216 protein-coding genes, 1 tRNA gene and 2 riboswitches (2 of these 219 only partly in view) are annotated in these 223,503 nt (G+C 60.4%); of the genes, 106 read left to right on the top strand and 111 right to left on the bottom strand.

The window, feature by feature from the left end:
• Positions 1-918, top strand: partial view of a hybrid sensor histidine kinase/response regulator gene (locus tag ANTHELSMS3_RS04585; RefSeq protein WP_094033848.1) — the 3' portion only. The gene continues 1,302 nt to the left of window position 1, outside the view; the window shows 918 of its 2,220 coding nt (coding positions 1,303-2,220); the start codon falls outside the window, past its left edge; its stop codon occupies positions 916-918.
• A 47-nt stretch (positions 919-965) separates the two neighbouring features.
• Here the strand turns inward: ANTHELSMS3_RS04585 and ANTHELSMS3_RS04590 are convergent, their stop codons facing one another.
• From ANTHELSMS3_RS04590 to dctP, 5 genes are all read right to left on the bottom strand, one after another.
• Positions 966-2,168 (bottom strand): efflux RND transporter periplasmic adaptor subunit, encoded by a 1,203-nt coding sequence (locus ANTHELSMS3_RS04590; RefSeq protein ID WP_094033849.1) that lies wholly within the window; start codon positions 2,166-2,168, stop codon positions 966-968.
• A gap of 138 nt (positions 2,169-2,306) precedes the next feature.
• Positions 2,307-3,797, bottom strand: a complete 1,491-nt coding sequence (locus ANTHELSMS3_RS04595) for a citrate lyase subunit alpha (protein ID WP_094033850.1) — start codon at positions 3,795-3,797, stop codon at positions 2,307-2,309.
• Positions 3,798-4,052: 255 nt separating this feature from the next.
• Positions 4,053-5,408, bottom strand: coding sequence for a TRAP transporter large permease (locus tag ANTHELSMS3_RS04600; RefSeq protein WP_094033851.1), 1,356 nt, complete (start codon positions 5,406-5,408; stop codon positions 4,053-4,055).
• A 3-nt stretch (positions 5,409-5,411) separates the two neighbouring features.
• Positions 5,412-6,725 carry a TRAP transporter small permease subunit gene (locus tag ANTHELSMS3_RS04605; protein WP_094033852.1) on the bottom strand — a complete coding sequence of 438 codons (1,314 nt, stop codon included), beginning with the start codon at positions 6,723-6,725 and terminating at the stop codon, positions 5,412-5,414.
• An 82-nt stretch (positions 6,726-6,807) separates the two neighbouring features.
• Positions 6,808-7,908 carry a TRAP transporter substrate-binding protein DctP gene (dctP, locus tag ANTHELSMS3_RS04610; protein WP_094033853.1) on the bottom strand — a complete coding sequence of 367 codons (1,101 nt, stop codon included), beginning with the start codon at positions 7,906-7,908 and terminating at the stop codon, positions 6,808-6,810.
• Positions 7,909-8,397: 489 nt separating this feature from the next.
• Between dctP and ANTHELSMS3_RS04615 the strand changes: the two genes are divergently transcribed.
• The 7 genes from ANTHELSMS3_RS04615 to ANTHELSMS3_RS04645 all read left to right on the top strand — a co-directional run bounded on the left by ANTHELSMS3_RS04615 (position 8,398) and on the right by ANTHELSMS3_RS04645 (position 16,831).
• Positions 8,398-8,473: transfer RNA gene (locus tag ANTHELSMS3_RS04615), tRNA-Thr, on the top strand.
• Positions 8,474-8,731: 258 nt separating this feature from the next.
• Positions 8,732-9,619, top strand: coding sequence for an NAD(P)-dependent oxidoreductase (locus ANTHELSMS3_RS04620; protein WP_094033854.1), 888 nt, complete (start codon positions 8,732-8,734; stop codon positions 9,617-9,619).
• Positions 9,620-9,869: 250 nt separating this feature from the next.
• Positions 9,870-10,952 (top strand): tricarboxylate transporter, encoded by a 1,083-nt coding sequence (locus tag ANTHELSMS3_RS04625; protein WP_094033855.1) that lies wholly within the window; start codon positions 9,870-9,872, stop codon positions 10,950-10,952.
• Positions 10,953-11,032: 80 nt separating this feature from the next.
• Positions 11,033-13,045, top strand: coding sequence for a tripartite tricarboxylate transporter permease (locus ANTHELSMS3_RS04630; protein ID WP_094033856.1), 2,013 nt, complete (start codon positions 11,033-11,035; stop codon positions 13,043-13,045).
• Positions 13,046-13,055: 10 nt separating this feature from the next.
• The gene (locus ANTHELSMS3_RS04635) at positions 13,056-14,150 is read left to right on the top strand and encodes a 4-oxalomesaconate tautomerase (protein WP_094033857.1); all 1,095 of its coding nucleotides are present in this window, start codon (positions 13,056-13,058) and stop codon (positions 14,148-14,150) included.
• A 12-nt stretch (positions 14,151-14,162) separates the two neighbouring features.
• Entirely contained in the window at positions 14,163-15,845 is a 1,683-nt protein-coding gene (locus tag ANTHELSMS3_RS04640) for a thiamine pyrophosphate-binding protein (protein ID WP_094033858.1), read from the top strand.
• Positions 15,842-16,831 (top strand): NAD(P)-dependent oxidoreductase, encoded by a 990-nt coding sequence (locus tag ANTHELSMS3_RS04645; RefSeq protein WP_094033859.1) that lies wholly within the window; start codon positions 15,842-15,844, stop codon positions 16,829-16,831. The genes ANTHELSMS3_RS04640 and ANTHELSMS3_RS04645 overlap by 4 nt, the downstream gene beginning before the upstream one ends.
• On the opposite strand, the gene ANTHELSMS3_RS04650 is transcribed toward ANTHELSMS3_RS04645, so the two are convergent.
• Entirely contained in the window at positions 16,797-17,738 is a 942-nt protein-coding gene (locus ANTHELSMS3_RS04650) for a LysR family transcriptional regulator (RefSeq protein ID WP_198319879.1), read from the bottom strand. The genes ANTHELSMS3_RS04645 and ANTHELSMS3_RS04650 overlap by 35 nt on opposite strands.
• A 62-nt stretch (positions 17,739-17,800) precedes the next feature.
• Here ANTHELSMS3_RS04650 and ANTHELSMS3_RS04655 point away from each other — a divergent pair, with 62 nt between their 5' ends.
• On the top strand, positions 17,801-18,556 hold the full coding sequence (locus ANTHELSMS3_RS04655; protein WP_094033861.1) for a sulfite exporter TauE/SafE family protein: 756 nt from the start codon (positions 17,801-17,803) through the stop codon (positions 18,554-18,556).
• Here the strand turns inward: ANTHELSMS3_RS04655 and ANTHELSMS3_RS04660 are convergent.
• From ANTHELSMS3_RS04660 to tcuA, 3 genes are read right to left on the bottom strand one after another with little or no spacing between them, the layout of a single operon-like run.
• Positions 18,553-19,620 (bottom strand): isocitrate/isopropylmalate dehydrogenase family protein, encoded by a 1,068-nt coding sequence (locus ANTHELSMS3_RS04660; RefSeq protein ID WP_094033862.1) that lies wholly within the window; start codon positions 19,618-19,620, stop codon positions 18,553-18,555. The genes ANTHELSMS3_RS04655 and ANTHELSMS3_RS04660 overlap by 4 nt on opposite strands.
• A complete protein-coding gene (gene tcuB, locus ANTHELSMS3_RS04665) occupies positions 19,617-20,714 on the bottom strand; it encodes a tricarballylate utilization 4Fe-4S protein TcuB (protein WP_094033863.1) in 1,098 nt (365 codons plus the stop codon). Before tcuB ends, ANTHELSMS3_RS04660 begins: the two co-directional genes overlap by 4 nt.
• Positions 20,704-22,107 (bottom strand): FAD-dependent tricarballylate dehydrogenase TcuA, encoded by a 1,404-nt coding sequence (gene tcuA, locus ANTHELSMS3_RS04670; RefSeq protein WP_302630582.1) that lies wholly within the window; start codon positions 22,105-22,107, stop codon positions 20,704-20,706. Before tcuA ends, tcuB begins: the two co-directional genes overlap by 11 nt.
• Before the next feature lie 489 nt (positions 22,108-22,596).
• Between tcuA and ANTHELSMS3_RS04675 the strand changes: the two genes are divergently transcribed.
• The 5 genes from ANTHELSMS3_RS04675 (at position 22,597) to ANTHELSMS3_RS04695 (ending at position 27,615) form a co-directional block, all read left to right on the top strand.
• Entirely contained in the window at positions 22,597-23,271 is a 675-nt protein-coding gene (locus ANTHELSMS3_RS04675; RefSeq protein WP_157733397.1) for a transporter substrate-binding domain-containing protein, read from the top strand.
• Between the two features lie 125 nt (positions 23,272-23,396).
• Positions 23,397-24,323: a TAXI family TRAP transporter solute-binding subunit gene (locus ANTHELSMS3_RS04680; RefSeq protein ID WP_094033865.1), complete on the top strand. Its 927-nt coding sequence runs from the start codon at positions 23,397-23,399 to the stop codon at positions 24,321-24,323.
• Between the two features lie 62 nt (positions 24,324-24,385).
• Positions 24,386-26,266: a TRAP transporter permease gene (locus tag ANTHELSMS3_RS04685; RefSeq protein WP_094033866.1), complete on the top strand. Its 1,881-nt coding sequence runs from the start codon at positions 24,386-24,388 to the stop codon at positions 26,264-26,266.
• A 16-nt stretch (positions 26,267-26,282) separates the two neighbouring features.
• A complete protein-coding gene (locus tag ANTHELSMS3_RS04690; protein ID WP_254694846.1) occupies positions 26,283-26,870 on the top strand; it encodes a cupin domain-containing protein in 588 nt (195 codons plus the stop codon).
• A gap of 49 nt (positions 26,871-26,919) precedes the next feature.
• On the top strand, positions 26,920-27,615 hold the full coding sequence (locus tag ANTHELSMS3_RS04695; protein WP_094033867.1) for a GntR family transcriptional regulator: 696 nt from the start codon (positions 26,920-26,922) through the stop codon (positions 27,613-27,615).
• Positions 27,616-27,620: 5 nt separating this feature from the next.
• On the opposite strand, the gene ANTHELSMS3_RS04700 is transcribed toward ANTHELSMS3_RS04695, so the two are convergent.
• Positions 27,621-28,643, bottom strand: coding sequence for a YHYH protein (locus ANTHELSMS3_RS04700; protein ID WP_094033868.1), 1,023 nt, complete (start codon positions 28,641-28,643; stop codon positions 27,621-27,623).
• A gap of 60 nt (positions 28,644-28,703) precedes the next feature.
• On the opposite strand from ANTHELSMS3_RS04700, the gene ANTHELSMS3_RS04705 reads away from it, so the two are divergent.
• Complete coding sequence (locus ANTHELSMS3_RS04705; RefSeq protein ID WP_094033869.1) at positions 28,704-29,141, top strand: MarR family winged helix-turn-helix transcriptional regulator; 438 nt, start codon at positions 28,704-28,706, stop codon at positions 29,139-29,141.
• A 3-nt stretch (positions 29,142-29,144) separates the two neighbouring features.
• Here the strand turns inward: ANTHELSMS3_RS04705 and ANTHELSMS3_RS04710 are convergent, their stop codons facing one another.
• From ANTHELSMS3_RS04710 to ANTHELSMS3_RS04740, 7 genes are all read right to left on the bottom strand, one after another.
• Complete coding sequence (locus tag ANTHELSMS3_RS04710; RefSeq protein ID WP_094033870.1) at positions 29,145-29,663, bottom strand: redoxin domain-containing protein; 519 nt, start codon at positions 29,661-29,663, stop codon at positions 29,145-29,147.
• Positions 29,664-29,753: 90 nt separating this feature from the next.
• Positions 29,754-30,620, bottom strand: a complete 867-nt coding sequence (locus tag ANTHELSMS3_RS04715; protein ID WP_094033871.1) for a dioxygenase family protein — start codon at positions 30,618-30,620, stop codon at positions 29,754-29,756.
• Positions 30,621-30,629: 9 nt separating this feature from the next.
• Positions 30,630-31,934 (bottom strand): TRAP transporter large permease, encoded by a 1,305-nt coding sequence (locus ANTHELSMS3_RS04720; RefSeq protein WP_094033872.1) that lies wholly within the window; start codon positions 31,932-31,934, stop codon positions 30,630-30,632.
• Positions 31,931-32,491, bottom strand: a complete 561-nt coding sequence (locus ANTHELSMS3_RS04725; RefSeq protein ID WP_217621225.1) for a TRAP transporter small permease subunit — start codon at positions 32,489-32,491, stop codon at positions 31,931-31,933. The genes ANTHELSMS3_RS04720 and ANTHELSMS3_RS04725 overlap by 4 nt, the downstream gene beginning before the upstream one ends.
• The gene (locus tag ANTHELSMS3_RS04730) at positions 32,488-33,564 is read right to left on the bottom strand and encodes a C4-dicarboxylate TRAP transporter substrate-binding protein (RefSeq protein WP_094033873.1); all 1,077 of its coding nucleotides are present in this window, start codon (positions 33,562-33,564) and stop codon (positions 32,488-32,490) included. Before ANTHELSMS3_RS04730 ends, ANTHELSMS3_RS04725 begins: the two co-directional genes overlap by 4 nt.
• 106 nt (positions 33,565-33,670) lie before the next feature.
• Positions 33,671-34,321 (bottom strand): malonic semialdehyde reductase, encoded by a 651-nt coding sequence (locus tag ANTHELSMS3_RS04735; protein WP_094033874.1) that lies wholly within the window; start codon positions 34,319-34,321, stop codon positions 33,671-33,673.
• Positions 34,318-35,190, bottom strand: a complete 873-nt coding sequence (locus ANTHELSMS3_RS04740) for a fumarylacetoacetate hydrolase family protein (RefSeq protein ID WP_094033875.1) — start codon at positions 35,188-35,190, stop codon at positions 34,318-34,320. The genes ANTHELSMS3_RS04735 and ANTHELSMS3_RS04740 overlap by 4 nt, the downstream gene beginning before the upstream one ends.
• An 83-nt stretch (positions 35,191-35,273) precedes the next feature.
• On the opposite strand from ANTHELSMS3_RS04740, the gene ANTHELSMS3_RS04745 reads away from it, so the two are divergent.
• From ANTHELSMS3_RS04745 to ANTHELSMS3_RS04755, 3 genes are read left to right on the top strand one after another with little or no spacing between them, the layout of a single operon-like run.
• Positions 35,274-35,660, top strand: coding sequence for a YciI family protein (locus ANTHELSMS3_RS04745; protein WP_094036931.1), 387 nt, complete (start codon positions 35,274-35,276; stop codon positions 35,658-35,660).
• A 54-nt stretch (positions 35,661-35,714) separates the two neighbouring features.
• On the top strand, positions 35,715-37,016 hold the full coding sequence (locus tag ANTHELSMS3_RS04750; protein WP_094033876.1) for a malonyl-CoA decarboxylase: 1,302 nt from the start codon (positions 35,715-35,717) through the stop codon (positions 37,014-37,016).
• 9 nt (positions 37,017-37,025) lie between these two features.
• Complete coding sequence (locus ANTHELSMS3_RS04755) at positions 37,026-38,534, top strand: malonate--CoA ligase (RefSeq protein WP_094033877.1); 1,509 nt, start codon at positions 37,026-37,028, stop codon at positions 38,532-38,534.
• 93 nt (positions 38,535-38,627) lie between these two features.
• Here ANTHELSMS3_RS04755 and ANTHELSMS3_RS04760 read toward each other — a convergent pair whose 3' ends face one another.
• The 3 genes from ANTHELSMS3_RS04760 to ANTHELSMS3_RS04770 are packed head-to-tail and all read right to left on the bottom strand — an operon-like array spanning position 38,628 to position 42,408.
• Positions 38,628-40,169, bottom strand: a complete 1,542-nt coding sequence (locus ANTHELSMS3_RS04760) for a heme biosynthesis protein HemY (protein ID WP_094033878.1) — start codon at positions 40,167-40,169, stop codon at positions 38,628-38,630.
• Positions 40,170-40,180: 11 nt separating this feature from the next.
• Positions 40,181-41,629, bottom strand: coding sequence for a COG4223 family protein (locus ANTHELSMS3_RS04765; protein ID WP_094033879.1), 1,449 nt, complete (start codon positions 41,627-41,629; stop codon positions 40,181-40,183).
• A gap of 47 nt (positions 41,630-41,676) precedes the next feature.
• Complete coding sequence (locus ANTHELSMS3_RS04770) at positions 41,677-42,408, bottom strand: uroporphyrinogen-III synthase (protein WP_094033880.1); 732 nt, start codon at positions 42,406-42,408, stop codon at positions 41,677-41,679.
• 73 nt (positions 42,409-42,481) lie between these two features.
• Between ANTHELSMS3_RS04770 and tsaD the strand changes: the two genes are divergently transcribed.
• The 5 genes from tsaD (at position 42,482) to ANTHELSMS3_RS04795 (ending at position 45,760) form a co-directional block, all read left to right on the top strand.
• The gene (gene tsaD, locus ANTHELSMS3_RS04775; protein ID WP_094036932.1) at positions 42,482-43,561 is read left to right on the top strand and encodes a tRNA (adenosine(37)-N6)-threonylcarbamoyltransferase complex transferase subunit TsaD; all 1,080 of its coding nucleotides are present in this window, start codon (positions 42,482-42,484) and stop codon (positions 43,559-43,561) included.
• A complete protein-coding gene (locus tag ANTHELSMS3_RS04780; protein ID WP_094033881.1) occupies positions 43,558-44,508 on the top strand; it encodes an NAD(P)H-dependent glycerol-3-phosphate dehydrogenase in 951 nt (316 codons plus the stop codon). Before tsaD ends, ANTHELSMS3_RS04780 begins: the two co-directional genes overlap by 4 nt.
• A gap of 1 nt (position 44,509) precedes the next feature.
• Positions 44,510-44,776, top strand: coding sequence for a YciI family protein (locus ANTHELSMS3_RS04785; RefSeq protein WP_094036933.1), 267 nt, complete (start codon positions 44,510-44,512; stop codon positions 44,774-44,776).
• Entirely contained in the window at positions 44,776-45,195 is a 420-nt protein-coding gene (locus ANTHELSMS3_RS04790; RefSeq protein WP_094033882.1) for an EVE domain-containing protein, read from the top strand. The genes ANTHELSMS3_RS04785 and ANTHELSMS3_RS04790 overlap by 1 nt, the downstream gene beginning before the upstream one ends.
• 169 nt (positions 45,196-45,364) lie before the next feature.
• Entirely contained in the window at positions 45,365-45,760 is a 396-nt protein-coding gene (locus ANTHELSMS3_RS04795) for a DUF1761 domain-containing protein (RefSeq protein ID WP_094036934.1), read from the top strand.
• 271 nt (positions 45,761-46,031) lie between these two features.
• Here the strand turns inward: ANTHELSMS3_RS04795 and ANTHELSMS3_RS04800 are convergent, their stop codons facing one another.
• Positions 46,032-46,373, bottom strand: a complete 342-nt coding sequence (locus tag ANTHELSMS3_RS04800) for a DUF2853 family protein (RefSeq protein WP_094033883.1) — start codon at positions 46,371-46,373, stop codon at positions 46,032-46,034.
• Positions 46,374-46,744: 371 nt separating this feature from the next.
• On the opposite strand from ANTHELSMS3_RS04800, the gene ANTHELSMS3_RS04805 reads away from it, so the two are divergent.
• Together ANTHELSMS3_RS04805 and ANTHELSMS3_RS04810 are read left to right on the top strand one after the other, a co-directional pair.
• Positions 46,745-47,317, top strand: coding sequence for an HD domain-containing protein (locus ANTHELSMS3_RS04805; RefSeq protein ID WP_094036935.1), 573 nt, complete (start codon positions 46,745-46,747; stop codon positions 47,315-47,317).
• 133 nt (positions 47,318-47,450) lie between these two features.
• Entirely contained in the window at positions 47,451-47,708 is a 258-nt protein-coding gene (locus ANTHELSMS3_RS04810; protein ID WP_157733398.1) for a hypothetical protein, read from the top strand.
• Between the two features lie 11 nt (positions 47,709-47,719).
• On the opposite strand, the gene ANTHELSMS3_RS04815 is transcribed toward ANTHELSMS3_RS04810, so the two are convergent.
• Positions 47,720-48,367, bottom strand: a complete 648-nt coding sequence (locus tag ANTHELSMS3_RS04815) for a L,D-transpeptidase (protein WP_094033885.1) — start codon at positions 48,365-48,367, stop codon at positions 47,720-47,722.
• A gap of 217 nt (positions 48,368-48,584) precedes the next feature.
• On the bottom strand, positions 48,585-49,973 hold the full coding sequence (gene ahcY, locus ANTHELSMS3_RS04820; RefSeq protein WP_094033886.1) for an adenosylhomocysteinase: 1,389 nt from the start codon (positions 49,971-49,973) through the stop codon (positions 48,585-48,587).
• Positions 49,974-50,091: 118 nt separating this feature from the next.
• On the opposite strand from ahcY, the gene ANTHELSMS3_RS04825 reads away from it, so the two are divergent.
• The 4 genes from ANTHELSMS3_RS04825 to ANTHELSMS3_RS04840 all read left to right on the top strand — a co-directional run bounded on the left by ANTHELSMS3_RS04825 (position 50,092) and on the right by ANTHELSMS3_RS04840 (position 53,105).
• Entirely contained in the window at positions 50,092-50,790 is a 699-nt protein-coding gene (locus tag ANTHELSMS3_RS04825) for an FkbM family methyltransferase (RefSeq protein WP_094033887.1), read from the top strand.
• A gap of 8 nt (positions 50,791-50,798) precedes the next feature.
• The gene (locus ANTHELSMS3_RS04830; RefSeq protein ID WP_094033888.1) at positions 50,799-51,395 is read left to right on the top strand and encodes an HD family hydrolase; all 597 of its coding nucleotides are present in this window, start codon (positions 50,799-50,801) and stop codon (positions 51,393-51,395) included.
• Complete coding sequence (locus ANTHELSMS3_RS04835) at positions 51,395-51,883, top strand: GNAT family N-acetyltransferase (protein WP_094033889.1); 489 nt, start codon at positions 51,395-51,397, stop codon at positions 51,881-51,883. Before ANTHELSMS3_RS04830 ends, ANTHELSMS3_RS04835 begins: the two co-directional genes overlap by 1 nt.
• Positions 51,884-52,226: 343 nt before the next feature.
• Positions 52,227-53,105: a LysR family transcriptional regulator gene (locus tag ANTHELSMS3_RS04840; protein ID WP_198319880.1), complete on the top strand. Its 879-nt coding sequence runs from the start codon at positions 52,227-52,229 to the stop codon at positions 53,103-53,105.
• On the opposite strand, the gene ANTHELSMS3_RS04845 is transcribed toward ANTHELSMS3_RS04840, so the two are convergent.
• Together ANTHELSMS3_RS04845 and ANTHELSMS3_RS04850 are read right to left on the bottom strand one after the other, a co-directional pair.
• Complete coding sequence (locus ANTHELSMS3_RS04845) at positions 53,102-53,656, bottom strand: ActR/PrrA/RegA family redox response regulator transcription factor (protein ID WP_089276400.1); 555 nt, start codon at positions 53,654-53,656, stop codon at positions 53,102-53,104. The genes ANTHELSMS3_RS04840 and ANTHELSMS3_RS04845 overlap by 4 nt on opposite strands.
• A gap of 79 nt (positions 53,657-53,735) precedes the next feature.
• Positions 53,736-54,359, bottom strand: coding sequence for an SCO family protein (locus ANTHELSMS3_RS04850; RefSeq protein ID WP_094033891.1), 624 nt, complete (start codon positions 54,357-54,359; stop codon positions 53,736-53,738).
• A 76-nt stretch (positions 54,360-54,435) separates the two neighbouring features.
• Between ANTHELSMS3_RS04850 and regB the strand changes: the two genes are divergently transcribed.
• The 12 genes from regB to ANTHELSMS3_RS04910 all read left to right on the top strand — a co-directional run bounded on the left by regB (position 54,436) and on the right by ANTHELSMS3_RS04910 (position 70,323).
• Positions 54,436-55,833: a sensor histidine kinase RegB gene (gene regB, locus ANTHELSMS3_RS04855; RefSeq protein ID WP_094033892.1), complete on the top strand. Its 1,398-nt coding sequence runs from the start codon at positions 54,436-54,438 to the stop codon at positions 55,831-55,833.
• Positions 55,834-55,939: 106 nt separating this feature from the next.
• A complete protein-coding gene (locus tag ANTHELSMS3_RS04860) occupies positions 55,940-57,454 on the top strand; it encodes a PAS-domain containing protein (RefSeq protein WP_094033893.1) in 1,515 nt (504 codons plus the stop codon).
• 46 nt (positions 57,455-57,500) lie between these two features.
• Complete coding sequence (gene tsaE / locus ANTHELSMS3_RS04865) at positions 57,501-57,974, top strand: tRNA (adenosine(37)-N6)-threonylcarbamoyltransferase complex ATPase subunit type 1 TsaE (protein WP_094033894.1); 474 nt, start codon at positions 57,501-57,503, stop codon at positions 57,972-57,974.
• Positions 57,971-58,933, top strand: coding sequence for an aminoglycoside phosphotransferase family protein (locus ANTHELSMS3_RS04870; protein WP_094033895.1), 963 nt, complete (start codon positions 57,971-57,973; stop codon positions 58,931-58,933). The genes tsaE and ANTHELSMS3_RS04870 overlap by 4 nt, the downstream gene beginning before the upstream one ends.
• Entirely contained in the window at positions 58,918-59,586 is a 669-nt protein-coding gene (locus ANTHELSMS3_RS04875) for a nucleotidyltransferase family protein (RefSeq protein WP_198319881.1), read from the top strand. Before ANTHELSMS3_RS04870 ends, ANTHELSMS3_RS04875 begins: the two co-directional genes overlap by 16 nt.
• On the top strand, positions 59,579-62,509 hold the full coding sequence (gene addB, locus ANTHELSMS3_RS04880; protein WP_094033896.1) for a double-strand break repair protein AddB: 2,931 nt from the start codon (positions 59,579-59,581) through the stop codon (positions 62,507-62,509). Before ANTHELSMS3_RS04875 ends, addB begins: the two co-directional genes overlap by 8 nt.
• Positions 62,506-65,889 carry a double-strand break repair helicase AddA gene (gene addA, locus ANTHELSMS3_RS04885; RefSeq protein WP_094033897.1) on the top strand — a complete coding sequence of 1,128 codons (3,384 nt, stop codon included), beginning with the start codon at positions 62,506-62,508 and terminating at the stop codon, positions 65,887-65,889. The genes addB and addA overlap by 4 nt, the downstream gene beginning before the upstream one ends.
• A gap of 66 nt (positions 65,890-65,955) precedes the next feature.
• The gene (gene trxA / locus ANTHELSMS3_RS04890; protein WP_094033898.1) at positions 65,956-66,276 is read left to right on the top strand and encodes a thioredoxin; all 321 of its coding nucleotides are present in this window, start codon (positions 65,956-65,958) and stop codon (positions 66,274-66,276) included.
• Between the two features lie 97 nt (positions 66,277-66,373).
• Positions 66,374-66,928 carry an ATP-dependent protease subunit HslV gene (hslV, locus tag ANTHELSMS3_RS04895; protein WP_094033899.1) on the top strand — a complete coding sequence of 185 codons (555 nt, stop codon included), beginning with the start codon at positions 66,374-66,376 and terminating at the stop codon, positions 66,926-66,928.
• Between the two features lie 47 nt (positions 66,929-66,975).
• Positions 66,976-68,283 carry an ATP-dependent protease ATPase subunit HslU gene (gene hslU, locus ANTHELSMS3_RS04900; protein ID WP_094033900.1) on the top strand — a complete coding sequence of 436 codons (1,308 nt, stop codon included), beginning with the start codon at positions 66,976-66,978 and terminating at the stop codon, positions 68,281-68,283.
• Between the two features lie 185 nt (positions 68,284-68,468).
• Entirely contained in the window at positions 68,469-69,695 is a 1,227-nt protein-coding gene (locus ANTHELSMS3_RS04905; RefSeq protein ID WP_094033901.1) for a glutathionylspermidine synthase family protein, read from the top strand.
• A gap of 46 nt (positions 69,696-69,741) precedes the next feature.
• On the top strand, positions 69,742-70,323 hold the full coding sequence (locus ANTHELSMS3_RS04910; RefSeq protein ID WP_094033902.1) for a DUF1190 domain-containing protein: 582 nt from the start codon (positions 69,742-69,744) through the stop codon (positions 70,321-70,323).
• Between the two features lie 102 nt (positions 70,324-70,425).
• On the opposite strand, the gene ANTHELSMS3_RS04915 is transcribed toward ANTHELSMS3_RS04910, so the two are convergent.
• The 5 genes from ANTHELSMS3_RS04915 to pip all read right to left on the bottom strand — a co-directional run bounded on the left by ANTHELSMS3_RS04915 (position 70,426) and on the right by pip (position 76,954).
• Complete coding sequence (locus ANTHELSMS3_RS04915; RefSeq protein ID WP_094033903.1) at positions 70,426-71,979, bottom strand: ABC transporter substrate-binding protein; 1,554 nt, start codon at positions 71,977-71,979, stop codon at positions 70,426-70,428.
• Between the two features lie 69 nt (positions 71,980-72,048).
• Positions 72,049-73,698 carry an ABC transporter ATP-binding protein gene (locus tag ANTHELSMS3_RS04920; protein WP_094033904.1) on the bottom strand — a complete coding sequence of 550 codons (1,650 nt, stop codon included), beginning with the start codon at positions 73,696-73,698 and terminating at the stop codon, positions 72,049-72,051.
• 3 nt (positions 73,699-73,701) lie between these two features.
• Positions 73,702-74,904, bottom strand: a complete 1,203-nt coding sequence (locus tag ANTHELSMS3_RS04925) for an ABC transporter permease (RefSeq protein WP_094033905.1) — start codon at positions 74,902-74,904, stop codon at positions 73,702-73,704.
• Positions 74,901-75,896, bottom strand: a complete 996-nt coding sequence (locus tag ANTHELSMS3_RS04930; RefSeq protein WP_094033906.1) for an ABC transporter permease — start codon at positions 75,894-75,896, stop codon at positions 74,901-74,903. Before ANTHELSMS3_RS04930 ends, ANTHELSMS3_RS04925 begins: the two co-directional genes overlap by 4 nt.
• A gap of 80 nt (positions 75,897-75,976) precedes the next feature.
• Positions 75,977-76,954, bottom strand: coding sequence for a prolyl aminopeptidase (pip, locus tag ANTHELSMS3_RS04935; RefSeq protein ID WP_094033907.1), 978 nt, complete (start codon positions 76,952-76,954; stop codon positions 75,977-75,979).
• Positions 76,955-77,001: 47 nt separating this feature from the next.
• Here pip and ubiG point away from each other — a divergent pair, with 47 nt between their 5' ends.
• Entirely contained in the window at positions 77,002-77,739 is a 738-nt protein-coding gene (ubiG, locus tag ANTHELSMS3_RS04940; protein ID WP_094036937.1) for a bifunctional 2-polyprenyl-6-hydroxyphenol methylase/3-demethylubiquinol 3-O-methyltransferase UbiG, read from the top strand.
• Between the two features lie 176 nt (positions 77,740-77,915).
• Here the strand turns inward: ubiG and ANTHELSMS3_RS04945 are convergent, their stop codons facing one another.
• The 4 genes from ANTHELSMS3_RS04945 to ANTHELSMS3_RS04960 are packed head-to-tail and all read right to left on the bottom strand — an operon-like array spanning position 77,916 to position 80,217.
• Complete coding sequence (locus ANTHELSMS3_RS04945) at positions 77,916-78,347, bottom strand: MarR family winged helix-turn-helix transcriptional regulator (RefSeq protein WP_094033908.1); 432 nt, start codon at positions 78,345-78,347, stop codon at positions 77,916-77,918.
• Complete coding sequence (locus tag ANTHELSMS3_RS04950; RefSeq protein ID WP_094033909.1) at positions 78,344-79,180, bottom strand: carbon-nitrogen hydrolase family protein; 837 nt, start codon at positions 79,178-79,180, stop codon at positions 78,344-78,346. Before ANTHELSMS3_RS04950 ends, ANTHELSMS3_RS04945 begins: the two co-directional genes overlap by 4 nt.
• Entirely contained in the window at positions 79,181-79,438 is a 258-nt protein-coding gene (gene grxC / locus ANTHELSMS3_RS04955) for a glutaredoxin 3 (RefSeq protein WP_094033910.1), read from the bottom strand.
• 38 nt (positions 79,439-79,476) lie between these two features.
• On the bottom strand, positions 79,477-80,217 hold the full coding sequence (locus tag ANTHELSMS3_RS04960) for a ComF family protein (RefSeq protein ID WP_254694847.1): 741 nt from the start codon (positions 80,215-80,217) through the stop codon (positions 79,477-79,479).
• A gap of 3 nt (positions 80,218-80,220) precedes the next feature.
• Here ANTHELSMS3_RS04960 and ANTHELSMS3_RS04965 point away from each other — a divergent pair, with 3 nt between their 5' ends.
• Positions 80,221-81,039, top strand: coding sequence for a class I SAM-dependent methyltransferase (locus ANTHELSMS3_RS04965; RefSeq protein WP_094033912.1), 819 nt, complete (start codon positions 80,221-80,223; stop codon positions 81,037-81,039).
• A gap of 55 nt (positions 81,040-81,094) precedes the next feature.
• Entirely contained in the window at positions 81,095-82,147 is a 1,053-nt protein-coding gene (hemH, locus tag ANTHELSMS3_RS04970) for a ferrochelatase (protein WP_094036938.1), read from the top strand.
• A gap of 114 nt (positions 82,148-82,261) precedes the next feature.
• Here the strand turns inward: hemH and ANTHELSMS3_RS04975 are convergent, their stop codons facing one another.
• Together ANTHELSMS3_RS04975 and ANTHELSMS3_RS04980 are read right to left on the bottom strand one after the other, a co-directional pair.
• Entirely contained in the window at positions 82,262-82,453 is a 192-nt protein-coding gene (locus ANTHELSMS3_RS04975; protein WP_089276425.1) for a ferrochelatase, read from the bottom strand.
• Positions 82,454-82,601: 148 nt separating this feature from the next.
• Entirely contained in the window at positions 82,602-83,189 is a 588-nt protein-coding gene (locus tag ANTHELSMS3_RS04980; protein WP_094036939.1) for a L,D-transpeptidase, read from the bottom strand.
• Between the two features lie 166 nt (positions 83,190-83,355).
• Here ANTHELSMS3_RS04980 and ANTHELSMS3_RS04985 point away from each other — a divergent pair, with 166 nt between their 5' ends.
• Entirely contained in the window at positions 83,356-83,919 is a 564-nt protein-coding gene (locus ANTHELSMS3_RS04985; RefSeq protein WP_094033913.1) for a CAP domain-containing protein, read from the top strand.
• 52 nt (positions 83,920-83,971) lie between these two features.
• Here ANTHELSMS3_RS04985 and ANTHELSMS3_RS04990 read toward each other — a convergent pair whose 3' ends face one another.
• The 9 genes from ANTHELSMS3_RS04990 to ANTHELSMS3_RS05030 all read right to left on the bottom strand — a co-directional run bounded on the left by ANTHELSMS3_RS04990 (position 83,972) and on the right by ANTHELSMS3_RS05030 (position 95,058).
• Positions 83,972-84,463: a L,D-transpeptidase family protein gene (locus ANTHELSMS3_RS04990; RefSeq protein ID WP_094033914.1), complete on the bottom strand. Its 492-nt coding sequence runs from the start codon at positions 84,461-84,463 to the stop codon at positions 83,972-83,974.
• A gap of 33 nt (positions 84,464-84,496) precedes the next feature.
• Positions 84,497-85,309, bottom strand: coding sequence for an ion transporter (locus ANTHELSMS3_RS04995; RefSeq protein ID WP_094033915.1), 813 nt, complete (start codon positions 85,307-85,309; stop codon positions 84,497-84,499).
• Between the two features lie 4 nt (positions 85,310-85,313).
• Complete coding sequence (locus ANTHELSMS3_RS05000; RefSeq protein ID WP_094033916.1) at positions 85,314-86,543, bottom strand: class I SAM-dependent RNA methyltransferase; 1,230 nt, start codon at positions 86,541-86,543, stop codon at positions 85,314-85,316.
• Between the two features lie 75 nt (positions 86,544-86,618).
• Entirely contained in the window at positions 86,619-88,451 is a 1,833-nt protein-coding gene (locus ANTHELSMS3_RS05005) for an ABC transporter ATP-binding protein (protein WP_094033917.1), read from the bottom strand.
• The gene (locus ANTHELSMS3_RS05010; RefSeq protein ID WP_439098667.1) at positions 88,448-90,313 is read right to left on the bottom strand and encodes an ABC transporter ATP-binding protein; all 1,866 of its coding nucleotides are present in this window, start codon (positions 90,311-90,313) and stop codon (positions 88,448-88,450) included. The genes ANTHELSMS3_RS05005 and ANTHELSMS3_RS05010 overlap by 4 nt, the downstream gene beginning before the upstream one ends.
• The gene (locus tag ANTHELSMS3_RS05015) at positions 90,310-92,154 is read right to left on the bottom strand and encodes an ABC transporter ATP-binding protein (RefSeq protein ID WP_094033918.1); all 1,845 of its coding nucleotides are present in this window, start codon (positions 92,152-92,154) and stop codon (positions 90,310-90,312) included. The genes ANTHELSMS3_RS05010 and ANTHELSMS3_RS05015 overlap by 4 nt, the downstream gene beginning before the upstream one ends.
• 171 nt (positions 92,155-92,325) lie before the next feature.
• The gene (locus ANTHELSMS3_RS05020; protein ID WP_094033919.1) at positions 92,326-93,489 is read right to left on the bottom strand and encodes a CCA tRNA nucleotidyltransferase; all 1,164 of its coding nucleotides are present in this window, start codon (positions 93,487-93,489) and stop codon (positions 92,326-92,328) included.
• Entirely contained in the window at positions 93,486-94,088 is a 603-nt protein-coding gene (locus ANTHELSMS3_RS05025; RefSeq protein WP_094033920.1) for a CoA pyrophosphatase, read from the bottom strand. Before ANTHELSMS3_RS05025 ends, ANTHELSMS3_RS05020 begins: the two co-directional genes overlap by 4 nt.
• Positions 94,075-95,058 (bottom strand): Hsp33 family molecular chaperone HslO, encoded by a 984-nt coding sequence (locus tag ANTHELSMS3_RS05030; protein ID WP_094033921.1) that lies wholly within the window; start codon positions 95,056-95,058, stop codon positions 94,075-94,077. The genes ANTHELSMS3_RS05025 and ANTHELSMS3_RS05030 overlap by 14 nt, the downstream gene beginning before the upstream one ends.
• A 78-nt stretch (positions 95,059-95,136) precedes the next feature.
• Between ANTHELSMS3_RS05030 and ANTHELSMS3_RS05035 the strand changes: the two genes are divergently transcribed.
• Positions 95,137-95,580, top strand: a complete 444-nt coding sequence (locus ANTHELSMS3_RS05035) for an NUDIX domain-containing protein (protein WP_094033922.1) — start codon at positions 95,137-95,139, stop codon at positions 95,578-95,580.
• A gap of 15 nt (positions 95,581-95,595) precedes the next feature.
• Here ANTHELSMS3_RS05035 and ANTHELSMS3_RS05040 read toward each other — a convergent pair whose 3' ends face one another.
• Positions 95,596-96,792 (bottom strand): PP2C family protein-serine/threonine phosphatase, encoded by a 1,197-nt coding sequence (locus ANTHELSMS3_RS05040; RefSeq protein ID WP_254694911.1) that lies wholly within the window; start codon positions 96,790-96,792, stop codon positions 95,596-95,598.
• Between the two features lie 314 nt (positions 96,793-97,106).
• Between ANTHELSMS3_RS05040 and ANTHELSMS3_RS05045 the strand changes: the two genes are divergently transcribed.
• Positions 97,107-97,442, top strand: a complete 336-nt coding sequence (locus ANTHELSMS3_RS05045) for a histidine kinase (RefSeq protein ID WP_094033924.1) — start codon at positions 97,107-97,109, stop codon at positions 97,440-97,442.
• Between the two features lie 12 nt (positions 97,443-97,454).
• On the opposite strand, the gene ANTHELSMS3_RS05050 is transcribed toward ANTHELSMS3_RS05045, so the two are convergent.
• The 3 genes from ANTHELSMS3_RS05050 to ANTHELSMS3_RS05060 are packed head-to-tail and all read right to left on the bottom strand — an operon-like array spanning position 97,455 to position 100,273.
• Positions 97,455-98,270, bottom strand: coding sequence for an SDR family NAD(P)-dependent oxidoreductase (locus tag ANTHELSMS3_RS05050; protein WP_198319882.1), 816 nt, complete (start codon positions 98,268-98,270; stop codon positions 97,455-97,457).
• Positions 98,270-99,496 carry a threonine ammonia-lyase IlvA gene (gene ilvA, locus ANTHELSMS3_RS05055; RefSeq protein WP_094033926.1) on the bottom strand — a complete coding sequence of 409 codons (1,227 nt, stop codon included), beginning with the start codon at positions 99,494-99,496 and terminating at the stop codon, positions 98,270-98,272. Before ilvA ends, ANTHELSMS3_RS05050 begins: the two co-directional genes overlap by 1 nt.
• 36 nt (positions 99,497-99,532) lie before the next feature.
• The gene (locus ANTHELSMS3_RS05060; protein WP_094033927.1) at positions 99,533-100,273 is read right to left on the bottom strand and encodes a hypothetical protein; all 741 of its coding nucleotides are present in this window, start codon (positions 100,271-100,273) and stop codon (positions 99,533-99,535) included.
• Positions 100,274-100,402: 129 nt separating this feature from the next.
• On the opposite strand from ANTHELSMS3_RS05060, the gene ANTHELSMS3_RS05065 reads away from it, so the two are divergent.
• Positions 100,403-101,626, top strand: coding sequence for an argininosuccinate synthase (locus ANTHELSMS3_RS05065; RefSeq protein ID WP_094033928.1), 1,224 nt, complete (start codon positions 100,403-100,405; stop codon positions 101,624-101,626).
• A gap of 90 nt (positions 101,627-101,716) precedes the next feature.
• The gene (locus ANTHELSMS3_RS05070; protein ID WP_094036941.1) at positions 101,717-101,998 is read left to right on the top strand and encodes an SCP2 sterol-binding domain-containing protein; all 282 of its coding nucleotides are present in this window, start codon (positions 101,717-101,719) and stop codon (positions 101,996-101,998) included.
• 180 nt (positions 101,999-102,178) lie between these two features.
• Here the strand turns inward: ANTHELSMS3_RS05070 and ANTHELSMS3_RS05075 are convergent, their stop codons facing one another.
• The gene (locus ANTHELSMS3_RS05075; protein WP_094033929.1) at positions 102,179-102,592 is read right to left on the bottom strand and encodes a DUF7282 domain-containing protein; all 414 of its coding nucleotides are present in this window, start codon (positions 102,590-102,592) and stop codon (positions 102,179-102,181) included.
• Positions 102,593-102,798: 206 nt separating this feature from the next.
• On the opposite strand from ANTHELSMS3_RS05075, the gene msrA reads away from it, so the two are divergent.
• A complete protein-coding gene (msrA, locus tag ANTHELSMS3_RS05080) occupies positions 102,799-103,449 on the top strand; it encodes a peptide-methionine (S)-S-oxide reductase MsrA (RefSeq protein WP_094036942.1) in 651 nt (216 codons plus the stop codon).
• 6 nt (positions 103,450-103,455) lie between these two features.
• Here the strand turns inward: msrA and ANTHELSMS3_RS05085 are convergent, their stop codons facing one another.
• Both ANTHELSMS3_RS05085 and ANTHELSMS3_RS05090 read right to left on the bottom strand, forming a co-directional pair.
• On the bottom strand, positions 103,456-104,328 hold the full coding sequence (locus ANTHELSMS3_RS05085; RefSeq protein WP_094033930.1) for a ribokinase: 873 nt from the start codon (positions 104,326-104,328) through the stop codon (positions 103,456-103,458).
• 56 nt (positions 104,329-104,384) lie between these two features.
• Positions 104,385-106,640, bottom strand: coding sequence for an NADP-dependent malic enzyme (locus ANTHELSMS3_RS05090; protein WP_094033931.1), 2,256 nt, complete (start codon positions 106,638-106,640; stop codon positions 104,385-104,387).
• A gap of 137 nt (positions 106,641-106,777) precedes the next feature.
• Here ANTHELSMS3_RS05090 and mutS point away from each other — a divergent pair, with 137 nt between their 5' ends.
• Positions 106,778-109,387 carry a DNA mismatch repair protein MutS gene (mutS, locus tag ANTHELSMS3_RS05095; protein ID WP_094033932.1) on the top strand — a complete coding sequence of 870 codons (2,610 nt, stop codon included), beginning with the start codon at positions 106,778-106,780 and terminating at the stop codon, positions 109,385-109,387.
• Between the two features lie 70 nt (positions 109,388-109,457).
• Here mutS and ANTHELSMS3_RS05100 read toward each other — a convergent pair whose 3' ends face one another.
• Together ANTHELSMS3_RS05100 and hrcA are read right to left on the bottom strand one after the other, a co-directional pair.
• Positions 109,458-110,021, bottom strand: a complete 564-nt coding sequence (locus tag ANTHELSMS3_RS05100; protein ID WP_094033933.1) for a nucleotide exchange factor GrpE — start codon at positions 110,019-110,021, stop codon at positions 109,458-109,460.
• An 11-nt stretch (positions 110,022-110,032) separates the two neighbouring features.
• Positions 110,033-111,097 (bottom strand): heat-inducible transcriptional repressor HrcA, encoded by a 1,065-nt coding sequence (gene hrcA / locus ANTHELSMS3_RS05105; protein ID WP_094033934.1) that lies wholly within the window; start codon positions 111,095-111,097, stop codon positions 110,033-110,035.
• 112 nt (positions 111,098-111,209) lie between these two features.
• On the opposite strand from hrcA, the gene rph reads away from it, so the two are divergent.
• Genes rph through hemW form a run of 3 tightly spaced genes read left to right on the top strand, consistent with a single transcriptional unit; the run spans position 111,210 to position 113,690 of the window.
• On the top strand, positions 111,210-111,923 hold the full coding sequence (gene rph / locus ANTHELSMS3_RS05110; RefSeq protein ID WP_094033935.1) for a ribonuclease PH: 714 nt from the start codon (positions 111,210-111,212) through the stop codon (positions 111,921-111,923).
• Positions 111,923-112,537 carry an RdgB/HAM1 family non-canonical purine NTP pyrophosphatase gene (gene rdgB, locus ANTHELSMS3_RS05115; RefSeq protein ID WP_094033936.1) on the top strand — a complete coding sequence of 205 codons (615 nt, stop codon included), beginning with the start codon at positions 111,923-111,925 and terminating at the stop codon, positions 112,535-112,537. Before rph ends, rdgB begins: the two co-directional genes overlap by 1 nt.
• Entirely contained in the window at positions 112,524-113,690 is a 1,167-nt protein-coding gene (gene hemW / locus ANTHELSMS3_RS05120; RefSeq protein ID WP_254694848.1) for a radical SAM family heme chaperone HemW, read from the top strand. The genes rdgB and hemW overlap by 14 nt, the downstream gene beginning before the upstream one ends.
• 5 nt (positions 113,691-113,695) lie before the next feature.
• Here hemW and ANTHELSMS3_RS05125 read toward each other — a convergent pair whose 3' ends face one another.
• From ANTHELSMS3_RS05125 to rho, 6 genes are read right to left on the bottom strand one after another with little or no spacing between them, the layout of a single operon-like run.
• Positions 113,696-114,613: a ParB/RepB/Spo0J family partition protein gene (locus ANTHELSMS3_RS05125; protein WP_094033937.1), complete on the bottom strand. Its 918-nt coding sequence runs from the start codon at positions 114,611-114,613 to the stop codon at positions 113,696-113,698.
• Positions 114,614-114,644: 31 nt separating this feature from the next.
• Positions 114,645-115,454, bottom strand: a complete 810-nt coding sequence (locus ANTHELSMS3_RS05130) for a ParA family protein (RefSeq protein ID WP_094033938.1) — start codon at positions 115,452-115,454, stop codon at positions 114,645-114,647.
• Positions 115,447-116,064 (bottom strand): 16S rRNA (guanine(527)-N(7))-methyltransferase RsmG, encoded by a 618-nt coding sequence (gene rsmG, locus ANTHELSMS3_RS05135; protein ID WP_094033939.1) that lies wholly within the window; start codon positions 116,062-116,064, stop codon positions 115,447-115,449. Before rsmG ends, ANTHELSMS3_RS05130 begins: the two co-directional genes overlap by 8 nt.
• Positions 116,061-117,929, bottom strand: coding sequence for a tRNA uridine-5-carboxymethylaminomethyl(34) synthesis enzyme MnmG (gene mnmG / locus ANTHELSMS3_RS05140; protein ID WP_094036944.1), 1,869 nt, complete (start codon positions 117,927-117,929; stop codon positions 116,061-116,063). The genes rsmG and mnmG overlap by 4 nt, the downstream gene beginning before the upstream one ends.
• Positions 117,930-117,941: 12 nt before the next feature.
• A complete protein-coding gene (gene mnmE, locus ANTHELSMS3_RS05145) occupies positions 117,942-119,219 on the bottom strand; it encodes a tRNA uridine-5-carboxymethylaminomethyl(34) synthesis GTPase MnmE (RefSeq protein ID WP_094033940.1) in 1,278 nt (425 codons plus the stop codon).
• Between the two features lie 7 nt (positions 119,220-119,226).
• Positions 119,227-120,498: a transcription termination factor Rho gene (rho, locus tag ANTHELSMS3_RS05150; protein WP_094033941.1), complete on the bottom strand. Its 1,272-nt coding sequence runs from the start codon at positions 120,496-120,498 to the stop codon at positions 119,227-119,229.
• A gap of 535 nt (positions 120,499-121,033) precedes the next feature.
• On the opposite strand from rho, the gene ANTHELSMS3_RS05155 reads away from it, so the two are divergent.
• From ANTHELSMS3_RS05155 to dnaQ, 4 genes are read left to right on the top strand one after another with little or no spacing between them, the layout of a single operon-like run.
• The gene (locus tag ANTHELSMS3_RS05155) at positions 121,034-121,633 is read left to right on the top strand and encodes a Maf family protein (protein ID WP_094033942.1); all 600 of its coding nucleotides are present in this window, start codon (positions 121,034-121,036) and stop codon (positions 121,631-121,633) included.
• On the top strand, positions 121,630-122,463 hold the full coding sequence (locus ANTHELSMS3_RS05160; RefSeq protein WP_094033943.1) for a shikimate dehydrogenase: 834 nt from the start codon (positions 121,630-121,632) through the stop codon (positions 122,461-122,463). The genes ANTHELSMS3_RS05155 and ANTHELSMS3_RS05160 overlap by 4 nt, the downstream gene beginning before the upstream one ends.
• Entirely contained in the window at positions 122,460-123,053 is a 594-nt protein-coding gene (coaE, locus tag ANTHELSMS3_RS05165) for a dephospho-CoA kinase (protein ID WP_094033944.1), read from the top strand. The genes ANTHELSMS3_RS05160 and coaE overlap by 4 nt, the downstream gene beginning before the upstream one ends.
• Positions 123,046-123,774, top strand: coding sequence for a DNA polymerase III subunit epsilon (gene dnaQ, locus ANTHELSMS3_RS05170; protein ID WP_094033945.1), 729 nt, complete (start codon positions 123,046-123,048; stop codon positions 123,772-123,774). The genes coaE and dnaQ overlap by 8 nt, the downstream gene beginning before the upstream one ends.
• Positions 123,775-123,793: 19 nt before the next feature.
• Here the strand turns inward: dnaQ and secB are convergent, their stop codons facing one another.
• Positions 123,794-124,279, bottom strand: coding sequence for a protein-export chaperone SecB (secB, locus tag ANTHELSMS3_RS05175; protein WP_094033946.1), 486 nt, complete (start codon positions 124,277-124,279; stop codon positions 123,794-123,796).
• Positions 124,280-124,335: 56 nt separating this feature from the next.
• Positions 124,336-124,836: an FxsA family protein gene (locus ANTHELSMS3_RS05180; RefSeq protein WP_094036945.1), complete on the bottom strand. Its 501-nt coding sequence runs from the start codon at positions 124,834-124,836 to the stop codon at positions 124,336-124,338.
• 103 nt (positions 124,837-124,939) lie between these two features.
• On the opposite strand from ANTHELSMS3_RS05180, the gene ANTHELSMS3_RS05185 reads away from it, so the two are divergent.
• Genes ANTHELSMS3_RS05185 through ANTHELSMS3_RS05195 form a run of 3 tightly spaced genes read left to right on the top strand, consistent with a single transcriptional unit; the run spans position 124,940 to position 127,235 of the window.
• Positions 124,940-125,602, top strand: a complete 663-nt coding sequence (locus tag ANTHELSMS3_RS05185) for a Tim44/TimA family putative adaptor protein (protein ID WP_094033947.1) — start codon at positions 124,940-124,942, stop codon at positions 125,600-125,602.
• Positions 125,599-126,639 (top strand): murein transglycosylase A, encoded by a 1,041-nt coding sequence (gene mltA / locus ANTHELSMS3_RS05190; RefSeq protein WP_094033948.1) that lies wholly within the window; start codon positions 125,599-125,601, stop codon positions 126,637-126,639. The genes ANTHELSMS3_RS05185 and mltA overlap by 4 nt, the downstream gene beginning before the upstream one ends.
• The gene (locus ANTHELSMS3_RS05195; RefSeq protein WP_094033949.1) at positions 126,636-127,235 is read left to right on the top strand and encodes a Smr/MutS family protein; all 600 of its coding nucleotides are present in this window, start codon (positions 126,636-126,638) and stop codon (positions 127,233-127,235) included. The genes mltA and ANTHELSMS3_RS05195 overlap by 4 nt, the downstream gene beginning before the upstream one ends.
• 5 nt (positions 127,236-127,240) lie before the next feature.
• Here the strand turns inward: ANTHELSMS3_RS05195 and ANTHELSMS3_RS05200 are convergent, their stop codons facing one another.
• Together ANTHELSMS3_RS05200 and ANTHELSMS3_RS05205 are read right to left on the bottom strand one after the other, a co-directional pair.
• Positions 127,241-128,452: an MFS transporter gene (locus ANTHELSMS3_RS05200; RefSeq protein WP_094033950.1), complete on the bottom strand. Its 1,212-nt coding sequence runs from the start codon at positions 128,450-128,452 to the stop codon at positions 127,241-127,243.
• A 59-nt stretch (positions 128,453-128,511) separates the two neighbouring features.
• The gene (locus ANTHELSMS3_RS05205) at positions 128,512-129,618 is read right to left on the bottom strand and encodes a polysaccharide biosynthesis/export family protein (RefSeq protein WP_254694849.1); all 1,107 of its coding nucleotides are present in this window, start codon (positions 129,616-129,618) and stop codon (positions 128,512-128,514) included.
• A gap of 169 nt (positions 129,619-129,787) precedes the next feature.
• Here ANTHELSMS3_RS05205 and ANTHELSMS3_RS05210 point away from each other — a divergent pair, with 169 nt between their 5' ends.
• Complete coding sequence (locus ANTHELSMS3_RS05210; protein ID WP_094033952.1) at positions 129,788-130,570, top strand: NAD-dependent epimerase/dehydratase family protein; 783 nt, start codon at positions 129,788-129,790, stop codon at positions 130,568-130,570.
• Positions 130,567-131,199, top strand: a complete 633-nt coding sequence (locus ANTHELSMS3_RS05215; RefSeq protein ID WP_094033953.1) for a sugar transferase — start codon at positions 130,567-130,569, stop codon at positions 131,197-131,199. Before ANTHELSMS3_RS05210 ends, ANTHELSMS3_RS05215 begins: the two co-directional genes overlap by 4 nt.
• Positions 131,200-131,202: 3 nt before the next feature.
• On the opposite strand, the gene ANTHELSMS3_RS05220 is transcribed toward ANTHELSMS3_RS05215, so the two are convergent.
• Together ANTHELSMS3_RS05220 and ANTHELSMS3_RS05225 are read right to left on the bottom strand one after the other, a co-directional pair.
• The gene (locus ANTHELSMS3_RS05220; RefSeq protein WP_094033954.1) at positions 131,203-131,883 is read right to left on the bottom strand and encodes a YjbF family lipoprotein; all 681 of its coding nucleotides are present in this window, start codon (positions 131,881-131,883) and stop codon (positions 131,203-131,205) included.
• A complete protein-coding gene (locus ANTHELSMS3_RS05225; RefSeq protein WP_094033955.1) occupies positions 131,880-134,030 on the bottom strand; it encodes a YjbH domain-containing protein in 2,151 nt (716 codons plus the stop codon). The genes ANTHELSMS3_RS05220 and ANTHELSMS3_RS05225 overlap by 4 nt, the downstream gene beginning before the upstream one ends.
• A gap of 232 nt (positions 134,031-134,262) precedes the next feature.
• Here ANTHELSMS3_RS05225 and ANTHELSMS3_RS05230 point away from each other — a divergent pair, with 232 nt between their 5' ends.
• The 11 genes from ANTHELSMS3_RS05230 to ANTHELSMS3_RS05280 all read left to right on the top strand — a co-directional run bounded on the left by ANTHELSMS3_RS05230 (position 134,263) and on the right by ANTHELSMS3_RS05280 (position 148,089).
• Positions 134,263-135,099, top strand: coding sequence for a flagellar motor protein MotB (locus tag ANTHELSMS3_RS05230; protein ID WP_094033956.1), 837 nt, complete (start codon positions 134,263-134,265; stop codon positions 135,097-135,099).
• A 97-nt stretch (positions 135,100-135,196) separates the two neighbouring features.
• Positions 135,197-136,501: a flagellar hook protein FlgE gene (locus ANTHELSMS3_RS05235; protein WP_094033957.1), complete on the top strand. Its 1,305-nt coding sequence runs from the start codon at positions 135,197-135,199 to the stop codon at positions 136,499-136,501.
• Between the two features lie 35 nt (positions 136,502-136,536).
• Positions 136,537-137,985 (top strand): flagellar hook-associated protein FlgK, encoded by a 1,449-nt coding sequence (gene flgK, locus ANTHELSMS3_RS05240; RefSeq protein ID WP_094033958.1) that lies wholly within the window; start codon positions 136,537-136,539, stop codon positions 137,983-137,985.
• Positions 137,986-137,997: 12 nt separating this feature from the next.
• A complete protein-coding gene (locus tag ANTHELSMS3_RS05245) occupies positions 137,998-138,996 on the top strand; it encodes a flagellin (RefSeq protein WP_094033959.1) in 999 nt (332 codons plus the stop codon).
• The gene (locus ANTHELSMS3_RS05250; RefSeq protein ID WP_094033960.1) at positions 138,996-140,102 is read left to right on the top strand and encodes a flagellar basal body P-ring protein FlgI; all 1,107 of its coding nucleotides are present in this window, start codon (positions 138,996-138,998) and stop codon (positions 140,100-140,102) included. The genes ANTHELSMS3_RS05245 and ANTHELSMS3_RS05250 overlap by 1 nt, the downstream gene beginning before the upstream one ends.
• 69 nt (positions 140,103-140,171) lie before the next feature.
• Complete coding sequence (gene motA, locus ANTHELSMS3_RS05255) at positions 140,172-141,041, top strand: flagellar motor stator protein MotA (RefSeq protein ID WP_094033961.1); 870 nt, start codon at positions 140,172-140,174, stop codon at positions 141,039-141,041.
• Positions 141,038-143,311: a hypothetical protein gene (locus ANTHELSMS3_RS05260; RefSeq protein ID WP_157733399.1), complete on the top strand. Its 2,274-nt coding sequence runs from the start codon at positions 141,038-141,040 to the stop codon at positions 143,309-143,311. The genes motA and ANTHELSMS3_RS05260 overlap by 4 nt, the downstream gene beginning before the upstream one ends.
• Before the next feature lie 415 nt (positions 143,312-143,726).
• Entirely contained in the window at positions 143,727-145,802 is a 2,076-nt protein-coding gene (gene flhA / locus ANTHELSMS3_RS05265; RefSeq protein WP_094033963.1) for a flagellar biosynthesis protein FlhA, read from the top strand.
• 17 nt (positions 145,803-145,819) lie between these two features.
• Positions 145,820-146,566 carry a flagellar biosynthetic protein FliR gene (locus ANTHELSMS3_RS05270; protein ID WP_094033964.1) on the top strand — a complete coding sequence of 249 codons (747 nt, stop codon included), beginning with the start codon at positions 145,820-145,822 and terminating at the stop codon, positions 146,564-146,566.
• Between the two features lie 6 nt (positions 146,567-146,572).
• The gene (locus ANTHELSMS3_RS05275) at positions 146,573-147,661 is read left to right on the top strand and encodes an EscU/YscU/HrcU family type III secretion system export apparatus switch protein (RefSeq protein WP_094033965.1); all 1,089 of its coding nucleotides are present in this window, start codon (positions 146,573-146,575) and stop codon (positions 147,659-147,661) included.
• Complete coding sequence (locus ANTHELSMS3_RS05280; protein ID WP_254694850.1) at positions 147,658-148,089, top strand: hypothetical protein; 432 nt, start codon at positions 147,658-147,660, stop codon at positions 148,087-148,089. Before ANTHELSMS3_RS05275 ends, ANTHELSMS3_RS05280 begins: the two co-directional genes overlap by 4 nt.
• A 62-nt stretch (positions 148,090-148,151) precedes the next feature.
• Here ANTHELSMS3_RS05280 and ANTHELSMS3_RS05285 read toward each other — a convergent pair whose 3' ends face one another.
• The 9 genes from ANTHELSMS3_RS05285 to ANTHELSMS3_RS05325 are packed head-to-tail and all read right to left on the bottom strand — an operon-like array spanning position 148,152 to position 152,708.
• A complete protein-coding gene (locus ANTHELSMS3_RS05285; protein WP_094033967.1) occupies positions 148,152-148,658 on the bottom strand; it encodes a flagellar basal body-associated FliL family protein in 507 nt (168 codons plus the stop codon).
• A gap of 9 nt (positions 148,659-148,667) precedes the next feature.
• Positions 148,668-149,396 carry a flagellar basal body L-ring protein FlgH gene (flgH, locus tag ANTHELSMS3_RS05290; RefSeq protein WP_094033968.1) on the bottom strand — a complete coding sequence of 243 codons (729 nt, stop codon included), beginning with the start codon at positions 149,394-149,396 and terminating at the stop codon, positions 148,668-148,670.
• 8 nt (positions 149,397-149,404) lie between these two features.
• On the bottom strand, positions 149,405-149,818 hold the full coding sequence (flgA, locus tag ANTHELSMS3_RS05295) for a flagellar basal body P-ring formation chaperone FlgA (protein WP_094033969.1): 414 nt from the start codon (positions 149,816-149,818) through the stop codon (positions 149,405-149,407).
• Positions 149,818-150,603, bottom strand: coding sequence for a flagellar basal-body rod protein FlgG (gene flgG, locus ANTHELSMS3_RS05300; protein ID WP_094033970.1), 786 nt, complete (start codon positions 150,601-150,603; stop codon positions 149,818-149,820). The genes flgA and flgG overlap by 1 nt, the downstream gene beginning before the upstream one ends.
• A gap of 10 nt (positions 150,604-150,613) precedes the next feature.
• Complete coding sequence (locus tag ANTHELSMS3_RS05305) at positions 150,614-151,327, bottom strand: flagellar hook-basal body complex protein (RefSeq protein ID WP_094033971.1); 714 nt, start codon at positions 151,325-151,327, stop codon at positions 150,614-150,616.
• Between the two features lies 1 nt (position 151,328).
• Positions 151,329-151,598 carry a flagellar biosynthetic protein FliQ gene (locus tag ANTHELSMS3_RS05310; protein WP_089276488.1) on the bottom strand — a complete coding sequence of 90 codons (270 nt, stop codon included), beginning with the start codon at positions 151,596-151,598 and terminating at the stop codon, positions 151,329-151,331.
• A gap of 4 nt (positions 151,599-151,602) precedes the next feature.
• Positions 151,603-151,896, bottom strand: coding sequence for a flagellar hook-basal body complex protein FliE (gene fliE / locus ANTHELSMS3_RS05315; RefSeq protein ID WP_089276489.1), 294 nt, complete (start codon positions 151,894-151,896; stop codon positions 151,603-151,605).
• Between the two features lie 32 nt (positions 151,897-151,928).
• Positions 151,929-152,318, bottom strand: a complete 390-nt coding sequence (flgC, locus tag ANTHELSMS3_RS05320; protein WP_094033972.1) for a flagellar basal body rod protein FlgC — start codon at positions 152,316-152,318, stop codon at positions 151,929-151,931.
• 15 nt (positions 152,319-152,333) lie between these two features.
• Positions 152,334-152,708 carry a FlgB family protein gene (locus ANTHELSMS3_RS05325; RefSeq protein WP_094033973.1) on the bottom strand — a complete coding sequence of 125 codons (375 nt, stop codon included), beginning with the start codon at positions 152,706-152,708 and terminating at the stop codon, positions 152,334-152,336.
• An 84-nt stretch (positions 152,709-152,792) separates the two neighbouring features.
• Here ANTHELSMS3_RS05325 and ANTHELSMS3_RS05330 point away from each other — a divergent pair, with 84 nt between their 5' ends.
• The gene (locus ANTHELSMS3_RS05330) at positions 152,793-154,160 is read left to right on the top strand and encodes a FliI/YscN family ATPase (RefSeq protein ID WP_094033974.1); all 1,368 of its coding nucleotides are present in this window, start codon (positions 152,793-152,795) and stop codon (positions 154,158-154,160) included.
• 18 nt (positions 154,161-154,178) lie between these two features.
• Here the strand turns inward: ANTHELSMS3_RS05330 and ANTHELSMS3_RS05335 are convergent, their stop codons facing one another.
• The 6 genes from ANTHELSMS3_RS05335 to ANTHELSMS3_RS05360 form a co-directional block, all read right to left on the bottom strand.
• Positions 154,179-155,387 carry a DUF1217 domain-containing protein gene (locus ANTHELSMS3_RS05335; protein ID WP_254694851.1) on the bottom strand — a complete coding sequence of 403 codons (1,209 nt, stop codon included), beginning with the start codon at positions 155,385-155,387 and terminating at the stop codon, positions 154,179-154,181.
• Positions 155,388-155,399: 12 nt separating this feature from the next.
• Positions 155,400-155,810 (bottom strand): flagellar biosynthesis repressor FlbT, encoded by a 411-nt coding sequence (gene flbT / locus ANTHELSMS3_RS05340; protein WP_094033975.1) that lies wholly within the window; start codon positions 155,808-155,810, stop codon positions 155,400-155,402.
• Positions 155,807-156,184 (bottom strand): flagellar biosynthesis regulator FlaF, encoded by a 378-nt coding sequence (gene flaF / locus ANTHELSMS3_RS05345; protein WP_094033976.1) that lies wholly within the window; start codon positions 156,182-156,184, stop codon positions 155,807-155,809. Before flaF ends, flbT begins: the two co-directional genes overlap by 4 nt.
• Positions 156,185-156,258: 74 nt before the next feature.
• Positions 156,259-157,587 (bottom strand): flagellin, encoded by a 1,329-nt coding sequence (locus ANTHELSMS3_RS05350; RefSeq protein ID WP_094033977.1) that lies wholly within the window; start codon positions 157,585-157,587, stop codon positions 156,259-156,261.
• 200 nt (positions 157,588-157,787) lie between these two features.
• A complete protein-coding gene (locus ANTHELSMS3_RS05355) occupies positions 157,788-158,135 on the bottom strand; it encodes a hypothetical protein (protein WP_094033978.1) in 348 nt (115 codons plus the stop codon).
• The gene (locus ANTHELSMS3_RS05360) at positions 158,128-158,397 is read right to left on the bottom strand and encodes a rod-binding protein (protein ID WP_094033979.1); all 270 of its coding nucleotides are present in this window, start codon (positions 158,395-158,397) and stop codon (positions 158,128-158,130) included. The genes ANTHELSMS3_RS05355 and ANTHELSMS3_RS05360 overlap by 8 nt, the downstream gene beginning before the upstream one ends.
• Before the next feature lie 111 nt (positions 158,398-158,508).
• Between ANTHELSMS3_RS05360 and fliK the strand changes: the two genes are divergently transcribed.
• From fliK to ANTHELSMS3_RS05375, 3 genes are all read left to right on the top strand, one after another.
• Positions 158,509-160,680: a flagellar hook-length control protein FliK gene (fliK, locus tag ANTHELSMS3_RS05365; protein WP_094033980.1), complete on the top strand. Its 2,172-nt coding sequence runs from the start codon at positions 158,509-158,511 to the stop codon at positions 160,678-160,680.
• A gap of 8 nt (positions 160,681-160,688) precedes the next feature.
• Complete coding sequence (locus ANTHELSMS3_RS05370; RefSeq protein WP_094033981.1) at positions 160,689-161,375, top strand: flagellar hook capping FlgD N-terminal domain-containing protein; 687 nt, start codon at positions 160,689-160,691, stop codon at positions 161,373-161,375.
• 418 nt (positions 161,376-161,793) lie between these two features.
• Positions 161,794-161,979 carry a hypothetical protein gene (locus tag ANTHELSMS3_RS05375; RefSeq protein ID WP_094033982.1) on the top strand — a complete coding sequence of 62 codons (186 nt, stop codon included), beginning with the start codon at positions 161,794-161,796 and terminating at the stop codon, positions 161,977-161,979.
• A gap of 90 nt (positions 161,980-162,069) precedes the next feature.
• Here ANTHELSMS3_RS05375 and ubiB read toward each other — a convergent pair whose 3' ends face one another.
• Both ubiB and ubiE read right to left on the bottom strand, forming a co-directional pair.
• Positions 162,070-163,602, bottom strand: coding sequence for a 2-polyprenylphenol 6-hydroxylase (gene ubiB, locus ANTHELSMS3_RS05380; RefSeq protein WP_157733400.1), 1,533 nt, complete (start codon positions 163,600-163,602; stop codon positions 162,070-162,072).
• A gap of 1 nt (position 163,603) precedes the next feature.
• A complete protein-coding gene (ubiE, locus tag ANTHELSMS3_RS05385; RefSeq protein WP_094033983.1) occupies positions 163,604-164,356 on the bottom strand; it encodes a bifunctional demethylmenaquinone methyltransferase/2-methoxy-6-polyprenyl-1,4-benzoquinol methylase UbiE in 753 nt (250 codons plus the stop codon).
• A 76-nt stretch (positions 164,357-164,432) separates the two neighbouring features.
• On the opposite strand from ubiE, the gene mutM reads away from it, so the two are divergent.
• From mutM to gyrB, 8 genes are all read left to right on the top strand, one after another.
• A complete protein-coding gene (gene mutM / locus ANTHELSMS3_RS05390; protein WP_094033984.1) occupies positions 164,433-165,284 on the top strand; it encodes a bifunctional DNA-formamidopyrimidine glycosylase/DNA-(apurinic or apyrimidinic site) lyase in 852 nt (283 codons plus the stop codon).
• A gap of 64 nt (positions 165,285-165,348) precedes the next feature.
• Entirely contained in the window at positions 165,349-166,125 is a 777-nt protein-coding gene (locus ANTHELSMS3_RS05395) for an enoyl-CoA hydratase (RefSeq protein ID WP_094033985.1), read from the top strand.
• Between the two features lie 254 nt (positions 166,126-166,379).
• Positions 166,380-166,643: a 30S ribosomal protein S20 gene (gene rpsT, locus ANTHELSMS3_RS05400; RefSeq protein ID WP_094033986.1), complete on the top strand. Its 264-nt coding sequence runs from the start codon at positions 166,380-166,382 to the stop codon at positions 166,641-166,643.
• 485 nt (positions 166,644-167,128) lie between these two features.
• Entirely contained in the window at positions 167,129-168,487 is a 1,359-nt protein-coding gene (dnaA, locus tag ANTHELSMS3_RS05405; RefSeq protein WP_094033987.1) for a chromosomal replication initiator protein DnaA, read from the top strand.
• 155 nt (positions 168,488-168,642) lie between these two features.
• On the top strand, positions 168,643-169,761 hold the full coding sequence (dnaN, locus tag ANTHELSMS3_RS05410; RefSeq protein WP_094033988.1) for a DNA polymerase III subunit beta: 1,119 nt from the start codon (positions 168,643-168,645) through the stop codon (positions 169,759-169,761).
• Positions 169,762-169,798: 37 nt separating this feature from the next.
• The gene (gene recF, locus ANTHELSMS3_RS05415) at positions 169,799-170,902 is read left to right on the top strand and encodes a DNA replication/repair protein RecF (protein WP_094033989.1); all 1,104 of its coding nucleotides are present in this window, start codon (positions 169,799-169,801) and stop codon (positions 170,900-170,902) included.
• Complete coding sequence (locus ANTHELSMS3_RS05420; protein WP_157733401.1) at positions 170,895-171,416, top strand: GNAT family N-acetyltransferase; 522 nt, start codon at positions 170,895-170,897, stop codon at positions 171,414-171,416. The genes recF and ANTHELSMS3_RS05420 overlap by 8 nt, the downstream gene beginning before the upstream one ends.
• A 112-nt stretch (positions 171,417-171,528) precedes the next feature.
• Positions 171,529-173,946, top strand: a complete 2,418-nt coding sequence (gene gyrB / locus ANTHELSMS3_RS05425) for a DNA topoisomerase (ATP-hydrolyzing) subunit B (protein WP_094033991.1) — start codon at positions 171,529-171,531, stop codon at positions 173,944-173,946.
• Positions 173,947-174,288: 342 nt separating this feature from the next.
• Here gyrB and ANTHELSMS3_RS05430 read toward each other — a convergent pair whose 3' ends face one another.
• Positions 174,289-175,236 carry an SDR family oxidoreductase gene (locus ANTHELSMS3_RS05430; protein ID WP_094033992.1) on the bottom strand — a complete coding sequence of 316 codons (948 nt, stop codon included), beginning with the start codon at positions 175,234-175,236 and terminating at the stop codon, positions 174,289-174,291.
• 170 nt (positions 175,237-175,406) lie between these two features.
• Between ANTHELSMS3_RS05430 and ANTHELSMS3_RS05435 the strand changes: the two genes are divergently transcribed.
• Positions 175,407-176,300, top strand: a complete 894-nt coding sequence (locus ANTHELSMS3_RS05435) for an AraC family transcriptional regulator (protein WP_094033993.1) — start codon at positions 175,407-175,409, stop codon at positions 176,298-176,300.
• 152 nt (positions 176,301-176,452) lie between these two features.
• Positions 176,453-178,654: an NADP-dependent isocitrate dehydrogenase gene (locus ANTHELSMS3_RS05440; RefSeq protein WP_094033994.1), complete on the top strand. Its 2,202-nt coding sequence runs from the start codon at positions 176,453-176,455 to the stop codon at positions 178,652-178,654.
• Between the two features lie 75 nt (positions 178,655-178,729).
• Here the strand turns inward: ANTHELSMS3_RS05440 and ANTHELSMS3_RS05445 are convergent, their stop codons facing one another.
• The 7 genes from ANTHELSMS3_RS05445 to ANTHELSMS3_RS05475 all read right to left on the bottom strand — a co-directional run bounded on the left by ANTHELSMS3_RS05445 (position 178,730) and on the right by ANTHELSMS3_RS05475 (position 186,135).
• Complete coding sequence (locus ANTHELSMS3_RS05445; RefSeq protein ID WP_094033995.1) at positions 178,730-179,134, bottom strand: Na+/H+ antiporter subunit G; 405 nt, start codon at positions 179,132-179,134, stop codon at positions 178,730-178,732.
• Positions 179,131-179,400, bottom strand: coding sequence for a K+/H+ antiporter subunit F (locus ANTHELSMS3_RS05450; RefSeq protein WP_094033996.1), 270 nt, complete (start codon positions 179,398-179,400; stop codon positions 179,131-179,133). The genes ANTHELSMS3_RS05445 and ANTHELSMS3_RS05450 overlap by 4 nt, the downstream gene beginning before the upstream one ends.
• Entirely contained in the window at positions 179,397-179,888 is a 492-nt protein-coding gene (locus ANTHELSMS3_RS05455; RefSeq protein WP_094033997.1) for a Na+/H+ antiporter subunit E, read from the bottom strand. Before ANTHELSMS3_RS05455 ends, ANTHELSMS3_RS05450 begins: the two co-directional genes overlap by 4 nt.
• 3 nt (positions 179,889-179,891) lie before the next feature.
• The gene (locus tag ANTHELSMS3_RS05460) at positions 179,892-181,487 is read right to left on the bottom strand and encodes a monovalent cation/H+ antiporter subunit D (RefSeq protein WP_094033998.1); all 1,596 of its coding nucleotides are present in this window, start codon (positions 181,485-181,487) and stop codon (positions 179,892-179,894) included.
• Entirely contained in the window at positions 181,484-181,834 is a 351-nt protein-coding gene (locus ANTHELSMS3_RS05465; RefSeq protein ID WP_094033999.1) for a Na+/H+ antiporter subunit C, read from the bottom strand. Before ANTHELSMS3_RS05465 ends, ANTHELSMS3_RS05460 begins: the two co-directional genes overlap by 4 nt.
• 1 nt (position 181,835) lies before the next feature.
• Positions 181,836-184,700 carry a monovalent cation/H+ antiporter subunit A gene (locus tag ANTHELSMS3_RS05470; RefSeq protein WP_094034000.1) on the bottom strand — a complete coding sequence of 955 codons (2,865 nt, stop codon included), beginning with the start codon at positions 184,698-184,700 and terminating at the stop codon, positions 181,836-181,838.
• A 400-nt stretch (positions 184,701-185,100) separates the two neighbouring features.
• Positions 185,101-186,135, bottom strand: coding sequence for an NAD-dependent epimerase/dehydratase family protein (locus ANTHELSMS3_RS05475; protein ID WP_094034001.1), 1,035 nt, complete (start codon positions 186,133-186,135; stop codon positions 185,101-185,103).
• A 94-nt stretch (positions 186,136-186,229) separates the two neighbouring features.
• Here ANTHELSMS3_RS05475 and ANTHELSMS3_RS05480 point away from each other — a divergent pair, with 94 nt between their 5' ends.
• From ANTHELSMS3_RS05480 to ANTHELSMS3_RS05505, 6 genes are all read left to right on the top strand, one after another.
• On the top strand, positions 186,230-186,976 hold the full coding sequence (locus ANTHELSMS3_RS05480) for an HpcH/HpaI aldolase family protein (RefSeq protein ID WP_094034002.1): 747 nt from the start codon (positions 186,230-186,232) through the stop codon (positions 186,974-186,976).
• A 196-nt stretch (positions 186,977-187,172) separates the two neighbouring features.
• Positions 187,173-187,859, top strand: a complete 687-nt coding sequence (modA, locus tag ANTHELSMS3_RS05485; protein WP_368074429.1) for a molybdate ABC transporter substrate-binding protein — start codon at positions 187,173-187,175, stop codon at positions 187,857-187,859.
• 3 nt (positions 187,860-187,862) lie between these two features.
• The gene (gene modB / locus ANTHELSMS3_RS05490) at positions 187,863-188,555 is read left to right on the top strand and encodes a molybdate ABC transporter permease subunit (RefSeq protein WP_094034004.1); all 693 of its coding nucleotides are present in this window, start codon (positions 187,863-187,865) and stop codon (positions 188,553-188,555) included.
• Positions 188,555-189,628 carry a molybdenum ABC transporter ATP-binding protein gene (gene modC, locus ANTHELSMS3_RS05495; protein WP_094036947.1) on the top strand — a complete coding sequence of 358 codons (1,074 nt, stop codon included), beginning with the start codon at positions 188,555-188,557 and terminating at the stop codon, positions 189,626-189,628. The genes modB and modC overlap by 1 nt, the downstream gene beginning before the upstream one ends.
• A 31-nt stretch (positions 189,629-189,659) precedes the next feature.
• The gene (locus ANTHELSMS3_RS05500) at positions 189,660-190,325 is read left to right on the top strand and encodes an SDR family NAD(P)-dependent oxidoreductase (RefSeq protein ID WP_094036948.1); all 666 of its coding nucleotides are present in this window, start codon (positions 189,660-189,662) and stop codon (positions 190,323-190,325) included.
• Positions 190,322-191,845 carry a cryptochrome/photolyase family protein gene (locus tag ANTHELSMS3_RS05505; protein ID WP_198319884.1) on the top strand — a complete coding sequence of 508 codons (1,524 nt, stop codon included), beginning with the start codon at positions 190,322-190,324 and terminating at the stop codon, positions 191,843-191,845. The genes ANTHELSMS3_RS05500 and ANTHELSMS3_RS05505 overlap by 4 nt, the downstream gene beginning before the upstream one ends.
• A gap of 66 nt (positions 191,846-191,911) precedes the next feature.
• On the opposite strand, the gene ANTHELSMS3_RS05510 is transcribed toward ANTHELSMS3_RS05505, so the two are convergent.
• From ANTHELSMS3_RS05510 to ANTHELSMS3_RS05525, 4 genes are all read right to left on the bottom strand, one after another.
• Positions 191,912-192,370, bottom strand: coding sequence for a DsrE family protein (locus tag ANTHELSMS3_RS05510; protein WP_094034006.1), 459 nt, complete (start codon positions 192,368-192,370; stop codon positions 191,912-191,914).
• Positions 192,371-192,498: 128 nt separating this feature from the next.
• Positions 192,499-193,809: a PhnD/SsuA/transferrin family substrate-binding protein gene (locus tag ANTHELSMS3_RS05515; RefSeq protein WP_094034007.1), complete on the bottom strand. Its 1,311-nt coding sequence runs from the start codon at positions 193,807-193,809 to the stop codon at positions 192,499-192,501.
• Entirely contained in the window at positions 193,806-195,263 is a 1,458-nt protein-coding gene (locus tag ANTHELSMS3_RS05520) for an MORN repeat-containing protein (protein WP_094034008.1), read from the bottom strand. The genes ANTHELSMS3_RS05515 and ANTHELSMS3_RS05520 overlap by 4 nt, the downstream gene beginning before the upstream one ends.
• Before the next feature lie 136 nt (positions 195,264-195,399).
• Positions 195,400-195,894 carry an MORN repeat-containing protein gene (locus ANTHELSMS3_RS05525; protein WP_094034009.1) on the bottom strand — a complete coding sequence of 165 codons (495 nt, stop codon included), beginning with the start codon at positions 195,892-195,894 and terminating at the stop codon, positions 195,400-195,402.
• A gap of 149 nt (positions 195,895-196,043) precedes the next feature.
• Between ANTHELSMS3_RS05525 and ANTHELSMS3_RS05530 the strand changes: the two genes are divergently transcribed.
• Positions 196,044-197,702 (top strand): NAD+ synthase, encoded by a 1,659-nt coding sequence (locus ANTHELSMS3_RS05530; protein WP_094034010.1) that lies wholly within the window; start codon positions 196,044-196,046, stop codon positions 197,700-197,702.
• Between the two features lie 18 nt (positions 197,703-197,720).
• Here ANTHELSMS3_RS05530 and ANTHELSMS3_RS05535 read toward each other — a convergent pair whose 3' ends face one another.
• The 4 genes from ANTHELSMS3_RS05535 to ANTHELSMS3_RS05550 are packed head-to-tail and all read right to left on the bottom strand — an operon-like array spanning position 197,721 to position 200,252.
• Positions 197,721-198,371 carry an SGNH/GDSL hydrolase family protein gene (locus ANTHELSMS3_RS05535; protein ID WP_157733402.1) on the bottom strand — a complete coding sequence of 217 codons (651 nt, stop codon included), beginning with the start codon at positions 198,369-198,371 and terminating at the stop codon, positions 197,721-197,723.
• A 26-nt stretch (positions 198,372-198,397) separates the two neighbouring features.
• A complete protein-coding gene (locus ANTHELSMS3_RS05540; protein WP_094034012.1) occupies positions 198,398-198,781 on the bottom strand; it encodes a metallopeptidase family protein in 384 nt (127 codons plus the stop codon).
• Entirely contained in the window at positions 198,778-199,311 is a 534-nt protein-coding gene (thpR, locus tag ANTHELSMS3_RS05545) for an RNA 2',3'-cyclic phosphodiesterase (protein ID WP_094034013.1), read from the bottom strand. The genes ANTHELSMS3_RS05540 and thpR overlap by 4 nt, the downstream gene beginning before the upstream one ends.
• Entirely contained in the window at positions 199,311-200,252 is a 942-nt protein-coding gene (locus ANTHELSMS3_RS05550) for a 1-phosphofructokinase family hexose kinase (RefSeq protein ID WP_094036949.1), read from the bottom strand. The genes thpR and ANTHELSMS3_RS05550 overlap by 1 nt, the downstream gene beginning before the upstream one ends.
• Before the next feature lie 143 nt (positions 200,253-200,395).
• Between ANTHELSMS3_RS05550 and gltX the strand changes: the two genes are divergently transcribed.
• Positions 200,396-201,724 (top strand): glutamate--tRNA ligase, encoded by a 1,329-nt coding sequence (gltX, locus tag ANTHELSMS3_RS05555; protein ID WP_094034014.1) that lies wholly within the window; start codon positions 200,396-200,398, stop codon positions 201,722-201,724.
• 48 nt (positions 201,725-201,772) lie between these two features.
• Here gltX and ANTHELSMS3_RS05560 read toward each other — a convergent pair whose 3' ends face one another.
• Positions 201,773-202,342: a gamma-glutamylcyclotransferase gene (locus ANTHELSMS3_RS05560; RefSeq protein WP_094034015.1), complete on the bottom strand. Its 570-nt coding sequence runs from the start codon at positions 202,340-202,342 to the stop codon at positions 201,773-201,775.
• 92 nt (positions 202,343-202,434) lie between these two features.
• Here ANTHELSMS3_RS05560 and ANTHELSMS3_RS05565 point away from each other — a divergent pair, with 92 nt between their 5' ends.
• The 5 genes from ANTHELSMS3_RS05565 to ANTHELSMS3_RS05585 all read left to right on the top strand — a co-directional run bounded on the left by ANTHELSMS3_RS05565 (position 202,435) and on the right by ANTHELSMS3_RS05585 (position 208,341).
• Positions 202,435-202,923, top strand: a complete 489-nt coding sequence (locus ANTHELSMS3_RS05565; RefSeq protein WP_094036950.1) for an RrF2 family transcriptional regulator — start codon at positions 202,435-202,437, stop codon at positions 202,921-202,923.
• A 6-nt stretch (positions 202,924-202,929) separates the two neighbouring features.
• A riboswitch (glycine riboswitch) is annotated at positions 202,930-203,029 on the top strand.
• 1 nt (position 203,030) lies between these two features.
• A riboswitch (glycine riboswitch) is annotated at positions 203,031-203,099 on the top strand.
• An 83-nt stretch (positions 203,100-203,182) separates the two neighbouring features.
• Positions 203,183-204,301, top strand: a complete 1,119-nt coding sequence (gene gcvT / locus ANTHELSMS3_RS05570; RefSeq protein ID WP_094036951.1) for a glycine cleavage system aminomethyltransferase GcvT — start codon at positions 203,183-203,185, stop codon at positions 204,299-204,301.
• A 16-nt stretch (positions 204,302-204,317) separates the two neighbouring features.
• Entirely contained in the window at positions 204,318-204,677 is a 360-nt protein-coding gene (gene gcvH / locus ANTHELSMS3_RS05575; protein WP_094034016.1) for a glycine cleavage system protein GcvH, read from the top strand.
• A 145-nt stretch (positions 204,678-204,822) separates the two neighbouring features.
• A complete protein-coding gene (gcvP, locus tag ANTHELSMS3_RS05580) occupies positions 204,823-207,669 on the top strand; it encodes an aminomethyl-transferring glycine dehydrogenase (RefSeq protein WP_094034017.1) in 2,847 nt (948 codons plus the stop codon).
• A 267-nt stretch (positions 207,670-207,936) separates the two neighbouring features.
• On the top strand, positions 207,937-208,341 hold the full coding sequence (locus tag ANTHELSMS3_RS05585) for a response regulator (RefSeq protein WP_094034018.1): 405 nt from the start codon (positions 207,937-207,939) through the stop codon (positions 208,339-208,341).
• A 19-nt stretch (positions 208,342-208,360) separates the two neighbouring features.
• Here ANTHELSMS3_RS05585 and ANTHELSMS3_RS05590 read toward each other — a convergent pair whose 3' ends face one another.
• The 4 genes from ANTHELSMS3_RS05590 to ANTHELSMS3_RS05605 all read right to left on the bottom strand — a co-directional run bounded on the left by ANTHELSMS3_RS05590 (position 208,361) and on the right by ANTHELSMS3_RS05605 (position 215,335).
• Positions 208,361-210,889 (bottom strand): ATP-binding protein, encoded by a 2,529-nt coding sequence (locus tag ANTHELSMS3_RS05590; protein WP_198319885.1) that lies wholly within the window; start codon positions 210,887-210,889, stop codon positions 208,361-208,363.
• 238 nt (positions 210,890-211,127) lie between these two features.
• Positions 211,128-212,042, bottom strand: a complete 915-nt coding sequence (locus ANTHELSMS3_RS05595) for an inositol monophosphatase family protein (RefSeq protein WP_094034020.1) — start codon at positions 212,040-212,042, stop codon at positions 211,128-211,130.
• A gap of 87 nt (positions 212,043-212,129) precedes the next feature.
• On the bottom strand, positions 212,130-214,646 hold the full coding sequence (locus tag ANTHELSMS3_RS05600) for an ABC transporter permease (RefSeq protein WP_094034021.1): 2,517 nt from the start codon (positions 214,644-214,646) through the stop codon (positions 212,130-212,132).
• On the bottom strand, positions 214,643-215,335 hold the full coding sequence (locus ANTHELSMS3_RS05605) for an ABC transporter ATP-binding protein (protein WP_094034022.1): 693 nt from the start codon (positions 215,333-215,335) through the stop codon (positions 214,643-214,645). Before ANTHELSMS3_RS05605 ends, ANTHELSMS3_RS05600 begins: the two co-directional genes overlap by 4 nt.
• A gap of 15 nt (positions 215,336-215,350) precedes the next feature.
• On the opposite strand from ANTHELSMS3_RS05605, the gene ANTHELSMS3_RS05610 reads away from it, so the two are divergent.
• Positions 215,351-216,022: an arylesterase gene (locus tag ANTHELSMS3_RS05610; protein WP_094034023.1), complete on the top strand. Its 672-nt coding sequence runs from the start codon at positions 215,351-215,353 to the stop codon at positions 216,020-216,022.
• 14 nt (positions 216,023-216,036) lie between these two features.
• Here the strand turns inward: ANTHELSMS3_RS05610 and ANTHELSMS3_RS05615 are convergent, their stop codons facing one another.
• From ANTHELSMS3_RS05615 to ANTHELSMS3_RS05640, 6 genes are all read right to left on the bottom strand, one after another.
• On the bottom strand, positions 216,037-216,228 hold the full coding sequence (locus ANTHELSMS3_RS05615; protein WP_157733403.1) for a hypothetical protein: 192 nt from the start codon (positions 216,226-216,228) through the stop codon (positions 216,037-216,039).
• A gap of 92 nt (positions 216,229-216,320) precedes the next feature.
• Positions 216,321-217,490, bottom strand: coding sequence for a geranylgeranyl reductase family protein (locus ANTHELSMS3_RS05620; protein WP_254694852.1), 1,170 nt, complete (start codon positions 217,488-217,490; stop codon positions 216,321-216,323).
• Positions 217,487-218,041 carry a L,D-transpeptidase gene (locus ANTHELSMS3_RS05625; RefSeq protein ID WP_094034025.1) on the bottom strand — a complete coding sequence of 185 codons (555 nt, stop codon included), beginning with the start codon at positions 218,039-218,041 and terminating at the stop codon, positions 217,487-217,489. The genes ANTHELSMS3_RS05620 and ANTHELSMS3_RS05625 overlap by 4 nt, the downstream gene beginning before the upstream one ends.
• Positions 218,042-218,179: 138 nt before the next feature.
• The gene (locus ANTHELSMS3_RS05630; RefSeq protein WP_094034026.1) at positions 218,180-218,827 is read right to left on the bottom strand and encodes a MotE family protein; all 648 of its coding nucleotides are present in this window, start codon (positions 218,825-218,827) and stop codon (positions 218,180-218,182) included.
• Between the two features lie 39 nt (positions 218,828-218,866).
• Complete coding sequence (locus ANTHELSMS3_RS05635) at positions 218,867-219,214, bottom strand: hypothetical protein (RefSeq protein ID WP_094034027.1); 348 nt, start codon at positions 219,212-219,214, stop codon at positions 218,867-218,869.
• 11 nt (positions 219,215-219,225) lie between these two features.
• Entirely contained in the window at positions 219,226-219,738 is a 513-nt protein-coding gene (locus ANTHELSMS3_RS05640) for a flagellar basal body-associated FliL family protein (RefSeq protein WP_094034028.1), read from the bottom strand.
• 164 nt (positions 219,739-219,902) lie between these two features.
• Between ANTHELSMS3_RS05640 and fliF the strand changes: the two genes are divergently transcribed.
• Genes fliF through fliP form a run of 4 tightly spaced genes read left to right on the top strand, consistent with a single transcriptional unit; the run spans position 219,903 to position 223,111 of the window.
• A complete protein-coding gene (gene fliF / locus ANTHELSMS3_RS05645) occupies positions 219,903-221,483 on the top strand; it encodes a flagellar basal-body MS-ring/collar protein FliF (protein ID WP_254694912.1) in 1,581 nt (526 codons plus the stop codon).
• Positions 221,480-222,100, top strand: coding sequence for an ABC transporter ATP-binding protein (locus ANTHELSMS3_RS05650; protein WP_094034030.1), 621 nt, complete (start codon positions 221,480-221,482; stop codon positions 222,098-222,100). Before fliF ends, ANTHELSMS3_RS05650 begins: the two co-directional genes overlap by 4 nt.
• Complete coding sequence (locus ANTHELSMS3_RS05655) at positions 222,093-222,380, top strand: FliM/FliN family flagellar motor switch protein (protein ID WP_094034031.1); 288 nt, start codon at positions 222,093-222,095, stop codon at positions 222,378-222,380. The genes ANTHELSMS3_RS05650 and ANTHELSMS3_RS05655 overlap by 8 nt, the downstream gene beginning before the upstream one ends.
• Before the next feature lie 5 nt (positions 222,381-222,385).
• Positions 222,386-223,111 carry a flagellar type III secretion system pore protein FliP gene (gene fliP / locus ANTHELSMS3_RS05660; protein ID WP_094034032.1) on the top strand — a complete coding sequence of 242 codons (726 nt, stop codon included), beginning with the start codon at positions 222,386-222,388 and terminating at the stop codon, positions 223,109-223,111.
• 95 nt (positions 223,112-223,206) lie between these two features.
• On the opposite strand, the gene ANTHELSMS3_RS05665 is transcribed toward fliP, so the two are convergent.
• Positions 223,207-223,503 carry the 3' end of an aldose epimerase family protein gene (locus tag ANTHELSMS3_RS05665; protein WP_157733404.1) on the bottom strand. It continues 657 nt past the right edge of the window, so 297 of the gene's 954 nt are visible here — the last part of the coding sequence; its start codon lies beyond the right edge, outside the window; the stop codon is at positions 223,207-223,209.

Consider the following 223,503-nt stretch of genomic DNA (forward strand, 5'->3'; position numbering starts at 1 on the left):
CTGGATTCAGGCGCGGCAAGCCTGGACATCACGGCGGTATCCGTGCGGCAATTGCTGACCGCCCTGCGCGATGAATTTGCACCGATGGCCGCGCTCAAGGGGTTGGATCTGCGGGTTGTTCCGACCACCGGCAGCGTGGCCAGCGACCCCGGTTTCCTGCGTCGCATCCTGCAAAACCTGATCGCCAACGCCATCCGGTACACCACGACGGGCCGCGTTCTGGTGGGCACACGGCGACAGGGCAGCTCTTTGCGGTTTGAGGTCTGGGACACCGGGCCCGGCATTGCTGAGGCCGATCAGGAACGGATCTTTCGCGAGTTTGAGCGGCTGGATCGCAACAGCAGTGTGAACGAGGGGCTGGGGTTGGGCCTTGCCATCGTGGAACGCGCCTGTGACCAGTTGCGGCACCCCTTGGGGGTGCAGTCTACTGTCGGGCAGGGCACCCGGTTCTTTTTCAGCGCACAGCGGGTGAACGGCCCTGAAGAGGTGCCCATCCTCAAGAGAAGCCCCGCCGCCCGCCAGCGGCTGCGCGACAGCGGATTGATAGTCCTGCTGGTCGAAAACGACAATGAATTGCGCCGCGCGCTGAGCCTGTTGATCGAACGCTGGGGCGGCAGCGTTCTGGACGCCTCTAACGCCGAAGAGGCGGATGCGTTGCTGAACGATCTTGGCATCCTGCCCGACGCGCTGCTGGTCGATTATAATCTTGGCGACGGCAAACAGGACGGACTGTCGTTGGTGCGCCAGTTGCGCGCGCGCGATGCCCGTCTTCCGGCGCGACTCATGTCGGCGAACCGGTCAAACGAACTGCACCTGTTGTGTGATGCGGCTCAGGTTGGCCTGATGACCAAACCGATCAACACAGAGGATCTGGAGTCCTTTCTGTTCGCCGCCACACGCGGCGTTGACCTGACCTGACAGGTTTGGCGCGGGCGGCGTGATCGATTGACCGCCCGCGCGCAAGATTACTCCAGCGAAACGGTCTGGCCCGGCGCCAGCCCGGTCCGGGCATCGCTGACCAACAGCCGCCCGGAGGCCGCGGGAATGCGCGCGATGGTCTGGCTCAGTCCGGGTTGCAGGATCTCGGCGGCCACCTCTTCCAGCACCAGACCGTCCTCATTCACCAGATAGACAGTGTCGCCGCCGGTCAGAGCAGAGGTGGGAATCTCAAAGGTGTCTTCGCCCGCACCGATCATCGCCTCCACCTCAACCGCCTCGTTCAGGAACAGGCCTGGCGCGCAGGTTTCGTCGACCTCAATCGTTGCCTTGACGAACTGGTTTTCCAGATCGGCCTCAGTGTCGAAACGGGTGATCGTGCCGCCGCAGGTCTGGTCGTTGACGCGGGTGATGCGCACTTCGGACCCTTCGGCGATGCCGTTCGGACCGCTGGCGGACAGGCGGCGGATCAGGATGAAGACATCGACCGATTTCTGGCTGGGCGCATAGATCTGGGCGGCGCGCTCTCCCTCTTGCACACAATCGCCGACATTGGTCTCAAACCCCACCAGAACACCGTCGATCGGCGCGGTCAGCACCAACATGTCATGGCTCAACTGCGCAGTTTGCAGCTCCAGTTCGCCAATTTCCAGCGCGATCTGGGCGCGGCGCTTGGCGGCCCGGGCGGTGGCGATGGCCTCTTGCGCGCGGTCGGCGGCAAAACGCGCCTCCATGAAGCGGCGCTCGACGCCTTCCATTGTGGTCTCATTGATCAGACCGCGCCCCAGCATGGTGCTGTTGCGTTCGTATTCGGCGGTGGTCAGGTCCAGTTCCTGCTGCCGGCGCTTGTCGTCGGCAGCGGCAGAGACGATGTCCAGTTCGCGCTCTTCGATCTGGGCCCCCAACTCTGCCAATCGCGATTCGGCGGTGCGCAGCGCCAGCAGGGACCGCTTGCCATCCAGCCGCACCAACACCTGTCCGGCTGTGGCGACGCGGTCACGCTTGGCCTGTTCGGACACTTCGACAACACAGCCGCGCGCCTCGTAGGACAGGCCGACCATGGCGGTCGCCTGAACTGTGCCAAAGAAGGTATCGGTGGTCACCATCCTTTGCGCCTGCAATCGCATCGTGTCGACCGCTAGAGGAGTCTCCTGCGCCATGCCTGTCATCGGCACCATCAGTGACAAGGCCATAAAACCACCCAGCCAGCCGCGTTGGATGTAATTGGTCATCCTGAATCCTTTTTCCCTGTTGCACGCCGCGCCTTGGCCCGGTCCAAGTCCGGCCTGTGCGGGGGTCTGTAATTGATCCGTCCCAATTGATTGTCGCGAATTTAACGCCGAGTTCCAGTGCCGAGTGACCCGCAGCGGTCACGTTTCAGAGGGGGCGACGCGGACAACGTCGGTCACGTTGCCATCCCGGTATTCGCAAACGGCCACGATGCGCCCCAGTGCGCGCGGCGGCGTGGGGCGGGTCCCGGCAAGGGCCGCCTCAGCCACAAGATCCGCCATGTCCCGAACGCGCAGACCCGCGCTGATCAGGCGCTCGGCCAGATCCGGGCGCGCCGGGTTCACGGCCAGCCCGGCCTCTGTCACCACCACGTCGATGGTCGCGCCCGGCGTGGTCAGTGTGCCGACCTGCGGCACCAACTTGGCAAACCCGGCGGCGGTCAGGCGGGTGGTGACAACGGCCAGTCTGGACCCGGCGGCGGTATCCGCATGGCCGCCCGACCCGCCGATGATGATGCCCCCCGCCCGCGTGGTCACGTTGACGTTGAAATTCAGGTCCACCTCAGCCGCGCCCAGCACCACAGCATCCACGCGGTCCACCACCGCGCCCCCCACATGTGGACCGGCATAGGTAGCGGCGGACATGCTCTGATGCCGGGGGTCGTCCCGGTAGGATCGCACTGCCTCCAGATCGAAGCACTGCACATCTAGTAGCCCACGAAACAGCCCGTCGTTCAGCATCTGGACGTGAAAGCCGGTGATGCCGCCGGAACAGAAACTGCCCGTCACTCCGCGCGCCGCCATTTCCCGGCCCACCGCCGCCGCCGTGGCCAAAGACGCCCCACCGGCCCCGGTCTGAAAGGAAATCCCCTCTTGCAGCAGCCCGCTGGCGGCGATGACTTGCGCGGCGGTGTCGGCGATGGACAGGCTAAGCGGATCGTTGGCGGGCCGGGTGGTACCAGAGGCGATCCCGGCAGCGTCACCGATATGCGCCACCTGCACAACATGGGTCACGCAGGTCTGCGGGATGTCGATGGCGGGCACCGGGTAGGGCATCAGGGTATCTGTCACGGCAACGGTGTGACGCGCGACACCGACATCGACCATTGGATAGCCCAGAGTTCCGCAGGCTGTTGGCCCAGTGCTGCCGGACAGATTGCCCATGTCATCCGCCGCCGGGGCCGCGACAAATGCCACGTCGACGGGCAGTTCGCGCAGGTCCAACGCCCGCGCCCGGCCTCCGTGCGTCTGCAGAGTGACCGGCGTGGGTAAAACCCCGCGTGAGATCGCCTCCCCCACCGGGCCGGACATGAAAGCAGTGGAAATTCGGCTGACGGTGCCATTGCGGATGTGGTCGATCAGCGGCGCATGGACGGGAAAGATTGAACTGGCCGCAATGTGCAGATCGCGCAGGCCGCGCCGCGCCAAGGCCTCCATCACCATGTTCAGCACGCCGTCGCCGTTGCGCAGGTGATGGTGAAAGGAAACGGTTGCGCCGTCGCGCAAGTCACAGGCTGCGATTGCCGCGTCAAAATCGGGCAACAGCTTGGACCGACGTGCGCCGCCTTTGCGGGTGGCTCGATGCGGAAGCAGAGGGCCATAACCCGGGATGTCTGTTGGCAGTTCGGGCATCGGGGTCTTTCGTCGCCGCAGTGCCATGCGGGGCGCGGCTGATGGGTGGGTGGTCGAACGGTCTGGTCAGGGGCGGGGCATTTGTGATCGCGCCCTGCCGCAGGGATAAGGCACATGGAACGGCTGGAAAAGCGCCCGTTTCAGTTGGACCTCGTCAACGCATTGCCTTTGCGCCTTGTCCGCCATTTTCAATAGGCCAGCACAGCCGGAAAATCGGAAAGGGCCCCGCATTGTCGGGACCCTTTCTGTTGCACGTCAGCCATAAACCAGATTCGGCAACCATGTGATGATCTCAGGAAAGACCATACACAGAACCAACCCCACTATCTGCAACGCCAGAAACGGCAGCGCCGATTTGAAGATATCGGTCATCGGGATGTGATCCGGCGCGACACCCCGCAGATAGAACAGAGCATAACCAAAGGGCGGCGACAGGAACGACATCTGCATGTTCACAAGGTAGAGAACACCAAACCACAGCACCAGATCCTCGGGGTTGTTCAGTCCAAAGGCCGCCGCGCCCAACGCCTTGATGATCGGGACAAAGATCGGCACGCAGAGCAGCAGGATGCCGACCCAGTCCAGGAACATTCCCAAGACCACCAGCAGGATCTGCATCAGGATCAGGACACCCCATGGACCCAGCCCCGTGGCCGCCAGCGCGTCCTGAACAAACTGCTGACCACCCTCCAGCACATAAAGCCCGACAAAGATCGTGGCGCCGAACATGATCCAGATGACCATTGCGCTGGCCTTTAGCGTGGTGGTGCAGGCCTCACGCACCGTGGGCCAGTCCAGCTTGCGGTGGATGGCGGCAACGATGAAGGCACCAAAGGTGCCGATGCCCGCTGCCTCTACCGGGGTGGCGACGCCGGAAAAGATGATACCCAACACGACGACAACCAGCGTGATCGGCGCGGCCATCTTGCCGACAAGTTTCAGCTTTTCGGGGTTTGAGATACGCTCTTCAACCGGGATGGCAGGGCCAAGGCTGGGATTGATGTAGCAACGCAACGTGACATAGGCGATGTACATGCCCGACAGCATCAGGCCGGGGATCACAGCACCGATGAACAGCTCGCCCACCGATTGTTCGGCCACAACGGCGTAGATGATCGCCAAGATCGACGGCGGGATCAGGATACCCAAAGTGCCGCCCGCCATGATCGACCCCATCGCAATTTTAGGATCGTAGTGGCGTTTCAGCATGGCCGGCAGGGCGATGATGCCCATGGTCACAACCGCAGCACCGATTACGCCCACCATGGCCGCAAGGATCGTCGAGGCGATGATCGTGGCCGAGGCCAGACCACCCTTCACCCCGCCAAGCACCTTGTAGATCACATCGAACATGTCGTTGATGATCCCCGCCCTTTCGAGCATCGCCGCCATAAAGATGAACAGCGGGATCGCCGAAAGCTGATAGTTTGTCATCAGCGGGAAGATGCGGCTGGGCACGATATTCAGCGCCCGCGCATCGCCCAGCACAAACAGGAACACACAGGCCAGACCCCCGGTGACAAAGGCCAGTGGCAGACCCGCCATGAGCAGCGCCAAAAGGCTGCCGAACATGATGAGCGTCAGCCACTCAATTCCGATTTCAATACCCATGCCTCAGTTCCCCCGCGCGATTTCACGGATGTCTTTTGAGACCTTCGAGACGCCTTGCAGCACCAGCAAAAGCCCACCAATCACCATGACCCATTTCATCGGCCATAGCGGCACCTCCCATTCGTTAAAGCTTATCTCGCCCCAGCGAATATTCGGGTCGGTCCACTGGCTGGTGCCGAAACCTGCAAACATCTCACCCAGACTGATTTCCCCGCGCGCCCAGTCGGACACGATGGAATTGCCTGACGGCACAGCAACGGCGTCCATGGCAAAGATCCATGAGGTGACCAGCAGCGTACCGGCAAAGATGAAGAAAAAGACCGAGGTCAACAGATCGACCCATGCCTTTTTCGGCCTGCTCAGCGGGGCATAAAAGATGTCGACGCGCACATGGCTTTCGGTCAGCATCGCGTAGGCCCCGGCGATCAGGTATTGCATACCGAACATCAGGTACATCGCCTCATGCGCCCAGTTGGTCGGCGAGCCGAAGACGTATCGCGCGATAACCTCATAGTAGTAGACAAAGACCGCGATCACCGCCCAGTAGGCGACGAATTCACCGCAGAACAGCGACAGCCGGTCGATCCAGTTTTCCGCATAGTCGCGGTCATGTTTTGGCCCCTCTTCGGCCTCGGCGGCGCGCAGGGCCTTTTCGGCCTCTGTCAGTTCCTCATGCGCGGGCAGGTTGTCATTCGCCCGGCGCACCATGCCGGGCAGCAGGACAAAATCGATCAACAAGAGCGCGATGATGGCATACAGGGCATAGCCCGCCGCGTTGTCCCAATTGGCACGGGTGGCGGCGGCCTGATCACGCAGCGGCTGCGCCTCTATCAAGGTGGCGCGCGCCTCTGTCAGGCGCACCTCGCCCTTGGAAACGGTGTCCTGCGCGCGTTGCAGCCGTTTTTCTGCGCTGCGTCTGGCGAAACTGCCCTCTTCGGCGGCGTCGATGGCGGCCTGCATGTCGGCCAATCCGGCGCGGGCGTCTGTGACTCGGCCCTCTTCACGGTCGATTACCCGCTGCGCCACGCGCAACTGGTTTTCATGGTTCGACAGAATGGTGCGCGCGTCCTGTGTCTGTCCGTTGGCGTACAGGATGAACAGAAAGATCGGGATATAGACCAGCCCCAGCATGTTCTTGAGGTATAAGCGGTGTAGCCCGATGATGCCGCCGGTGACGGCGATCATATAGGCCAGCGGCAGCGTGTAACGTTTTTCGGCCCTCTGGGGTCGGCGCGACAGGATCATCGCGACGATAGGAAAGACGATCAGTCCCACCCAGTAGAGCCAATGCGGCAGCGTGAAGCTGAGGCTAGGCATTTGCGGTCCTTGCAGTTTGAAGGCGAGTGAAAGCGCCCGGTGCCAGTGGCACCGGGCGGTCAATCCGGTTCTGAGCGACCGCTTAGAGTTTAAGTTCCAGACCCTGAGTCAGAGCAGGATCAACATAGCCCAAAGAGCCGGACATCATGTAATCCAGCTGGATCTTGAACACGCGCGCGGCCTGCGGGTCGCGGTTGGCGTAGTCGTACCAGATTGGCACCGCGACCTCAGTCATCAGTTCCACGTCGTCCTGTGTCAGGCGCGTGACCTCGGTGCCGTCGGCCTCGAACTTGCCCCAAGCCTCTTGGTCGGCCTTCTGGATCGCGGCGTGGTGCATGTCGGAATAGACGTGGGTTTCCATCTCGACGAACTGCTGCATCTGCGGTGACAGCGCGTCCCACGCGGCCTTGCCCACGGTGATGTCCATGATGTCGACGGGCTGGTACAGCGACATGAAACCCGGAGGGCCCATGACGATGTAGTCGGTGACCTGGCTAAAGCCGAGCGCGTAGTTCACCGCCGGACCGACATAGTCGGCCACGTCGATGGTGCCTTTTTCCAGCGCCGGGAAAATCTCGGATCCCGGCAAAACGGTGGTTTCCGCACCGATCTGGGTAAAGATCTCTGCAACCATGCCACCGGGCAGGCGCATCTTGCGGCCCGCGAAGTCGTCGATCGACCGGATCGGAACCTTGGAGTGGATGATGTTCGGGCCGTGGTGAACTGGACCGACGAAATGCATGCCTTGGGCTGCGTACAGTTCGCGCGCGATGTCGATACCGCCGAGGCCATAGTAAAAGACGTCGAACTCATGCGGGTTCCGCAGACCCAGCGGGATCGAAGTCAGGAATGTGGCCGCAGGAATGATGCCCTGCGCATAAATGGTAAACGGGTTCACAGCGTCCAGAACGCCGTTCTTGACCGCGTCGAACAACTGAAAGTCACCTACAACGTCATTGGCGCCAAAGGGTTGAAACGCCAGTTCTCCGCCAGTCTTTTCCTCGATCGATCCGCACCAGTCCTTGAAAATCTGCAAACCGGCGCCGCCGGGCCAGCTTGTCTGGATCTTCCAGGTCTTGGTGTGGCTGGCTGCGCCCGCGATATGCGGAGCGGCCAGTGTGGCCGCACCAGCACCCGCCAGAGTGCGCAGCGCCGCGCGGCGCGTCGTGATCTTGTTGGTCATGTCAGTCCTCCCGTGACTTCACGGACTCCCGAGGTTCGTGCCTCGGGTAGTCCTGCGTCTAGTTTAGGGGCTGCGCTCAAAATTGGTAATATTTTCTTTCCGTTATCGCTAACGTCCTGTGTGCTTGAGGCCGACACCGCGCAGAGGGCTTTCCGAAAGTTCTGATGAGCCGGGTGAATTTGGCTGCAAAAAAGAGGCTGTTAGCCCTTGGAACAAGCCGTTTTCTTCGCAGCTCAAGCGATATCACCCATGCTCCCCACACAGAAGTTGAGGCATCCGCACCTTCGCGCAAGCCCCTTGATTTGGTTTGGAAATTGACCCGCCGCCGGTTGGCGTGACGATTTCGAGTCGCGTTTGCGGACGTTTGCATCCGATCCGGGGTCCAAACCCAACGCCCTCCCGCTTTCCAACGACGGATGCGGCTGACGGCATACTGCTCTGATTCCATCTTGATCAGGGCGAGGGTTGAGTCTAAACGACCCGCGCATTGCCTCAATAGCTCAGCTGGTAGAGCAGGTCCTTCGTAAGGACAAGGTCGGGGGTTCGAGTCCCTCTTGAGGCACCATTCCTTCAAGCACCTCTTGAATCGGTACACTGCTGCCCCGCTCACGTCTCGCTTCTGACGCCAAACCGGGCGGACCGGCAACCATCCATGCAGCCAGCCAGTTCGCGCGAACACATAATAGCAGCGCCGATCCGGTCCGAAGTATCAAACCCCTTAAAGTCGCAGCACCCCTTGCGGGCGTCACCCCCGCAAAAACCATGTCCACTCTTGTGATGCCGGGAGATATGACAGTGTGAGATAATTCTCAGGGAGGACACAATGACATCGCCAACCAATCGCCCGGACCGGGTCGCCTTTGTCGGCTTTGGCGAGGCGGGAACAGCCTTCGCGTCGGGCTGGGACACAGACAGACCCGCCGATCTGCGCGCCTATGACATCAAGACCGATTCTCCCGAAACGCGGGCCACATTGGTTGATCGCTACGCCGCCGAAGGCGTCGATGGGCGCGACACGCTTACCGCGACCCTTGAAGGTGTCGAGGCGGTGTTTTGCGTCGTGACCGCCGATCAGGCCCATGCCGCAACCAAAGCCGCTGCGCCGCATCTGGCGGCCGGTACACTCTGGTTCGATTGCAACTCTTGCTCACCCGGCACCAAACGCCGGTCGGCAGAAGTGATTGAGGCAGCAGGCGGGCGCTATGTGGATGTCGCCGTCATGGCGCCGGTTTATCCCAAACGCCACCAAGTGCCTCTCTTGATTTCCGGTCCCCACAGCGACGTAGCCGAAGCCGTTCTGAAGGCGTTCGACATGCGTCCACGCCAGATGGGCGCGGACGTGGGCCGCGCCTCGACGATCAAAATGCTGCGGTCGGTCATGATCAAGGGAATGGAGGCGCTGACAGCCGAGTGTTTCCTGTCCGCACGCCGCGCAGGGGTCGAAGAGGAAGTGATCGGCTCACTCGAGGCGTCGGACCCCGATATCAACTGGCGTGAGCGCGGGGCCTATAATCTTGAAAGGATGATGGTGCACGGCGCGCGGCGGTCTGCCGAAATGGTCGAGGTGGCTGTCACGGTAGATGAACTGGGGCTGGGTGGCGGCATGGCCTCTGCGGCCGCAGAATGGCAGGGGCGTATAGCGGCGCTGGGCGAAGAACCGGGTGCGGACGATCTGTATGGCCGCGCGGACACGATCCTCAAACGCCTCTAGGCGCAGAACGGCACAGGACGTCTCAGGACTCCCTCTAGGTGCCGCCGGAACCCAGGTCTCGGCGACACTTTCCGAAGGCTTGTCGTCCACCGCCAAGCAACTCCAACCATTAGTTTTCTGCATCCAAGCTTTCCTAATATAGAATTGCTTTATGATGGGGCCGCTGGCATCGTTATCAGGCCGGCCAAACACTGCGCTGGCCAAAATTCCGCGCTCATAAACGCGCAGAGATACCATTCGGGAGGATTACATGAAACGAACATCGTTCGGCGCAACCGTCGCCGCGGCCATTGTGGCCATTGCCGCTCAGGGTGCCTTGGCCGCTGACTTTTCTGGCAAGACCATTGAATACACGATCCCTTTTTCTGAGTCTGGCGGGTCGGCGAAATGGGCCAACTTCTTTGCCCCGCTGCTCTCAGATGCTCTGCCCGGCAATCCGACCGTGGTGGTCCGCTACCGCCCCGGCGCCGGGTCCACCGAAGGCGCGAACTGGTTTCAGGGCCAGCAGGACGAAGGCGATGGCCTGACCATCTTCGGTGATTCCGGATCGACCAAATTCCCGTATCTGCTGGGCGATCCCCGCGTGCGCTATGAATATCAGGACTGGCAGCCCGTCCTTGCCTCCGCGACCGGCGGTGTGGTTTATCTGCCGCCCGATCTCGCCGAAAAATTCGACGGCGACATGGATGACCTGGGCGACGAAGTGTATCTTTACGGCAGCCAGGGTGCCACTACGCTTGATCTTGTTCCGCTGCTCGCGTTCCGGATGCTGGGCCTTGATGTCGATCCTGTCTTTGGCGTCGAAGGCCGCGGTGACGGTCGCCTGATGTTCGAACGTGGCGAAGCCAATATCGACTATCAAACCTCGTCTGCCTATCTCGCCAATGTACAGCCCTTGGTGGACGACGGCCTCGCTGTGCCGATCTTCAGCTGGGGTGCGCTAGACGATGCCGGCAATATCGTGCGCGACCCGACCTTCCCCGACATGCCGTCGTTCAAGGAAGTCTGCGAGGCAACCGCAGCATGTGAAACCGAGGGCGTCGCATGGGACGCGATCAAAGCATTCATCATTGCCGGTTTCGCCAACCAAAAGACCATCTTCCTGCCGTCGTCGGCGTCGCAGGATGTCGTCGACACCTATACAGAGGCGCTGCGTTCGATCGTGACCGCAGAGGGGTTCATGGACACCGCAGCCGAGGTGTTGGGCGTCTACCCGCAGCTTGTGGCGGGCGGCGCCATCGAGGCCACCAATCAGGCCACGGCGATTTCGCCTGAGGCCAAGAAATATGTCCTCGACTGGCTCATGGAAGATTACGGCATCTCCATGAACTGATCCGTCCTGACGTGATCTGACCACCCGTCCGGGGACATCCTCGGGCGGGACCTTGTTCATTAAAGCCAGCGGAGCCCGCCGTGGAAATATTCCTGGAAGCGCTGCCATACATGGGTCAGGCATTTGCGCTGATCTTCCAACCTGAACAGCTGTTCTATCTTATGTGCGGCGTGTTGCTGGGCCTGTCTGTCGGTGTGCTGCCCGGTCTGGGCGGGATCGCGGGCCTCGCGCTGTTGTTGCCGTTCATGTACGGAATGGAGCCGGTTGCAGGCCTTGCGCTTATGATCGGTTTGATTGCCGTGATCCCGACCTCGGACACGTTTTCTTCTGTGTTGTTGGGCATTCCCGGATCATCCGCCAGTCAGGCCACGGTGCTTGATGGCTTTCCCTTGGCCAAAAAGGGCCACGCCGCGCGTGCGCTGTCGGCGGCCTTTACCTCGTCACTGTTCGGCGGTTTGTTCGGCGCGCTCATCTTGTCGTTCTTCATTCTCATAGCTCGCCCGCTGATCTTGGCCTTTGGCCTGCCCGAAATGCTGATGATCACGATCCTTGGCCTGTCAATGGTAGCGATTCTGGCTGGGCGTGTGCCTCTCAAAGGGGTCGTCGCGGCCGGCGCGGGTATCTTGTTCGGGACCATCGGCGCGGCCCCGGCCGGCGGCAGCCTGCGCCTGTCCACCTACGATCTGCCCTATCTCGTCGATGGTTTCCAGTTGGTGATTGTCGGCCTCGGTATCTACGCCGTGCCCGAAATCGTCTCGCTCCTTCGGCAAGACAAAGCCATCGCCGAGGGCGGTAAGCTGGGTGACGGCTGGGGTCAGGGCGTGCGCGACTGGTGGCAGAACAAGTGGCTGTCACTGCGTTGCGCGGTAATCGGGGTGCTGGTCGGCGTCATTCCGGGCCTTGGCGGATCGGTGGTCGATTGGTTGGCCTACGGCTCTGCCGTGCAGACGGCCAAGGACCGCAGTCAGTTCGGACAAGGCGACATCCGCGGCGTCATCGCTCCGGAAAGCTCAAACAACGCCAAGGAGGGCGGCGGCCTTGTTCCCACCCTGATCTTTGGCATTCCCGGATCTGGCTCGATGGCCATTTTCCTCGGGGGTCTGGCGCTGCTGAACATGACGCCGGGGCCGCAAATGGTGCGCAACAACCTCGACATCACCTATACGATCGTCTGGTCCTTGGCGCTTGCCAATGTGTTCGGCGCGGGTCTGTGCATCCTGCTGTCAAAATACATCGCCAAGATGACGACGATCCGGTTTACCGTCATCGCACCTTACCTGTTCATGATTATCGCCTTTGCCGCGTTCCAGTCTCGCCAATCGGCACTGGACCTTGCCGCGCTGGTGTTTATCGGAATCATCGGCATCATGCTGCGCCGGTTCGATTTTTCGCGGCCTGCATTCCTGATCGGTTTCGTGCTGTCAAACCAGACAGAGATCTTCGTCAACCAAGCCTATCAGATCGCCGCCGCGCGATTCCGCCGGTCGGCTGAATCGGGCTGGGATTACATCCTGTCGCCGATCACCATTGGGCTGTTGTTGTTGACCGTTGTGTCCGTCATCGTCGGGATCCGCGCATCCAAGAACATCCGCGAGAATATTGATGCGCCCACCGGAACCAAAGCCGCGCCTGCCATCTTCCTTGGACTGCTTGTGGCCTTTGCCGCGATTTCATCCCTTGATGCTTGGGGTGTCTCGCGGTTTCAGGACAAGATCTTTCCGCTGACCATCGGCATCGTGACGCTGATCGGCGGGGCGTTCCTGTTGCTGCGCATGTCCCGCGCCCCGGCCAGCGACGATGTCTTCATCGATCTTGAGCAAGGTGCCGAGGGCGAGGCCCCGCATGGCCTTTGGTCTACGCTTGCTTGGTTCATCGCGCTTGTGGTGATGACCTTTGCGGTGGGGCTGATCATCGCGCTCACGGTTTTCCTGATCGCGTTTTTCCGTGTCAGGGGCAGGTTTACCTGGCCCCGCACGCTGTTCGCGTCGGCGCTGGGTCTGGCCTTTATCTGCGGGCTGGCCTGGGCGCTTGGACGTGATCTGCCGCCGGGCTACCTGCAAACGCTTGCCGATCTCCCTTGGCCCCTGACGTAAGGCGCTGATCATGACGCAAACTGCGATACCCTACCATTTCCTGCGCGGCGGCACGTCGCGCGGGCCCTATTTCCGACGCGCCGACCTGCCCCGCGATGAGGCCACCCTGTCACAGGTTCTCATGGCGGTGTGTGGTGCGGGGCATCCGCTCAACATCGACGGGATCGGCGGCGGCAACGCAGTCACTACCAAGGTGGCCATGTTGTCGCCCTCTGCGCGGGATGATTGCGACATCGACTATTTCTTTGCGCAGGTCGCGGTGGAAAAACGCGAAGTTGATTACCGCCCGACGTGTGGCAACATCCTTGTCGGGGTCGGTCCCGCCGCTATCGAGATGGGACTGGTGCCCGCAAAGGATGGCGAAACAATCGTCAAGATCCACGCTGTCAACACCGGTGCCGTGGTCGAGGCGGTGATCCAGACTCCGGGCGGCAAGGTCACCTATGCGGGAGACTGTGAAATTGCGGGCGTATCGGGCACCGCTGCCCCGATCCGCCTTGGATTCATGGAAACTGTCGGGTCGATCACGGGCGCTTTATTGCCCACGGGAAACCTGCGCGACACAATCGATGGGATCGAAGTGACCTGCATGGACGTGGCCGTGCCAGTGATGCTTGCACGTGCGGAGGACTTTGGCCTGACGGGGTACGAAACCCAGACGGAACTCGATGAGAACCGCGCTTTTTTCGAGCGAATCGAAGCGATACGGTTAGAGGCGGGCAAGAGGATGGGGCTTGGCGATGTGTCAAAGTCCGTCACACCCAAAATCGCCCTACTGGCCAAACCGCGCTTTGGCGGGACAGTGACGGCACGCTATTTCATGCCTTGGACAGCGCATCCGTCGATGGCTGTCACCGGCGCGCAATGTATCGCCACTTGCGCAATCCTTCCGGGCACCGTCGCCGATGGCCTTGCTGAGGGGCTTGGCACGCTGCCATCGCCGGTCAACGTCGGGATCGAACATCCATCCGGCACATTCGAGGTAGTCGTGGACCACGAACCCGACGGCACTGGCATTGCGATCCGGTCGGCGGGTGTTGTGCGCACCGCACGACTACTGGCGCGGGGCGAGGTGCTTGTACCCGCCAGCGTCTGGACCCCCTGAACAGGACCACCCATGCCTAAACACGTCTTTGAAACGCTCGCCGATACCTTTGCAGCCGAAGGTGTCGATACCTGCTTTGCCCTGTTGGGCGATGCCAACATGCATTTCGCCACCGCATTGTCCGAACGTGGCACGCGGATGATCTATGTGCGCCACGAACACTGCGCTGTGGCGGCGGCAACGGCCTATGCGCGCAAATCCGCAACGGTGGGCGTGGCGACCGTGACCTGCGGGCCGGGACTGACGCAGGTTCTGACCGCCCTGCCCGCCGCCGTACGCGCAGGCCTGCCACTGGTGGTTTTTGCGGGCGAAGCGCCGCTTGGCGCGTCTTGGTACAACCAGCAGATTGATCAGGCCCCGTTCGTCACCGCCTGTGGCGCACGCTATCACCGCCTGCACCATGTCCCGCACATGGCCGAGGCGATCCGCAATGCCTTTGCCGAATCCAAACAGGATCGCGTCCCTGTAGTACTTGGCGTCCCCTTCGACCTTCAGGCCAAGATCGAGGCCGATGTGGCTGCGTTGCCCCCACCGTCGGCTGAGATCATACCGGCGTTGGCCCCGGCACCGCCCCATCCCGACGCCATTGCGGCGCTGTCCACCCGCGTGAACGCGGCCAGACGTGTTGTTGTGATGGCCGGACTGGGGGCTGTGGCCTCGGGCGCGGCAACGGCCTGTAGCGCATTGGCCGAGAAAACCGGCGCACTGCTGGCGACGACACTGCCTGCACGCGGGCTGTTCCATGGCGACCCGTTCCATGTTGGCATTGCGGGCGGGTTTTCGTCGACTCTGGGCCGCGCACTGTTCGCCGAGGCCGATCTGGTGATCGCCGTCGGGTGCCGCCTGACCCAGCACAATCTGGACAAGGGAAAGCTTTTTGCCGGAGCTGAGATCGTTCAGATCGACACCAATCCCCAGGCCCTGAGCCAAGGCAGGATCGCCGCCACGCACCACCTGCGCGGCGATGCACGCCTGAGTGTCGAGGCGCTGACAGCCGCGATTGAGCCTAAGCCGGGCTGGCGCAATGACCGTCTGGCCCGCGCCATCGCCGAGGCCCCATCGGACACCGCCACTTTTCCACCCGAACCGGACGTTTTTGACCCCCGCGATGTGGTGCGTGCGCTTGACCGCGCCTTGCCGCAGGACTGGCAGATGGTCAATTCATCTGGGCACTGTTCGTTCTTCTTTGCCCATATGGACCGCCCGTTCGAAACCTTCCTGACAATTCGAGAGTTCGGGGCCATTGGCAACGGCATCTCATATGCCATGGGCGTGGCCGCCGCGCGCCCCGGCGACACGGTGGTCATGTTTGACGGCGACGGCTCTTTGCTGATGCACATCCAGGAGCTTGAAACCATCCGCCGCCACGGGTTGAACATCGCGATTTGCGTGCTCAACGATGGCGCGTACGGGTCGGAAATCCACAAACTGCGCGACGATGGCCTGTCAGACGCGGGTGCAGTGTTCGGACGCACCCACCTTGCCGCCATTGCGCAGGGGTTCGGTATTGCTGGCAAGCGCGTCACGGATCTTGCCACTCTGCCCATGCTGGTTTCAGAGTTCGCCGAAACCGGGGGTGCGGTCGTGTGGGATTTCCATGTCTCTGATCGTGTCGCCTCACCCGTCATACGCCGCGCTCATCCTGGTGGCCATTGTGGCACTGATCACCCTGTTACTCTTGGGGACTTGTTATGAAAGTTCATATTCTCGACGACTGGTATGACAGCCTGCGCGCTCTGCCCTCGTTTCAGGCTCTCGACGGCCATGACGTCACCGTCTGGACAGACCGCGCGCCCGACAGCGCCACACTTGCCGCACGGTTCAAGGATGCCGAGGCGGTCGTGTTGTTTCGTGACCGCAGCGCCATCACACCCGACCTAGCCGCCGCTTTGAACGGTGTAAAACTGATCGCCATGCGCGGCCAGCATGCCCATGTCGATGTCCAGGCCCTGACCCGCGAGGGCATCCTGTTTTGTTCCAAGATGACCAAGGACGGACCATCGACCCCAACCGCCGAGCTGACCTTTGGTTTGATCATTGCCGCGCTGCGCTACCTGCCCGATCAGATCGCGTCGGCACGGGCAGGCGCGTGGCAAGGCGACGCGCCACTCGGGCGCAATGTGGCGGGCAAGACCCTTGGGCTTTATGGTTACGGCGGGATCGCACGGGTAGTGGCCGGGTTTGCACGCGCCTTTGGCATGCGGGTACAGCTCTGGGCCTCTGACGACAGCCGCGCCCGCGCCGCTGCGGACGGCGAAACCGTCCCGCCCAGCCGCGCCGAGTTTTTCGCCACCTCTGATGTCGTGTCTGTTCACAAGCGGCTGACATCCGACACCCGCAATGAGATCACCCGCGCCGACCTGATGACAATGATGCCGGGGTCAATCCTTGTGAACACATCGCGGGCCGGGCTGATCGAAGAGGGGGCCATTCTGGATGCGCTCAATTCCGGGCGGATTGGGCGGGCGGCACTGGACGTTTTCGCAGGTGAACCCATAAGCGATCCGGCGGACCCGCTGCTATCCCATCCGGGGGTCATCCCGACCCCGCATGTCGGATTCATCACGGAAGAGGAACTCGACAAGCAATTTGGTGACATCTACGCGCTGGTCAACGCCTTTGGCTCCGCAAACCCGGTGGACATGATCAATCCCGAGGTCTGGACGACCGGTCGGAACTAGCCGCGATATGGGTGCGAAACTTGTTCAGCATTTCGCGCTCGATCATTTCGAGAAGCGTGCTTGCGTTGTTGGACAGTGGAACGCTGCGCCGCGATACAATGCCCAGTGTCCGCTGCAACCGCACGCCCTGAAACGGGATCGCGACCAGCGTCATGGGCGCCATCGCAATGGCGCTTTCCGGCAGGATCGTCAGCGCCACGCCCGCGCGCACCAACCGCATCGCCAAGGTGGCATTTTGAACCTCGAACCGCCACTGGATGCGGTCGCGCATGTCACCAAACGCGGCATCAAGCAACTGACGGTTCTTGGACTGCGACCGGATGCGCGCCAGACTTACCCCTACAATATCCTCAAGCGTGACATGGTCCCGACCTGCCAGAACGTGCCCCTGCGGCACGAAGAGGTGGTAATCCTCTTCGACCAGTGGTCGCAAACGCAGGTCGGACAGTTCCGCCGACACGATGGTGACACCGAATTCCGCGGCTCCGCTGCGCACCGCGCCCGAAATGCGGTCCACCGGAATATCGAGCACTTCATAGGCGATGTCGGGTCGCTCGGCGCTCGCCCCGCCCAAAACCGACGGCAAAACAGCGTTTGCAATCGATGGCAGACACGCAAAGGCAAGCCTGCGTGCCTGCCGCTGGGCGCCTGCACGCACCGACTCGTAGGTGTCGTGCAACGCCTTCAGCAATGCGCGCGCCTCTGGCAACAATCCCTGCCCGGTATCGGTCAACGAAACCTCACGGCTCGATCGGATCAACAACGCAGAGCCGAGATCCTCTTCGATCTTGCGCAGCCGGTGCGACAGGGCCGCCTGGCTCAGGTTCAGCGCCTCGGCCGCCCGCTGGAAAGAACCATAGTCGGCAATCGCCACAAACGCCTCAAGCCCAAGATAGTCAACGCGCATGCGCATCCCTCCAACGCGGTTGCGCCAAGGCTACAGCCCACCCCGACAGGAGCAAGCCCCGGATGATCCCCCCTGTATTGCTGCCCGACGGAATGACCGAGATTGTCTTTGCCGTTCTCGTTGTCACCAGTTTTGCGGCCTCTTTCATCACCGCTGCCTTTAGCATCGGCGGTGGCAGCATACTGCTGGCTGTCATGGCCTCACTTGTGCCACCCGCCGCCCTGATCCCGACCCATGGCGTGATCCAGATCGGGTCGAATTTTGGACGGGCGTTGCTGTCATTTCCGCATATCTTCTGGCCTGCCCTGCCGGCCTTTGCTTTTGGCTCTGTCATCGGTGTCGCGGTGGGCGGCACCATCGTGGTCAGCCTGCCGCCTGCATGGGTCCAAATCGGTGTCGGCGGTTTTGTAATCTGGAGCGTTTTTGCAAAGCCCCCCAAAGGACTGCGCGACTGGCCGCTACTGGTGGGTGTACTGTCAAGTTTTCTCACTATGTTTTTTGGCGCGACCGGCTTGTTCGTTGCCACTTTTACCAAGTCGCACAAACTGCCGCGCCATTCCCACGTCGCCACCCACGCCGCGCTGATGACTGTTCAGCACGGTGTCAAAACCATCGCCTTTGGCCTTTTGGGGTTTGTCTTTGCGCAATGGTGGGCTTTTATCGTCGCTATGATCTGCGCCGGCTTTGGCGGCACGCTTGCGGGCAAACTGATGCTCAACCGGATCGATGATCGCTGGTTTCGGCAAGCCTTGGACGTCTTTCTGATCCTGTTGTCGCTGCGGCTGATCTACGGCGGCTTGCGCGACATTTTGGGTTAATCCGACCCAAGCGCCTGTATCACCCTATCGGTCATGGCACGCGTCGTGCCCGTCCCCCCAATGTCGGGCGTGCGCGCCGCGGGATCGGCCAGCGCCACGGCTAGCGCCGCATCGGTCGCCGCGCCTGCGCGGGCAAAGCTGTCTGCACCACCGCGCCCTGCCAGCCAGTGCAACAACATCGCGACCGATGCGATGAGAGAGCCGGGATTGGCAGCGCCAGTTCCGGCAATATCGGGTGCTGACCCATGTTGCGCCTGCGCCATGGCGCGCGTCTCACCCGCATTTAGTGACCCGCCCAGCCCAAGGCTGCCCGCCAGTTCCGATGCAAGATCGGACAGGATGTCGCCAAACATGTTGGTTGTCACGATCACATCGAACCGCTCTGGCGCACGCACCAGATGCGCCGCCGCCGCATCGACCAGCATTTCGTCCACCGTGATCTCTGGATGGTCGGCTGCAACCTTGCGCACCTCGTCCAGAAACAACCCGTCCGACAGACGAAGCACATTGGCCTTGTGCACCACCGTCACCCGACGCGCAGGCCGCGTTTCGGCAAGGGCAAAGGCGCTTTGTGCGATCCGCCTGCTGGCTTTTGCGGTGATCTTGCGAATGGCCAACGCCATGCCCGGTTCTGGCAGAAACTCGCCCGACCCTTCGGCCATGTTCCGGTCGGCGTAGAACCCTTCGGTGTTCTCACGCACGACAACCAGATCAACAGGTGCCCGTCCACCAAGACCCTCAGGTGTGCGCGCAGGCCGGATGTTGGCATACAGATCCAGCCGCTTGCGCAAGACACCCGACGGGTTCAACCCACCTTCGGACACTGGCGGATAAGCGTTGTGTGACACCGGTCCAAGGATCACACCATCCGCCTCCAGCGCCCGGGCGATCACCGCATCGGGAATGGTGGTGCCATGTGCGGCAAGCGCTGGAAATCCTATCTCTGCGCGCTCGACGATCAATCCCAGATTGAACCGCGCATCCAGCACCGCAAGCACATCACAGGTTGCGGCGACGATCTCAGGCCCGATGCCGTCACCCTCCAAGACAAGAAGCCGGGTCATCTGGCGCGTTCCTGCGCATCCGCCACCAGCGCAGCCATCCGGTAGAAACCGTGGGCCATCTTGGAATAGGGGGTGAGCAGGAAAAATGTGAGCACAGACCCTAGGTGCAGCGCCAAAAGGCCGCCCACCAACGCCGTTCCCGTCGCGGCATACAGCGCAAGACCGCTCAGCCCAACAAAGGACAGCAGCAGGACAAAGGCCATTTCGCCCCCCCAATAATCCTTGGCCCCCAGGTCCGGATCAGCCTTGAGTTTCAGCATGGCCAACCCGACGCCACCCAGAACCAAAAGGATGCCCCCCGGAACGCCCAACAGTTTGGGCAGCGAAATCAGCCCGTAGGGGGCCTGAATATCAAAGATATAGTGAAGGATCGTGCCCACGGAGGTAGAGGCGAAACACAGGACAAATCCCCATAGCACCGCCTGATGCGCATGGCGGCGTGCCTGCGAATAGCGGTCATCCTTTTCAAAGTTACATCCAGCACCGCCGCCCGCCAGATTGCGCATCTTTGCCGCCCCGGCAAAAGCATCAACCAAATGCGCCCAGCGGACCGGCCCCGCCCCGACCTCACGCCAATAGCGGCGTAGCGACACGGCAATGGCCCCAAGCGGCAACACAAACGCAGGCAGGAAAATCGCCACCATAGCTGTATGGCCGAGATAGGCATAAAACCCCTCGCCGCCGCCGGGCAGCGCCGCAACCAACCAAAAGAAAAACGCGAACCCCACGACCAGAGCCGCCACTAGCGCCATGCCCGACCGTTGGAACACCCGCGCAAGGCCACCCGGCCACGCCATGCGATCCCAGCTGTCGACCCGTGCCACCGCCAGCGCCTTGGGCAGGTTCAGCGCGAATTCATGCGGCTCGGTATATTGGCAAGCGTAATAGCAACCCCGGCAGTTGTGGCACAGGTTTGCAAGCTGGGTAATGTCACCGCTTGCGAACACCTTTTGTCGGGTGATCGCCGGAAACACCTGACAATAGCCCTCGCAATAGCGGCAGGCATTGCAGATCTCGATCTGGCGGCGCGCTTCTTCGGTCGGGTCATCGCTCAACGCGCCCGGATCGGTTTGTAGCGAAACATCAAGCGACATGGTTTGCGGCTCCCTTGCCTGCGATACGGCCGAACACCGTGCCAATGGTCATCCCGAAGCCGGCCAGATAGCCCTGCCCCAGAATGGACCCGGCCATCATTTCGCCCGCACTCCAGATATTGTCATATAGCCCGTCCGGGCCTGTCACCCGCGCCTGATCGTCCACCTTCAATCCCAGATAGGTGAAGGTCACGCCGGGGCGCAGCGAATAGCCATAAAACGGCGGCTCGACGATGGGTCGTGCCCAGTTTGTCTTGGCGGGTGTGATGCCCTGTGTCGCCAACCCGTCCAGTTCCTGCGGCTTGAACGGGCCGTCGGTGCAGGCGGCATTGAACGCCTCGACCGTGTCGCGCACTGCAGCCGCAGGCAGACCCAGCTTTTCTGCCAGTTCTTCAAGAGTATTGCCGCTCAGCGGCGGGTAGACAGATGGCATGAACAGGTTGATCGCCCGCGCATCAATGATGGAATAGGCAACCTGTTCTGGCTGCGCGGCCACCAGACGCCCCCAGATTGCGTAACGTTTGGGCCAGACATCCTCACCCTCGTCATAGAACCGGGCACCGTCCTTGTTCACCACAACCGAAAACGGCACACAGTCCAACCGGGTCACGATCCCGCCATCGAACTTGGGCGCCCGCCCGTCGATTGCAACCGCATGGCACTGAGTTGGATCGCCCACCGTCTGCGCGCCCTGATCCAGCATATCCTTTAGCACAACGCCACGATTGTAAGGGGTTCCGCGAATAAGGAAGTTGCGCGCGGCTTCGCCCCATGCGCGTGCCAACCAGTCGATATCTGACTGGAAACCGCCCGAGGCAAGCACCACTGCTTTGCCCGAGATATCGGCCTGAACGCCGCCCTGTTCGACCGCGACATGGGTAAACGCCGCGCCTTCGACGCCGACATGAGTCACTTGCGCGTCGTAAAGAACGGTGATGCCCAGATCCTCGGCCGTGTTGTAGTAGGCGTTCACCAGCGCCTTGCCACCGCCAAGAAAGAACGCGTTTGTCCGGTCCAGCGACAGCGTGCCGGACAAGGATTTCTGGAACTGCACCCCGTGCGCCTGCATCCACGGCAGACAGGCCTCTGACGTGCGGATCGCAAGTCGCGCCAGATGCTCGTCTGTCTGGCCCTTGGTGACACGCAAAAGGTCGTCAAAAAATTCGTCTTCGTCGTAGGTTTCAACCAACGGGCCTAGTGGTCCGTGATGCATACAGCGAAAGTTGCGGGTGTGGCGTGAGTTGCCGCCGCGATACGCTTTGGGCGCCCCCTCCAGCACGATCACCCGTGCGCCAGTTTCTGCCGCCGTGATTGCGGCGCACAGTCCGGCATTGCCGCCACCCACCACGACGATGTCCCATTTGGTCTGTGCTGCGGCGTCCAGATTGGTCAAGACGCATCCTCCCTTTCGTATTCACCCGGCTTGCCCCGGCGGGTCAGCAAACGTTGCCGCGCACAACGCGCCGATGGCGCAATGCCACGCACCACACCGGCCCCGCAGCCGAATGCATGCCGATGCCTTTGTCGCAAAGCCATTTGATCGGCGGGCTCAGCTTCAGTCATCCGGACGCCCCACACCAAATCGCCTGATCGGGTGTCAGCGGACAGGTTCATACAGGCCCCCGTGCCCGGTCGGGCGACCGACCTTCCGGTGAATCCACCAGTTGATTTTGCGGCTGCTATCATCATGCATGCAGAAGTATACAACAGGATGCAGGTGGTCAATCACCCGATTTTGCAAACCTCGCGCACTGCCTCGGGTCGCCATCAGCGGACAGTATACAGGCCCCGCTTTGTGGCACCGACGGCTTGCCCCGCTCCGTCTTCGGTGTTGAGAGTGGCAAGACAGCGCCGACCAATCGCAAGCCAGACGAGGATTCTCATGCGCAAGCAACTGCAGGCCATTGCACCCGGACCATCGCTTCGGGCAGCTATCAATCTTGGCAACCGGGCGCTGGCGCGGAACGACAACGGCGAGCTTCGGGGAATAACGCCTGCGCTTTCCAGACGACTGGCAAAGGAGATCGGCAAGCCGGTTGAGTTTGTCCTATACGATGGGGCGGGAAAGACGTTCAACGATGCGGGCAAGGGCCTTTGGGATGTCGGCTTTCTGGCGATCGATCCCGCGCGGGCCAAGGCAGTTTCATTCACCCGCGCCTACACCGAGATCATCGCGACCTACGCAGTGCGCGACAACAGTCCCGTCACCTCTGTAGATCAGGCAGACAGGCCCGGCACCAAAATCGTTGTCGGGAACGGGTCCGCCTATGACCTCTTCCTGACGGAGGCCCTGCACCACGCTGAATTGGTGCGCGCATCGGACCCCGGCGCGTCGTTTGACCTATTTAGAGGCGGCGTTGGGGACGTTGTTGCTGGCGTGTTGCAAAGCCTGCAACGCAATTTCCCCCAAGGGTCCGGCGTGCGTATTCTTCCCGGCAAGATCACTTCGGTGCGGCAGGCGATGGTTTTGCCGTACCACGATGCGGACCGGACTGCGGCGCTTGATGCCTTCGTTGAGCGGGCCATTGCAAGTGGATTTGTTGAAGCGAACATCTGATCCGGACTTTGGTCCCGGAGCGGCGCTTTCAGGATCGGGCAAACCATACGGCCACATTAAAATCGATATTTTTTATTGAGTGAAGCAAAATATCGCTGTTATTGTCATGATAGGGAGGAACTATCATGCGACATTTTATCAAGACGCTTACGGCCGGGGCTGCGTTTGCGGCCATGTCCCTTGCGGCTTCCGCAGAGGAATACCGGATCGGCACGGCCAGCGTCGGCGGCGCCTTCTTTCCGGTCGGGCAGAGCATCTCGAACCTAGTGAACAAATATGCCGGGGGCGGCATGACCATGGTTCCCATCGTTACGCAGGGGTCCGTTCAAAACCCGCGTCTTGTGGCCATGGGAGAGGTCGAACTGGGTATCACCAATGCCAACCTTGCCGCTGATGCGGTGGCCGGGCGTGGTGCCTATGACGGCAACGCGCTGGACATCAAAGCACTTGGCCCGCTGCACCCCAGCGTGCTGCACATGGTCGTGGCCGATAGTTCCGATATCCAGAGCTTTGCCGACCTCAAGGGCAAGCGTATTGCCGTTGGCCCTGCGGGCGGCGGCACCATGGGTTTTCTCAATAATATGCTGCCGGTCTATGGCCTGACGCTGGATGATATCACGCCCAGCTTTCTCAGCTATGGCGACGGATTCAGCCAGTTGTCGGATGGAAATGTTGATGCCGCGCTGGCGCTGTCAGGGTATCCTGCCGCCGCCGTCATGCAGGCCGCCGCCTCTGGCAAGCTGCGCATGATCACCATGGACCCCGACAAGCTGGCGCAGATCCTTGAGGAAAACCCGGCCTACAGCACCTATGACATCGCGCCTGATGTCTACGGCATGGAGACCACCGCCACCGTGCTGGGTGTGACCAACATGCTGATCGTGCCCGCTAGCATGGATGTGGACGTCGCATCGGCCATCGTGGCCGCGATCTACGACCACCTTGATGAGTTCGCTGCCGAAAACGCCAACGCACGTCAGATCGACAAGGCACGCGCGGCAAGTCTGTCTATTGAACTGCATGAGGGCGCCGCCGCCTATTTTGCGCAGTAACGCGTCGCGCGGGGCTATCGTGGCCCCGCCCCCATTCAGACAATCAGTAAAAGGAGCGCGCCATGTTCGGCCTGCGCGAGACCCTCACGCCTGCAAAACTGCTGGCCGTCGTGGCCTTTGTCTTTGGCGCATATCACCTGCTGATCGTTTCCGGCGTGATCGCCATGTCGACGATGGAGATGCGGCTGACACACCTGATGTTGGCGCTGACCCTGCTTTTCGCCCGCAAACCCGCGGCACCGGGGCTGGAACACAACCGGATTGCGCGGGCACTGGATATGGCTCTCATCGCTGCCGCACTCATTGCCAGCGGCTGGCTGTTGTCACGGTGGAAGCCGATCGCCTTCAGCGGCGGCATGACCATCGAACAGGATTATTGGGCGGGCATCGTCATCGTCGCACTGGTGTTCGAGGCCGCGCGGCGGGGCATCGGTCTGATCCTTGCGCTGATCACCTTGGTGTTTTTCCTCTACCCATTTGTCAGCCCATGGCTGCCCGGAATCCTGAACGGGCGCGGATATGGATTGGAACGGGTTGTGACCTTTCTGACCACCGACACCCAAGGCATTTATGGTATCCCTATCGGTGTTGCGGCGACCTATATCATCACCTTCACCATCTTCGGCTCTTTGCTGTCGCGCCTCGGCGCAGGGGACTTCTTTTTTGAGATTTCGTTCCGCCTGACACGCGGCATGCGCGCGGCATCGGCCAAATCGGCGGTGCTGTTTTCCTCGCTGATCGGCATGGTGTCAGGGTCTGCGGCAGGCAATGTCGCCGTGACCGGAACCCTGACCATTCCGCTGATGAAACGTGAGGGATACGCCCCACATCAGGCCGCAGCGGTTGAGGCTGTCGCCTCGACCGGCGGGCAGATCATGCCCCCTGTCATGGGGGCCGCCGCCTTTATCATGGCCGAGGTGGTGGGCGTCTCTTACACCGAAATCATGGCCACCGGCCTGCTGCCGGCGCTGCTGTTTTTTGGCACCGCCTTTGTCGTGGTCCACTTGCGCGCCGTGCGCAGCGGGATCGAGCCTGTGACCACCCCATCCAAAGACCCCCGCACCACGGCCCGCGTCCTTTGGGACGGCATGCCATTCATCGCCGCCTTTGCGTTGCTCTTGGGTCTGATGTTGTTGGGATATTCACCATTCAAGGCGTCCCTTTGGGCGATGGGGGCAATGATCGTCGCCACTGTTATCTGGAACCGCCGCATTGACCGTGACCTGCTGACCCGCATCGCCGGTGCTGTGACAGAGGGCGCGTCGAACGTCGTCACCATCTCTGCTGCCTGTGCGGCGGCGGGGATCATTGCAGGCATTCTTGGCCTGACCGGGTTGGGGTCCAAGATCGCGGTGCTGATCGACCTCGGGTCCGGCGGCAGCCTGCTGATCGCGCTAGTGCTGACGATGATCGTATCGATCATCCTTGGCATGGGTCTGCCCACCACCGCCGCCTATCTGATCCTTGCCACCGTGGTGGCGCCCGCTCTGGTCAAGATGGGGGTGCCGGTGCTGACCGCGCATTTCTTTGTCTTCTACTTCGGCTGTATCTCAACCATCACGCCCCCCGTGGCGCTTGCCGCCTATGTGGCTGGGGGGATCGCGGGGGCGGATATCAACAAATCCGGCTGGACCGCCGCCGCCTATGCCGCGCCCAGCTTTCTGCTGCCCTTTGCCTTTTGCTTTGGCCCCGGCCTGCTGTTGCAGGGCACACTGGGTCAGAACCTGACCGCCGTTGTCACCGGCGCGTTGGGGGTGACGGCGCTGGCCATCGCCGTGATCGGCGTGTTCCACCGGCCGCTCTCTCTTTTGGGCCGGGTCGTCGCCGCGCTGGCGGGGGTTCTCCTCCTGTTTCAGGACCTCACCAGCGCGGCGATTGGCATTGCCCTGATGGCCGCCCTCTGGGCCCTGACCGAATTCCGCGCGCGCAAGCACGCCACCTGACCTGAAAGGATACCCCATGAAAGAGTTCCGCCGCGTCGTCACCGGACACGATTCCACTGGTCGCGCAATCATCGAAAGCGACCAGACCGCCGCGCAGTTCCTTGAACGGCCAAACCGCCCAGGTGTGCGCCTGACCAACTTCTGGATCTCGGACGGCACGCCCGCCGAATACGACGGCGCGACCGAAACCTGCACTGGCGATTTCACCCTGCACCCGCCCGCCAATGGAAGCGTGTTCCGCTGTGTCGAGTTTCAGCCCGAAGACCCCGAGGTCATGGCCAAATTGGACGGCGCAACCGCCTTTGCCGAAATGGGTGCGGCGGCCAACATCGTCGAAGGCGCGCGCCACCCGTTCATGCATCGCACCGACAGCGTCGACTACGCGCTGGTCCTCACCGGTGAAATCTGGATGCTGATGGACGACCCCGAAGACGATGTCCTGCTAAAGGCGGGCGATGTCTGCATCCAGCGCGGCACCAATCATGCGTGGTCCAACAAGGGAACCGAAACCTGCATCATCATGTTTGTCCTGAATGATGGCGTCACCACCCGCGACGCGAGAGGTGACGCGCGACGTGGCATCCCTAACCGTCAGCAGACATGACGCGCGCAAGGCGCTTTGCCTTTTCACAGTCCGGGGCTAAGACAAGCGCATGAATGCCAACAGCCCCGCCCCTGCGTCATCGCCCGTGACCCCGCCTGTCGTGTCCGCCACGCAAAGCACCTATCAGGCAATCCGGCAGATGATCATCACCGGTGACCTCGCCCCCGGCGAAAAGCTGAAGATCGAGCATCTCAAGGACCGACTACAAACCGGCGCCTCGCCGATCCGCGAGGCGCTGACGCTGCTGGTCTCCGACCAGTTGGTTGAACGGCTGGACCAGCGCGGCTTTCGCGCCGCGCCGGTCAGTCAGGATAACTTTGCCGAAATCCTCAAGCTGCGCTGCGCGCTAGAAGACATGGCCCTGCGCGATTCACTTGCCGCCGCTGACGACACATGGGAAGAGGCACTGGTGCTGGCCCATCACCGCATGGCGCGGGTTGATACGGGCGACATCGCCACCTTTGAAGAACGGCACAAGACGTTTCACGTTGCTCTGCTGGCGAATTGCGGCTCACCTATTTTGTTGCGCTATTGCAGTCAGTTGTACGATCTGAACGTGCGTTATCGCTATCTGGCCGGACGGTCGCAGAACTATGGCACACGCGACGTTCCGCGCGAACATCGCGAAATCCTTGAGGCGGCAGTGGCGCGGGATGTCGATCTGGCCTCACAACGGCTGCTCAGCCACTACCAGCAAACCGGCACCTTCCTGCGCGAACGGCCGGAGGTGCCAGTAGAGGGCTGATCGCCTTAGTCTGCCGGCGGTGGTGGCGCGCCTGCGCCTGCCGGTGGCGGTCCTCGGCGCGCCATAGCGGACGCGTCACAGACGCCGGTTCCGTTTTCCAGCGTGCAGCCGACTTCGGCCACATGGCAGCCAAGAATGGCGTTGCTGCCCGGCGCGCCCGCGAAATAGCGATAGCCTGCGCCCTCGACCATCAGGCCGTTGCAGGCATCCAACTGGTCAACAAGGTCGTCACGGTGCGCCATGATCGGAAAGCCGTCCATCGCGATGCCGATCTGTTTGTCCGTCTCCGCAACCTCTGTCGTGGTGGCGGGCGCGTTTTGCAGACAATCCGTCACGGCGTGGTAGTGATATCCGACATGGGTGTTCACATGGCCGCCGCAATCGTCGAAGGGCGCGATGGTATAGGCACCCAGGATCGCATCCACCGGCGCAGGGCCGTCCAGACGTACCCCGTTATAGGCAAGGCCTGATCCCGCCCGGTTGGTGGGGGAAGGTGCATCCGTCATCTGCGGGTGCAGCGGGATGACATAGGTCAGTGATGCCTCTTCCGGCACATATTCCGGCAGACACTGGACACAGTAGTTCTGATAGGCGGGGTCCACATCCGGGCGGGCGGCAGCCTCGCAAGCCTCCAGCGTGCCAGTATAGCGGACCGCGCCGGTGTCTGGATCGAACAACTGCCAATTGGTGTCTCCGTAGATCTCAGACAGACGGGTGATGAATGCCCCGTCGACGTCTTCGATCTCGCCATCCAGGAACCAGATGCCGCCGCTCTCTGCGGTATCGGTGATAGAGGTTGGGCACCATGGACCGGGTGTATAGGCTTTGGGGTCCGGTTTAACCGTGATCGAGAAACAGGTGGTTTCTGTTCCCCCGGACAGGGTGCAATCCACAATTGACGGTCCTGAGACAATGTTTGCATCGGCAAAGAAAGCTTCGATGTGGTGAAGTTCGCCGTCATGTGCCAACGCAGGCAGCGTCACCAAGGCAATGGACATCGTTCCGGCAAAGCGGTGAAATCGGTACATTCGTACAAAGCTCCTTCGATTCTGTTGTCAGAATTAACTTAGCATACTAATTATATCCTCATGACCGAACGTCGACCTCTTTTTCATCTTTTGCTGCATTCCGCCGACCTGCTGGAAGCAGAACTGACCCGCAGGCTGAAACCGCTTGGCCTTGGTCCCCGACAGGCGCGACTGATCGACGGTCTGGCCCACATGGGAGAGGTGTCTCAGGCGCACTTGGCGCGGGCCTTCAAGGTGACGCAGGCCAGCATGAGCACCATGACAAGCCGGTTGATCGCGGGCGGCTATATCGCGCGGCGGCCCGATCCCCAGGACACACGCGGCAATCTGTTGTCCCTGACAGACAAGGGACGCGGGCTATTGGCAGAGATCGACGCGGTCTGGACCTCGATGGACGCCTATGGCGCCAAGGCGCTGGGCGTCAACCGGTTCAAGGCACTGGCACAAGAGGCCGGGGCGCTGCGCGATGCGCTTGGCGGCACGCGCCCCGGCGAATAGTATTCAGGCCGTTCCGCGCACCGGGCGATCCTTGTCGATATTAAAAATCATGCCGTCCAGCAGTTCCTCCAGATCCGGCCGCGCGGCGGGACCGTTGGAAATATCAACCAGCATCAGCGTCCCGTCGGGCCGCAGGGCAAAGGCACCCGGTTCGGCAAAGATCGCGTCGGTCTCTGCCTCGGACAGCGGTTCCGAGACGTAGAGGCCAAGCGCGCGCATCTGCGGCTCTGTCAGGCCATAGCACAGGTCAAAATTCCAACCGAACTCTGCCTTGTCCGCCAGCGCCTTGTCCTCGGGGTCGGCGGAAACAACGACCACGTCCATCTTGGCCGTCCAGTTCGACAGGGTGGTGTTCAGCTTGGACAGGAACCGTTTGCAGCGCGGGCAGTGCTTTCCGCGATAGACAAACAGCATGGTCCAGCGGTCCTTGGGCGCACCGACGGCAATGGCGCGATCCTCACCCGCCACGGCAAGCTGCATTTCGTCGACTTTTTGGCCGACGCGGGGTTTAGGCGATGTCATGGCATGTCCTTTTGATGTGGTCGCGCGCACATGAACAGAGCACCGCCCCCTTGCCAAGACCGGGGCAAGGCTAGGGCGGTCACGAAATGCTCAGCGGCGGAGCAGTTTGAAATCGAAATTCACCTTGGACCACGCGCCGTCCACCTTGCCGGACAGATCAAACCCCTCAGGGAAGGTGCCCGCAGGTTGTGGCTCATAGGACATCACCAGATCGCGGCGCACGCCGAACACGGTGTCCTGATCCAGATAGGGATCATCCTCGGGGAAGACCTCTGTCACCAGTTCGCGGCAGCCATCCGCGGTGATGATGAAATGCAAGTGTGAGGGTCGCCACGGGTGCCGCCCGGCGGCGTTCAGGATCTGCCCCACAGGTCCATCCGTCGGCACGGTATACTCCACCGGGCGCACAGTGGTGAAGGCATAGCGCCCCTCTTCGTCCGCCGTCATCAGCCCGTGAAAGGACATGATGTCCTGATCCGGATCTTGGCTGGAATACAGCCCGTTAGGCGCGGTCTGCCAGATGTCCAGCTTTGCGCCGGGGATCGGGTTGCCGTCCAGATCGCGCACCTGGCCCTGAACCAGCAGCACCTCGCCCTCGAAGTCGCCCTTCAGGTCAGCGCCCATGGCAATCGGCGGCGCGTCAGAGACATGGAACGGCCCCAGCACGCTGGAACTGGTGGCGCCGGGGTGCGAATTGACCATGTCCACCAGCGAAGACAGGCCCAGCACGTCCGACATCAGCACAAACTCATTGCGCTCAGGCGTTGTGATCTCTGCCGCCCATTCCATCGCCTTCAGCCCAGCGCGCCATTCATCATGGGTCAGGCCAACCTCTTTGGTGAAAGCATGCAGGTGACGCGCCAGCGCGCCCATCACCTCTTTGAACCGCGGATCTGTGTCGGGGCCGAAATAGCCGGTGAAAACCTCGGTGATATTGTCGGGCGTCACGTCACGCATGGCAGCCTCCTACAGCAAAGCAAGGGAAAGTGAGGGGAAGGCGATCAGAACCACAAGGACCACCAGCATCACCGCTGCAAAGGGCAGCGCCCCAAGGAACACGTCCTTCAGCGTGATGCGCGGGTCATTCAGCGTCGCCTTGATGACGAAACAGGATATCCCCAAGGGCGGTGTCAGCAGGCCGATTTCGGCCCCGATCACGGTGATGATGCCGAACCAGACAAGGCTGAGACCCATCGGCTCGATCAACGGCAAAAACAGCGGCACAACGATCAGGATGATCGACGCGGTGTCCAGAATGGTCCCAAGGAAAAGCATCAGGATGACATAGAAGATCATGATGACGACAAAGCTGAACTCATTGCTGGCAAGGATGGCTTCCAGTTCGCGGGGCAGGCCCGCAAGACCCAGCATCCGGCTATAGATCGATGCGGCGGTGATCAGGAACAGGATCGCGGCGGTGATGTGCCCTGTCTCGATCAGCGTATCCCACAGCCCGCGCCACGTCATCGACCGACGCGCCACGGCAATCAGCAGGCCAAGTGCTGCGCCCGCCGCCCCGGCCTCGACCGGGGTGGTCCAGCCAAGGTAGATACCGCCGATCACGGTCACGATCAGGCCCAGCATCGGCAGGGTCTTGCGGGCAATCTCGCCCCAGCCCATCGGTACGTAATCCTCGGCCGGGCGGCCACCGACAAAGCCGGGAGTAAACCGCCCCATGACCCAGATCGCGCCGATATAGGCCCCGGCCAGCATCAGGCCGGGGATCACGCCCGCGATGAACATTTCACCCACCGATTGTTCGGCGACGAAGGAATAGATGATCAGCATGGCGCTGGGAGGGATGATCATGCCCAGCACCGACGAGCCGGCCACAACCCCGACGGCAAAGCGCGGGTTATAGTCGTATTTCAGCATTTCGGGCACCGCGACCTTTGAAAAGACCGAGGCCGAGGCAATGGAACTGCCGGTCACGGCAGCAAAAGCGGCATTCGCACCGACGGTGGCCATGCCGATGCCCCCCAGCACACGGCGGAAGGCCGCGCTCATGACCGCGTATATGTCGCTGCCCAAGCCCGCCTTGGAGACCACCAACCCCATGAAGCTGAACAGCGGAATGGTGGCAAACGGGTATTCCATCGCGCTTTCGCTGATCGCGATTTTCAGCAAGTTCAGCGCGAGAGTGAAGTTATCGCGCATCAGCCAGATCGACACAAAGGACACGGCCGTCAACGCGATGGGAATGTACACGCCCAGATAGATCAGGGCCACAATGGCCGCGACCGAGATGGCGCCAATTTCGATGGGACTCATTGGGTGCTCGCGCTCCCCGGTTTGAGGACTTTCAGCGCAAAGACCGTGGCGCAGAGGATGGCACTTGCCAGCACCGTCAGCTTGATCGGCCACCAAGGCGCTGTAAAGACACCCGGAATGCCGAAGTAGTCTTGGCTTTCCCACATCTCGAAGAACAGCGGAAAGGAGGCGACGGCGATCATGGTCATGACGACAAAACTCAGCAGGTCGATGGCCCGACGCAGCATGTCCGCGACACGCGGCGCGCGTGTTTCCAGTAGGACCAAAAACCCGTCCGACCGCGTCAGCCGCCCGGCGCGGATCACATCGGGCAGTTGAAGGAACACGATCAGCACCATGGCGAACTGCACCAGTTCGATCGTGCCGTGTAGCGGACGATTGGCAAGGGTGCGCGCCAGCATGTCGTAGTTCACCACGATCACGAGGGCGAGCACCATCAACGTTCCGGTTGCGTTGGCCCCCAGTGCGACGCCGTGCACCAATCGGGACACCGCACCGTGCAGCCGCCGGTAGCCTTTTGCTACCGGCGAACCGCTTTGGGCATTGGGTGCCGTCACTTGGGCAGCCCGGCCGTCCAGTCGCGCAACGCGTTGCCATCACTGACCTTGGCCAGATAGGCGCGCAGCATGTCCGATCCCGGCTTGCCGTCATCGTCCAGACCCATGGCCCATTCGGCAGCAATATCGGGCATCGAACCAACCCATGCGGCGCGCTGCTCATCGCTCATCGGAACGATGGTGCCGCCCCCGGCGACATAGGCATCGCGGGCCTCGGCCGCGCGTTCCATCGCCAGGTCGGCAAGGTGATCGCGGTAGGCTACGGCCACCTCTGTGATGGCGGTCTGTACTTCCTCTGGCAGGCCACCCCAGAAATCGGCGTTCGCGGTCACAGTCTTGGTGTTCACTGCGCCCAAATCCGCCTCTAGCATGTAGGGGCCGACCTCGGAGATCTTGAAGGTCGCTGCCGCCTCTGGCCAGAGCATGGAACTGTCCACCAGTCCTGTCTGCATCATGTTGTAGAAATCGGTCAGGCCTCCGCGCACACCCGCCGCGCCCTCGATCCCCTCAACGTACCGCAGGTTCATGCCCGCGCCGGCGATCTTGGTGCCTTCAAGATCGGCAAGGGATTCCACCTTGTCCCGCGAAAACAACTGGTAGGTGTCCAGCACCACACCGGTGGTCAGATAGACTTGGTTCTGGGCGGCGAACTCTTCTTGCATGGTCGGAAATTCCCGGGCGATCTCATCCACCGCTTTGGCCACCACCCGCGCGTCGGACGACACAAACGGCGTCACCGCCGCAATCGCCTGACTGGGCAGCTTGGAGCTGTGGAAAATCGTGGTGACGATGCCGATATCGCCAAGACCCAGTTGCAGACCCTCCAGCACGCCGCGCGGCTTGACCACTGTGCCGCCATAGCTTTCACGCCAGTCGATGGTGTAGGCACCGGTTTCGGCCAGTCGTTTATCGACCTCGGGGATAAAGAAGTTGGTGAACTCCTGGACCCACATCGAGCGCGCCGGATAGCCGTCGATCACGTTGATGGTGATGCTTTCCTGAGCCCAGACAGGCGCGGCCGTGGTCAACAAAACCGCCAACGTCGCGGTCAGCCCCTTAGAAACAAAAGTCATGGTGTTCCTCCCTTGGAATGCGCCGCGTAGGCGCGGTCTGCCGGCCCGATTGATCGGATCTCGACGTTTCTATTGGCAGTGGCGCGGCTCCTCCTCCGCGCGACTGTCAGATCACTGAACTCACGTCATCGAACGAGAAACGCGGTAATTTTCCGAACAGCGCGCTTTCATCCGCGTAGCCGAGATTGCACAGAAAGTTGGATTTCCAGCCACTCTCGGCAAAAAACTCCTGATCGACGATGGCATTGGAAAAACCAGACATGGCCCCCACGTCCAGACCAAGCGCCCGCGCTGCGATCATGAAATAGGCCCCCTGCAAGGTCGAATTGCGCAGTGCCGTCACTTCGCAATGCTCTGGCTTGTCACGGAACAGCGGTCGGCGGTCCTCATGCGGAAAGGTTTCCGGCAGACGGGTCCAGAACATCGGGTCATAGGCAATGATCGCCGTCACCGGGGCGGCCATCATCTTGGCAATGTTCTTTTCCTTCAGGGACTTCGCCAGTCGCTCCTTGGCCGCGTGGCTGCGGACATAGATGAACCGCGCGGGCAAGGTGTTCATGCTGGTTGGCCCGGCAATCATGATCTCATGGATCTCACGCAACAGCGCATCGGGAACTGGTTTGTCCGTCCAGGCATAGTGCGACCGCGCATCGCGCAGGATCAGATCGATCGAGGCATCGTCCAGCCGTCCCTTGCGCGTGCGCAGGTCACGCACGGCTGCCTGCGCCTCGGCGCGTGGATCGACGACCTCACTCATTCCGCCGCCTTTGCCAGATCGGCCTCATCCATAATCGGGCTGGCGCAGATGCCGATGCCCTCAATCTCGATCTCGACCACCTCACCCGGGCGCAGCCAGCGCGGATCGGGTTTCTTGGCATGGCCAACACCCGGAGGCGTGCCCAGCGCGATCAGGTCGCCCGGCTCCAGCGTGGTGAATTCGGACATGATGGCGATGGTCTGCGCCGCACCCCAGATCATGTTTCCGGTGTTCGAGCTTTGCAGGATCTCATCCCCCACCCGGCTTTCGATCTTCAGACCCTTGGCACCCTCTGGCAAATCGTCGGGCGTGACGACAAACGGCCCGATGGCACCGGTCTGGTCAAAGTTCTTGCCCGGCGTCCACTGGTGCGTCTTGCGCTGGAAATCGCGCACCGACCCGTCGTTGAACACCGTATAGCCAAAGACGTGGTCCAGCGCGTCCGCCTCAGAGATGTGACGCCCGCCCTTGCCGACAACGATCATCAGCTCTGCCTCATAGTCCAGCTTGTCAGAGCAGGTCGGCCGCACCAGCGGCGCGCCCGCCGCCATGATGGATTGGCGCGTGCGCATGAAAATCGCCGGATAATCCGGGATGTCATAGCCGCCTTCTTTGATGTGTTCGATATAGTTCAGGCCAAGACACAGGATTTTGCCCGGTGCGTTGACGGGCAATTCAGGTGTGATCTCTGCCACGGCAACGCCAGCACCCTCAACCGCGGCGGCCTGCGCCATCAACTCAGGCGAGGCGATCAGCGCCGACAGGTCCGCCCCGATCTGTGGCAGCGCGGCGGTCAGGTTCACCGCCTGCGCCCCGTCGACCCTGTAGACCGCAGCGGCCCCGTCATAAGTCCCCACCAGCAGTTTCATGGCTTCTCCTCTCAGAATTTCCTTTCTTTTGGCGATATAAAATGTGTATGTCAATAAATATCGATATTTTGGAGGGGGACAAAATGCCGGACTGGACCACCTACCGCGACACCGCCCGCGCAAGGGGTGCATTGGGGCTGGAGCTATATGCGGTCATGACGGTGCCTGCCACGGACGGGCCAGATCTGGGCTCGGTGCTGCCCGATCACCTGACGTATCAGCGCGCGCTAGAATCGCAGGGCAGTCTTGTCCTTGCCGGGCCGCTTTCGGATGACACCGGCACCCAGATCGAGGGCGCGGGCCTGATCATCTACCGCGCTGACACGCTGGACGCTGCACGCGCGCTGGCCGATGCCGACCCAATGCACAGTACAGGCGCGCGTACCTACACCCTGCGTCGCTGGCTGGTGAATGAGGGCTCACTGACCGTGACAGTCGGGCTGTCGACTGCGAAAGTAACGCTGGCCTGAGCAAGGGGCCCAATCGTTCCGGGCCAGACAAACCCTGAAAGAGCCGAGATACAGATGATTCAGTCGAGCTATCTGATCGACCTTCTGTCGACCATCACGCAACGCAACCGATCAGGCGCACGTCTTGATGACAAACGGTCAGCACGCGCACTGTGTGACCTGCTGCTGACCGATCTGGGGGACGTGTCGTTCAGCAAGGTGTCCCGCGCGCTACTGGCGAAATACCGCGAGATGAGCGGGGCAGACAAACGCGTCTTTTTTGACATGCTTGCGCATGATTTCGACATCGATGCCGAAACTCTGGCCCAGCTTGCCACCAACTACGCCAATTCGCGCGATCCGAAAACGCTGGCGGCGCTGACCGCCTGTGCCGAACCACCCCGGCAGGAATTGCTACGCCGCCTGAACCGGGTCGCCGGGGCCACGGCTGACCTTGTGGCGATGCGCTGTGATCTGTTGGCGATGATTAAGGATGCGCCGCATCTGGCCGTCATTGATCAGGATTTCCTGCATCTCTTCCGGTCTTGGTTCAATCAGGGCTTTCTGGTGCTGCGTCGGATCAATTGGGACAGCCCCGCCAGCATCCTTGAAAAGATCATCGAATATGAGGCGGTACATGCCATCGACAGTTGGGATGACCTGCGCCGCCGCCTGTTGCCCGACGACCGCCGCTGTTACGCCTATTTTCACCCCGCCATGCCGGATGAGCCGCTGATTTTTGTCGAGGTCGCCCTGACCGATGGCATCGCCAACAACATTCAGGCCGTGCTGGCAGAGGACCGCCCCGCCCTCGCCCCGGAAAAGATCAACACCGCCGTGTTCTATTCCATTTCCAACTGCCAAAAAGGGCTTCGCGGGATTTCCTTTGGCAATTCGCTGATCAAACAGGTGGTCGAGGATCTGAAAACCGCCCTGCCCCAGTTGACCACCTTTGTCACCCTGTCACCCATCCCTGGGTTTCGTCGCTGGGCGGAACAGGTGTTGCCCACCCTTTCAGAGGCAGAGTCGGCCAAACTGGCGCAGGCCATGGCAGAGGCCGAAGACGGCAAAGCCGATGATACCCTGCGCGGCTACGTCGCCCGTTATCTGATTTCCGAGAAACACAAGCGCGGCGGCCCGCTGGACCCGGTGGCGCGCTTTCACCTCGGCAATGGCGCGTTGATCCATGACATCCACATCGGCGCGGATCGCTCAACCAACGGGCTACGGCAGTCTTGCGGCGCGATGGTCAACTACCTCTACGACCTCGCCCAGATCGACCCCAACATAGAGCGGCACTCGGCCTCCGGCACCGTGGCCCATACCCGCCCGCTGGCGACCCTGTTGAAATCCCACGCCGCCAAAACACAAAGCTGAAAGACCGCGATGACCAATCACCTTTTCGACCCGCTGTTCGGCTGTCACGCTGGCAACACCGCCCCCTTTCTGCACCTGCCCGGGGGCCAGAGCCTCAGCTATGACGACATGCTGACCGCCTCTGCGCGGATGGCAAATGTCTTTGCCGATCTCGGCCTGCAAAAGGGCGACCGCGTCGCCGTTCAGGTGCAAAAATCCGCCCCCGCGCTGGCGGTCTACGCCGCCTGCCTGCGCGCCGGTCTGGTGCTGTTGCCGCTGAACACCGCCTACACTGCCGCCGAACTGGACTACTTTCTGAATGACGCGGAACCCGGCCTTGTGGTCTGTGATCCCGCGCGGGCAGAGTCGATCACTCCGCTTTTGCCCAAGGGGGCCAGCCTGTTGACGATGGATACTGAAGGTGGGGGCACCCTGACCGACCGCGCCACAGCAGCCGCACCCGATCAGCCCCCCCTGCCCTGTGGCCCCGATGATCTGGCCGCGATCCTCTATACCTCTGGGACCACGGGCCGGTCCAAGGGCGCGATGCTGACCCACGACAACCTGTTGTCCAACGCCCACGCGTTGGTCGACCTTTGGCGCTTTACGGACAAGGACGTGCTACTGCACGCGCTGCCGATCTTTCACACCCACGGGCTGTTTGTGGCGATCAATGTCTCTGCCTTGTCAGGGGCTGCGATGCTGTTCCATCCCGGCTTTCAGCTGGACGCGGTTCTGGCGGACTTGCCCCGCGCCACGGTGCTGATGGGGGTGCCGACCTTTTACACCCGGCTGCTAGGCGACGCCCGGTTCACCGGCGATCTGGTCGGGCACATGCGGCTGTTCGTCTCCGGTTCTGCCCCGCTGCTGGCCGAAACCCATGAGCAGTTCGAAACTCGCACCGGCCACCGCATCCTTGAACGCTATGGTATGACCGAAACCAATATGAACGTCTCCAACCCCTATGACGCTGAACGTCGCGCCGGGACCGTCGGGTTTCCGCTGCCGGGGGTCGAATTGCGCATCACCAATCCGCAGACCGGAGAGATCCTGCCCGACGGTGAGATCGGCATGATAGAGGTGCGCGGGCCGAACGTATTCAAAGGCTACTGGCGGATGCCGGAAAAGACGGCAGAGGAATTGCGCGACACTGGCTTCTTCATCACCGGCGACCTCGGCCAGATCGACAAGGACGGCTATGTCGCTATCGTTGGTCGGCAAAAGGACCTGATCATCTCGGGCGGCTACAACATTTATCCCAAAGAGATTGAGGTGCTGCTGGACGCCCTGCCAGGCGTCGCGGAATCCGCTGTTGTCGGTGTGCCGGATGCGGATTTCGGCGAGGCGGTGATTGCCGCCATAGTCCCCTCACCCGGTACCACCCCCGACCCCGACGCGCTGCTAGAGGCCCTGCGCCCGCAACTAGCCCGGTTCAAACACCCTCGCGCCATCCACCTGCTGAAGGAACTGCCGCGCAACACCATGGGCAAGGTCCAGAAAAACCTGCTGCGCGACCAATTCTCCGCGCAGATAGCCTGAACGGTCCAATTCTCAGGGCCACTCCGGCACACCGGGCCCTTCGTCCACCGTGGGCCCCGTGTCCACGAACGCGGGGCCGCGTGGGAAAAGACGCTACTTTGCGTCTTCTTTTACAGGGGTTTCGGCCTCGATCACTTCGGCATCTTCCGGCTCGGACACTGGCGGCTTGGCCGCTGTCGGGGCGGCGGTTGCGGGCATGTCGGGACCGACGTCGATCACCTCGGGGGTGTCTCCGACCTCGTCAGACTTGTCCTCCAGCGCGCTGCCGATGATCAGCGGCAGCATGTTGGCCCCTGCGGGCAGCACCACTTCGGATTGCGGCGGTGTGGTCCAGCTGAGCGTGTCAAAGGCCGAGCAGTTGGAACAGATCGGTGCCCAGTCCGCGTGGATGGCGTTACACTTGTCACAGACCCATTGCGGACCGCGCGACGCGGTCAATGCCTTGGCCAGCCAGCCGCGGATCACCGCGTCCTTGGCGCCTTCGCCCTTTTCGATGGCTGCCATGATCGCCAGCACGCGGGCGTCCGCGTCCTTTTCGACCAGATCGCCCAGCGCGCGACGCGCCTCGGGGAAATTCTCAGCGGTCAGGTTCAGTTCGGCCTTGAGCAGTTTGGTCTCACGGTGGTCGGGCTGAATTCGGGTGAGCTGGACAAACCGCTGAACCCGCTCGTCCGGGGTCTCATTCGGTTCGATCGCGGCAAAGGCGGCGGCAAGGTCGGGATGAGGATGCGATTCCCAGGCCTTTTTGATCACCTTCATCGCGTTACGCTTGCGCCCCTGATCGATATAGGCGCGCGCGGCCAATGCCGCAGCGGGGATCAGATCGGGAGAGGCGCGGTTGGCCTCGATCGCGGCCTCGGCGGCCTTACCGCTGGCCTCCGGATCGTCGATCTCTGTCGCCGAAGACAGCGCCAGAACAGCATCGCGGCGGCGATAGACATCGCGCGGCAGCGCGCCGTGTTTCAGCTTGGCCGCCAAAGTTTTACGCGCGCCGGACCAGTCGTGCTTTTCCGCCTGCAACTGCAACAACGTGTCCTGCACTTCGGTGTGTTTGGGCTTGATGGCAAAGGCGCGTTCGGCCAATTGCAGCGCCGTATCGGTGTCGCCGCTGGCCAGCTTTTGCTTCATGATGCCGCGAATGCCGACAAACCGCGTGCTGTCATTTTTCAGCAGGCGTTTGTAGACCTCTTCGGCCTTGCGGTTGTCGCCGACCATTTCCGCCGCCTGCGCGGTGATCAGATCGGTCAACTCTGGCTTGTGCAGGTATTTTTCCGCCTTGGTGGCCTTGGCAATCGCCAGACGCCCCTCACCGGAAGACAGTGCCATCATGCCCTCGGACAAGGCCTGAAAGCCTTTGCGCTCCCGGTTGCGGTCGAAATAGCGGCTGAGTGCGGTGTCATCGCCGTTAATGAACTTCAGTGTGGCGATCACCAGTCCGAACAGCTTGAAGAACAGCCAGACGACAAAGACAAGGACAACGGCAGCTATCACCGATTGCAGCGGGCCAAGGGTGAATTCCATCCCCGCGACGGTGACCTGAATCCCCCCCGAGCTTTCCAGCAGATAGCCAGCGCCAAGGGCCAGGGCCGCGACCAGCGCGACGAACACAACGATCTTGATTAGTGACCAAAGCATGGTTCCGACCCTTATTCCTGGTTCAGTGTCTGGGTGAGATCGGCAGTGGCGGCGAGGGCATCGCGCCGCAACCGGGCCATCGCCACCCAGTCCGACATTTCATTCTGTGCCGCCTCCGGCAGCATCTCGACCTCGGTCAAGACAGTATTCAGATCGCCATTGCGCAGCGCCGCTTCGGCGCGCGATAGGACCGCATCGGGATCGCTGCCTTCGCGGGGCGTGACAGAGCGCGCGCCAAGCTGGTTGCGCAGAAAGCCCCCGACACCCCCCGCATCCGGGGCGTCGACAGCGTTGGCGCGGGCCACTGCCAGTGCGTCACGCGCCGCGTCGGGAAAGCTGGAAATCAGGGCAGACGCCGTGGGCAGGCCGTCCTGTGCTCCCTCAACCAGTGGTCCCGGCACGTCCACGCCATTTGCCGTCAACACAGCCAGCGGTTCGGCATAGGGCTGACCGTCACGGGCGCGGGTGGTGAGATCGGCAAGAGCGACGCGGCTGGCGGCAAGGGTGGCGCGAGTTTCGGCGCTTTGCTCGGACGCGCGGGCGCGTTCTGCCATTGCCTCGATTTCCTTGCGTGCCGCCTCCATCGTGGCCAGTTGATCGGCCTGCGCGGCGGCGATGGCGGCCTTTTGGGCTGCAACATCAGCCTTGAGCGTCTCCAGCTCGCGTTCATAGGCTGCAACGGTGTCCGGCGACACGGCATCGACCAGCGGTTGTTTCTCGATCGACGTTAGCCGGATGTCCAAAGCCGTAGCCTTGTCGCTGAGGCCGGTCAGCTTGGTGTCCAGCGCCGCAAGCGACGTCTGAAGCTCGCCAAGCCCACCCTCCAGCGCGGTGACAGAGGTGCCAAGCGGGGCAAGGTCGATCTTGCCCAGTGCCTCATCCGTGGTTGTCGCCCGATTGGTCAGCGTTTCGATCTGCTCGCCCTGCGACAGCAACGCAGCGCGGGTTTCCGAGACAAAGGGATCCTCGATCTCATCTGCGCCGCCCATGAAGGGCAGATCAGGATAGCTGCCCGCGACAAAGCCCAGCCCGGCGGCGACGACACCGCCCAGCACCATCGGCATGAAACCGCCTTTGCGGTCTACCACCGTTTCCCGGACCACCTGCGGCGCGGCAGCGGCCATCATCGGGTCGGTGTCAATCTCGGGCGCGGCGGCATCGGCCACCAACGTGTCCTCATAGGGGGCCGCATCCAGAAAGTCGTCCCCGATACTTACGGGATCGCTGTCTGCCGGGTCGCCGGTTTCCAACATCGGTTCCGCGACGGTGTCGTCGCCATCCTGTGCCCGAAAGGTATCTTCAACAACATCCGTCGGCGCATCCGTCAGGCTGTCGTTGCCGTCGACACCTGGCAGGGAGTCCGTTGTTTCCGGCGCGTCAGGTGTCAGCGCATCCGCCTCAGGCGGGCTGTCTTTTGCCGCACCCTTGTCGGCGGGCTTATCCTTGATCGACTTCGCCACTTGATCAGTTCCCCTCGCATACCAACGGTCCACATAGGTCGACCGGCTTAAAAATCACCTGCCTCTGCCCGTTTGAGGAGGTCCAGGACGACTTCTCTCATTGCCACCGACTCGGGCCGCGCAGCCACTTTCAGGTCCTGTTTATGCAGCGACCCGAGCGCGTTGACCACAGCTTCGCTCATGGCCGCGACAAGAAGAGGCGCTTGTGCGCGTTCCTGCGCCAGCAATTCAGCCGTTCGCGGGGAAAAGACCGGCACAATCACGGGGGCCGGTCCCATCAGCGCGGCGCGCGCCTCTGCGGACAGGGGCTGTGCCGGTTGGTCGTAGATCACGTCAGACTCGCAGGTCAGGCCAGCCATGGTCAGGCGTGCCGCCACATCGCCGCGTGTGTGCCGCCCGTGCAGATGCAACAACGGCACGGCCGGGCTGTGGGCGATCAGCCAGTTGATCAGGTCATCCGCCGCGCCGCCTGCGCTATGGGCACGCATCCCCGCCGCCTCGGACGCCCGCGCAGTGGTATCTCCAACGGTATAAACGGGCAGATCGCGCCGACCGCCCTGCGCCAACCAAACCGCGACCCCATTGGCAGAGGTAAAGATCAGTCCGCCTGCCGCCGAGGCATCCGGCAGCGATCCCGTCGCCTCAATCCGGAAAAGCGGCGAGATCACGGTGTCAAACCGCAGCCCAAAGTCCCCGCATTGTTCCGCAAACCGGGCCGAGGCTGCCTCTGGCCGGGTCAGGAGGAGAATGGGCAGCGGTCTGTTCAACGGTCCGGGCATCGGGCCTCCGGGATTGTGGCGCGCGCCGGGTGGTGCTACCTGCAGGCGCCATGCAACGCAACGGGAACCGCCGATGTCCGCTCCCCTGATCCTGGGTCTAGAAAGCAGCTGCGACGACAGCGCCGCCGCCCTGCTGCGCGGGCGTGAGGTCTTGGCCTCTGTCGTAAAAGGGCAGGCCGACCTGCATGCAGGATTTGGCGGCGTTGTTCCAGAGATCGCCGCCCGCGCCCATGCCGAGCGGCTGGACCTGTGCGTCGAAGAGGCACTGGCTGAGGCCGGGGTGACATTACGCAACGTCGATGCCATCGCGGTGACGTCCGGTCCGGGTCTTATCGGGGGGGTGCTGTCGGGGGTGATGCTGGCCAAAGGGCTGGCCACCGGATTGGGGGTGCCATTGGTGGGGGTGAACCACCTGGCAGGACATGCGCTGACGCCGCGCCTGACCGATGATCTGGCCTATCCCTACTTGATGCTGCTGGTCTCTGGCGGGCATTGCCAGTTCCTGATCGTGCGCGGGGCGGATGATTTCACCCGCCTTGGCGGCACCATCGACGACGCGCCGGGTGAGGCATTCGACAAGACCGCGCGCCTGCTTGGCCTGCCGCAACCGGGCGGGCCATCGGTTGAGACCACAGCGCGAGAGGGCGATGATAAACGGTTCCGCTTTCCGCGCCCGCTGCTGGACCGTCCCGGTTGTGACCTGTCCTTTTCGGGGCTGAAGACCGCGTTGTTGCGGCAGCGTGATCAGTTGATCGCGGAACAGGGCGGGTTGCGCCGTCAGGACGTGGCCGACCTGTGCGCCGGATTTCAGGCCGCTGTGCGCGATGTGCTCGCGCTCAAGGCGCGGCGCGCCATTGCCGCCTATCTGGAAGAGGCCCCCGCAGAACCCGCGCTGGCCGTCGCCGGGGGCGTCGCCGCAAACCAGACACTGCGCGACGCGCTGCAAACCGTTTGCTCCGAAACCGGCCTGCGATTCACTGCCCCCCCGCTGAGCCTGTGTACCGACAACGCCGCGATGATCGCCTATGCGGGTGGCGCGTTGCTGGCATCCGGTGTGACCCACGACATGACCCTTTCCGCACGCCCGCGCTGGCCGCTGGACAAACAGGCCGCGCCGCTGGTCGGATCGGGCAAGAAAGGCGCCAAGGCATGAGCGTCGCGGTCCTTGGCGCGGGGGCCTTTGGCACCGCTCTGGCGGTGGCGCTGGGACGCAAGGAGCCGGTGACGTTGTGGGCACGAGATGTGAGGGCGATGCAGGATTCGCGCCAAAGCCCGCGTCTGCCCGGCGTCACCCTGCCCGACAGCGTGACGATCACCGACGATCTGGGGCAGGCGGCGGCCTGCGGCACACTTCTGCTGTCGGTCCCGATGCAACAACTCTCACGCCTGCTGGACCAGATCATGACACCGACGCGGGGCCACGCGCTGGTTGCCTGTTGCAAGGGCATCGACCTGACCGAGGGCGTCGGCCCATCGGCGTTGATAACCCGGCACCAACCGGACGCGACCCCCGCCGTTTTGACCGGCCCCAGCTTTGCCGCCGATATCGCGCGCGGGTTGCCGACGGCACTGACGCTGGCCTGCAGTGATGAGGCCACGGGGCGGGCGGTGCAGGCGCAACTGTCGACGCCGGTTCTGCGACTGTATCGCAGCGACGACATGATCGGTGCGGAATTGGGCGGCGCGTTGAAGAACGTGATCGCCATTGCCTGCGGCGCCTGCATCGGTGCCGGATTGGGCGACAGTGCTCGTGCCGCGCTGATGACGCGCGGCTTTGCCGAAATGGTGCGGCTGGCGGCGGCATTGGGCGCGCAGGCGGATACCCTGTCCGGCCTGTCCGGCCTTGGCGATCTGACGCTGACCTGCACCTCTGACCTGTCGCGCAACTATCGCTTTGGCCTGTCACTGGGACGCGGCGAACCGTTCGACCCCGCTGTAACCGTCGAAGGCGCCGCCACCGCGCAGGCCGCCGCACAACTGGCCTTGGATCACGCAATTCCACTGCCCGTCTGCACCGCCGTCTCTGACCTGACCCAAGGCCGCTTGACCGTGCGCCAAGCGATGAACACCCTGCTTTCCAGACCTCTGAAGGATGAATGACATGCTGATTGCCCTCATTGCCCACGACAAACCCGGTGCCCTGCAAATCCGCAAGGACACCCGCGACGCGCATCTTGAATACCTCAAGGCCACCAATGTCTCGCAGGCAGGGCCGCTGCTGGACAATGAGGGCGGCATGATCGGGTCTTTGATCGTCCTCGACGTGGCCGACATGGCGGCGGCAAAGGAATGGGCGGCCAATGACCCCTACGCCAAGGCCGGTCTGTTCGAAAACGTCACGCTGACCGCGTGGAAAAAGGTGATCTGATGCGCTACTGGCTGTTCAAGTCCGAGCCGTCGACCTGGTCCTGGAACGACCAGCGCACCAAGGGCGACGCGGGTGAGGAATGGGACGGGGTGCGGAACTATCAGGCGCGCAATTTCATGCGCGAGATGGCAGTGGGCGACCGGGGCTTTTTCTACCATTCGCAAAAGGAAAAAGCGATTGTTGGCACCGTCGAGGTGATCGCCGAGGCTCATCCCGACAGCAGCACCGATGATGAGCGGTGGGAATGCGTGGACATCAAGGCGCTGGACACCGCGCCGACCCCGGTCACTCTGGATGAGATCAAGGCCAACCCGCGACTGGCAGAAATGGTGCTGATCAAAAACTCACGCCTGTCGGTTCAGCCGGTGACGGATGCGGAATGGGCTGTGATCTGCGGTCTGGCCGGGTTGACCGACTGACTTCTGTCGCCTCCCCAAAGGAAGGGACAGCCGTTCAGATCTGTTGAAGGGTTCGCAGATTTCACGCAAAGTGGGTCAGGTCGCGCAGCACGCGGGGTCAGCTGTCTTGTCTGACCCGACAGCGGTGTCCGGGGCCTGATGCAACCGGAAACCGGAGCCCCGAGACATGTTGGAAATCGTAAACGTTTTGGTCGCCGCCCTTGTCGCCTTTGGCTTGGGCGCTGTCTGGTACATGGCGTTAGCAAACCCGTGGAAAGCCGCGTCAGGCGTCAAATGTGACGCGGACGGCAATCCCGAAGGCGGTCAAAGCCCGATGCTGTTCGGGTTCACATTTGTCATGCAACTGGTCGTTGCCGGCATGATGCGGCATGTCTTTGCCTCCAGCGGGATCGACTCCGTCGGCAGCGGATTGTTGTCGGGCGCAGGCATCGGCCTGTTTTTCATCGCGCCGTGGGTTGCGATCAACAATGCCTACGGGATGCGTCCTCCAATGCTGACGATAATCGACGGCGGATACGCGGTGCTGGCCTGCGCAATGATGGGGGTTGTGCTGACACTGTTTTGAAAAGCGCAGCGATCCAAACAAAAAATGGAGGGTTCCAGCCAAGCCAGAACCCTCCGCTCACCCACGTGCTCCCTACGCACCACACGTGTAACGAAATCTACGGTTCCGGCCTTTCTGGCCAGTCGAGTTCAATCTACGGCCCGGACCGCCGCGACGCAAATCCATTGTTCCAGCAATTTCACTCAATTGCCGCTGACCGATCGTGCCAGCGCGGACGAGAAACGAAAAAGACCCCCGCCGCGCGGGGGTCTTGGTCACGCCACATCGGCGATCAAGCGTAAACGGATTCCTTGCCGAAATGCTTGGTCAGCATGTAGTAGATCACAGCGCGGTATTTGTTGCGCTCAGACTTGCCATAGGTTTCCACCGCTTTGTTGATGGCTTCCATCAGCTCTGGACCGTCTGCAAGGCCCAGTTTCTTCACCAGAAAGTTGTCTTTGACCGTTTCCAGTTCCTGCTCCTGCGAGGAGGCGACAGTGGACGCATCCGCGTTGTAGATGGCCGGACCGCAGCCGATTGTCACCTTGGTCAAAAGCGCCATGTCCGGGTCCATCCCGCACTTGGTCTTCAGATCCTCGGCATATTTGGCGATCAGTTCGTCGCGTTTTCCCATGTTCACTCCCTCGTATCAGGCGCTGCCCATGTCGCGCGCCGTCTTTGCTATTGTCGCAGCCAATGTGGCCATGCGGGTGCATCGTGACCGCACAAACATGCCATTGGCAAGGGAAATGGGCAGCGATCATTCCCCGTATCGCGCCGCTGCACCAGAACCACCCTCCAAGAGATTGTCCACGGTATGACCCGAACCCGCAACTTTGGGGTCGCGAAGACAGTCGAATTATCGGATGGTTGCCGCGAAGGGGACAGCGCAAGAGATGTCGCTGTAGGCGGGCCGCTTTTGGCGCATGGGCCCGCGCGCCTTGACCCGCAAAGACACAAAAGGGGACACAGATGACCGAAACCCGTACCGTCAGTTTTACCCAGATGAAGGACGGCACAAGAGAAGACTACGAACTTCTCGAACAGCTGGAAAAACCCTATCTGGCCCTGACCCCCGACCGGGTTCTGGACGAATTGCGCCGTCAGGACGAGGTGACGCTAGAGGGTTACCGGATTACCCGGCTGACCCACGGCCTGCAATCCGCAACCCGGGCAGAGCGTGACGGCGCGGACATCGACTGGATTGTCGGCGCATTGCTGCATGATGTTGGCGACGGGCTGGCACCTCAGAACCATGACCGCTTTTCCGCCGAGGTCATCCGTCCCTTTGTGCGCTGGGACGTGGCATGGGTGGTGGAACACCACGGAATTTTCCAGAGCTTCTACTACGGCCACCACTACGGCTGGGACCGCGATGCGCGCGACAGATTCCGGGATCACCCCTGTTTCGACAGTTGTGCTGCCTTTTGTGAACGCTGGGATCAGTCGAGTTTCGACCCGGACTATGACACCCGTCCGCTGGCACACTTTGAGCCGATGGTGCGACAGGTGTTTGCGCGCAAAGCCTATGACCCCGAGGTGGTGCGCGAAGGATATTTGTCAAAACTGTCAGAGTAGGCGCGACACGGTTCGGCTATCCGGCCACAGAATGACCATCGCAGATCAAAGCGGCTTGAAGCCCGGGGCGCAGGGTGCGACTGTCCGGCCAACGCAAGTAGCCGATTGGCCTGACATGACACGACGCCCGTTTTTGATAACAAGCCCCCTTGTCCTTCTGGCGCTTGCCGCCTGTGAGCCGGTGCCCGGTGCCGATGGCACAGGTCGGCCCACCTCGGCCGCGCCCGAAGCCGTAGCCGCCATTGCAGCGTCCTATCAGGATCTGGACAATGTGCGACTCCGGTCTGAAGACGGCTGTTACTGGTACACCCATCGCGGTCCCGTCGAGACGACGGAATTGCCGCTGCGCACCAGCGCGGGCAACCCGATCTGCACCCGGCCCCAATCCTGAGGCTTTAAGCCTCAGGCCAGCGGGCTGCCGTCTGTCGGGTACAGATAGGCGGTCACGCCAGTGTCGACCTGATCATACAGATAGTTGATGTGCGGCATGACCATGCGCACACAACCTGAACTGGCCCGCGTCCCGATAGAGCGCGGTGCTGGCGTGCCGTGAATGCGCAGATAGGTGTCCCGGTTGCCCCTGTAGAGGTACAAGGCGCGCGACCCCAAAGCATTGCTCGGCCCCGGAGGCATGCCGCCTGCCCATTCGGCGTATTTCCCAGGTTCTCGCTTAATCATGGCGGGGGTAGGGGTCCAACGCGGCCACTTTGACTTGCGCTTGATCGTGTAGACGCCCGGCGCGTACAGGCCGTCACGTCCGATGGCGACGCCATAACGCATTGCCGTTCCGTTGTCCTGAATGTGGTACAAATACCGCGCAACCGCATCGACGTGGACGTCGCCCGGTTTCAGACCCGGGTTGGCCGTGACCTGCCGCGGCAGGTATCGCGGATGCAGTCCCCATGGATTTGTCGTCTGCAGGTCAAAGCCGGGCGGCGTCACCTGTGCATCCCACGCGGTCCAGTCACCCGGCGCAGCACTGGCAGGGCGGACAATCGCCGGCACGGCAAGCGCGGCGGCAGAGGCTATAAACAGGCGTCTGGTAAACATTCGGAACCTTTCTTGCGATGGAAGCATGACGACAACGGTTCTTGTCATCGCGCCGTTCCATGAACGCACCTATCAAAACGACAAACTGGCCCGATCCTCAAACCGGTTTTGCGGATTTCAAGAAATCTTTTTGCAGCCTGTGCATAATTGCCCCTGAAACAGGACAACCGCCAGCCTGTCGGCCAGCGGTTGCCGGGGCGCCGGTTGGCGCAATGTGTCAGTAGCGGTAGTGCTCAGGCTTGAACGGGCCCTCGGGTTTGACGCCGATATAGCTTGCCTGCTCTTCGGTCAGCGCGCTCAACTTGACGCCGATGCGGTCCAGATGCAGACGCGCGACCTTTTCATCCAGATGCTTGGGCAGGATGTAGACCTCGTTCTTGTAGTTGTCGCCGTTCTTATACAGCTCGATCTGCGCCAGAACCTGGTTGGTGAAGGACGCCGACATCACGAAGGACGGGTGGCCGGTGGCGTTGCCGAGGTTCAGCAGACGGCCTTCGGACAGCAGGATGATGCGATGCCCGTTCGGCATCTCGATCATGTCCACCTGTTCCTTGATGTTGGTCCACTTGTGGTTCTTCAGCGCGGCAACCTGGATCTCATTGTCGAAGTGGCCGATGTTGCCGACGATGGCCATGTCCTTCATCTCGCGCATATGCTCGATGCGGATCACGTCCTTGTTGCCGGTGGTGGTGACAAAGATGTCAGCCGTGGCAACCACGTCTTCCAGCGGGGCAACCTGGAAACCGTCCATCGCTGCCTGCAGGGCGCAGATCGGATCGATCTCGGTCACGATCACGCGGGCGCCCGCGCCTTTCAGCGACGCGGCAGAGCCTTTGCCCACATCACCGTAACCGCAGACCACGGCAACCTTGCCGGCCATCATGGTATCGGTGGCGCGGCGGATGCCGTCGACCAGCGATTCCTTACAACCGTATTTGTTGTCGAACTTCGACTTGGTGACAGAGTCGTTCACGTTGATCGCCGGGAACGGCAGGAGGCCGTCGCGCACCAGTTGGTACAGGCGGTTCACACCGGTCGTGGTTTCCTCGGACACGCCCATGATCTGGTCGCGGGTCTTGGTGAACCAACCGGGGCTTGCCGCCATGCGCTTGGCGATCTGCTTCTTGATGACTTCCTCTTCTTCCGAGGTCGGCACGGCGATGACATTTTCGCCCGCTTCGGCGCGCGCGCCCAGCAGGACGTACAGCGTGGCGTCGCCACCATCGTCGAGGATCATGTTGGGGCCGTCTTCGAACATGAAGGATTTGTCGAGGTAGTCCCAATGCTCTTCCAGCGTCTGGCCCTTGATCGCGAAGACCGGAACACCAGCAGCGGCGATGGCCGACGCAGCGTGGTCCTGCGTGGAGAAAATGTTGCACGACGCCCAGCGCACGTCGGCGCCAAGGGCTGTCAGCGTCTCGATCAGCACGGCCGTCTGGATTGTCATGTGCAGCGAACCGACAATACGGGCACCCTTAAGCGGTTGTTCCGCACCATATTCGGCACGCAGGGCCATCAGGCCCGGCATTTCAGTCTCGGCGATATCGAGCTCTTTGCGCCCGAAGTCGGCTAGCGAAATGTCCTTAACAATATAGTCGGTCGTCATGTCGTTATGCTCCTGATGCCGCCTGTGCGGGATGAGACCCCGTACCAAAGCGGGCTATGATTGACAACAAGAGGGGATGTCATATTGAGAACGCGGTTTCTGGCAGGGATGACGGCTGATGGAATTTGACTACCGAATTTGCGTGAACGAATACGGTTTCTATTGCGTGCCTGACGCCTATGCAAAACGCGAGATTCCCAAAATCCTCGCACAGGGCGGGGTTTACGAACCAAATACACTGGCCTTGCTGGCACGGAGGGCTCAGGGCGGCGACATCGTGACCGGCGGCGCCTTTATCGGCGACTTTTTTCCGGCGCTGGCGCGGGCCGTGGTCCCCGGGTCCAGAGTGGTTAGCTTTGAGCCGAATCCGCTCAGCTTTGCCGCCGCGCAGCGCACTATTGAGCTAAATGGCTTGACCAACGTCGCGCTCGCCCCCGTCGCGGTTGGAGAAACGTCCGGCACCCTGCACCTGCAACTGGCCCGTGAGGGTGGCAGCGCCACGGCGGCGCGCGCCAAGATCGTCGAAACAGACGACGAGGGCGAAACCGTTCCGGTTGAGGTTGTAACACTTGATGCCCTCTGCCCGTCGGATCGAATCGTTTCAATCCTGCATCTGGATGTCGAAGGCCATGAAAAGCCCGCCTTGCTGGGTGCGCGGCGGATGATCGAACAAAACGCCCCGATGATCGTGCTGGAGGCGGACCGCCCCTGGCAGCGTGGCATGTATGCCGAATTCCTGGCCGAACATTTTCCCGCCCAGCGCTATGCCTTATGTGGCGGGATGGAACGCAATGTCTTTTTCGTTGCGCAAGGCTGAGGCAGACCATGGCCCGCACACCCCGCGCCTGGCAAAGGATGCTATCGGGCCGCAGGCTGGACCTGCTGGACCCGACGCCGGTCGACATCGAGATAGAGGACATTGCCCACGGCCTTGCCTTTGTCGCCCGCTGGAATGGCCAAACTCGCGGCGACTATGCCTATACCGTTGCCGAACATTCGCTATTGGTCGAGGTGATCTTTGGTCGGCTTTGCCCGCAGGCGAGACCCGCCGAACGCCTGACCGCACTGCTCCACGATGCTCCGGAATATGTGATTGGCGACATGATTTCGCCGGTCAAGGCGGCGGTCGGGCCCAACTATGATGAGTTGGACAAACGGCTGGCTGCCGCGGTGCACATCCGGTTTGGCCTTCCCGCTGCAACGCCGCAACGGCTGAAAAAGCAGATCAAAAAAGCCGACCGTATAAGCGCCTGGATGGAGGCGACGCAGATCGCCGGATTCACCCGCACCGAAGCGGACAGGTTCTTTGGCGCGCCGGATCTGGACATGATCGCCGACCTGCGCATTCATCTGCGCCCGCCGGTCAAGGTGCGCGCAGATTTCACCGCCCGCCACGCCCGTCTGTTGCAGGAGATGCCGTGATGCAGATTTCTGTCCGCACCGCAGGTCCGCTTGACTGCCGTCCGATGGCGGAGTTGCTGAACGAGATCATTGCCGAAGGCGGGACAACGGCGATCACTGATCCGCTCATGACCAATGACTTGCGGGACTGGATGGCCCGCGCCCAAGACCGTTCCGCATGGCATTTGGCCGAGGATGAAACCGGCTTGGTTCTGGGATTCCAATGGATCGAACCGGCGGAATACCTGCCGGACGATGCTGCGGAAATCGCCACATTTGCCCGTCAGGGGCACAGCGGGCTTGGCATCGGATCGATGCTGTTTCGCGCCACGGAACAGGCCGCTCGGGCATTGGGATATCGCTGGATCAACGCCAATATCCGCGCCGATAATACCGGCGGACTTGCCTATTACCAGAGCCGGGGGTTCGAGGACTATGGCCGCAAGTCCGGCGTACCGCTTGGCGATGGGCAGGTCGTGGACAAGATCCTAAAACGCTACGATCTCTGACGGGGCATCAAGGCGACGCGCCGGCCTCTGGGCATGACGGGAAGCGCGGCGCGAAATGCTGCCGCGATCTGAAGCAGAACCAACAACACCTTGGCCCGTGCAGCGGACCGCCGGATCATCCTGCGGTCGCGCAACATAGCGCAGGCTGCTATTTCATTTGCGAAATCACGGCTGATCGGACGACCGGACGCATGAAACCGACGCATCCCCCGAGCCACATCTTCTGTTAACAAAAGCATCACTTTCTCCAGACGGGTTATAAATCTCACAGCACAAATACCTTGCTATGAACGCCAACCCGAGTCAGGAAAATACACCGACATGATAGCTAGGATTAATGATTATGGACCTCGACTGGCGTCATCTTCCGCCCCTGTCTGCGCTTCGCGCGTTTGAGGCGACAGCGCGACTGTCCGGATTCTCTGCCGCCGCACGGGCGCTGAATGTCACCCCGGCAGCGGTGGCCCAACAGGTGCGGGCACTGGAATCGGATATGGGTGTAAAACTCGTTCGCCGCGAGGGGCGCGGGATTATTCTGACCGACGCCGGACACCATCTGGCCGCCCCCCTGCGAGAGGCTTTTGCCATGGTCGCCAACGGGATCGAGGACGTCCGCCAGCGCGAAGCCACCCGGGGCATCCGCGCGACGACAACCACGTTTATCGTCGATGCCGTCATCCTGCCCAAACTGTCGGACTTCTGGCGCGCACATCCCGATATTCAGGTGTCCTTTGTGCCCGGGGCCTGTCTGTCACCCGTGGATTTTGACGGATTTGATCTGGGCATCCGGGTCGGCGCGCCCACCGATTGGCCCGCGTTTCAGTGCGAACCGCTGCTGGAATGTGACACCATCTTTGTCGCCGCGCCTGAACTGGCGGCCTCTGGGACTCCGCAAGGCATACCGTGGATACTGGGTCCGCACGAACCGTTCGATGAGGTCTGTCTGGCCGCTGCCGGGCTTGATGTCAGCCAGATCACGCGGCGGGACATAGGCGAACGGTCGCTGGAGATTGAGGCGGCCAAGCGCGGCATCGGCGCAATTGTCGCCACCGAAATAGTCGTTCGGCGCGAATTGGCGGATGGATCACTGGTTCAACTGAACCTGGAATGCGCCCGTCGAAACACCTATCAGGTGATCCTGCCCAACGGCCCTATTCGCCCTGCGGTCCGACTGTTTGTCGACTGGCTCAGGCAAACTCTGGCGCAACCGCCTGCCACTTAGCGCGGCGAGCGTTTCGCCAGAATGCGCTGCAACGTCCGACGGTGCATGTTCAACCGCCGCGCCGTTTCCGACACGTTGCGATCACACAACTCATACACACGCTGGATATGTTCCCACCGCACGCGATCCGCGCTCATCGGGTTTTCCGGCGGTGGCGGCAGATCATCCCCCTTGGCCAGCAGCGCGTTTGTGATGTCGTTCGCATCGGCAGGTTTGGACAAGTAATCCGTCGCGCCAATCTTGACCGCAGCAACGGCTGTGGCAATCGCGCCGTACCCCGTCAGGACAACCACCCGGCAATCCGGCCGCTTGTCACGCAACACCTCGACCACGTCGAGCCCGTTGCCATCCTCTAGCCGAAGATCGCACACCGCGTAGGCGGGCGGACGCGCGGTCGCAATGGCGGTTCCGGCAGCAACTGAACCGGCCATCTCGACCTCAAAGCCGCGCTTTTCCATAGCTTTGGCAAGTCGTCTCAGGAAAGGCTCGTCGTCATCTACCAGGAGAAGCGACCTGTCATCCCCAAGGTCTTCGATGCTGCGTTCCGCCAAGCGCTTTCCTCCCCGCAAACGGTGCGTGAGATCGAGTATTAGCCGCGCAAACCGCGCTGGTCAAACGCATCTGTCCCCGTCAAGAGGCGTCGATATAGCAGGCGACCCGATCGGCCATTTCCTCTGGGGTCACTTCGCGGCGGAAAAAGTCGACAAAGCCCGCTTCCGGCAGCACCAGATAGGTAAATGTCGAGTGGTCGACCAAGTAGTAATCGGGATCGCCGTTTTCCTGTTTGCGGTAGTATGTCCGATAGGCTTGGCTTGCGGCTTTCACCTGTTTAGGTGTCCCGGTGAGGCCGATCATGCGTTCATGAATCAGCTCCGAGAACTCGCCCACGACTTCGGGTGTGTCGCGCTCCGGGTCGATCGATATAAAGACCGGCGTGACGTCGTAGTTGCGCGCATCCAATTCATCCACAGCGTCAGCGTTGCGTGCGACATCAAAGGGGCAGACGTCCGGGCAGAATGTGTATCCGAAATACACAAGGCTGGGCTTTGTGATCACATCTTTGTCGGTCACGGCCTCCCCGGCCTTGTTCAACAGATTGAACGATCCGCCGATTTGTTCACTTCCACCAGCAACCTTGCTGGTGCGACACTGGGCATACGGATCATCCGAGCCGGTGCGCTGGGTTGCGTACCAGACCCCCCCGCTGATGGCGACAAGGGCGGCAAAGGAGGCGATTGCGGCAAGACGCTGCATGACTTTCTATCTCCGGAATGTTTTATGCTTAGCTATCCGTTGAGCGGCGGGGTGCAAGAGGGACGAAAGGGCGCAGATGGCGCAGGAGGACCTGGGACTGATCGGCGACGAACAGCGCAGCAACTGGATTCGCCTCCGGACGATGATCCTTTTGCGATGGTTCGCCGTGATTGGCCAGTTGACTGCGATCACAATTGCGCAACGGCTGTACAACCTGCAGCTGGAGCTGGGCCTGTGTTACCTCGCGGTCGGCGTTTCCGTCGTCGGTAACCTGGTCGCGATCTCTGTTTTTCCCGAAAACAAGCGGCTCAGCGAGACTGAGAACTTCATGATGGTGATGTTCGACTTGCTGCAGCTTTGCTTTCTGCTGTTCCTGACTGGCGGGTTACACAATCCCTTTTCGCTGCTGGTACTGGCCCCGGTGACGGTGTCCGCCGCCGTGCTCAGCCTGCGGTCCACGTTTCTGCTTGGGTTCACCGCCTTCGTGCTGGTGTCTGGCATGGTTTACTATCACCTGCCCCTGCGGACAGATCAGGGATTCATCCTGCGCATCCCTGATATTTTTGTTTATGGTCAATGGGTTGCTATCACAATTGCGCTAATTTTCATCTCTGTTTACTCGCGCCGCATCACACGAGAGATGAACTCGATGTCCGACGCATTGGCCGCAACGCAGATGGCGTTGGCGCGGGCGCAAAAGCTCAATGATCTGGGCGGTGTGGTCGCGGCGGCAGCGCATGAACTGGGCACACCGCTGGCCACGATCAAACTCACCTCGTCGGAACTGGCCGAAGAACTAGATGACCATCCCGAACTGCGGGAAGATGCCTTGCTGATCCGTGAGCAGGCGGACAGATGCCGCGACATTCTCCGGAGTATGGGCCGCGCCGGAAAGGACGACCTGCATATGCGGCAGGCACCCTTGGTCGAGGTGATCCGCGAGGCCGCAGAGCCGCATCAGGACCGCGGTAAAGAAGTGCTGATAGAGGATGGCCCCGGTCCGGGTGGCGAATACACCCAACCGCAGATCCTGCGCCGTCCTGAGGTCATTCACGGGTTGCGCAATCTGGTCCAAAACGCCGTGGATTTCGCCCGCACCCGCGTCTGGATAGAGGCAATGTGGACCGATGACGTGGTCTCTATCCGCATCATCGACGACGGTCGCGGCTTTCCGCAGCATCTGATTGGGCGCATCGGCGACCCGTTCATGCGTCGCCGACGCAGCGAAAGCGACAAGCGCGCAAGGCCAGAATATGAGGGCATGGGGCTTGGTTTGTTCATCGCCAAGACCCTGCTGGAACGCACAGGTGCCGAACTCAGCTTTGCCAACGGGACAGATCCCTACACCACAGCAACGGACCAGACAGAGCGGCGCGGTGCTATCGTCGAAGTGGCGTGGCCACGCAGCAAGATCGTGGCGGAACCGACCAAGCCCGGCACGCCACTGGGTGAGAACCGGCAGATTGAGACATAAACGTGTATTTGACGTGACCCTTGTTCGATTAACCCCAAATTAACCTTATACAACTCACAGTTTCCGGTAGGCTAAAGACAACTGGAAACACGGACAGGACAAGGCGTTGGAGGATTATCTCATTCTGGCAATCGGGGCCGGCACCGCTGCCGCGTTTCTCATTGTTGCCTTGATCTTTGTTGCTTTGCGGCCAAAACGATCGACTCGCATGCACGTCGGTATACCCGAGACCGTTTTGCTGTTTCGCAATGGCGAGGTTGTCGATCATACTCCGGACGCTGCGGAACTGTTCAACCGCACTATCCTTACCGGCATGGGCTGGGACGAAGTGCGTGAGGCGCTTTCACCCGGTTTCCCGGCGCTTCCTGCGGACTTGCCCATCAGCCAGATGATCTGGGCCTCGCCCAATGTCCCGCACGCTGAACTCATTGCCGAACCCTCGGCGAACCGCCTGCATCTACGGTTGCGCTGCACACCTGACGGTGCCGCCAACCTGTTCCGTTCCCGCTGTCAGACCGACGAACACAATCGACTGGTTGAACTGTCGCGCAATGCGCCCGACGCATTGTGGCACACCGACACCAACGGCAACCTGTTGTGGAACAACGATGCGTACGAAGAATTGTGCAGGGACGCAGGAAAAACACCAGAGGATTCCAGCCCGATCGACCTGAAACTGCCGACAACGCGGGTTGAGCGGACGACTCGCGTCAGCGTGAAACCGGACGGCCATCCACAGCGCTGGTACGAAGTGGTTTCCCGGCCTGTTTCGGATGGCTGGATGCACTACGCCACCAGTATTGACAGCCTCGTCAATGCCGAGATGGCGCAACGGAACTTTGTACAGACCCTGACCAAGACTTTTGCCCATCTGCCCATCGGGCTTGCAGTGTTTGACCGCGACCGACAGCTGGTGCTGTTCAATCCCGCGTTGGTCGACCTGACCCACCTTCCGGTTGATTTTCTGTCGGCCAAGCCCAACCTGCTCAGCTTTTTCGATCACATGCGCGAAAACCGCATGATGCCAGAACCCAAGAATTACGCCTCATGGCGCGACAAGCTGTACGATGTGGTCTCTGCCGCCCGCGAAGATCGCTATTGCGAGACGTGGAACCTGCCTTCGGGCCTGACCTACAAAATCACCGGACGCCCGCATCCCGATGGGGCTGTTGCCTTCCTGATCGAGGACATCAGCGCCGAGATTTCCCTGACCCGCCGCTTCCGGTCAGAGCTAGAACTGACCCAATCGGTGCTGGACTGCTTCGAAGATGCCGTTGCCGTGTTTTCGCGCCTCGGCGTGCTGACTTTTTCGAACGCCGCCTACCGGGCGCAATGGGATTGTGACCCGGACAGCGCCTTTGCCGAAATCACCATTGTCGATGCCACAAAAGATTGGCAGCAGGCCTGCGATGCAAGCCCGATCTGGCCCGATCTCCGTGAGTTTGTCCTGACCCTGCGCGACCGCCAAAGTATTGGGGCGGATCTGGTCCTGAAAACCGGCGAACCGATGCGTTGTGCGTTGTGCAGCCGGTGGCCGCCGGTGCGACACTTGTCCGGTTCTCCGCCGTTGCAGCTGTTTCCGGACGTCATCAACTGGAGCAAAAAGAACATCGCGCTGTAGGCTGAACCAGCTTGCAGCGCCGTGCGGCGCTTGTATCCTCCGCGCCATGACGTCCCGCCACATCACACTGACCCTTTCCTCGCCAGAGGCGACCTGCCATTTTGCCCGGCGCATCGGCGCACTGCTGCAATCTGGTGACGTGTTGCTGCTGTCCGGTCAGATCGGGGCCGGCAAGACCCATTTTGCCCGCTGCTTGATCCAGTCGCTGCTTGTGGTCCCCGAGGATGTGCCATCCCCGACCTTTACGCTGGTCCAGACCTATGACACGACCGCCGGTGAACTTTGGCACGCGGATCTGTACCGCCTGACCGGCCCGGACGAGAGCGTGGAACTGGGGCTGACAGAGGCGTTCGAGAGCGCCATTTGCCTCGTCGAATGGCCCGACCGCCTGCAAGATCTTGCGCCCCGCGACGCCCTGAATCTGACCTTTGCCGCCGCGCCAGAGGATGACAGCCGCCTTGCCACGCTGGACTGGCAAACCCCGCGATGGGATGCATTGCGTGCGGAGCAGATCGCATGAACGGATTTCTGACAGCCTGCGGTTGGGGCGATGCCCGCCAAGAACCGCTGGCCGGGGACGCCTCGGCCCGGCGGTACACGCGCCTGCATCTGAAAGGGAAAACTGCGATCCTGATGCAGGACCCCGAGGGCGATGTCCGCCTTTTTGCCCGTCTGGCACAGCATCTGACAGGACTAGACCTCAGCGCGCCCCGCATCCTTACCAAGGATAGCGCAAACGGTCTGCTTTTGATTGAGGATCTCGGCGACGGGCTGCTGGCGCGCCTGGCGCAAACACCGCAGGACGAACATGATCTCTACCTGCTGGCCACTGACGCGCTCATCGCGCTGCACAACGTCCCGCCGCCGCCGCATCTGCCGCTGGCCACGCCGGACCGGATGGCCCAAATGGTGGACCTTGCGTTCTTGCACTACACTCATGCGCCCAATGCGCTGCCGCAGGCGGTCGCGGCCTTTGTCCCGCTGTTGCAGGCTCATGCCCAACCCTGCGACGTCATGGTGCTGCGGGACTATCACGCCGAGAACATCCTGTATCTGCCCGACCGACAGGGGGCCGCCCGCGCCGGACTGCTGGATTTTCAGGACGCGATGCAGGGACACCGGGCCTATGACCTTGTCTCTCTGATCGAGGATGCCCGTCGCGATGTCTCTGCACACACGGCCAAGGCCTGTATCGCGCATTACCTGACCGCCACCGGCCTGCCCACAGACGCCTTTCACGCTTCGCTTGCCGTGCTGGGCGCCCAACGCAACCTGCGTATTCTGGGGGTCTTTGCCCGCCTTGCCTCCAGCCGGGGGAAACCGCATTACATCGACCTGATCCCGCGCGTCTGGGGCCACCTGCAAACCGATCTTGCCCACCCGGTTCTGGCACCTGTCAAACTGATCCTCGACTCCGCCCTGCCCGCGCCCGACGCTGCGCATCTTGAAAGATTGAAAGCCACATGCCCGACGCCGTGATGCTCTTTGCCGCCGGGTTCGGCACCCGCATGGGTGCGTTGACCGCCAACACGCCGAAACCGCTGATCAAGGTGGCGGGCAAGCCGTTACTGGATCACGCACTGGCCCTGACTGACGGCATTCCGACGCGTGTCGTCAACGCGCACTACCTCTCGGACCAGATCGAAGCGCATCTGGCGGGCCGCGACGTGCATGTGTCGACAGAACAGCCAGAGATTCTGGACACAGGCGGCGGTTTGCGCTTTGCCCTGTCAACGCTGGGAACACACCCTGTGTACACTCTGAACGCTGACGCTATCTGGAATGGCCCCAACCCGTTGCACCTGCTGCGCGATGCATGGGACCCGACTCGAATGGACGCGCTGTTGCTTTGTGTGCCGCTGGCCCGTGCGGTCGGACGCAAGACGGGTGGCGACTTTGCCCTGCAACCGGACGGGCAACTGACGCGCAAGGGTGATCTTGTCTATACCGGCGCGCAGATCATCAAGACGGACAGGCTGGCCGACATCGCCAAACCCGCCTTTTCGCTCAATACTGTCTGGAATGCACAGGCCGGGGCGGGCCGCCTGTACGGGCTGACCTATCCCGGTCATTGGTGCGACGTTGGCCATCCCGAAGGCATCGCACTGGCCGAGGAGATGTTGCGTGTTTGAAACCTCTGGCCCCCGTCTCTTTGCGCTGCCTTGCGGTGCGGATTTTGCGACCGAACTGGTCACGGGGCTGCGCGCCCGCATGCAGGACTCCCCACCAGAGGCGATGGCGCAGGCTGAGATCTACGTCAACTCGGACCGCATGGCGCGGCGGCTGCGCGCGGTCTTTGATGCCGGTCCCGCCTGCCTGCTGCCCCGCATCCGGCTTGTCACCGATCTGGCGGATCCGTTCACCCGCGCTGAACTGCCCACGCCCGTTCCATCCCTGCGCCGCCGGTTAGAGCTGACCGGGCTGGTGTCCGGACTGCTGGATCAAGCGCCCGACCTTGCCCCGCGCGCCGCGCTGTTTGATCTGGCCGACAGTCTTGCCACCCTGATGGAAGAGATGCAGGGCGAAAACGTGCCGCCGGAAGCCATCGAAAACCTTGATGTGTCGGACCAATCGGGCCATTGGCAACGCGCACTGACCTTTCTGAAGATCATTCAGCGGTATTTTGAGGCTGACAGCGCGCCCGATGCGCAAAGCTATTCCCGCCTTGCGCTGACCCTGCGCCTGAAACAATGGGAAGAGACCCCACCACAACACCCGATAATCGTCGCCGGCTCTACCGGATCGCGCGGCACCACTGCCGCGTTCATGACCGCGGTTGCACGCCTGCCGCAAGGCGCGGTGGTCCTGCCGGGGTTCGATGCCGATACGCCGACAGATGTCTGGGCGCGGCTGGACAATGCCCTAACGGGCGAGGACCACCCGCAGTTTCGTTTTGCCCGGCTGATGCAGGCGCTGGATCTGACGCCGGGCGATATTCGCAACTGGACCGACACGCCGCCGCCCAGCCCCGCGCGCAACCGCGTGGTGTCGCTGGCCCTGCGGCCCGCGCCGGTCACCCATCAATGGCTGTCCGAGGGGCCGTCCCTGCCCCTGCTGCCGGACGCGATGCAGGACGTCACCTTGCTGGAGGCGACCAGCCAACGGGATGAGGCGTTGGCCATCGCGCTGCGCCTACGGCAGGCGGTTGCGGACGGACAACGCGCCGCCGTTATTTCACCCGACAGGATGTTGACCCGTCGCGTGACCTCGGCTTTGGACCGTTGGAACATCCTGCCGGACGACAGCGGCGGCACGCCCGCGCAACTGACCCCGCCGGGGCGGTTGCTGCGCCATGTGGCGGAACTGTTCGTCAAACCGCTGACCGCCGAAATGCTGCTGACCCTGCTCAAGCATCCGTTGACCCACAGCGGTGCGGATCGCGGGCAACACCTGCTCAACACCCGCGATCTGGAACTGTTCATCCGCCGCAACGGCATGCCCTATCCGCAGCCCGAAACCCTTGCCGCCTGGGGAGAAACGCGCGCGCGCGGCGATTGGGCGTCATGGACCGGGCAACGATTTTGCGGCCACGATCACGCAGGCAAGCGCCCCCTGCCCGATTGGGTCACGTCGCTGCTGGCCCTGACAGAGGCGGTCTGCGCCGGTCCGGGGATCGATGGGTCCGGCGGGCTGTGGAAAGAGGCAGCAGGCCGCAAGCTGCACGGCGTCATGCAGACCCTCAGCCGCGAAGCAGAGTTTGGCGCAGACATGAGCGCCCGCGATTTTGCCGACCTGCTGGGCGCACTGCTGTCCCGCGAAGAGGTCCGCGACCGCGACGCTCCACACCCGAATATCCTGATCTGGGGCACGCTGGAGGCCCGCGTGATGGACGCCGATCTGGTGATCCTTGCCAGCCTCAATGAGGGCAGCTGGCCCGAACTGCCCGGTGCTGATCCGTGGCTAAATCGTCAGATGCGCGCCAAGGCTGGACTTTTGTTGCCCGAACGGCGCATTGGCCTGTCGGCGCATGACTTTCAGCAAGCCGCCGCCGCGCCAGAGGTCTGGCTGACGCGCTCGATGAAATCCGATGAGGCCGAAACAGTGCCCTCGCGCTGGCTGAACCGGCTGATGAACCTGATGCGGGGCCTACCGGATCGCGACGGACCCGCCGCCATCGAGCAGATGCGCGCACGCGGCGCGCATTGGCTGGATTTGGCCCGCGCCTCGGAAACGCCGATCAGCGCGCCACCCGTGTTGCGCCCCTCTCCCGCCCCGCCCACCGAGGCGCGGCCCAAACAGCTGTCGGTCACCGAAATCAAACGCCTCGTCCGTGACCCTTTTGCGATCTATGCAAAGCGGGTTCTGCGGCTGAAACCACTGGATCCGCTGATGCAGGCCCCCGACGCACTGATGCGCGGCATCCTCACCCACAAAGTGCTGGAGGACTTCGTCAAAGCCACACAGATAGAGCCGTTGGACCTGACCCCCGGCAGGCTGCTGGCCTTGGCAGAACAGATCATCGGCGATCCCGATGAGGTCCCCTTTCCCACAACCCGCTCGCTATGGCAGGCCCGCATGGCCCGCATCGCGCCGTGGTTCGTGGAAACCGAGGTAGACCGCCAAGCACACGCCACCCCCAGCCAGTACGAGATCAGGGGAAAGGCCACGATCCCCGCATTGGGATTCACACTGACCGCCACCGCCGACCGGATCGACATAGACGGGCGCGGCGGCGCGCATATCTATGACTACAAGACAGGTGCGGCGCCGTCGGCCAAGGAACAGCGCAGTTTCGACAAACAATTGTTGCTGGAGGCGGCCATGCTGGATGACGGCGGCTTCGCCCCGCTGGAGCCGCCGCATGTGGAGCGCGCGGTGTTCATCTCGCTGCAACCCAGCAACCCCAAGGAAGTGCTTGCCCCGCTGGAGGATGCGCCGCCCGAACAAGTCTGGGCAGAGTTTGTCACGCTGATCACCGCCTATCATGACCCAAACACCGGGTTTACCGCCCGACGCGCCCTGCAAAAAGACAACGATGCAGGCGATTATGACCACCTTGCGCGGTTCGGCGAGTGGGACGTGACCGACACGCCGGTCAAGGAGCTCCTGACATGATGCGCGATGAGGCAACCCAGCGGCAGGTCGATGCTGCAGCGCCATGGCATTCTACATGGTTGGCGGCCAACGCCGGATCGGGCAAGACCCGCGTGCTGACCGACCGGGTGGCGCGGCTGTTGCTGGACGGGGTCGATCCCTCACATATCCTGTGCCTGACCTACACCAAGGCCGCCGCGACAGAGATGCAAAACCGCCTGTTCAAGCGGCTGGGTGCGTGGGCGATGCTGGATGAGGGCGGGCTGCGTGAGGATCTGGAGCGGCTGGGAGTTGAGACGGACCTGTCCGGCGACTACCTGCGTGAGGCGCGCACACTGTTCGCGCGCGCCATCGAAACGCCAGGCGGGTTGCGCATCCAGACGATCCATTCGTTCTGCGCCTCCTTGTTGCGGCGTTTCCCGCTGGAGGCCCGCGTCACCCCGCAATTTCAGGAAATGGAGGACCGCGCCGCAGAGCTGATGCGCGCCGAGGTGCTGGACCGTCTGGCCGAAGGACCGCAGGCCCATTTGTTGCAGGACATCGCGCCCCATATCTCTGGCGATGACGTGGAGAAGCTGACCGCCCAACTGTGCCGCCGCCGCGATGCCTTTGACCCGCCGATGAGCGCGGCGCAGATCAGGCTGGCCTATGGGCTGGGAGAGGATGACAGCGAAGAGACTCTGCTGGGCTCTGTCTTTCTCGGGTCCGAACTGGCGCTGTTTGAGGCGCTGACGCCCTACCTGCGCGACGGCGGCAAGACCGATGGCACGCTGGCCGACCAACTGGCGATGATCGAGGCCCCGGATGCCGCCGGGCTGGACGTGTTGCAAACCGCGCTGCTGACGCAGACCGGCACAATTCGCAAGACGCTGGGCACCAAGAAACCGCGCGCCAACGCCCCCGACCTGTTTGAGGCGCTTGACCAGTTGGCGTCCCGCGTCGAAGAGGCCCGCACCACGCAGATGTCGCTGGCCGCCGCTGCGCGGGACGCGGCGCTTCATGCCTTTGCCGGGGAATTCTTGCGCGATTATGAAGCCGAAAAGATGCGGCGCGGCTGGCTGGATTTCGACGACCTGATCACCCGCGCCCGTGACCTGCTCAGCGATCCCAGTGTGGCGGAATGGGTTCTTTACCGGCTGGATGGCGGCATCGACCATATTCTGGTGGATGAGGCGCAGGACACCTCGCCGGTGCAATGGCAGGTCATCGAGCGGCTGGCACAAGAGTTTACTGCCGGTGAAGGCGCGCGCGCCGATGTGCGGCGCACCATCTTTGTGGTCGGAGACAAGAAACAGTCGATCTATTCTTTTCAGGGGGCGGATCCCTCTGAATTTGACCGGATGCGCGATGATTTTGCCGATAGACTGCACCGGACCGACGCGCCGCTGGTCTCGATGGGGCTGGAATACAGTTTTCGCTCTGCCGAGCCGATCCTTCGGGTGGTCGACAACACATTTGACGGCGCGCAGGCGTCGGGCTTTGTCCCGGACCAATTGCACCGCGCTTTCAAGGATGCCATGCCGGGGCGGGTCGATCTGTGGCCGCTGGTCGACAAGGTCGGAGATGAAGAGGACGGCGCGTGGCACGAACCCGTCGACCGGCCCAGCGCCACGCATCACACAGTCATTCTGGCCCAGCGTATCGCCCGGTTCATCCGCCAAACCATCGACGCCAAGACGCCCTTGGCGGAGGAAATCGGCCATTCCGGCACTTACCGCGCGCGGCCCGTTCATGCGGGCGATGTGCTGATCCTCGTGCAAAAGCGGGGCCGTCTATTCAAGGAAATCATCCGCGCCTGCAAACAGGAACGCCTGCCGATTGCCGGGGCGGACGTGCTCAAGGTTATGGCGGAACTGGCGGTGCGCGACATCATCGCTCTGCTCAGCTTCCTGTCCACGCCAGAAGACGACCTGTCGCTGGCCACCGTCCTGCGCTCACCCCTGTTCGGGCTCAGCGAACAGGCATTGTTCGACCTCGCCGCGCGGCGGGAACGCAAATACCTGTGGGAGGAATTGCGCGGACGGTGCGAGGCCTTCCCCGAGGTGCTGCGCGTTTTGGACGACCTGCGCGGGCAAACCGACTTTCTGCGCCCCTACGACCTGATCGACCGCATCCTGACCCGCCACAACGGCCGCCGCATGCTGATCGGGCGGCTGGGACCAGAGGCAGAGGACGGCATCAACGCACTGCTGCAACAGGCGCTGGCCTATGAGCAAAGCGCCGTGCCCTCGCTGACCGGGTTTCTCGAATGGGCGCAGTCGGACAATCTGCGGATCAAACGCGCGCCCGACAGCGCCGGTGAGACGCTGCGCGTCATGACGGTGCACGGCTCAAAGGGGCTGGAGGCACCCATCGTGATCCTGCCGGACTGCGCCGAACCAGATAACCGGCTGCGCGACGACCTGTTCACCGATGAGCACGGCCCTTTGTGGAAAGGCAGCGCCGACGCCCAACCGCCACGCCAGCAGGCGGTGATTGACGCGGCCAAGGAAAAAGCCGCGCAGGAAAAGGACCGGCTGCTGTATGTGGCCATGACGCGGGCCGAGAAATGGCTGATTGTCGGGGCCGCGGGCGATCTGGGGAAATCCGGCGACGCCTGGTACGATAAAGTGTCGCGCGGGATGGAGCGTTCCGGCCCGGAACGTCAGATTTTTGACTTTGGGGATCTGGGCGCGGGAGAAGGTTGGCGGCTCGGCCTTGCGGATTGGTCCCACCTGCCGTTTGAGGACGTGACCCGCCCCGCGCCACCGGACATAGAGATGCCCGCGCATCTGCTGGTCCCGGCGCCAACCCCGGCGGACCTGATCAAGGCGCGCTCTCCCTCTGATCTTGGCGGTGCCAAGGCGCTGCCGGGGGCGGCGGGCGACACAGAAGAGATCGCCAAGGCGCGCGGCACCGCGCTGCATCTGTTGCTGGAAAATCTGGCACCTCTTCCAGCCGACTTGCGCGCGGACGCCGCCGAGGCCTTGGGACAGCAGATCGACGACGATCCGGACCTTGCCATTGTCGCCAGCCAAAAAGCACAGATCCTCGATGAGGCACTGTCCGTTTTATCCGCCCCGCATCTGGCACATGTCTTTGCCCCGGACGCGCTGCCCGAGGTACCTGTCACCGCTGATCTGCCCGGCCTTGGACGCATTCACGGCGTCATTGACCGGTTGATCGTTACACCGCAGACCGTGACTGCCGTAGACTTCAAATCCAACCGCACCGTGCCAGATGATCCCGCCCGCGTGCCCGACGGATTGCTGCGTCAGATGGGGGCCTATGCCGCCGCACTGGCGCAGATCTATCCTGATCGCCAAATCGAAACCGCTTTGATATGGACCGCAACAACGCACTACATGCCGCTGTCACACGAAGCTGTGACACAAGCTCTCGCGCAGACAAGCACACCTTGACGGCGCCGACCACGCTCCATACCTTCTGCAACCTGTCAGGCTGCCCCAACCCCTAGGAGAATCCCCATGGCCACCGTCGCCGTCACCGATGCCACCTTCGACGCCGAAGTAAAGAATTCCGACATTCCCGTTGTCGTCGACTTCTGGGCCGAATGGTGCGGCCCCTGCAAACAGATCGGCCCCGCACTTGAAGAGCTTTCCAAGGAAATGGAAGGCAAAGTCAAGATCGCCAAGGTCGATGTGGACAGCAACCCCGACACCGCTGCCGCCATGGGCGTGCGCGGTATCCCTGCGCTGTTCGTCTTCAAGGACGGTCAGGCCGTGTCCAACCTTGCCGGCGCCCGCCCCAAGGCCGCGCTGCAAAGCTGGATCGAAGAATCGATTTGAACCGCTTAACCGGTTGATGTTTCAGGGGCGCCTTCGGGCGCCCTTGTCGTTTTGGCCCCTGTGGCCCATATCCGGGGCAACCGAAAGGAACAGGCATATGAGCGACAACAGCTTTCCCGGATGGCACGGCACCACAATCATCGGCGTCCGCAAGGGCGGTCAGGTGGTGATTGCGGGCGATGGTCAGGTCAGCCTTGGCCAAACTGTGATCAAAGGTACGGCGCGCAAGGTGCGCCGCCTGTCGCCGGGTGGTCATGACGTGCTCTGCGGCTTTGCCGGTTCGACCGCCGATGCCTTTACCCTGCTTGAACGGCTTGAAAAAAAGCTGGAGGCCGCGCCGGGGCAGTTGCAACGCGCCAGCGTCGAACTGGCCAAGGACTGGCGCACCGACAAGTACCTGCAAAAACTTGAGGCGATGCTAATCGTCACGGACGGGCAGGAACTGTATGTCATCACCGGCGCGGGCGACGTGCTGGAACCCGAACATGACGTGGCGGCCATCGGCTCGGGCGGGAACTTTGCGCTCGCCGCCGCGCGGGCGCTGATGGACAGCGACAAGTCAGCCGAAGAGGTGGCGCGCACCGCCATGGCCATCGCTGCTGACATCTGCGTCTATACCAACGGCAACCTGACCGTCGAAACGCTGGGCTGAGACGGGTTTTCGTCGAAAATTCGCCCCCACCAACGCACAGGACTCTCATGACTGACCTGACCCCCCGTGAAATCGTCTCGGAACTCGACCGGTTCATCATTGGCCAGAAAGAGGCCAAGCGCGCCGTTGCCGTGGCTTTGCGCAACCGCTGGCGGCGCAAGCAATTGTCGGACGACCTGCGCGATGAGGTGTATCCCAAGAACATCCTGATGATCGGACCCACCGGCGTCGGCAAGACCGAGATCAGCCGCCGTCTGGCGAAACTGGCGCGCGCGCCCTTTATCAAGGTCGAGGCGACCAAGTTCACAGAGGTTGGATATGTCGGGCGCGATGTGGAGCAAATCATCCGCGATCTGGTGGATGCCGCCATCGCGCAGACGCGCGAGCAGATGCGCGAAGACGTCAAGGCCCGCGCCCATCAGGCCGCCGAGGACCGCGTGATCGAGGCCATCGCCGGAAAGGACGCCCGCGAAGGTACCCGCGACATGTTCCGCCGCAAACTGAAAAGCGGCGAGCTGGACGACACCGAAATTGAGCTGGACGTCGCCGAGACAGCCTCTCCCTTCCCGACCATGGAGATCCCCGGCCAGCCGGGAAGCAACATGGGGATGATGAACCTTGGCGATATTTTCGGCAAAGCCTTTGGCGGGCGCACCACGCGCAAGCGTCTGTCGGTCGCGGAAAGCTATGAAATCCTGATTCAGGAAGAGGCCGACAAGCTGCTGGACGACGAGCAGATCAAGGCAGCGGCGCTGGAATCGGTCGAGCAGAACGGCATCGTCTTTCTGGATGAGATCGACAAGGTAGCGGCCCGGCAAGAAGCGCGCGGTGGGGACGTCAGCCGCGAGGGTGTGCAGCGCGACCTGCTGCCGCTGATCGAGGGCACGACCGTTTCGACCAAACATGGGCCGGTCAAGACGGATCATATCCTGTTCATCGCCTCGGGGGCGTTTCACATCGCCAAGCCGTCTGACCTGCTGCCGGAATTGCAGGGGCGTCTACCGATCCGGGTGACGTTGCGGGCGCTGACCGAAGAGGATTTCGTGCGCATCCTGACCGAGACGGACAACGCCCTGACCCGTCAGTATACGGCGTTGATGGCGACCGAAGAGGTCACTGTGACCTTCACCGATGAGGGCATCGCGGCGCTGGCAAAGATCGCCGCCGAGGTAAACAGCAGCATCGAAAATATCGGCGCGCGGCGGCTGTATACGGTGATGGAACGGGTGTTCGAGGAGCTGAGCTTTACCGCGCCGGATCAGGCTGGGGTCGAGGTGACGGTGGATGCCGATTTTGTCGAGGCGCATCTGGGTGAATTGACCCGCTCCACCGACCTCAGCCGCTACGTCCTGTAGGGGGCTGTCCACGCGTGGACAAGGGTGGCCACACGCAAAATCAAAGGGTTACAGAGACGGTTTTACCTTTCTGTAACCTTTGCCCACAAGTTGCCCCTACCTTTTGCGGCTTTCAAACACGCGTGTTAGTCCGGTTCCGAGGTCAGAACCATGCAAACGCCGTCTGGCTCTGGGAGAGCATATAGTTGAAGAAAATTACATTGCCGGAACGACCGCATTGGCGCGAACATGCCAAGGAGGTTGGTTTTACCTTCGCGGATATGCATGGCGAACCGTACTGGGACGAAAGCTCGGCCTATGCCTTTACGCTTGACCAGATCGAAACCGATCTGGAAGACCCGGCCACCGAACTTCATGCGATGTGTCGGGAGGCCGTCGCCACAATCCTCACCACAGAGCACCTGCTGGATCAGCTAGGGATTCCGGAGGCCCATCGCGATCTTGTCGCAGACAGCTGGAAACGCGGTGATCCCGAGATCTATGGCAGGTTCGATTTCGCCTATGACGGCAAAGGCCCCGCCAAGCTGCTGGAATATAACGCCGACACGCCGACCTCTCTATACGAGAGCGCCGCCTTTCAGTGGCAGTGGCTGGAAGATCAACTGGCGGCGGGTGTGTTGCCTGAAGGTGCGGACCAGTTCAACGGCATACACGAGGCGCTGGTCGCGCGGTTTGGCGAGGTCTTTGAGACCGGAAGCGACCTGCATTTCACCGCCGTTTCCGGGAATCCCGAAGATTACGGGACAGTCGAAGCCATGGGCTGGGCCGCGCGGGAAGCGGGTCTTGGGGCGCACTACTGCGACCTCGAAAAGATCGGACTGAGCGACGACGGCCAGTTTCTTGACGACGAAAGTCGCCGGATTGCCGTTCTGTTCAAGCTGTACCCTTGGGAAGATCTGTTTCTTGACGATTATGCCAACCATATCCAAGGCTCTGGTTGCCTGTTTCTGGAACCCGCCTGGAAGGCGCTGTTGTCGAACAAGGGGCTGTTGCCCGTGCTCTGGTCTATGTTCGAGGGTCACCCCAACCTGTTGCCCGCGTTCTTTGAACAGGACGTCGCTGATGCCATGGCCGGGAAAGGCGCAGCGTCGGACGCTGTCGCGGCGGCCTTTGGTCGGGCCGAAAGGGAACTTGAGGCGGGCCATGTCCGCAAGCCGATCCTGTCGCGCGAAGGGGCCTCTGTTTCGATCCTGAAATCCGGTGAGATCATAGAGCAAGCCAAGGACACCGACTATTCCCATCACCCGCGTATCGTTCAGGCCTATGCGCCCTTGCCGCAGTTTGATGGATTCCGGCCTGTTGTCGGTGCCTGGATCGTGGGACAGACGTGTACCGGCATTGGCATCCGCGAAGATCGTTCCCGCATCACGCAGGATTTGTCACGGTTCAAACCTCACTATATTGAACCGTAAGTCACACGACCAATCGACCGCCATCCCGGCAGAAAGAAGAATTGTCATGTCGAAACGTTCGAAATGGGTTGCAATCGCAATCGTCGGTGCTGCGGCATTTTCTTTGTCCGGGTGCAAAGAGGAAGAGGTCGACGCCGCCGCTTTTCCCGACCTGCAATCCTGCAAGGACCAGGCGCTGCAGGGCGGAATGTTCTCGGCGCAGGACTGCGAGATCCACTTTGCCGAGGCCCAGGCCCTGCACGTCGAGGCCGCGCCGCGGTATGACAGCGTCGAAGTCTGCGAAGAACTGCACGGAGAAGGCGCCTGCGGCACCGAAGCCACGGCAAGAGAGGGCGGGTCCGGCAGCATATTCATGCCGCTCTTGGCCGGATATCTTGTCGGAAATATGCTGAGTGGGCGGGCGGGAACGTCTGCGGCGCAACCGCTGTACAAGACCAAGGACGGGCGTTTTACCAATGCAGCGCGCAGCAGCACGTTTTCCAACAACCGTGGCGCTACCAAGCTGAGCACTTCCCAGTTCGCGCGCCCTGCAACCACCTTAGGAAAACAACCCATGTCACGCGCAACCGCGATTTCACGCAGCGGGTTTGGCAAGTCCGGTAGCGATCGATCCAAATTCGGGGGGTAAGGCGGGGTTCACTCCGACGTCCCGAAACAACAAAACGCCCCGCAGATCCTGCGGGGCGTTTGTCGTTGACGAGGCCCCGGATCAAGTCCGGGGCCGGTTGGCTTATGCCATCCACCACCGTTCGGCCATGCGGGCGTTGTCCATCTGCCAGAGGTTGCCGACCGTGTCCGGGTTGGCGACCTTGTTGCTGACCGCCTGAACGTAGTTGGCGAACATCGGCAGCACCACACCACCGTCGTCTTTCAGGATCTGCTGCATTTCGCCGTACATCTCGCGGCGCTTGTCCGAGTCCAGTTCGGCGCGGGCCGTGATCAGCAAGTCCTGGAAACGCTCGCTGTCCTCGCGGCCCCACTGGGTATCGTTCCACGGCACACCTTCTTCGTAGGCGCTGGAGAACATCCAGTCCTCTGTGGCGCGACCCGACCAGTAGCAGGCGCAGAACGGCTTTTTCAGCCAGACGTTCGACCAGTAGCCATCCGCCGGTTCCTGCACCAAGTTGATGTTGATGCCCGCCGATTTGGCCGACGCCTGATACAGTTGCGCCGCGTCAACCGCGCCCTCAAAGGCCGCGTTCGATGCCGACAGGTCGATGTCCAGCGACGTCATTCCGGCCTCTTTGAGGTAGAATTTCGCCTTGTCCGGGTCGTAGGAGGTCTGCTCCATATCGGCGGCAAAATACTGGTTTGCGGGACCGATCGGGGTGTCGTTGCCGACACGACCGTGGCCGAGCAGGATCTTGTTCACCATCTCTTCGCGGTTGATGGCAAATTTCAGCGCGCGGCGCACGTTGACGTCGCTGAACGGCGCGACGTTGGTCAACATCGGGAAGGTGTACTGCTGGTTGCCCGTCACCTCTTGGATGCGGACCATCGGGTTTGCCTTGAGCAGCGCCTCTGTCTTGAAGTCGATGCGGTTGATGGCATCGACCTGTCCGGTCAGCAGCGCGTTCATCCGGGCGGTGTTGTCGTTGACCGCGATGTATTCGACCGAGTCGAAATAGCCCGCTTCGTCACCCTTGTAGTGATTGTCGACACGGGTCGCGACCATGCGCACGCCGGGCTCAAAGCTTTCGACCTGATACAGACCAGTGCCGATGCCTTTGGCGATGGCTTCTTCGATCTGGCCTGCGGGGTACATCAGCAGGTGATAGTCCGACAACAGATAGGGGAAGTCGGCGTTGCCGCCCGCCAGAGTGAATTGCACCTGATGGTCGGTGATCTTTTTCATCTCTGTGATGGCTTCGATGATCGGCTTGGCCGCCGATTTCGCGCCTTCGGCAACGTGCAACTGCAACGAGGCAATCACGTCATCGGCCCCAAAGGCCTTGCCGTTGTGGAAGGTCACGCCCTGACGCAGGTTGAACGTCCATGTCTTGGCGTCTGCGGTGGCTTCCCAATCGGTTGCCAGTTCACCCACCAACGATCCGTCAGCCCTGATCTCTGTCAGGCTGTCAAAGACCGTACCCTGAGCGCTGGCGATCATGTAGAGGTCAGAGTGTGTCCGGCCATCCCAGCTGTCGCTGGTGTTTGCGCCCGACAGGGCGGCCCGCAAGCGGCCACCACGTTTCGCTTGTGCGCGCAGCGGCAGGCCGGATGCGGCCAACACACCTGCGGCGGCCCCGGTGGTCAAAAGTCCACGTCTGCTGATTCTGGTCATATTAGGCTCCCTTGGTCATCGCCTGCCGGGGTTCATGCCCTGGCAGATCGTCATTCTATGGCAACAGTCTTACGACATTTTGCCGACGGCGGCATCGCCGATGTTATCAACTCCGCGTTCCTTGAGCAGATTGGTCAGCCAATCCGGGTCCATTTCCGGGACCGAAGACAGCAGGAGATCGGTATAGGCATGGTGCGGAGGCCGGAACATCTCTGTCTTGATGCCCTGTTCCACCACTGCGCCGTCTTTCATCACCACCACCTCATCAGCAATAGCGCGCACGGTGGCCAGATCGTGGGTGATGAACATGTAGCTGAGGTTCAACTCATCCTGAAGGCGCGCCAGCAGCCGCAGAATGCCCTCGGCCACCAGTTGATCCAGCGCGCTGGTCACCTCATCGCAGATGATGAATTTCGGCTCTGCCGCCAACGCACGCGCAATCCCGATGCGCTGTTTCTGGCCGCCGGACAGTTCAGAGGGCAGACGGTGGAAATACTGGTCTGCCGGCATCTCGATCTGTTCCAGCAGATCCTCGACCCGTTTGCGTTTTTCGCGGCCTTTCAGGCCCATGTAGAATTCGACCGGTCGGCCGATGATCTCACCGATGGATTTGTGCGGGTTCAGCGCGGTGTCGGCCATCTGGTAGATCATCTGGACCTGCCGCAACTGATCCTTTGAGCGCTGGCGATAGTCCAGCGGCAGCGGCGCACCGTCCAGTTCGATCTGTCCGATACGCGGCGGCAACAGCCCGGTGATGCAACGCGCGGTGGTCGATTTGCCCGATCCCGATTCGCCCACAACGGCGACGGTGCGGCCCGCGTGGATGTCAAAACTGACGTCTTGCAGCACATCGACCGTGCCATAGGCCGCCGTCACCCCCTGAACAGAGATCACGGGGGTGGAATCCGTCGCCACCGGCGGTTTCTCTGGCCGTTCAAAGGCGCGCACGGCCCAAAGGCTTTTGGTGTAGTCCTCTTTCGGGGTGGTCAGCATGGTGCGGGTGTCGGCCTCTTCGACCTCATCCCCCTTGAGCAGCACCTTGATGCGGTCGGCCATCTGCGCCACGACGGCAAGGTCATGGGTGATGTAGATCGCGGCGGTGTCGAATTCCTCGACAATCTCGCGGATGCTGGCCAGCACTTCGATCTGGGTGGTCACGTCCAGCGCGGTGGTCGGTTCGTCAAAGATGATCAGATCGGGACGGCAGGCCATGGCCATCGCCGTCATGGCGCGTTGCAACTGCCCGCCGGACACCTGATGCGGATAGCGAAAGCCGATCTCATCGGGATTGGGCAGGCGCAGCTTGCGGTACAGTTCCACGCCGTCACTGGCGCTTTCGGCGCGACCGGCGACACCGTGCTGCACCGGCCCCTCAACGTGCTGATCCATCAGTTTGTGCGCGGGGTTAAAGCTGGCCGCGGCGGATTGCGCGACATAGGCGATACGTTTGCCCAGCAGTTGGCGTTTCACCTCGGCGCTGGCAGAGAGCAGGTCGATGCCGTCGAAATGCACGCTGCCGCCAGAGATGCGCACGCCGTCGCGGCAAAAGCCCATGGCGGCCAGACCCAGCGTGGATTTGCCTGCGCCGGATTCACCGATCAGGCCCAGCACCTCACCCTTTTTAAGGGTCAGGTCGACGCCGTTGATGATGGGCGTCCAGGTTTCATCGGACCGTCCCTCGATCCGCACGTCGCGCATTTCGACCAGCAGATCAGACATGGTTCACTCCTTCAGGCCCGAGCTTCGGTGCAGCATCCAGTCGACCACAAAGTTGACCGCCACGGTCAGCAGCGCGATCGCCCCGGCGGCCATCAGCGGCAGCGCGGCGGTCAGCGGTGAGAAGGCGGCAAAGTTGATGAACTGCGCAAGGTCGCGGACCATGGTGCCCCAATCGGCCAGCGGTGGCTGGATGCCGACACCAAGGAACGACAACGAAGCGATGGTCAGGAAGACAAAGCAGAACCGCAAACCGAATTCGGCCAGCAGCGGTGCCATGGCGTTGGGCAGGATCTCACGGAAAATCAGATAGGGCAGGCCCTCACCGCGCAGCTTGGCCGCCTCGATGTAATCCATCACCACGATGTTCATGCCGACCGCGCGGGCCAGACGGAACACCCGCGTGCTGTCGATCACGGCGATGATCAGCACCATATACACGGTCAGCAGCCACTTTTCCGATCCGGCCCATGCACTGGCGATGGTCATCAGCAGCAACGCAAAGATCAGCGAGGGGATCGCCATCAGAACATCGACGGAACGACTCAGGATCTGGTCGAACCAGCCCTGCGCGACTGCCGCCAGAAACCCAAAGGTGCCGCCCAGAAAGAAGGCAATGCAGGTGGTGGCAAAGGCGATGCCGACGGTGTTTTGCGCGCCGTAGATCAGGCGGCTCAGCAGGTCGCGCCCGATCTGGTCAGTCCCCAGCAGGTGCGCCGGATTGCCGCCCGTGGCCGCGTTGCCGCCGGGCAGTGCGTTGACCTGATCAAACACCTCTGCCTGACCATAGGGCGCAATGGCCCCGGCAAAGATCGCAAGAACCGCATAAATCAGAATGACCAGCAGACCGAATGCCGCCGTCAGCGGCATCTGGCGGAACAGCTTTTTGGTACCGGCGGAGCCGACCATCCGGCCAAGAAAGCGAAAGATCCACGCCGCAACGGCAAAGATGGCAAACCCCTGCACCGCCCAGCGAAAGAACAGCACACCCGCAACTGCCATGCCCTGTTCCGTCACCGCCGGCTGGAAATAGTACCAGACCGCAAAGACGATAACCGCGACACCCAGCACATAGCCAAAGGCCACCGCCAGCGACATGTCACGAAAGGCGGGTTTGTTGCCGGTGGCCGTCTGGCCCGCAAAGCGCATGACCCAGCCCGTGGCCAACAAGGCCGCAAATGCGGCGGCGATCCAGAACAACGTCATCATTTTGGATGCCTCAGGCGTGGGTTGGAGAGGATCGACAGAATGTCCGCCGTCAGGTTCAGCAGGATATAGGCGCCGGCAAAGATCAGGCAGCAGGCCTGCACCACCGGGATATCGCGGATCTTGACGCTGTCGACAAAGAGCTGCCCGATGCCCGGATAGACAAACACCACCTCAACCACGACCACGCCGGTGATCAGATAAGCAAGGTTCAGCGCGATCACGTTGATGATCGGCGCAAGCGCATTGGGCAGCGCGTGTTTGATGATGACACGCATCGGTTTGATGCCCTTCAGCCGCGCCATTTCGATATAGGGGCTGGCCAACAGGTTGATGATCGCAGCGCGCGTCATCCGCATCATATGCGCCGTGACCACCAGTGTCAGGGTCAGCGCGGGCAGCATGGTCTTTTGCAGACGCTCGCCAAATCCCATGCCGTCATAGATATTCGACAGCGAGGGCAGGACCGGGTTCAACACCGCAAGGAACAGGATCAGGATATAAGCGAGGAAGAATTCCGGGCTGGAGATCGACGTCAGCGTCGAGATGTTGGCCACCTTGTCAAAGACAGAGTTGCGGTAGAGCGCGGCCAGAATGCCCAGCATCACCGCAAAGGGCACCGCAATCGCCGCCGTGACCCCGGCAAGGAACATGGTGTTGGCAAATCGCGGCGCAATCTGCTGTGCCACCGTCACCCGCACACCTGAATCGTCGCCGACAAAACTGGCAAAGTTGGCCTGTGCGAAAGAGTTGCCTAGGTCGCCGCGCAGCGCACCCGCCAGCCAATCGAAATACCGCGCGATGGGGTGCTGATCCAATCCAAGATCGCGGCGGATGGCCTCAACCGCCTCTGGCGTGGCCCCTTGCCCAAGGATCGCCTCTGCGAAGTCGCCCGGCAACATGTTGACTGCTGTGAAAATTACAATCGAGACGATGAACAGGGTCAATAAACCCAGCGCAAGACGCTGTAGAATGATCTTGAGAACTGAGTTCAAGGTCCCTGCCGATGTGTTGTTTTCGTTACAGTTACGTTAGCGCCTGAAATCCGCGTGTAAACCCCGCGCGTGACCGACGGTCAGTCGAACCCGATCGCAAGATCATCCATCACCCGCACCAGCTCTGCACTGATCCCCGGCTCGGATAGGGCGTGGCCTGCGTTTCGGATCATGCGCAGATCCGCCCCGGGCCAGGCCTGAGCCAGCTCCCACGCGCGGCGCGGCGGGCAAATCATGTCATAGCGTCCCTGCACGATAACGCCGGGCACATCGCGCAGGCGGTCGATGTTGTTCAGGATCCAACCGTCTTCGGCCAGGAAACCGGCATTGGTGAAATAATGGTTTTCCAGCCGGGCAAAGGCGCGCGCGTATTCCCCGGGCGCCACCCCGCCCTGTCCGTTCGAATAGACAGAGGCCAGCGCGTTTTCCCAAGCGGACCACGCCTGTGCAAAGCGCATTTCGGTGGGAAGATCACCGCTGAACAGCCGCTTGTGATAGGCACCGATCAGATCGCCACGTTCCTCTGCGGGGATCATGTCGCTGAACCGCGCCCAAGGTTCCGGCCAGAACTGCCCAGCGCCGCCGCCATAGAACCAGTCCAGCTCTGTTTGCGTCATCATAAAGACACCGCGCAGCACCAGCTGCAAAACCGCCTCCGGGTGCGAAATACCATAGATCAATGACAGGGTGGCCCCCCAGCTGCCGCCAAAGATCACCGCTTTTTCAATGTCCAACACGTCGCGGATCCGCTCGATGTCCGCCACCAGATCCCAGGTCGTGTTGTTGACGACGCTGGCATGAGGGCGCGACCGGCCACAACCGCGCTGATCGAACAGGACAACACGGTATGTCTGCGGATCGAAATACCGCCGCATCGCCGGACTGCAGCCGCCGCCCGGTCCACCATGCAGGACAATAACCGGCACGCCTTCGGGATTGCCGCATTGTTCCACATAGATCACATGCCCGTTCCCCACATCCAGCATGCGCTGATCGAAAGGATCAACCGCAGGATAGAGATACTGCACTGCGCGCTTTTGGCCCGGGATTTTGTCCATGCCCTATCTATATTGCCCCCAAAGACCAAAAGACCATGGGGAAAGTCATGACCACAACCGTCGATGCGTCCGAGATTGCCAAGTTCGAAGCCATGGCCGCAGAGTGGTGGGATCCGAACGGCAAGTTCAAGCCCCTGCATATGCTGAACCCGTGCCGACTGGACTACATCACCAGCCAGATCGCCGAAGAGTTTGACCGAGATCTGAGCACGCCGCGGGCATTCGACGGTCTGCGGATTCTGGACATCGGCTGCGGCGGTGGGCTTCTGTCCGAACCAATGGCGCGGCTGGGGGCCGACGTGGTGGGTGTGGATGCCGCCGAACGCAATATCCCGGTGGCCCAGACCCATGCGGCGCAATCCGGACTGGAGATTGATTACCGTTTCACCACCGCCGAGGCGATGGCCGACGCGGGCGAACAGTTCGACGCGGTACTGAACATGGAGGTGGTCGAACATGTGGCCGACCCACAGGCCTATTTGACTGGTTGCCAACAGTTGTTGAAACCCGGCGGGCTGCACATCTGTTCGACAATCAACCGCAATCCCAAAAGTTTTGCCGTGGCGATTTTGGGCGCGGAATACGTCATGCGCTGGCTGCCCAAAGGCACACATGACTGGTCCAAATTCATCACTCCGGATGAGCTGTATGACCTGATCCGCAAGGCCGGGCTGAACCCGGTGGACCGCAAGGGGTTCGTCTTTAACCCGATTACATGGGGATGGAGCCTGTCGGACCGCGATCTGAGCGTGAACTATGTCACCGCGTCGCTGAAACCCGTTTAAGAAAAAGAATGGGGCGTCGTGCCAGAGGTTTGATTGCAGCATGCCCCCCTCAGCCTGCGGCCTCACCCCCCAGATAATGCAAGTCAAAAGTAACCTGAAAGAGCGACACGCGGTTTCTTCTGTCTGAAAATATCCCCGGGGGGAGTCGACCGAAGGGAGACGGGGGCGGGAGCCCCCTAACCTTCGAGGCGCAGTCGCAGCTCACGCAGAACGGGCAGGGCCGCACGCACCCGGTCTTCGCCCAGGTCGCCCATCATTTCGTCTATCAACGGCATGATCGCGTTCAGCGCCGCCTCTCGTGCCGATTGACCGGCTGGAGAGATCGAGACCAGTTTTCTGCGCGCGTCGTCCCAATCCGGGCGGATGTGGACGTAACCGGAGATTTCCAGTTTCGACAGCGTATTGGTCATTGCGCCGCGCGTGACGTGAAAGGCGCGGGCGAGTTGTGCCGGCGTCCGCTCTCCACCGCGGGCGAGATGGTTCAGCACTGAGAAATGCGAGATTTCCATGCGGTTTGGCAGAACTTTGGTCAGCCGAGCACGCAGCAGTTGGTCGGCTGTCAGCAGCTCACTGAACAGCGAGATGGCAAGGGCGCTGGCCTCGCTCATGTGTCCGGCCCGGCATAGGCGCGATCATGGGTCAGGGCCGGCACCTTGGCCCGTGCGTCGGCCACGGCGCTGAGATCCAGATCGACGCAATAGACGCCGGGTTCGGTACCCGCGTCCAGCACGATCTCTCCCCAAGGAGAGATCACCATGCTGTGGCCGTAGGTCTGTCGCGCGCGGCCCTTCTGCGCCGGGTGGGTGCCGGTTTGCGCGGGGGCCAGAACAAAGCAGCCCGTCTCAATGGCGCGGGCCTGTAGCAAGGGTTGCCAATGCATCGGGCCGGTGCCGGGCGAAAAAGCGGCCGGGACGGTCAGGATCTGCGCACCAGCTTGTGCCAGAGCGCGGTAGAGATAGGCGAAACGGACGTCGTAGCAGATCGTCAGGCCCAAGGTGGCCAGCGGTGTTTGGGCAACCACCGCCCGGTCCCCCGGGGCATAGCCAGAAGATTCGCGATAGGTTTCTGTCTCTGACACCTGCACGTCGAACATGTGCATTTTGTCATAGCGCGCGGCGATATGGCCGTCGGGGCCGATCAAGAAGGATCTGTTCACAAAGCGCGTTTCTGGCGGGTCGGCCTTCTGCGCCAGCGATCCGGCCAGCACCCAGAGATCCAGCTCTGCCGCCGCACTGCGCAGACCGGCCAGCACGGGGTCGTCCCGTTCATGTCGCAGCACCGCCGTCTGGTGCGCGCGGTCCATCGAGACGCAGTTGCAGACCTCGGGCGTAAGCGCGATCTGTGCGCCGTCGGCCTTGGCCCGGTGCAGCATGTCCTGCATCGTACCAAGGTTCTCTGCCGGATCGTCCGACGAGGTCATCTGGACCAGTGCGACCCGCATTCAGGCCGCCAGCAGAGCGTCCAGCTTTCCCTGCCGCTCCAGCGCGGCGAGATCGTCATAGCCGCCCACATGGGTCTCTCCGACAAAGATCTGCGGAACGGTGTGGCGGCCATTGGCGCGTTGCATCATTTCGGATTTACGCCCCGGCTGTGCCAGAACGTCGATAGCGGTATAATCGATACCCTTGCTGTCCAGCAGTCGTTTGGCCGCGTGGCAAAAGCCGCAGAGCGGCGAGAAATACATTTCGACCGGTTGCATGTCGGTCCTCCGGATTGTTCGTGCGTTCTTTTGAGGACTTAAGCATCTTTGGCCGCGCGCGCCAGCACGCAGACACAAACCTCTGTTGCACCGGCTGCAAGACAGGCCTCGGACGCGGCGGCCAGTGTTGCACCGCTGGTCATCACATCATCGACGATCAGCACCGGTCGTCCCTGAATCAGCGGTGCCCGCCTGTCGGGCACCCCGATTTGTCCGTGCAGGGCGGCAAAGCGGTCTTCGCGGCTTTTTCCCTCCAACGGTTGGGTGGCGTGCGCGCGTTCCAGCGCGTCGGGGCACCAGTCGCAGCCCAATTCCGCCGCCAGTGCCTGTGTCAGCAGCGCGGCCTGATTGAACCTGCGGCGCAGGTGGCGTTTGACGTGCAAGGGCACCGGCACCGCCAGCATATTCTCGCGGAGCAGGCCCCGTGACACCCGTGCCATCCATTTCGCCGCCGGGCGGGCAATGTCATGCCGGTCACCGTGTTTCAGCCCCAGCACCATCCGCCGCCCCCGATCCCGGTACACCAGCGCCGCCCGCCCCTGTGCCCAAGGCCGGGCAATGTGCAGGCAATCGTCACAATGTTCCGCATGATCGGATTGCCCCGGCAGCGGCACACCGCAAAGATCACAGGCCAGACCGGACACAAATGGCGTATCCCGCCAGCATGTGCCACAGAGGCCAAAATCCGTCTCGACCAGCCCGCCGCAGGACAGGCAGCGCGGCGGATAGACCATCTGCACCAGCGTTTGCATCCCCGCCGACCACAGCCTATGAGCCATCTTATGCCCACTCCTCCGCGCCTCACCGACCGGCACGCCCTGAATTTGCACCGCGCGCGCGCAGACGACGCCGCGCTGTTTCTGCATGAGACAGCGCGCGACGACGCCAAGGATCGTCTGGAGATGGTTAACAGGGCGTTTACGGACGTGGCGATCGTGACGCCTTTTCCCCAGATTTGGCAGTCTGCCTTTCCGGGTGCCCGGTTCATATCGGATGATGAGGTGCTGGACCTTGAAGAGGCGTCTAGCGATCTGGTGATCCACGCGATGTGCCTGCATTGGGCCGATGATCCTGTGGGCCAGATGATCCAATGCCGTCGCGCGTTGCGGCCCGATGGGCTGTGCCTTGTGCTGACCCTTGGCGGGCAGACGCTGCACCAGTTGCGGGCCACGCTGGGGCAGGCGGAAACCGAACTGACCGGCGGCCTGTCACCCCGCGTGGCCCCGATGGGAGAGATCCGCGATCTGGGTGCGCTGCTGCAACGGGCAGGTTTTGCCCTGCCGGTGGCCGATTCCGACCCGTTGACCGCCAGCTATGCCACGCCGCTGCACCTGATGCGCGAGTTGCGCGCCATGGGCGAAGGCAACGCCCTTGCCGCCCGTCTGCGCCGCCCGACCCGCCGCGCCGTGCTGCTGCGCGCGTCTGAGATTTATGCACAAGAATTCGCGTTTGAGGACGGCCGCGTGCCTGCGACGTTTGAAATCATCACGCTGACCGGATGGGCGCCCGACGCCTCGCAGCCGCAGCCATTGCGTCCCGGGTCTGCGGCACAACGTCTGTCCGACGCCTTGGGCACCTCGGAAACGCCCCTGAACGATTGACGCATTTTGGCTCCGCGATATGTACAGCAAAACGCCTGACCACAGGACCATAACCATGCTTGATGCCACCCGCCCCGACAACGCGCCCAACGATCACCCGAAACTGCCGTCCCCGCGTGTGGGTGTGCTGCTGGCCAACCTCGGGACTCCGGACAACACGGATTACTGGTCGATGCGCCGTTATCTGAACGAATTCCTGTCGGATCAGCGTGTCATCGATTACCCGCGCTGGAAATGGCAGCCGCTGTTGCAGCTGATCATTTTGACAAAGCGGCCGTTCTCTTCGGGCAAGGCGTACAAATCGATCTGGAATGAAGAGGCAAACGAAAGCCCGCTGCTGACCATCACCAAGGCGCAGACCGCCAAGATCGCCCAGCGCATGGCCGAACAATACGGCGACAGCGTCAAAGTCGATTACTGTATGCGTTACGGCAACCCGTCGACCCAATCCAAGGTGCGCGAGATGGTAGAGGCGGGATGCCACAAGATCCTGTTTTTCCCGCTGTATCCGCAATACGCCGGGGCCACTTCTGCCACCGCGAACGATCAGTTCTTTCGCGCGTTGATGGAGGAAAAGTGGCAACCGACCGCGCGGGTCGTCGACCCCTATTTTGGGCATCCGATGTATATCGAGGCACTGGCCCAGTCGATCGAACGTGCCTATGCCACAGCCGATTCGCGGCCGGATATCCTAGTCTGTTCCTACCACGGCGTGCCGAAACGCTACCTGATGGAAGGCGACCCCTATCATTGCCAGTGTCAGAAAACGACGCGCCTGTTGCGCGAGCGTCTGGGTTGGGACGAATCGCAGATTACCACCACGTTTCAGAGCCGATTCGGCCCCGAAGAGTGGTTGAAACCCTACACGGTGGAAGAGGTCGCGCGGCTGGCGAAGGAAGACGGCAAAAAGCACATCGCGGTTTGTGCGCCGGCCTTTTCAGCCGACTGCATCGAGACGCTGGAAGAGATCAACGAAGAGATCAAGGACAGTTTTGAAGAGGCGGGCGGTGAGCATTTCACCTATATTCCCTGCCTGAACGATGACGACGCGCATGTGGATGCACTGACCCAGGTCATCGGCGAAAACCTTGGCGGCTGGGTTTCCTGACCCGGTCAATCGCTAGGTATTGTTAGATTAAACACCGCAGAAACAGGGTGTTGGAAACGAAAAAAGGCGGTGCCGTCGCACCGCCTTTTTCCAAATTTTAGAAACCGTTGACGATTAGTCAGCGGCAGCAGCTGCGATGATCGCGATCAGGAGCAGCGGGATCAGGATACCAGCGGAGGACGATGCCTCTTTGGTTTCTTCCACGATCACGACGGGCTCCATGACAACGTCGTCTTTTGCATAGGAACCGGCAAATGCGGTGGTTGCTGCGCCAGCGAACACGGCTGCGAGAGCGATTTTCTTCATGTTTCTTCTCCAAGTAATCGCCTATCGCGGTCACTATTGACCACACGACAGGCACCCAAGACTTACCTCGTAACTCTGTCTAAGCAGTATTTCAGAGGCTTTGCAATTGCTTCTTGGGGACCAGATTTGGCCCCCAACCCCTATGTCGTCAAATTAGCAACACCTGTGTTCCGACGACGGCCATTTCATACAGTTGCTCGATGTGCTCATTGTACAAACCGATGCAACCGTTGGACGACCGACGCCCAATCTTGCGGGTGTCGTGGGTGCCGTGGATGCGGTAATAGGTCCAACTCAGATGCAGTGCGCGGGTGCCCAGCGGGTTGTCCGGGCCGGGGCCAACGTAATCGGGCCACTCGGGGTTGCGGATCTTCATCGAGGGGGTCGGACGCCAATCCGGATTGGGATCTTTCAGGGTCACGCTGGTGCGGCCGCGCCGGGTCAGATCCTCTGTCAGGGGCACCGATGAGGGGTACAGAAAATAGGTGCCGTCCTGCCGCCAGTAGTGCAACGCCCGCGACGAGATGTCGACAAGGATCGCGCCCTTGTTGAGGTTGCTGAAGTAATCTTGCCAGGCCAGCGTGCGAAAGCTAGAGACGTTGCGGCGTACGATGCTGGTTACATCACGCTCTATCTCTGTGCTGTCGTCCTGCGCCAGAAGGGGGGTGCCGATCAGCGCCGCGCCGCCGGCCAGGAATGCGCGGCGGTCAAAGGGTCTTCCTGCCGAATGGGTCATGGTGCAATATCCTCGGGGATGTTTTTGCTGTTGCAACATAATATGGCGCGAATGCCTCAGTCGCAATTCAAACGCTTGTCAACCGGCCTTCTCACGCCGATGTGGGTTTGATTGGCAACGCGTCCTTCGGTATGGCAGGGGAAACGAAGAAATCAAGAGCAGCAACATGAACCGACGCGCCTTCCTTGCCATGTCTTCCGCGGTCGCCATGGCCGCCTGCACCACGACGCCCATCAATACAGAGCCGCGCTTGGGCCCGGACGGCAAGCCGCTGCCACAGGTTTACCGAATTTCCAGTGGCCAGACGGGCCGGATTCAGTATCGGATGCTCGATTCGGTGAACGCATTGCGCAAGTCGGCCGGTGCCCCTGAACTGGTGCTCGACTCCAAGCTGAACGCCGCCGCCGCCACCCATGCCCGTGACATGTCCGTGCAGAACCGGCCCTGGCATTTTGGGTCCGACGGATCATCGCCCATCGATCGCGTGCGCCGGGTGAGCTATGCGGGGCGTCTGGTCGGGGAGACGATTTCCGAAACCTACGAAACAGAGCTGCAGACCCTCGCCGCCTGGATGGAAGTGGACAGCACCCGCAACGTGATTCTAGACGCGTCGGCGCGTGACCTTGGATTCTCTTGGTTTCAGGAGCCCAACGGCAAGATCTGGTGGTGTATGATCGTCGGCGCACCCGGCGGTGGTGCCGTCCCCAGCGCGACGCCAACCGCCAGCTGATCTGTCATCAGGCGCAGGGCGGGGGCTTACCCCGCCGCCCGCCAATCATCCGCTACGGCTGAATCGTGATCGGTGTCCCGTTTTTCACCATCGAATAGACTTGGCGCATCTCACGGTCGGTCACAGCGATACAGCCCGCCGTCCAGTCGCGCCCGCCCTTGCGATACTCACGCGGCCGTCCGTGAATGAAAATGTCGCCACCCGGACTTTTGCCCAGCTCGCGCGCCTCTGCCCGATCTTCGTTGTTGGGATAGGACACACCGATCGACAGATAGAACTGGCTGTTCGGATTGCGCCGGTCGATGATGTAGGTGCCTTCGGGTGTCTTGCCGTCACCCTCGATCTTCTTGTCGCCCTCGGGCGCAAAACCAAGCCCCACGTCATAGCTTTTCAAAACACCCTTGCTGCTCAGCAGGTGCATTCGGCGTTCACCCTTGTCGACAACGACATGTGTCACTTCCGGTCCATGATAGGTGGGAAACTTGCCGCAGGCCGCTGCGGATAGGCCAAGCGTTGCCAACAGAAGAACCCTGAGAATCGTCATTATACTGCCCCATACGTTTTTCGGGATTCTACCTTATTCGGGGCGGTTTGCGTAGCTCACGTTTTCGACATCGCGCGCCTGTTCGCCCAGACGCCGTTCAATCGCCTCCAGCCGGGCCAGAACCTCATCCCGGTACAGGTCGGTGCGTTCATTATCCTCTTGCTGGTGGGCGTCCTGCATCGAGTTCACGATCAGACCCACCAGCAGGTTCACCACCGCAAATGTCGTGACCATGATGAAAGGCACGAAAAACACCCAAGCATAAGGATAAACCTCCATCACCGGGCGCACGATTCCCATCGACCAGGATTCCAGCGTCATGATCTGGAACAGTGAATAGGCCGACATCCCAAGGTTGCCGAACCAGTCGGGAAAGCTGTCGCCGAACAGCTTGGTCGCCATGACGCTGCCGATGTAAAAGATGATCGCCATCAGCAGGAACACGCTGCCCATGCCGGGCAGCGCGGTGATGAAGCCCTCGACCACGCGACGCAACCGGGGAGCGACAGAGATCACCCGCAACACTCGCAATATACGCAGCGATCGCAACACGGACAGGCCGCCCGCGCCGGGGACCAGCGCAATGCCGACGATCACAAAGTCGAACACGCTCCACCCGCTGCGGAAAAAGCGCATCCCGCGCGCCACCAGCTTGGCGGCAATCTCGACGATAAAGATGCCAAGGCACAGCTTGTCCAGCAGGGTGATGACGTTGCCAAAGCGGCTCATCAGCGACTCGGATGTTTCCATCCCCAAAACAACGGCGTTCAATATGATGACGGCAATGATGGCGTTCTGAACACGGGGCGCGTCGACAATAGCCCCGACGCGGGCGCGGAAATTCATAGGCTCACTTCTCCAGCTGCAATGAGGCGACAAGTTCCACATGGGTGGACCAGCGGAACTGGTCAACCACCTGCACCCAGTCAAGGCGATAGCCCGCCGCCTGCAACCGCACACAGTCACGGGCAAAACTCACCGGGTTGCAGGACACATGCGCAATACGCGGGACGCGGGCGCGGGCCAGTTCGGCCACCTGAGCCTCTGCCCCGGCGCGCGGCGGATCGATCACCACCCCGTCAAAGCGGGTCAACTCATCCGGCAACAAGGGATTGCGGAACAAGTCACGCACGGCATGGGTGACATGACGCATGCCCTGCGCCTGCCGCCACCCTTGATCCAGCGCGAGGGTCATGGCCTTATCTCCCTCCACCGCGTGCACGCGCGCCATTTCGGCCAGTGGCAGGGCAAAGGTGCCGCAGCCGGCAAACAGATCGGCAATATATGTGGCCCCGGTCAATGCCTCCTGCACGGCAGACAACAACGCCGCCTGCCCGGTTTCCGTCGCCTGCAGAAATGCCCCCGGCGGCGGCACCACCAGAGCCGCGCCAAACCGCTGATGCGGCGGCAAAAAGGTCAGAACGTCGTCATCCCATGCCAACCGCGCCAACCCTTCGGCTTGCGCAATCGCGGCCAGTTCGGACCGCAATGCGTCGTCAATCGGCTTACCCCCGGTGACAACGATATCCAATCCCGACAGGCTTTCCGTCACCAGAACCGACAGTTCTCCCTTGCGCGACGCCCCGGCCACCGCCAGCCGTTCGATCAAGGGCAGCGCCGCGGCCAAGGCAGGCGTGACCAACTGACAGCCAGGAACGGCAACGATCACATCCGAGGCTTTCTGGTGAAACCCAACCAGTGCGCCCTTTTTGGTCCGGCGCGCGGAGAAACTGGCGCGGCGGCGCGACTGCGTCGGAGAGGTAAACGTGGGCCGCATCGGCGCGGAAAGGCCCTGCGCCTCCAGCGCGCGGCGCACCACCTCTTCTTTCCAGCCGGTGACAAACCCGTCCGAGGCGTGCTGCAACTGGCACCCGCCGCAGGATTTCGCATGACGACAAGGGGGCGACACCCGGTCGGCAGAGGGCGTGACAATACGCGGCGCGGACATCGCGTCCCCTGTCACCTCACCTTCGACCACCTCACCCGGCAAAACGCCGGGCACAAAAATCGGCCCCGGCGCGATACCATCGCCCCGGTGGCCCAGCCGTTCGATCGTCACCTGATGCGTGCCGTCGGACATGCGCGCTCCCCTGCCGTTTCTTCTCTGTAAAAATACCCAATATCCGCCACCTGCGACAGGCACCAGCGCCTCGGGCTATTCCGCCGCCTCAGAGCCGATGAATCCGCCCGACTGACGCTCCCAATAGCGGGCGTAAAGACCGTCCTGCGCCAACAACGCCTCATGCGAACCTTGTTCGACGATCCGACCCTGATCCATGACCACAATCCGGTCCATCTGGGCGATGGTGGACAGGCGGTGCGCAATTGCCAGCACGGTCTTGCCCATCATGACCTGTTCCAGCGCTTCCTGAATCTCTGCCTCAACCTCGGAATCCAGCGCGCTTGTCGCCTCATCCAGCACCAGAACCGGCGCATCCCGCAGGATCGCGCGGGCCAGAGCGATGCGCTGACGTTGACCGCCGGACAGCTTCACACCCCGTTCACCCAACCGCGCGGCATAGCCAGTGTTGCCCCTGTGGTCCTTCAGCCCAAGGATGAACTCATGCGCCGAGGCGCGGTTCGCCGCCTCAAACACCTCTGCATCGCTAGCACCGGGGCGGCCATAGCGGATGTTCTCAAGCGCCGAGCGGTTGAACATCGCGGTTTCCTGCCGGACCACGGCAATCTGGCGGCGCAGGGCGTGTTGGGTCAGATCGCGGATGTCGGTGCCGCCCATCAAAATGCGCCCCACCTCGACATCATAAAGACGCAGCAGCAGCGAGACGGCAGTGGATTTCCCCGCCCCCGAGGCACCAACCAAGGCGACCTTTTCACCCGGCGCTATCGTCAGATCAAACCCCGACAAGGCGCGCGATTCACCGCCGTAGGCAAAGCCGACCTTGTCAAAGCGGATCTCACCGGCCTGCGCCTGCCCCAAGGCATCCGGGCGGTCGATGATTTCATGTGCCGGGGTCAGCGTACCAATGCCATCTTCCATCTCTCCAATGTTGGTAAAGATCGACATGGCGGTGCGGCCCAGCCGGTTGGTCACCATCGACAGGCGGGTGGTGATCATGGCCGTTACAGCGATGTCCCCTGCGCTGGCCGTGCCGCGACTGAACAGATACAGCGCGCCAAGGATCGACACGACGGGCAGGATGCCCCCCAGTGTCATCAGAACCATGCGAAAGATTGCCGACAGGTCGCCGAAATCCAGCGCCTTTGCCCGGTAGGATTCAAGCGCGGCGCGGGTGGCGGCGTCTTCGTCCTCATCCCGGGCGAACAGCTTGACGGTGGCGATGTTGGAAAACGTGTCGACGATCTGCCCTGTCACAACGGTGCGCGCCCCGGCGCGATCACGGGACAAGTTTTGCACACGGGGGATAAAGTAGCGCAGGGCCAGCGCATAGAGCACGGCCCAGACGACAAAAACGCCCAGCAAGCGCGCGTCAATCGCCGCGAGCAGTAAAAAGGCCCCGGTGAACATCGCCAGCGCGTAGACCACCACATCGGTCGTCTCCAGCACCAGATCGGTCAGGGACCGCGCAACTTGCAGCGCCTTTTGGCTGAGTCGCCCGGCAAAGTCGTTCTCAAAGAACCGCATGGAATGACCCATGACATGGCGGTTCAGCCGTTGCAGGACCATCGGGAACAGGTTTGGCCCGAGCATGACGCCGGACACACCCGCGTCAAAGACAAACAGGATCGGGCGGATCAGCAGAAAGAACAGCAATCCAAAGACGATCAGGCCCCAATACGGCCCCCAAAAGGCCCCCTGCCCTGTCACTTCGGCCCCGTCGATCACCCAGCCGGTGAACCGTGCGGCGACCAGTTCGGACACGCCTGTCAGCGCGGTGATGAGAACGGCCAGCAGGATCGGGCGTTCCGCCCCCTTCAGCGCCCAGCGCGTAAAGGCCCATAGAGTTTCGGGCGGCGCACCATCGGCGGGCTGGAACGGATCAATTTGTGGGAGAAGGTGTCGGATCATTCCGCTGCTTCTACTGCGTCGTCACCAAGGAAGCCACCTGACTGACGACCCCAAAAACGTGCATAAAGCCCGCCGAAGGCCAGCAGGTCGTCATGTGTACCCTGTTCGGCGATGCGCCCCTGATCCAGTACGATGATCCGGTCCATGCTGGAAATGGTCGACAGACGGTGCGCGATGGCCAGAACTGTCTTGCCCTCCATCACGCGGGACAGGGCGTCCTGAATGTTGGCCTCTACCTCTGAATCCAGCGCGCTTGTCGCCTCATCCAGCACCAATATAGGCGCGTCCTTGAGGATTGCACGGGCCAGCGCGATACGCTGGCGTTGCCCGCCGGACAGTTTCACGCCGCGTTCGCCTAGATAGGCGGCATAGCCGCTGCGCCCGCGAAAATCCTCAAGTTCTAAAATGAACTCATGCGCCTCAGCGCGCTTGGCGGCCTCGATCACCTCTTCCTCTGTGGCGTCGGGTTTGCCGTAGCGGATGTTGTCCAACGCCGAGCGGTTGAACATCGCAGTTTCCTGCGTGACCATGCCGATGGCGGTGCGCAAACTGGCCTGCGTGACGGACGACACATCGGTGCCGTCGATGCGCACCTGCCCACTTTCGGTGTCGTATAGGCGCAACAACAGCGACACGAGCGTCGATTTCCCCGCACCGGATGCACCAACAATGGCCAGCTTTTCGCCCGGTTTCACCGTCAGCGATAGATCCGTCACGCCGCCGGTGAGCCCGCCATAGGCAAACTCGACCGCGTCAAAGACAATCTCACCATCGGGCACCGTCAGCTCCGCAGCGCCCGACCGATCGGTCAGGGCATGAGGCACACTGAGGGTGGACATGCCGTCCTCGACCTCACCAACGTGGCCATAGATCACCATGAGGGTAAAGCTGATCCAGCCGGTCATCTGCGCCAACCGGATCGTGACCGCGCCCACGGCGGCGATGTCACCCGGGGACACGCCCACACTGCGCATGGCGATGGCGGTGCCCACCATGATCACCGGCAGCAGCCCGGCGATAAAGATCAACCCAAGCCGAAAGGCGGTGGTCGCCTCACCAAAACGCAGCGCCTTGTCGCGCAGGGATTCCATCGCGCCCAGCGCGCGCCGGTCCTCATGGCTGTCCCCGGCGAACAGTTTGACGGTCTTGATGTTGGAAATCGTGTCGACAACCTGCCCGGTGACCATGGCCTGCGCCTCTGCCCGCGCGGCAGAGCGCGCGCGGATCTGCGGCAGCATCAGCCGCAAGAACCCAAGGTACAGTGCGAACCACCCCGCCAATAGCACCAGCATCAGCGGATGAATCGCCCCCAGCATCACGGCGGTGCCGATTATCGTGGCCAAACCAAAGGTGACGGCATTCACCGTCTCGATCACGATTTCAGTCAGAGAGCGCGCGGCCTGCACCTTTTTCTGTGCAATGCGGCCCGCATAGTCGTCATCAAAGAACGTCACCGACTGACCGATGGTCCAGCGATACAGCCGTGCCAGAACCAGCTTGAAGATGTTCGGCCCGATCATCACCGCTTGCGTCAGGGCCAAGCCGCCAAACAGCAGCGGACGGGCGACCAACAGCAGCGCGACGGCCAGCAAAACAAGCCCGCCGTGATCCGTCAGAAAACCTTGTTCGACCGGCCCACCCACGGCATCGACAACCCGACCCAGCAGGTACATCGACAGCACCTCTGTCGCGCCGGCGGCGACAGAGATCGCCACCCCCAGCCCGATGATCAGCCAACCGCCCTGCAAAGCCCACAGGATAAACGGCCACAGCCGATCCGGCGGCATGCCGTCCGCATGGCGTTCGGGATCAATCAGGTTGCCCGCCCGGTGGACCAGGTTTTGGTACAGGTTTCGCATCATTCCGCCGCCTGCGTGTCAGGGTCAAGAAAACCGCCAGATTGGCGCGCCCAGAAACTGGCATATAGGCCGCCCTGCGCCAAGAGCGCGTCATGGCCGCCTTGTTCCACGATCCGGCCCTCATCCATGACCAGAATGCGGTCCATTTGCGCGATGGTGGACAAACGGTGCGCAATGGCGATCACGCTTTTGCCCTGCATCATCCCGTAAAGCGTGTCCTGAATCGCGGCCTCTACCTCTGAGTCCAGCGCGCTTGTCGCCTCATCCAGCAGCAGGATCGGCGCGTTTTTGAGGATCACACGTGCCAAAGTCACTCGCTGACGTTGACCCCCAGACAGCTTCACGCCGCGTTCGCCGACCTGAGCATCATAGCCGGAGCGCCCCTCGGGGTCCGCGAGGGTCAGGATAAACTCATGCGCCTGCGCCTGTTTGGCGGCCTCGATCATCTCTGCCTCTGTCGCATCGGGACGACCATACAGGATGTTGTCCCGCACCGAGCGGTGCAACAGCGCCGAATCCTGCTGCACCATACCGATGTTCAACCGCAAACTGTCCTGCGTGACCTTGGCGATGTCCTGACCGTCGATCAGGATGCGCCCCTGTTCCACGTCGTAGAACCGCAACAGCAGTTTGACCAAGGTCGACTTGCCCGCCCCGGAGCGACCCACAAGGCCGATTTTTTCGCCCGGAGCGATGGTCAGGGAGACGTTATCAAGCCCGCCAGAGCCGCGCCCGTAATGGTGCGTCAGATCCTCAACGCGGATCTCTCCGGCCTGCATCGCCAACGGTTTCGCGTTCGGTGCGTCCAGCAGGGTGATCGGCTGGGCAATCGTTTCCATCCCCTCAGCCACAACGCCAAGCTGGCGGAAAAACGTCGTCAGCGCCCACATGATCCAGCCGGTCATCGCGTTCAGCCGCAGGGTCAGCGCCGTTGCCGCCGCCACCGCCCCGGTCGAGGCCGCGCCCTGCATCCACAGCGCAATGGCCCAACCGACAACACCGACGATCAGCAAGCCGTTCAGCAGAACCAGCACAACGTCCATGATGGTATATAGCCGCATTTCGATCTGAAAGGTCTGGCGCGTGTCCTCTATCGCCTCTTTGGCGTAGTCCAGTTCGCGCGAGTGATGGGCGAACATCTTGACCGAGTGGATGTTGGTATAACTGTCCACCACGCGACCCGTGACCTTGCTGCGCGCGTCCGACGCCGCCTTGGACGCGGGACCGACGCGGGTCACGACCCAACGCATCAGAATTGCATACAGGCCCAACCAGACTAGCAGCGGGATCATCAGACGCGAGTCAGCCCCGCCCAGCAGGACCAGAGCGCCGATCAAGTAGGCCAGGGAAAAGGTGATCGCGTCAAAGACCTGAAACACCGCCTCACCCGCAGCCGGGGGCGTCTGCATGATCCGGTTGGCAATCCGGCCGGCAAAATCATTCTCAAACCAGCCAACGGACTGGCGCAGCACATGGGCATGCGCGCGCCAACGGATCAGCGTGCCAAAGTTAGGCATGACGCCGTTGTTGAGCAGCAGCACATCCAGCGCCTGCAACAGTGGACGTAGCAGCAGGATGAAAAGGCCCAGCCCGATCAGCGCGGTGCCATGGTCTTGCCAGACCTGTGACGGATCACCAGACAGGATGTCGACCACCCAGCCCATGGCCCAGAGCAGCCAGATTTCGACCGCGGCCACAACAACCGACGTCGCTGCCGTCCAAGCAAAGATCGCCCGGAACGGCCGGGCATAGTCCATCAGAAACGGCAGCAGGCGCTGCGGGGGAACGTCCTTTTGCGGATAGGGCGCATAGGGATCGACGAGATTTTCAAAGAAACGGAACATGCCGGTGCGCTCCTTGGAGCAAATAGACAATGAAAAGGTAAAACGGGTGGCCAGAGCCTGCCCGCGCGTGCAGGTCGGCTCAGCCGAAGCTGAAATGAATCCTGTCACGCACCATCATGTCTCCCGGATAAAGGTTGAGTCGGGACTTTCTAGGACAGAAAAAACTGTCTGTCACCCCTCGTCGAGCCATCGGCGCAGGTCTGCCTTGTCCGGGGCGAACCCCTCTGCGATCCAATGGTCTTCGGCCCGGCGCAGGGCATCCCCCAGATCAACGCCCTGATAGTCTGGGATCAAATCCTTGGCTTTCATAGGGAATTTGGCTTCTGCGCCCTTCGCAATCCGGGCGGCCATTTCCTGCGGCAGGGGTGTGCCGAAACTGGCGGATCGCAGGGCCACAACGGTTTGTGCCACGTTTGCCCCGTGCCGATAGGCCAGTTCCGCCGGACCTTCCATGCTGCCCATGAGGTCACGGTACAGCCCCAGCGTGCGTTGTTGCGCCTTGGACAGGCGCAACGCCGTGCCGTCGAAAAAGCCCATCACCGCCATACGCGCCATCGGATCGGGGGCGCGGTTCAGCGTCGTCTCAAACATCAGATAGGGGCCCAGCGCGGTTGTCACCGCCCCCGGCAAGACACGGGACAACACGCCCAGTCGTTCCATCACCGAAATCGCGATCAGCGGATCGGGCGCCTTCAACAGCTTGACCAGTTCCACACCGACCCGTTCGCGCGACAACAGATCCAGCCCGTCGATATTGGCGGCAATGGCGGCCAGCGCGTCGGGGCCCATACCTGCGTCCGGGTCACCGTACCACGCTGAAAAGCGGAAAAAGCGCAGGATGCGCAGGTAGTCCTCTTTGATGCGGGTATCGGCATCTAGGATGAACCGAAAATGCCGCGCCTGCAGGTCAGGCAGGCCACCCAGCGGATCAATCAGCGCGCCACGCCGGTCCGCATACAGTGCGTTCATGGTAAAATCGCGCCGCACCGCGTCCTCATGCACATCGTCGGCAAAGCGGACCACAGCGCGGCGACCATCGGTTTCCACATCGGCGCGAAAGGTCGTGACCTCAAACCCCTCACCCCCGGCCACAACGGTCACGGTGCCGTGGTCGATTCCGGTGGGAACAACCTTGAGCCCTGCGGCCTTGGCAAGCTCCATCACCCGAGTCGGATGGGCATCGGTCGAGATGTCCACGTCAGAGACCGGCACACCCAACAAGGCGTTGCGCACGCAGCCGCCCACCGCATAGGCCAGATGACCGGCGTCTTCGAGCATACCCATCACGGTCTGCGTCGCCGAGGACCGTAACCAATCACCAGTCACGCGGGTCATGCGTGAATCCGGCCCGCCAGCGCGCGCAGCATCCGGGCCGTCGCCCCCCAGATGTAATAAGGGCCAAACGGCGCGGTGTAATACAACCGCCGTTGACCGCGCCAGCGCCGCCCCTGAACCGAATAGCGCGCCGGATCGGTGACGTGGGCGTAAGGCACCATGAACACCTCTTCGACCTCTCCTGGCTCTGGCACCGGGGTGAAATCCCCATGCACCAAGCCGATGACAGGCGTGACCAGAAACCCGGTCACGGTCTCATGCGGCGGAAGCGTGCCAATCACCTCGACCTGTGCAGGGTCCAGCGCAACCTCTTCGTGCGCTTCGCGCAGGGCTGCGGCGATCTCATCTGCATCGCCCGGATCGACCTTGCCGCCGGGAAAGGCGATCTGGCCGGGGTGGTGTTTCAACCGGCTGGAGCGCTTGGTGAGGATCAGGTCCAGCCCGTCACGCCCCGGTTTGAAGGCCGCCAGCACCCCGGCAGGCCGCAATTTGCGCCCCTCTGGCAAGACAATCGCCGGGTTCAGGTCAAAGTCCGAAGACGCCGCACCTGTGGCCTGCGGCGCGCGCCGCAGGGCTGCGATCTGGTCAGTCCTTACCATCGGCGCTGAACCCCACGGTTGCCGGATCGAGCTCGTAATGCGCGCCGCAGAATTGGCAATCCGCGGTCACTAGCCCCTCATCCGTCGTCATGTGGCCGATGTCTTTGGCCGAATAGATCGACAGGCTTTGGCGCACTCGATCCTCGGAACAGGTACAGCCAAATCGGACCGGCTGCATTTCAAAGACACGCGGTTCTTCCTCATGAAACAGACGGAGCAACAGATCGGTCGGCGGGATGCTGGGGCCGATCAGCTCCAGCTCTTCCAGCGTCGCAAGATGGCTGTTCACCCTATTCCAGTTTTCCTCGGTCTCGCCGTCGACCAGATCCCCGGCTTGCAGCAATCCCGCTTCACCCGATCCGCCATCCTTGGCAAATGGAGACGCCTTGGGCATGTGCTGCAACATGATTCCGCCCGCGCGCCAGTGTTCCGGCACACCCGGTTCTGTTGAGCGGCCATAGGACAGCGCAAAAGTCGTGGGCAGCTGTTCCGACTGGGCGAAATAGGCCGCCGCGCAATCGGACAGATTGTTTCCTGCGATGGGTGTAATGCCCTGATAAGGCTGCATTCCCTCGCCCTGATCGATCATGATCGCAAAGTAACCCGCGCCCAGTTGCTGGAACGGCGGCGCTTCTGTGATGCGGTCCTCGTCATAGCTGGCATAGGCGCGGATACGGGCTGGCTGGCCCTCGTCCTCGGGGCCGTAATAGTCCGTGGCAATCATCCGCACCGGACCGTTGGTCTGGACCTGCAGGGACAGTTTCCACCGCAGTTTGACAGTCTGGCCGATCAAGGCAGTCAGCAGAGCCATCTCTGCCACCAACGCCTCAACCGGGGCGGGGTAATTGTGTTGTTGCAGCACGCCAGACAATACGCCGTCAAGCCGCGCAACGCGGCCGCGCATGTCCGAACGGTCAAGCTGAAAGGGCAGGACGGTGTCGTCCCAGGCGATTTTATTGCCGATGCTCATGGGGTTTCCTTGTCTGCCTTTGGCTGGCATATCGCGTCCATATAGGGACATTGCGCGGCGACGCAAAGGGGGCCGGACATGACACGACGGTTTGGCACGCCACCACAGGCAGGTCAGCGCTATAAGCTGCGGCCCGGAGCCTATGCCATTTTGCCGCGCGATGGGCGCCTGTTACTGACCCATCAGGCCGCGCCCTTGCCAGAGGTTCAACTGCCCGGCGGTGGGATCGATCCCGGTGAAAACGCCTTGCAGGCCCTTTATCGCGAGGTGTTTGAAGAGACCGGCTGGCGTATTGCGTCGCCTCGCAGGCTGGGCGCGTTTCGCCGGTTCACCTTTATGCCAGAATATGACCTCTGGGCGGAAAAGCTGTGCATCATTTATATGGCCACCCCGGTGCGCCCGCATGGCCCCCCGACAGAGTCAGGACATAGCGCGATCTGGCGCACACCACGCGCCGCGATGCACGAATTGGGCAATCCGGGCGACCGCGCCTTTGTCCAGCGCTTTAGCGCAGGCAGATGACCGCAGAACCGATGGTCAGTTTGGGCCGCGACTATTCTTGAGAACGTCAAACTCTAACAGGGCCGCAGACACATCGTCCCCCAATTTGTCGGCGTTTTCCATTTGCGACGTGAAACGCCAATACATGTCCTCAAGGATGTCAGGTCCGTCCCCACATCGTACACTGTCGCGGAAAATGCGGACCAACCCGTCCTCTCCCAGCATTTCGCCGTTTTTCATCACCGCTTCGGTAAAACCGTCAGAATACAACAGCAGCAGATCACCGGAATTCATGGTGAAATCATGTTGATCGTAGGAAACCTCATCCACCAAGCCGATGGGCAGACCACCGTCGCCAATGAACCTGTGGCTGCCGTCGGGATGTAACAACAGGGCTGGGGAATGGCCCGCCTGCACCATCCGCATCCGCCCCGATGACAGATCTGCCGCGACATAGGCGAGGGTCAGATACTCTTCTACCCCCGGGTCGGCGGACAGCCTTTGGTTCAGCATCCGCGCCGTTTCAGCCGGTTCGCGCATGGCGTAGAACCGATCAAACCGACGTTCCAAAGCAATGTTCTGTTCCGGAAAGCTGGACGATAGATAGCCAGCGACTCGCGCGGTCACCATGGCCGAGGTAATGCCATGTCCGGACACATCAATATTATACAGGCCAAGCCGCCCGAACCCCGGTTTGAACATGCCAACTAAATCACCGCCGACATGACCGCAGGGGCGCAGTAACAGGCTGACACGCGAGGTCAGGATCTCTGTCATACGTTCGGGGACCAGAGACTGTTGGATCGTGCGGGCCTGACGCAGGTCATTGTCGATCGCCGTATGGATTTCCCGCAGTTCCTCAAACGCCTCTGACACCTGGCGATTTTTCTCGGACAATTGCCGTTCCATGGAAACGATCCGCTCACCCGCTGTAATGCGGGCCCGCAGTTCCGGGGCATTGACCGGTTTGGTCAGAAAGTCATCAGCCCCCGCATCCAACCCCTCAGCGATATCGCCCTTTTCGCTTTTGGAGGTCAGAAGAATGAAGTACCCATAGCCCTCGTTTTGCAACTCCCGGAAATGGCGGCAAAATTCCAGCCCGGTCATGCCCGGCATCATCCAGTCGGACAGCACAAGGTCCGGCGGAAGCTGCCGACAGATATCCAAGGCGGCCTGACCGGATTCCGCTGTCAGCACCTCATACCCCCAGCGGCGGACCATCGTTTCCACCATCTTGAGTTGCGCACGGCTGTCATCAACGACCAGAACACGCTGGATCGCGCCTGTCACCTCGGATGGAATGCCTTTTCTCTGAGTCTGCAAGGCGGACCCTTTTCGAAATATCATTGGTTCGCATTGTCTATACGGGGCAGGTTCTTAACGACCCTTGAATGGTAAAATGCTGCGCATTCTTTTGCCGGGTCCGGGCATCGAGAAAGGTGCTATTTACCACCCCGATTTATACACAGGTTACCCGCAGGGTATCTTTGGCGCGGGTCATCGGTGGGGTCCGTCTTGTACTAGGGCCGGTATGATGGAGACAGGTTATGATTGACTGGTCACGCGTGGACGAACTGGTGGATGAAATCGGACCAGAGGATTTTGGTGAGGTCGCAGAGCTTTTCCTTGTTGAGGTTGAGTCTGCTGTTTGCCTGCTGGAATCCAGTGAGGGCAATCCAATTGTCACCGAAGAGCAGATGCATTTCCTCAAAGGCGCGTCATTGAACCTTGGGTTTGCGTTGCTGGCGCAGATATGCCTGAAAGGTGAGAAAGCCGCCGCCGAAGGCAATCCGGAAGCCGTCAGTGCCGCGCAGGTCCGCACGATCTTTGAAGAGTCGCGCGACCAATTCCAGAAAGGCCTGCCCGAACGGCTTGCCGCCTGACCGCGCCGCGCCTCAAATCCGGCGATGCAACTCTGTCAGGTCGCGCGGAGGCCCCTCGGCAAAGGCGTCTCGTCTCAGCCGTCGCATGCCGTCAATCCAGCGATCCATATCCGCCGCACGCCTCTGGGCGTACACCTCGGCCTCTGGGTGCGGTAGGATCAGAAACTTACCCGCGCGCACGCCATCAACCACCGCCGTGGCCACATCATCCGCCGTCAACACCCTGTCATGCGGGCGGTTCCCGGCCTGAGTGTCGTCATATCCCAACAACGGGGTCGCCACATACAACGGACAAACCACCGATACCCGGATACCCTCATCGCCGTGTTCGATGGCCAGCGATTGCGCGAGGCTGACCGCTGCGTGTTTGCTGGCAGAATAGGGCGCATCGCCGATTTGGCTGAGCAATCCAGCAGCAGAGGCGACATTGATCAGCCAGCCTTCACCGCGCGCGCGCATCCCGGGCAGCACCAAACGTGCGACGCGCAGATGTGCCATGACATGCACATCCCAACTGTCTTGCCACAGATCATCCGGCGCACTGCACGGACCGTCGATGGCACCGCGCGCGAAGCCCGCGTTTGAAATCAGCATATCGATACCGCCCAGCGCGGCCTCGGCGCTTTGCACAAGACCGGCAATCAGACCGGGATCACGCATATCGGCGGGGACAAAGCCCGCGCCCAATGCACTTGCCGTCTGCGCCAGCGCCGGGCCTTCCCTGTCCGTCAAGAACAGCCGCGCACCCTCTGCCGCCAGTCGGTTGGCCAGCGCGCGGCCGATGCCCTGCGCCGCCCCGGTTAAGAGAACCCGCCGCCCCGCCAGCATCAGATCACAAACTGAGCGAGGATCTCGTCCTCGGTGATGTCCTGATAGGTAAACCCGTGGGCATCTAGGCTGCTGAAAAGTATCTGAAAATTCTCAGGGGCGCTCGTCTCTATCCCGATCAGGACAGAGCCAAAGTTGCGCGCCGATTTCTTGAGGTATTCGAAGCGCGCGATGTCATCGTCCGGCCCGAGAAGCCCAAGGAAATCCTTCAGCGCGCCGGGGCGCTGTGGCAGGCGTAGGATGAAATACTTTTTGATCCCGGAATAGCGCTGGGCGCGTTCCTTGACCTCTGGCAGACGCTCAAAGTCGAAATTCCCACCCGAGGTGATGCACACCACCGTGCGGCCCGCAATTCCCTGCCCCAAATCCTGCAAAGCGTCGACAGACAGCGCGCCCGCAGGTTCCAGCACGATTCCCTCGACATTCAGCATCTCGAGGATCGTCAGGCACAGGCGGTCCTCCTGGATGGTCAATGAGTTGGCCAGGCCGACGCCCTTGAGTCGTTCAAAAGTCCGCTCACCGATCCGGGCCACCGCAGCGCCATCGGCGAAGGTGTTGACCGACGGCAGGGCCACGGGGCGTCCCGCCTGCAGCGCGGCGCGCAGACAGGCGCCTCCCAAAGGTTCGACAAAAGTGTACTGCGACTCGGTGCCGAAATAGCTGAGCATCCCGGCGGATAGTCCGCCGCCGCCCACAGGGATGACAAGGTGATCCGGCGCGCGGCCCAGTTGTTGCTCGATCTCGACGGCAACAGAGGCCTGCCCTTCGATCACATCCTCATCGTCGAAGGGGGACAGAAAGTGCCCGCCCTCGGTCGCGCAGAACGCCTGCGCCGCCTTCAGGCAATCGTCGAAATAGTCGCCGGTCAGACGGATCTCGACCGCGTCGCCGCCAAACATCCGGGTCTTCTGGATCTTTTGCTGTGGTGTGGTGACAGGCATGAAGATCACACCCTGCACACCGAAATGACGGCACATGTAGGCGACGCCCTGCGCGTGGTTGCCGGCGGAGGCGCAGACAAACAACACCTCTCCGCGTGCCTTGCGCATGGCGTTGAACGCGCCGCGCAGCTTGTAACTGCGCACCGGGCTGAGATCTTCGCGCTTTAGCAGCACCTCGGCACCGAAACGGTCCGACAGATGGGCGTTGCGCAACAGCGGCGTCGGTGGAAAGACGTCGCGCATCGCGGCCTCGGCGGCCCGGGCCTTATCCTTGAAATCAGTCATGTCCCTGCTGTGGCCCAAGCCCGGGCCGCGCGCAAGTCAGTCGATGTCGCGCCCCTCGACGCTGATCCCGTAAAGTGTGGTCAGGGCCGAGACACCGATCATCGTCGCAAACCATCCAACAACAACGCTGTAGACAAGGTTGATCAGCGATTGCGGATCGGGATTCAGCCATGCGGGCAATTGGACCAATACGCTGAAGAAAACCGCGATCAGGGACAAGACAACGATTGTCCCGTGTTCCTTGGCTGTAGCGGCCCATGCTTCGCGCAGGGTCATTTTTCGGTCAATCGCCCCGGCGGGCAGCAGCACCCCGAACCGGAAGAACAGATAGACCGCAAGCGCGACAAGCGCCATTAGCAGAGGCAAACCCGTGCCGGGGGCCGCAGCCATGACGATCCCAATCGGGATCATGGCAACCACCACAGCCAGGGACACCAGCAAGGCAATCATCACCGACCGCCCAAGATAGGCCAGCACCAAACCACCTTGCCACTTCGGCAATGCGCCCTCGGGGATCTCACCCGTCAGGACAAAACGGTGCCAGGCCACGGCGATCCACAGGCTGGCGACAATCGCAAGAAAGGCCGTAGCCAGAACCATCAGCGCCATGCCCGGACTGACAACCGTTTCACCAACGTTCCCCGTCGGCGTCGCCATCAGGATCAATACCTGATTCAGCGCCTGCACCGCGTAGAGAACCGCAGAGATGCGAAACGCCACCTCTAGGTTGTTGATGACAATCCAAAAGGAATGTTTGAAAACCTGCCAACCGCGCATGGGCCACCTTTTCGCCAATCAATTGGAGTCAGGGGGTAGCACTCCCGCGCCCCGCGTCAACGGGCCTTCCTTGCAGGTCCGCCGAAAACAGGCTAATCCGCCCGCCAAACCGCCCCAAAGGACAGATCCATGACCGCGCCCAAGAAAGTTGTGCTCGCCTATTCCGGTGGCCTCGACACCTCGATCATCCTGAAATGGTTGCAGACGGAATACGGCTGTGAGGTCGTGACCTTTACCGCCGACCTTGGTCAGGGTGAGGAACTGGAACCCGCCCGCGAAAAGGCCGTGATGCTGGGGATCGACCCCGCGAACATCTACATCGAAGACGTGCGTGAGGAATTTGTCCGCGATTTCGTCTTTCCGATGTTCCGCGCCAATGCGGTCTATGAGGGGCTGTACCTGCTGGGCACCTCCATCGCGCGCCCCTTGATTTCCAAACGTCTGGTCGAGATTGCCGAAGAAACCGGCGCCGATGCCGTGGCACACGGGGCCACCGGCAAGGGCAACGATCAGGTGCGGTTCGAACTATCCGCCGCCGCGCTGAACCCCGACATCAAGGTGATCGCGCCTTGGCGGGAATGGAATCTGAACTCGCGCACAGCACTTCTGGACTTTGCCGAAAAGAACCAGATCCCGATTGCCAAGGACAAGCGCGGCGAGGCCCCGTTCAGCGTGGATGCCAACCTGCTGCACACCTCGTCCGAGGGTCGCGTGCTGGAAGATCCAGCCGAGGAAGCGCCCGAATACGTCCACCTGCGCACTGTGAACCCTGAGGACGCGCCCGACACGCCCGAGGTGATCGAAGTCACCTTTGAAAAGGGCGACGCGGTTGCGATCAACGGTGAGACAATGTCGCCGGCGACCATCCTGACCGCGCTGAACGACTATGGCCGCAAACACGGCATCGGGCGGCTCGACTTTGTTGAGAACCGTTTCGTGGGCATGAAATCGCGCGGCATTTATGAAACCCCCGGCGGCACCATCCTGCTGGAGGCGCACCGTGGCATCGAACAGATCACGCTGGACAGCGGCGCGGGCCACCTCAAGGACAGCCTGATGCCGCGCTATGCGGAACTGATCTACAACGGTTTCTGGTATTCGCCCGAACGTGAGATGCTGCAAGCGGCCATCGACAAGTCGCAGGAACTGGTCTCCGGCACGGTCAAGCTGAAGCTGTACAAAGGGTCGGTGCGCTGCATCGGTCGCTGGTCCGACAACTCGCTCTACTCAGAGGCGCATGTGACCTTTGAGGATGACGCCGGGGCCTATGACCAGAAAGACGCCGAAGGGTTCATCACCCTGAACGCGCTGCGTTTGCGTCTGCTGGCAGCGCGCAAGCGTCGGCTGGGGTGATCTGATATGACGTTACGCGGCATCGCGTAACGTCATCCTATGCCTGCCTTTCGGTTTCGCGCCATAGAGGACACGAAACCGGAGGACACCATGACATTCGATGAAATCGCAGACCTGCTGCGCAAGGGTTTGGCGCACAAGCCGCTGGACAAAACGTTGCGTTTTGACTGTGGCGAAGATGGCGCGCTGCGTCTGGACGGGACAACGGTCGAACACTCTGTTGCCCCCGCCGACTGCACCATCCGTATTTCCCACGACAACCTGTCGAAACTGGTGCAGGGCAATCTGAACCCAATGACCGCCTTTGCGATGGGCAAACTGAAAGTATCCGGCGACATGTCCGTCGCGATGAAACTGGGTCAGCTGCTGTAGGCCGGGCCTCAATCAGCCCGCAGACGGCCAAAACCCGTCCCCAACAGAATGGCGGCCGCGCAGATCCGGAGCACCGGGGTCCGCACGGCCGTTCACCGTACCCGAAACGCAGGTACGTTACCGCCGCATACTCGGCGGCGGTTGCCGGGCCAACTGACTGGCGCCAGCCCGGCTATGGGATCACTGGGCGGTGACCACGGTCATGACCAATTCGCCGTCCTGACGGATTGGGCCATCTTCCTTGGCACCAAGAGTGTATTCAAAGATGCCAGTCTTCATGCCGCCGTCCTCGCCGTGCACCATCAGCATCAACATGTCGCCCGCTGCGACCTCTTCGGTCAGGATGGCGGTCACGTCCATATTTTCGCCCTTACGCAGCGGCGCGTAGCCGACAACCGGGCCCGGTTTCATGTCCTCGCCGGTGCGATGGACCACCAACCAGCCATTGGCCGGGGCAACGATTTTGTCTGCCGAAACGGTGCCTTCGGCGACGGCCTGGTCCATGGCCTCGACCATGGGGGCCATGCCGTGGCCCCCGGCATAAGCGGCACCGGCGAAAGTCATCAAAGCAGCTGTTACAATCTTGAAAGTCATAGGTTTTCTCCCAGTCAGGTCTGGCAGCGCAGGACCTCTTGCCCTCGCTTGCTGACAACAGTCACGAAAGGGCGTGCGGAAAAGTTTCAGCGGGGATCAGTTATTTTTCATCATTGTCACGCAACTCTCACCATCGGGTGAAGATGGGCTGCGCCGGATTGCCAGACAGGGCGGTCACAGGCAGGCTGAGGCGAAAGGAGATCACCATGCCCCGTTTCACGTTTGCCCGCCCTGCCCTGCTGTCCGCCCTTCTGGTGCTGGGCCTGTCCGCCCAAAGCCACCGCGCCGAAGCCGCCGAGATCATCGTCGCGGGCGGCTGTTTCTGGTGCGTCGAAGCCGATTTCGAAAAGGTCGCCGGGGTGAAAGAGGCGGTATCCGGATACACCGGCGGCAAAACAGCCAACCCGACCTACAAACAGGTGACTAGGGGCGGCACCGGCCACTATGAGGCGGTCAAGATCAGCTATGACGCGGGCAAAATCTCAGACCGTCAGTTGTACGACCTGTTTCTCCGCTCTGTCGATCCCACCGACGCGGGCGGTCAGTTCTGTGACCGGGGCGAAAGCTATCGCACCGCTATCTTCTACACGGATGCTGGACAGAAAGGGGCCGCCATTGCCGCCAAGGCAGAGGCCGAAAAGGCGCTGGGCAAAAGAATCGTGACGCCGATCCTGCCAGCCAAGGCGTTCTATCTGGCTGAGGGCTATCATCAGGACTACTATAAGGGGTCAGACCGCGTCGTGACTCGCTTTGGCATCATCACGCAAAGCGATGCGTACAAACGGTATCGCAAGGGCTGTGGCCGTGATGAGCGCGTCAAACAGTTGTGGGGCAGTGCCGCGCCGTTTGTGAACTGACCGCGACTAGCCGCCAAAATCCCGAACGTCGCGCAGGTCGGGGATCACATCTGCGGTCCCCTGCCGCGTGACCATGATGGCCCCGGCGATCATAGCCTGACCGATGGCCTGCGCCATTGGCAAACCGCGATCCAAACCAGCCAACACATAGCCGGTAAAGGTATCCCCTGCCCCGGTTGTATCCACCGGCGTCACCTTGACCGCTGGAAAAACCTGCGTCTCCCCGGTGTCAGTGTTGTGCCAACGCGCCCCATCCCCGCCCAACGTCACGATCACGTCGCGCACAGGCAAGGCTTCGGATGCCGTGCCGGTCGCCTCTTGCAGTTGCCGTGCCTCAACCTCATTCAGGAACAAGATATCCAATAGTGGCAGGACCGCCTTCACCGCCTGTGGATCAAAGGGCGCGGCGGCATAGGCCACGCGCATCCCCTTGGCAGAGGCGCGTTCAGCGGCGTCGCGTTGGCCATTGGTTTCGTTCTGGGTCAGGAAGATGTCCGACGACTCGGCATCCTGTAATGCGGCGGCGATATGGTCGATCGGGATCGCCTGATTGGCCCCCGGATAGAGAATGATGTTGTTCTCTCCCGTGTCATCAATGGCGATCAGGGCGTTTCCCGTGTCTTTGGAGACTGTGAGGATATGTTGTGTGTACACACCGTATTCCGTGAGCCGGTCCACCGCCCAGCCGCCATCGCCCCCAACCGCGCCGATATGCACACAGCGCGCCGCAGCCCGCGCTGCTGCCACAGACATGTTTGCCCCTTTGCCCCCCAATCCACGTTGAAAAGACCGCGCGGCCAGTGTTTCACCCGGTCCGGGCAGATGGGGCACGCGATAAAACAGATCCGCATTGATCGAGCCAAGGTTGAAGATCGTCATATCGGTTCTTCTCTCTCCACTTGCTCGATTTCCACCCTGACCGCTTGCCCCGCACCTTAGCTGATCTTGGCCGCCGCAAGCACCGCCATGTTCAGAATGTCATTGGCGGTCATTGAGGTTGAACATATCTGGATCGACTCGTCGACACCGGCCAGGATCGGCCCGATCACAGTTGCTCCGGCCATTTCCTGCATCAGTTTGACGGAGATCGACGCCGAATGCCGCGCAGGCACGATCAGGATGTTGGCGGGGCCCGACAGGCGCTGGAACGGATAGTGTTCCTGCGCCTTGACGTTCAAAGCAACATCTACCGTCATCTCACCTTCGTATTCGAAATTGACCCCACGCCGATCCAGAACACGCGGTGCTACATGCATCTTTTCCGCCCGCTCTGACATCGGATAGCCAAAAGTCGAGAAGCTGACAAAGGCCACGCGAGGTTCCAGCCCCAGGTGCCGTGCGACACCAGCGGCGCGTTCGGCGATAGTGGCCAGATCTTCTTCGTCCGGCCATTCATGCACCAGCGTGTCAGAGATCAATACGATACGTCCCTTGTGCAATAGCGCGGTTACGCCCGCCGCCCCATGCGCCGCGTCCGCGTCAAAGACATGGTTTACCAATTGCATGACATGCGCCGATTTCCGCGTTGCCCCGGTGACCAGCCCGTCACCGTGGCCGTGCGCCAGCATCAGCGCGGCAAAGACATGCCTGTCACGCGCCGCGAGGCGGTGAATGTCCTGCCGGTCCATGCCCTTGCGCTGCAAACGATCATAAAGAAACGCTTTGTAAGCCTCCAGATGGCGGGTGTTGGCGGCATTCACCACCTCCAGCTCGCGCACGGCGTCAGGCAGACCGGCCTCTTCGAGTTTTTGTTTCACATCCGGTTCACGACCGACGACCAACGCCTTGCCCAAGCCAGAGCGTTGGTACATGACTGCCGCGCGCAGAACGCGGGGATCGTCCCCTTCGGCAAAGATCATCCGGGCCTGCGCCGCACGGGCACGAGAGTTGATCGACCGCAGGATAGAGGCGGTCGGGTCCATCCGAGTTTTCAGATTGTGCTCATAGGCCTCGATATCGACGATCGGCCTCCGCGCAGCTCCCGTCTCCATGCCCGCACGCGCCACGGCGGGCGGGATACGGTGGATAAGACGCGGATCAAACGGTGTGGGAATGATGTAATCACGGCCAAAGGTCAGCGATTTTCCATAGGCCAGCGCCACCTCATCCGGCACGTCCTCACGCGCGAGATCGGCAAGCGCCTGCGCGCAGGCGATCTTCATCTCGTCGTTGATGGCGCGGGCGTGAATGTCCAGCGCCCCCCGGAAGAGATAGGGGAAGCCCAGCACGTTGTTGACCTGGTTCGGATAATCGCTGCGCCCGGTGGCGACGATGGCATCCACGCGGACCTCATGCGCCTCTTCCGGCGTGATTTCCGGGTCCGGGTTCGCCATGGCAAAGATCACCGGATTGTCAGCCATGCTGGCCACCATGTCCTGCGTCACAGCGCCCTTGGCCGAAACACCAAGGAACACATCGGCCTGCACCATCGCCTCTTCGAGGGTGCGCAGTTCAGTTGTGATGGCGTGGGCAGACTTCCACTGATTCATGCCCTCGGTGCGGCCTTGATAGATCACACCCTTGGTATCGCAGATGACGCAGTTCTCATGCCGCGCGCCCATGCGTTTAAGCAATTCGAGACAGGCAATGCCGGCCGCCCCTGCCCCGTTCAGCACGATCCTCACATCCTCGATCTTTTTGCCGGAGATATGCAGCGCGTTCAGCAGACCCGCAGCGCAGATCACCGCCGTGCCGTGCTGGTCGTCGTGGAAGACCGGGATGTCCATCTCTTCCTTGAGCCGTTGCTCAATGATGAAACACTCTGGCGCCTTGATGTCTTCGAGGTTGATGCCGCCGAACGTCGGCCCCATCAGCCTGACCGCCTTGCAGAATTCATCCGGATCTTCGGTGTCCAGTTCGATGTCGATGCTGTTGACGTCAGCGAAGCGTTTGAAGAGCACCGATTTGCCCTCCATCACCGGTTTGGATCCCAGCGCCCCCAGATTGCCTAACCCCAGCACGGCGGTCCCGTTGGAGATTACGGCAACAAGATTTCCCTTGTTGGTATAGTCGTAGGCCAGTTCGGGATTGGCAGCGATGTCCTCACATGGCACCGCCACACCCGGTGAATAGGCCAGCGACAGGTCGCGCTGGGTGGTCATGGGAACGGTGGCCTGCACCTCCCATTTGCCCGGCGTCGGTTCGAGGTGGAAGGCAAGCGCCTCTTCACGGGTGAATCTGGCTTTGGTCATATCCCCTCCATCACGCGGAATTTGCGGTTTTCCCCGCTCTTTGACAGCCTTAATGTCACGCGAAATCGTTGGGGGAAAGCCAAGTGAGCGCTAACAAACCGGGAAAGGGAACAGTGGAGGAGGCATCCGTCACGCCGATGATGGCGCAGTACCTTGAGATCAAGCAAGGTTATCCCGATGCGCTGCTGTTTTACCGCATGGGCGACTTCTATGAGATGTTCTTTGACGATGCGGTCGCGGCCAGTGCGGCGCTGGACATTGCGCTGACGAAACGCGGGAAACACGCGGGTGATGATATCCCGATGTGCGGCGTTCCGGTACACGCGGCTGAGGGGTATCTACTGACACTGATCCGCAAGGGGTTTCGCGTTGCCGTGGGTGAACAGCTGGAAAGCCCGCAGGAAGCCAAAAAGCGTGGGTCAAAGTCGGTTGTGAAGCGCGATGTGGTTCGGCTGGTCACGCCCGGCACCCTGACAGAAGAATCTTTGCTGGAGGCGCGTCGGCACAACTACCTCGCCGCGCTTGGCCAAGTCCGGGACAACTGGGCACTGGCCTGGGCGGATATTTCGACCGGAGCGTTTCATGTGATGCCGCTGGGCCGTGCCCGGATCGGGGCGGAACTGGCCCGGCTGGGTCCGTCCGAGGTATTGGCCTCTGACGGGGTTGCGGAGACCCTGCGTGAGGTTCTCACGGATCTGGGTTTGGACCCGACGACATTGGGGGCAGCGTCGTTCGATTCCAGTGCGGCAGAGGCCCGGCTGGCCTCACTGTTCAAGGTACAATCACTAGCTGGTTTCGGGACGTTTGAACGCGCAGAACTGTCCGCAATGGGCGCGTTGGTCGATTATCTGGATATCACCCAGAAAGGGCGGCTGCCGATCCTGCGCCCGCCGCGGCAGGAACAAGTGTCGCGCATCCTGCAGATCGACGCGGCGACGCGGCGCAATCTGGAACTGACCGAAAGCCTTCAGGGAGGACGCGCTGGCTCTTTGCTGTCGGTGATCGACATGACGGTGACTTCTGCCGGTGCACGCCTGCTGGAACGGCGCGTGGCCTCACCTTCACGCGACTTAGAGGTAATCAATGAGCGGTTAGAGGCGGTCAATTGGGGCGTCGAGGGCCCGATTGCCGGCAATCTGCGCGATGCTTTGAAATCCGTGCCGGATGTGGACCGCGCGCTGTCCCGGTTGGGCCTTGACCGGGGTGGACCTCGCGATCTGGCGGCGGTGCGGACGGCGTTGGCACAAGCTGGGCTAATAGCGGATCGGCTAACCGGGGAAGGGCTGCCCGATCTGATAACCCGCTCAGTTGCCGCCCTGACGGGTCAGGAAGACCTGTTGGGCCTGCTTGACGCCGCACTGGTCGCCGAACCCGGTCTGCGGGTCAGCGACGGTGGTTTTGTGGCCACCGGCCATGATCCAGCCCTGGATGAGGCGCGGACCTTGCGGGACGAGGGCAGGGGTGTGATTGCCCGTATGCAGGGGGAGTATGCACAAGAGACCGGGGTTTCATCGCTAAAGATCAAGCATAACAATGTCTTGGGATACTTCATCGAGACAACCGCCTTGCATGCCGAAAAGATGTTTGCCCTGTCGGAACGGTTCATACATCGGCAAACCACAGCAAATCAGGTGCGGTTCACAACCGTTGAACTGTCGGACATGGAACGCCGAATTCTGAACGCGGGCAACGAAGCGCTGGAAATTGAACGGCGGATCTACGAGGAACTGCGGCAGGCGGTCCTGAGCGCTGCGCCCGTGTTGTCTGAACTGGCACTGGGGCTGGCAGAGATTGATTTGTCACTGGCGTTGGCGGAACTGGCGCGGCAGCGTGACTGGTGTCGACCCAAGGTGGACAACAGCCGCGCCTTTGGAATCACGGGCGGGCGGCATCCGGTGGTAGAGGCCGCTCTGGCGGCCAGTGGCACGCCTTTTATCGCCAACGACTGCGATCTGAGTGCAGAGGGGCAGGCGGCGGCGGTCACACTACTGACCGGCCCGAACATGGCTGGTAAATCAACCTATCTGCGCCAGAACGCGCTTATCGCACTGCTTGCGCAGATGGGCAGCTATGTTCCGGCGCAGACAGCGCATGTCGGCCTTGTCAGTCAGATTTTCAGCCGCGTAGGCGCCAGCGATGATCTGGCGCGCGGACGATCCACGTTTATGGTCGAGATGGTCGAAACCGCCGCGATCCTGAATCAGGCGGACGACCGCGCGCTAGTGATTCTGGACGAAATCGGGCGCGGGACGGCCACATATGACGGGCTGTCCATCGCTTGGGCCACGCTGGAACATTTGCAGGCGGTCAATCGCGTGCGCGGTCTGTTTGCAACGCACTATCATGAGCTCACCACGCTGGCGGGCAAGCTGGACGGGGTCAGCAATGCCACCGTCGCCGTCAAGGAATGGGACAATGAGGTGATTTTTCTGCACGAAGTTCACGCGGGTGCAGCGGATCGGTCCTACGGCGTTCAGGTCGCGCAATTGGCCGGGCTACCCGCGCCGGTGATCACTCGTGCCCGCGCGGTCCTCGACGCGCTGGAAAAGGGCGAACGAGAGCGGGCAACGCCCAAGGCGCTGATTGACGATCTGCCACTGTTTTCTGCCGCCGCTCGCGCGCCAGAGCCGGTAGTTTCACAAGAAACATCCGCCGTAGAAGAAAAGCTGCGCGAGATATTGCCCGACAACCTGTCGCCCCGGGACGCCTTGCAGGCGCTTTACGATCTTAAGGATCTACTGGATTGAACGTAGCCCGGACATGCAAAACGGGCGCCTAAGGCGCCCGTTGCTAGACTGTGTTTCGATGCGTGACCGATCAGGACGCGGGGGTCGAGCTGACGCCGACCTGCGCAGGACGTAGCAGCCGATCATACAACAGGAATCCCTCTGCAGAGACCTGGATGATGTCGCCTGCGCGCGTGCCGGGCAGGGGCGCCTCAAACATCGCCTCATGTTCCTGCGGATCAAACCGGTCGCCGACCTTGGGGGTGATGCGGGTCACGCCGTGACGCTCAAACACCTTGAGCAGTTCCTTGAGAGTCAGTTCAACACCCTCAACCAGCGCAACAGAGGCCTGAGCGCCATCATCTTGCGCCGCAGCTAGCGCACGATTGAGGTTGTCGTAAACTGGCAACAAATCGCGTGCGATGCGGGTGCCGCCATAGGCCTGCGCCTCGCGCCGATCCTTTTCGGCGCGCTTGCGGGTGTTCTCCGCGTCCGCGAGGGCGCGCATGAACTTGTCCTTGAAGTCGTCCCGCTCTGCCCTCAGTTCATCTATCGCCAGGGCCACGTCATCGATTTCCTCATTCAGATCAGCCATTTCCTCATCGGCGGCCGCATCGATATCGTCGAGAAAATCATCCTTTTTCGGGTCTGCCATGCCTTCTACCTTTAACTCCGGTCGGCGATCATTCGGCCGACCAGTTGAGCCGTGTAATCCACGATCGGAACGATCCGACCATAATTCAGGCGTGTCGGTCCGATCACGCCCACCGCACCAATGATCTTTCGGTCCGCGTTCATATATGGAGACACCACCAGAGAGGAACCCGAAAGTGAGAAAAGTTTGTTCTCTGAGCCGATAAAAATGCGTACCCCTTCGCCTTCGTCGGCCAGTTCAAGAAAATCGGCGATGTCCCGCTTGCGTTCCAGATCGTCAAACAGGCTGCGGATTCGATCGAGTTCTTCTTGCGCAGAATCCTCCTCCAGCAGATTCGCCCGCCCGCGTACGATCAGACGTTCGGCGCTGTCGCCCTGACCGTCCCAAACCGCGATGCCGGCGTCGATCAGATCAGCCGCCAATCCGTCGATTTCACGCCGACGGCGAGAAATTTCTGCCTGCATGGTCTTGCGCAGTTCACTGAGTGTGCGACCCTCGACCAACGCATTGGTGAAATTTGCTGCCTCACGCATAGCACTGGGCGTCAATCCCGGCGGCGGGGTAAAGACGCGGTTCTCGACGTGGCCATCGGCAAAGACGATGACGACCAGCGCGCGGTCCCGCGCCAGGCTGACAAATTCGATATGTTTGAGCGGGGCCTCATGTTTGGGGGACAGCACCAGCGACGCGCCATGTGTCACGCCCGACAGTGCCGATCCGACCGCATCCAGCAGGCCAGAAACATCTCCAGCATTTCGGCCCAGAGTGGCGTCCAGCTTTTCCCGGTCGTGGTGATCCAGATCACGGACCTCCAGCAGACTATCCACAAACATCCTGAGGCCAAGTTGTGTGGGGATGCGGCCAGCAGAAACATGCGGGCTGTCGAGAAGGCCGAGGTATTCCAGATCCTGCATCACATTGCGGATGGTGGCGGCCGAGACCTTTTCCGACAGGGTACGAGTGAGCGACCGTGACCCGACAGGGTCACCGCTGGACAGATAGCCTTCGACCACCCGGCGAAAGACTTCGCGGGAGCGATCATTCATTTGTGACAGGAGTTCGCTTGCCTCAGTCATCACCTTGCCCTTGTCAGAGCCATTAAAGAGCGCGCGACCGGAACGTCAATCGGGGTTGCATATCCCGGGCACGGCTGTCTATCCCAAGCATGACCAGAAAAGAGGACATACCATGCGACCGTCGGGACGTGATCTAAGCGAAATGCGCGCCGTTTCAATCGAAACGGATGTGACAAAACATGCCGAGGGGTCGTGTATGATCCGGATGGGTGACACACATGTACTGTGCACGGCGTCGCTGGAAGAGCGTGTGCCGCCCTTTATCAAGGGATCGGGACAGGGCTGGGTGACGGCCGAATACGGCATGCTACCGCGATCAACCTCAACCCGGATGCGGCGTGAGGCGCAGGCGGGCAAGCAGGGTGGTCGCACGGTTGAGATCCAGCGCCTGATCGGGCGTGCGCTGCGGGCAGGTGTGGATCGCAATGCATTGGGAGAGCGTCAGATTACCGTCGATTGCGATGTGATTCAGGCCGATGGTGGTACACGCTGCGCGTCGATCACAGGCGGCTGGGTGGCCCTGCGTCTAGCGGTGAACAAGCTGTTGAAAGCCGGGGATATTGTCAGCGATCCGTTGATCTCTGAAATCGCTGCGGTCAGCTGTGGTCTCTACGCCGGCCAGCCGGTGCTGGATCTGGACTATCCCGAGGATTCGGAAGCGGGTGTTGACGGAAACTTTATCCTGCGCGCCGATGGACGGTTGATTGAGGTACAGATGAGCGCCGAAGGGGCGACGTTCTCCCGAGATGAGATGGGTAAATTGATGGACCTGGCGGAAAAGGGTGTTGGCGAACTGGTCGCCGCACAGCGGGCGGCGGTCGGCTGATGCGACGGTTTACCGGAGATCGTCTGCTTGTCGCGACGCACAATCGCGGCAAGCTGGAGGAAATGACACATCTGCTGGAGCCATACGGCGTGGCTTGCGTCGGAGCCGCCGAGATGAACCTGCCCGAGCCGGAAGAAACCGGGACAACCTTTGTCGAGAACGCCCGGATCAAGGCCCATGCAGCGGCAAAAGCGACCGGAATGCCGGCGCTTTCCGATGATTCCGGCATCGAAATCGACGCTTTGGACAAAGCGCCCGGTGTTTACACTGCAGATTGGGCAGAGACTGGGTCTGGCCGGGATTTTGTCATGGCAATGGAAAAATCCCACAAGATGTTGCTGGAAACTGGGGCTGCGGAACCCTGGACGGCACGCTTCTGTTGTACGCTGGTTCTGGCCTGGCCGGATGGTGAAGACGTGGTCTTTCCGGGTGTGATGGAGGGTAGGGTGGTCTGGCCGATGCGCGGATCGCAGGGTCACGGTTATGATCCGATTTTTCAGCCAAAAGGCTACGAGATAACTTTTGGTGAGATGGATAGATGGGAAAAGAACCAGATATCCCATCGCGCGGATGCATTCCGAAAATTCGTGGCCGGATGCTTTGACCCAAAGTAGCATTGAGAACTGGCAAATCGGCGGGTTTGGCCTGTATGTCCACTGGCCGTTTTGCGAGGCGAAGTGTCCTTACTGTGATTTCAACAGCCATGTGGTGTCACACATAGACCAAAGCCGCTGGGCGCGCGCCTTGGCGGACGAGATCCGACGCGCGGGGGCGGAAACGCCCAACCGTGTGCTTGGATCGATCTTCTTCGGCGGCGGCACACCGTCTTTGATGACGGCGGAAACCGTTTTGACCGTGATTGAAGCAGCGCGGGACTGCTGGACTTTTGCAAACGATATCGAAATCACGCTGGAGGCGAACCCCCGGTCCGTTGAGGTGAGGCGTTTCGAAGGATATGCGCGTGCTGGCGTGAACCGGGTTTCTCTTGGCGTTCAGGCGCTACGCGCCGCTGATCTGAAACGTCTGGGACGGCTGCACGGTGTCGATGAAGCAAAGACTGCGTTGGGGGTTGCCCGATCCGTGTTCGAGCGGGTCAGTTTTGACCTGATTTATGCCCGGCAGAACCAAACACTGGACGACTGGCGGGTTGAACTGGGCGAAGCCCTGGACATGGCTGTGGACCATTTGTCTTTGTATCAGTTGACGGTCGAAGAAGGGACTGCCTTTTGGGATCGCGCACGGGCAGGGGGGTTGCGTGGGTTGCCGGATGAGGATCTTGCTGCGGACATGTACGAGTTGACGCAAGACCTGTGTTCAGCGGCGGGATACTCGGCCTATGAGGTGTCAAATCACGCACGTCCTGACGCGCAGTCCCGGCACAATCTGATCTATTGGCGGTATGGGGACTGGCTGGGCATCGGACCGGGTGCGCATGGCCGACTGGGCACGGGCGAACAGCGGCAGGCGACGGTTGCATGGCGTCAGCCTGGCCGATGGCTGGAGCGGGCCGAAGCAGGAAGCGGGTTAGAAAGCCGCACAACTTTGGAATTGGTGGATCAGGCAGGGGAATACCTGATGATGGGTCTGCGTTTGGATGAAGGACTAGATATAGGGCGACTGCATAGAATGAATCCTACCGTTGGCCGTGCCGAAGCTGTGGCCGAAATGATCGATTTGGATCTGATCATGCGGGAAGGGCCTGTATTGCGGACCACCGCGAAAGGGCGGTTAGTCCTGAACTCTGTGGTCGCCGAACTGATGCCCTAAAGGCGTCAACGTGCTGCGCTGAGGATCCCGCAAAGCGCGTCGAGATGTTCCAGCGTATCGTAGGAGATTGTCACCCGCCCCCCATCCTGACCCGGCTGATGATCAATGCGAACTTTCATCCCAAGAGCTGCACTGAGATCGCCTTCGAGGGCACGGGTATCTGCGTCCTTGTCCATGTCAAAGCCACCGCTGGGTGCTTTTTTCCGCGGTTTACCCTCAGACGATCCTTGTTTGACCAGCTTTTCTGTGTCGCGTACCGATAGCCCCTTTGCCACAACGGATTGAGCCAAGGTTTCCGGATCAGGCGACGTAATAAGGGCGCGCGCGTGACCGGCGCTTAGACGGCCCTCTGAGACGTGCTGTTGAACCGACTCGGGCAAGTTGAGCAGGCGCATGAGGTTGGCGATATGGCTGCGGCTTTTGCCTAGCGCTTCGGCCAGTTTCTCTTGTGTGTGGCCGAACTTGAACATCAGTTGCTTGTAGCCTGCCGCCTCTTCAATGGCATTCAGATCCGCACGCTGGATATTTTCAATAATGGCAACTTCGAGCACTTCGGTGTCATCAAAATCTCGGACAAGCACAGGTACTTCGTGCTGCTGTGCCATTTGGGCGGCGCGCCAACGGCGCTCACCAGCGACAATCTCAAACTTGTCAGCCTCGCGTGGCGACGGCCGCACAATCAGAGGCTGAATCACACCTTTGGTTCGGATCGACGCCGCAAGTTCATCCAATTGCGCCTGAGTGAATGTGCGACGTGGCTGATCCGGATTTGGAATCAGATCCTCGATCGGAAGCATCCGGTCAGGTCGGCGCAGGCCTTCTGACTGAGTAGGGGCGTCTTGTGTCGGAGCAACATCCGCCATGAGCGCCGACAAACCTCTGCCAAGTCCGCGACGGGTGTCTTTTTTGGGCTTTTCTGACATGCCAGTCCTCTAGTTGCGGCGCCGCTTAGGCTTAGGCCGCGCGTTGATCGTTTTTCTTCACCAGCTCTTCGGCCAATGCGCGATATGCCTGTGCGCCCTTTGAGGACGTGTCATAGGCCAACACAGGTAGCGCGTAAGACGGTGCTTCGGACACGCGCACATTGCGCGGAATCACGGTTGTGAACACCAGATCGCCAAGGTTGGCGCGGGCATCAGCCTCAACATGTTGAGAGAGGTTGTTGCGCGCGTCATACATCGTGAGAACGATACCTTCGATGCGCAATGATGGATTCGCACTCTGCCGAACTTCGCGGATCGTCAACATGAGTTGAGACAGCCCTTCGAGGGCAAAGAACTCACTTTGAAGCGGGACGAGAACGGAATGAGCCGCAACCATGGCATTTACTGTCAAAAGGTTCAGAGACGGGGGGCAATCCACAAGGATCACATCAAATCCGTAACTGTCTAGAGCTGGCTGTCGAAGTGCATCGTGTAATAGAAAGCTGCGTTTTTCGTTTGAATATAGTTCGATATCTGCCGAACTGAGATCCACCGTTGCCGGAATCAGGCAGAGGTTCTCTGTTGATGTACTTAGGATCACGTCAGTGACAGCAACATCCCCTAACAGAAGATCATATGTTGTGTATTCGCGATCGTCGGTTTCGATGCCAAGTCCCGTGGACGCATTGCCTTGCGGGTCGAGATCTACCACAAGCACCTTTTGCCCCTGTTCACACAAGGCCGCACCGAGATTGATGGTTGTAGTCGTCTTACCGACGCCACCTTTTTGGTTAGCAATAGCGATGATTCTAGGACCCGGGGGGCGCGTCGGATCAGACATGAACAAGGTCTCCGATTTCCAAGACTACAGCGTTTGGATTTGTCTTACTTGTATGCGGGGTGCAGGAGAATTGCCATTGCGTCTGAGCGTCTTTGACCTCTTTTCCCCAGTTTTCGCCTTTCATGAGTAAGGCGGTGCCCGTGGGTCCGAGGTGTCTTGCTGCGAGATCAAGCAATTTGGGCAAAGGGGCAAGGGCACGCGCTGATAGCGTGGTGGCGTTTTGTGCTGGCGCATCTTCGATCCGCATTGCCATAACATTGGCCGTGAGGTTGGTCTCACGGATAACCGTTCTAAGAAAAGTTGCCTTGCGCGTATCCGATTCGATCAAGGTGATCTGTCGGTCAGGTGTATCTTCGGCCTTCAAAATTGCGACAACCAATCCGGGGAAGCCACCGCCGCTGCCCAAATCGACCCAGGGCCCCAGAGGTATTTGATCAAGAGCGGCGATTTGAGCAGAATCGGAAAAATGGCGCTGGCCTGCCTCCCTAATTGTGGAGCGTGCTACGAGGTTTATGCTGGGGTTCCATTTTTCAAGTAATGCGAGATAGAGCGACAGACGCTCCAATGTTTCACGTGAAACACTGCGCCCAAGCGTCTCTGCTGTTATCATCCTACATCTTTCCGAGAAAACTGACGGATTTTAGCCAAAATCAACGTCAAAGCAGCGGGAGTCATTCCGTCGATCCGACCTGCTTGCGAGATCGACTCAGGGCGCGCCCTGTTCAACTTACTCTTCAGTTCATTCGATAAACCTGGGAGGGCATCAAAATCGAACCCAACTGGAATCCGAACAGCCTCGTCCCTTTTCAAGGTCTCCACATCTCGCGCCTGGCGATCAATGTAATTGGCGTACAACGCCTCCCGTTCCAGCTGACTCGCCGATTTTTCGTCTATTTCCGCCAACGTTGGATCAAGCTTACAAATGGTGTCAAAAGTCACATCTTTAAAAGACAATAACTGAAACGCGGTACGGCGCGTCCCGTCGAGATTCACCGCCACACCAGCCTTTTGGACTTCTGTTGGGGAAAACTGTGTCTCTTCAAGTCGATCACGACCCTTATTCAGAGCCGAGACTTTGTTCTCAAAATGATCCCGACGTGATGGCGAAACAGTACCCAGAGCGATCGCCAAAGGTGTTAGCCTTTGATCCGCGTTATCTGCACGAAGCGACAGCCGAAACTCCGCCCGGCTCGTGAACATACGGTAAGGCTCACTGACCCCACGGGTTGTCAGATCATCCAACATCACGCCGATGTAGCTATCGGTCCGGGAAAATCTAACCGGTTCCCGGTCCAGCGCGGTGGACGCAGCATTTAACCCGGCAACAAGTCCCTGCGCTGCAGCCTCTTCATACCCCGTTGTTCCATTGATTTGTCCCGCCAAATAGAGCCCTGTCACATCACGGAGCGCCAATGTTCCGTCCAAGGCCCGTGGATCGACATAGTCGTATTCAATAGCATAACCCGGTTGCATGATCTTCACCGCTTCCAAACCCGGTATACTCCTGACATAGGCTTCCTGAATTTCCTCGGGCAGCGATGTAGAAATACCGTTAGGATAGATGGTCGGATCATCTAGCCCTTCAGGCTCCAGGAATACCTGATGCGACAACTTATCGGCGAAACGTACAATCTTATCTTCAATTGAGGGGCAATAGCGCGGCCCTACGCCGTCGATGTGGCCGCCATACATGGCCGATCGGGCAAGGTTGCTTCGGATAATTTCATGCGTCTTTTCGGTAGTATGCGTAATCCCACAGGACACCTGCCGAACTTCAGGTCTTTCAGATAAAAAGGAAAACATGACGGGATCTTCGTCGCCGGGCTGCATATCCAATCCGGTCCAATCGATGGTACGACCGTCCAGACGGGGAGGTGTCCCCGTCTTGAGCCGCCCGATTGGCAGGTTCATTTCTCGAATACGATCCGCAAGTCGAACCGATGGTCTGTCCCCCATCCGCCCACCAGCATGTTTCTTGTCGCCAATGTGGATGACGCCACGCAGGAAAGTACCGCTTGTCAGAACGACTGATCGCGCAGAAATTTGAGACTTGTCAGCCAAAACAACACCACGGACAGCGCCTGACTCAAGGACGAAGTCAACCACTTCTCCTTCAAGCACGGTCAGGTTGGGGGTTGCTGCAATCTCATTTTGCATGGCCCTGGCATAGATCTTTCGGTCGGCCTGAGCCCTTGGTCCTTGAACGGCTGGTCCTTTACGGCGATTCAACAGGCGGAATTGAATACCGGCTGCGTCAGCGATACGCGCCATGACGCCGTCCATGGCATCAATTTCACGGACGAGATGACCCTTCCCTAATCCACCGATAGCCGGATTGCAGGACATCACCCCTAGATCTGTCAGTCTCAATGTCACAAGAGCAGTCCGCGCGCCCATTCGGGCCGACGCTGCCGCAGCTTCTGTGCCAGCATGTCCTCCGCCAACAATAACAACGTCAAAACTGCGATGTTTCACGTGAAACACTCCTTACTTCCCGATACAAAAGCTCGAGAAGATCCGATCCAGAACATGTTCAACATCCACATACCCTATCAAACGCTCCAACGCACGAAAGGCGATACGGATTTCTTCACTGGCAATATCATAGACATCCAACCCATCATCCAACAATTTTTTCGCCTGTTTCAAATGCATCAGCCCTTCGCCTAAGGCGATCCGGTGCCGTTCACGCGAAACGAGGCCAGCACCCTGGACAATCCCGGATAGACGAGCTTCGATCATATCAAGCAACTCAGGTACACCTAGACCTGTCAGACCAGAAACGCCGTTTCCTGATAGATCACCCTTCGCTGTTAACACTATATCGCCTGGAATCTGGTCCAGAAGGGGCGCTTCACCAGCAGGAACAAGATGTACCCGCAAATCCGCAGCTGAGGCCCTTTCCCGCGCGCGTGCAACACCAATCCGTTCAACCTGGTCTTCACTGTTGCGCAAACCCGCAGTGTCCAACAAGGTAACGGCTAACCCACCGATCTCCATTCGCACTTCTATTACGTCACGGGTTGTTCCCGCTACATCTGAAGTAATTGCTGCTTCCCGTCCTGCAAGATAGTTCAACAGCGTCGATTTTCCCGCATTCGGTGGACCGACAATGGCCACTTCAAATCCAAGTCGCACCCGTTCAGCGGAAGCCATCCCGCGCAGTTCTGACTCAATTTCTGAACATACTGCGTCGAGCAAAGCCCGCACATCGCCTGATACGTCAACCGGGACGTCTTCGTCTGCAAAATCAATAGTCGCTTCCAACAAAGAGACGGCCTGCACAATCTGGTCCCGCCACACACCTACGCGTAGCCCCAAAGCCCCGGACAGAATCCGCAAAGCCTGTCGCCTTTGTTGCTCTGTCTCGGCCTCGATTAGGTCTGCCAAGGCCTCGACCTGACTCAGATCCAGGCGTTCGTTTTCCAGTGCACGCCGGGTAAATTCCCCCGGTTCAGCACTTCGCAACCCGTCCATCTCACCCAAAACCCGCAGCAATGCCTGAACCACCGCAATGCTGCCGTGGATCTGAAACTCCGCTACCCGTTCACCGGTAAAACTGGCGCCTTCGGCAAAGACCAGCACCAATGCCTCATCCAGATAATCACCGTTTGGGGCGACCAATCGGCGCACAGATGCGACGCGGGGCCTAGGAACGGTGCCTGCCAGTCTTTCGACCACATCCCAGGCGCCCGGCCCAGACACCCGAACCACGGACACCCCCGCCTTCCCGGCGGCACTCGCCAAGGCAAAGATGGTCCCCATGGCGAAATCAGCTATTCATCGAGTCGAAAAATTCGGTATTTGTTTTGGTCTGCTTGAGTTTGGAAATCAAGAATTCGACCGCGTCCGTTGTGCCCATCGGATTCAAGATCCGCCGCAGAACAAACGTTTTCTGCAGATCGATCTTGTCCACCAACAGCTCTTCTTTCCGCGTCCCGGACTTGAGAATATCCAGCGCCGGGAAGACTCGTTTGTCCGCGACTTTTCGATCCAGAACGATCTCGCTGTTGCCCGTGCCTTTGAATTCCTCAAAGATCACTTCGTCCATCCGTGATCCGGTGTCGATCAACGCCGTCGCGATGATTGTCAAAGATCCACCTTCTTCGATATTCCGCGCTGCACCAAAGAACCGCTTTGGCCGCTGCAACGCGTTTGCATCGACACCACCTGTCAAAACCTTACCCGACGAGGGGACCACAGTGTTGAACGCTCTACCAAGTCTAGTGATGGAATCGAGAAGAATAACTACATCTCGCTTGTGTTCCACCAGACGCTTAGCCTTTTCGATCACCATTTCAGACACGGCGACGTGTCGCGTAGCAGGTTCGTCAAAGGTTGAGGAAATCACCTCACCCTTCACGGACCGCTGCATGTCCGTGACTTCTTCTGGCCGTTCGTCGATCAGCAGAACGATCAGATAGCACTCCGGGTGGTTCTTCTCGATCGAGTTGGCAATGTTTTGCAGCAGAACTGTCTTACCCGTCCGGGGCGGTGCAACGATCAACGACCGCTGACCTTTGCCAATCGGCGCAACAAGGTCAATGATCCGGGCAGACCGATCACGGATTGTCGGGTCCTCGATTTCCATTTTCAGACGCTCATCCGGATACAACGGCGTCAGGTTATCAAACGCGATCTTGTGCTTGGCCTTTTCAGGTTCCTGAAAGTTGATCTCTTCCACAGAAACCAGCGCAAAGTACCGTTCTTCCCCATCCGGTGCCCGCATTTCACCCTGAATCGAATCACCAGTGCGCAGCGAGTATTTGCGGATCATCTCGGGAGAGACATAAATGTCGTCCGGACCCGGCAGATAGTTCGCTTCGGGTGATCGGAGAAACCCGAACCCGTCCTGTAGCACCTCCAACACGCCATCCCCAAAAATGACCCATCCCTCATCCGCGCGTTCGCGCAGAATCTGGAACATCATTTCGCCCTTCCGCATGGTCGAGGCGTTTTCGATTTCCAAATCCTCTGCCATCGAAAGCAGATCCTTGGGGCTTTGTGCCTTCAGATCGGACAGGTTAAGCTTTTCTTCGCTCATGGCACATTACGGTGAGGCCCAAGGGCCCACACATCCTTTATCTAACGGGGAAACTGCCTTCGGACGAAGGCAAGGTGGGCGTAACGCATTCAGTAGGGGTGCGTCAATGAACATTGCAAACGTTCATCGCAAGCGACCCTATTCCTTAAGAAATAGAAAATAGAAAAGGTTTATGAAGTGTTTGTGACAGGATTTTCTGGGGATTATCCAATTGTCCCCAGACTTTCGAACAGCAAGAAACAGACTGGAGAACTTCGGGGATCAATTTTAGACAAAACTAGACGATGATAAAATAACTTATTAATTACAGTATGTTACTTACTACCCTCCGAAATTTCGCCCGCTGAATAACTGTCTGCACAATCCGGATCTGTGGCCGTGTTTCCGTATGCGACTTTTGTTCTTGCTCACAGGGTGACAAACTGTGCCTCCCCAAGGATGGATGCCACATTCACCCCCATGCTTGCATGTGCCCCGCTTTTTCCGCAGAAACATCCGCAAGCCTGCACACCGACCTGTCCCCGGTTTTATCCCCATGTCTTTTGACCTTCTCCTCGCTTCCAGTTCCCGGATCCGCGCCGACATGTTGCGTGCGGCCGGTCTTGTGATCCAGATCGAATCGCCCAAAGTTGATGAAGACAGCCTCAAGGCGGCGTTGATGGCTGACGCAGCCAGCCCGCGCGACGTGGCCGACACATTAGCAGAGGCCAAAGCCCGCAAACTGGGGCAACGACATCCTGGCGAAATGGTGCTTGGCTGCGATCAGGTTCTGGATCACGACGGGGACATCCTGTCCAAACCCGAAACCCGTGAGGCGGCTCGCGAACAGCTCCATCGCTTGCGTGGACAGACCCATAGACTCCTGTCTGCGGCGGTTCTCTATCATGAGGCACAGCCAATCTGGCGCCACGTCGGAACCGCGCGTCTGACAATGCGGGACTTCTCGGACAGCTATCTGGAGGCCTATCTTGACCGCAACTGGCCAGATCTCGCCACGTCCGTAGGTGGCTATAAACTCGAGACCGAAGGCGTCCGTCTTTTTGCCCGGATCGAGGGCAACCATTTCACCATTCTCGGTTTGCCGCTCATCGAACTGTTGACCTATCTTTCGAACAGAGGAACCATTCCAGCATGAGCCTCGCGCGTATCCCACTTGCCGCTGTCATCGGGTCTCCCGTGGCACATTCCCGCTCGCCACGTCTCTTTGCCCATTGGCTGAAGGCACATGGTTTGCCAGGGCACTACATTCCCATGGACATCCCCGAGGTAAAGCTGGCAGAGACAATCCGCCTGTTGCCCTCACTCGGCTTCGTGGGTTTGAATGTCACCGTGCCCTACAAGGAAAAGGTGATGGAGATCGCTGATCTTGTGTCCGACCGGGCCACACTGATTGGGGCCGCCAACACACTTATTTTTCGTGAAGACGGGCGTATACATGCCGACAATACCGACGGCTACGGCTTTATGGAAAACCTGCATCAGAACGCACCCGACTGGAATCCGGCAGCTGGTCCGGCCACTGTCTTCGGGGCAGGGGGAGCGGCCCGCGCGGTCATTGCCTCGTTGCTCGATGTGGGTGTTCCACAAATCAGACTGACCAACCGCACCCGTCAACGGGCCGAAAACCTGCGCGAGACGTTCGGTCAGCGAGTAGAGGTTTACGACTGGGTACAGGCCGGAAATATCATCGAGGATTGTGCCACCGTGGTGAATACAACCGCTTTGGGCATGGTCGGAAAACCTCCGCTTCGGGTGCCTCTGGATGCGCTGGAACCGGGGATGCTGGTTACCGATCTGGTGTATACACCGCTGGAAACCCGGCTTCTGCAAGAAGGCAGGGCGCAGGGGTGCACCGTGGTTGATGGTCTTGGGATGCTTTTGCATCAGGCTGTTCCGGGATTTGAACGCTGGTTCGGTGAACGTCCCGACGTGGATGAGGCGACACGTCAGGCCGCTTTAGGATGAGATTCAAACTGGGCCTGACCGGCTCTATCGGTATGGGCAAATCGACCACCGCCAAGATGTTTGCCGACGCAGGATGTGTCGTTTGGGATGCGGATGCCGCCGTTCACCGATTGTACAGTGCGGGTGGTGCGGCCGTCGCACCCTTGGGCGCGTTGTTCCCGCATGCAATCAAGGACGGGGCCGTCTCGCGCACCGCGCTGCGCGAAATCATCGCTGCGAACACTTCCGCGCTGTCCGAAATCGAAACGGTCGTTCATCCTCTAGTGCAAAAGGACCGCGAGACCTTTATTGCGGAACATCCTGACGCCATTGGCGTGTTCGACATACCCTTGTTGTTCGAAACTGGCGGGGACGCGGCCATGGACGCAACGGTTTGCGTCAATGTTCCACATGAAACACAATTAGCGCGTGTTCTGGCCCGTGGCAGCATGACCGCAGAGAATCTGACCCGCATCCTCGAACGTCAGATGCCGAACAAGGAAAAATGTGCCCGCGCCACTTATGTGATAGAGACCGACACGCTAGAGCACGCGCGCGCGCAGGTGCAAACCGTACTCAAGGACATCGAACAAAGGGGCCATCATGCGTGAAATCGTACTCGACACGGAAACCACCGGGTTCGATCCGGAACAGGGCGACCGGATTGTCGAAATCGGCGCGCTTGAACTGTTCAACCATGTGCCGACGGGCCGAACCTATCACCAGTACATTAACCCCGAACGCGGTATGCCGGATGAGGCATTTGGCGTGCATGGGATCGGTCCTGACTTGCTCAGCCCCGCTCGCCCGGCAAATCCGGGTGAAGTGACCCTCAAGGACAAGCCGGTCTTTGCCAAGGTCGTGGACGCATTTCTGGACTTCATCGGTGACTCTCGAATGATCATCCACAACGCGGCCTTCGACGTGAAGTTCCTGAATGCAGAACTGCGCTGGACCAACCGCCCGTTGCTGCCCAAGGGCTGCGCCATCGATACGTTGGACATCGCTCGCCGCCGGTTTCCGGGCTCTCCTGCATCGCTTGATGCACTTTGCCGCCGCTTCAGCATCGACAATACCGCCCGCACACTACATGGCGCGCTCTTGGACAGTGAAATTCTGGCCGAGGTCTACCTAGAACTGATCGGCGGCAAGCAACCGGATTTTGGTCTGTCCACGTCCGACGGAAATTCCGGGCAAGACATGTCCGATCCGCTTTGGCGTCCACGTCCACGCGCCAATGCACTTCCGTCCCGCCTGTCGGAAAAGGAAAAGGCGGCTCACGCCGCCTTTGTCGAAAACCTTGGAGAAGGCGCGCTCTGGGTCAAGACCTGAGCGCTATCAGATGCTAAGCCTAAGCGGTGCCTTCCGGGGTTGCGGCCTGACGCCGAGCGATCTCGTTGCGGTACAATGCAAGGAAATCGATCGTCTCCAGGTTCAGCGGCGGGAAGCCACCGTCGCGCGATACGTCCGAAACGATGCGACGCACAAACGGGAACAGCATCCGGGGGCATTCGATCAGTAGGAAGGGATGCATCTGCTCTTCCGGCACGTTTTCGATCGAGAAGACGCCCGCATAGTCCAATTCCATCAGGAACAGAACGTCATTGCTTCCTTTGGCCTTCGACTCGATCTTGAGCTTCATGACCACTTCATACTGGTTCTCGGCGGTCCGCTTCTTGGCGTCCAGATTCACCTGAACCTGCACGTCCGGCTGAACCTCTCCAGTCACACCTTTTTGGGACAGGATGTTTTCGAAAGAAAGGTCGCGGATGAATTGGGCTAGAATATTCATTTTGGGTGGCTGTTGCGCCTGCCCTGCACCGTTGGTCTCTGCCATGGATCGGTCTCCCGTTGAAATCTCAGCCGGAGGCATAGCAGCGCCCGGCGGTACGCTCAATGCCTCGTCCAGCCCGAACCGGGGTGATTGGGCGACTTGTCCTTGGGAATCTCGGTAAACTCGCCGTCGATCACGTCACCCGGCCTGCCGCGCGCAGCTGGATCGCCGTGAACCGGTCCCTGAGTATTCGGTCCCATCTGGAACTGCGTCACATGAACGCGCTGCCGTGCCCATCGAAACACAGCGGTCCGTACCGGAGGCAAAAGCAGCGCAAACCCGACCGCATCGGTGAAGAACCCTGGGGTCAGTAGCAGCACGCCAGAGACTAGGATCATGGCACCATGTGCCAAAGGCTCACTGGGATCATCCAGATCCGAGAAACTACGCCGCAGATTAGTCATGGCAACCCGTCCTTGCGCGCGTACCAACCAGGTGCCGATAATTGCGGTCAGAACCACCACCGCCAGCGTCGGCCATAGCCCGATCAGACCACCAACCTGAACGAACAGGGCAATCTCGATCAGCGGAACCATGAGAAAAGCCAAGAATAGCCACATGGGAACGTCCTCCATATCCTGCGCGCAGGTGGACTCACCCATGCACCTCACCTACATAAGGATGCGACCGTGATCTTCAAACGCTCGCCGCAATGAGGTGCCGATGAACTCCCCTATCCTCCAGCTTCTGGTTCTTGCCGGAATCGCCATTTTTCTCGTTCTGCGACTGCGGAGCGTGCTGGGCACCCGGGAGGGATTTGAAAAGCCACCGGCGCCCGCGCCGGCTGATGACCATCGTCGCGCCGCGCGCGACTTTGAGGTGATCGATGGTGGCCCCGACCACGACATCATCGACCATGTCGCCGAAGACAGCGACGCCGCCCGCGCACTAGCCGCGATGAAGCGGGTCGAGCCCAGCTTTTCAGTGTCCGAATTTCTCTCTGGCGCGCGTGGTGCCTATGAGATGATCCTCATGGGGTTTGAACGCGGCGACATCGCCGGGTTGCGAACCTTTCTGGCGGATGATGTCTATGACACCTTCGCTGAGGTTGTCGAACAGCGCGAACAGCAGGGCCTAACGATCGAGGCGGAATTTGTCGGCGTGCGGGAACTGACCCTTGCCGATGCCAGTTTTGATGACGCGTCCGGTCTTGCCGAGGTGACGGTACGCTATGTCGGGGAACTGACCTCTGTGGTGAAAAACGCCAACGGTGAGGTGATCGAAGGATCTACCAGCGCCGTCAAACGGCAAAAGGACATCTGGACCTTTGCCCGCACTATGGGCGCCGATGATCCCAACTGGCAGCTTGTCGCTACGGACGAATGATCAGAGTCTTCCTTGCAGCGTTTCTTGCCATATACATCATGACCGGCCCCGCCTCCTCTGAGACGGGGCCGAGTTATGAAATCCTGGCTTTTGACGATCTGCATGGATGGGCGGAAGATGATCATGCCGCTGCTCTGACCGCATTTCTGGAAACGTGTCGCGATCTGGATGATCCCGACTGGGCCGCGCTGTGCGGGTTGGCACGGGAAACAGAGGATGCGCGTGGATTTTTTGAACTGCTGTTCCGGCCGGTTCTGATCAGCGACGGCGAAGAGATGCTTTTTACCGGCTATTTCGAACCGGAACTGAGCGGCTCTCCGTATCGAACCGCAACCTATCGCTACCCAGTCTATCAGATGCCCCCAGAGGCAAAACGCAGCCGGCCGTGGCTGACACGACGGCAGATCCTGACGTCAGGCGTGATGGATGGCAGGGGGCTGGAAATCGCCTGGGTCGATGACCCGGTCGAGCTGTTTTTTCTGCAGATTCAAGGCTCTGGCCGGATCATTTTCCCGGATGGCCGGATGATCCGTGTCGGCTATGGCGGGGCCAACGGCCATCCCTATCGGTCCATCGGGCGTGAATTGGTGCGGCGCGGGATTTACCGGGCGCATCAGGTCTCGATGCAGGTGATCCGCAACTGGGTTGATCGCAATCCCGATATCGGGGACGAACTGTTGTACCACAACGCCGCCTATGTCTTTTTCCGCGAAGTCAGTGAGGTTCCTGCCGAAAAGGGGCCATTGGGGGCGATGAACAGGTCGATTACGACTTTGCGTTCTATCGCTGTTGATCCACGGTACACACCGCTTGGCGCGCCGGTCTGGATCGAAAAGGCGGGCAGGGATCCAATCAACCGCCTGATGATCGCACAGGACACAGGGTCAGCCATCAAGGGCGCGCAACGGGCCGATATCTTTTATGGCACTGGCGACGAGGCTGGCCGCGTTGCCGGAGCGATCAAGGACTCAGGCCGCATGGTTGTGCTGATGCCGATTCAGCGTGCGTACGCCCTTTTGCCGGATGAGGGCCTATGACCCGGCGGCGCAAGTTGCGCCCCGAAGAGCAAGAGCTCTGGCGGCAGGTCGCGCGCACAGCGAATCCTTTGCACAAGCGGTCTGCCCAAAAAGCAATGGAACCGGGCGAGGGTCCAAAACCGTTGCCGCCGAAAAACTCCGTACCGCGTGACCCGCTGTCGCCTTTTGCGTTGGGGGAACGGTCTCTGCCGCGCACCCAGACCCATGTGCTTCCAAAGACCAGCGCCGACCATCTGCATGACACCCCGGTGCGCATGGATGCCAAGGCGTTTACCCGGCTAAAGCGTGGCAAGCTGGACCCGGAGGCACGGATTGATCTGCACGGCATGACTGTGGATCGTGCGCATGGCGCATTGATCCATTTCATCCTGAACGCACAGGCGCGCGGTGCGCGACTTGTCCTTGTGATCACGGGCAAGGGGCAACGCGAAGACCCTTATGACCCGATGCCCCGTCGGCGTGGCGTGCTCAAGTCACAGGCCCCAATGTGGTTGCAGATGCCGCCGCTGTCCGGTGCGGTGTTACAGGTGTCACCCGCGCATCGCAAACACGGCGGTGATGGGGCCTACTATGTCTATTTACGTCGCCGCAGGTAAGCGCGCTACAGCATGCGCCGCGCCCGGCTGACGCCGATCCAGGTCATGGCAGAGGCAAAGGCGAAATAGACCGCGACGCCGATGTATTGTGTTTCGATCCCCACGCCGACATCGATCAGTACACCCGTGATCCCTGGTCCCAAGGCTGATCCCAGAACCATCACGGCCGCTGCCATCGCCTTGATCGCGCCTAGATTGCGGGTGCCGTAGAACTCTGCCCAAAACGCATTGGGCAAAGTTTGGTTCGCGCCTGTGGTCATAGCGACGAACAGCAGCCCAACCAGAGTCCAACCCAGTGATCCGCCCAAGGCAAAGCAGGAAAACCCTACAATCATGGGCAGTTGCGACCACGGGATCAGTCGCCCGGTGCCAACACGGTCCAGCAGGCCGCCCGCAACCACCATCGCGCCAACCGCGGCTGCCGTATAGACAGGAAAAAGAGTGGCTAGCTCTAGGTGGGTCCAGCCTTTGACCTCGGCGAAATGAACCTGCTGAAAGAAAAAGGCAGTGTTGAATGCCGAAGGCCCCAATAGCGCAGGTATCATGAACCAAAACAGATAGTGCCGCAGAACCTCTGGTCGCCGCCAATGACGTTGCTCCATTCCCACCGAATGATCGGTTTCCGCATGGCTTTGCGGGGTTCGTTCATGGGTCAATAGCATCAGTAGTAGCGGTACAGCCAGCAAACTGACGCAGGCCACTGCTACCCATAGCCAGCGCCAGTCCATCACCAGCATCAGTGAAACAGAACCCACCGGCAACGCGGCCTCGCCTAGGGCAAATCCCAAACCGGCAACCGACAGTGCCTTGCCCCGCGTGGCGACAAACCAGCGCGACATGGACACAACGGCGATATGACTGGCCATGCCTTGGCCGCAAAACCGGAGCGCAAAGATCACAAATGGCAGCAGGGCGGCCCAAGTGTTCAGCGCCATGAACAGGCAAGACGCCGCCAGCAAGGTTAAAACCACCGCCCCGATCGCCCGCGTGCGGAATTGGTCCGTCAGCGCACCGGCCCAGATCATCAACGCCGCAGAGGCACTGGTGCCGATCGTATAGATGCCACCCCATTGCCCATGGCTGAGGTCAAACTCTGCGCGGATCTCTCCGGCAAAGATCGAGATGAAAAAAGTCTGGCCGAAGCTCGACAGGAACGTGAGCAGCGCTCCGGCCGACAGCCAGCGCGCATTTTCGGCGAGAAAGCGAAAGACACCCATGTCTCGCCCCTGTCTCGCTTTGTGTGGAATGGGGGCGCGTGATCCGCGCCCTTGGTCAATCAGTTTGCAATGGCTCCGGCCTGGGCCGAGGCGCCCAGAACTGCGCCAATCAGCCTAAACACGGTCTGTGCAGAGGTGATCGGGCTTTCGGTGGCAAGCAATGTGTCGCCGGGATGGATCTGAAACTTGCGCGCGGCAAACAGCCCGTCTGCGCTGGTCAGGTCAAGCGTAAAGACAACTTGTTGCATCTTGGGTCCATAGCCGTCGGGGCGGATCACTTCCGCAGGATATTCGCGCAGGACCAGCACCCCCTTGGGATCTGCGCGGGTATCAGACAGGCCGCCCATCAGGGATACTGCCTCAAGCGCGGTTAGATAATCCTTGGGGAAATAGATCAGGTTTTCGATGCCGCTGGCGCCCAGCGCGGTAAAGCTGCGCTCATCGGCCTCGATGATCACGGTGTCGCGGGGCTGCAGCAAAGCGTTCTTTGATCCATCTGCAAAAAGCTGTTCGGCGGAAATCTCGTACGTTTTGGACCCCCGCAGGAGACGCACGCGCGGGTTGCGTATGTCAGGTACAACGCCGCCAGCATCTGCCAGCAGGTTGAGAACCTTATAGTTCCGCGATGGCATTGGATAGGCACCGGGCTTGCCAACGCCGCCGACAACATCAACCGCATGATCGCGGCCCTGTTGCAGGCTCAACTGAACCTGAGCTGACGGTAGGATCGGCTCCAGCCGTTGCTGGATCTTTTCCCGTGCCCCGGTGGCGGTCAGGCCGCGAATGCCAACCTTGTTGACATAGGGCAGAAAGATCGAGCCTTGCGCATCGACCTCAACCCCTTTGATTTCGTTAAAGCGCTGGCCCGGATTGGTCAGAAGAGAGTTGTCCTGGCTGTCCCAAATCGTGATATCCACGCGGTCGCCAGTACGGATCACGGAGGAATTGCTGCCGTGACTGGTCAACGGCCAGTGATTGTGCCCTTGCCCGCCGGCCTGCGCCCAAGAGGCAAGGCCGGGGACATTGGCGCGTGTCACTTCGATGACCTGAAAGGTCGGATTGTCTGCATCCTGCTGACGCAACACTTCGGATTGAACGGCAGCACCGCGTGGCAGGCTGCAGGCCGTCAGCGTCAGGACAGCAACAAACAGGGTAATCAGTCTCAATTTACCAGACACTCCAGTCCCCCAACCGGTCATTGACACTTTCTAGCGCCTTGTTCCGCTGATAGACAATCTGACGGTCGAAAGAAAGCGTTATGAGGTCCGGACCGTGGCAGGAACACTGCAAATCCGAAGCGTTCTATTATTGGGCGCGAGTGGAAAACTCGGTCGCATGGTCCGAACCTTGTGGCGACCAGAGGCCTTTTCCGTGGTTCCGGTGATGCGTTCCAGCCCGTTGGTAGCCGGGGATGTGCAATGGGCACCCGGCGATAGGCCGCCCGGTGTCCCCGGGGTTACGGCGGTCGTCGCACTTTGGGGTGTCACGCCGGGTCCGGGTCGCACCCTGACCGACAATACACGGCTGGCGCTTTCGGCGATGGAGCTTGGGGCTGCGCTGGGTGCGGATATGGTGGTGCATTGTTCCAGTGCGGCTGTCTACCGGCCTGACCCAAAACCTATCCCCGAAACCGCGCCACCTGATCCTGCGTCCGAGTACGGTCTAGCAAAGCATGACATGGAACGGGCAATTTTCGCCCATCGGATTCAGGGAGGACCACGGCAGGTGGTGTTGCGTATCGGGAATGTTGCTGGTGCCGACAGTCTCTTTGCCAATTTGAGCTTGGGGGGCCGCATCCTGCTTGACCGGTTTCCTGACGGGTCTGGCCCGATGCGCAGCTACATCGCACCGGGGGATCTGGTTCGGGTGATCGAGACCCTTATTCAGGCGCCGGACGCTGATGGAATCTATAACGTCAGCGCCGCTCGACCGACCGCAATGGCAGAGATTGCCGGCGCGTGCCAAGCACATATTGATTGGCGGGGCGCGCCCGAAGGGGCCGCGCAAATGGTCTGGCTGGATACCAGCCGTCTGGATAGTTTGGTGTCCTTGCCGGCAGATGCACACAAAGGCGCGCATCTTGTCCAAGGCGCGCGGGACAGTGGGGTTTGGACGTGAACCTGAATCGCAAGTTATTGTATCTTTTGGATTTTCTTTATGCTGTTGGTCTGACGATCCTGATTTCGCCGCTTATCGTCTATGTTGCCTATGTTGTTTGGCGCAACGATGGCTGGCCCATCATCTACAAATCTGAACGGATGCGCAGCCCGGATCGAGCCTTTATGTTGTGGAAGTTCCGGACCATGAAACGCGACCCTTCGGATTCTGGTGTCACGGGTCCCTCGAAGTCAGCCCGGATCACACCGACAGGGGTCTGGCTGCGGCGAAAACGGCTGGATGAATTGCCCCAACTCTGGAACATCCTGCGCGGTGACATGAGCTTTGTCGGACCCCGTGCCCCTCTTCGTCGCTACGTTGAAAAATTTCCCGAGATTTATGCAGAGGTCCTGAAAGAACGGCCCGGTGTGACGGGGATGGCCTCGATGGCCTTTCACCGGACCGAAGAGCGGCTGCTGTCAAAAACCAAGACGGCAGAAGAGACCGAGACAGTCTATTGTCAGCGCTGCATCCCTCGGAAGGCGCGGCTAGATTTGCTATATGCGAAACGGCGCAACCCCTGCACGGATCAGCGGCTAATGTGGGCAACTGTGTTTAAGAATGTAACGATGCACCGGCGCCGCCGTTGAGCTTCAACGGCGCAACACTTGCGTAACTAGATAGCCAAGATCCGGACCCGCCCACTGACGCCCGCTGAAGACATATCCATCCGCACCAACAACATAGGTATTGGTGAAATCAGAAGAAACACCATCGGCGGCGGTGCATTTGGCTGTCACCACCTGCCCACTGGTCTGCACCAAACCGGCAGCGACGGGTACGGTTGCCCCGGTCGTTGTATAGCAGGAATAGCGGCGCACCAAGGTCACGTCCTCAGGTGTCAAAAAGCGCATATCATAGCTGACCCGACCTTCAGACCGTGTTTGGATACGGTGCAGAAGTTGGATTTCGTCGGACGACATGAGATCGCCAGCCAGACCACGGGTCGACACAAGCAGTCCGCCGCGCAGGACAATCACTTGGCGGGCCGCGTTGCCGTAGGTTTGAAAGGGTCCGTTGCGCTGAATATCCTGAAGAAGGGTCTGCGACTTGCTCGATTCAATCTCGACCAAGAAGACGGATGAGGTCGTCGCCCCCAAAGCCTGGGCAATCTGCTGTGTTGTTAGTGGCTTAGGCTGTGTTTTCTTGGCAAAGATCGCCTTGGGCAGTTGCCGCATGAATGCAGACGTGTCCTGGTTCTTGGTGCCACAGGACACCAGCGCCAAAGCGGCGGTCAGGGCAAGGCCAATGCGAGTGAAGTTGCGCAGGGTCATCGCCAGAACCTTCCCCAGGAATTGACTACGTCCGGTTTGTGGTAGTCCCGAACCTGTTCATAGAGACGTCCGTTGACGTTCAGACGCGCGCCACCATCGCGTGACAGCGACTGAATGACGACATCGTTGCGGCGACGCGATGGTTGACCAAAGAAACTTGCCAGCGGCAAGGTAAAGCGGATGCCTTTGTCAAACGAACCTTCGCCGAAGTCGTCGAAGGATGCGTCGGTGAACGTGGCGTAAGCCCCGATGCGCCAACCGTTTGCGAACTCGCGGTCTAGCGCAATTGTACCACCGTAGTCGCCCGCTAGGTAACGGCCGACGTCGAGCTGACCATGAAAACCGTTTCCGAAGGCATAGTATGCAGAAACATGTCCGTTGACGTTAGGGATCTCGCGCTTTGCCCCGGTGACAGGATCGACGGTTGTCATCGACTGGAATCCGAATAGCTGATCAAAGTCGCGGCGTTGGATGTAGTTGACCTCGGCACCAACGGCGAGGCGGCTGGTAGCCGGCTTCCACAGCAATTCGGCGGAGAGGCCGCCGTACATCTGTTCCAGATAACCGACCGTTACGCGTGAGTAGACGTTTTTGGCAGGCCGTCCATAATGTGCCAGCTGAAGATATTCGATCGCCGGATCGCCTTGGGCCGAATACTGGGCGTTGTCCGTGCGAACGCGCGGTAGGTTCGATTCATCTAGCCGCTTTACCTGATCAAGGTTGCCGTTAAGCTTTTTGGTGACAGACCCGCTTAGGATTAGGCTGGGCGTGATTTCTAGGTCGGCAGCGGCGCGCAAGCCGACATCAGCGCGGACCGGGTTGTCCGGGTCAAAAACCGAGAGCTGAAGATAGGGAGAGACCGACCAAGTGAATTTCGGGTAGATGCCTTGATCCGGTGGCGGTGCCTGCTGAAAGCCGTCTGCGAACACGGTCCGCGCCAGCATTTCATTGGCAGCATCATGCTCCAGCCGTTCCAGATCGGACCGGCGGAACGTAACAGAGGACATCGCCATGCCATTGACCACTGGCACAATCTCGAACACCTCGACCGATGCGGGCAACGCGCGGGTCATGGCCCGTGCCATGCGGCCAAATGCCTGCGAGGGCGCGCCGTAACGCGGGTTGACCATACGGATGGTGACGCGATTGCTTTGCAGGTCGACGGCTTCGACCTCCAGCCCTTCCTTGGCGGCGAGCTGTTTCAGAGAGGCTTTGGCGGACGTGGATCGCTGTGGGTCCAGCGTCCATCCCAGATCAGCGGCGGCACCCGGTGCGCGCGGCGCAACCGGAAGGCCGGATGGTTCTGATCCACCGGGAATGCCGACTGTTTTGGGGTTGGTCACAAAAGTCAATTGAGCGCCGACTTCGGTCCCCAGAATGTGGTAGACCGATAGCTGTCCCCCATTCTTGAACCGGTAATCTACGCCAAAGTTCCACGGGCTGGACTTGTCGAGGCCGCCAAGCTGCACCTCGCGGGTGTAATTGTCCGAAGAATATTCCAGCTTGAGGTTGAGCCGGTCGTGGGGTGCGTAGGACACCCCGCCAAATGCAGCGACATCGCCCCGAAAGAAACGATCAATCTCGGGCAGTCCGCCCGTTCCGGTAAATCCGCCCGGTCGTGTGCCCGTTGTGGCAAAAGGACTGTGTGACCCGTAGCGACCCCAACCAAAACCGCCGGTGAACTTGAGTCCAGGGCTCAGTGTTTTGGTCGCAACAAGGTACTCACCACTATATATGCCGGTTCCGATGAAATCCTTGAGACCAACGACAACCGAAGGTCGGCGGTCGGTTTCGGTCAGCAACTGATATCGCAGATCAAAGCTGCGGTCGAAAAGCGTGCTTGTTCCGCCGTTAAGAAAGTTCTCGATCGCGGAATAGCGAAAACTGCCCGACAAGCGCGGCAGAATCTGGAAGTAGAGCGTTGAACGGGATGTGCCGCTCAGGTTGGCATAGGTTCCGGCCAGCGTCGCGTCCGGTGGTACCTCTGCCGTAGGCATGTCGACCAAGCCGGGAGAGCCGTACAGGTTGTACGATACACGGTCACGCACGTCTTCCGCATTCAAGGCGCTGCCTAACGCGGTCAAGAACGTACCCGCCAGCGCAAAGCGCCGTACGAGGGCCGATTTTCTGTTTTGAAAACCTGCCATGGTCCCCACCTCGTTGCCACTTCTGTTTCTGAGTACTTGCTACCGACTTCGGATGGCCCTGTCCATTCGATGAAGGCGCTGGATGGCCCGTTGTGTGATAATCGGCACGCCTGCGCTGGGTTGTCCGCATAATGCGCCTTGTACGCTGCTTTAACCGAACATTTTTAATCGTTAAGCGCGTGGTAATCGGCGGCGCGCTAGACCTGTCTCGGGTGAGAGAAAGGTGGGAAAGATGAGTGGCGACAGCAATGTTGCGCCAGTCATCATCAAACGTAAGAAGATCATCGCGGCTGACGGGCATCATGGGGGCGCCTGGAAGGTGGCCTATGCCGACTTCGTGACCGCGATGATGGCCTTCTTTATGTTGATGTGGCTGCTGAACGCAACGACAGAAAAACAACGCAAAGGTATTGCGGACTATTTTAGTCCGACCATTGCGATGGCGCGGGTCTCTGGCGGGGGCTCTGGGGCATTGGGCGGTGATTCCGTCTTTGCCGAGAATACCTTGCCGCGTGTGGGAACAGGGGCAACCAGCCTGAGACCACAGGCCGAACGCACCAAGGACGACGCTTTTGACTCGAAGGATCCATCAAACGGCGGACCTGAAACAGAAGAGTTCAAGCAGGTTGAGGAGCTCTTGATGGGTCGCGGCGGCGAAAGCATGGTCGCGGACGAACTTCTGGAGCATATCGTGACAGAGGTGACGGATGAGGGGCTTGTGATCGAGTTCTTTGAGACAAGCCAGGCACGCCTGTTTGACGATTTTGCACAACCGACGCCGTTGCTTGAGGATCTGGCTTTGGTCCTTGCTCGAGCTTCAGACGTGGTGACCAATTCGGTTGCGATCGAGGCACATACCACAGGGTATCCTGTGGTCCTCGCGGATAATCCGGCCTGGAAAGTGTCGCGTGACAGGGCCGAGGTTTTTCGTGAGTTGGTGATTGATCGCGGGCTGGATGCGCAGCGAGTCCGGCGGGTAACAGCCTATGCAGATCGTGATCCCAAGGCGGAGAACACGATGGACCCCAGAAACAGCCGAATAGAAGTGATTTTCCTGCGGAGGAACTGATGCAGTTTTCGTAGGATTTTAGTTGTTAGGCCGGCGTTAAACCCGCGCGTCTATCTGTTGTTCAAGAATTTGAGATCGACAGCAGAAAGGCTAGTCCATGACAATCTCTTCTTCCCTCAACGCAGGCGTTGCGGGCCTTGCGGCCAATGCAACTCGGCTGGGAACCATTTCTGACAACATCGCAAACTCTGCGACCAAGGGGTATAAACGGGTCGAAGCCGATTTTACTGCCATGGTCATGCAGGGGAATGGGGCGACCTACACCGCGGCTGGTGTTCGGTCGTCCACGCAACGCATGATAGACGAAAGCGGCGCATTGGTCGCCACGAACAATGCCACGGATCTTGCTGTGCGAGGTCAGGGTTTTCTGCCGGTCGCCCAGGAATCGCAGGTTCTTGCCGGCAGCGGCGACCCGCAGATGTACCTGACCACGACCGGCTCGTTCCGGGTCGATGCAGATGGCTATCTCAAGACCGACTCGGGTCTGATGCTGCTGGGGTGGAAAGCCAACGCCGATGGAACGGTCCCGACCAATGCGCGCGACAGCTCTGCTGGCCTGGAACCGGTGCAGATCGCGCTCAACCAGTATCTTAGCGAGCCGACCACGTCGATGACCTTAGGCCTGAACCTTCCGGCGACAGAAACCTATTCAACAGCGTCTGGTGATCCGTTGACGCTGCCGGTTGAATACTATGACAATTTCGGGCGGTCGGAAAACTTGACCATGACCTTTACGCCCACCATTCCGGCGTCGGGATCGTCAAATGAGTGGACTGTCGTCATCACGGATTCCGCCAGCGCAGGAGCTATCGTTGGCGAATATACCGTGACCTTTGATGGCACTCAGGCCTCTGGTGGTACGTTGGATACGGTTGTCGCCGGCGCCGTGGGCGGGGCCTATGACTCTGCCACCGGCACGGTGATCGTGACCACAGCGGGCGGCCCGATTGAAATCAACATCGGTCGTCCTGGGACCAATGACGGGCTGACCCAGCGATCTGACAAGTTCGCACCGCTGAATATTGCCAAAGACGGCTCTCCGGCGGGCAACATGACGTCGGTCGAGATTGACGAAAACGGTTTCGTTTATGCCTTCTTTGATACCGGCATCACCTCGATCATCTACCAGGTGCCGCTGGTCGATGTCCCCAACCCCAACGGAATGGTGGCACTGGATAAGCAGATTTACATGCCATCCCCGGAAAGCGGCAGCTTTTTCCTATGGGACGCGGGTGACGGGCCAACAGGCGACGTTGTCAGTTTTGCGCGTGAGGAAAGTACCACAGATGTGGCGAGCGAACTCACCGATATGATCCAGACGCAGCGAGCGTATTCGTCGAACGCCAAGGTCATCCAGACCGTTGACGAAATGCTGCAGGAAACCACCAATATCAAGCGCTGACAGCGCCTTTGTCACTTCATAAAGGGGGTCGCTAGATGTCTCTTTCAGGCGCGCTTTACAATGCCTTCAGTGGGCTCAATGCCAATTCTCGGGCTGCGGGCCTAGTGTCTACAAATATCTCTAACGCTACGACAGAAGGCTATGGACGACGAACGCTTGAGCTCGTCCCTGGGGCCGTCGGCACCACCGGAGGTGTACGCATTTCGGGTACAATCCGCTTTTCGGACCCGGTGCTGACCGGCGACCGGATGGTTGCGGACGCCTCTCTTGCCGATGCCACGACCCGATTTGATTTCGCCCGCCGGATCGAGGATCTGGTGGGCGAGTCCGGGGTTCCCGGTTCACTCACCGACCGGATCAACGTGTTCGAGAATGCGCTGTTGAACGCGGCGTCCAACCCTGCGTCGACCCAGCGGCTCGAGCTTGTATCATACAATGCGGATTCTTTGGCGCAGTCTCTCAACGCTCTGTCGGATGAGGTGCAGGCGGCCAGACAAACCGCAGACACCAGCATCGGCGCGCAGGTCGAAACCTTGAACAACGCGCTGTCGCGGCTGGACGCGCTCAATGACAATATCGTCGCGGCGCGGTCGACCGGAACGGATTCGGCCAGTTTATACGATGAGCGGCAGCGGGTGCTGGACAGTATCGCTGAAATTGTTCCATTGCGCGTGGTCGAACGTGACAAGGGCGACATTGCAGTATTTTCGCGCGGTGGGGCTGTTTTGCTTGATGGTTCGCCGGTCGAGATCGGGTTTGAGCCCAGTTATGGGATCGGCGCGGGCATGACGTTCAGCGGGGGTCAGCTCAACGGACTAACAATAAACGGCACGCCGGTGGATCTTAACGGATCAGTGCTTTTTGCCGGGGGCAGCTTGGCTGCTCAGTTCCAAATCCGGGACGGGTCGGCGGTGGAATATCAGTCGCAACTCGACGGGATAGCCCGCGATCTGATCGAGCGGCTGGGGCCCGGTGGTCCGGACAGCACGTTGGGCGCGACCGATCCGGGCTTGTTCACCGATGGCGGACTGGCATTTCTTCCTGTGAACGAGGCCGGTATCGCGAGCCGAATTGAAATCAATAGTCTGGTAGCACCGGACAGCGGCGGCACTTGGCGGCTGCGCGACGGCTTGGGCGCGGCGACACAAGGCGACGTAGGCGATGCGCGGCTTCTGCAAGGGATCAGTGATGCGCTTGGGGCCGCCACCGTGCCAAGTTCTTCAGGCTTGACCGCCATCTCGCGAAGCTTTGCCAACCACATCTCGGAATTCGCGTCGTCAGCGACGGGAGAGCGTGTGCGGGCAGAAGACGCGCAAACCTTTGTTTCGATCCAGAACGCCGCGCTCAGGGAGTTGGAGCTGTCCAAGGGAGTGGACACGGATCAGGAACTGCAACGCCTGATGCAGATCGAACAGCATTACACAGCCAACGCCAAGGTCATGTCGACGATCGACGGACTTTTTGACCAGCTGATGTCCATATAAGGAGAACCCGACATGGAAGTCATCGGAGACATGGCGCGCGCCCTGGTGTTGCGCACCAACCAGGTGCGCCTGCGTGAGGAAATGGATAAACTTGCGGTCGAGGTCTCGACCGGATTCGTCAGGGACGCGGGCAAACATCTGCATGGTGATTTGACCGGGCTGCAGTCGATCGACCGCGCTCTTTCGCGGATGGACACCTACCGGGTCAATACGACCGAGGCCAGCTTTCTCTCCGGGTCGATGCAAACGGCACTTGATGAGATCCAAGGGAGGAGCGAAACGCTGTCGCAAACGCTCATTGCGGCAGAACTCACGCCAAACTCGGCCTTGCTAAGCACGATGGCCGACGACGCGGAAAATGCACTTAGCCAAGTAATGAACGGTCTCAACCGCTCCGTTGCCGGGAGGTTTCTGTTTTCGGGAACTGCAACAGACCGGCAAGCCGTCCAAAGCGCCGATGCTCTACTGAACGATGTGCGGACGGCACTTGTCGGCCAGACCGATATGGCTGGCGTCGAGGCTGTGCTGGATACCTTCTTTGGCGCAGGCGGAACCTATGAAACAAATACTTATGAGGGGTCCAACACCGGTCTTGCGCCGCTGAAGCTTTCTGAAACAGAGAGCGCCAACCTGGATATCCGGGCAACTGACCCCGTTTTTCGTGAAGTATTGAAACCCATGGTTATGGCGGCGCTGGCAACGGATGGCACCTTGGGGTTCGATCAGGATCTGCAAATCGAAATCCTGACCACCGCCGGGCGAGACCTGCTTGCCGCGCAGCAGGATTTTGTCGAGCTGCGCGCGGGCCTTGGGGCGCTGGAGGCGCGCGTCGAAGAGACAACAGCCCGAAACTCGGCAGAATTCACGGCCACGAATATCGCCAGGCTCGATCTGGTGGGAACGGATCAATACTACACCGCGTCCCGCTACGAAAATATCCGGACTCAGCTGGAAAGCCTCTACGCCATCACGGCCAGATCCCAGCGACTTTCCCTTGCGGAGTATCTCTGATGTTCATTCGTTTCTTACTCTCGTTCTTTCTGGCGTTGGCATTTGGTATCCCGGCATCGGCTCAATCCGTCCGCATCAAGGATTTGGTCGAGGTTGATGGCGTGCGGTCGAACGACCTTGTCGGATATGGGCTAGTTGTTGGTTTGAACGGGACTGGAGACGGACTGCGAAATTCGCCCTTTACCGAAGAAATCATGTCGAACATCCTTGAACGGCTGGGCGTGAACGTCACGGGCGAGCAGTTTCGCCCGCGCAATGTGGCGGCGGTCTTGGTGACCGGAAAGCTCCCTCCGTTTGCGCGGATCGGCAGCCAGATTGACATAACGGTCTCGGCCATCGGTGACGCCAAAAGCCTTTTGGGCGGCACACTAATCATGACTCCGCTGAATGCCGCGGATGGTCAGATTTACGCCGTAGCTCAGGGCACAATCATTGCAGGCGGTGTCGAAGTCGAAGGTGAGGCAGCCCGGATCGTTCAAGGCGTCCCGACGGCAGGGGTCGTTCCCTCGGGGGCCCGGATCGAACGGGAGATTGAATTTGATTTCACCCAATTGTCCACGCTGCGATTGGCACTCCGCGAGCCGGATTTCACAACCGCCGCGCGGATCGAAGATGTTATAAATCGCTCCATCGGACGGCGGGCGGCGACAATGCTGGACGCGGGAACGATCAGTGTGGACCTGCAACGCGCCGGGGCCGGGTCGCCGGCTCGGGCGGTCGTGGCCATCGAAAACCTTGCGGTCGAACCACAGCGCCGCGCACGGGTCGTTGTCGACCAGCGATCAGGTACCATTGTGATGGGTTCTGACGTGCGAATTTCCCGCGTAGCGGTATCGCAGGGGAATCTGACACTTCGGATCGAAGAGGCGCCACTGGCGATCCAGCCTAACCCGTTCAGCGATGGGGATACTGTAGTGGTGCCGCGCACCGGTGCCCTGATTGAAGAAGAGCCGGGTATCGGCCTTGCCGAGGTTCCGACGGGCACAAATCTATCAGAGGTGATCGCCGGTCTAAACGCATTGGGGGTCAGCCCGCGGGATATGATCGACATTCTCAAGAGCATTAAGGCCGCCGGCGCATTGCATGCTGATTTTGTGGTGATGTAACGGCGCTGAAGAGGCTTTCTTAACGGCTGGCTGACAGGCTGGCGACGGCAACGGATCGGGAGAGCGTATATGCTCGGAATCATTGGTATCGTGGTGATCTTCGCCATGGTTTTCGGCGGCTACCTTGCCGCTGGCGGCAAGCTGGGGATCATCATCAAGGCGCTCCCGTTTGAGTTCATGATGATCGGGGGGGCCGCCACCGGCGCCTTTTTGATCAGCAATGACGGCGCAACGGTGAAGCACACGCTCAAAGACGTGGCCAAGGTCTTCAAGGGCGCAAAATGGAAACCCGAAGACTATCGAGATTTGCTTTGCTTGCTCTTCGAACTGATCCGGTTGGCCCGGCAGAACCCGGTCGCCATTGAAGAGCACGTCGAATCGCCAAAGGAATCCAACATCTTCGGAAAGTACCCCAAGATACTGGCGGACAAATACGCCATTGAACTGATCTGCGACACGATGCGATCCGTTTCGATGAACTATGACGATCCGCACCAGGTGGAAGAGGTTCTGGACAAACGGCTTGACGGAATGCAGCATCACGCCCTGCACTCCAGTCACGCGCTGCAATCCATGGCAGACGCCCTGCCAGCTCTCGGAATCGTTGCGGCGGTTCTAGGCGTGATCAAGACAATGGCGTCAATCGATCAGCCGCCCGAAGTATTGGGCAAGCTGATTGGTGGCGCGCTGGTTGGCACGTTTCTGGGCGTATTCCTAGCCTACGGGCTCGTCGGACCGTTTGCGACCAAGGTCAAGGCCGTCGCGGAAGAGGACCTTCAATTTTATCACCTGATCCGCGAAGTCCTGGTGGCCAATCTTCACAACCATGCAACCAACATCTGCATCGAAGTTGGTCGTCAGAATACGCCGGACCACTTCCGACCAAGCTTTGAGGATCTTGAAGAGGCGTTGAAATCGGTCAAACAGGAGGCCGCATGACCCGCTGGATTTTCTGGCTGCTGATTTTGCTCTTGCCGACCGTTACGGCGGCGCAAACCGTGACAGTGCGAAGCGGTGAACATGGGGAATTTACACGACTTGTCCTCGATGTTCCTGATGGAACTGACTGGGAACTGATACCTGATCAGGAGGCCGCGCGCGTTACGCTTTCATTGGGCTCTGGGCCGTACGAATTTGACACGTCGACAGTCTTCAACCGGATTGGAACTGAACGGATCGCCGGGTTAACGCCATCGGCGGATGGCCGAGGGCTAGATATAGGTTTGAGTTGTCAATGTGGTGCGGAAGCATTTGTATTAAGGGGAACCATGCTGGTGATCGACATTGCGCCATCTGATCCACTGGCGCAAATTGCTTCGTCCAGGGCCGTCTGGCGGGAATCCGAAACAACAGATCCTGTTCGGTCGCCTTTACTGCGTGAGTTTGCCCAAATCCGCTTCGGCGATGCCCCGCAGATCGGACCTCAATCGGAAGACGCGCGCCGTCTGCCCTATTTTGCGGACAGTGTGGCCGAGGATTTGGTCTCGTCCATCCTCAATTCCCGGGACGGGGGGCCGTCTGCGTCACGCGATCTTGGTAACCAACTCGCCGCGGACCTTGCCGTGGCGGCGACTCAGGGACTTTTGGATCCGGCTATCAGGTCTCCCGCTGCGCCCATACAGGTGGAGGATCGCCAACCCGACCCAGTGATTCCCGATGAGTTGTCAATTGACCCGGGTACTCTCGCAAGACGGCTTGCGGTAGGCCTGTCGGGTCTGGACCACCAAGCTTTGCAAAATGGACGGATTTCGGTCGGCGGTGAAGTGTGTGTCCATGACCGTGATCTTGCGATTGGCTCCTGGTCCCAAGCAGATGACGATCCAAACGTCATTCTGGCAGAAAGACGTGGCAAGGTTTTTGGAGAGTTTGATAGGATTGGGTCGAAATTTCTTCGGCAATATGCAACGTCGTTGCTGTACTATGGCTTTGGTGCCGAGGCACGCTCGGCACTTTCCCTGCAACCTGAAATGCAGGCCCCAACCCTTGTCGCGCTGTCGTATGTCGTCGATGGCGAACCGGACCCCACTGGCCTCTTCGATGGGTTGGCCGGATGTGACGGCGCAGCTGCGCTTTGGTCGGTCTTGTCGCTGCCTCCGTCGCCCGACGCTCCTAAAATCTCTGCTGCCGCCATCCTGCGCAATTTTGAGACCTTGCCGAAACATCTGCGGTCACATTTGGGGCCCAAGTTGGTCGATCACTTGTCCCGATCTGGCTACTCTGACGTCGCAAAAGATGTGCTGCGCCGCTTGCAGCGAATGGAAGGTGAGGAAACCGACAGTATTGCCTTGGGAAAAGCGCAACTGGCTCTAAAAGAAGGACGACATGGCGAGGCGGGAAAACGCCTACATGACCTTTCCGTTGCCGGCGGTCCTGAAGCGGCGAAGGCCGTTGCTGCGGCAATTGAACTTGCCGACGCGACGGACACGCCGGTGCCAACGCGTATCGTCGAATTGTCCGATGCTTTTGCAACAGAATTGCGCAACACAGAAGATGGCCAGAAACTCTGGAAATCGCACGTGCGTTCGCTGTTGATAAACGGTGCGTTCGACGCTGCGTTTGCCGAATTCGACGCCCCGCACGGCATGCCGCCAGAGGTTGTCGCATTTATGCAGCAAGTTGCCCTGAAGTTCCTTGTCGAGAGAGCAGATGACCTGACCTTTCTGAAGCTGGCAACTCTGTCGCTTGCAGACGGTTTGCACCCTGATCAATCCGCGACCGGGATCAATATCGCCGAGCGTTTCTTGTCCCTTGGCCTGCCTGACATCGCACTTGAACAGTTGGTCGTGACGACCGACGAGAACAATCTGCCAGAGTCCCGCACAGCCAGAGCGGCGGCGCTTCTCGCCCTTTCTCGCCCTGCAGAGGCCGAGATCATCTTGATTGGGCAACGCGGAGATCGGGTAGTGCGGTTGCGTGCCGAGGCGCGTCGCCAAATGGGCGACCATGTTTTTACCAAGGCCATATATGAGAGCATTGGTGATGGCCCCGCCGCTGTGGACGCCGCTTGGTTATCCGGTGACTGGGAGGATGTCGCCGAAAGCGACACTGCTCTAGCACCGGCAGCGGGCCTCATGCAAACTACGCCGGTTGCCTTTGATGCATCGGATTTGACCCTTTCCGCTGCAAATACCTTATCAGCGGCCAGCGCGCACTCTCGAGAGACACTTCGAGCGCTGCTGGATGCAACTTCTGTTCCAATTGAGGACTGAATTTTCCTTACGGTTTCTAAACTGTTCTGGCCTACCCAAGAAGGTATGGAAGACTGAATAGGAAGGCCAAGAAATGGCGCAGTCCCACATTCGGCGGAATGCTGACGTGGTCAGGATGGTTCAAACATCGGCACGGCTCGGAACAGGGATTCGGCACAACCCGCAGATCCGGGCGAGGTGCGAACCGAGGTCGACAAGCCCCGCCTTTGGTGTCGAGATCCTTGTTCTCTGCGCATCTGGTTTGTCTGCCACCCCTAAAATTTGCGTCAAATCAGGAGCGCTAGCAACCTGCCGCTCTCGTCAACGTGGAATGTAACCCACTCGGCAATGAGGGAGAGAGAATAAGTATACCTCCTCCTATCATTGGTCGGCCAGCAAACCGCCGTCGTCCGGCGTGACAGCGAGAAAGCAGCCCATGTCACCTTCTAGCCTCTTCAAACCCACTATCCTTATGGCGCTTGCGCTTATGGCAGTGATTGTCATGATGGTTTTGCCGGTCCCATCCTGGGTGTTGGATGTCGGTCTGGCTGCGTCGTTCGGCCTCGCCATTCTGATTTTTACGGTCACGCTGTTCATCGAACGCCCGCTTGATTTTTCCGCATTCCCGACGATTCTGCTGACCTCGCTGATGCTGCGGCTGTCGCTGAATGTCAGCTCAACCAAACTGATCATAGGTCAGGGGCATACCGGCACACACGCCGCAGGCGAGGTAATCGAAGGCTTTGCCAATTTCGTCATGGGGGGCAGTGTTTTTCTAGGGCTTGTCGTCTTCGGTGTCCTGATGATTGTTAACTTTGCCGTGATAACAAAAGGCTCAGCACGCATGGCTGAGGTTTCGGCACGCTTTGCCCTTGATGCTATGCCGGGGAAGCAACTGGCAATCGACGCGGACATGTCCGCGGGGGCGATCGACCATACAGAGGCTAAGCGCCGCCGTGAAACTGAACAACAAGAGACAACCTTTTTCGGGTCTCTCGACGGCGCGTCGAAATTCGTCAAGGGCGACGCAGTTGCCGGCCTTTTGATCACCATATTGAACCTCGTCATGGGGATCATCATGGGCACCGTAATGCATGGTATGCCGCTGAGTAGCGCGCTTGAAACTTATGCGATCCTGACCGTGGGTGACGGGTTGGTATCCCAAATTCCGGCTGTGATTATTTCGATTGCAGCGGGTCTCTTACTGGCACGTGGGGGGGCGACCGGGGCAACGGACGTTGCCGTGGCAGCCCAACTCGGGCGACATCCCTCGGCGCTCTTGGCGGTTGCCGTGCTGATGGTGCTTTTTGCGCTGGTTCCGGGCCTGCCCTTTGTGCCCTTCATTCTTGGCGGCGGGGTTCTTGGCGGGACGGCCTGGTGGTTGTCCAGACGCCCCCCTGAAACAGAAGACGGAGCAGAAGCTGCTGAGGAAGAGCCTGGGCCGCCCGTTCAACACATGGGCGACGTCCTTGATTTGGACGACATCCATGTCGAATTTGCACCCGATCTGGTCAATATGGTGTTGGATCCGGGCACTGGACTGGACGTCAGAATAGCCAACATGCGGCGTCACATTGCGTCAAATTTCGGCCTCGTCCTGCCAGAGATCCGCCTGACGGACGCCCCTTCTTTGCCGACCGGCACCTATGTGATCCGCATCCACGGAGTCGAAATGGCGCGGGGTGAGTTGAATCCCGACTTCGTTCTTGCACTTTTGCCGGAGTTCAGCGGTGCCCTGCCACAGGGACGTGACGTTACCGAACCAGTCTACGGTGCGCCCGCACGCTGGTTGCGTCCCGAGGATCAGGAAAAAGCCGCGATCACCGGAGCGACCATCGTCTCACCGACTGAGGTGTTGGCAACGCACTTGCTTGAAGTAATCCGCCGCAACTTTGGTCGACTTCTGACGTTGAAGGCGCTGCGCCGTCTGCTGGATGAAATGGTTTCTCTCAGCAATCAGTCCCGTGCCGAAGCAAATCGCAAGCTGCTGGATGAGCTGATCCCGGACAAAGTGCAAATCGACACCCTACTTCAGGTGCTGCGGCTCTTGTTGGATGAACAGGTTTCGGTGCGCAACCTACCACTGATCCTTGAGACAATCGCCGAAATGCGGGGCCAGCAATCCCAGGCCGAGGCTATCTGTGAACATGTGCGTCAGCGCCTAGGCTTTCAGCTTGTGGCAGGGATGCGACGCGATGACGGAACTATTCCACTCGTCCAACTTGCCCCGGAATGGGAAGAAACCTTTTTGTCGTACCAGGTCGAAAGTAGCCAAGGCGCGCTGGACGTTGCATTGCCGCCGGACAAGTTTGAGGCACTCACCAGCGGCTTGGCCGAAACCATTGGCGAAGCGGCTAACCGGGGCGTCTCTGCCGCCGTGGTCACCTCTGCCCGGCGCCGAAGATTCTTGCGCACGGTTATGGTTGCCAAGGGCCTCAATGCGCCGGTCATGTCCTATGAAGAAATTGGGTTGGAGGCACGGCCTGCACTGGTTGGGGTAGTGGCCGCGTGACCGCACTGCACCCTCTGATGGAACATTTTTCAGGCGGGCTGTGGCTTTCACTGGTGGTGTTTCTCCGGGTTGCAGCGACTCTTGCGGCCCTTCCCGGCTTGGGTGAACAGGTCATTTCCGTCCGAGTCCGTCTTGTCATCGCAATCATGTTGACTGTGATCGTCACGCCGGCCGTCGCACCGGGGATCGACCTGCCGGACCCAACGCTTGGTGCGTTTGTGATGGTGCTGGCCACGGAAACGCTCAGCGGGCTGTTTCTGGGAATAATGCTGCGGCTGTTCATTCTAGCCATTCAGACTGCTGGGGCAATGGCCGCGCAATCCACATCACTTTCGCAGCTATTGGGGGGATCGGGGCTCGATCCGCTGCCAGCTATTGGCCATATCCTCACCACGGCGGCGCTGGCGCTTTTGATGGCGACCGGCTTTCACATAAAGGCTGCGTCCTTCCTGATCCTGTCGTACGAACTGCTGCCAGCGCTGCAATTTCCAAATCCAGCCGATGTGGCCGACGCCGGGCGTCATCGCGTAGGGCAGAGTTTCGCCTTGGCGTTTACCCTTGCCGCGCCGTTTGTCCTGATGTCGGTGATCTACAACCTGACGTTGGGCGTTATCAACAAGGCGATGCCCCAGCTTATGGTGGCGTTTGTCGGTGCGCCTGTCATTACGTTCGGGGCAATCGCGCTATTGATGATCTCGGCCCCGATCCTGCTTTCGGTCTGGTTACATGCCTTTGACGGCTTTCTTACCGCGCCCTTCAGGTAGATCTCCATGTCGCAGCAAGACGATTCGGCGGAAAAGAGCCACGAACCCTCTGAGCGAAAACTCGATCAGGCCCGAAAAAAGGGTGAAATTCCGCGCGCGCCGGACATTCTGACAGCGATGGCCTACCTTGGCATGTTGATCTGCATGGTGGCGCTGGGTGGTCCCGGTCTGTCGCAATTTGCGGAATCTCTGTTGCCACTGTTGGAACAGCCCGACCGGCTGGAGGCCCTGTTCTTTGAGGATGGCGCGCCCGCAATGGTAGGTTCCGTAATGTCGGCGGCCCTGATGCCTGCGTTGCCTTTTCTCGCTGTGCCCGGGCTGTTTGTCCTTCTGACGCTTTTTGCAACTCGCGGGGTGCTATTCACCGGGTCGAAATTGGCACCCAAGGCATCACGCATCAACCCGATCGAGAATGCCAAGAACAAGTTCGGTCGTCGGGGTCTGTTCGAGTTCTTCAAGAGTTTCGTCAAACTGAGCGTTTATTCCATCCTTCTCGCGGTATTTTTGCGTGGCAAACGGGATGTGATCATTGGTGCGATCATGGGTACGCCGGGCGAGGTTGTCCTGAGCATGACCAGCCTCATTCAGCAGTTTCTGTTCATCGTCGTTCTGATTGCAGTGGTTATAGGTGGAACCGACTTGTTCTGGCAACGCGCTGAACACATTCGCAAAAACCGGATGACGATGAAGGAATTGCGCGACGAAATGAAGGAATCCGAGGGCGATCCGCACCTAAAACAACACCGCCGCATGCGTGCTCAAGAACTGGCGTTGAACCAGATGATGGGTGAGGTTCCGAAGGCGGATGTGATCATCGTCAACCCGACCCATTTTGCTGTCGCCCTGAAGTGGAGCCGGATGGGGGGATCTGCCCCGGTGTGTGTGGCCAAAGGTCAAGACGCCGTTGCGGCGCGCATCCGTGAGGCGGCGAAGGATGCCGGCGTTCCGATCCACTCTGATCCGCCAACCGCGCGGGCGCTGTACGCCACCACAAAAATCGGCGCGGAGATTGCGGCGGATCACTATCGGCCCGTCGCAGCGGCGATCCGTTTTGCCGACAGTATGCGTGCCAAAGCCAAGGAGAAGCGCTGGTGACATCCAAATATGATGATCTGACCGAAGCAACCGAATTGCTGTTGGAAAGAGATCTCGAGAAACACCGACGAAACCTTGCCGAAAGCAGTCGTCTTGCGGGAGAATTGGCGCAGATCGACGGTTTGCGCCAAGCCGCTCAATCTGACACCGGGGCAATAAACGCCAGACAGATACTGGGTGCGGACACGTTGTGGCAGGGCTGGCTGGCGACACGGCGGGCAGAGATCCTGCGCCATAGCGCCATGGCCCGAGCGCAGGAGGCAGATAGCCTCGCGCGGGCTAAAACCGCGTTTTCCCGAGTCGAAGCTGCCAGAAAACTGGCCCGCCAAGAGGCGGAAGCCCAGCAAAAACGTCGGCTCAAGGCTGAGGCGGATGCCAATGACGCGCTGGGCATTCTCCGCGAGGCGCGGGCCCAGGGTATTTCATGATCCCTAACAGCAAAGGCCACCCCGAAAGGGTGGCCTGCAAAGCTAACGCAATTGCGGTTTGGTCAGGCGTCCTGACGGGCGATTTCAGTGATCAACACGTCCTGTACGTCCGATCCGAGAACCGAACGTGCCGCATCGAGAAGGGCAGAACGCAGAATTTCCATTCGATCGCCGGACGTAAATGAACCTTCGAAACCGCCGATATTGGCATGGTCGAACATGACTTGTAGAAAAACGTCCCGCAGTTTCGGCTCACGCGCGTAAACCGTCTGGCTCGCGCCGCCACTGACCTCCAGACTCAGAGCTGCTACAACCAACGCCTCGACCCTCTTTGCGCCCATTATGGGGATCACGAACTGGTTGTTAAGTTTGACGTATTCATTGCCTTCGCCTCCGTGGGGGTCTGATTTGTGCGAGTCGGCCGCCGTATGGAGGCCGTCAGACTTGACGACAGCATTATCCGCGACATCCGGAACATCCCCGTTTGCAGGCATCAAGAATAATCCGGCGCCGACGCCAGCGCCGGTGCCAATCAGGGCCAGAACGATTGGAAGCAATTTCTTAAGCATGAACCGACCTCAGAAGGGCAGGATCGCATCCAGCACTTGCTGGCCGATCCTGGGTTGCTGCATGTCGCTGATCTGACCGCGCCCGCCGTAGGAAATGCGGGCCGCCGCGATTTTGTCATAGGTTATTTCGTTCTGGCGCGAGATGTCTTCGGGCCTGACGTAACCAGATACAAGCAGTTCGCGCAGTTCAAAGTTCACCCTGACTTCCTGACTTCCTTCGATGGCCAGGACGCCATTTGGCAACTCATCGATCACCGTGACTGCAACGCGCAGGGTCAGGCTTTCGCTGCGCCGAACCGATCCATCGCCGCTGGCATCACTGGACGACTTGATCGAAACCGCGTCATCAAGGCTCGCACCGTCGGTGATACCCTGATTGATACGTTGCGGAATGCCGAAAAGAGCAGGGACGCCCAGGCTTTCCGACCCCGACCGAGATCGCGAAGTCTGGTTCTTGATTTCAGCGCTTTCGTCGATTTCGATCACGACCGTCATAATGTCACCGCGCCTGACCGCGCGCCGGTCGCCAAGCAGAGAGGTTTTTCCACCGCTCCAGAGAGAGGCGCGATCTGCTCCGCGTTTGGACGCGTCCCCCGGTGGCAAACCGGAGGCGATCATCGCAACGCGCTCCGGGCTGCTGGTGTCGGGCGTGAAATCAGGCTCTTTGCCGATGTGATCAACCCGCGCGCAGGCGCTTGCGGCCAGAGCCAATCCGATCAAGCCAAGTCGTCGCAACATGTCAGTCCTCACTTGTTCACCAGAATGCTGCCGTCCGGGGAAATCGTCCCGAACAGAACGGTGCGCGAATCCACGTTCATAACGCGAATGCGCTCACCTGCCGCGCCACGACCCAGCGCCCGCCCCTCGGCCTTGATGCGCAGGCCGACGTGCGCGTAGACCAGTTCGACCGCCTGATTTCGATCCACCAGTGCAGGCCGACCGACGGAGCCGCGCATTACTGCGCGGCCCGGGTAGATGGCTGTCCGCGCTTCCTGTCCGATTACCGCGTCGAGTGTCGTAAATGCGCCGGTCAACTGTGCAGGATCGAGGCGTACGGCATCCGCCGTGATGATCTGTTGCGGACGGATGGTCTGCGTGGCGACAACCGTGTCCGCTGGGGATATTGCGGGGACCAAAGCGAACAGGACCAACCAACGCATCAGCGGACCTGCGCCGTGGCGCCCATCATCTGATCAGCTGCAGAGATGACCTTAGAGTTCAGTTCATACCCCCGCTGCGCCTCGATCAGGTCGGTGATTTCCTTGACGGCATCCACCGAACTGTCTTCCAGGTAACCCTGCCGCACCGTCCCAAGCCCGTCTTGCCCGGGCGTCGTCTGGAGCGCGGGGCCAGAGGCCTCAGTCTCGACAAATAGGTTGGAGCCGATCGCCTCCAGCCCCTTGGGGTTGGAAAACCCGGACAGGGTGAATTGACCCAAAAGCTGACCCTCGGGGTCGTTCTGGAAATAGGCATAGACTTCGCCGTCGGCATTGATCGAGATACTGTAGGCATCCTCGGGAATTACGATCTCGGGCGAGATCGGGAAACCTTCGGATGTAACGATCAGCCCTTCACCCGTCCGCTTCAGCCCGCCATCACGGGTATAGCCCAATTGTCCTGATGGTAGCGTGACCTCCAGATACCCATTGCCCTCAATGGCAAGGTCAAGATCGCCGCCGGTTGCGGACAAAGCCCCCTGTTGTAGCTGCATGGAAACGGCGGCGGGCCGAACACCAAGGCCCAGTTGAACCCCGGTTGGCAAGACCGTCCCGTCTGCCGCGCTGACAGACCCGGCGCGGGCTAGTTGTTGATAGTGGAGATCGGCGAATTCGGCCCGGCGGGCGTTGTAGCCCGTCGTGCTCATGTTCGAGAGGTTGTTCGAGATGACTTCGACCCGCATTTGCTGGGCGCTCATCCCGGTGGCGGCGATCTTGAGGGCTCGCATGTGACGGCTCCTATTTGATGAAGGCTTTCAGAGCGCTGCGGATGCGTTCATCCTCTCGCTCCATGAAACTTTGACCCAGCTCGTAGGCGCGTTGCACCTCGACCATTCGGGCCACTTGAAGGATCGGATCGACGTTTGAGGCCTCGACAAAGCCCTGCATGACGCGAGGATTCTCGACTGGTTCGAACCCAGAGTCGCTGCGGAACATCTGACCGCCTTCGCGGATCATGCCCTGCGGTTCCAGCGGTTGCACAACTCCGACTCGTCCGATTGGACGACCCTCAGTGCTGATCGTGCCGTCGCGGGCAATCGCCAGGCCAACGGCCTGGGGCGGGACAAAGATCGGCGCGCCGCTTTCGTCCAGAACCGGGTGACCGTCCGGTGTGACCAGGGTCCCTTCGGCGCTGGGCGAAAATGCCCCGGCGCGGGTCAGGCGCTGTCCATCGCCGGTTTCAACCAGAAAGAAACCGTCGCCCTCAATCGCAAGATCATACAGGCCGCCGGTCTGTTCTAGGGTGCCTTGCCGCAAAGAGGTGGAGCCGATGCGTCCGGCACCCATGGATACGGCGGCCATCCCGTCGCCTTCGGCCACGAATTCGGAAAAGATCATGCCCTCTTGCCGATAGCCGGTGGTATTGGCGTTGGCGATGTTGTTGGCGATAACCTGCATTTCGCGCATCAGGCTCGATTGCCGGGAAAGGGCGGCATAGCCGGCAGTTTCCATGTCAGCCTCCGGTGATAAGGGGAATGATTTGCCCCTGGAAAAAATCCACGAGCGTGCGAGTCATAAAGCTCATCGACATCCAGAAGACGGCGACAATGGCCAGCAGTTTGGGCACAAAGGTCAGCGTCATCTCTTGGATAGAGGTGAGTGCCTGAAACAGGCCAACGCCGACCCCCATGACCAGCGCGGCGGACAGAATCGGCACGGAGGTCACCGTGGCGATCCACAACCCCATGCGCAGCGTGTCGAAAAAGACGACCTCTGTCAGCATGGCGTCAGACTGGCATCCTGAGGATTTCCTGATAGGCCTCGACGACCTTATCACGCACTGCAACCACGGTTTCGACGGCCAGTTCGGATTGGGCCAACGCCTCGACCAGCGCGTGAGGATCGGCGTCGCTGGTCATCGCGGTCTTGGCCGTCTCCTCGGCTTGCCGCAACTGATCGACGAATTCCTCCGTGATGCGGGTAAAGTCCTTTTCCAGCGGCACCGCCTGTTCCGGTTCAGGCTGCATCGCGGGGCGAGAGGCCGCATATTTCTGCGCGGCAAATAGAGAACGGACGTCCATTCTGGTCTCCTATCACTATGAAAATCAGGGGGTTAACGACGCAACAGATCCATCAGGCTGGTCGACATTTGGCGCGTCTGGTCAAACATCTTGAGATTGGCCTCATACGATCTTTGTGCTTCGCGGGCGTCGGCAATCTCGATGATCAAATCGACATTGGACCCAAGGTAGGTGCCGGTCTCATCGGCAAGCGGATGCGCAGGATCGTGGACAACCTCAAGATCTGTGCGGTCCAGCGCGACATCGCCCGCCCTGACCCCGGTCACATCTGCGGCGGTGGGCATGGCCTCAAACGGCATGGTCTTGCGCCGATAGCCGGGCGTGTCGACGTTGGCGATGTTCTCGGACAAAAGACGCAGGCGCGCGGCCTGTGCCTGCAGGCCCGTAGTGGTCACTTTCAAAGCGTTTGAAAAATCACTCATCGGATTATTCCTTTATCAACGGCCAAGGCTGGCGCGCAGGATGCTGAGGTTACTGCGGTAGATGGCCAGTGCGCGGTCATGTTGGCGCTTGGCGTCCACGGCGGTGACCATCTCCTGCTCAAGTGAGACAGTGTTGCCGTTGGGATCCAACGCGTCGCGGCGTTCGGAGATATCGACCGAACGACCGTTGCTGCCGTTGAGGTGCCTTTCGCGCGACGCCCGCTGACCCATCATCGAGTCGCGCAGGGTTTCGCCAAACTCCGGCAATTCGCGGGCCCGGTAACCGGGTGTATCCGCATTTGCGATATTCTGGCTGCTAAAAGCCTGCTGCATGCCCGCATGCCGCGCCATGGCCATCGCCGTTCTGAAGACGTCCAAATTCTGGAACATCGGGGCTTCTCCCTCGATTGCTTAAATCAAGGCTTAACGCTGATTCCTTTAGATATGGTTTGCGAGGAATGAACGGAGCGAACGATGGACGAAGACATCAATGGCCTCAGGGCGCGGATTTCGCAGATGCAGCCGGTGCGCGCCGTTGGGCGCGTGCAATCAGTTGACGGCACAATAATCTGGGTGCGGGGGTTGGCGGAACATGCCTGCATCGGTGACAGGTTGCGCCTGATGCACGGCAGCAATGTTCTAGGCGGAGAGGTGTTGCGGATCCGCGACGACCTAGTGGCGATGCTGCCAGATGAGGTGCCCGACGGGGTTTCCAAAGGGGATCGGGTTGCGGTGCTTGGCCCTCCGACTCTGGCCCCTTGCGACAGCTGGATCGGGCGGGTTGTCGATGCCTACGGTCGACCGCTTGACGGGGCGCCCCTTGGTCCGGGAGAACGTCGTCGCCCGTTTCGGGCCAGCCCTCCACCCGCCGCTGCGCGGGGCCGACTGGGTGCGCGGCTGGACACCGGCCTGGCAGTTTTCGACACACTTTTGCCGATAGTTCAGGGCCAGCGGGTCGGCCTGTTTGCCGGGTCCGGTGTCGGGAAGTCACGACTACTTGCGCAACTTGCGCAAGGGATGGACGCCGACGTGGTCGTTCTGGCGCTGGTTGGTGAACGCGGACGCGAAGTGTTGGATTTTGTGACAACTGTTCTGGGCCCGGAGGGCATGGCTCGCAGCGTGGTGGTTGCGGCCACGTCCGACCGCTCGCCGTTGGAGCGCCGCCGTTGCCCGTTGGCGGCGATGACGATTGCAGAGCATTTTCGAGATCAGGGAAAACATGTTCTCTATCTGGCGGATTCGATCACCCGCTTCGCCGAAGCGCACCGCGAAGTGGCCATCGCCTCAGGGGAATTACCGGCCTTGCGCGGCCATCCGCCATCGGTGGCGCACCAGATCATGCGTCTAGCGGAACGGGCGGGACCCGGACTGCAAGGATCGGGCGACATTACCGCCGTGTTCAGTGTTCTTGTGGCCGGGTCGGACATGGATGAGCCCGTCGCAGATATTCTGCGCGGCGTTCTGGACGGGCATGTTGTGCTGGACAGGCAGATTGCCGAAAGAGGGCGGTTTCCGGCCATTGATCTGCTGCGTTCCGTGTCCCGCAGCCTGCCAGAGGCGGCAAATGACCATGAAAATGAGTTGATTCAGAAGGTGCGCAGCTTGTTGGGGGCCTATGCGCGGTCCGAAACAATGGTGCGCGCAGGTTTGTACCGCGAAGGAGATGATCCGATACTGGATCAGGCGATGAAGGTCTGGCCAGATCTGGATGGGTTTTTGGCCGAAAAATCGCTGAATGGGGCGGCAGGGGCGTTTCAAAAATTGGAGCTTATCCTGCGGCGCAGCGCTGCAGCACCGCCGCGCCGTCCACAACAGGGGCGACCTATCGCTCGGGCCCGGTAGGCGGCTGCTGCTACGGGATCAGATGCGCTGTATGTTGATTGAGGACAACAACGTCAGCGCGATCTGGCTCGATCCGGTGCCCGCAGACTGTGACACCTGTGATTGCAGAAGATAGCTGTGGATCACCTTGTTCAGAATCGTAGGATCTTCGAGATCGGCGAATTCCGTAATGCCAAATCGACTTTGTGCCTTTTCGGTCAACGTTTCCAATTGTTTGTCGAGGTCGATTTGGCTGAAGCCGTCGGGCAGGCCCAGCGCAGTTTCAAAGACGCTGCGCATCATCGTATCGCCCAGAACGTTGAACCACTTGGTGTTGTCAGACGATGACAATCCGGCAAGTCCGGGAGCCGCGCGCTGAAAGCTGAGTGCGGTACCTATTGCGGCATCAACACCACTGACCGCCTCTTCGAAAAGTTGCCATTGATGGTTGTCGATGATGTCATTGGCGAAATTTCCGGCCTGCAAGGCCGTCGTCGGTTCCGAGTCAAATCCGAACACCCGAGACATTTCGGCCAGACCCGTTTCGCCCAACACATTGGCGAGCGCGCCGGGGCCATCGCCGCCATCTTGCAATGCCTGTTTCAGAAGATTGGGAGAGTTGATCCATTTCTCGGCACCAAACGCCCCCAATGCGACCTTCAACAGGTCGGTATCTGCTAGGAAGTCATCGACCGATGTGACCGAGCCAATGTTTTCTTCGAAATAGGCCTTGGTCGTTTCCAGCACCAACCGGGTCTGTTCTTCCAATGCCGCGGCTGCGTCCGGATCGTTCACATACTCCGGTTGCGCCAAAAGCGCGGCAAGGTCGGAACGCACTTTGACGTCGTAGGCTGCAGTGACTTCATCGTCGAACCCCTCTTCCTGAAAGGGAAAATCAACGGTTTCGGAAAAGTCGAAGGCATTGGCCAACGCCACATAGCGCCCATCGTTCAGCTTGTTGGCAAGGGCTGTATCGTCTTCAGTCCCTTCTTCAAGAACGCGTTTGATCAGATAGGTACTATCTACCTGATCGGATAGGCCGAAGGCAGACAGCGCCACACTCAACAAGCGCCGATCGTCAACCAATTCCGCACCGGATGAAATACTGCCGATTTTCTCAGCAAAATACTCGGTATCCCGGGCGATCTCCGCACTGGCGTTGAACGACGTGCGCTGGGTGTTCAGAGTTGACTGCAAAACTTGCCAGCCGACCAGACCAGTGCCCGGTATCATCGGAGTGATGGCCATCTAGCTCTCCTTTTACTGCGGTGCCGGTCCAGTAGCCAAAAGCCTGTCTTCACGCGGAATCAGGGCGCGCAGGGCCTTGAGGCACTGGTAAAACTGTTCGCCCAGCAGGGCTTCGGTCGCCTGGGTCAGCAATCGCCGGCTGTCGGCGTCGACCAGAATCTGACTCAACTCCTCGATCCGGGGCAGTAATTGTGCCCGCGCTTCGTCGGCGCTGGCGTCTCCAGTCAGGATGAGCTGGGCGTGATAGCACAGCCTCCGAACAGGTGTCTTTGCTTCTCCGGGGTGGATCGCGTCGCGCAGTCGCAGGACATTTGCATTGGGCGTCACGATCGACAGACGGCTGCGGCGATCGCCGTTTTCGATAACGGCTCCATTGATCAGCACGCGTTCGCGCGGCCCGAGTTTCAGGACTAGTCCACTCATTTCTGTGTGCTCCTGCCGCTCAATCCTTTCAGGATTGCGGCGTTGATTTCCAGCAGAGGTCTGACACGCGCCTTTTTCGTCAGCACCTGTGAGGTTTGGTGCTGCACAAACTCCGCGAGGTAAAAGATCCGAGCCCGCAATTCGGCTGGCAAGGCATTGTCGCTGTCAGCGACATCCACCGCCAATGCAGTCCAAAGGCGTTGATTGTCGGAAAGCGCTTCGACCAGTTTCGGGTACGATCGAGGACCCGCTTCGGCGGCGGCCTTGATTCGGTGTGTCACTCGGGCGATCAGTTCATATTCGGTACCGCGTGGGGTCTGGGTCGAGCGGGCGTTTTGGGCATAGGCCCGGTGCGCAAGTGTCTGTGCGTTCACGTCAGAACCTTCTGGTTATGAGAGTAAGGAGTTGAAATCCGGGGGCCGGTTTGGCCGGCCCCCGGTTGGTTGTATTACCGGAAAAGAGACAGCAGCGACTGCGGTGCCTGGTTGGCGATGGACAGCGCTTGCACACCCAGCTGTTGCTGGACCTGGAGCGCTTGCAGACGGGCGGATGCCTCTTCCATGTCGGCATCGACCAACGTGCCGATCCCAGATTTCAGGGCGTCGGTCAGGCTGGTGACAAAGTCGGCCTGAGTTTCGATCCGGCCCTGGGCCGAACCAAAAGCAGCTGCCGAGTCGATGGCCGTCTGAATCAGGCCTTCGATTTCTGTCAGAGCGCTGTCGACACCGGCTTGTGTGGTCACATCGACGTCTGAGAGCGTCTCAAGCCGGCCGCCGATTGTGGTGTCGGCCACCGCGTAACTGCGCACTTGGACAGAGAAGTTGTCGCCGGTGTTGTTGGCGCCAGTGAAATCCAGTTGGTTGGCGCTGGTTCCGTTTACGGATGCCGCGATTCCCAATCCATCGGTGATGTCCGAGTTGTCCGCGACATACTTGTTGAATGCATCGGCAAGGCCTTTGGCCACGTCAGCTTCGGTATCGCCGTCGCGTGCGATGTAAGTGATCTCTTGCGCGCCAGCCGTTGCGGTTGTGTTGAAGGTCGCGAGATCACCGGCACCAGCGGTGATTTCGATCGAAAAGCCGGTGCCTGCTGCTACGGCAGCTGTGCCGGCTCCGGCAGTTTGACCGATGACGGCAAGGGTGGTCGGCTGAGCGGTGTTGCCCGTCAGTGCCACTGCAGCGGCGTTTGCGGCACCAGAGGCAGCGTCGCTGCCAATCGCGACCGCAGCTGCGCTGGCGACGTCGATCGACCCGGCGGATGTGCCCAGATCCTGCTTGCCGACAGTGATGTCAGAGGCCGTCACACCGCTGCCCGAACGGTCAAGCGAGGCAAGGATGTTGATGCTACCCGTACCAGCAGCGGTGTCGGTATTCGAAAGCAAGTTGAGGCCGTTGAATTGGGCCGCGCCCACAACTGCCGAAATCTGATCACGCAGAGCATCGATGTCGGCCTGGATCTTGCCCCGGTCCACGTTCTCTTCCTGGGCGGCGACAATCTTGCCCTTTACGTCGGTCAACAGTTCGGTCACGGTTTCTGCGGCCTGGCGGGCAACAGAAACGGTCGACTGACCCAAGTTGAGGCTGTCCGAGATCCCCTTGAAGCCTTTTACGTCGGCTTCCATGACTTTGGAAATGGCCCAGACGGCCGAATTGTCTTTAGCGCTGGCCACACTCTTGCCGGTCGAGATTTCCTTTTGGGTGTCGCCAAGGCTGGTATTGATCGATTTCAGTGTCTGCAGCGCCACCATGGCGCCGTTGTTCGTCAGGATGCTAGACATAGAGTGTCCTTGCTTTCAAAAGGCGCTTTTGCGCCGGTTGCATTTGCCGCGTACGGCATCTCTGACGTCTTTCTGACGAATGCAGCCCGAGCTCTTTGCTGGTCTGCGCCACCTGCTGTGGTGCGTGGCCAACTTGGCCTTTCAATCCTAACGGAGCCCTAATCCCCTTCTTCTCTATCCTGCGGATTTTTCACAAATTCTCAGGCTCTGCGTTCGAGCCGCTTTGATGCTGGTGCGTCGATGGTCTGGCGTTTGCCATGCGCGTCGTAAGTGTCGGTTGCGCGTCGCGCCCGGTTCAGATCGCCAATGCGGGTGGCAACATTGCGGATTCCAGCCATTGCCTGGTCGAACAGTTCCTGATTTCGGCGCAATCCGTCTCGGAGAGGGGTCACTTCGCTCACGGACAGCGGACGATGTGCCAAGGCTTCTGCCAAGGCCTGCTTTTCTTCCATCAGCGTGGAAAGCCGGTCAAAATCGCCTTCCAACAGCGCGGTGCGCTCTGCCTCGAGTAGTGCTTTTAGGCGTTCGGCGACGTTTTGATCAGTCATTGGCTCTCTCCTTGAGGGCGTGAAACAGTGACTCTGCAAGGCCGATTCCACCGCCTTCAGTCATTTGCCGGGCCTGTTCCAACCGCATGAAAGACGTGAACTGGTTTTCGCCTTCGCCCCCTCCGAATCCCTCTGGCGTTTCGCCCACTTTGGCAGCCTTCAACATTTCGGCCAGAAAGTTTGCCTCTAGTTCGCGGGCGGCATCGCGCAAGGCGCGATCCTGTGGTGGTAACGGGCCCGGCTGTGTCAGTGAAATTTCCATCTTCTTTGTCTCCAATTCGACTCGCTCCGCTCGATTAGGCCTGATCGCGGTAAAGAAGTGGTAAGGAGGATCGCCCTAGGGTGGCGACGTGGAAGAATTCCCGGAGCATGCATGCTGAGCCAATTGACCAGCCTGTTGGGCCTGACCCCCGCGTCACGGGGCCCGAACACCCAGACAGGCGAAGAACCGACAATCGATTTTGCGAGCGTTTTTGCCCGCGCTGAGGATGAGCAGCCGTCTTGGCACCTCGATCCGGATCCAATCGCCGAGAAAGAAGAGGGCGAAGAGGCGGAGGAGGTCCTGTTGTCAGGTGCCGAATCCGACGACGCGGTGGACGTAGACCACCTAGGGCCCCAGAGCGCGGAGGCGGATGAAGGTGATGTGCCATTGACGTCCGGGTTGGATCGGACCGAAGATTCGGACTGGTTTGATGAGGACGTTAGATTTCAGGATAAACTCGATCCGCGACTTGGAATGCGCGGTCACGACGCCCTTGTTGCAATACCTTATGCAACGGTCCCGCCGGACAATCCTGTACCGACACGCGCTACTCCATCCCGGGTTTCGGTTGATGGTGGTGCGTTCGCGACCGTGCGCCTGAAAGAATCGGTGGACGTGAAAGAGGACGCTCCGCGGGTCATTTCAGAATCGGATGACATGATTGCGGCGCGTCGGAAAGATAGCGGTTTTGTCCCGGCAGCGACCGCAACCGCTCTTCCCGTTGACCCATCAATTGATTTACCCCGCGGACTAACAACAGATCCAGCGATTCACGCAAAACAGGCCGCCGACCTCTCCAAACAGCCGAATCCGACTGACCCAGCTTTGAATTCAAGGGCGCCGTTGGATATCGGCGAAGATGTAAGGAAAGTCACACGGGTTCCGCGCGGGGCGCCGGTTCAGCGAGAGTTGCCGGTCTTTCGGCTTGATATGTCTGCCGCCGACCGATTTCCGCAACAGTTTTCCCGCACCGACGCGCCGCTGACCGCTCCGCAGAGGAGTACTGCACTCCCAATCGACGGTCTTGTTGGACAGCGCGCTATGGAGAGCGTTGCGTCTGGTTCGCCAGCGTCGACGGATGGTCTCATCGACTTGGACGCGCCGATTTCACAAGGCGAAACTCCTGATGAAACGGCACCAAACCCACCTGCAGACACAACACCACGGGTCGCGAAGGCGGGACCGGGTCCGATTTTTGAGCGGCAGGCCGGATCGTTTCAATTGTCTCCGGACCGCGGCCGCACTGTCCCAGTGACGACCACCGTGAAAGATCCACAATCCGCATTCCCTCGTGACGCAATCGAAACGCGGCGGGCGCGTGCAGGAACTATCGTCGTGCCGACAACGGTTGCACCGGCACCTGCGATAAAGGTAGCGCCGCCGTCAGACTTGGGCGTGCTGATTGCGCCAGAGTTCATCCAACCCACAAGTGAGGGTGTAGATTCGCTCGAGGTAGTTGAAAAATCAGTGGTCGCTGCGGCCAAGATCCCCCAAGCTGCTGCCGAAAACTTCGTTTCCGGGTCACTGTCGAAACCTGGGGCGATGATCAGTTCGGACATAAACGAAAAGGTGAGCGTTTCGATTGCAGACCATCAATCCGCGAAAACGCGAATTGATGACCGCCATTTTCGCTTCGCCAAATCAGCAGGTGAGGACGGGATCGCCATCGACCGAGCGCATCAGACGCCGTCGACTGATCGGAAAGATTTCCACGCTGGCCCGGTTGGCTTACCAGCCCTTGGCAAACCCGGTCTGGGTGATGCCCGCGTGACATCCCCGATGTTGGCTGACTTTCTGGATGAGTCGTTGTCGGCCGAGTTGCGGGGGACCGGGGCCGCAGCCGACCTGCGAACCCCAAGCGTACAGCTGCCACCGACGACATCCATCTCAAATCGCGCTGATGCAATGGCGACAGTGCGACAGGTGGCAGAAGGCATGGCACGGCTTTCAGAGGGCAGCGTCGAAATTCGGCTATCACCCGAAGAGCTGGGGCAAGTGCGTATGCAACTGGTGCCCTCTGACACGGGCATGACTGTACATGTTTCGGCAGACCGGCCGGAGACTCTGGACCTGTTGCGACGCCATATCGACCAACTCGCGCGTGATCTTGCAGATGCCGGGTACGACGGGGCGTCTTTTACCTTTTCCGATGGAGGCGAAGGAAGACGTAGCGAGCAGCCGACGCCGGATGGCGACGACGCTCTTGTGGGCCAAGAAGATCAACGCGCAATGCGGACCTCGGTGGCGCCAGCCGCACCCGATGGGCTGGACCTTAGATTCTAGGAGACAACATGACCGAAATCACCTCAACACCGCCGCTTTACAGTAGCAATTCGACTCTAGCCTCCGGCGATTCGGGCGTCGTTACGGAAACCAAGCAGGCTGTGAGTTCGGACTTCGACACGTTTCTTAAAATGCTGACCGTGCAACTTCAGAATCAGGACCCGCTCAACCCGGTGGATTCCACTGACTATGCAACGCAACTGGCGACCTTTTCGTCGGTGGAACAGCAAGTTCTCACTAACGACCTGCTGCGCGAAGTCAGCGCCACCCTGAGCGGCAATGCACTGCAAGAATTGAGCGGATGGATCGGGATGGAGGCGCTGGTGCGCGCACCGACGTTGTTCAACGGCACTCCGGTTGCCGTCCGGCCTGATTATGCACAAGAGGCCGACGACGCGGCCCTGGTCGTGCGGGATGCGAGCGGGACCGTTGTTCAACGGTTCTCCTTGGAGCCTGGTCAGGAAGAGGTATACTGGGCCGGCACGGATGAATCGGGAGCCACGCTTCCGATTGGCATCTACCGTTTCGAAGTCGAGAGCTATCAGGATGAGACGTTGATCGACACCAAAGTTGCCCAAGTTTACAGCCAAATCCAAGAAGTGCGAAAGGATGGCGACCTGCTGCAATTGAGGCTGTCGGACGGCTCTGAACTTGAACCTGGGCAAATTGAAGGGCTGCGTGCGCCGCAAGTCTGAAGAGAATCCAGTTTCCCGGCAAGGCCGTCGATCAGGGGGTAGGTTTGTTTTATTACCCCCGATTACCCTAGGCGCAGCCCGATACTAGCGGGCCTCAAAGACATTCGCACAGTGTTTTGGCGAATCATTGCTGAGGCAGATGTTGTTGGTAAGGGCAAACTGTAAAATCAGTGTGCCTTTTCCTATCTTTCTGAATCTAAATACTTATCTTGTATTCTGAATCAAGAAATCTACCGAACATTACCGTAGGGAAATCAGCAACGGGCATGTTTGTTGCCGATTTGACGCGCATTTACGCAAGTGCAGCAAGGATTTGGTCGCTTGCCTGCAATTGTCATTTGAACGCGAAACGGTTTGTGTGTACGTTCAGAGCTGTCGGGCGCGCTGCGTCCAAGCTTGCACAGTTTTGGAGAACAACATGAAAAAGCTTTCGATCATTGCTGCCGCCGCAGCGATCGCAGCTGCAGCAGCCGCTCCCGTGGCCGCTCAGGAAAACACTCAAGATCCGTTCGTGTCGACCGCAGATACGGAACTCACCGCACTTGCCGTCCTCGGCGGTATCGCTGTGATCATCGCGATCGCAGCAGGCAGCGGCACCGACTGATATTCGGTCCAAGAATTCATGAAAACGGCGGCTCATTGAGCCGCCGTTTTTCTTTGGTCAAAACCGTGATCAGGTTGGCATGCTTCAGGATCAACCAGCCATCAACACCAACAGCATTACTACGGCACCCAGACAGCTTCCCAGCGCGGTCCACGCTATGCGGGCGGGCCACGGACTTGGAGATTCTGCTGTTTCCGGTTGGGATTGCCGTATCAGTGCCGCCTCGACGAGTTTTGGCAATCTGGGACCAAACCGCGCCATCACCACAGCCGTCTTCCACAGGTCTTGCGCGACCGCCTTTGGGCCAATGGACTCCTTGATGTAGGCTTCGACCACGGGATGCGCGACTTTCCAGATGTTCATGCGTGGGTCCAGTGAACGCGCTACCCCCTCGACCACTACCATGGTGCGTTGCAGCAAAATCAATTCGGTCCGCGTCTCCATGCCAAAGCGTTCGGTCACTTCGAACAAATAGGCCAGCAGTTTGCCCATCGAAATCCGCGTGGCATCCATCCCAAAGATCGGCTCTCCCACAGCGCGCAAGGCGCGGGCAAATTCATCGACATCGCGATCCGCAGGGACATACCCGGCCTCGAAATGTACCTCTGCCACGCGTTTGTAGTCCCGCTGGATAAAACCAAACAGAATCTCGGCGTAGACCCGACGGGTGTATTCGTCGATATGGCCCATGATGCCAAAGTCATAGGCGACGATATCGCCATTAGCCGCGACCTTCAGGTTGCCCTGATGCATGTCGGCGTGGAAAAACCCGTCGCGCAGCGCGTGGTTGAGGAACAGTTGCAGCACGCGTTCTGACAGGTTGACCCGGTTGTGACCCGCCGCGTCCAGCGCGTCGTTGTCGCCCAGCGCCACGCCCTCGACCCAGCCCATCGTCATCACCCGACGACCAGACCATGGCCACTTGACCGCAGGCAGTGCGAATCCTGCATCATCAGCAGTGTTGGCAGCAAACTCGCTGGCAGCCGCAGATTCCAGTCGGAGATCCAATTCCCCTGACACAACGCCTTCGAAATGCGCGATCACTTCCTTGGGATGCAAACGACGGGATGCGGGCGACAGGTGTTCAATCATCCAAGCGGCAAAATAAAACGCGTCGATATCTTTCTGAAAGGCGCGCTCGACGCCCGGACGCAATACCTTGACGGCAACGGTTTCACCACTGTCATGCAGCACCGCCTTGTGGACTTGGGCAATGGAGGCTGCGGCCACGGGTTCACTGAAATAGGAAAAAACGTCATCTACCGGGACGCCGAGTTCCTCGGTAACTTGTCGTTTGGCCTCGTGGATGGGGAAGGGCGGCAGCTTGTCCTGCAAAACGCGCAATTCCTGCGCCATGTCATCGCCGACCACGTCAGGCCGAGTCGACAGGATCTGGCCAAACTTGATGTAGGCCGGTCCCAGCGCCGTCAGCGCCCGAACCACCGGCGGCATTGCCGGATCGCCCTCATCCCCGAGCCAGCGGAACGGGCGGCCCAGAACGCGCGCGGCAATCCGCAGCGGCGCAGGGGCCTCTAGCGCGTCCAGCACGGCGCGCATGGCGCCGGTGCGTTCCAGTGTAGCGCCTGTCCGGATCAGCCGCCAGATGTTGTGCGGTCCGCGCATCTCAGAGCTTCCAGCCAGAGTGCAGACAGGCCACACCCATGGTCAGGTTGCGGTACTTGGCGTTCTCGAACCCCGCCTGCTGCACCATGTCCAGAAACGTCTCCTGATCTGGAAATTTTCGAATAGATTCAACGAGGTATTGATAGCTGTCTCGGTCCTGCGCGATCACTTGTCCCAGCCGGGGGATGATGGTGAAGGAATACAGGTCATAGACCTTTTGCATCAGATCGTTGGGAATCTGGCTGAACTCCAGCACCATCAGCCGTCCGCCGGGCCGGAGCACGCGAAACGCCTCATTCAGCGCCTCTTGCGGGCGGGTCACGTTCCGGATGCCAAAGGAGATTGTGTAGACGTCAAAGGTGCTATCGGGAAACGGCAGCGCCATCGCATCGCCCACAACCCAGTTCAGCTGGTCTCCCATTGCATCCGCCTCGGCTCGCTTGCGGCCCTCGACCAGCATTGGTTCGGTCAGGTCCAGCACGGTGGCATGGCCGTGGCCTGCGCGTTTGAGAAACCGGAAAGAGATGTCGCCGGTGCCGCCGGCCACATCCAGCAGGCGCTGGCCGGGACGCGGCGCAAGCCAGTCCATCATCGCATCTTTCCAAATACGGTGAATGCCAAGGGACATCGCGTCGTTCATCACGTCGTACTTGGACGCGACCGAGCTAAAGACCCCCTGCACGCGACCGGCCTTTTCGCCTTCCGGTACCTCGGTAAAGCCAAAATGCGTTGTTTTTCCGCTGTCTTCGCTCATGGGTCTTGCTGTCCTGTTGTGTCCCGCTTTCTTATAGGGTGCCGCCGGGGTGATACAATGTGAAGGACGCCACACGATGCCCGAATTGCCCGAAGTCGAGACAGTCCGTCGCGGGCTGGCCCCCGTGATGGAGGGGCAAGAGATCGCGCGCGCGCTGGTCAACCGCCCTGATCTGCGCTGGCCGTTCCCCGATCGCATGGCCGAACGGCTGACCGGCGCGCGGGTCAACCGGCTATGGCGGCGGTCGAAATACATCCTTGCTGACCTGTCGACCGGAGAGTCGTTGCTGATCCACCTTGGCATGTCCGGTCGGATGCTGGTGTCCGGCGATCCGCTTGGCCGGTTTGTGCATGAACACGCGGCGCCACAAAAGCATGACCATGTGGTGTTGGACATGGGGCAGGGCGCGCGGATCACCTTCAATGATCCGCGCCGGTTCGGCGCGATGGACCTATTGACCACCGAGGCGGCAGACCGCCATCCGCTGTTGGCGGTTCTTGGGCCGGAACCTTTGGGCAACGAATTCAGCGAATCTTACCTGATTGCCGCGCTAAAGGGGCGTAAAACGCCCATCAAATCGGCACTTCTAGATCAAAAAAACATCGCCGGTTTGGGCAATATCTATGTCTGCGAGGCTTTGTTTCGCACCGGCATTCATCCCGCACGCAAGGTCAACCAGATCTCTGAGGTGCGTCTTGCGGGACTTGTTCCGGTGGTCCGGGAGGTGTTGCAAGACGCTATTGCGGCAGGCGGATCGTCGCTCCGGGATTTCCGCCAAGCCGATGGAGAACTTGGATATTTCCAGCACAGCTTTGACGTCTACGGGCGTGAAGGACAGCCCTGCCGATCCGAGGGCTGCACCGATACGGTCAGGCGCATTGTGCAATCGGGGCGATCTTCCTTCTATTGCCCAACCTGTCAAAGATAGCTTGAACCATGTGACTGAAATGCTAAGGCTTGGCCCCTGACGGAACCGGACGGAGCCCCAGACCATGGCCTATGAGACGATCATCGTCGAAGTAGAAGACCACGTCGCCACCATCAAACTGAACCGCCCCGACGCCATGAATGCGCTGAACTCTCACCTGTTGGGAGAGTTGTCAGACGCGCTGGCCGATGCGGATCAGAACGACAAGGTGCGCTGCGTTATCATCACCGGCTCACCCAAGGCTTTTGCCGCGGGTGCCGACATCAAGGAAATGTCGGAGAAAAGCTATGTAGAGATGTTCCTTTCGGACTTCTTCGGACGCGAAGGCAATGCCATCACCTCGACCAGAAAGCCGATCATCGCGGCCGTGTCGGGGTATGCGCTGGGCGGCGGCTGTGAACTTGCGATGATGTGCGATTTCATCATCGCCGGTGACAACGCGAAATTCGGTCAACCCGAGATCAACTTGGGTGTCATGCCCGGCTTGGGCGGGACACAGCGCCTGACCCGCTTTGTTGGAAAATCCAAGGCCATGGACATGAACCTGACCGGGCGTTTCATGGACGCCGAAGAGGCCGAGCGTGCAGGGCTTGTCAGCCGTGTCGTGCCAGCAAAGAAGTTAATGGAAGAGGCACGTTCTGCCGCGGAGAAGGTGGCGGAGAAATCCTTGATTTCGACCATTGCCTGCAAGGAAGCGGTAAACCGCGCCTATGAAACGACGCTGGCAGAGGGGCTGTTGTACGAACGCCGCCTGTTCCACGCGCTGTTTGCGACCGAAGACCAAAAAGAAGGCATGGCCGCCTTTTCGGAAAAGCGCACCGCCCAGTTCCGCGATCGCTAAAGAAATTCCGTACAGCGCATGCGCGGATTGTGCTTGCGCTGTGCATGTCCTGTGCGTCGGCCTTTTGGGGGTGCGCGGGGCGACGGGCAGAAAAGCCTTGCCCGCCCCGGGGTGCTCTACTATAGACGCCCGTCATACATGCGCGTGATGCCCGCTTGGCAAGAATCGGTTCAGCACGGGATGCTGAATCTGTCGGCGGCTTGCGCTTTGAAAAACGAATATCGTCGACAGACAGAAAAACAGGACCGATCATCATGGCCAATTCGCCCCAGGCAAAGAAACGCGCCCGCCAGAACGAGAAACGCTATGCCGTGAACAAGGCACGCCTTTCCCGTATCCGCACCTATCTGCGCAAAGTAGAAGAGGCGATTGCTTCGGGTGACAAGGAGGCGGCAACTGCTGCCTTGCGCGCCGCCCAGCCAGAACTGATGCGCGGTGTTACCAAAGGCATTTTCCACAAGAATACCGCGTCGCGCAAGATGTCGCGCCTGGCTGCACGAGTCAAAGCGGTCAGCTAAGCTCGATCAATATCTAGTAGACTTTTGAAAGGACGCTACATTATGTGGCGTCCTTTTTGCATCTATAACCATTTGATCACAGTGGAGATTCTTTTTGGCCGAACTCCGAGTCAAGCTGTAGTTTCGGTTGCCGGGTCTTGGCGAAGGTTGCTAGTTTCACCAAGCGAGTCACCAATCGCAGGGGGGACAAGGCTGCCGGTTGTTATGCGCTGTTGGGGTGCAGGCAATCATGCTTGTTGAAGGGCCAGAAAGGCCATCGATGAGTCTCGGGGGAAACCCCGGCCGTGTCCATAGGATAGAAATAGCGGGCCGCAGTTCGGACGCGTCGGATGGGACTGATCCGGGGTGTTGTGCGGTCTATATCATGGGGTTCACTCCCCCACCTTTGCGTCTGTGCAGGGGGTGATATCGCTGTTCCTCCTGCAGGGTGTTCGCCGCCGAAGGTCAATCGGCGTGGGGACCGTGGAACGAGGACAAACTGGCAGATGACCAAAGACCAATGGGGGGCCTTGCAGGATCAGATCAGCAAGGCTGTCGGGCATAATAACTACAAGACATGGATCGAACCGCTGCGCTTTGTGGGGACAAGCGCGGACGGGATCGTCTCCTTGCAGGCACCTACGAACTTCTTCAGCAATTATGTCTCACAGAACTATGGGGACTTGTTGTTGCAGCATGTGTCGCGGGCGTCGCACGACGTGCGCAAGCTGGACATCAAGGTCGCATCGGCTTTGGCCGAAACCGAAGTTGCTGCGCCGCAACCGAAACCTGCGCGAGCGGCCCCGCCGTCCGGGCGGGATAATTTGCCGGGCGCGCCGCTTGACGGTCGGTTCACCTTTGACACCTTTGTGGTGGGCAAGCCGAACGAACTGGCCCATGCGGCGGCGAAACGCGTGGCCGAAGGTGGCCCTGTATCGTTCAATCCGCTGTTCCTCTATGGCGGCGTCGGACTTGGTAAGACGCACCTGATGCACGCGATTGCCTGGGAACTCACCCAGCGCAATCCGCATCTGGCGGTGCTGTATCTGTCGGCGGAACAGTTCATGTACCGCTTTGTGCAGGCGCTGCGCGAACGCAAGATGATGGATTTCAAAGAAATGTTCCGCTCTGTCGATGTGCTGATGGTCGATGACGTGCAGTTCATCGCCGGCAAGGACAGCACGCAGGAAGAATTCTTTCACACCTTCAACGCGCTGGTGGATCAGAACAAGCAGATTATCATCTCGGCCGACCGTGCGCCGGATGAGATCAAAGATCTGGAAAACCGCATCCGCAGTCGCCTGCAATCGGGTTTGGTCGTCGATCTGCACCCGACCGACTATGAACTGCGCCTAGGGATCTTGCAGACCAAGGTCGAAGGCTATCGCGCCATGCATCCCGATCTGCACATCGACGACGGAGTGCTGGAATTCCTTGCGCACCGGATCAGCACCAATGTCCGTGTTCTCGAAGGAGCGCTGACACGTCTGTTTGCTTTTGCCTCGCTGGTTGGCAAGCCGATCAACATGGATCTGGTGCAGGACAGCCTTGCGGATGTGCTGCGTGCCTCGGAACGCAAGGTTTCTATAGATGAGATCCAGCGCAAGGTTGCCGAGCATTATAACATCCGTCTGTCGGACATGATCGGGCCGAAGCGGGTGCGCAACTTTGCCCGGCCTCGACAGGTGGCGATGTATCTGTGCAAACAGCTGACTTCGCGTTCTTTGCCAGAGATCGGGCGGCGCTTTGGTGGGCGCGACCACACCACTGTCATGCACGGGGTACGGCGGATCGAGGAACTGCGCCAGCAAGACGGGCAGATCGACGAGGACGTCGAAATGCTGCGCCGGGCGCTTGAAGCCTGATCAGAGTTGTGGGAAATATGTGGCGCGCCGGGTCTGGTGCGCCGCAACGCCTTGACGCCTAGACAAAAGAGCAACACAAATCCGTAAAACCGGCTTGGAGTGCTGGCCAGCGCAGGCTAGGCTGCGCGTCCCGGCAGTGCGGAGAGGGTAGGGCGATGAAATTCAGCATGGAACGGGCGGCGCTTTTGCGCGCAGTCGCGCAAGCGCAATCAGTGGTCGAGAGGCGCAACACCATCCCGATTCTCGCCAACGTGCTGATCGAGGCCGGGGGTGAGAGCGTCAGCTTTCGTGCTACCGATCTGGACATTGAGGTTCTGGACCGCGCCGTGGCGCAGGTCGAAAAGGCGGGCGGCACCACTGTCTCCGCCGTGACCCTGCATGAGATCGTGCGAAAGTTGCCGGACGGGGCGCTGGTGACGTTGGCTGCGGATCCCGGATCGGGCCGTTTGTCAGTGTCGGCGGGCCGGTCGCATTTCTCTTTGGCGACGCTGCCGAAAGAAGACTTCCCGGTCATGGCGACCTCGGAATATGACTGCAACTTTTCCGCCAAGGCAGAGGTGCTGCGCCGCCTTTTCGACAAGTCGAAATTCGCCATCTCGACCGAAGAGACTCGCTATTACCTGAACGGCGTCTATATGCATATGGCCGACGGCGAAGACGGCAAGGTTCTGCGCTGTGTTGCCACCGACGGCCATAGATTGGCGCGGATCGACGCGCCGCTGCCGCAGGGCGCTGATGAGATGCCGGGCGTAATTGTCCCGCGCAAAACCGTTGGTGAGATGCGCAAGCTGCTGGATCAGGATGATATGGACATCGCGGTGTCAGTGTCCGAAACCAAGGTCCGCTTTGCCACTCCTGAAATTACCCTGACCTCCAAGGTCATCGATGGCACATTCCCTGATTACACCCGCGTTATCCCGCAGGGGAACACTCGCAAGCTGGAAGTCGACGCATCGGAATTTGCTAAGGCAGTGGACCGTGTGGCAACCGTATCCTCGGAACGTTCGCGCGCAGTCAAATTGCAACTTGACGAGGATCGTTTGATCCTGTCGGTCAACGCGCCGGATAGCGGGGCCGCCGAAGAGGAGCTGGCCGTCGCCTATGCCGATGAGCGGCTGGAAATTGGGTTCAATGCCAAATACCTGCTGGAAATCGCCAGCCAAGTGGACCGCGAAAACGCCGTTTTCCTGTTCAATTCCTCCGGCGATCCGACTCTGATGCGCGAAGGTGGTGACACCAGCGCGGTCTACGTCGTGATGCCGATGCGGGTATGAGGCTTGACGGTTTTTCGTCGAAAAACCGTCTCTTGCCATGTCGCTTGCCCTAACCCGCCTGAGTTTATCGCATTTCCGATCGCATCGACGGGCGGAAATTGCGGTTGATGTTCGACCCGTAGCGATCTACGGGCCCAATGGCGCGGGCAAGACCAACCTGATCGAAGCGGTTTCGCTGTTCTCTCCCGGGCGCGGGTTGCGGCGTGCTGCTGCAGCGGACATGGCGCGCCGCCCGCAAAGCCTTGGCTGGAAAATCACCGGTGGTCTGATCGGCCCGGAGGGGTTTCAAGAGATAACCTTTGCCTCCGAAGACGGGGCCGCGCGCAGCATCACGATTAACGACAAGAGCGCCAACCAGATTGCCCTAGGCCGCATTGCCCGCACCGTCTGGCTGATTCCGGCCATGGACCGGCTGTGGATCGAAGGGGCCGAGGGGCGACGGCGGTTTCTGGATCGTTTGACCCTGTCGTTTTTCCCCGACCATGCCCAGGCATCGCTGGACTATGAAAAGGCGATGCGGGAACGCAATCGCCTGCTCAAGGACAGTGTCCGCGACCCGCATTGGTATCAAGCGCTGGAAAAACAGATGGCGCGCAGCGGTGCCTTGTTGACCACGAACCGGCAAGAAACGCTTGACCGACTGAAAACCGCGCAGGCCGACGCAGAGACAGCCTTTCCTGTTGCCGATCTGGAGATGGTGCAATCCGAGGGCAGCTTGCCGCCCGCCGAGACCGATCTGCGCGAGGCGCTGGCCGAAAGCCGCTTTCGCGATATGGCGGCAGGACGCACGTTGGTCGGACCGCACAGAACTGACCTCTACGGCGTGTTCGCGGCCAAAGGAGTACCTGCGGCCGAATGTTCCACCGGAGAGCAGAAAGCCTTGCTGATCTCGCTGATCCTGTCCAACGCGCGGGCGCTTGCACAGGATTTCGGAGCGTCGCCGATCCTTTTGCTGGATGAGGTAGCGGCCCATCTGGACGCAACCCGGCGGGCCGCGTTGTACGGTGAGATTGTCGCGCTGGGCGCACAGGCATGGATGACCGGCACCGGATCAGAGCTGTTTGCCGAACTGGGCGAGCAGGCGCAGTATCTTGAAGTCACCGAAGAGGCAGGCGAGTCCCGCGTGCACATCCGTGATTGAGGTCATCGCCGAACCGCACCTGACGGCAGCGGATGAGGCGCGGATTGCCGAGATCCTTCGACAGAGTTTCCCGACGGATTACCAGGGCCGCAGTTTTTTCCAGCAACGCCCCCACATGCGCCTTGTCTGGCGCGAGGGCCGCGTGTTGTCGCACATGTCGCTGTTTCTCCGCGCAATCCGTGTTGGCGACCGTGTAGTGGACGTGATCGGTGTCGGTGACGTGGCAACGGCCGCAGAGGCGCGCGGGCGTGGCCATGCGACTGCTTTGCTGGACAGGTGCAAAACAGTAGCCAATTCCAGCCGCGCCAGATTCGTGATCCTATTCGGGGACCGGGCGTTGTACGATCGGGCGGGGTTTCTTCCGGCTGCCAACCCGTTTCGTCATTGTCAGATGGTTGGGGCCCGAACAGGCGATATTGTCGAAGGGGCCAGCCCGTTTCTGCGGGTCTTGCCGCTGATGGATGCCCCATGGCCAGAGGATGAGCAGGTCGATTTTCTGGGCCATCTCTTCTGAACGCGCAAAGGCGGGAATCGCCCGCGCGCGGGTTACCAAATATTGTGTCCGTCGCGTGACAATCCCCCGCTAAACCTCTATAGATTGGGCCAAAATAACAAAGGATCGCTCGATGTCCGACCAACCCGCGGCGCCGAATGAATACGGTGCCGATTCCATCAAAGTTCTCAAAGGCTTGGAGGCGGTGCGCAAACGTCCCGGCATGTACATCGGTGACACCGATGACGGCTCGGGTCTGCATCATATGGTTTACGAGGTGGTGGACAACGGCATCGATGAAGCGTTGGCCAAACACGCCGACTATGTCCATGTGAAAATCCACGCCGACAGCAGTGTCTCGGTGCGCGACAACGGTCGCGGAATTCCGGTCGACATCCACACGGAAGAAGGCGTTTCAGCGGCAGAGGTCATCATGACCCAGCTGCACGCGGGCGGCAAATTTGACCAGAACTCCTACAAGGTCTCTGGCGGTTTGCACGGGGTCGGCGTTTCGGTTGTAAATGCGCTGTCGGTCTGGCTGGAACTGCGCGTCTGGCGGAATGGCAAAGAGCATTTTGCCAAGTTCGAACATGGCGAAACAACGGAACACCTGCGTGTTGTTGGAGACTCGCATGGCGATACCGGGACAGAAGTGCGCTTTCTCGCCTCAACCGGCACGTTTTCCAACCTCGACTACCAGTTCGAGACTTTGGAAAAACGGCTGCGCGAACTGGCGTTCCTCAACAGCGGCGTGCGCATCATCCTAGAGGACGAACGCCCCGCCGAGCCACTGAAATCAGAGTTGCACTATGACGGTGGCGTTCGGGAGTTTGTCAAATACCTCGACCGCTCCAAGCAGGCCGTTATGGATGATCCGATCTACATGGAGGGCGAAAAGGACGGCATCGGGGTTGAGGTCGCCATGTGGTGGAACGACAGCTACCATGAAAACGTCCTGCCCTTTACCAACAACATCCCCCAGCGGGATGGCGGCACGCATTTGGCGGGTTTTCGGGGGGCGCTGACCCGGACCATCCAAAAATATGCGCAGGAATCCGGCATCGCCAAGCGTGAGAAGGTCAATTTTACTGGCGATGACGCCCGCGAAGGTCTGACCGCTGTCCTGTCGGTCAAGGTGCCGGACCCCAAGTTCAGCAGCCAGACTAAGGATAAGCTGGTCAGTTCCGAGGTGCGCCCCGCGGTTGAGGGGCTTATGAACGAAAAACTGTCCGAATGGTTCGAGGAGAACCCCGGACAGGCCAAAGGTATTGTCGGTAAAATCGTCGAGGCTGCATTGGCCCGTGAGGCAGCGCGCAAGGCGCGCGAACTGACCCGGCGCAAGACGGCGATGGACGTCAGTTTCAACGCGGCCAAGCTGAAGGATTGTTCTGAAAAAGACCCGTCTTTGACCGAGCTCTTTCTGGTCGAGGGTGACTCTGCCGGGGGCTCTGCCCAAACTGGCCGGGATCGGCGCACGCAGGCTATTCTGCCTCTGCGAGGCAAGATCCTGAACGTGGAACGCGCGCGGTTCGACCGGATGCTGGGGTCACAGGAGATCGGCAACCTTGTAATGGCACTGGGTACCGGGATCGGTCGGGATGAGTTCAACATCTCGAAGATCCGCTATCACAAGATCATCATCATGACCGATGCGGACGTGGACGGGGCGCACATCCGGACGCTGCTGCTGACCTTCTTCTATCGGCAGATGCCGGCGCTGATCGAACACGGCTATCTGTATATCGCCCAGCCGCCGCTCTATAAGGTCGCGCGCGGCAAGTCTGAGGTCTATCTCAAGGATCAGACCGCGCTGGATGACTATCTGGTGCAGCAAGGGATCGACGGCGCGCAACTGAACCTTGGTTCGGGTGAGGTGATTGTCGGACAGGATCTGGTGCGCGTGGTGGAAGAGGCGCGCTCACTCCGGCGGGTTCTGGATGCCTTTCCGACGCATTATCCGCGGCATATTCTGGAACAGGCAGCCATTGCTGGGGCCTTTGTGCCCGGCGCTGTGGATGCTGATTTGCAGGGTGTGGCAGACAAGGTGGCGGCGCGGTTGGACCTGATCGCGCTGGAATACGAACGCGGCTGGACGGGTCGAATCACCCAGGACAAGGGCGTTCGTCTGGCGCGAATCCTGCGCGGAGTCGAAGAGGTACGCACGCTGGACGGACCGATGTTGCGTTCGGGTGAGGCGCGCCGCACCGGGTCGTTTACCGAGAGCCTTCAGCACGTTTACGGTGCGCCCTCTTCGCTCGAGAGGAAAGACCGTCGGCAATTGATCCACGGGCCTCTGGACCTGCTGAAGGCAATCCTGGAAGAAGGCGAAAAGGGTCTTTCGCTTCAGCGTTACAAAGGCTTGGGTGAAATGAACCCGAGCCAGTTGTGGGAAACCACGCTGGACCCAGACGCGCGAACGCTGTTGCAAGTGACAATTGACGACATGGCCGGGGCGGACGATTTGTTTACCAAGCTCATGGGAGACGTGGTGGAACCCCGGCGCGAGTTCATTCAGCAAAATGCGCTGGCCGTGGAAAACCTCGACTTCTGAGATGGTGTAGGCAAGCGAATAAAATTGCGTGGCGCGCATAAGTTTGCGCGTCAGGGGTCGCGATATACCAGTTCTGTCCCGGCATCTGGTAGCTCGGCTTTAGCAGGGATCTGTCTGGCTGGGACAGGAGCGGCACCGCATGACGGCATCGAAGTTCAGGGAGCCATAGAAGGCGTCTACCCTGACTTCCTGAAGCAGGGTAGCAAGGCATGCCGGTCGCGGAGATACGCGCCCTTTAGGGCTTAGACGCGTCCACGACCAACTTGCCATGGGCAAGAAACTGGGGACTATGACCGTGGTCGGCACGCATTCGCCCCATGAACAGGTATGCGACAGATGCAGTTAAAGGTTCCAGCTGAAACCCGTTGCCGTTTCTGACACATCCCACAGTTTTGACATGACAGATTTGTCATAGGCGTGAGGATTCAGCTTGCTCTTGCCGACCGGGCCGACGAACTCCATACGGCCAGTTGGGCCGTAAAGCGCGCGTTGTTCAAGATTGTCTTCAGTGGCGCACATGACTTCGGGGTACGCACCCTTTTCAGCGGTCTGAACCATGGGTGAGTTGGTCATCAACCACCAAGTAAATCGGGTCAAAAGGCCGCCGCTGGTGCTGATCAGCGACGTTGCTGAAGAACCGGGGTGACAGACGTATACATTCACCTTTCTTCCAGCGGACCTGACGCGATCCTGTAGTTCATAGGCAAACATCATCTGTGCCAGCTTGGATTGACTGTAGACCGGGTTGGCGCTGTAGTTTTTGTCCCAGTTCATGTCGTCGAACTGGATCGACCTAATACCCATGTTATAGCCAAGGCTGGCAACGACGACGATCCGGCCTTGCTGTTTCTCGATGCGATCAAACAGCAGTCCACACAGCAGAAAATGACCGCAATGGTTGGTACCAAGCTGACTTTCAAACCCGTCGACGGTCAGTTTCTGGGTTGGTACCTGCGCGATGGCTGCGTTGCAGAGCAGCGCGTCGATTTGCGGAACTGTTCTCAGGACCTCTGCGGCGGCTGTACGGACGCTGGCCAGATTGGCCAGATCCATTTGGACAAAGCTGACATTGGCCTGCGTGCCAAACTCTTTTTTCAGGTCTTTGACAGCGGCGGCGGACTTGTCGGCGCTGCGGTTCAACATCACAACTTTGGCACCCTTCGACAGTAGGATGCGGCAAGCCTGAAATCCGGCACCGGCGTTGCCCCCCGTGATGACAAAAGTCTTGCCCGCAAGTGAACGGAGGCGTTCGGGTGTCCAGCCGTTGAGTCCGAATGTCGTATCTGGCATCTTTTTTCTCCTTCGGTCCACTGGTCATCCGACCGCGTGGGGTGCGTGTTTGTCTTTAACCTGCAGATAAATCCCACGACCGATGACAAACAGGCGAAATCATCGCGAATATTTGCCTGATTGTATCAAGATGGTTGCCAGAGCAGAAAAGGAACGTTTAGATCTTTGGCATGAGCAAAGAACAGATCAAGCAGCTTATCGCATCCCGAACCAACGATGACGGCCTGACCGAAACTGGCATCAAGGGGGTGCGACTGTTTCGGGCGACCCAATCGATCCCATGTGTCCCGGCGGTCTATGAGCCCTGCATCGTGGCCATCGTGAGCGGGGCGAAAGAGGCTATTCTTGACGGCCACAGATATGTCTATGGCGACAGCCAATACCTGTGCTGCCCCATGTCTATGCCCGTCAAGGCGGGCACGCCTGATGCGTCGCCAGAGAACCCACTTTATGGCATGTTCATATCGCTGGACCCACGCGCAATGACCGAACTGGCGATGGAAATGGAAAACGCCGGTGCCATCTTGCCGGTGAACAAAGGCGACCTGCGCGCGCAAGGAATCCGACTCGTCAAGTGGGATGGGGATTTTACCGATGCGCTGCTAAGGCTACTCCACCTCGGAGCCAGTCAAACGGACACGGCGGTCCTTGGACCGGCGCGACTGCGCGAACTGTATTATACGATCTTAAAAGGCGAGGCGGGTATCTTTGCGCGACATGCCTTTGGCGCAGGCAATGCCATTGCACGGGCGATCACGCATATGTCGTCCCACTTGGATGAAGCGATCTCGATAGAAGAATTGGCGACCCGCGCGGGCATGAGCCGAGCGGTGTTTCACCGCAAGTTTAAGCAGGTCACGACGATGGCACCGATCCAGTTTGTAAAGTCGATGCGCCTGAACAATGCTGCGATGAAAATTGCCGAGGGTAAGACAGTTAACGAAGCGGCGTTGGAAGTGGGCTATGTCAGTCCGTCTCAATTCAGCAGAGAATTCAAACGAATGTACGGGCAGTCGCCGCGACAATGGAGCGAGGCCCAAAAGCTCCCGATAACTGTCGCTTAAGACGGTACTATCTGTCCCGTCTTGTCCGTAGTGCCAGGTGCGCGTGCTCACCTCCCAATGCGACACTGTATACATCTGCATACTGTGGACGTGACATCCCTCTTGGCATAAGGAGGGGCAAACCCGCCCCCATATTCAGAAAGGCCGGACACATGTCTGATTCGACTCCCGACATCATCTACACCAAGGTTGACGAAGCGCCGGAACTGGCGTCGGCCTCGCTTTTGCCGATCCTCCAAAAGTTCGCCACTGCCGCCGGGGTATCCATCGGCACCCGCGACATCAGCTTGGCTGGCCGCATCATCGCCACCTTCCCGGAGGCACTGACCGAAGCGCAGCGTCAATCGGACGATCTGGCCGCGCTGGGTGAGTTGGTCAAAACGCCCGGGGCAAACGTGATTAAGCTGCCAAACATCTCTGCCTCGGTCCCGCAGCTGGTGGCTGCCGTCAAGGAATTGCAATCGCAGGGCTATGCGTTGCCCGACTACCCCGAAGCACCCGCAACCGACGAAGAAAAGGCTGTGCGGGCCAAGTATGACACCCTCAAAGGGTCGGCAGTGAACCCGGTTTTGCGCGAAGGCAACTCTGACCGTCGCGCCGCCGGCGCGGTCAAGAAATTCGCCCAGGCCAATCCGCACCGCATGGGTGAGTGGACGGCCGACAGCAAGACGCGCGTCGCCTCGATGCCCGGCGATGATTTCTTTGCTAACGAAGTCTCGGCGACGCTGCCCAAGGCCGCGACCGCCAAGATCGTTCTGGAAACCGCGAACGGCGAAACCGTCCTGAAAGACGGCGTATCCTTCCCCGCGGGCACCGTAGTTGACGCCACATTCATGTCGGCATCGGTTCTCGACGAATTCCTGGCGCAGGAAATCGAAAAGGTGAAGGCCGACGGCACGCTGTTCTCGCTGCACCTGAAAGCAACCATGATGAAGGTCTCTGACCCGATCATCTTTGGCCACGCGGTCAAGGCATGGCTGGCGCCGGTGTTTGAAAAATTCGGCGATGAGATGAAGGCGCTGGGCGTGAACCCGAACTCGGGTCTGGGTGACCTGCTGAACCGGGTAAAGGACAACGCAGAGATCGTGGCCGCCATCGAAGAGGTTCGCGCCGCGCGTCCGCCGATGTATATGGTCGACAGCGACAAAGGCCTGACCAACCTGCATGTGCCGTCAGACGTGATCATCGACGCCTCGATGCCCGCGCTGATCCGCGCGGGCGGCAAGGGCTGGGGCCCGGATGGCAACGAAGGTGACACCACCTGCGTCATTCCCGACAACTGCTACGCGCCGGTCTATGATGAGGCGATTGAGTTCTTCAAAGCCAACGGCAAACTGAACCCGGCCACCGCCGGAACGGTTCAGAACCTTGGCTTGATGGCACAAAAGGCCGAGGAATACGGCAGCCACCCGACCACCTTCGAGATCCCCGAAAACGGCACAGTCAAGATGATCCTCGACGATGGTACTGTGCTGCATACGCACAAGGTCGAAGCAGGCGACATCTGGCGCTCGGCCTCGGCCCGCAAGGCACCGATCGAGGATTGGGTAAATCTGGCAATCGAACGGCAGAAAGCGACCGGCTATCGCTCGATCTTCTGGCTGGATGCAAACCGCGCGCACGATGCGCAGCTGATCGCCATGGTCAAGCCGATCCTTGAAGCCAAGGGCGTGGCCGACAAGTTCGAGATCATGGCCCCGCGTGAGGCAACGCGCGCGTCGTTGGAAACGATCACCAAGGGTGAGAACACCATCGCCATCACCGGCAACGTGCTGCGCGATTACCTGACCGACCTGTTCCCGATCCTCGAACTGGCGACGAGCGCCAAGATGCTGTCCATCGTCAAGCTGATGAACGGCGGCGGGTTGTTTGAAACTGGTGCGGGTGGTTCTGCCCCCAAGCACGTTCAGCAACTTGTCGAGGAAAACCACTTGCGCTGGGACAGCCTGGGTGAGTTCTGCGCACTCGGCGAAAGCTTCAAGTTCCTCGGTGACGCCAAGGGCAACGCCAAAGCGCGTATCTTGGGCGACGCGGTCGAGACGGCCACACAGGGTATCCTGGATCACGGCCACAGCCCCAGCCGCAAGGTGGGACAGCCGGACAACCGCGACAGCCACTACTGGTTCGCCCGCTACTGGGCTGACGCGCTTGCCGCGCAGACGGACGATGCGGAACTGGCGGCGCATTTCGCACCCATTGCCAAGGCGCTGGCCGACGGCGAGGCGGCGATTGTCAGCGAACTGGCCGCTGCGCAGGGTAAGCCCGCCGATCTGGGTGGCTACTATCACGGCGACGCGGCCAAGACCGCTGCTGTGATGCGCCCCTCAGCGACGCTGAACGCGATCATCGGCTAAGCCCGACCTCTAACGAAAAGAAAAAGCCCGCCGGGGAAACTCGGCGGGCTTTTTTGTTCGCATGGAACCGGCTGTTCAGCTTTCGGCTGGCGTCTCTTCCGAGGATGGAGCCTGTTCCGGCGGATCGTCATAGATCGACCAGCTGTGCTCTCGCCCAGTGTCGGGAAGGTCGCTGCGCTTGAGATTCATCAGAATATGCGTCTGCGCGATGAACAGAGTCGCGATAGGGGCGGTCAGGAACAGGAATAGCGTGATCATGAACTCGTGAAAGGACAGGTGGTCCTTCACCAGCAACATATACAGCATCGAGGCGATCAGAACGCCGCCGACGCCCAATGTCGTCGCCTTAGTCGGCGCGTGCAGGCGTTGCATCGTGTCGGTCAGTTTCAGCAGGCCAAGAGAGCCGATCAGGCCAAAGACGCCGCTGACCACCAGAAAGAACGAAATGAGGATTTCAACCAGCATCGGAATCTCCGTCATTCGATGATGTCCCCCCGCAGCAGGAAGCGGCAATAGGCAACGGTCGAGACAAAGCCAACCATGGCAACCAGCATCGACGCCTCAAAATAAACCGCCGTTCCGCGCAGGATGCCGTAGCAGACCAGCAGGGCGATCACGTTAATAACCATGGTGTCCAGTGCCAGCACGCGGTCTGCTTGACCGGGGCCCCGGATAACCAGCAAGAGGTTGAACAACAAGCCCAGCCCAAAGCATCCCATGGTGAAGATTAGCGCGTAGGTGATCATCCGAAAATCTCCTTTAGCCGGGCTTCGTAGCGGGTCTTGATCTCATCGCGAACGTCGTCGGGATCATCCGAATGCAGACAATGCACCAGCAGGCTGCCACCGTCCGCCGCCAGAAGGGCAGAGACCGTTCCGGGCGTCATGGTGATGGTGCCTGCCAGAACCGTGATCGCCTCGGGAGAGGTCAGGTCCAGCGGGACAATGATCCATTGCGAATGAATCTGGCTGCGCGGTTTGAACAGAACGATGCGTGCAACTTGGACCGAGGCGACAACAATGTCCCACAAGACGATCAAAATATAGGGGATTGTCAGAAACGGCCGCTTCAGACCCGGTCGCCCCGGCCAATAGGGAGACGTCAGAATGGGAACCAGAATGCCCAGTACACCACCCAGCAAGATGTTGCCGGGTGTAACCTTGTTCACCAGCATCAGCCAGACAATGAGCAGCGTCAGGCTGAGCAGCGGATGGGGAAAGATGCGTTTCAGCATGGCCTAGTGCTCCTCTTCCGCGAGGGGGTCTGGTTTGTCGATCTTGAGCGAGTCCAGTTCTTCCGGCTTTTCGACCGGAGCCAGAACCGCATCGATATACCCCTCTGGCTCAAACAACTGATTCCCGGCGGCGCGCATGTAGTTAGTGGCCGGTCCGGCCAGCACCGCAAGCGCGGCCAGTAGCGCCAGCAGAGCCACGGTCGGCGCGACCTCAGCCGTGGTGGCGGGCGCGGGGCGCGGTTCGGCGTCGATGGGTTCGGCACCCTCGGGCACAATAACTGCGGTCGATTTCCAAAACAGCATGCTGCCCGCGCGGGCAAAGCCCACAAGGGTGACAAGCGACCCGAGCAAAATACCGCTCCACGCCCAAGGCATCAGGTGTGGATCGCGAAGGGCGTCTAGGATCAAGAGTTTGCCAAGGAAGCCAGACAGCGGTGGCATCCCGGCCATGGCAATGGCCCCACCAAAGAATAGCGCGGCAAACAGCCCGTTTTGCAGCACCGGGGGCCGGACGGAAAGTGTATCCGTTCCCCGACGCGAGATCACCAGATCAGCCAGCAGGAATAGGGCGGCGGCGGAAAGAGTCGAATGTACAAGGTAGTAAAGCGCGGTTTCGGTCGCGTAGGGGCTTTGCGGTGCAACGGCCAGCATCAGCGTGCCCATCGACCCGATGACGGAAAAGGACAGCAGCGGCATCAACCGTTTCGCCGCCAGCACGCCAATCGCGCCCAAGGCCACGGTGACCAAGGCCGCGGGGAACAGCCATTCCTCGACCAGCCCGGCGGTAGGTGAGGATTGCGGCCCATAGGCCAGTGTGTGCAGCCGGATGATCGCATAGGCGCCGACCTTGGTCATGATCGCGAACAGCGCCGCCACGGGTGCCGGTGCATTGGCGTAGGTGCCGGGCAGCCAGAACTGCACCGGAAACAGCGCCGCCTTGATCATGAAGACGATCAGCAGCAGTACCGCCGCCACCCGCACCATCGCCCCCTCATCGGCGGGCATCAGCGGCACCTTGACCGCCAGATCGGCCATGTTGAGCGTGCCGGTCGTTGCGTACATCGTCCCCAGCGCAAACAGAAACAGCGTCGATCCTGCAAGGTTCATCACCAAGTATTGCAGACCTGCCTGTAGACGGACCTTGCCACCGCTGTGGACCATCAGACCGTAAGAGGCGATCAGCAGCACCTCGAAAAAGACGAACAGGTTAAAGGCGTCCCCGGTCAAGAACGCGCCACAGATCCCCATCAATTGGAACTGGTAGAGCGCATGAAAATGCCGCCCCTTGGCGTCCCATCCAGTGGCGATGGCGTGCCAGAGCACGATCAACGCCAGCGTGGCGGTCAGCAGTACCATCATGGCGGACAGACGGTCCAGGACCAGCACAATCCCAAACGGCGCGGGCCAATTGCCGAGGCGGTAAACATGTGTTCCGCCGTCCGCCGCCCAAAAGGCCAGCCCCAGCGCGATGAAAAAGAGCGCCACGGTGCCCGCAGCAGAGGCCACGCGCGCCAGCACGATGTCGTGCCGCATGACATAGCCAAGCAGCGGCGCCAGCAGCGCTGGCAGCACGACAGGGGCGATGATCCAGTGATTCATACCGCGTCGTCCTCCGTCCCGGCGTCTTTCATGTCGATGGTGTCATTCCCGGCCTCCAGATAGGCCCCCAGTGAGAACATCACCAAGACCGCCGTCATCCCGAATGAGATCACGATGGCGGTCAGCACCAGTGCCTGTGGCAGCGGGTCTGTATAGGTGGCGTCACCATATTTTTGCAGGATTGGCGGCGCATTGATCGCCAGCCGCCCGGTCGAGAACAGAAAAACATTGACGGCATAGGATAGCAGAGACAGCCCCAAGATTACCGGAAAGGCGCGCAGCCGCAGGATCAGGTAGACCCCGCCGGTTGTCAGAACCCCAATTGCGCTTGCGACAAGGATTTCCATCTCAGGCCTTTCCCTTCTCGACCATCTTCGCAGGGCGCGACGGGTCATAGTCCAGCGGTTCTAGGTTGACCGTCTCACCGGCATGGCGCGCCATGCGCGACAGGCTGTACAGCATCAGCATAACCGCCCCCAACACGCAGAGGAAAACGCCCAGATCGAACAGCGCCGCAGTGGCCAGTTCGAACTCTTCAATCGGCGGGATGTGGACATAACCATAGGCTGAGGTCAGGAACGGCGTCCCCGACAGCCAAGCGCCCGCCCCGGTCAGACCGGCGATCACCACACCCCAGCCAATCATGGCGTGGTATTCGAACTGTTGCCGCCGCATGGTCCATGCAAAGCCCGACGCCATGTATTGCATCAACAGCGCAATCGAGAACACCAGCCCGGCGACAAAGCCACCGCCCGGCTGGTTGTGACCACGCAGGAAGATGTAGATGCCCACCATCAGCGCGATGGGCATCATCACGCGGGTTGAGACCACCATCATCAGCGGATGCCGGTCATGCGAGCGGTCAAAGTTGTAGCCCGAATTGCGCAGCCGCGCGCCCGCAGGGCCACTCAGCAGGGCCTCCATCAGGGCAAAGATGACCAGACCGGCGATGCCCAGAACGATGATCTCGCCGTAGGTGTCATAGCCTCGGAAATCGACAAGGATCACGTTGACCACGTTGGTGCCGCCGCCTTCCTTGTAGGAATTGGCGAGGTGATAGAAGGAAATGCTGTCCAGATCGCGGGTCATGAAGGCAAAGGCCAACGATGCCACACCCACACCCGCCGCCAAGGCCACGGCCCCGTCCAGCAGGCGACGCGGCGTGTCTTTTTCGACCGGGGTTGTCTTGGGCAAAAAGTGCAGCGCCAGCAACAGCAGCATGATTGTCACCGTCTCGACCGAGATTTGCGTCAGCGCAAGGTCCGGCGCGGAGAGGAACACAAAGCCCGCAGAGACCATCAGGCCAATCACGCCAAGAACCACCAGCGCGCGATAGCGCATGTGGTGCTGAAAGACGACGACCCCGGTTGCGCAGACCAGCAGCACCCAGCCCACGGCAAAGACCGGCGCAATCGGCAACAGTTCTCTGGTGGAGGGGGCAATGCCGCCGCCCAGATACGCCATGTATCCGGCGGTGACGGTCGCGGCGGTGAAGATCGCCAGATAGCGGCTGATCGCCCCATTGTGCAGCGTTTCCGAGATGACACGGCTAAGCGCAACGCAGCCCGCGATCACGGCATCAAAAGCGGATTTGGCGTAGAACGGTCCGGCCTTGATCCATGCGGCATCCAATGGACGGTGCAGCAGCAGCAGAACAGCACCCCCGACAATGGCAAACCCCGACATGTACAGTGCCGGTGTGACACCATGCCAGATCTTGAGATGCGCATGGGTGGTGTGGCCGGTGACCGCACTAGCGGCCATGTTGACCACCGGTTCTGCAAGGAAAGGCGCGATGCCGATCAGAACGACAAAGATGCAGAGAAAGGCGGGCGACAACCACATACCCATCGGCGGATCATGCGGTTTGTGCGGATAGTCGTCGCGGACCGGCCCGCCAAAGACGTGAAAGATGAACCGCAGGGAATAGGCGACAGAAAACAGCGCGCCCAACGTGGCAAGCGCAGGTACGATCCACGCATTTTCCCACCAATAGGTGTGGGACGCCTCTTCCAGCATCAACTCCTTGGACAAGAACCCGTTGAACAAAGGGATTCCGGCCATAGACAGCGCCGCAATCACGCCGATCACAGCAGTAATGGGCATCAGAGTTGCCAACCCTCCCAGCCGCTTGATGTCGCGAGTGTGCGCCTCATGGTCGATAATCCCGGCGGTCATGAACAGCGCCGCCTTGAACGTCAGGTGGTTGAGGATGTGGAACACCGCCGCGATGGCCGCTGCCTCTGTCCCAAAACCCAGAAGCATGGTCAAAAGACCAAGGTGCGAGACCGTCGAAAAGGCCAACAGTCCCTTCAGGTCATCTTTGAACAGCGCGATCACGGCAGCGATCACCATGGTTACCAATCCGGTGGTTGCGACAAGATAGAACCATAGCTCGGTCCCCGACAGCGCCGGCCACATGCGGGCCATCAGGAAGACGCCAGCCTTTACCATGGTGGCCGAGTGCAGATAGGCCGACACTGGCGTTGGCGCGGCCATGGCGTGCGGCAACCAGAAATGAAACGGGAACTGCGCCGACTTGGTGAACGCGCCCAGCAGGATCAGGATCACCGCAGGCGTGTACCAATCGGATGCCTTGATCAGATCGCCCGCCGCCAGAATGTCGGTCAGGTTATAGCTGCCCGCGATATTGCCCAAGATCAGCATCCCGCCAATCATTGCAAGACCGCCCGCGCCGGTCACGGTCAACGCCATGCGCGCACCCTGACGGCCCTCTGGCAGGTGTTTCCAGTAGCCGATCAGCAGGAAGGAGGACAGCGAGGTCAGCTCCCAGAAGATCAGCAAAAGCAATATGTTGTCAGAGATCACGATGCCCAGCATCGCGCCCTGAAACAGCAGCAGATAGGTGTAGAACTGCCCCACCGGATCCTCACCCGACAGGTAGTAGCGGGCATAGAGCGTGATCAGCAGACCGACGCCAAGGATCATGCAGGCGAACATCAACCCCAAACCATCAAGGAAAAACGCGGCCTCCAGCCCCAGTTGGGGCAGCCACGGGATGCTGAAGGTGTAGACTGTGCCGTTCATCACGCCGGGCGCAAGAACGCCTAGCATCACAAGGGCCAGCACGGTGGGAACGGCGGTGAAGGTGGCGGTGGCGGTCCGCCCCGCCCGGATCATGACACCGGGAACCAGCGCGCCAAGAAAGGGCAATAGCGCGATGATGGGCAGAAAACTGCTCTCAGAGGTCATTCACGTCTCCGCAAGGTCAGAAAATTGAGGTTTCTTGCGAAAAGCGCGGGCAAAATGCAACGCTGTTTCCGCAAAAGGTGGGGCAATGCCGCAGGCGTAAATCAAGCGGACGCGGCTCATAGAGCCGAAGCAGAGCACCACGGATCGCGCAACCCGCACGGACAGAAGCGGAACAGCCGCGTTGTGCCCCACGACAGGCCGGGGGTCGATATGATCCTCTGGTCCGTCAAAATTGCGGTGTTCCCCTCTTTGCGCCGAACGGGCGCGGCTTTGCGAGTATTGTGGGACTACAGGGCATCACTGCAAGGCCAAAGGCACTTTTTTTGATCGGCTTTGGCCAGCAAGCCCTCACAATGTTTTTATTACAAAGGGGGTTTGCTTGGCGCAGCCCCTCCAAGGCTCATTTCATTTGTGGGTCGCAACTGTTGCGCGGGTAGTATGAGCGGTACCATTCGACGAACCGTGCAACGCCTTCGTGGACCGGCGTTGCGGGTGTGTAGCCGGTCAGTGACCGCAAGAGAGCTGCATCCGCCCATGTGGCAGGCACGTCGCCGGGTTGCATCGGCATAAGGTTGCGCTGGGCGCTTAACCCGGTCGCCTGTTCTATTGCCTCGATGAACGCGGTCAGTTGCACAGGTTCGGAATTGCCAACGTTCACCACACGATAGGGGGCGACGGGCGAGAGGCTATCACCCTCGGGCACGATGCCGTCCTCTGGCCGCTCGGGTACCGCGTCCATCAACAGGCGGATGCCTTCGACCAGATCGTCAATATAAGTGAAATCGCGGCTCATATCGCCGTAATTGTAGACTTCGATGGGCGTGCCTTGCAAAATCGCCTTGGTGAACTTGAACAAGGCCATGTCCGGTCGTCCCCACGGCCCGTAGACGGTGAAAAAGCGGAACATGGTCGTCGGCAACCCGTAAAGATGCGCATAGCTGTGCGCCATCGATTCGGTGGATTTCTTGGTGGCCGCATAAAACGACATCTGATAGTCGGCGCGGTCTGTCTCATTATACGGCATCGAGGTGTTGGCACCATAGGCCGAAGAGGTCGATGCCAGCAGCAAGTGACGTGGCGGGTGGGCGCGCGCCGCCTCTAATATCTCGAACGTCCCGATGATGTTGGATTCGAGGTAGGAGCGCGGATTTTCGATCGAATAGCGCACACCGGCCTGCGCTGCGAGGTGAATGACCACGTCCGGCCTTTCCCTTTCGAACAGAGCAGCCATGCGACCGGGATCTTCGACCCGGCCCAGTTCGGGTACGAAATCCCCCAGGGGGGCAAGTCGGGCATGGCGCGCGTCTTTCAGGGTGACGTCGTAATAGTCAGTCCGGGCGTCCAGACCGATCACGCGCCACCCCTCGTTCAGCAACCTTGCGCAGACGTGGTAGCCGATGAACCCGGCGGAGCCAGTGACAAGAGCAGTGGGCATAGTGCGTTCCTTTCGGGGCCGGGACATGACGAGGCGTTTGCCTGATCGCGTCGGATGCGTCTAGTGTCCGCCCGGAAAGAGGAGAGGCACAAGAATGGAACTGAAAAAAAATATCTTCAAGGCGGCAATCCTGGAGCGGCGCTTGCAGCGCGGCATCTGGTGCAGCATGGCAGATCCGCTGGCGGCAGAGATGATGGCCACCTGCGGCTATGACTGGATGCTGTTCGATTGTGAGCATTCGCCGATGGACCCGATCCGCGTGCTGCCGATGTTGCAGGCGGTGGCGCCTTATCCGGTCTCTGCCCTCGCGCGGCCAGCCTCCCTGAATGCGCCCGAGATCAAGCGCTTGCTGGACATCGGCGCGCAGACACTGGTCGTGCCCTATGTACAGAACGCCGATGAGGCCGCGCAGGCGGCGGCGGCCATGTCCTATCCGCCAGAGGGCATTCGCGGTGTCGCGGGCATGACCCGTGCCAGTGGTTTTGGTCTCATCCAAGGGTATCATGCCACGGCGCGGACTGAACTGTGTCTGATCGTTCAGGTCGAAACCGTTGAGGCGCTGGCAGAGATCGAGGCGATTGCCGATGTGCCGGGTATAGACGGTTTGTTCATCGGTCCTGCTGATCTGGCTGCCTCCATGGGCTACCAGGGCCAGCCGTCGCACCCCGAAGTGCAATCGGCGGTGATTGATGGCATCAAGCGGATTTCTGCGGCGGGTAAACCCTCGGGGATACTGACCATGGATGCCGGTTTCGGGCAAAAGGCGATTGATGCTGGCGTTGCCTTTATCGGGCAGGATCTTGACCTGATCGCGCTGCGTCGGGGCCTGACGCTGACCTGAATTCATTTTCGCCCTGCGGGACAACGGCTATGATGGGACGGTGTCTTTTGTCAGAGTCTGTCGTCCCGGCACAATTTTTTTGTCTGCGCTCTGGTGACGGTTCGCACATCATGCCAGATACTTCGGTGCTATGATGTGGGTCTCACGATATCTTCTCGGCGCAGCGATTTTCCTGGCGCTGCTGGCTCGGCCTGTGATGGCCGAGCCTGTGACCGTCTTTGCCGCCGCCAGCCTGAAGACCGCGTTGGACGACGTTGCGGGCAACTATGATGGTAAGGTGATCCTCTCCTATGCAGGTTCGTCCATGTTGGCACGGCAGGTGCAACAGGGCGCACCGGCGGATGTGGTCTTTCTGGCCAACACCGACTGGATGGATGTGCTGGAGTCAGACGGGCTGATCGCCACGGACACGCGGGTCGATCTGTTGGGCAATCGGCTGGTTCTGGCGGGGCCCGTTGGTGCCGCGCCGGTTGAGATCGGGCCACAGCTAGATCTTGCGGCGATGCTGGGCGATGGGCGGCTTGCAATGGCCTTGGTCGAGGCCGTGCCTGCGGGCATCTACGGCAAGGCGGCGCTGGACTCCCTTGGGCTGTGGGGTGCGGTCGAACATAGCGTGGCACAGGTTGACAACGTGCGGGCGGCGCTGGCGCTGGTGTCGCTTGGGCAGGTGCCTCTGGGCGTTGTCTATGCCACCGACGCGCTGGCCGATTCGCATGTCGATGCGCTAGGGGTGTTTCCCGACTCCAGCCACCCGCCAATCCGCTATCCAGTCGCCGCCGTCGCGGGGCGAGAGCAGGCGGCGACTGCGTTTCTGGACTTTTTGACGGGGCCAGACGCCCGGACCATCTTTGCGTCGCACGGCTTTGCCGTGTTGGGTGACTGACGGATGGAGTGGCTTAGCCCGGCGGAATGGGAGGCGGTGCGCCTGTCGTTGCGGGTGTCGTTCTGGGCGACACTGGTGGCTCTGCCGTTCGGGTTGTTTGTGGCCTACGCGCTAGCGCGCTGGCGTTTTCCGGGAAAGCAGGTGGTCAACGGGCTGGTGCATCTGCCGCTAATCCTGCCGCCGGTGGTCACCGGCTATCTGCTGCTGCTGGTGTTCTCGCCTCGCGCGCCTGTGGGCGGGTTTCTACAATCGCTGGGGGTGACGTTTGCCTTTCACTGGACGGGCGCCGCGCTGGCCGCGGGCATCATGGGTTTTCCGCTGATGGTGCGGGCCATGCGCCTGTCGATCGAGGCGGTGGACCCCATGTTGGAGCAGGCGGCCGCTACGCTGGGCGCGTCGCGGATCTGGGTCTTTGCAACGGTGACGCTGCCCATGGTGCTGCCGGGCGTGCTGGCGGGTAGCATCCTTGCCTTTGCCAAGGCGATGGGAGAGTTCGGCGCGACAATCACCTTTGTGTCCAACATCCCCGGCCAGACGCAAACTCTGCCCTCGGCGATCTATGCGTTCCTTCAGGTGCCGGGGGGAGAGGCCTCTGCCCTGCGTTTGGTGCTGGTGGCAGTTGCGGTGGCGATGCTGGCACTGCTCTTGTCGGAATGGGTGTCGCGCCGGGTGGCGGCACGGGTCGGCGGCGCGTGATGCTGCAGGTTGCGGTCCGTCACCGGCTGGGGGATTTCACGCTGGATGCGGCATTCGACGCGCCGCAGGGGCTGACCGTGCTGTTCGGGCGCTCAGGTTCTGGAAAGACCAGCGTCATCAATGCGGTGGCCGGGCTGGTGCGGCCCGATGCGGGCCTTGTCCGGGTGGGTGAGCGCGTACTGGGCGACACCGCGCAGGGCATATGGTTGCCACCAAACCGGCGCGGGCTTGGCTATATCTTTCAAGAGGGGCGGCTGTTTCCACATCTGTCGGTGCGCCAGAACCTGCTGTACGGTCGCTGGTTTTCCCGCAGCGCCCTGCGGCTTGCCCCGGTGGTCGAGATGCTGGGGTTGGGCGCGTTGCTGAACCGGCGGCCCGGTGCCCTGTCGGGCGGCGAAAAGCAGCGGGTGGCCATCGGACGTGCATTGCTGGCCGATCCCAGCCTGATCCTTGCGGATGAGCCGCTGGCGGCGCTGGACGAGGCGCGCAAGGCAGAGATCCTGCCCTATTTCGAACGGCTTAGGGATGAGGCGCGCTGTCCGATCCTGTATGTCAGTCACTCCGCAGCTGAGGTGGCGCGGCTGGCGACAACGGTTGTGGTCTTGCAGGACGGTCGCGTGGTCCGGCAGGGAACGGCGTCAGAGGTTCTGAGCGATCCGGCTGTGACACCTGCGGGCATTCGTGCGGTGGGGGCCGTGCTGGAGGCGCGCGTTGCGGCGCATCACGAGGACGGGTTGACCGAGTTGGATGCCAATGGGCTGCGGCTGTTCCTGCCGCGCGTTCGGCAGGACGTTGGCGCACCGCTTCGGGTGCGTATCGCCGCCCAAGAGGTGATCCTGTCGCGCAATCGCCCGGAAGGGTTGTCTGCCCTCAACATTTTGCCGGGAACGGTGGATTCGATCCGGGAAGGCGACGGACCGGGTGCAATAGTGTCACTGGACACGGCGGGAGGCAGAGTTCTGGCGCGCATAACACGCCGATCGGCCGAGGCGTTGGGTCTGGCCCCCGGCGTTTCATGCTTTGCCGTGGTCAAGACCGTCGCCATCGCGCGTGAGGATGTAGGCGGCGCTTGATGCCGTGCCGCTGACCGCTATCTGGCGGTTCATGAACAACGCATTGATCATCGGAGACAGCGGCGGCATCGGCGGGGCGGTGGCCGCGCGGCTGCGCGCGACAGGGGTAGTCGTCACCGGCCTGTCGCGGTCACACGACGGGCTGGACGTGACCGATGAGGTCAGCGTGCGCCGAGCGCTGGGCGGCCTGAGCGGGCCGTTCGACTTGATTTTAGTCGCTACGGGCGCGTTGGAAATCCAAGGCGCGGAGCCGGAAAAGTCGCTGAAAACGCTGGATGCCAAAGCCTTGGCGGATCAGTATCTTTTGAACGCAATCGGCCCGGTGATGGTGCTGAAACACGCGCAGCATTTGTTGCCCCGTGACCGCCCAGCGGTTTTTGCGGTGTTGTCTGCGCGGGTCGGGTCCATCACGGACAACCGGCTGGGTGGATGGTACAGCTACCGCGCTGCCAAGGCGGGGGTGAACCAATTGATCCACACTGCAGCAGTCGAACTGGGACGGACACATCCACAGTTGGCCTGCGTCTGTCTGCATCCCGGCACCGTTGAAACCGAATTTACCGCGAAATACGCCGCCCGCCACCCGACGGTCACAGCAGAGCATGCGGCAGAGAGGTTGGTGGCGGTGATGTCGGGGCTACTGGCCAAGGACACCGGAAAATTCCTAGATTATGCTGGTCAGGAAATCCCGTGGTGAGCCGCCTGATTTTGGTCTTGGGCGACCAGTTGAGTGAGGGACTTGCCGCGCTCAAGGCGGCTGACAAGGCGCGCGATGTGGTGGTCATGGCCGAAGTCGCGGACGAAGCGGGCCATGTCCCGCACCACCCCAAGAAGATCGCACTGATCTTTGCCGCGATGCGCAAGTTCGCGGCGCAGTTGCGGAACGATGGCTGGGATGTGCGGTACGCTAAACTGGACGACACTGGAAACGCCGGGTCCATCTGCGGCGAACTTTTGCGCCGCGCTGAGGAGACAGGCGCGACCGAGGTCATTGCCACAGAGCCCGGAGAATGGCGTCTGATCAACGCCCTACAGCACTGCCCACTAAAGGTGCGGATGCTGGAGGATGACAGGTTCATTGCCTCTCACTCCGAGTTCGACAACTGGGCAGACGGGCGCAAGGCGCTGCGGATGGAGTATTTCTATCGCGACATGCGGCGCAAGACGGGGCTGCTGATGGAGGGGGACAAGCCGGTGGGCGGCCAGTGGAACTATGACCACGATAACCGCAAACCGGCTCCGGATGAGGTGACGCATGCCCCCCTCTGGTTTGAGCCGGATGAGGAAACCAAAGAGGTTCTGGACCTTGTCGAGGCCCGCTTTGCCGACAACTTCGGGGTCTTGCGGCCCTTTGGGTTTGCCACGAACCGAGAGCAGGCGTTGCGTGCGCTGGGGCATTTTGTGGACCATGCCCTGCCGCGTTTCGGCGACTATCAGGACGCGATACAGGATCGGAACAGGTTTCTTTATCACTCGCTCTTGTCGGCTTACATCAACATTGGACTGCTGGATGTGCTGGAAGTGTGCCAAGCAGTTGAAAAAGAGTATGAAAATGGGGATGTCCCGATCAATGCGGCAGAGGGGTTCATCCGGCAGATCATCGGCTGGCGGGAGTACATGCGTGGCATCTATTTTCGCGAGGGGCCAGAGTATCCAACGCGCAACGTGTTGAAACATAGCCGGACGTTGCCAGCCCTTTACTGGGGAGCTGAGACGGATATGCGATGTATGGCCAAGGCGGTCGAGCAGACGCGCGATGAGGCATACGCCCATCACATCCAACGGCTGATGGTGACGGGTAATTTCGGTCTTCTGGCGGGCATTGATCCGGGCGCGCTGCACGAATGGTATTTAAGCGTCTATGTTGATGCTTTTGAGTGGGTCGAGGCACCAAACACCGTTGGAATGAGCCAATTCGCCGATGGTGGTCTGGTCGCGTCAAAGCCTTATGTGTCTTCGGGAAATTACATCAATAAGATGTCGGACCACTGTAAGGTTTGCGCCTATTCGGTGACGAAAAAGACGGGTGAGGGGGCTTGTCCGTTCAACCTGCTGTACTGGCATTTCATGGACCGGCACCGCGAAAGGTTTGAGGGCAATCCACGCATGGCGCAGATGTACCGTACCTTTGATCGTATGGACTCCGACAAGCGGGAATCAGTGCTGAATGAGGCGCAGGGATTTCTCGACCGGATGGATGCCGGGGAAAGGGTCTGACGCCGCACTGATACGACGGGTTCCGCGGCGCGCCACCGCCGATAACTGGCGATGGCGCAACGCTGCTTATGGCTTGATGTAGGTATAGCCTTCTTGCTGCAGCTTCGACAGCTCGGCCACGCCCGACGGCACGATATCATCTTCCCACACGTCGTAGAGGTCGTCGGAGTAGTTGATATTGCGTCCGGTGAGGGTGTTGTTGCAGACGTGAAATTTTACGTTCTGAGATTTCAACCCGCCGATGACTGTCTGTAGACCGTCGTCTGCCATAGCCGATTGCAGCATGCTGATGCCGTTACCGTGCAGCACAACCTTGATATCCATGTTCTCGACGCCGACGGCATTGATGTGGTTCTGAATGTTGCGCATGGCGCCGCGATAGGCTTTGGAGTTCTCCCCACCAAGATAATTGATGTGATAGACGACTTTCTGTTTGCCATACCCTTCGGCAAACGACGGGTTCGGTGTCGCAAAAAACGCGATGGCAAGCCCGATGATGGCAGCAAGGCGGATGAAGTGAGTCATTGTTCTGGTCTCCTCCCAAAATGGGCGGGCTGACCGTGCCCGCCAAAGACCAGAATGCCGCATGGGCACTGCCGCCGCACACCCCGCAAAACCCCGTGTTTCATGCGGGTTTGGTCCCCGGGAATACCCTAGGTTTCTGGAATTGCCCGCGTTTCCTGCTGTCCTGCTCGGGCGATAAGCTGGGCGGAACTGCGGGCCTCGAACTTGCGCAGCAGGTTGGCGCGGTGAAACTCGACCGTCTTGGGGCTGATGCCTAATTGCGCGGCGATTTCCTTTGTCGATTTGCCTGCGCCGATCTGCGCCAGCACCTGCGTCTCTCGCCGGGTCAGCGAAACGGTGTCCTGATCCCTTGTTGGCTTGGCTGCCCGGGTCGGGCCGCCGCGCCGCGCCCGTATAACGACCAGGCCACCTGCAAGACCAAGCACACCAACAGCGCCGACAAACAGCCAGAGCACAAACGCGGTGCCGGGGTTGCCGACATCCGTTGCGGGTGACGACCAGCCCGCAAAGGCAGCGACCAGTGCATGCGCGTCATGGTAGCTGACCGGCGCGCCCCAGGGGTCTGGCAGACCACGATCCGTGCTTTGCAACAGGGCCAGCGCCACCGCGTCGCGCATTGCAGCATCGGTTCCAGCCAGCGCCAGAAATGGCCATTCCGGGTAAAGGCGTGTGCTGACCGCCTCAGGGTGGGTGTAGGTGACATTGGCATTGAGCGCGCGAAGGCTATCGCTGGGCACAGTGCCTTCGATTACCAACCGTTCCAGCAGGCCACTGCGTACAATGCCTGCGTCCAGTTTGCCCGACAGAACGTCCGCGACAATCGCGTCCTGCGGAAAGCCGTAAAAGACAAGGTCGGCGGGATCGTCGAAAAGATCGACACCCTGGGCGCGTGCCTCGAACCAAGTCATTTGGAACCCGCCAAAGGCCTGCGGAGCCACCGCCCCGACCCGCGCGCCGCGCAGATCGGCAAAGGTGGTCAATTGGCTGTCCGTCCGCACCAGCACCGCCGAGCCGAATTGCAGGGTATGTGCGCCATCCGCCAGAGAACGCTTACGCGTGGCCAGCACGCTCATCGGATACTGCCCGGCTAGGTCGATGTAGTGGCCGGGGTTGGTTATGAGAAAGTCCAGCCCGCCCGCATTGATCAACGGCCCGGCAGAGGTCAGCGTAACCGGGACAAACCGCACCACATGGGCGGGCAGGGCCTCTTGCAGATAGGTGGCAAGCAGGGACCACTGCGACTCTCTGGCGTTCCAGCCGCGATGCGCCAGAACCCCGACGCGGACGATTGGACGTTCGATGTCCTGCGCGCGCGAGGGGACGGCGCACAGGCACGACAGCAGGAGGCACAGCAGTAGTGCGCGCGCGCCGCCTAAACCATCGGCACGGATCATCCGCCAATAATACGATGTGTCGTCGCGGTTGGCGCGGCCGTTCAATTGTCCGCCGGTGCGGGGACAGGGGCGGGATCTGGCGCGGCTTGTGGTTCAGGTGCGGGGGTCGCCGGAACGGCGCGTAGGGCGCCGCCGACCCAATCGCCTGACGCCTCTTCGCCGGTGGCGTATTTCATCGTGCCCTGACCTTGGCGTTTGCCGTCTTTGAACGTGCCCTGATAAATGTCGCCGTTGGCATAAACGGCGATGCCCTCGCCGTTGATTTCACCGCGCACCCATGTGCCCTCGTAGCGAAAGCCAGAGGCCATTTCGATAACGCCTTTGCCGTGGCGCTGGCCCTCACGGAACTGGCCATCGTAGACGGTGCCGTCGGGATAGGTCGCCTTGCCCTCGCCATGACGTTGGCCGTTCTGCCAATTGCCCTCATAGCGGTAGCCGTCGGGGTACGTCATGACGCCAAACCCGTCATTGCGGGCATTCTCAAAGCTGCCCTCATAGACCAGCCCGTTGGGATAGGTCGCACGGCCCTTGCCCTGAATCACGCCGTTGACCCACTCGCCGGAATAGGTTGCGCCATCGGGATAGGTGATCGTGCCAATGCCATTGGCAAGGTCGCCCTTGAACTGGCCTTCGTAGACAGAACCGTCGGGATAAGTGACCTTGCCCTTGCCCTCGATCTGGCCGGTGATCCAGTTGCCATCGTAGCGATAGCCGTCCTTGCCGACAAAGCTGCCGGTGCCGTGGCGCTGGTCATTGTTGAACTGGCCTTCGTAGACATCGCCGTTCTCGTAGATGACCTTGCCCTTGCCCTCACGCCGACCATCGACAAGCTGACCCTCGTAGACGTCACCATTGGGCTGGATCAGCTTGCCTTCGCCGTCGATCTGCCCTTCACGCCATGTGCCTTCGTAGATCAGGCCATCGGGCATCGTCAGCTTGCCAAAGCCGTCGCGTTCGCCATCGGCGACGCGGCCATCGTAGATCGACTTGTCGGGGTAGGTGACTTTGGCAACGCCTTCCTTGACGCCGTTCACCCATTGGCCGTCATAGACGTAACCGTTTGGCGCGGTCATCACGCCGCGTCCGTGGTGCAGCGCGTTGCGGAACGATCCCTCATAGCGGACGCCATTGGCGTAGACGGCGATGCCGGTGCCGGTGATCTTGCCGTCCAGCCATTGGCCCTCATATGTGCCGCCGTCGGCAAAGACGATCTTGCCGACGCCTTCGGGTTTGCCCTTGGCGAAATCGCCGTCATAGACTGACCCGTTGGGAAAACGCGCGACGCCCTTGCCCTTGATCTCACCATCGACCCAGTCGCCGGTATATTCATACCCGTTGGGCAGGCGGTAAGTGCCGGTGCCGTGCTGCATCCCGTTGAGGAAGGTGCCCTCATAGACGCCGCCGTCATCGTATTGTTTGGTGACCACCTGGTCATCCTGCGCCAAGGCGAAACCCGCCAGCGAAATTGCCAGAATGCCGGTGATGCCTGCAAGTTTCATACGCGCTGCCCTGTGGTGTCGGAGTTGGCTCCAAAATTGGGAAAAACCTAATGGAGGGACCGGGCAGGGGCAATGGCTTTCGAAAACGGGCCGCGATGGGGTACCTTTGCACGGCGTCCGACATCGGTGCCGCAGCCTATTGCGCGGGTCCCAGATAGGTGGAGTTTTCCCACATCCCCTCATGGACGGTGCCATCGGTTTTGATCAATCGGCCCTTGCCGGTCACCGCGCCGTCCACAAATTGGCCGAAATAGCGCGTGCCGTCCGAATAGAGCAGTGCGCCTTCGCCGTGCCGTTTGTCATCCTTGTATTGCCCTTCGTAGTAGTCTCCGTTGAGATGCCAAGCCTTTCCAGAGCCGTGCCTATAGCCGTTCACGAATTGGCCTTCGTATGTCTTGAAGCCTTGCCCATCGACAATGCGACCATGACCTGTGAGTTCGCCGTTCACGAAGCCTCCGACATAGCTGCCGCCGCCGGGCAGGTGCATCGTGCCGACGCCGTGCGGTTTCCCCAATACCATGGGTCCATCGTAGCGCGCGCCATTGGAATAGGTTTTTGTGTCCGCCATGGCCGACCCTGAAAAGGACAGCAGGATCGCAGTGACGAGGGCGGCGGGCAGGGTAGGGCGCATCTGAAGGCTCCGTTAGGTGTGAATGCGCGCAAGAAACCGGCTAGGTGGTGGCGGTGCAAGGCGAAAGCGCCGGTTTGGCGGCATGGGCTTTCTTCCGCAGTGCCATCTGCTATGTCGGGCATCAAACCTGATTGAAGAGGCGCACGCCGATGAGTGACCGTTTCCGCCTGACCCTGGCGCAACTGAATCCCACTGTGGGCGATCTGGACGGCAATGCCGCCAAGGCGCAGGCCGCCTGGCAGCAAGGCATCGAACAGGGCGCCGACATGGTGGCCCTGCCAGAGATGTTCATTGCCGGTTACAACGCGCAGGATCTGGTGATGAAGCCCGCCTTCTACACCGCCGCGATGAAGGCGGTCGACGAACTGGCTGCCGCCTGCGCTGATGGTCCGGCGCTGGGCATCGGCGGTCCATATGTCGAGGGAACAGAGCTGTTCAACGCCTATTTCATCTGTCGCGGCGGCAAGGTGGTGACGCGGGTGCTGAAACATCACCTGCCGAACGAGACGGTCTTTGATGAGGTGCGTATCTTTGACAGCGGCCCGATTGGGGGGCCCTATGCCGTGGGCAACACGCGGATCGGATCACCGATCTGTGAGGACGCATGGCATGAGGATGTGGCCGAAACGCTGGTCGAAACTGGGGCCGAATTCCTGTTGGTGCCCAATGGATCGCCTTACTACCGAGGCAAGATGGAAACCCGGTTGAACCACATGGTCGGCCGCGTCGTCGAAACCGGCTTGCCTCTGATCTACCTCAACATGGTGGGCGGTCAGGACGATCAGGTGTTCGATGGCGCGTCATTCGTGCTGAATCCGGGCGGCCAGATCGCTGTGCAACTGCCTGCCTTCGACGAATGTGTGGTGCCGGTGGACATGGTACGCGGTGCGGATGGCTGGCGCTGTGAGGAAGGGATGTTTGAAAAGCACCCCGACGACTGGGAGCAGGATTACCGCGCAATGGTCGAATCCCTGCGCGATTATCTGCGCAAGTCGGGTTTTTCCAAGGTCTTGCTGGGCATGTCGGGTGGTGTCGATTCGGCGCTAGTGGCGACAATCGCCGCCGATGCGATTGGCCCGCAGAACGTGCGCTGCGTGATGTTGCCGTCGGAATACACTTCTCAGCACTCACTAGAGGACGCCAAGGCCTGCGCCACAGCGCTGGGCTGTCACTATGATTTTCTCCCTATCGCGCAGGGCCGTGCGGCAATCACCGACACGCTGGCCCCATTGTTTGAGGGGCGCGCAGCGGACGTGACAGAGGAAAACATCCAGTCACGCCTGCGCGGCCTCCTGTTGATGGCGCTGTCCAACAAGTTTGGTGAGATGCTGCTGACCACGGGCAATAAATCCGAAGTCGCGGTGGGTTATGCCACGATCTATGGCGACATGGCGGGCGGTTATAACCCGATCAAAGACCTGTATAAAACGCGGGTGTTCGAAACCTGCCGCTGGCGTAACCTGCACCACCGCGACTGGATGATGGGGAATTCGGGGGAGGTGATCCCCGACCGGATCATCACCAAACCGCCCAGTGCAGAGTTGCGCGATGATCAGAAAGACAGCGACTCTCTGCCAGACTACCCGGTGCTGGATGCGATTTTGGAGATCCTCGTGGACCGCGACGGGTCGATCGAGGATTGCGTGGCCGCAGGTTATGACCGTGCCGACGCGAAACAAGTTGAGCGACTGCTGTATCTCAGCGAATACAAACGGTTCCAGTCCGCCCCCGGTACACGGTTGACCAAACACGCCTTTTGGCTAGACCGTCGCTATCCCATTGTGAACCGCTGGCGCGATCCAAGCTGAACTGGACTTTTGACAGGATCAGCGCGCGATTTCCTGCGCAAGGTAGCGACCCAGAAGGGACGCGCCCTTGCGGCTGGGGTGCAGGAGGTCGCGGTCGTAGTGTGACAGGTCGTAGGGATCGATCACGGCCTTACCGGACAGATAGGTCATGGCCTGTATCCTTGGCGCAAGTCTTTGCAGGCGCTGGCTGAGGATGGCGAGTTCGTCTACGCAAGGCGCAAAGGGGCCGCCAACGGTGGGGACGTCGTAATAATCCAGCCAATAGATCCGCGCACCCGATTTGGCCAGTTGCGCGACAAAGCTGGGGATTTCACCCTGTCGCCCATCGTCAGAGATCAGCTGGTTCAGCACGGCGCCGCAAGCGCGACAGCCGCATTCCCCCATCAGATCATTGCCGCCGCCGTCCAGAACGATCACATCCCAATCTCCACGCCGCATCTGGCGGCGGATGTCGAAACCCGTGGCTGCCGCAAGCACGCCACTGTGGGAAAACCGCGCGCCGGGCACGGATTTGTTTTTCACGGTCACCTGTGTGGAGGCGGCAAGCTGATCTGCAACGGACTGACCGGCGGCGCGGTGCCAGGCGAGGATGGAATCGCCAAGGACAAGGACATTTTCCGCGCGGGCAGGAGCGGCGATCAGGAGCAAGAGAATGAGTAAATGACGCATCCCAAGTGAACTAGAGCGATACCCGTCTATTCCCACCATCGATCAATCGCGGCGATGTCATCGTCGGACCAGCCAAAGTGATGCGCAAACTCATGGACCGTGACATGGGCGATTAGATCGTCCAATTCGATATCACCACGGTCGCGCCATTCGTTCAGGATCGGCTCGCGGAACAGCCAGACCGTATCGGGAAACGGCGCGGGATCGGCAAAGCTTTTGTGCGTCATGGGTACACCGTCGTACATCCCAGTCAGCTCCAGCGGGTTTCTGATCTGCATGTCATTGAGGATGTCCCGCGGTGGCCAGTCGACAACACGCAACAGGACGTTCTGCGCCCCGGCGCGGAACGGTTCGGGAAAGCCCGCAACGGTACGCTGGGCAACGTCATGGAAGCGGGCAACGTCGGTCATATCAGCACGGCCAGCGGGTAGCGGGACAGTTCTTCGTGGATCGCGCCATCGGGATGCAGGGTCGAGGCGTACAGGCTGACCGCGTCACAAACAAATGGTCCGACCGTCGCGCTGGCCAGAACGGCCAGCACCGGGCCCGCGTTTTCGCGGGCACCCATCCGGGACAGCGTTACATGCGGGCGAAAGCGGCGGCGTTCAGGTGCGATACCCACGCCGCGCAACCGCGACAGCACCCGGGTGTGCAGCGTTGTCAGGTCGGCACCGCCGTCAGCCTCCAACGCGATGGCCTGCCCGTGCCTGCCGCCAAAGACGGTGCCGCCCGACAGGGTCAGACGTTGTGCAGGGGACCGCAGGGTTTGCAGACCTTCATGGATGGCCTCGGCCTGCTCTTCGGTCTGGTCGCCAAGGAAGGCCAGCGTCAGGTGCAGGTTGTCAAAGGGTACGGTGCGGCCGGTGGGAAAGCGGGACTGCAACGCCTCTAGCGTGGTACGAGCCGTTTCAGGCAGGGGAAGGGCGATGAACAGGCGCATCAGAGGGCGATCAACTGTGTCAGCGGAAGAAATTTGGCGAAATCCTCGGGCAGGCACAGTTGGGTGCCGGGGCTGATAACGGCCGCAGCGGCTGCGGCGGCGCCTTGGCGCAGAGCCTCGGGGGGGGCAGCGCCCTCCGCCAGTGCCTTGACCATCCCGCCGACAAAGCTGTCGCCGGCGCCGATGGCGCTGACCACGGTTTGGTTGGCGGCGGAGACATACCATTGACCTTCAGGGGTGGCCATGACGGAACCGTCCGCGCCCCGGGCGATGATGATCAGATCAGCCGCCCCACGCACCCGCAGTTCTTCGGCAAACGCGGCGCTGTCCGCGCGGGTGTCCAGCGGACGCCCCGACAGATCGCGCGCCTCGGCGCTGTCCATGCGCAGGATATAGGGGGCAGGTTGCGGGCTGTCGGCCTGATGGGCCAGATGTGCGCCAGATGTGTCGATCACCACGCGCCGTCCCGGCAGGCGGGCGCAGGCGCGTGTGATCCAGCCGGGCGCGCATCCCAGCGGCATACTACCTGACAAAACGATGAACGCCCCCGGCTCTGCCTCTTCGGCCAGCGTGTCCAGAACGCTGTCCAATTGCGCCTCAGTCCATGTCGGGCCAGTCATGACAAAACGGTATTGTTCGCCACTGCTGTCATCGGTCACGGCAAAGCTATAGCGCGTCTCTCCCGGGGCGGGCAGGCGTACCAGATCAAGCCCGCGCCGTTCCAATAATTCGCCCAGCGTCGTCCCGGTGTGCCCGCCCAGCGCCACCAGCGCGCGGGCATGGCCTCCCAATTGGACAATCGCGCGGGCCACGTTGACGCCGCCGCCGCCCGGCTCGGCGGTTTCCGGTCCGCAACGCAGCTTTGGCCCCGGGATGACAGACGGGCAGGAGGTGGCCAGATCAAGCGCCGGGTTCAGTGTGACAGTCAGGATATGGGTCATGGGCGCATCTCCTTGGCGGCCCTTGGCGCCGCTTTGTCCCATTTGCCTAACATTCGCGCGCGATGCGGGCCAGTGGGGCCCTTGCGGAACTGGACAAATGCGCTGCCTTGTGAAAACACCGCGCCTCGTCAGGAGGCACGATCATGACCGTCACCCGTTTCGCCCCGTCGCCCACAGGATACATCCATGTGGGCAATCTGCGCACCGCGCTGTTCAACCATCTGATCGCCCGCAAGAGCGGTGGCCAGTTCGTTCTGCGCATCGACGACACCGACCCGGAGCGGTCGAAAGAGGAATACGTCGACGCGATCAAGCAAGACCTCGAATGGTTGGGCCTGACATGGGACCGGGTGGAACGACAGTCCGCGCGGCTGGACCGTTACACGTCGGCGGCAGACAAACTACGCGACATGGGGCGGTTCTACGAGGCGTTTGAGACGCCCACGGAACTGGACCTGAAGCGCAAGAAGCAGCTGAACATGGGCAAGCCGCCGGTTTATGACCGCGCTGCGCTGTCTTTGTCGGAGGACGACAAGGCCAAGCTGCGCGCCGAACGCGGCGATGGCGTCTGGCGCTTCAAGCTGGATCAGGAACGCATTTCTTGGGACGACGGCATTCTGGGTGAGGTGTCGATTGACGCGGCCAGTGTGTCCGATCCGGTGCTGATCCGGGCGGATGGGCAGTTCCTGTATACGCTGGCCTCTGTTGTCGATGACATGGAAATGGGCATCACCCATGTGGTGCGTGGCAATGACCATGTGACCAACACGGCGACGCAGATCCAGATGATCCGCGCGCTGGGCGGAGAGCCGCCCGCCTTTGCGCACCACTCGCTGCTGACCGGCCCGCAGGGGGAATCGCTGTCGAAACGTTTGGGCACGCTGGCCTTGCGTGATCTGCGAGAAGCAGGGGTAGAGCCAGAGGCGCTGCTGTCGCTGATGGCGCGCCTGGGGTCGTCGCAGCCGGTGGAACTGCGGATGTCGCTGGATGAAATCGCCGACGGGTTCGAGCTGCCGCAGTTCGGGTCCGCGCCGACCAAGTTCGACGTCGAAGATCTGTACCCGCTGACCGCGAAAAAGCTGCACGGGCTGGAGCTGGCGTCTGTCGCGGATGAACTGGCCGCGCTGGGCGTTCCCGGTGATCTGGCTGCGCCGTTCTGGAAGGTGGTGCGTGAGAACATCACCACCCGTAAGGATATTGCCGGTTGGTGGGATCTGTTCCGCGACGGGGCCGCGCCGATGGTGGCCGATGAGGATCAGGCGTTTGTCACAGAGGCCTTTGGCCTGCTGGGCGAGCCGCCCTATGCCGCAGACACATGGGGTACTTGGACCGCTGCGGTAAAAGATGCGACGGGCCGCAAGGGCAAGGGTCTGTTCATGCCGCTGCGCAAGGCCGTGACCGGGTTGGAACGCGGGCCGGAAATGGCCGATGTGATGCCGCTGTTGCAGAAAAAGCCCGGCAGCGCGGGCTGAGGATGAACGCGCCCCGCCGCTGAATTACGCGGCGGGCTGCGACATGCATCAATCTGCGGCCGTGATGATCCGGCTGCCCATTAACTCCAGTCCTGTGTCGGTCAGCGTGCGGATCTCATCCGTCAGAGCGCAGGTGCGGCTGTATTGAGGGGCCGCGCGATCATCGAGGATCGGGGCCTCCCATCCCAGCGTGGTTTCAAAGAAGCAGGCAGGACCGGCGGGGCCGTATTCCGACAAGTAACCCGCGACAACCACATCAAGATAGCTCAGCAGGATCGGGTTGTCCGGTCCGGGTGCGCGGTGGCGGGCCGGGTCGATAGCATAGACGACGATTTCCTTCGCGTCCGATTTGTGGTCCAGCGTCGCAGTTGCGTCGTGACGGTCATAGGCTGCCTCACGCTGGTCCAGTTCTGCCCAGTTTTCACCGGGAACTGGGGCAATAAGGCCGTCAATACTGGCCTGCGGGTCGCGGACCGCTGTGAGATAGCACAGCGCCCGTTCGGGGACGGCGCGCCACGCACGATGCCATCCGTTCAGGCGGGCGCGGTACGCCGGGGCGTGGAGGTGTGTGGTCCGATTGACCAGTGATCCGTAGCCGAAGAAATATATATGCTGCATGTGGGAAATATTTACCCCAATTGACGCATGTCAAACCCGGATTTCGTTCAACATGTCAGTAAGACCCTGTCCTGATGGCTGGGGAGGCCGAAATGCGTGTGACGAAAAGAACCAATATTGCCATGCGTGTGCTGATGTATTGCGCGGCAAATCCTGATCGTCTGGTCACAAAGCATGAGATCGCAGAGCGCTGTAATGCCTCAGAGAACCACTTGGCGCAGGTCATCAACCAGTTGGCGCAGATGGGTTTTTTGCACACCCAGCGCGGCCGCAACGGTGGGCTGGAACTGGGTCGTCCGGCCATCGAGATCGTCATCGGCGACGTATTTCGCGCCCTTGAGCAGCCCGTGCCCTTGGCGGAATGCTTTGCAGATGTGGACAACACCTGCCCCCTGAAAGAGGCGTGCCGCCTGCGAGACGCGCTCAACAACGCAGCCAATGCTTTCTACGAGACACTGGACCTGATTACGCTGGATTCGCTGGTCTGCGACAACCCCGCGCTGCTGGAGATCATTTCGCCCGCCGGTTGCACGGCACGACGTCGCCCGGGCACGCTTGTCAATGCCGGGGCAATCGACTAGCGTCGCGGCAACTTCGACGGGAGAACCGGTGCGGCCTTGGCCAAACCCGGTGCCGAAGGCGCAACCGCCCCGGAAACGCTCAGGCCCAATGGACCGCGAAGGAACGACACTCTGGAGAGAGGCGCAGTATGGGCGTCCGCCGAAGGGATAGCGATCTCAGGCCAAGGGACAGAGGGGGCAGTGAAGGTACGGAACGGGTCCGTGCCGGTACTGTCCGGACGCCGCGCGTTTCGGGGAAAGGGAACGCATGGCTGACGACCTGACAGAATTGAAAACCACCGTCCTGAATGACCTGCACCACGCGCAAGGCGCAAAGATGGTGGGGTTTGCCGGCTATGAAATGCCGGTCCAGTACAAGCTGGGGGTCCTCAAGGAACATCTGCACACACGGGCGTCTGCCGGTCTGTTCGACGTCAGCCACATGGGGCAGGTGATCCTGCGTGGCCCGGACGTGGCAAAGGCGCTGGAGTCTCTGGTGCCGGTCGATGTGGTCGGACTGGCCGAGGGGCGTCAGCGTTACGCGCTGTTTACCAACGATGCGGGCGGGATCGAGGATGACTTGATGATTGCCAACCGGGGCGATCACCTGTTTCTGGTGGTCAACGCCGCCTGCAAACACGCGGATGTCGCGCGGATGCGCGCCGCGCTGGAACCGCAGGGCATTACCGTCAAGATGCTGGAAAACCGGGCGCTTGTGGCCTTGCAGGGGCCTGCGGCCGAAGATGTCTTGGCCGAACATTGCCCGGACGTGCGAGAGATGAAATTCATGGACGTGGCGACGCTGCCGATTGCTGGCGCGGAATGCTGGATCTCACGGTCTGGCTATACCGGCGAGGATGGATTTGAAATTTCAGTGCCCAATGCCGCAGCGATGGATCTGGCGAAATCGCTCTTGGGGGACGCGCGGGTTGAGGCGATCGGCCTTGGCGCTCGGGATTCTTTGCGGCTGGAGGCTGGGCTGTGCCTGTACGGGCAGGATCTGGATACAGACACCACGCCGATCGCGGCTGGGTTGGGCTGGGCGATCTCCAAGGCGCGGCGCACGGATGGCGCGCGCGCAGGTGGCTTTCCGGGAGACACGCGTATTCTGTCTGAAATGGCAGAGGGCACGGCCCTCAAGCGGGTCGGCCTGCGGCCCGAAGGCCGCGCGCCGTTGCGGGCAGGCGTTGTGTTGTTCGACGCCGAAGAGGGCGGTTCAGAGATGGGCACGGTGACCTCTGGCGGCTTTGGCCCTTCGGTGGAAGGGCCTGTATCTATGGGGTATGTGCCGCGAGCGCAGGCCAGTGAGGGCACCACCCTCTGGGCTGAGTTGCGCGGCAAACGGGTTCCGGTGCGGGTGGCAAAGCTGCCCTTCGTTCCGGCAGGATTCAAACGGTGAAACTGAGGAGACGCACATGAAATTCACCGAAGAGCATGAATGGCTGGAGATCGAAGACGATCTGGTCGTCGTGGGCATTACTACACATGCGGCGGAACAGCTGGGCGACATTGTCTTTGTCGAACTGCCGGACGAAGGCCGTGAAGTGACCAAGGACGAAGAGGTCGTGGTGATCGAGTCGGTCAAGGCAGCGTCGGACATCCTTGCCCCGCTGGATGGCGAGATCGTTGAGGTCAACGAGTCCATCGTCGCGGACCCGGGTAAGGTGAACGAAGATCCCGAGGGCGATGCGTGGTTCTTCAAGATGAAGATCGAAGATCTGTCGGTTCTGGATGAGCTGATGGATGAGAAAGCCTACAAGGCCTTCATTTCCTGAAGACCGCGGCGGGGAACACACGCCCAACGCCCAAAGCCCGACGTGGCGTGGGTGGATGACGGGGGAGGGGGCGCTGCCCCCTCTTGGCCTTTGGCCAATTCACCCCCGGAGTATTTTCACAGAGAAGAAGACGCGGGAGCGGCGCATGACCTACGAGCCCATTGATTACCTGCCCTATGATTTCGCCAACCGGCGTCACATCGGTCCTTCACCCGAAGAGATGGCCGAGATGTTTGACGTGCTTGGCGTGTCGGGTCTGGACCAGTTGATCGAAGAGACGGTGCCAAAGGCGATCCGGCAGGACGAGCCGTTGGATTTTGGCAAGCCGCTGTCCGAACGTGAATTGATTTATCGGCTGCGCGAAGTGGCGGATCGCAACAAGGTGCTGACCTCGCTCATCGGGCAGGGCTATCACGGCACGGTCACGCCGCCTGCGATCCAGCGCAACATCCTTGAGAATCCAGCTTGGTACACGGCCTATACACCCTACCAGCCCGAGATTTCGCAGGGCCGGCTAGAGGCGCTGTTGAACTTTCAGACGATGGTTTGTGATCTGACGGGGCTGGAAATTGCTAATGCCTCTCTGCTGGATGAGGCGACCGCCTGCGCCGAGGCAATGACCATGGCGCAACGGGTGGCCAAATCGAAGGCCAAGGCGTTTTTCGTCGATGAGAACTGTCATCCGCAGAACATTGCGGTGATGAAGACACGGGCCGAGCCCTTGGGGATCGAGGTGATTGTCGGCGCACCGGATGCGCTTGATCCGGGCAGGGTCTTTGGCGCGATCTTTCAGTATCCTGGCACGCATGGCCATGTGCGGGATTTCACCGATGAGATGGCGGCGCTGCATGATGCGCAGGCGGTGGGCATTGTCAGTGCTGATCCACTGGCGCTGTGTTTGCTGAAAGAGCCGGGCGCGATGGGGGCGGATATCGCTGTCGGGTCTACCCAGCGTTTTGGCGTGCCGGTGGGCTATGGCGGCCCGCACGCCGCCTACATGGCGTGCCGTGATGAAATGAAGCGCGCGATGCCCGGACGGATTGTCGGCGTGTCGGTGGACAGCCACGGCAACCGCGCCTACCGCCTGTCACTGCAGACCCGTGAGCAGCATATCCGTCGCGAAAAAGCCACCTCGAACGTCTGCACAGCACAAGCGCTTCTGGCGGTCATGGCCGGGTTCTATGCGGTGTTCCATGGGCCCAAGGGGCTGCGCGCCATTGCGCAGCGCATCCACCGCAAGACTGTCCGTATGGTCAAGGGGCTGGAGGCGGCGGGCTTCAAAGTGGAACCTGACACCTATTTCGACACGATCACCGTGGACGTGGGCTTGCTGCAACGGGGCGTATTGCAAGCGGCGGTGCGCGAAGGGCTGAATCTGCGTCGCGTTGGCAAGACCCGTGTCGGAATCACGCTGGACGAACGCACGCGTCCAGCCACCGTCGAGGCCGTCTGGCGCGCCTTTGGCTTGGTGAAAAAGGATGAGGCGTCAGAATCGGAATACCGTCTGCCCGAGGCGCTGATCCGCACCTCTGAGTATCTTCAGCACGACGTGTTCCACATGAACCGGGCTGAGACGGAGATGATGCGCTATATGCGCCGTCTTGCCGACCGCGATCTGGCGCTGGACCGGGCGATGATTCCGCTGGGCTCCTGCACAATGAAGCTGAACTCGGCCGCTGAGATGATGCCGGTTAGTTGGCGCGAGTTTTCGATGATCCACCCCTATGTGCCTAAGGATCAGGCTCGGGGCTATACGGCAATGATCGAGGATCTGAACGCCAAGCTGTGCCAGATCACCGGGTATGATGCGATTTCCATGCAGCCGAACTCTGGCGCGCAGGGGGAATATGCGGGTCTGCTGACGATCCGGCGGTGGCAACGGGCACGAGGACAGGGCGACCGCAATGTCTGCCTGATCCCGGTCAATGCGCATGGCACCAATCCGGCCTCGGCGCAGATGGTTGGCTGGAAGGTGGTAGCGGTGAAATGCGACGATCACGGCTCCATCGATATCGCAGATTTTCGCGCCAAGGCGGAAAAGCATTCCGATGCGCTGGCGGCCTGCATGATCACCTATCCGTCCACTCATGGCGTGTTCGAGGAGACCGTGAAAGAAGTCTGCTCGATCACCCACGAGCATGGCGGGCAGGTCTATATCGACGGCGCGAACATGAACGCCATGGTCGGCCTGTCCCGTCCCGGCGATCTGGGCGGCGACGTCAGCCACCTGAACCTGCACAAGACCTTCTGCATTCCGCATGGCGGTGGCGGCCCCGGCATGGGGCCGATCGGGGTCAAGCAGCACTTGGTGGAGCATCTGCCGGGCAATCCGTTGGACGAAGAGGGGGGCGCAGTGAGTGCGGCGTCGTTCGGGTCGCCCTCGTTGCTGCCGATCAGCTGGTCCTACTGCCTGATGATGGGCGGCGGCGGGCTTACGCAGGCGACGCGGGTGGCGATCCTGAACGCCAACTACATCGCCAAGCGGCTGGAGGGTGCATATGACGTGCTCTATCGCGGCGGCAAGGGCTGGGTCGCGCATGAGTGCATTCTTGATACGCGCCCGTTCGAGAAATCGGCAGGTGTTACAGTCGAGGACATTGCCAAACGGCTGATGGATGCCGGGTTCCACGCGCCAACGATGAGTTGGCCAGTGGCTGGAACGCTGATGGTGGAGCCGACGGAGTCAGAGACCAAGGCAGAGCTGGACCGTTTTTGCGATGCGATGCTGGCCATCCGAGCCGAAATCCGCGCTATCGAAGACGGACAGATGGACCGCGAGGTAAACCCGCTGAAACTGGCCCCGCACACGATGGAGGATCTGGTGCGCGACTGGGACAGGCCCTATACGCGCGAACAGGGCTGTTTCCCGCCAGGGGCGTTCCGGGTCGACAAATACTGGCCGCCGGTCAATCGGGTCGACAATGTCTATGGCGATAGGCACCTGATTTGCACCTGTCCGCCAATGAGTGAATATGCAGAGGCGGCCGAGTAATACGCGGTGCCGGTGGCCTTTGTTCGACTTCGAATGATGGAACAGGCCGACAGCGATTTTACCGTCTGGCAACAATTGTATCGTATCGAACCAGTTGGAGTCCGATACGATACCACCGAGAAACCGGCCTGCCGATTTGGGTCCGGTCAAATGCTTCGCTTGCGTCTCCGAAGTAGCTGGGGAATGCAAAGGTATGGGAAAAAGTGCCTGTTCGGACTACGTTGTCCAAGCAGATCGGCGCGATGCGGATTCAAACGGTGACTTGAAATGACACACAGGCTGATCATCGCGGATGACAACGCTCAGTTCCTTGAATTTGTCCGAACGGTTGCCGAGGGCGCGGGATGGGTCGTGACGCTGTGCGCGGATGGCATCGAACTTATGGCGATCCTCGAAGAGATGTCTGATCCGGCGCTGGTTTTGGTGGACATCAATATGCCGAACCTTGATGGCGTCGAAGTTGCATGGAAGCTTTCCGATCTCGCCGAGTCCGCCCCTGCGCGGCTTCGATTTATCACCGGTGGCGACCCGTCAAATGCAATCGCTGCGCGCATGATCGCGAAAGCCCGTGAACAGGATCCGGGAATGACCCTGTTCAAACCCATTCCCATCGATAAACTGCGTGAGGTTCTGGCCTATGAGGCAGAAATGCTCAAAGAGCAGTTTTCCTGAATCGACTGTGTGATTTCTCTCAAGCGAGCCCTGAAGTAGGTTTCAGCGCAAGCGCCACAGCGTTCAGCAATACGTCCCTTGGAGCAGGTTTCATCAGTCGGATGTCCTCAGGGCGCAAGCCGTTGCCGTGGACCGTCGACTCGGCCGCATATCCGGACATGAAAATCATCGGCAAATCCGGATGGGTTTCGCGGATGGCGCGGGCCAGATTGGTGCCCTGCAATTCCCCTGGCATGACGATATCGGTGACAAGCAGATCAAAATGCGGATCGCGATGAAAAAGCGCCAACGCCGCATCGCCTGACCCGACGGCCTCGACAACATAGCCAGCGGATTCCAGCGTTGCGATCAGCATTTTGCGGACAGCGGCTTCGTCCTCTGCCAGCAGAATTCGCGATGTCCCGGCCACGGGCGCCGCAAATGTCCGGGACGGACCTTCTTTGTCCAGGGGGGGCTCGTCGCAGGCGGGAAAATACAGTTTGAAGGTCGTGCCACGCCCGAGCTCTGTATAGACCTGCACGGTGCCGCCGGATTGTTTGACGAAGCCCAACACCATCGAAAGCCCAAGCCCTGAACCAGAGCCGGGCGGTTTGGTGGTAAAGAAGGGTTCGAATATACGGTTGAGCGTATCCTGATCTATCCCGGTGCCGGTATCGCTGACGGCAAGCATGACGTATCGCCCGGGGTCCAGCGGTTCATTTCGAGAATCGATATAGGCCTGGTCTATCCGCACGTTGGCCGTTTCGATCGTCACCTTGCCGTGGCCAGAGACCGCGTCTCGGGCGTTGAGGATCAGGTTCAACAACGCGCTTTCCAATGAGGCTGCATCTACATTGGCGGACCATAGCCCGGCCAAAAGCGACGTTTCGATCTGGACGGATTCCGGTAGGGCACGACGCATCCAGTTTTTGGCCTGTAATGCAGTGGTGTTGAGGTCCAGCAGTTCGGGTGACAGGCGGGCGCGGCGGGCAAAGGCAAGCATACTGCGAGTCAGTTCTGCGCCCCGTTGGCTCGCCTCCAGCCCTGCGTCGATCAAAGAGCGCTGGGTTGGATCATCCACCTCTTCTCGCAGCAATTCCAGATTGCCCATTATGACGGCGAGGATGTTATTGAAGTCATGCGCCACACCGCCGGTCAATTTCCCGATGGACTCGAGCTTTTGCGATCTATGAGCCTGTTCTTCCTGCTTGAGGGCCTTCTCCTCAGCGGCGACCTCAGCGCTGACATCGATGAAAATCGCGTCTACACGATGAGTTCCGTCGCCAAGATCCGTGGTTCTGGCGTGTAGGTCGACTGTGCGCACCGTGCCGTCGCGCGCGCGAATGGGCAGGCGAACGCCAACCGGCTTGCCAGTTTCAATGCTTTTGTTGATGGCGCTACGGCCACTTTTGATTGATGCTTCGTCCTGCCCTTGGGACAACAGGCTGTTGTCGGCCATAAGCTCTTCTTGAGAAATACCCCAGATGTCGAAGCATTTTTCGCTGATATGGGTGAACTTTCGCGGTGCGCCGTTTTCCCAAATTCCCTGATAAATCATGCCTGGGATGTTCTCGGCGATGAGGGCAATCTGGTGTTCTGCCTCATTCCTTTGTCGTTCGGCTTTGCGAAAATCCGTGAGATCGGTGTGAAGGCCGACAACCCGCACTTTGCCGGTGGCTTGGTCGATTTCTGTCGCGCGGACAGAACGGATCTCTACCAGTGTGCCGTCCGCTCTGATTATCCGAAAATCGTGCGCACGGGGACTTTCGACGCCCTCCGAGGCTTCCTGGATCAATTGAGTGACCTGTTCCCGGTCATCCGGGTGCAGCAGGTCGATGAAGGCGCTTGGGTCCGCAGGACCCGGACCCTTCTCAAGCCCGTAGAGATCCAACAGACCTTGGTCCACAATCAGTGCCTGTGGCGTTCCGACGTAGCTGAACGTGCCCATATTGTTGTGGTCCAGGACCAGCCGCATCCGTTGCAGCAGGGAGGCGTTGTCCAGAACGATAGATGCAAGTTTCACGCTTTGGGAAACGGCCAACCACGTCAGAATGACGGAAAGGCCACCCACCACCACGAAAAAGGCCGCGTCGAACAGGGCGGTTTCCATTTCCGCAACTATGCCTGACAGCAAGACAGCGCTGCCTGCCAAGATCTGGATAAGCACGTGGGCCAACAAAGCGTAGAAAAGCGCGCGAAGGGGAGGTTTTGGCCATGCTTCGAACGGGGCCAGCCAGCGCAACGCAATTCCGCAAAGCGCGTATCCGAACAAGGCAGGCAAGCCGACCCAGAGCATTGCGCCCCCGATCCACAATCGGATGCAGACAGCAACCAAAAGCGCGCACAAGCCAGCCGAAACGCCGCCAAGATACCCTGCAAAGATCAACGCCCCGGCGACTGTGGTCAGCAGTGCACCACCTTCAAGCACATAAGCGTTGATTGAAAGCACAATTATCGAAATGCCGAAAACGAGTCCCAAGGCAAGATCGGTCTTGGGACTCTGATTGGCAAATCGTGGATTGGACAAAACTAGGTAGAGCAGCGCCGCTGCCAGAATCAAGGCGATCAAACTTTGTATAACCGAAATCAACATACGGCAGACACACTCCAACGGGCCCTCTAAAAAAACAGAGGACGTTCTTCATGTCAGCCTAGCCGCAATTCAGACGAGCGAACAACGTCTTGCCACTGGAAGGGCGCACTTTGATTTGCGACGGCAACAAGGCTGCCAACAAAAGGTCGACGCGCGCGCGACGACAGCCCGCCAGCATCGCAGCAAGAGGTAAAGCGTCTGCTGGTTGCGTTGATCAGGCGTCGGGCTGCTCCTGTTCGGTCGGTGGCGCGTCCTGCGGCGTGTCCAACAGGAAATCGAACGCGTCGCGCACCAATCCCCATGTGACTTCATCGCTGGCCGCCAATAGATAGCCCGAGGTCATGTCCCCGCGGTATTCGGACCCGTCCAGCATGGCCACATGGCCCCCAGCCTGCCGGGTTACGATCACCCCGGCGGGCTGGTCCCACGCGGTGAGCTTGGAAAAGAGGGCAAAATCTATCTCGCCCTGTGCCAGTGTGCGGAACTCATGGCAGGCGCAACGCAGCGACCAGACGCGGCCGAATTTCGTCATCGCAATCGCGGCCTTTTCACGCTTGTCCTGCGGGATCAGGAACAAGGGCACAAATCCGTTCAGTTGATCCATAGTTTTATGCTGGTCGTGTGCGGTGGCGACAAAACGGCGACCGCGCCGGGGCAATTGCAATTGCGCAGGATGGTCGCTGTCGGCCCAGACGATATCGTTCAATACCGGATCGAACAGCAGGCCGAACACCGGCCGCCCAAAGCGCAAGGCAGACACCATGACCCCGAACATCGGCAGGCCCTTGGCATAGTTCCAGGTGCCGTCAACCGGGTCGATGGTAAAGCACAGTTCAGCCTCGGCGATTTTGCCGAGCAGTTCCGGCTTTGCCGACGCGGCCTCTTCGCCAACGATCAACGCGGAGGGAAAAAAGGTCTGAAGTCCACGGGTGATCATCGCCTCGGCAGCGGTGTCGGCCTCTGTCACCAGATCATGCGGCCCGGATTTTTCACCGATCTGATGGCTGCCCAACTTGCGAAAGCGCGGCATGATCTCTGCCTTGGCAGCGCGTCGGACGAGGTTGAACAGCTGGGTACGCTGCGCAGATGTGAGGGGCGCCGTAACCGGCATCGGAAGGGAATCAGTCATGGTTCGAACATCCGGTATTTGCATTGTGTTGCTTTGGTGTTGCCAGCCCAACGGCCACGGCGCAAGGTGACAGCCTGTCCGTTTTTGTCATTCGCGAGCGCGTAGAACCGCCGCCGGACGGGCCGCCAGCGGTCCCCAGGCAAAGCCGAGACCGGCCAGTAGCGTGGCAAGAATCCCGCCGGTGACAATGGCAAATGCGGACGGCCAGATTACCGCAAATTCGCTTTCCATGACAAATGTCATGATCGCCCATGACCCGGTGATGCCCGCGCCAAGTGCAACCGCCCCGGCGGCGGCACCCAGCAAACCCGCGCGCAGCGCAAAGCTGCGCAGGATGCGGGTGCGGCTTGCCCCCAATGTTTTTAGCACGGCTGCCTCATAGGTCCGCGCACCTTCGCCTGCCGCCGCCGCGCTGATCAGCACCAGAAACCCGGTCAGCAGTGTGGCTGCCGCCCCCCACCGCACCGCCTGACCGATGCCGTCCAGTAGCTCACTGACGCGATCGATAGCGTCCCGTACCCGGATTGCGGTGATGTTGGGATAGGCGTTGGCAAGATCGCGCAGGATCTGGGCCTCTGCCGCTTCTTCTGCATAGACAGTCGAAATAAAGGTATGCGGCGCGCCGGACAGGGCGGCGGGGTTCATTGTCATGACAAAACCGATCCCGGCGGTCGAAAAATCGACCTGACGGAAAGAGGTAATGCTGGCGGTGATGTCACGGCCAAGGATGTTGACGGTGATTTCATCGCCCAGTTCCAGCCCCATCTCCTGCGCCTCTTCGGCGGCAAAGCTGATCTGTGGCGGACCATCGTACCCTTCGGGCCACCATGCGCCCTCGGTGACCGTAGTGCGCGCGCCGGGTGTCTCAGAGTATGTCACCCCGCGATCCCCGCGTAGAACCCAGTGTTCGCCAACCGCCTCAACCGCAGGCTTTCCGTTGATCCGCGTGATGATGCCGCGCAACATGGGCGCGCTGTCGATGCGGCTGACGGCGGGGTCGGTTTCTAGTCGGTCCAGATAGCCAGGCATCTGGTCCTTCTGGATATCGACAAAGAAATAGGAGGGCGCGACCTCGGGCAGGTCGCGCTGGATTGCACTGCGCAGGTTGCCGTCGATCTGGCCAATGGCGGCCAGAACCGTCAGGCCAAGGCCAAGAGACAAGACCACCGATCCCGCGCTTTCGCGCGGCCCGCCGATGGCCCCCAGCGCCCAGCGGAGGACCGGGCGGCCGCGTGCCGCAGGTGTCGCCAGACGCGCCAGCCAGCGAATGGCCCAGGCCGCTAGGGCGAGGATCAACAGGGACGCGGCAATGCCGCCCGCCGTCCAAAGCGTCAGTGCCGGATTGCCGGAAAAGACCGCCGCCGCGCTAAGCAGCGCTGCGATCAGCACCAGTGTCGCAAAAACATAACGCCAAGCGGGCAATAGCCGCGCGCTGTCCAGAGCATCGCGAAACAGCGTCGCGGCGCGTACCTCCTCCGCCCGGGCAAGCGGCCAGAGCGTGAACAAAAGTGCCGTCAGCAACCCGTACAATGCCGCCTCCGCCAAAGGGGCAGGGTGCAGGGCAAAGATGGCCGGAACCGGAAGCGCTTCGGTGATCAGCGGCGCGAAAATCAGGGGCACAACCGCGCCAAGTATCAGCCCGATGGCGATGCCCAAAAGGCTAAGCGCACCGATTTGCAGAAAATAGGTCTGAAAGATCACAGAACGAGTTGCCCCAAGCGTGCGCAACGTGGCAATGACCGATGTCTTTTCGGCCAGATAGGCGCGCACCGCGGCCGACACGCCGATGCCGCCCACGGCGAGACCGGAAAGGCCGACTAGGATCAGGAAACTCCCCAGTCGCTCGACAAACCGGGCAATCCCCGGAGCACCGTTGCGCGCATCGCGCCAGCTGAGGCCGGTATCCTCAAACAGGCGTAGCGCCTCTGCCTTGACGGTGTCGAGGTCGATGCCTTCGGGCAGGCGCATTCGGTATTCCGTCTCAAACAACGATCCTGCCGCCAGCAGACCGGAGTCCTGTAAATCCTGCGTCCGCACGATGGTGCGCGGCCCAAGGCCGAACCCGTCCCCGGCGTCGTCCGGTTCTGTCACGATCCGGGCGCGCAGCGTAAATTCTTGCGTGCCAAGGCGAAAATTGTCCCCGCTTTCCAATCCCAGACGGTCGGCAAGGATCGGCGCCATGACCGCACCGTGATCGTTCAACGCCTCTGCCAGCAGCAGCGGCGGGTCCAACACCATCTCACCGAGCAGCGGATAGGCGGCATCGACGGACTTCACTTGCGTCAACCCGCGCTCTGTGGCGTCGTCGCGCGTGACCGTGGCCATGGACCGGAAGTCAGTGACTTCCGACACGGCGTCGGCGGTGTCGTCCATCCAAGCGCGTTCCACGTCTGTTGCGAAACGATAGGTAAACTCCACTTGTGCATCGCCACCCAACAGGACCGCGCCCTGATCCTCGAGTCCCGCCTGAATGGCCGACCGAACAGAGCCGACCCCGGCAATGGCCGCAACCCCAAGAGCCAGGCAGGCAAGGAAGATGCGAAATCCGCGCAACCCGCCCCGCAGCTCACGCCGGGCCAGGCGTGCGGCGATGTTGAGACTCATTCTGCGGCCCTCAGATCCGCGTCATCGACCTGGCCGTCACGCAGCCGCACAACGCGATCGCAACGGGCGGCCAGGTCATGTGCGTGGGTGACAAGCACCAGAGTGGCCCCATGTTCACGCGACAGACCAAAAAGAAGATCGACGATGGCGGCACCATTCACCCCGTCAAGGTTGCCTGTGGGTTCATCCGCCAAAAGGATGTCCGGTTCTGGGGCCAGCGCGCGGGCCAGTGCGACGCGCTGTTGCTCTCCACCGGACATCTGCGCTGGATAGTGGTCGGTACGATGTGACAGGCCGACCTTGTCCAGCATAGCACGCGCGCGGTCAAATGCGCGGCGATCCCCGGCCAGTTCCAGTGGCGTGGCGACGTTTTCCAGTGCGGTCATAGTCGGGATCAGGTGAAAGGACTGAAACACTACGCCCATGTGGTCGCGCCTGAACCGAGCCAGCGCGTCCTCACTCATCGCCGTCAGGTCATGGCCCAAAGCGCGAACCTGCCCGGCTGTAGCGCGCTCTAACCCGCCCATGACCATCAGCAATGAGGACTTTCCCGATCCCGATGGTCCGATCAAGCCGAGCGTTTCGCCCCGCGTGACGTCTAGCGAAATCTTGTGCAGGATTTCTACCAGTCCGGCATTGCCCCTGAGATTGAGAGTGACATCTTGGAGGGACAGGACAGGCTCGGACAAGGGAGATCTCCGGAGATGTTGCGTTGGACCACATATGGGCTGTTAGGCGGTTTGAGCAAGGCGTTGGCGGGGGTGCTCTTGTTGCTTGCTACAGGGGCGGCGGCAGATCGGGTGAACATTCTTGCGCTGGGCGACAGCCTGACGCAAGGCTACGGCTTGATCGAACAAGAGGGGTTTGTGCCGCAACTGCGCGACTGGCTCGCGGAGCGAGGGTATGACGTGCGGATTGTGAATGCCGGGGTGTCCGGCGACACAACTGCGGGTGGATTGGCACGGGTGGAGTGGTCACTGACACCTGACATACAAGCAATGATCGTCGCATTGGGGGGCAACGACCTGCTGCGAGGGATCGATCCGGCGGTGTCCCGTGATAACATTGAGGGCATCCTCAAGGTCGCAGAGGAGCGCGGGCTGGAGGTGTTGCTGATCGGGATGCAGGCACCGGGAAACTATGGACCCGACTACAAGGCAGCCTTTGACGCGCTGTATCCAGAACTGGCCCGTACTTATGACGCGCTTTATCTGGAAAACTTCTTTGCCGGGTTGATGCAGAACGGCAAAGGGCCATCCGATCTGCGCGCGTTTATGCAGCCCGACGGTATCCATCCCAACGCCACGGGTGTGGATCGAATTGTCAATGTGATCGGCCCAAAGGTTGAGGCCCTAATCGAACGTGTGGGAAACTAACGCTTGCAGCCTGCTCAGGCCCCAACCTCGCGGCCCGCATTGTCATGAGTGTGAACCGCAGAAAGAACCAGCGCCATGCCCACCAAAATGCTGGCGCTCAAGTACAAACCTAAGCCCGCAAACAGCGACATATCGTAGGCCAGCCATCCTATCAGGGCGCAGGCAAGTCCGATCATGCTGCCGAGAAGAAAAGAAAAAACCGCCATTGAACCCTCCATCTTTCAGTAAGGTAGGCGGTCATCTCCTAACAAAGGCTTAAGAAACGCCTCCTGATCACGCGGCATTTGTTTTGGATTTTTCATTTACCGCTCATTGCGCGCCACGCAAATCCCGGAAGACGGGAGATCATTTTCTGCATCAAAGCCCCGTATTCTGTTTCCCCAGCCATGAGGCGCAGGTATTCGCTGCGCAAAGTGCGCGAGTTGCGAAAGCTACGAACAAAAGCGGGCCGCAGGCTGGGACGGAACATCAGGTTTCGGAGGAGTCGGGCATGGCGCAAACCGCGGTGAATCGGACGCAAGCTTTGCTTGTAGAGCGATAGCGCGGCCTCAGGTGTTCCTACGGTCAGAGCTTGTTGCACTGCTTTGGCGGCCAGCGCGCCGCTGTCAAGTGCGTGGGCGATCCCCTCTCCGGTGATCGGATCGACGAGTCCAGCCGCGTCACCTGCCAGTAGGATACGGCCCTTGCCGGGTGTGGAGCGGAAATCCCCGAATGGCAGGAACTGACCTTTGACGGTCAGAGTATCGGGAATGTCCAGCACGTCCATATAGCGTTGCAGCGCGGCTTTCATGTCATTGTTGCGGGCCAGCACGCCTCCCACGCCGATGGTTGTGCCGGAGGCCTTGGGAAACTGCCACCCATAGCCCCAGTCCGCCGCACCGAAATCAATCCGCAGCGGGCGGTCTGGGTCTGCCCCGGGGCGTTCCACCTCAAGCGCGAAACCAATTCGATCCTTGTCGTAAGAGCTGCCAAACAGGGTTCTGGCTGTGGCGCTGTTCACGCCGTCCGCCGCGATCAGAAAAGGTGCCTCGAGGCGGCGGTCTGACATGTCGACGGCAGGCCCATCCGGGTCGAGTTTTCCTGCACAGCCCGTAAAATCGACGGCACCCCGGTCTAGAGCGGCGCGGACGAGGGCTGCGTCCAGTTCGAATCGCATGCATAGATGCAAAGGCGGCGCGTCTTTGCTTTCACCTAGGTCCTGGCCAAAGGCATGGAACGCAAAACTATCGCGCCGCTCCAGCGGCACGGGCGGCAGTGGCTCGCCGTAAATACGGCTGTATAATGTGATGGCGCGCCCAGTGAGGCCGCCACCGCACAATTTGTCCCGAGGAAACCGCGCCTTGTCCACCAAGGCCACGCGCAGACCGGATTGCGCTGCGGTCAAGGCGGCAGATGCACCAGCGGGACCGGCCCCCAGAACGATTAGGTCAAATCGATCAACCTGGTGCGCCGAGGCACCTGTTGTCACAGAACGGTAACTTTGGTTCCCGCTGGAACGCGCTCATACAGATCGATCACATGATCGTTGATCATCCGCACGCACCCGTTCGAAACCGAACGCCCGATAGACCGGGGCGCGGTGGTGCCATGGATCGCGTTAAACGTATAGCGATTATTGCGATACAGATACAGCGCGCGTGCGCCCAGCGGATTGCCCGGACCGCCGGGTTGGACATAGTCGTTGTCGATGAATTTGCCGTAAGCCGAGGGATTACGCTCAATCATCGCGTTAGTGGGACGCCAAGTTGGCCATTTCTTCTTGCCACCGACGTCGTAGGTCCCGGAAATCGCCTGCCCGGCGGTGCCAAGGCCCACGCCATAGCGACGAGCCTGTCCAGGAGTTTCGATGTAGTAGAGGAAATGCGCCCTGGACAGGATCAGAATCTGGCCCGGCGCCATGTCCGCCTTGATCCCGACATTCTGCGGCCGATAAATCGGGTCGAGGGAAAAAGCCAATGCTGGCGCTGGGAGCGCTGCGGCAGCCGCAGCGGCGGCAAGGAATGTACGACGTTTCATCATGGCAGACCCCGAAAAAATAACACGAATAGCAGCAAGACATGTCGCCCAAGACGCCTCAAAAAGCAATCCCGACGCGGTGAGATTGGCGTCACGTTGCTGTGCAGTACCAGTTGCAGGACCATTTTGGCAAAAGTTCGGTCAGTTTTTTGGGGCATTTGCGTTGCGCCCGGCGAGAATCACGCTGACCAGATAAGCGGACTGCGGTGTCATCCCCGCCATGATCGCTGCTGCCGCATCGGGGCGCATCCGAGCGAGAAAACCGGCGGCGAATTCAGGATCCATTTCCTCAAAGAGTGCGGCGGCCTGCTTTGGTTTCATATTGGCGTAGACATTGGTCAGCTTCTCGATGTCATCTTCTGCGGCGGTGCTGGCCAGTGTAAGTGTCTGATTTAGACTGGCTTCGGCGACGGCAAGGGCGGTCATTTTGCGTTCAATTTCCGTCTCGGCCACGGCAAGCGCCTGCATGCGCACCTCTATCGCCGATTCGCTTTTGCGCACGCGGGCCTCGCGTGCGTTCAATGCGTCTAGCAGCGGTTGGAAATCGGCTTCGGCGACAAGGCGCGTTGCCCCTGTAGGATCGGCGCCGACAGGCGGTTCGGATACATGGGCTGCGGGGGGCTTTGGCCCGTCGCCTTCTTCGCGGGCCAGAGCCTCTCCCGCGCCGATTGCCACCCTTAACAGCCCCGATGTAACCAATAGCGCGCATATAGCCGCCAGCGCGCCACGCGGCTTGCGTCTTCCGCGCCGATTGGCGTGCTTTCCCGCCGAGCCCTTTGCCTTTGCCATGCCTTACCTCATTCGTTCATTGTCATGTCGGGAGGGGCGTCAGTTGCGCGGATGCCGCAGAAAAACCGGGTCTTTGGCGTCGGTTTGCGGTGGGGCACCGTTCTGAGGCAGGTCGTGCATCGAGGCCACAAGAAGTTCGAGCCGCCGCGCCACGTCTTCGGCCCTATCGGTCAATGCGCCAAGCGACTTGTTCGATTCGCCCGCGCTTTGCTGTGCGGCGCCCAGAGTTTTGGTCAGGTCGTCGACCTGCGCTGACAGAACAGCCACCGCACCGCCCACACCGTTTTCCAGATCGGTGAAGCGCGACAGCCGCCGCGCAAGGATGAAACAGTAAAATCCGGCCCCTAGCGCGCCGGCCACCAGAAATATATCCGCAATCACTTCCATTCCCGTCTCCCTCAATTCAGGACAAATTCCAGCACCAGAAGGTCGCGCACGCGATCCTCTCCGGCCACCAGCTTGATCCGGCGCAGCAATTGGCCACGCAAACGCACCAGAGCGCCTTGCGCTTCGAGGTCATGTGCCTCAAGCGCGCGCAGATAGCTGTTCAGCACGTCCTGGATACGCGGCAGGATCTTTTCGACCTCTGCCCGGTATTGTGTCGGCACTTCCAGACTGGCGCGAAATCGCAAATGGTTGGCCTGCGCGCCCGGTCCAAGCGAGATCAGCACCGGAGGCACTTCGACAAAGCTCACATCCGGCAGGGCCTTTGTTTCAACATGCGGGTCGTCGTGGTCCCCAGCCGCACGTCCACTCGTTTCATCGGATTTCCCGCCACCCAACAGTCCGGACTGCACCGCGTAGAATCCCCCGCCACCGCCCGCCAACGCCAATACAAGTCCGATGACCAGCGGAAGCTTTGACGATTTCTTTGCATCTTGTTCAGTTTCATCAACGGTGGCGTCAGACATTCTCAACCTCTTCGTCGGCAGTGACCTCGGTATAGGGTAAATGGGCTAACTGATTGTTAAGGCGAATGGGTCAACCTCAGCACAACCGAACAGAATGTTTGGAGTGGAGGTCGGTCTTGAACCAGATACTGTCGAGCTGGAATGCCCTTGCCGGGCGCCAACGTATGATCGTCATCGGTGCCACGGTGGTGGTCATGCTGGCGGTCCTTGGGCTGACGCGACTGGCGTCCGCCCCGAATATGACCTTGCTTTACGCGGGATTGGAAAACGATGCCGCCGGTGACGTGGTCAAGGCGCTAGAAGCGCGCGGCGTGCAATATGACGTGCGGGCCGGGGCGATTTTCGTCCCGGACAGCGATCGGGATGCTCTGCGACTCACCCTTGCCAGTGAGGGGCTGCCTGCCAACAACGGTCAGGGATATGAATTGTTGGACGGCTTGTCGGGGTTCGGCACCACCAGCCAAATGTTCGATGCCGCTTACTGGCGCGCAAAAGAAGGTGAATTGGCGCGAACGATTGTGTCGAATCCCCAGATTGCAACGGCCCGGGTACATATCGCCAATTCCAGCGCGAATCCCTTTCAGCGGGATGTGACGCCCACGGCCTCTATCTCTGTCAGTACCACTGGGGCGGTGTTGGGTGCGGCCCAAGCCCGGGCCCTGAAGTTTCTCGTGGCGTCTGCGGTTCCGGGACTGACCCCGGAAAACGTCGCTGTGATCGACGGCAAGGGCGGGTTGATTGGCGCAGAGGACAAGATTGGCGGCGGTGTGACGGCTGACGACCGCGCCGCGCTATTGCGGGACCGGGTCCAGCGCCTGATGGAGGCGCGAGTTGGGACCGGCAACGCGGTTGTTGAGGTCAGCGTCGCCACTGTCACCGAAACGGAACTGATTCGCGAACGCAGCTTTGACCCCGAGGGGCGGGTTGTGATCTCGACTGACACCGAAGAGCGTACTGACAGAGCGGAGAATTCCGGCGGTGGTGGCGGCGTCACTGTGGCGTCTAACCTGCCCGACGGGGCTGCTGGTGGCGGGCCAGACAGTTCCTTGACCTCCAAGGCAGAGACCCGAGAGCGGGTTAACTATGAGATTTCCGAGACGACGCGTGAGATCACCCGCCAACCCGGCGCGATCAAGCGGCTGACAGTCGCGGTACTGGTCAATGGCACCTATGTTTCGGCCGCCGACGGCACACAACAATTTGTACCGCTGCCTGAGGTCGAGCTTGAGGCATTGCGTGAACTTGTGGCGTCCGCAGTCGGCTTTGATGACGCGCGCGGCGACCAGATCACCCTGCGATCCCTACCTTTTGAACGACCCGAAGGGCTGGGCACCGGCCCGCTGGAACCTGGGCTTTTCACCGGATCTTTCGACACAATGCGTCTGATTCAAATGGGGGTGCTTGCTGTGGTGGCGCTGATCTTGGGCCTGTTCGTTTTGCGGCCGATCCTGTCGCGTGGCGGAACAAATGACGGTGTGACCGCTGCTGGTGCCTTGCCTGCACCGGGGGCTCCGGCTGCCAGAGCCGAACCGCTGGTAGGAGAGATCGAACCAGAAGGCGGATTTGACAATTTGCCTGCGCTTGCGGACGGGCCGGACTTCAGCGGTATGGGCATGGTCGATTTCGACACTCCTTCGGAGGAGGATCCGGTGGATCGCCTGCGCAACCTGATCGAGGCGCGCAAGACCGAAACGGTCGAGATTCTGCGCAGTTGGCTTGAAGAAGACAAGGAAGGTGCCTCATGAGCGAGCTCTCAGCACTTCTGGAGGACTTCGGCAGTGCTATTCCCGGCCACCTCGCCTTCCCAACGGCTTCTCCGGGGCCGAGTATCACCGAAGCCGAATTGGAAGGGCAAAAACTTGAGTCCTTCGAAAAGGGATACCGCGCAGGATGGGACGATGCGGTCAAGGCGCAGTCGGATGATCGCTCGCGGATCTCCAGCTCTTTTGGACAGCACCTGCAGGACCTCAGTTTTTCATACCACGAGGCATATTCGCAGGTGATGAACGCGGTGACGCCGCTGCTGAACGAAATGGTCGCGTCACTTTTGCCGAACATCGCCCGTGAAACGCTGGGCCAGCATATCGTCGAACAATTGCAGGTCATGAGCCGGGAAATCGGCGCAATGGAGGTGGTGATCGCCGTCAATCCGAAACGGGTCGACGCCATCACACCGCTGTTGGATCGGGACGTTGGTTTTCCGATCCAAATCGCGCCGGACGATACGTTGGCGGAGGAGCAGGCCGATATCCGTTTTGGTCAGACCGAACGTCAGATTGACCTAAGCGACCTGATCGCCTCCGTGGCCGAGGCCGTGGAAGGCTTTGCCCATGACAACCGAAGGAAGATGAAACATGGATAGCGCACAAGCCGCGCCTCGCGCCGACACAGGGACGCCCTTTACCTCGGTCCCGATTGAGATCACCGTTTCCGTCGGCCGGGCCCGCCCGCTGGTGCGGGAACTTTTGCAACTCAATGAGGGGTCGGTTCTGACGCTGGACAAGCAGCTGGATGATCCGGTGGAGCTGTATGTCGGCGAAAAATTGATCGCCATTGGTGTGCTGGAGGTGGTCGACGGTGATGGCGCGGGGCAACTCGCAGTGCGCATCACCGAGGTGGTCGATTTGCAGTCTCCGGCCTGAGACTCATGCGTATCCTCCTGTCTGCCTTGGCGCTGAGCCTGTTGTTGTCTGGCGCGGTAGAGGCGCAATCCATCGCAATAGATATGGGCGAGGGTGGCTCTGTCACTGCCACCTCGGTTCAATTGATCGCACTGATCACCTTGTTGAGCCTTGCGCCCGGCATTGCCATCATGGTGACCTGTTTTCCATTTATGGTGACGGTACTGGCGATCCTGCGGCAGGCCGTAGGCCTGCAACAGTCGCCGCCCAATATGCTGATCGTCAGTCTCGCGCTGTTTCTCACTTATTTTGTGATGGAGCCTGTCTTTACCGAAGCCTGGGAGACGGGCCTGCAACCGCTCATGGACGAACAGATCGAGGTTGAAGAAGCGGCCTTGCTGACGATTGCCCCGTTTCGCGATTTCATGGTCGGGCGTGTCGATCCGGACACATTCAGTGCCATGGCCGAACTGCGTCCGGATGCCGTCGGAACCGCCCTGTCACCGGACGCGCCCCTTTCGGTGCTGGTCCCCAGCTTCATGCTGTCCGAAATCGCCCGCGCGTTTCAGGTTGGTTTCCTGATCTTCCTGCCGTTTCTGATCATCGACCTTGTTGTGGCGGCGGTGCTGATGTCGATGGGTATGATGATGGTGCCACCCGCCATCGTGTCCTTGCCGTTCAAGCTGGCTTTCTTTGTATTGGCTGACGGTTGGGCGTTGCTGGCGGGCAGTCTGGTGCGCGGATACTTTTAGCCGCAATCATGGTTAACGGCGGGCAATGTGATCTTTATGCATTGGCCGCCGGTCCTGCCGGTCTGCTATCGGCGGAAAAGGATACGCTCAAGAAATCAGGTCGGAGCGATCTCGATGGTTGTTACTTGTTTGTAAGGCGCATCGGGCGACACCAAGATCGACCCGAATTCGGGTGTGTTGAGCGCGTTGGGAAAGTCCTGTGCTTCCAGGCAGATCGCACCGAATGGGCCGTGGTTTCCACCCGGCAGGGCAGTCGAAAACGGCGTCAGCGTGTTGGACGTATAAACCTGCAATCCGGGCCGGTCCGTCCAAAGGCGCAGCCGCATCCCGTCGGGTGAAATGACCTCTGCCGCCGGACCTTCGATGTTGTCCAGCGCATAGTTCAGATCAAA

The organism is Antarctobacter heliothermus (genome assembly GCF_002237555.1).
GTDB classification, from domain to species: domain Bacteria; phylum Pseudomonadota; class Alphaproteobacteria; order Rhodobacterales; family Rhodobacteraceae; genus Antarctobacter; species Antarctobacter heliothermus_B.

What these genes read in the sequence shown, in the direction of transcription:
- ANTHELSMS3_RS04590 (WP_094033849.1), bottom strand. Translation starts at nt 2,168, where the DNA reads ATGACCAATTACATCCAACGCGGCTGGCTGGGTGGTTTTATGGCCTTG.
- ANTHELSMS3_RS04595 (WP_094033850.1), bottom strand. Translation starts at nt 3,797, where the DNA reads ATGCCCGAACTGCCAACAGACATCCCGGGTTATGGCCCTCTGCTTCCG.
- ANTHELSMS3_RS04600 (WP_094033851.1), bottom strand. Translation starts at nt 5,408, where the DNA reads ATGGGTATTGAAATCGGAATTGAGTGGCTGACGCTCATCATGTTCGGC.
- ANTHELSMS3_RS04605 (WP_094033852.1), bottom strand. Translation starts at nt 6,725, where the DNA reads ATGCCTAGCCTCAGCTTCACGCTGCCGCATTGGCTCTACTGGGTGGGA.
- dctP (WP_094033853.1), bottom strand. Translation starts at nt 7,908, where the DNA reads ATGACCAACAAGATCACGACGCGCCGCGCGGCGCTGCGCACTCTGGCG.
- ANTHELSMS3_RS04620 (WP_094033854.1), top strand. Translation starts at nt 8,732, where the DNA reads ATGACATCGCCAACCAATCGCCCGGACCGGGTCGCCTTTGTCGGCTTT.
- ANTHELSMS3_RS04625 (WP_094033855.1), top strand. Translation starts at nt 9,870, where the DNA reads ATGAAACGAACATCGTTCGGCGCAACCGTCGCCGCGGCCATTGTGGCC.
- ANTHELSMS3_RS04635 (WP_094033857.1), top strand. Translation starts at nt 13,056, where the DNA reads ATGACGCAAACTGCGATACCCTACCATTTCCTGCGCGGCGGCACGTCG.
- ANTHELSMS3_RS04640 (WP_094033858.1), top strand. Translation starts at nt 14,163, where the DNA reads ATGCCTAAACACGTCTTTGAAACGCTCGCCGATACCTTTGCAGCCGAA.
- ANTHELSMS3_RS04645 (WP_094033859.1), top strand. Translation starts at nt 15,842, where the DNA reads ATGAAAGTTCATATTCTCGACGACTGGTATGACAGCCTGCGCGCTCTG.
- ANTHELSMS3_RS04650 (WP_198319879.1), bottom strand. Translation starts at nt 17,738, where the DNA reads ATGCGCGTTGACTATCTTGGGCTTGAGGCGTTTGTGGCGATTGCCGAC.
- ANTHELSMS3_RS04655 (WP_094033861.1), top strand. Translation starts at nt 17,801, where the DNA reads ATGATCCCCCCTGTATTGCTGCCCGACGGAATGACCGAGATTGTCTTT.
- ANTHELSMS3_RS04660 (WP_094033862.1), bottom strand. Translation starts at nt 19,620, where the DNA reads ATGACCCGGCTTCTTGTCTTGGAGGGTGACGGCATCGGGCCTGAGATC.
- tcuB (WP_094033863.1), bottom strand. Translation starts at nt 20,714, where the DNA reads ATGTCGCTTGATGTTTCGCTACAAACCGATCCGGGCGCGTTGAGCGAT.
- ANTHELSMS3_RS04675 (WP_157733397.1), top strand. Translation starts at nt 22,597, where the DNA reads ATGCGCAAGCAACTGCAGGCCATTGCACCCGGACCATCGCTTCGGGCA.
- ANTHELSMS3_RS04680 (WP_094033865.1), top strand. Translation starts at nt 23,397, where the DNA reads ATGCGACATTTTATCAAGACGCTTACGGCCGGGGCTGCGTTTGCGGCC.
- ANTHELSMS3_RS04685 (WP_094033866.1), top strand. Translation starts at nt 24,386, where the DNA reads ATGTTCGGCCTGCGCGAGACCCTCACGCCTGCAAAACTGCTGGCCGTC.
- ANTHELSMS3_RS04690 (WP_254694846.1), top strand. Translation starts at nt 26,283, where the DNA reads ATGAAAGAGTTCCGCCGCGTCGTCACCGGACACGATTCCACTGGTCGC.
- ANTHELSMS3_RS04695 (WP_094033867.1), top strand. Translation starts at nt 26,920, where the DNA reads ATGAATGCCAACAGCCCCGCCCCTGCGTCATCGCCCGTGACCCCGCCT.
- ANTHELSMS3_RS04700 (WP_094033868.1), bottom strand. Translation starts at nt 28,643, where the DNA reads ATGTACCGATTTCACCGCTTTGCCGGAACGATGTCCATTGCCTTGGTG.
- ANTHELSMS3_RS04705 (WP_094033869.1), top strand. Translation starts at nt 28,704, where the DNA reads ATGACCGAACGTCGACCTCTTTTTCATCTTTTGCTGCATTCCGCCGAC.
- ANTHELSMS3_RS04710 (WP_094033870.1), bottom strand. Translation starts at nt 29,663, where the DNA reads ATGACATCGCCTAAACCCCGCGTCGGCCAAAAAGTCGACGAAATGCAG.
- ANTHELSMS3_RS04715 (WP_094033871.1), bottom strand. Translation starts at nt 30,620, where the DNA reads ATGCGTGACGTGACGCCCGACAATATCACCGAGGTTTTCACCGGCTAT.
- ANTHELSMS3_RS04720 (WP_094033872.1), bottom strand. Translation starts at nt 31,934, where the DNA reads ATGAGTCCCATCGAAATTGGCGCCATCTCGGTCGCGGCCATTGTGGCC.
- ANTHELSMS3_RS04730 (WP_094033873.1), bottom strand. Translation starts at nt 33,564, where the DNA reads ATGACTTTTGTTTCTAAGGGGCTGACCGCGACGTTGGCGGTTTTGTTG.
- ANTHELSMS3_RS04735 (WP_094033874.1), bottom strand. Translation starts at nt 34,321, where the DNA reads ATGAGTGAGGTCGTCGATCCACGCGCCGAGGCGCAGGCAGCCGTGCGT.
- ANTHELSMS3_RS04740 (WP_094033875.1), bottom strand. Translation starts at nt 35,190, where the DNA reads ATGAAACTGCTGGTGGGGACTTATGACGGGGCCGCTGCGGTCTACAGG.
- ANTHELSMS3_RS04745 (WP_094036931.1), top strand. Translation starts at nt 35,274, where the DNA reads ATGCCGGACTGGACCACCTACCGCGACACCGCCCGCGCAAGGGGTGCA.
- ANTHELSMS3_RS04750 (WP_094033876.1), top strand. Translation starts at nt 35,715, where the DNA reads ATGATTCAGTCGAGCTATCTGATCGACCTTCTGTCGACCATCACGCAA.
- ANTHELSMS3_RS04755 (WP_094033877.1), top strand. Translation starts at nt 37,026, where the DNA reads ATGACCAATCACCTTTTCGACCCGCTGTTCGGCTGTCACGCTGGCAAC.
- ANTHELSMS3_RS04760 (WP_094033878.1), bottom strand. Translation starts at nt 40,169, where the DNA reads ATGCTTTGGTCACTAATCAAGATCGTTGTGTTCGTCGCGCTGGTCGCG.
- ANTHELSMS3_RS04770 (WP_094033880.1), bottom strand. Translation starts at nt 42,408, where the DNA reads ATGCCCGGACCGTTGAACAGACCGCTGCCCATTCTCCTCCTGACCCGG.
- tsaD (WP_094036932.1), top strand. Translation starts at nt 42,482, where the DNA reads ATGTCCGCTCCCCTGATCCTGGGTCTAGAAAGCAGCTGCGACGACAGC.
- ANTHELSMS3_RS04780 (WP_094033881.1), top strand. Translation starts at nt 43,558, where the DNA reads ATGAGCGTCGCGGTCCTTGGCGCGGGGGCCTTTGGCACCGCTCTGGCG.
- ANTHELSMS3_RS04785 (WP_094036933.1), top strand. Translation starts at nt 44,510, where the DNA reads ATGCTGATTGCCCTCATTGCCCACGACAAACCCGGTGCCCTGCAAATC.
- ANTHELSMS3_RS04790 (WP_094033882.1), top strand. Translation starts at nt 44,776, where the DNA reads ATGCGCTACTGGCTGTTCAAGTCCGAGCCGTCGACCTGGTCCTGGAAC.
- ANTHELSMS3_RS04800 (WP_094033883.1), bottom strand. Translation starts at nt 46,373, where the DNA reads ATGGGAAAACGCGACGAACTGATCGCCAAATATGCCGAGGATCTGAAG.
- ANTHELSMS3_RS04805 (WP_094036935.1), top strand. Translation starts at nt 46,745, where the DNA reads ATGAAGGACGGCACAAGAGAAGACTACGAACTTCTCGAACAGCTGGAA.
- ANTHELSMS3_RS04815 (WP_094033885.1), bottom strand. Translation starts at nt 48,367, where the DNA reads ATGTTTACCAGACGCCTGTTTATAGCCTCTGCCGCCGCGCTTGCCGTG.
- ahcY (WP_094033886.1), bottom strand. Translation starts at nt 49,973, where the DNA reads ATGACGACCGACTATATTGTTAAGGACATTTCGCTAGCCGACTTCGGG.
- ANTHELSMS3_RS04825 (WP_094033887.1), top strand. Translation starts at nt 50,092, where the DNA reads ATGGAATTTGACTACCGAATTTGCGTGAACGAATACGGTTTCTATTGC.
- ANTHELSMS3_RS04830 (WP_094033888.1), top strand. Translation starts at nt 50,799, where the DNA reads ATGGCCCGCACACCCCGCGCCTGGCAAAGGATGCTATCGGGCCGCAGG.
- ANTHELSMS3_RS04835 (WP_094033889.1), top strand. Translation starts at nt 51,395, where the DNA reads ATGCAGATTTCTGTCCGCACCGCAGGTCCGCTTGACTGCCGTCCGATG.
- ANTHELSMS3_RS04840 (WP_198319880.1), top strand. Translation starts at nt 52,227, where the DNA reads ATGGACCTCGACTGGCGTCATCTTCCGCCCCTGTCTGCGCTTCGCGCG.
- ANTHELSMS3_RS04850 (WP_094033891.1), bottom strand. Translation starts at nt 54,359, where the DNA reads ATGCAGCGTCTTGCCGCAATCGCCTCCTTTGCCGCCCTTGTCGCCATC.
- regB (WP_094033892.1), top strand. Translation starts at nt 54,436, where the DNA reads ATGGCGCAGGAGGACCTGGGACTGATCGGCGACGAACAGCGCAGCAAC.
- tsaE (WP_094033894.1), top strand. Translation starts at nt 57,501, where the DNA reads ATGACGTCCCGCCACATCACACTGACCCTTTCCTCGCCAGAGGCGACC.
- ANTHELSMS3_RS04870 (WP_094033895.1), top strand. Translation starts at nt 57,971, where the DNA reads ATGAACGGATTTCTGACAGCCTGCGGTTGGGGCGATGCCCGCCAAGAA.
- ANTHELSMS3_RS04875 (WP_198319881.1), top strand. Translation starts at nt 58,918, where the DNA reads ATGCCCGACGCCGTGATGCTCTTTGCCGCCGGGTTCGGCACCCGCATG.
- addA (WP_094033897.1), top strand. Translation starts at nt 62,506, where the DNA reads ATGATGCGCGATGAGGCAACCCAGCGGCAGGTCGATGCTGCAGCGCCA.
- trxA (WP_094033898.1), top strand. Translation starts at nt 65,956, where the DNA reads ATGGCCACCGTCGCCGTCACCGATGCCACCTTCGACGCCGAAGTAAAG.
- hslV (WP_094033899.1), top strand. Translation starts at nt 66,374, where the DNA reads ATGAGCGACAACAGCTTTCCCGGATGGCACGGCACCACAATCATCGGC.
- hslU (WP_094033900.1), top strand. Translation starts at nt 66,976, where the DNA reads ATGACTGACCTGACCCCCCGTGAAATCGTCTCGGAACTCGACCGGTTC.
- ANTHELSMS3_RS04910 (WP_094033902.1), top strand. Translation starts at nt 69,742, where the DNA reads ATGTCGAAACGTTCGAAATGGGTTGCAATCGCAATCGTCGGTGCTGCG.
- ANTHELSMS3_RS04915 (WP_094033903.1), bottom strand. Translation starts at nt 71,979, where the DNA reads ATGACCAGAATCAGCAGACGTGGACTTTTGACCACCGGGGCCGCCGCA.
- ANTHELSMS3_RS04920 (WP_094033904.1), bottom strand. Translation starts at nt 73,698, where the DNA reads ATGTCTGATCTGCTGGTCGAAATGCGCGACGTGCGGATCGAGGGACGG.
- ANTHELSMS3_RS04925 (WP_094033905.1), bottom strand. Translation starts at nt 74,904, where the DNA reads ATGATGACGTTGTTCTGGATCGCCGCCGCATTTGCGGCCTTGTTGGCC.
- pip (WP_094033907.1), bottom strand. Translation starts at nt 76,954, where the DNA reads ATGGACAAAATCCCGGGCCAAAAGCGCGCAGTGCAGTATCTCTATCCT.
- ubiG (WP_094036937.1), top strand. Translation starts at nt 77,002, where the DNA reads ATGACCACAACCGTCGATGCGTCCGAGATTGCCAAGTTCGAAGCCATG.
- ANTHELSMS3_RS04945 (WP_094033908.1), bottom strand. Translation starts at nt 78,347, where the DNA reads ATGAGCGAGGCCAGCGCCCTTGCCATCTCGCTGTTCAGTGAGCTGCTG.
- ANTHELSMS3_RS04950 (WP_094033909.1), bottom strand. Translation starts at nt 79,180, where the DNA reads ATGCGGGTCGCACTGGTCCAGATGACCTCGTCGGACGATCCGGCAGAG.
- grxC (WP_094033910.1), bottom strand. Translation starts at nt 79,438, where the DNA reads ATGCAACCGGTCGAAATGTATTTCTCGCCGCTCTGCGGCTTTTGCCAC.
- ANTHELSMS3_RS04960 (WP_254694847.1), bottom strand. Translation starts at nt 80,217, where the DNA reads ATGGCTCATAGGCTGTGGTCGGCGGGGATGCAAACGCTGGTGCAGATG.
- ANTHELSMS3_RS04965 (WP_094033912.1), top strand. Translation starts at nt 80,221, where the DNA reads ATGCCCACTCCTCCGCGCCTCACCGACCGGCACGCCCTGAATTTGCAC.
- hemH (WP_094036938.1), top strand. Translation starts at nt 81,095, where the DNA reads ATGCTTGATGCCACCCGCCCCGACAACGCGCCCAACGATCACCCGAAA.
- ANTHELSMS3_RS04975 (WP_089276425.1), bottom strand. Translation starts at nt 82,453, where the DNA reads ATGAAGAAAATCGCTCTCGCAGCCGTGTTCGCTGGCGCAGCAACCACC.
- ANTHELSMS3_RS04980 (WP_094036939.1), bottom strand. Translation starts at nt 83,189, where the DNA reads ATGACCCATTCGGCAGGAAGACCCTTTGACCGCCGCGCATTCCTGGCC.
- ANTHELSMS3_RS04985 (WP_094033913.1), top strand. Translation starts at nt 83,356, where the DNA reads ATGAACCGACGCGCCTTCCTTGCCATGTCTTCCGCGGTCGCCATGGCC.
- ANTHELSMS3_RS04990 (WP_094033914.1), bottom strand. Translation starts at nt 84,463, where the DNA reads ATGACGATTCTCAGGGTTCTTCTGTTGGCAACGCTTGGCCTATCCGCA.
- ANTHELSMS3_RS04995 (WP_094033915.1), bottom strand. Translation starts at nt 85,309, where the DNA reads ATGAATTTCCGCGCCCGCGTCGGGGCTATTGTCGACGCGCCCCGTGTT.
- ANTHELSMS3_RS05000 (WP_094033916.1), bottom strand. Translation starts at nt 86,543, where the DNA reads ATGTCCGACGGCACGCATCAGGTGACGATCGAACGGCTGGGCCACCGG.
- ANTHELSMS3_RS05005 (WP_094033917.1), bottom strand. Translation starts at nt 88,451, where the DNA reads ATGATCCGACACCTTCTCCCACAAATTGATCCGTTCCAGCCCGCCGAT.
- ANTHELSMS3_RS05010 (WP_439098667.1), bottom strand. Translation starts at nt 90,313, where the DNA reads ATGATGCGAAACCTGTACCAAAACCTGGTCCACCGGGCGGGCAACCTG.
- ANTHELSMS3_RS05015 (WP_094033918.1), bottom strand. Translation starts at nt 92,154, where the DNA reads ATGTTCCGTTTCTTTGAAAATCTCGTCGATCCCTATGCGCCCTATCCG.
- ANTHELSMS3_RS05020 (WP_094033919.1), bottom strand. Translation starts at nt 93,489, where the DNA reads ATGACCCGCGTGACTGGTGATTGGTTACGGTCCTCGGCGACGCAGACC.
- ANTHELSMS3_RS05025 (WP_094033920.1), bottom strand. Translation starts at nt 94,088, where the DNA reads ATGGTAAGGACTGACCAGATCGCAGCCCTGCGGCGCGCGCCGCAGGCC.
- ANTHELSMS3_RS05030 (WP_094033921.1), bottom strand. Translation starts at nt 95,058, where the DNA reads ATGAGCATCGGCAATAAAATCGCCTGGGACGACACCGTCCTGCCCTTT.
- ANTHELSMS3_RS05035 (WP_094033922.1), top strand. Translation starts at nt 95,137, where the DNA reads ATGACACGACGGTTTGGCACGCCACCACAGGCAGGTCAGCGCTATAAG.
- ANTHELSMS3_RS05040 (WP_254694911.1), bottom strand. Translation starts at nt 96,792, where the DNA reads ATGGTGGAAACGATGGTCCGCCGCTGGGGGTATGAGGTGCTGACAGCG.
- ANTHELSMS3_RS05045 (WP_094033924.1), top strand. Translation starts at nt 97,107, where the DNA reads ATGATTGACTGGTCACGCGTGGACGAACTGGTGGATGAAATCGGACCA.
- ANTHELSMS3_RS05050 (WP_198319882.1), bottom strand. Translation starts at nt 98,270, where the DNA reads ATGCTGGCGGGGCGGCGGGTTCTCTTAACCGGGGCGGCGCAGGGCATC.
- ilvA (WP_094033926.1), bottom strand. Translation starts at nt 99,496, where the DNA reads ATGACTGATTTCAAGGATAAGGCCCGGGCCGCCGAGGCCGCGATGCGC.
- ANTHELSMS3_RS05060 (WP_094033927.1), bottom strand. Translation starts at nt 100,273, where the DNA reads ATGCGCGGTTGGCAGGTTTTCAAACATTCCTTTTGGATTGTCATCAAC.
- ANTHELSMS3_RS05065 (WP_094033928.1), top strand. Translation starts at nt 100,403, where the DNA reads ATGACCGCGCCCAAGAAAGTTGTGCTCGCCTATTCCGGTGGCCTCGAC.
- ANTHELSMS3_RS05070 (WP_094036941.1), top strand. Translation starts at nt 101,717, where the DNA reads ATGACATTCGATGAAATCGCAGACCTGCTGCGCAAGGGTTTGGCGCAC.
- ANTHELSMS3_RS05075 (WP_094033929.1), bottom strand. Translation starts at nt 102,592, where the DNA reads ATGACTTTCAAGATTGTAACAGCTGCTTTGATGACTTTCGCCGGTGCC.
- msrA (WP_094036942.1), top strand. Translation starts at nt 102,799, where the DNA reads ATGCCCCGTTTCACGTTTGCCCGCCCTGCCCTGCTGTCCGCCCTTCTG.
- ANTHELSMS3_RS05085 (WP_094033930.1), bottom strand. Translation starts at nt 104,328, where the DNA reads ATGACGATCTTCAACCTTGGCTCGATCAATGCGGATCTGTTTTATCGC.
- ANTHELSMS3_RS05090 (WP_094033931.1), bottom strand. Translation starts at nt 106,640, where the DNA reads ATGACCAAAGCCAGATTCACCCGTGAAGAGGCGCTTGCCTTCCACCTC.
- mutS (WP_094033932.1), top strand. Translation starts at nt 106,778, where the DNA reads ATGATGGCGCAGTACCTTGAGATCAAGCAAGGTTATCCCGATGCGCTG.
- ANTHELSMS3_RS05100 (WP_094033933.1), bottom strand. Translation starts at nt 110,021, where the DNA reads ATGGCAGACCCGAAAAAGGATGATTTTCTCGACGATATCGATGCGGCC.
- hrcA (WP_094033934.1), bottom strand. Translation starts at nt 111,097, where the DNA reads ATGACTGAGGCAAGCGAACTCCTGTCACAAATGAATGATCGCTCCCGC.
- rph (WP_094033935.1), top strand. Translation starts at nt 111,210, where the DNA reads ATGCGACCGTCGGGACGTGATCTAAGCGAAATGCGCGCCGTTTCAATC.
- rdgB (WP_094033936.1), top strand. Translation starts at nt 111,923, where the DNA reads ATGCGACGGTTTACCGGAGATCGTCTGCTTGTCGCGACGCACAATCGC.
- ANTHELSMS3_RS05125 (WP_094033937.1), bottom strand. Translation starts at nt 114,613, where the DNA reads ATGTCAGAAAAGCCCAAAAAAGACACCCGTCGCGGACTTGGCAGAGGT.
- ANTHELSMS3_RS05130 (WP_094033938.1), bottom strand. Translation starts at nt 115,454, where the DNA reads ATGTCTGATCCGACGCGCCCCCCGGGTCCTAGAATCATCGCTATTGCT.
- rsmG (WP_094033939.1), bottom strand. Translation starts at nt 116,064, where the DNA reads ATGATAACAGCAGAGACGCTTGGGCGCAGTGTTTCACGTGAAACATTG.
- mnmE (WP_094033940.1), bottom strand. Translation starts at nt 119,219, where the DNA reads ATGGGGACCATCTTTGCCTTGGCGAGTGCCGCCGGGAAGGCGGGGGTG.
- rho (WP_094033941.1), bottom strand. Translation starts at nt 120,498, where the DNA reads ATGAGCGAAGAAAAGCTTAACCTGTCCGATCTGAAGGCACAAAGCCCC.
- ANTHELSMS3_RS05155 (WP_094033942.1), top strand. Translation starts at nt 121,034, where the DNA reads ATGTCTTTTGACCTTCTCCTCGCTTCCAGTTCCCGGATCCGCGCCGAC.
- ANTHELSMS3_RS05160 (WP_094033943.1), top strand. Translation starts at nt 121,630, where the DNA reads ATGAGCCTCGCGCGTATCCCACTTGCCGCTGTCATCGGGTCTCCCGTG.
- coaE (WP_094033944.1), top strand. Translation starts at nt 122,460, where the DNA reads ATGAGATTCAAACTGGGCCTGACCGGCTCTATCGGTATGGGCAAATCG.
- dnaQ (WP_094033945.1), top strand. Translation starts at nt 123,046, where the DNA reads ATGCGTGAAATCGTACTCGACACGGAAACCACCGGGTTCGATCCGGAA.
- secB (WP_094033946.1), bottom strand. Translation starts at nt 124,279, where the DNA reads ATGGCAGAGACCAACGGTGCAGGGCAGGCGCAACAGCCACCCAAAATG.
- ANTHELSMS3_RS05180 (WP_094036945.1), bottom strand. Translation starts at nt 124,836, where the DNA reads ATGTGGCTATTCTTGGCTTTTCTCATGGTTCCGCTGATCGAGATTGCC.
- ANTHELSMS3_RS05185 (WP_094033947.1), top strand. Translation starts at nt 124,940, where the DNA reads ATGAACTCCCCTATCCTCCAGCTTCTGGTTCTTGCCGGAATCGCCATT.
- mltA (WP_094033948.1), top strand. Translation starts at nt 125,599, where the DNA reads ATGATCAGAGTCTTCCTTGCAGCGTTTCTTGCCATATACATCATGACC.
- ANTHELSMS3_RS05195 (WP_094033949.1), top strand. Translation starts at nt 126,636, where the DNA reads ATGACCCGGCGGCGCAAGTTGCGCCCCGAAGAGCAAGAGCTCTGGCGG.
- ANTHELSMS3_RS05200 (WP_094033950.1), bottom strand. Translation starts at nt 128,452, where the DNA reads ATGGGTGTCTTTCGCTTTCTCGCCGAAAATGCGCGCTGGCTGTCGGCC.
- ANTHELSMS3_RS05210 (WP_094033952.1), top strand. Translation starts at nt 129,788, where the DNA reads ATGGTCCGAACCTTGTGGCGACCAGAGGCCTTTTCCGTGGTTCCGGTG.
- ANTHELSMS3_RS05220 (WP_094033954.1), bottom strand. Translation starts at nt 131,883, where the DNA reads ATGACCCTGCGCAACTTCACTCGCATTGGCCTTGCCCTGACCGCCGCT.
- ANTHELSMS3_RS05225 (WP_094033955.1), bottom strand. Translation starts at nt 134,030, where the DNA reads ATGGCAGGTTTTCAAAACAGAAAATCGGCCCTCGTACGGCGCTTTGCG.
- ANTHELSMS3_RS05230 (WP_094033956.1), top strand. Translation starts at nt 134,263, where the DNA reads ATGAGTGGCGACAGCAATGTTGCGCCAGTCATCATCAAACGTAAGAAG.
- ANTHELSMS3_RS05235 (WP_094033957.1), top strand. Translation starts at nt 135,197, where the DNA reads ATGACAATCTCTTCTTCCCTCAACGCAGGCGTTGCGGGCCTTGCGGCC.
- flgK (WP_094033958.1), top strand. Translation starts at nt 136,537, where the DNA reads ATGTCTCTTTCAGGCGCGCTTTACAATGCCTTCAGTGGGCTCAATGCC.
- ANTHELSMS3_RS05245 (WP_094033959.1), top strand. Translation starts at nt 137,998, where the DNA reads ATGGAAGTCATCGGAGACATGGCGCGCGCCCTGGTGTTGCGCACCAAC.
- ANTHELSMS3_RS05250 (WP_094033960.1), top strand. Translation starts at nt 138,996, where the DNA reads ATGTTCATTCGTTTCTTACTCTCGTTCTTTCTGGCGTTGGCATTTGGT.
- motA (WP_094033961.1), top strand. Translation starts at nt 140,172, where the DNA reads ATGCTCGGAATCATTGGTATCGTGGTGATCTTCGCCATGGTTTTCGGC.
- ANTHELSMS3_RS05260 (WP_157733399.1), top strand. Translation starts at nt 141,038, where the DNA reads ATGACCCGCTGGATTTTCTGGCTGCTGATTTTGCTCTTGCCGACCGTT.
- flhA (WP_094033963.1), top strand. Translation starts at nt 143,727, where the DNA reads ATGTCACCTTCTAGCCTCTTCAAACCCACTATCCTTATGGCGCTTGCG.
- ANTHELSMS3_RS05270 (WP_094033964.1), top strand. Translation starts at nt 145,820, where the DNA reads ATGGAACATTTTTCAGGCGGGCTGTGGCTTTCACTGGTGGTGTTTCTC.
- ANTHELSMS3_RS05275 (WP_094033965.1), top strand. Translation starts at nt 146,573, where the DNA reads ATGTCGCAGCAAGACGATTCGGCGGAAAAGAGCCACGAACCCTCTGAG.
- ANTHELSMS3_RS05285 (WP_094033967.1), bottom strand. Translation starts at nt 148,658, where the DNA reads ATGCTTAAGAAATTGCTTCCAATCGTTCTGGCCCTGATTGGCACCGGC.
- flgH (WP_094033968.1), bottom strand. Translation starts at nt 149,396, where the DNA reads ATGTTGCGACGACTTGGCTTGATCGGATTGGCTCTGGCCGCAAGCGCC.
- flgA (WP_094033969.1), bottom strand. Translation starts at nt 149,818, where the DNA reads ATGCGTTGGTTGGTCCTGTTCGCTTTGGTCCCCGCAATATCCCCAGCG.
- flgG (WP_094033970.1), bottom strand. Translation starts at nt 150,603, where the DNA reads ATGCGAGCCCTCAAGATCGCCGCCACCGGGATGAGCGCCCAGCAAATG.
- ANTHELSMS3_RS05305 (WP_094033971.1), bottom strand. Translation starts at nt 151,327, where the DNA reads ATGGAAACTGCCGGCTATGCCGCCCTTTCCCGGCAATCGAGCCTGATG.
- ANTHELSMS3_RS05310 (WP_089276488.1), bottom strand. Translation starts at nt 151,598, where the DNA reads ATGCTGACAGAGGTCGTCTTTTTCGACACGCTGCGCATGGGGTTGTGG.
- fliE (WP_089276489.1), bottom strand. Translation starts at nt 151,896, where the DNA reads ATGGACGTCCGTTCTCTATTTGCCGCGCAGAAATATGCGGCCTCTCGC.
- flgC (WP_094033972.1), bottom strand. Translation starts at nt 152,318, where the DNA reads ATGAGTGATTTTTCAAACGCTTTGAAAGTGACCACTACGGGCCTGCAG.
- ANTHELSMS3_RS05325 (WP_094033973.1), bottom strand. Translation starts at nt 152,708, where the DNA reads ATGTTCCAGAATTTGGACGTCTTCAGAACGGCGATGGCCATGGCGCGG.
- ANTHELSMS3_RS05330 (WP_094033974.1), top strand. Translation starts at nt 152,793, where the DNA reads ATGGACGAAGACATCAATGGCCTCAGGGCGCGGATTTCGCAGATGCAG.
- ANTHELSMS3_RS05335 (WP_254694851.1), bottom strand. Translation starts at nt 155,387, where the DNA reads ATGGCCATCACTCCGATGATACCGGGCACTGGTCTGGTCGGCTGGCAA.
- flbT (WP_094033975.1), bottom strand. Translation starts at nt 155,810, where the DNA reads ATGAGTGGACTAGTCCTGAAACTCGGGCCGCGCGAACGCGTGCTGATC.
- ANTHELSMS3_RS05350 (WP_094033977.1), bottom strand. Translation starts at nt 157,587, where the DNA reads ATGTCTAGCATCCTGACGAACAACGGCGCCATGGTGGCGCTGCAGACA.
- ANTHELSMS3_RS05355 (WP_094033978.1), bottom strand. Translation starts at nt 158,135, where the DNA reads ATGACTGATCAAAACGTCGCCGAACGCCTAAAAGCACTACTCGAGGCA.
- ANTHELSMS3_RS05360 (WP_094033979.1), bottom strand. Translation starts at nt 158,397, where the DNA reads ATGGAAATTTCACTGACACAGCCGGGCCCGTTACCACCACAGGATCGC.
- fliK (WP_094033980.1), top strand. Translation starts at nt 158,509, where the DNA reads ATGCTGAGCCAATTGACCAGCCTGTTGGGCCTGACCCCCGCGTCACGG.
- ANTHELSMS3_RS05370 (WP_094033981.1), top strand. Translation starts at nt 160,689, where the DNA reads ATGACCGAAATCACCTCAACACCGCCGCTTTACAGTAGCAATTCGACT.
- ANTHELSMS3_RS05375 (WP_094033982.1), top strand. Translation starts at nt 161,794, where the DNA reads ATGAAAAAGCTTTCGATCATTGCTGCCGCCGCAGCGATCGCAGCTGCA.
- ubiB (WP_157733400.1), bottom strand. Translation starts at nt 163,602, where the DNA reads ATGCGCGGACCGCACAACATCTGGCGGCTGATCCGGACAGGCGCTACA.
- ubiE (WP_094033983.1), bottom strand. Translation starts at nt 164,356, where the DNA reads ATGAGCGAAGACAGCGGAAAAACAACGCATTTTGGCTTTACCGAGGTA.
- mutM (WP_094033984.1), top strand. Translation starts at nt 164,433, where the DNA reads ATGCCCGAATTGCCCGAAGTCGAGACAGTCCGTCGCGGGCTGGCCCCC.
- ANTHELSMS3_RS05395 (WP_094033985.1), top strand. Translation starts at nt 165,349, where the DNA reads ATGGCCTATGAGACGATCATCGTCGAAGTAGAAGACCACGTCGCCACC.
- rpsT (WP_094033986.1), top strand. Translation starts at nt 166,380, where the DNA reads ATGGCCAATTCGCCCCAGGCAAAGAAACGCGCCCGCCAGAACGAGAAA.
- dnaA (WP_094033987.1), top strand. Translation starts at nt 167,129, where the DNA reads ATGACCAAAGACCAATGGGGGGCCTTGCAGGATCAGATCAGCAAGGCT.
- dnaN (WP_094033988.1), top strand. Translation starts at nt 168,643, where the DNA reads ATGAAATTCAGCATGGAACGGGCGGCGCTTTTGCGCGCAGTCGCGCAA.
- recF (WP_094033989.1), top strand. Translation starts at nt 169,799, where the DNA reads ATGTCGCTTGCCCTAACCCGCCTGAGTTTATCGCATTTCCGATCGCAT.
- gyrB (WP_094033991.1), top strand. Translation starts at nt 171,529, where the DNA reads ATGTCCGACCAACCCGCGGCGCCGAATGAATACGGTGCCGATTCCATC.
- ANTHELSMS3_RS05430 (WP_094033992.1), bottom strand. Translation starts at nt 175,236, where the DNA reads ATGCCAGATACGACATTCGGACTCAACGGCTGGACACCCGAACGCCTC.
- ANTHELSMS3_RS05435 (WP_094033993.1), top strand. Translation starts at nt 175,407, where the DNA reads ATGAGCAAAGAACAGATCAAGCAGCTTATCGCATCCCGAACCAACGAT.
- ANTHELSMS3_RS05440 (WP_094033994.1), top strand. Translation starts at nt 176,453, where the DNA reads ATGTCTGATTCGACTCCCGACATCATCTACACCAAGGTTGACGAAGCG.
- ANTHELSMS3_RS05445 (WP_094033995.1), bottom strand. Translation starts at nt 179,134, where the DNA reads ATGACGGAGATTCCGATGCTGGTTGAAATCCTCATTTCGTTCTTTCTG.
- ANTHELSMS3_RS05450 (WP_094033996.1), bottom strand. Translation starts at nt 179,400, where the DNA reads ATGATCACCTACGCGCTAATCTTCACCATGGGATGCTTTGGGCTGGGC.
- ANTHELSMS3_RS05455 (WP_094033997.1), bottom strand. Translation starts at nt 179,888, where the DNA reads ATGCTGAAACGCATCTTTCCCCATCCGCTGCTCAGCCTGACGCTGCTC.
- ANTHELSMS3_RS05460 (WP_094033998.1), bottom strand. Translation starts at nt 181,487, where the DNA reads ATGAATCACTGGATCATCGCCCCTGTCGTGCTGCCAGCGCTGCTGGCG.
- ANTHELSMS3_RS05465 (WP_094033999.1), bottom strand. Translation starts at nt 181,834, where the DNA reads ATGGAAATCCTTGTCGCAAGCGCAATTGGGGTTCTGACAACCGGCGGG.
- ANTHELSMS3_RS05470 (WP_094034000.1), bottom strand. Translation starts at nt 184,700, where the DNA reads ATGACCTCTGAGAGCAGTTTTCTGCCCATCATCGCGCTATTGCCCTTT.
- ANTHELSMS3_RS05475 (WP_094034001.1), bottom strand. Translation starts at nt 186,135, where the DNA reads ATGCCCACTGCTCTTGTCACTGGCTCCGCCGGGTTCATCGGCTACCAC.
- ANTHELSMS3_RS05480 (WP_094034002.1), top strand. Translation starts at nt 186,230, where the DNA reads ATGGAACTGAAAAAAAATATCTTCAAGGCGGCAATCCTGGAGCGGCGC.
- modA (WP_368074429.1), top strand. Translation starts at nt 187,173, where the DNA reads ATGGCCGAGCCTGTGACCGTCTTTGCCGCCGCCAGCCTGAAGACCGCG.
- modB (WP_094034004.1), top strand. Translation starts at nt 187,863, where the DNA reads ATGGAGTGGCTTAGCCCGGCGGAATGGGAGGCGGTGCGCCTGTCGTTG.
- modC (WP_094036947.1), top strand. Translation starts at nt 188,555, where the DNA reads ATGCTGCAGGTTGCGGTCCGTCACCGGCTGGGGGATTTCACGCTGGAT.
- ANTHELSMS3_RS05500 (WP_094036948.1), top strand. Translation starts at nt 189,660, where the DNA reads ATGAACAACGCATTGATCATCGGAGACAGCGGCGGCATCGGCGGGGCG.
- ANTHELSMS3_RS05510 (WP_094034006.1), bottom strand. Translation starts at nt 192,370, where the DNA reads ATGACTCACTTCATCCGCCTTGCTGCCATCATCGGGCTTGCCATCGCG.
- ANTHELSMS3_RS05520 (WP_094034008.1), bottom strand. Translation starts at nt 195,263, where the DNA reads ATGAAACTTGCAGGCATCACCGGCATTCTGGCAATTTCGCTGGCGGGT.
- ANTHELSMS3_RS05525 (WP_094034009.1), bottom strand. Translation starts at nt 195,894, where the DNA reads ATGCGCCCTACCCTGCCCGCCGCCCTCGTCACTGCGATCCTGCTGTCC.
- ANTHELSMS3_RS05530 (WP_094034010.1), top strand. Translation starts at nt 196,044, where the DNA reads ATGAGTGACCGTTTCCGCCTGACCCTGGCGCAACTGAATCCCACTGTG.
- ANTHELSMS3_RS05535 (WP_157733402.1), bottom strand. Translation starts at nt 198,371, where the DNA reads ATGCGTCATTTACTCATTCTCTTGCTCCTGATCGCCGCTCCTGCCCGC.
- ANTHELSMS3_RS05540 (WP_094034012.1), bottom strand. Translation starts at nt 198,781, where the DNA reads ATGACCGACGTTGCCCGCTTCCATGACGTTGCCCAGCGTACCGTTGCG.
- thpR (WP_094034013.1), bottom strand. Translation starts at nt 199,311, where the DNA reads ATGCGCCTGTTCATCGCCCTTCCCCTGCCTGAAACGGCTCGTACCACG.
- ANTHELSMS3_RS05550 (WP_094036949.1), bottom strand. Translation starts at nt 200,252, where the DNA reads ATGACCCATATCCTGACTGTCACACTGAACCCGGCGCTTGATCTGGCC.
- gltX (WP_094034014.1), top strand. Translation starts at nt 200,396, where the DNA reads ATGACCGTCACCCGTTTCGCCCCGTCGCCCACAGGATACATCCATGTG.
- ANTHELSMS3_RS05560 (WP_094034015.1), bottom strand. Translation starts at nt 202,342, where the DNA reads ATGCAGCATATATATTTCTTCGGCTACGGATCACTGGTCAATCGGACC.
- ANTHELSMS3_RS05565 (WP_094036950.1), top strand. Translation starts at nt 202,435, where the DNA reads ATGCGTGTGACGAAAAGAACCAATATTGCCATGCGTGTGCTGATGTAT.
- gcvH (WP_094034016.1), top strand. Translation starts at nt 204,318, where the DNA reads ATGAAATTCACCGAAGAGCATGAATGGCTGGAGATCGAAGACGATCTG.
- gcvP (WP_094034017.1), top strand. Translation starts at nt 204,823, where the DNA reads ATGACCTACGAGCCCATTGATTACCTGCCCTATGATTTCGCCAACCGG.
- ANTHELSMS3_RS05585 (WP_094034018.1), top strand. Translation starts at nt 207,937, where the DNA reads ATGACACACAGGCTGATCATCGCGGATGACAACGCTCAGTTCCTTGAA.
- ANTHELSMS3_RS05595 (WP_094034020.1), bottom strand. Translation starts at nt 212,042, where the DNA reads ATGACTGATTCCCTTCCGATGCCGGTTACGGCGCCCCTCACATCTGCG.
- ANTHELSMS3_RS05600 (WP_094034021.1), bottom strand. Translation starts at nt 214,646, where the DNA reads ATGAGTCTCAACATCGCCGCACGCCTGGCCCGGCGTGAGCTGCGGGGC.
- ANTHELSMS3_RS05610 (WP_094034023.1), top strand. Translation starts at nt 215,351, where the DNA reads ATGTTGCGTTGGACCACATATGGGCTGTTAGGCGGTTTGAGCAAGGCG.
- ANTHELSMS3_RS05615 (WP_157733403.1), bottom strand. Translation starts at nt 216,228, where the DNA reads ATGGCGGTTTTTTCTTTTCTTCTCGGCAGCATGATCGGACTTGCCTGC.
- ANTHELSMS3_RS05625 (WP_094034025.1), bottom strand. Translation starts at nt 218,041, where the DNA reads ATGATGAAACGTCGTACATTCCTTGCCGCCGCTGCGGCTGCCGCAGCG.
- ANTHELSMS3_RS05630 (WP_094034026.1), bottom strand. Translation starts at nt 218,827, where the DNA reads ATGGCAAAGGCAAAGGGCTCGGCGGGAAAGCACGCCAATCGGCGCGGA.
- ANTHELSMS3_RS05635 (WP_094034027.1), bottom strand. Translation starts at nt 219,214, where the DNA reads ATGGAAGTGATTGCGGATATATTTCTGGTGGCCGGCGCGCTAGGGGCC.
- ANTHELSMS3_RS05640 (WP_094034028.1), bottom strand. Translation starts at nt 219,738, where the DNA reads ATGTCTGACGCCACCGTTGATGAAACTGAACAAGATGCAAAGAAATCG.
- fliF (WP_254694912.1), top strand. Translation starts at nt 219,903, where the DNA reads ATGATCGTCATCGGTGCCACGGTGGTGGTCATGCTGGCGGTCCTTGGG.
- ANTHELSMS3_RS05650 (WP_094034030.1), top strand. Translation starts at nt 221,480, where the DNA reads ATGAGCGAGCTCTCAGCACTTCTGGAGGACTTCGGCAGTGCTATTCCC.
- ANTHELSMS3_RS05655 (WP_094034031.1), top strand. Translation starts at nt 222,093, where the DNA reads ATGGATAGCGCACAAGCCGCGCCTCGCGCCGACACAGGGACGCCCTTT.
- fliP (WP_094034032.1), top strand. Translation starts at nt 222,386, where the DNA reads ATGCGTATCCTCCTGTCTGCCTTGGCGCTGAGCCTGTTGTTGTCTGGC.